Source organism: Amycolatopsis sp. NPDC004747 (genome assembly GCF_053601335.1).
On sequence record NZ_JBSGBQ010000010.1, the window covers coordinates 110,749 to 328,003 of the forward strand.

Below are 217,255 nucleotides of genomic sequence, written 5' to 3' on the forward strand. Positions count from 1 at the left end.
TCGTCGCCGACGTCTACGGCGCGCGCCCGCCCGACCTGCGGCACCACGGCTACCACCGCCGTCCCGGCGAGGACGGCTGGTGGGTCACCACGTTCCACGGGCGGCTCGACACCGCCGCCGGGCTGCGCACGACGACGACCGATCCGCTCGGCCACACCCGGGAGGTCCGGTATTCGGCCGACCGCTGCTTCCCCGAGGTGTCCACGGACCCGCTGGGCAACGTGACCATCACGCGGCACGACGTCCGCACGGCCCGGGTGTGCGAGGTGACCGATCCGGCGGGCGCGGTGACCACGCTGACCCACGACCCGCTGGGCCGTCCGGAAGCGGTGGTGCGGCCGGGCGACACGGCGGACCTGCCGACCGTCCGGTACCGCTACGACGGCGCCCGCGTCACCACCGAGCAGCGGGCGGTGTCGGGCGAGACAGAGGTGCTGGTGACCGCCGAGCTGCACGACGGTGCCGGGCGGCTGCTGGAGCGGCGGCACGCGGAACTGCTCGGCGACGTCGTCGACGAGCACCACGAGTACTGCGCGCGCGGCCTGGTGTGCCGGACGAGCCGGGTGTTCCGGGACGGCGATCCGCTGCCCGCGCCGGAGGAGTTCCGGTACGACGCGCTGGGCCGGCCGCTGGGCGTCGCCGAAGACCGGCCCGGCGACGGCGGCGTGCGCGATCTGCTGGGGCGGGAGCTGCGGGGTGCGGACGGTGCCGTGCACGTCCGGGACGCGGCCGGGAACGTCGTCGAGTCGCGGACCGCGGGCGGGCACACGGTGTTCCGGGTCCGCGACGCGGCGGGCCGGGTGGTCGCGGTGCTGGTCGACGACCCGCACGGGACGCCGGTCACCACGTTCACCCACCACGACGGCGGGCTCGCCGTCCCGCTCGGCGCGGGACCGCACAGCTGCGGGCGGCTGGTGCGCGTCACCGACGAATGCGGCGTGACCCAGTTCGGCTACGACGCACTCGGGCGTCCGGCGGAGAAGCGCTGGCGCCCGGCGCACGTCGCCGTCGAGTACCGGCTCGACGTGACGCACCGGGCCGACGGGCGCGTGTCGGCGGTGGCCTACCCCGACGCCGGCGACGGGCGGCTGACCGTGCACCACCAGTACGACGAGGTCGGCAGGCTGGTGTGCGTGCCGGGGTTCGTCGACGCCGTCGCCTACGACCTGAGCGGCCGCCGGACCGCGGTGCACTACGCGAACGGCGTCAGCGAGCAGTGGGCCGACGGGCGGCACGTGCTCACCGGCCCGGGCGGGCTGGTGCGCGACATCGAGCCCGGGCCGGCCGCGGAACCCCGGTCCGGCAGCGAAATCCGGGACGCGTTCGGCCGGCTGCGCGGGGTACACGGCGACGACGGCGTCAACGCGCTGTACAGCTACGACCACACCGGCCGCCGGGTCCGCACCCTGATCACCGACGGCGGCCGCATCCACGAAGTCCTGACCCCGGACGACCTGTACAGCATCGAAGACGGCGAGCTGGTGGTCGTGGTGGCGAGCGCGGTGCGGCGCTACGCGGACGGCCGCACGCGTTACCTGCACTTCGACGACGCCGGCGGGATCGCCCTGTGCACGGACGAGACCGGCGCCGTGGTGGGTGGCTAGTCGAGCACGGCCAGGTCCAGCCGGCCGAGGCGGTCCGGGTCGGCGAGGATGTCGATCTCGACGATCCGGCCGCCCGCGACCGTGAAGCCCAGCACCGAGAACGGCCGCCCTTCGCGCGTCGCGACCACGCCTGCCGCGCCGTTGACCAGCGCCCGGTGCACCACGCCGCCACCGGCACCGAGGCGGGAGAACGTCAGCGCCTGGTTCGCCACCGCCGCCGCGCCGCGGACCTCGGTCGAGCCGCCCTGGGCCGCGCCGCGGTCGGCACGCAGCACGACGTCGGGGTCCAGCACCGCGACGAGCGCGTCGAAGTCCCCACCGCGCGCGGCCGCCAGGAAGGCGCCGACGACTTCGCGCTGGCGTGCGAGGTCCGGATCGGGCGCGACCGGGGCACCCTGGACCCGCCGCCGGGCCCGGCTCGCCAGCTGCCGGGTCGCCGCCTCGGACCGCCCGACGATCGAGGCGATCTCCTCGAACGGCATCGCGAACATGTCCCGCAGCACGAACGCCAGCCGTTCGGCCGGGGTGAGCGTGTCGAGCACGACCAGCAGCGCGAGGCCCACCGAGTCGGCCATCAGCGCCTCGTGCTCGGGGCCGTCGTCGCGGCTGATGACGGGGTCGGGCACCAGGGCGTCCCACGGCTCCTCGCGCCGGGCTTTCCGGGACCGCAGCATGTCGAGGCACACGCGCCCGACAACGGTGGTGAGCCACCCGCCCAGGTTCTCCACGGCGGCGGTGTCGCTGCGGTTGAGCTTCAGCCACGCCTCCTGGACGGCGTCTTCGGCTTCGGTCAGCGAGCCCAGCATCCGGTAGGCGACGGAGCGGAGGTGGTCGCGGTGGGTTTCGAAGCTGCGGGCCAAGACGTCGGCGTTCACGGGGCCGTCCTTTCGCGGTGCGATCACCACCTTGACGGCTGGGGCCGCGGGTTTGTGACAGACCTCCGAGACCCGTGTCCGCTTCGACGCGCCGGCGGCCGAGGCTTCTTCAAGCGCTCCCTGGCGCCGTGGAACTCGCGAAGATATGTTGTGGTCTTTCACGGTGTCCACTTGCTGTCCCGTTTCACGACAAACGGAATTCCAGTGTGAATGAGGTTCGGCGCTTATCCGGCACAAGGCGATAACGGCTCGGAGAAGCTCCCGAGCGTTACCAAAAGCCGTCAAGTCTAGTTGAAACTTCACCCTGTTGCACTAGCTGACCTCATCTGACCTGGCCTTACTCTGATGATCGACGCAAAGGTCGACAGCAGATCTGGCGTCGCTCACTCGTTTCGGTCACACGGAAGGAGGCGAGGCGAATGTTGAAGAGCTTCGTCTCCTGGCTCGATTCATACACCGCTCAGCGCGGCGCACCGGGTGTCATCGGCAACCTGGTCGGGTTGCTGAGTTTCGCGGGCCTGCTGGGGACACTGTTCGGCAGCCAAATGGTCCGCGCGGGTGCGTTCCTGACCACAGGGCTGCTGATGATCGTCGGGATCCTGGTCGTCCTGGCGAGCAACCGGCGCTTGCGCCAAGACTATGCCGTGTACCGCGAACTGCTCGCCCAGTACTGCGATTTCATCATCGACCACCGGCCCGAGCCGTTGGTACTGGTGAACGACTGGAACCAGACGGTGTTCGTCCACCGGAACGGCGACGTGCGCGAGAGGCTGATCATCAAGGCCGTGGCACTGCGCGAAGAAGTCCACTTCATCAGGTTCTACGCCGGCAGCCAATGGGACCAGCCGGAGAAATACCGGGACAAGGTCAAGATCAACGCCCGCAGCCTGAAGGTGAACGGCAAGCCCGGACCGCACTGGAACGTCACCAAATCCTGGCTGAGCAGCAAGGAGATGGCGATGATCGTCCACCTGCACGAACCCATCCGACAGGGCGAAGCGATCTGCCTCGACATAGAGCGGTTCTGGCCGAAGAAGTGCAAGCCGATCATGTGCGACGGGACTGCCGAGAACTTCCACTTCCACTCGGGCAAGGTCCTGCAGATCGACAAGGTGGTCCACCGGGTCGTCTTCCCCGGCGAGTTCACCGTCTCTTACGACGCCATCGGGTTCCGGGACGACCAGACCACCGGCACCTTCATCACGTCGGACTCCGACGCCGAGGGCCGCACGGTCATCACGCTGCACATCGACCACGTGCCCGCCGACGCCACGTACGGCATGAAGCTGGACCTGGGGTAGCCCGTCCACAGGCGGCGCGGGCTACCCCAAGACGGTCAGTCGCCGCCTTCGGAACCACCCATGGGAGAAGTCACCTTCGTGTCGCTTGCAGAATTACAGGAATACCGATTGTCTTGTGCCGCAGGACAAGAAGCCCGAGTTGCGGCTTGCGGGGACGCTAGCGCACAGTCGGCTGGACTGTCCACAATGCATACTGAGCGTCGCTCCTTCGGATGATCTTGGCCGAAGGGCCTAAAGTAGCAACGCCCCCTCCTGGTCAGGGGCTTTGCCAGAACCCTCTCGCCATCAACAACGGTAAGTATGCGCACCACTGCGTTCAGTATCCACCAGTCGGTAACCGACCCTTCGGAGCAACCGCGCATCGGCACCTCCCGGGTCGACCATGCCCGTTAGTCGCCCGGACTGAGCGCTTGGTTACACCGGTACACGACAGATCGGACGACTGTGTGCCACTGAGCGGCATCTTCCCTTGACGTACGATATATCAGGAACTAATCATCGGATCTCTCCGGACGAGGAGGTCCTTTGAGAATCCGACCGCTTGCCTGCCTCGCCGCCGCCGTTGCGCTGGTGGCGAGCCTGGTCAGTCCCGCGAACGCCGAGCTCTACCACCCGCGCCAGGACTGGCTGCGGGCCTCGACCGCCGGGCTGTTCCTGCACTGGGGCATGTTCACCGCGCCCCGGCACACCGACTGCGCCGCCTGGGAACGCGATGTCACCGATGGCGGCTGGACGCCGGGCTACTGGATCGACGAGGCCAAGAAGCTGGGCGCGTCCTACGTCGTCCTCACCACCTTCCACAGCCGGCTGGGCTATGCGCGGCCGTGGCCGTCCAAGATTCCCGGCAGCTGCTCGACGCAGCGCGACTTCCTCGGCGAACTGATCGCCGCGGGCCAGGCCAAGGGCGTGCGCGTCATGCTCTACATGACCGACGATCCCCAGTGGCACAACGAAACCGGGCACGAGTCCCTGGACTCGGCCGCCTATTCCGCGTACAAGGGCAAGCCGGTCGACCTGACCACCCGGCCCGGCTTCGGCGAGTACTCCTACGACCTGTTCGACGAGGTCATGGACCGCTACCGCGACCTCGCCGGCTTCTGGATCGACAACGACAACGAGTACTGGGAACAGCACGGGCTCTACGAGCACATCCGCGAAAAGCGGCCGTCCTGGCTGCTGAGCAACAACAACGAAGACACCCCGATCATGGACACGGTCAGCAACGAGCAGAAGACCGGCATGACCCCGTCCTACGACTACCCGCAGGCCGTCTACACGCCGATGCCCCGGCTCACCGAAGCCGACTACAAGCTGCCGACCAACGGCGACTGGTGGTACAGCGGCGGCGACCAGGCCGTCGACTTCCGGCTCTCCACCGGCCGGTACATCACGAACGCGGGCTCGTCGATCAAGTCGCTGATGGCCGAAACCGCCATGCTGAACGGGAAGTTCCCGCCGCAGCAGGAGGCGTTCAACAACTTCATGGCGTCCTGGACGCAGCCGATCAAGGAGGCGCTGACCGGCACCGAGGGTGGCGGTTACCTGTACGGCGGCCTGCAACCGGGCTTCTGGAACGACGGCGCGCACGGCGTGATCACCGTCAAGCCCGGCGCGCGGACGCAGTACGTGCACGTCGTCACCCGGCCGTCGACGAACCTGGTCCGGCTGCGGGACAACGGCTACCGCGTCACCCGCGTGTCCGACCTGCGCACCGGGAAGCCGATGCGGTTCGCCCAGTCCGGCGGCTATCTGTCCATCCTGGACATCAAGGACTGGGACACCTACGACACCGTGTTCGAAGTGGACACCGCGGGCCAGCAGTACTTCTACGACAAGAGCACGATCAAGGCGACGGCCTCCGCCAACCCGGCAACGGCGGCGAACCTCGTCGACGGCAGCTACCTCAACTACTGGGACGCGGGCGGGCAGCTCCCGGTGTCGGTGACGCTCGACCTGGGCCGGAAGCGGTCGACGGCCTACCTCGCGGTGCACGAGCGCGAGTCGTCGCCGACGTACGCGCGGGAATCCTTCGGCCGCGCCGAGGATTCCGCGCGGATCAAGGACTACCGCGTCCACGCCAGCGACGACGGGAAGAACTGGCGCACGGTCCGCAGCGGCGCCCTGCCGAGCAACCGCGGCGTCCAGTTCATCGACGTCGGCGAGGTGCACGCGCGGTACCTGCAGCTCGAGGTGCTGAACACCTGGTCCGGCCCGCAGGCCAAGCCGTTCTACCGGCAGCTCGCGCTCGACGAGATCGACGTCGCCTACGGCTACCCCGACCCGCGCGGTGAGGTGCCGCTGGAGGCGGAGTCGTGGCGCAACGGCTTCGAGGGCAGGGCCACGCCGGTGTGGTGCGAAGCGTGCTCTGGCACGAACGCGGTGACCGGCCTCGACCGCGGCGCGGTCGTCTTCCGCGACGTCCAGGCCGCGGGCCCGTCCCGGCTGCAGCTGGACACCACGGGACCGGGGACGCTTTCGGTGAGCGTCAACGGCGCGGCCCCGGTCACGGTCGCCGCGCCGGGGGCGATCCCGGTGCCGCTCACCGCCGGCGCCAACACGATCAAGGTCTCCGGAACCGCGGACCTGGACCGGATCGCCGTGGCGCCGATGCCACCCGAGTCGTCCACGCCGAAGACGACGTTGACCGTGCAACCCGCGGGCATCCAGTGGGTTTCGCCGGGGCAGCAGTCGCTGCGGATCGACGCGTCGCTGCGGCTGGACGTCGACGACCCGATCGACCAGGTGTCGCTCGCCCCGGTCGTCCCGGCGGGCTGGACGGTCACCGGCGGCCCGGCCACGACGTCCGCGCTGGGGCTCGGCCAGGTCCTCAGCGGGTCGTGGACGGTGACCGCGCCCGCGGCCCAGGACGTGAGCATCCCGGTGACGGCGTCCTTCCGGACGCTCGGGCGCGCGAAGTCGGTGAGCAAGCCGGTGCAGGTGAAACAGCGGCCGGCGGACCGGGTGTTCATGCGCGAGGCGGAAGACTCGGCGAACGACATCGGCGACGCCGGCGTCACGAACTGCTCGCCGTGCTCGGGTGGGCAGAAGGTGCGCAACATCGGGCCGGGCGCGGCGGTGACGTTCCCCGGCGTGACGGTGCCGGCGGCCGGGCAGTACCAGCTGTACCTGGACTTCACCGTCAACGGCGACCGGTCGTACTTCGTGTCGGTGAACGGCGGCGCGCCGGCCGAGGTGAAGGTCAGCGGCGCCGGGAACAACACCCCGTACACCACTTCGGTCCCGGTGACGCTGACCGCGGGCGCCAACACGATCCGGATCGGCAACGACCGGGCCGGGGCGCCGGATCTGGATCGGGTTTCACTGGGTTAGCTCCCGCAGCACCCGGGCCGCGTCGATGTCGACGGCGCGGCCCGGGTCCCCGCCCGGCGCGCTCCACGCGACGGACACCCACAGCTCGGCGTAGTCACCGCGGTCGATCCGCGGCAGCAGCCAGGTGAGCCGGCCGCCGGTCCGTTCGACGGCGTCCCCGCCGATCAGCCCCGACCAGTACGGCGGCACGTGCCGCCCTTCCCGGGAGCACCGGCGCAGCTCATCGGCGCGCGGACCGCCGACGCTCACCGCGGCGTCGGCGGTCTCGGCGGTGAAGGCGCTTTCCCAGGTGCGCTCCTCCTCCGGCGCACCGGCCAGCTCGGCCTGGACGACGAACTCGCCGACGTCCTCGCGGGCCAGCACCCGGAGGATGGTGGTCTCGCGGGTGACGCCGGGCAGCCCGGCGGCGGTGCGCCCGGACAGCACGTCGAGCCGCACGGCCTGGTGGCGCCAGCGGCAGAGCCGGGCCCCGGACGCGAGACCCCAGGTCAGCTCGGGTCTCGCGGGCACGTCCCAGCCACCGGCGCGGACGGCGAACCGCACGTGCCCGAGCGGGGTGACGACGTCGAGCGCCCTTGCCGGGACCTTGGACAGGACTTCGGTGTCCAGCATGGACACATCCTTACCCCGCGGGCCGACCGGCGAAAACGCGCTGCCCGAACGTCACCCGACCGGGGAACTCCGGCCGGAGAGCGGCACTTTCCCGGGAAAGTGCCGCTCCGGGTCAGAACCCTGCCGTCCCGTTCGGCGTGCCCAGCCCGGTCGGCCCGTCGTACCCGGCGCCCGCGGTGCAGAGGTAGCTCCCGCCGCAGCTGCCGTTCGATCCCGACGTCACGTCGTACAGGCCGCTCGTGTGCGCGTACGGGTACGAGCCCGACGTCACCGAGTTGCCGGCCAGCGCGTACACGCTCGCGATCACCGGGGACGACAGGCTGGTGCCACCGACCTGCACCCAGCCGTCCGCGCCCTGGGCCAGGCCCAGCGACAGCAGGAAGTCGCACCAGGAGGAGCTTCCGCAGCTGTTGTACGTGTCGTACACGCCGAGGCCGGTGGCCGGGTCCGCGACCGCCGAGACGTCCGCGACCGTCCTCTTCGCGCACCCGGTGTCGTGCTGCCAGGACGGCTTCGCCTCCAATGTGGAGCATCCGCTGCCGCTGCCGTTCCACGTCGTTTCGGTCCAGCCGCGGGTGGTGGTCGTCGACTTCTTCAGCGTCGTGCCGCCGACCGCGGTCACGTACGGCGAGGAGGCCGGCCAGCTGACGCCGTACCCGGAGTCACCCGAGGACGCCGTCACCGCGATGCCCGGGTGGTTCAGGTGCGCGTCCGCGGCGAGGATCGTCGAATCCTCGGAGCCGCCGTAGCTGTTGGAGATGGCGACCACGCCGGGGGTGGCCGCGGCCGTGTCGACCGCCGTCATCAGCGGGTCGGTGTCCGGGGAGTTGGCCTCCACCAGCAGGATGTGGCAGTCCGGGCAGGTCGCGGACACCGCGTCGAGGTCGAGGCTGATCTCTTCGGCCCAGCCGTAGTCGGGCGCGGGCAGCGGGCTCGCCGCGCCGTTCTGGTTGACCTTCTTGAAGCAGCCGTTTGCCGTCGTGCACGGGGAAAGCCCGCGGGCGGACCGGAACTTGGCCAGGTCGGCTTCGGCCGTCGGCGCGTCCTGGGCGTCCACAATGGCCACCGTGCGGCCGTTCGCGTGCAGCCCGCCGAGGTGGTAGGCGGCCTGGATCTCGGCCGGGCCGTAGCCGACCGGGGTCGAGACGACCAGCGGGCCGTTGCCCTCCGGCGAGCGGATCGCCTTGCCGAGGCAGTGCATCTTGCCGGAGGTGGCGCAGCCGAAGTTCACGACGCCGCCGCTGCGCAGCGGCGCGGCTTCGGCGGTCGAGGTGGTGGCCACCGTGAGCGGGGCCGCGATCAGGGAAAGGACGACGAGGGACCGGAACAACCGTGGACGGGCCATGGCCTACTCCTCGGTAGGGGACGAGGTGTGGCGACGGATCGTCGCATGTCAGTCGCGTGAGGTCACCCGTCCGAAGAAGGTTTCTCGGTTCAGTCATTCGCCCACCGTGGTCACAATCCGACGAAGAGTGACGAACCGACTCACCCGTTTGCGTATTGGTCCAGACAAGTGTTATCAAAAAGTGACTACTTGGCCGCTGAGCGGGAGCTACTTTGTTGCGACTGGCAACAAATACCTCGTGGATCCCCAACGGCGGAGGTGTCACGGCGTGAACCGGACCTTGGACAAGTTACGACGACGCGGCCCGGGCCTTGCGCTCGTGGCCTCGACAGTGCTGGTGGCGGCCGGGTTGAGCACCCCGGCCGCGCTGGCCGCGGACGACTACACGCAGAGCGTCACGCAGCCCAGTTCCAGCCAGGTGCAGATCAGCTTCACCCCGACGACCCCCGCGCTGTACGTGGACGTCCACTACACCGGCGTCCCCGGCCTCGGCCAGCAGAACGTCCGGATGACCAACGGCTCCGGCACCTGGCAGGCCACCGTCAACGGCCTGAGCAGCGGAAACGTCCTCGACTACTGGTTCACCTACGAGAAGAACGGCCCGCAGTACGACACCCCGCACTTCAGCTACACCGTCGGCGGCGGCACGACGACGGTCGCGGCGCCGACGTTCAGCCCGCCCGGCGGCACGTACTCGAGCGCCCAAACGGTGACCATCAGCAGCGCCACCTCGGGTGCCACCATCCGCTACACAGTGGACGGCTCGACGCCGACCGCGTCCTCGACGCTCTACAGCGGACCCATCAGCGTCCCGAACTCCCGCACGGTCAACGCGATCGCGCTCAAGTCCGGGTCGACGACGTCCCCGGTGTCGAGCGCGAGCTACACGATCGGCACCCAGGCCGGCTGCCCCACGCAGTCCGACACCCCGAACTTCGGGCCGAACGTGCGGATCTTCGACCCGAGCATGTCGGCGGCGACGATCCAGGCGCAGCTGGACACCGACTTCAACAACCAGAAGGACACGCTGACCGCGCAGATGGCGGACCGGCGCGTCGCGCACCTGTTCAAGCCGGGCACTTACAACAACGTGCACGACAACGTCGGCTTCTACACCTCGGTGGCCGGCCTCGGCCAGAACCCCGGTGACGTGCTGATCAACGGTGACGTCACCGTCGACGCCTTCAACGCCTCCGACAACGGCGTCGCGCTGCAGAACTTCTGGCGCTCCGCCGAGAACATGGCCGTCAACCCCTCCGGTGGCAACGAGCGGTGGGCGGTGGCGCAGGCCGCGCCGTTCCGCCGGATGGACGTCCGCGGCGGCCTGCAGCTGTACCCGGCGAGCTACGGCTACGCCAGCGGCGGCTACATCGCCGACACGAAGGTGGCCGGCCAGGCCGCGTCGGTCTCGCAGCAGCAGTGGTACACCCGCGACTCCGCGCTCGGCAGCTGGAACGGCGGCGTCTGGAACATGGTCTTCTCCGGCACCAGCGGCGCGCCGGCGACGACGTTCCCGAACCCGCCGGAGACCACGCTCGCCACCACGCCGGTTTCCCGGGACGTTCCGTACCTCTACGTCGACGGCACCGGCAAGTACCGGGTCTTCCTGCCGTCCCTGCGCACGAACGCGTCCGGCCCCAGCTGGGCGAACGGCAGCACCCCCGGCACGTCGGCGCCGATGAGCCAGTTCTACGTCGTCAAGTCCGGCGACACGGCCGCGTCGATCAACAACGCGCTCGCCGCGGGCTGCAACCTGTTCTTCACGCCGGGCGTCTACCACCTGAACCAGACGCTCAACGTGACTCGCGCCAACACCACGGTCCTCGGCATCGGCTACCCGACGCTGGTGCCGGACAACGGCGTCAACGCGATGCAGGTGTCCGATGTGGACGGCGTCCGGCTCAAGGGCCTGCTCTTCGACGCCGGCACGACGAACTCGCAGGCGCTGCTCACGGTCGGCCAGTCCGGCTCGTCGGCTTCGCACGCGTCGAACCCGACGACGGTCCAGGACGTGTTCTTCCGGATCGGCGGCGCGATCGCCGGCAAGGCGACGAACAGCCTGATCGTCAACAGCGCCAACACGATCATCGACCACATCTGGGCGTGGCGGGCCGACCACGGCAACGCGGGCACGGTCGGCTGGAACACCAACACCGCCGACACCGGGCTCGTGGTGAACGGCGCGAACGTGCTGGCCACCGGCCTGTTCGTCGAGCACTACCAGAAGTACCAGGTGATCTGGAACGGCCAGGGCGGGAAGACGATCTTCTTCCAGAACGAGATGCCCTACGACGTGCCGAACCAGGCTTCGTGGAACGCGCCGTCGGGCGTGGCCGGGTACGCCGCGTACAAGGTCGGGTCGAACGTGACGTCCCATGAGGCCTGGGGTCTCGGGAGCTACTGCTTCTTCGACACGAACCCGGCGGTGTCCAGCTACCACGCGTTCGAGGTGCCGAACAACTCCGGTGTCCGGTTCCACAGCCTGCTGACGGTGTCGCTCAACTACCGCGGCACGATCACCCACGTCATCAACGACACCGGCGGTGTCACGCCTTCGGGCACGGTGCCGGTCAACGTGGTCAGCTACCCGTAAGCGGTGAAGGACGCCTTCGGCGATGCGCCGAAGGCGTCCTTCACGGAGTCACTTCACGACGATGTAGTAGTCGCGGCCGAGGCCGGACGACTTGCCGTCGGCGGTCCGGCTGTAGACCTGGATGGGGTAGAAACCCGACGCGTCGGGCGTGAAGGTGAAGCTCGCCCGGCCGTCGGGGCCGGCCGGGACCACGGTCGGGTTGTCCCAGTCCTCGTAGAGGTAGTAGACGTACTCGACGACGCCCGGCGTGCGCGGGGTCAGCGTGAAGACGCCGGCGACGCCGGGGCCTCCGCTGGCCACGTATTCCGGGTAGTCGGTGCTCGCCACCAGCGGGGCGTCACTGGCCGAGTAGCCGGTGCTCGCGATCCCGGACGTCAACCCGGTGCTGGTCGTGCTCCACACGTTGAGCTTGTGGAAACCCCGGGTCGCCGTGACGACGTCCGCGGTCGCGGTTCCGTCGGCCGCCGCGGTCACCGTGGTCTCGGGCCCGTTGTCGACCCGGTAGGTGTAGGAGACGACATCGGCCATGCCGGGCGAGAAGCGGAACCCGGCCGGGATCCCGACCCCGGTCTCCCGGGGTCCGTTGACCAGCGGCTCCGTCGACTGCACGTAGAAGTGGTGGACGTGCTGCGGCGACCGGTTGCCCGCGCTGTCGACGCTCGTCACGTAGAGGTCGTTGGGCCCGGAAGCCTGCGGCGTGTACGAAACCGTCGCCGACCCGCCGGGGTGGTCGGCCGCCACGAAGGTGCCGGCCGGATCGGTGTTCCCCCAGTAGAACCCGACGACCGAGTCGTCGCCGTTGGCGCCGAAGGTGAACGAGCCCGGCAGGCCGGCACCGGGGTGCCAGGCGTTGTCGTCGGGGTACTCGGCCGAAGTCACGGCCGGCTCGGCGATCGCGGTGGCCGCACTCGCCTGGGCCGGTACGGCGCCGAACACCAGCACCCCGACGGCGAGGAATGTGGTCACGGCATGGCGAACTCTCATCGGAACCCCCCAATGTGAAACTTCTGTCAGTTCCAGCTAAGCACAAACCCCGGGACGGGGTGCGGGGGTTTTCCGCCGGCGCCGGGTCAGGCGATGTGCCACACCGCGGCGGCGCCGTCGAGCACGTCGGCGTCGAGGCCGAAGTAGCCGCGTTCGGGCTTGGTGTCGGTGCGCCGTCGGCCGTCCGGGACGCCCGCCAGTCTCCAGGTTCCGGTGCCGCGCTGCAGCAGGCCCTCGTAGGTGTCCGGCGCCGGCTCGCCGACACCGATGGCCTCGCTGTGGCCGAGGCTGCCGGCGACGAAGGCGTACCGGTCGCCGAGCAGCGCCCCGACGATCGCGCCCGCGCTCGATCCCGAGCGGCACAGGTGACTGTTGTGCGCGAACACCAGCGTCGGGCCGCGGCGGGCCTCGACGGCCCGGATGTCGAGGAGGTTCTCGGCCATCAGCACCGCGCGCACACCCGCCAGGCGCGCGATCCGCGTGTCCCGGTCACCGGGCCGGGCCTACGCCGCGTGGTAGCGCAGCAGGCCGCGGCCGGCGGTGACGTGCGCCTTGGCCCGCCACCAGGCAGCGTCCAGCCGGGGCGTCCGGGCGTGGAGGGCGACGAGCAGGTCGTCGGCGAGTACCCGCAGCTCACGGGCTTCCTCGGTGGCGCCGGGCGACTGAGCCGGGTCGAGGATCGCCTCGGAACGGCTCCACCGCTCGTCGTCGCCGGCCAGTGCGGCGATGTCGGCGTCGAGGCCCAGGTAGTCGCGGGCGTGTTCGAGGTAGGCACGCGGGCTGGGGGCGCTGAACATCTCGGTCGGCGGGTCGAACCCGTGGAAGGCCAGCGGCTCGTCGGCCTTCTCGTTGTACTGGCGCAGCCACGCCAGCAGCTGCCGGTTGGCGTCCACTTCGCCCAGTCCGTGGGAGAAGCCGCCGTCGAGCGCGGCGACGCGGTCGGTCTCCAGCGCGATCGACCGGAAGCCGTGCTCGGCGAGCCGGGCGAAGAGGTCGTTGCGGAGCCGCGCGAAGGCCGGCTCGAAGTGCGTCGGCTCGCCCAGCGCGAGCAGTTCCGCGGTGCAGTCGGTGAGGTCCATGTGGTTGAATCGTATCCTTGAACACCCGGTTGAGACCTGCGGACCTCGCGCGCGAGCACGGCATCTCCACGCAGGCGGTCCGCAACTACGAAGAGAGCGGCTTCCTCCCACCGGCGGCGCGCACGCCGAGCGGCTACCGGATCTACACGCAAGCCCACGCGGCGGCGCTCCGGGCGTTCCTCGCGCTGGTCCCGGCGTACGGGCACGCCACCGCAGGCGGGATCATGCACGCCGTGCACGACGACGACGTCGACCGTGCGCTGACCCTCGTCGACCGCGGCCACGAGCAGCTGCTCCGGGACCGCGAAACCCTCAACACGGTCCGCAGGGCGATCGGGCACCTGACGACCGGGTCGCCGCCCGCACCGGCCGCCACCGGCTGGTCGATCGGCGAGCTCGCGCACCACCTCGGCGTCACCGCGGCGACCGTGCGGGCGTGGGAACGCGCGGGCATTCTGGTGCCCGCGCGGAACCGGGCGACCGGCCACCGGGTCTTCCGCGCGGCCGACGTCCGCGACGCCGAGCTGGCCCACCTGCTCCGCCGCGGCGGCTACCCGCTGGCCCACATCGCGACGGTGGTCGAGCGGGTCCGCACCGCGGGCGGCACGGAATCACTGGCCGAGGCACTGGAAACCTGGCAGGCCAGGCTGACCGCCCGCGGCCTGGCGATGCTCGACGCGGCCGGCCGGCTCAGCGCGTATGTCGGGTCACGGCCGTGAGCCGGGGTGCAGCCGGTCGTACTCGTGCGCGGCCGCGCGCTGGGTGCGCACCCGCAGCACCTTCTCCTCGTCCTCGTCGTCGACCTCGTTGAGCCCGAGCTGCACGGCCAGCCGGATCTGCTCGCGGTTGTCCCGGACCACGGAGGAGAAGAAGTCGTCGATCCTCGGGTCGAGGAGGACCTCCAGCAGCACGCGGAAGGAGGTGTCGACGCAGGCGCGCACGATCTCGTCGTGGAACGGCAACCGCTTGAGCTTCCCCAGCTGCGGGTCCGCGGCGATCTTCTCGGCGATGATCGACCGCAGCTCGTCCTTGTGCGCCCCCAGCGACTTGGCCAGGTTTTCCGGGTAGTTGCCGGTTTCCAGCACCTTGACGACCTCGTCGAGCACCGCGACGGTGATCGGCTTCTTGATCGCCTTCACGATCGGCTCGGACAGCTTGTCCACGAGCCGGTAGGTGAACTGCTCGCCGACGGCCCGGTCCGCGGCCCGGCCGATCCGCACCAGCAGCAGCACGACGCTGACGAACTTGTGCGCGGCCATGGCGGGGTGCGCGACCGGGATCATGGCGAACAGCTCGTACCAGTTGCGCACGAGGAACTTCCTGGCCCAGCGCCGTTTCCGCCACCGCCACAGGAACTCGAGCAGGAAGACGCCGCAGATCCCGCAGTCGACGTAGAAGATCGCGAGCCCGACCGCCCGCGCCGGCGGGCTGAGCACCATGAACCCCAGCAACCCGACCGACCCGGCGGCGAGCACGAGCATGATCCAGTCGTCGGCGCGCACGTTCCCGGGCAGCACCCCGCTGTTGAGCTCGGGTTCACTGGTGACCATGCCCGATGATGGCACGCGGGTGGCCGATCAGCCGGTCTGGAGCGTGGCCCCGAAGTGTCGTGTTTTTGTCGCGTCAACCGCCCGCCCGATGCGGCATCGTGGACGGTGGCGATCACGGCGAGGAGGAGCATGGAGCGCACCTGGCTGTTCGCTCCGGCTCCAGGGGTTGCGGAGGCTGGCGGCTCAAGAAGCGGGCTGCCAGCCCACGCCGTAGGACCGCGCGGGCCGCAGGTCGCGGAAACCGGTGCGCACCTCGCCCGCGTTGTCGAGGGAAAGCGCTTCGCGCGAGGGCCGCGGCTCCTGGGCGTCCTTGGAGAATTCGCCGTCGATGCGCCAGACGCGCCGCGGTGGCTTCCGCCGGTCGAACCGGACGTTGAGGTCGAAGCTCTCGCACGGGAATTCCGGCGTGCAGCAGTAGAACGGCGCCGTCAGCTCGGCCACCCGGATGCGGAAGAAGAACTCGTGCTCGTCGCCGGCGTCCAGCGGCCGCGGCGGCCGCAGGCTGAAGGCGACCCGGGACGAGCCGACCAGCCGCACGGAGTGGACTTCGCCGCCGGCGACGACGTCGATGCCGAGCCCCGAGAGGTCCGGCGGGCCGGTCGTGTTGGCGGGCCGGGACAGGGAGATCGCGTGCTCGACGTCGGCGAGGCCGGCGACGTGGCTGACCACCCGGCGGGTCTCGAACACCTCGGCGGCGGCCGGCCCGGTCAACGTCAGCCGGACCGCCAGTGCCGACGTGTGCCACGGGCCGTCGTCGGCGCCGGCCAGAAAACTCCCGTACGACGCCGGCGCCCCGTACGCGGCTTCGGCGATCAGGTAGATGACGTCGTCGGCGCGCCGCTGCATCGTGCGCACGTTCCGGTCGGCTCCCGTGCCCAGCAGTTCGAGGCGCTGGGTGTAGCGCTCGTGCGCGCCGGTGCCGAAACCCAGGACGATCCTGGCCGTCTTCCGGTGCGATTCGGGCAGCGTTTCGATCAATCGCCGAAGCGTTTCGACCACCTTGCCGCGAACCGTTCCCGGATTGTCCTCCTCGTGGACACCGCACACTTCGCGCAACTGTTCCCCGACGAGCCCAGGCAGGGTCTTCGCTTGGATGCCGAGCCCCTTGCGAAGCAGTTTCAGCTCCGCTGAGAGAGCGTTGATCTTCGCTTCGGCCGCCTCCTGAGCCAAGCCGTCACCTCCGTCTCGGTGGTTGGCCGGGAGTCTACTCGGTCCGTGAGTACCCCACGCGTTTCCCCGGGTGTTTCCGGATGCGGGAAACCGCGCAGGTCACCGATTTCTCGGCGGAGGCAACGGGAAACGCCTGTTGCCGGGCAATTCCCACGGGTCAAGCTGAGGTCGCCGAAATCCTTCGGCGACCAAGGAAGTCACCGCGGGAGAAACCGACGGTGGCGGCGATCCGGAAAGGGGAACGCCATGCACACGCACCTCGTGATCGTGCTCGGCCAGCTGGTCTCCCTGCTGGGCTGACCAGTACTGCCGGCGGGCCCGGGCCGCCGGCGGACCTTCCCCCCGTTCGCCGATTACAGGATGATCGAACCATGCCGGACTTTGGAGCGGAATTGAAGCGTCGACGGATGTCGGTCGGCATGTCACTGACCGGACTCGCTGCGTCCGTCCATTTCACCAAGGGTTACCTGAGCAAGGTGGAGAACGGCAAGGCCCGCGTGAACCGGGACCTCGCCAAGGCCTGCGACCTGGCGCTGGGTGCCGGCGGAGAACTGCTCGCACTGGCCGCGGAATCGGCATTCCCCGCGCGCCGCAGCGCCGGCGGCATCGTCGGGCTGCCCGACGGCGGCCGGTACTTCGTCGGCCGCGAAACCGAACTCGAAGCGCTTTCCGCGCTGCTCCTCGGCCCCGACGACGGCCGGGTCGGCGTGGTGCACGGGATGGCGGGAGCCGGCAAGACGGCGCTGGCCGTCGCCGCCGCCCGGCAGGTCGCGGACGGTTTCCCGGACGGCTGCCTCTTCTTCGACCTCCGTGGCCACACCCCCGGGGCGGCCGAGCTTTCGCCCGGCGAGGCCCTGCACCGGCTGCTGCGGCTGCTGGACGTCTCGGCCGATCAGCTCCCCGCCGACGAGGACGGCCTGGCCAACCTCGTCCGCGACCAGCTGCGCGGGCGGCGGATGATCCTCGTGCTCGACAACGTCCGGTCCGCCGAACAGATCCGGGCCATCACCGACGGCGAAACGGCGTCGCGGATCCTGGTCACCAGCCGGGGCCGGCTGCCCGCGCTCGACGACGCCTGGCACTTCCCGGTCGGCGTGCTGCCGCTCGACGACGCCGTGCGGCTGCTGCGGTCGGTCGCCGGCGACCACGCACCGGCCGACGACGAGGTGGCGACCGAGATCGTCCGGCACTGCGGGCAGCTGCCGCTCGCGGTGCGGATCGTGGCCGCCCGGTTCATCGCCGGCGGCTGGACGGCGGCGAAGCTGCGCGACCGCCTGGCCGACGAGACCACCCGGCTCGGCGCGCTGGAAGACGGCGAGCGGAGCGTCGCCACCGCGTTCGCCGTCTCCTACGACGCGCTGCCGGGCGACCAGCGGCGGTTGCTGGGCTTGCTCGCCCTGCACCCCGCGGCCGCCGCGGAAACCGGCGCGGTGGAAGCGCTGACCGGGCTCGACGCGGGCGAAACGGACCGGCTGGTGGACCGGCTGCACGACGCGCACCTGGTCGTCCGCGACGAACGCGGGTACGTCGAGCTCCACGACCTGATGCGCACCTTCGCGGCCAGGCACGCGCTGCCCCAGCTGGCCCCGGACGACCGCGAAGTCGCCGTGCGCCGGCTGGTCGAACACTTCCTCGCGCTGAGCGTGGCGGCCGACGAGCTCGCCGAGCCCCACCGGTTCCGCCCGCCCACCGGCCTGCCGGCACCGGCCGGCGTGCCCTTTTCGGACGCCGAGAGTGCCCTCGCCTGGCTGGGTGCGCAGTGGCCGACGCTCGCGGACATCGTCGATTCCGCGGCCGGCCACGGGTTGCCCGACCGCTGCTGGCAGCTCGCGTTCGTGCTCCGCGCGTTCTTCTTCCGCGAGAAGCTGTTCGAGCCGTGGATCCGGACGCACGAACGCGCGCTCGAAGCGGCGCGGGCGGCCGACGACCCGAGCGCGACCGGGATGATCCTCAACAACCTGGGCATGGCCTGCATCGAGGCGGGCCGCCCGGACGACGCGGTCCGCTTCCACCAGCAGGCCCAGGCCGAGTTCGCGCTGGCGAGGGACGACCGAGGCACGATCGACGCGCTGTCCAGCCTGGCGTGGGCCCGCCTGTACCGCGGCGAGGCCCAGCCGGCCCTGGCCGACCTGACCACGGTGCTGGCCGTCTACCGCCGGACGGGCCGCACCCGGAACGTGGTGATCGCGCTGCGCGGCATCGCGCTCGCTTCGGTGGCCCTGGACCGGTTGCCCGCGGCACTGGCCGCCGCGCGGGAGGCGACCGAGCTCGCCCAGCTGCCGGTGGACCGGGCGATGTCGGTCAACTGCGAGGCCTGGGTCCACTTCCGCGCCGGCCGGTGGGAGGAGGCCGAGCACGGCTACCGCCGGGCGGCCGAGGTGGCCGACGACGCGGGGAGTGAGTACGAGCGGGCCAGGGCGTTGACGGGCCTGGGAAACACAGCCGCCGCGCGCGGGGACCGGCCCGAGGCGGAACGCTGGTGGGCGGAGGCCGCCGCGTACCGGGTCACGCTCAACCCGGCCGTCCTCGGCGAGGCCGGGTACCGGAACCGGCCGGCCTTCGCGGAGTGAGCCGCACCCTTTTGTGCCCGTTGTCCCCGGCAAACAGGTCAAAAACAGGACACTAACCGGCCACGGCGCCCATCGCGGTAGCGATGGGCGCCGTGTCGGCGATCAACGCCAGGGAAGCCGAAACCGGGGTGAGGTCGTCATGACAACGCATTGAATTCCGCAGTCCGGGAACCGGCGGGCGGTCAGCGCCGCCGGCTGGCGTTTCTCGGCAGAATCGTTGGCAGGCAACAGGAAACGGCTTCCACGCCGCACCCCGGGCGGGCACCATTGAGGCAGAGAGAATTTCGAGATCCGCCCTGACCGGGAAATTCCGAGGAGCCTGCCATGATGGTCGTCTGTTCCGTTTCCGCACTCGTCCGCACGGCGCTGTTCGTCGTCGTGCTCGCGCTGGTCGCCGGCCTGGCGCTGGCCGGCCCCGCCGAGCCGGCGAGCACGCCCGGGTCCGGCCCGGTCGTCGTGCCCACGGCCACCGCGGAACCCGTCACGCACTGAGGGCCGTCACGCCCCCAGGTGCTCGACCAGCCTGGCCAGCTGGTCGGCGTACCGCCGGACGAACTCGGGCGAATCGCCGTCGGTCCCGGTCAGCCCGGCCACCACGTGCGGCAGCGACACCGGAGCCATCGCCGCCGCCATCAGCAGCACCGTCAGGCACTCCGGGTCGACCCAGTCCGGCAGGCGGCCCGCGGCCCGGAGCGCGCCGATCCGCTCCACCGTCCCCGCCAGGCGCTGCGCGCGGGGCCCGTGGTCCGGGTCGGTGTCCGGACCGTCGTACTCCAGGCCCGACCACGCCAGCAACCGGACGCCGTCGCGGCCGGCGAGGGACTCGAGCGCCATCCGCCGCACCTGTTCGGACAGCGGGAGGTCCGGCGCCATCAGCTCGCTCTGCCGCTCGCCCCAGCCGTCCGACATCGCGCGGTACAGGCCTTCTTTGCCGTCGAAGTAGTACGAGATCAGCTGCTGGTTCACTCCGGCCCGGGCGGCGATCGCCGCGATGCGCGCCCCGGCGTAGCCCTTCGCCGCGAACTCCGCGGCCGCCGCTTCCAGGATCAGCCGGCGGGTGCGCTCCGGATCCCGTTGGCGCTCCTGGGGCTTCGGCGAACGACGGGGCTTCGACGCGGTCACGCCGAGACTATACGTCAACCAATCGCTTGACTCTGTCGAACAGACGGTTGAGGCAGCGCCACGGCCAGGACGAGGGCCAGCGCGAGGATCCCGGCGCCGACCACGAGCGCGCTCGTGGTCGCGGCGGCGGAGCCACTGTCCAACCGGGTGAAGAAAACCGTGCCGAACAACGCGATCCCGGTCGCCGTGCCGAGCTGGCCGGTGGTGTTCACGATGCCGGAGGCCGCACCGGCCTGCTCGGGCCGGATCCCCGCCATCGAGGCGGCGAACAGCGAGTTCAGCACCGCGCCCATGCCGAGCCCGACGGCGATCACGGGTACCAGCAGGGCCCACCCGCTCAACGCGGAGTCCAATTGCCACACCAGGACCGCGAGCAGCACCAGCCCGGCCGGCAACACGGCGACCCCGCCCGCGGTGACCGCCCGCCCGTGCTTCGGGGCCAGGCGCATGGCCAGGACGTTGCCCGCGACGATGCCGAGCGTCGACGGCGCGAACGTCAAAGCCGCTTCCCACGGCGTGAAGCCAAGTCCGAGCTGCAGGTGCAGGGTCAGCACGAAGAAGACGCCGACCCCGGTACCGACGCAGAGCAGGACGGCCTGGCTGCCGGCGACCTGCCGGAGCAGGTCCGGCGGGAGCAGCGGCTCCCCGCCGCGGCGGAACTGGCGCCGCTGGTGCCACGCGAACCCGCCGAAGAGCGGAACCGCGGCCGCGAGCAGCACGATCGACCAGGACGGCCAGCCGAGCTCGCGCCCCTGCACCAGCGGGTAGAACACCGCGAACAGCGCGGCGGTCAGCAGCGCCAGTCCGACGGGGTCCATGCGGTGCCGGGCGAACCCCGGCCGGCCCGGCATGGTGACCAGGGCACCGGCCAGCGCGAGCACGCCGACGGGCAGGTTCACCAGGAAGATCGCCCGCCAGCCGGTGCCGAACAGGTCCGCCTCGGTCAAGGCGCCGCCCAGCAGCGGCCCGGCGAGCCCGCCGACCGGGAATGCGGCGGCGTACCAGGCCATCGCCTTCGGCCGCTCGCGCTCGTCGAACTCGGCGTGGACGAACGAGAGCACCTGCGGCACCATCAGCCCGGATCCGACGCCCTGCACCACGCGCGCGGCGATCAGCACGCCGACCTGCCCGGCGAACCCGGCGGCGAGCGAAGCGGCCGTGAACACGAGCATGCCCGCCACGAACAGCTTCTTCGGCCCGTGGCGGTCGCCCAGCCGCCCGCCGGTGATCAGCGTGAGCGCGAAGCCCAGCGAGTACCCGGCCGAGATCCACTGCAGCGCGGAGTCGCCGGTGCCGAGCTCCCGCCGGATGGACGGCAGCGCCACCGCGACGATCTGGTTGTCGATCATGTCCACCAGCACCGCGAGCACGGCGACCGCCAGTGCCCACCACCTGAGCGCGTGTTTCCCCACGACGGACCCCTCCTCGGCGACGACTGTGACGCAGCCATCGTCAACCAGCCGGAAGACTCTGTCAACTAAACGTTTGATTCAGTCCGGTGGGCGTTGGAGAGGTGTCGGTCAGCCTTCGAGCACCTCCCGCAGCTTCTTGGCGAACGCCTCCGGCTGGCCGGCATAGCCGAACTCGCCACCGAGGAAACCGCCGTGGTGGCTCGGGAACACCGTTGCCGCCTGGCCGAGCAGCGCGGCCGTGCCGATCGCGGCGCGGCCGGTGAACACCTCCCGCGACTCCTCGCCGACGGCGACCACGATCCGCGTCGGCGCCGCCGCCAGTGCTTCGACGTCGAGCCGGTAGGCGGACACGCCGAGGGAGCGGTCGGTCAGCAACGGGTCGTCGCGGCGGCCGTCGTCTTCGGTGGGCAGCCCGAACTGCGCCGGGTCCGCCGGCGGGAGCGCGAAGTAGGCGTCGGTGAACTCGCCCTGCCACGACGTCAGCGCGATGAACGCCGCCATCCCGGCACCGAAGCCCTTGGCCTGGTAGGCATCCCGCATCGCTTGGCTGGCGCGCTCGGCCGCGGCGGCGTCCGGCAACGCCCCGAGGAGCGGCGGCTCGTGGGCCACGAACGTGCTCACGTCCGCCGGGTGCGCGGTGACCAGCGCAAACCCGGCGACCGCCCCGCCGCTGCTCCCGAACACCTCGACGGGACCGGCGCCCAGCGCCTGGATGACGGCGTGGATGTCCTCCGCCTGCACGGACGGCACGTGGTCCTCGCGCCCGTCCTTGCGGACGCTGCGCCCGAGCCCGCGCGGGTCGTAGGTGACGACGGTCCGGTCGGCGAAGTGCCCCGACAGCGAACCGAACCCCTCGGCGGTCATCGGCTGCCCGATCATGAGCAGTGGTGGCCGCGGGCTCTCGGCGGGCGCCGGGCCGTGGACGTCGTAGACGATGTCGGCTTCCGGTGTTTCCAGTGTGTGCGTGGTGACCATGGTTCCTCCCCGGTCGGGTCTCCTGCGGAGGCTAGACCGGGGCACCGACAGTTTTGACCGCTCTGGAGCCCCCGGCAGGAGTCGAACCTGCGACCTGCGGCTCCGGAAGCCGCCGCTCTGTCCACTGAGCCACGGGGGCGCACCCGCGTCGCCCGCATTGTCGCGGCCGAGACGAGCGCAGGGAAAAACGGCACCGGCGGAAGGAGTCGAACCCTCGGGTCGCGGTTTTGGAGACCGCGCCGCTTCCGAAGCACGCCGATCGGGAATTGCGAGCACGCGAAAGAAGAAAGCCGCCCGAATCGGTTTCCCGATGGGCGGCTTTCGTGCCTTGACGAGGACTACGTCAGGTCCGAAAGCCCGGAAGGTGCTGCCACCGCAGGTGAGCGGCCACGGCGGCGTGCCGTACCTCTCGCGTCCACCTGCGCGTCATGACCACTCCCAAGGTTTGTTTCGTGTGGACCCACTATTGCGCACATACCGCGTCCGGTCAACGCATTTACCGGAATTCAGCAGTCGTAGGGCTTCTCTTCCAGGAGCCGGATCTGAAACCCCTCCCACAGGTCGGGAACGGTCGCCCGCGCCCGCAGCGTGCCGTCGCCCCCGATGTCGGCCGAGACGTAGCGCCCGTTCACCGCGGAGGTGATGTTGACGTCGGCGGTCTGGCTGTCGACGTCGTGGTAGGTGAAGATGCGGAACTGCTCCCAGGTGTCCCGCACGGCGGCCCGCGCGTACAGGGTCCCGTCGCCGCCGATGTCGGCGGAGACGTACTTCCGCTCCACGAGGTTGTAAAGGGTGTAGTCGTAACCCTGGCCGCGCAGGAGGAAGGCCTCCCACAGGTCGCGGTTGCTGCTCCGGGCCCGCAGCCGCCGATCACCCCCACCGAGCTCGGCGGCCACCCAGTAGTAGCTGGCGTTGGACCGCAGGTACACGGTCCGGCAGTTCGGGCGCCCCGGATCCGTGTGCCACGGAGCGGCGAACGGCACCGCGGACGCGGCGGACACCCCCGTGACAGCCGTGGTCAGCGTGAGCACCACAGTGGCCAGAGCGAATTTGGTCGGCTTTCCCATCCGGTCCCCCTCGGTCGTCCAGGAGACTCCGACGTTAGAGGCGGGAACCGGTTCGAAGCCGACCGCGGCTCACCTGCGGAAACCGCGGTCGCCACCGGCAAGATTGCCGCTCGCCCCCGGCGGGATCGCCGCGGCACCACTTCGGAGCCGGCACCGCATCGCAGTCCGGCCCTCCACAGGGAGAAAGCGGAAATAGCGGCTATCGAAGGCCGTCGTCAAGACCGCCGGATGAGACGGGAACCGAGACGGAAGACGACCAGGGAGTTCCGAAGAACGGAGACCCCTGGTCGGAGCTGAGCCGCCAAGGGGGCTCGAACCCCTGACCTTCTGTTTACAAGACAGATGCTCTACCAGCTGAGCTATAGCGGCCTGGCGCCAAGACGCCGCTCACAGTGTACCGAGCCGCCTCCCATGATCGGCTGGGGAGGCAAGATCAGCAGGTCCAGGCCACTATGGAGCGACGTGGTGGACGCCACTCCATGATCCGTGCAACGGTCGGTGGGTGGCCGTCGATGGTCTTCGAGGAACGAGCGAGGAGGTGGATGGATCATGAAGATCAGCGAGCGCACCAACGGGGGCCAGGCGACCAGATGGCCGCTGCTCGAACCCCCCGCGCAACGACCCCGGGTCCACCGCCCCAACCTGCTCAAGCGGCGGCCGTGGCACGTTCTCGAAGCGCCCACCGGTGAGCTGCCCGCCGTTGACGCCGATGAGGCCATGGGCCCGCAGCTGCCCGACGAAGCCACCGTCAACTTCGTGCTCGACCTCTCCCTGCGCATCGGCGAGGTCCAGATGGCCAGCGGCGCCGGCGCCTCCGACGTCACCGCCACGATCATCGCCATCGCCGGGGCGCTCGGGCTGCCGCACTGCGAGGTCGACGTCATCTTCACGTCGATCACCGTCACCTGCCACCGCGGCACCGACCTGACGCCCATCACCGCGCTGCGCGTCGTGCGGAGCCGCAGCCTCGACTACACGCGGCTGACCGAGACCGAGAAGCTCGTCCGCCGGATCGTGCGCGGGCACATGGGCGCCGAGCAGGCGCAGACCGAGCTGGAGCGGATCACCTCCGCGCCGCACCCGTACCCGCGCTGGGTCGCGACGCTGTCCTGGGGCGGGGTCGCCGCGTTCGTCACCATCCTGCTCGGCGGCGGGTTCGACATCGCGCTCGTCGCCTTCGTCATCAGCGGGGTCATCGACCGGGTCGGGCGGGTGGTGAACCGCTACGGGCTGCCGTTCTTCTTCCAGCAGGTGGTCGGCGGCCTGGTCGCGACGCTGTCGGCCATGGTCATCGTCAGCAGCAACGTCCTCACCACCGACAAGCCGACGCTGGTCGTCGCGGCCGCGGTCACCGTGCTGCTGTCCGGGCTGTCCACCGTCTCGGCCGTGCAGGACGCCATCACCGGCTACAACGTCACCGCCGCCGGCCGCACCATGGAGACCGCGCTGATGTCCGCGGGCCTGATCGCCGGTGTCGTGCTCGCCCTGCGGATCGCCGTCATGCTCGGCCTGCCGCGCACGCCGCTGCCCGAGGTGCCCGGGTCGACGCCGCAGCAGCTGCCGCTCGTCGTGCTCGGCGGGGCCGGCGCCGCCGCCTGCTTCGCGCTCGCGAGCTACTCCAAGATGCGCGCCATGCTGGTCGCCGCGGCCGCGGGCGGGATCGGCGCCGCCGTCTACGGCTCCCTCACGCTGGCCAAGCTGGACGGCGTCAGCTCGTCCGCGGTGGCCGCGACGCTGGTCGGGTTCTGCGGTGGCGTGCTCGCGCGGCGGCTCGGCGTTACTCCACTGGTGGTCGCCGTGTCCGGGATCACTCCGCTGCTTCCCGGCCTGTCGACCTACCGTGGTCTGTATCAGATCGGCGTCGAGCCCAGCGGCAACATCTCCACGCTCATGACGGCCGTCGCAATCGGGCTTGCCCTGGCAGCGGGCGTGGTACTCGGGGAATGGCTGGCCCAGCCGGTGCGTACCGGACTGGGCCGGCTCGAGCGGCGGTTCGCCGGACCACGGATGGCTGGTCCGCTCGAACCGACCGAACGGAGCTTGGAGTAACACCGCGGTCACCGAATGTTCATCGCTCACGCGATAGGGTTTCACTCTGGGGCCGCGACCCAGACGCGAGGAGCAGGCGACGTGAGTGACCAGAAGGAGAACGGGAACCAGGCCGATTTCGTCGTGGTGGCGAACCGGCTACCGGTGGACCTCGAACGCACCTCCGAGGGCGAACGCCGGTGGACGGCCAGCCCCGGCGGGCTGGTGTCGGCGCTGGAGCCGTTCCTGCGGTCGAGGAAGGGCGCCTGGGTCGGCTGGCCCGGCGTGCCCGACGTCGACGTCGAGGAGTTCGACGACGACGGGCTCGTGCTGCACCCGGTTTCGTTGAGCGCCGACGAAGTCCGCGACTACTACGAAGGTTTCTCCAACGCGACGCTCTGGCCGCTCTACCACGACGTCGTCGAGCGCCCGGTGTTCGACCGCGCGTGGTGGAACAGCTACGTCAAGGTGAACCGCCGGTTCGCCCAGGCCAGCGCCGAGGTCGCCGCCCAGGGCGCGACCGTGTGGATCCAGGACTACCAGCTGCAGCTGGTGCCGGCCATGCTGCGCGAGCTCAGACCGGACCTGCGCATCGGCTTCTTCCTGCACATCCCGTTCCCGCCGGTCGAGCTGTTCATGCAGATGCCGTGGCGCGCCGCGATCATCCGCGGCCTGACCGGCGCCGACCTGGTCGGCTTCCACCGCCCCGGCGGGGCGCAGAACTTCCTCTGGCTGTGCCGCCAGCTGATCGGCCTCGAGTCGACGCGCGGTGCGGTCGGCGTCCGGTCGCGGCCGGGCACCATGCAGGTCGGCGACCGGACCGTGCGGGTGGGCGCGTTCCCCATCTCCATCGACGCCGCCGGCCTCGACTCCCTCGCCCGCACCAAGGGCGTCCAGGAGCGCGCCGCCCAGCTGCGGCGCGACCTCGGCAACCCCAAGACCGTCCTGCTCGGGGTCGACCGGCTCGACTACACCAAGGGCATCGACCTGCGGCTGCAGGCGCTGCACGAGCTGCTGCACGAGGGCAGGCTGCAGCCGGACGACGTCACGTTCGTCCAGCTCGCCACCCCGAGCCGCGAGCGCGTCGAGCACTACCAGCGGATGCGCGGCGAGATCGAGCAGATGGTCGGGCGGATCAACGGCGAGTTCGCCCGGGTGGGCCACCCGGTCGTGCACTATTTGCACCAGTCCGTGGACCGCACCGAACTGGCCGGCTTCTTCTCCGCTGCCGATGTCATGGTGGTGACCCCGCTGCGCGACGGCATGAACCTGGTCTGCAAGGAGTACGTCGCCGCGCGGCACGATCTGGGCGGAGCGCTGGTGCTTTCCGAGTTCGCGGGCGCGGCCGCGGAGCTCTCTAGCGCATTCCTCGTGAACCCCCACGACCTGGACGGGGTGAAGGACGCACTAGTGGCTGCCATTACCCTCGACCCGGCAGAGGGCCGTCGCCGGATGCGCGCCATGCGTCGCCAGGTCCTCACGCACGATGTCGATCGTTGGGCGCGCTCATTCCTACAGGCCTTGGGTGCTGAAGCGGTCGATTAACCGAACGACCCGCACGAGCTCCTGAGGAGGAGTGTTGACTGCCGAGGCCCTGCCCGCCGAGCTGCGGCGCGCGATCGTCCAGATCGCTCGCACGCCGCGCCTGCTGGTCGCTTGCGACTATGACGGCACGCTGGCACCCATCACCCTCAACCCCGACGAGGCACGCCCGTTGCCGGAGTCCGTCGGGGCCCTCAGATCGCTCGCCGGTCTGCACGAGACCACCACGGCGGTCATCTCCGGCCGGGCGCTCCGCGACCTGGCCACGCTCTCGCGGCTGCCGGCCGAGGTGAACCTCGTCGGCAGCCACGGCTCGGAGTTCGACATCGGCTTCATCCACGCCCTCGACGAGCAGGCGCGGCAGCTGCACCGGCGGCTGGAGTCCGAGCTCGAACAACTCGTGCTGGACGTCCCGGGCGTGTCGCTGGAGGTCAAGCCGGCGAGCATCGCGGTGCACGTCCGCCGAGCCGAGCACGAAGCGGGCCGCCGGGTGCTCGCGGCCGTCCACTCCGGGCCGTCGACGTGGGAAGGCGTCTCGACCACCGACGGCAAGGAGGTGGTCGAGCTGGCGGTCGTCCAAACGGACAAAGGCCGCGCACTGGACATCCTGCGCCACCAGGTGGGCGCCACGGCGGCGATCTTCCTCGGCGACGACGTCACCGACGAGAAGGCCTTCGCCCGGCTGTCCGGCCCCGACCTGGGCATCAAGGTCGGCGATGGCGAGACGCTCGCCGCGTTCCGGGTGCCCGACACCGTGGACGTCGCCCTGGTACTCGGCTTCCTCCTCGAGGAGCGCCGCAACTGGCTCTACGGCGAGTCGGCCCCGCCGATCGAACGCCTGTCGCTGCTGGCGAACGAACGCTCGGTCGCGCTGCTGACGCCGGACGCCAAGCTGACCTGGCTGTGCCACCCCGGGCCGGACGCGCCCGCGGTGTTCGCCGACCTGCTCGGCGGCGAGGGTGCCGGCCACTTCTCCATCAAGCCGCACCGCAACGGCCTCCCGCTCGGCCAGCGCTACCTGCCGAACACGATGACGGTCGAAACGCGCTGGTCGCGCCTGCTCGTCACCGACTACCTCGAGCCGGAAAGCGCGCCGCACCGCACGGACCTGGTGCGGGTGATCTCGGGCGAGGCGGCGGCGAGCGTCAAGTTCGCGCCGCGGCCGGAGTTCGGCGGCGTGCCGGTGAAGCTGGAGATCGTCGAAAACGGCGTGCGGGTGCTCGGCACGTCGGAGCCGTTCGTGCTGTACTCGCCGGGCGTCGAGTGGACCATCACCTCCGACGGCCTGCACGACACCGCGTCCGCGCTGGTGCAGCCGACGCCGACCCAGCCGGTCGTGCTGGAGCTGCGCTGCGGCACCACGGACCTCGGCCCGCACGAACTGTCCGAAGTGGAACGCCGGGACCGCGCGGGCCGCTACTGGAGCGAGTGGACGTCGAAGCTGCAGCTCCCGACCGTGCAGACCGACCTGGTGCTGCGCTCGGCGCTGACGCTGCGCGGCCTGGTCAACACCGACACCGGCGGCGTCCTGGCGGCGGCGACGTCGTCGCTGCCGGAGGAGATCGGCGGGGTCCGCAACTGGGACTACCGCTACTGCTGGATCCGCGACGCCGCGATGACCGTGCGGGAGCTCGTGCACCTGGGCTCGATCGAGGAAGCCGAAGGCTACCTGCGGTGGCTGCACGGCGTGCTCGCCACGCTGGCCGGCCCGGAGCGGCTGCACCCGCTGTACACCCTCGCCGGCAGCGTCATCGGCGCCGAAGCGGTCATCGAGTCGCTGCCCGGTTATGCCGGTTCGCGCCCGGTTCGCGTCGGCAACCTGGCGAACCACCAGGTGCAGCTGGACGTCTTCGGCCCGGTCGTCGAGCTCGTGCAGACGCTCGCGGCGGCACGCCACGAGCTGCGCGACGAGGACTGGCAGATGGTCCGCGCGATGGCGGAAGCCGTGACGCGGCGCTGGAACGAGCCGGACCACGGGATCTGGGAGGAGCGGCACGTGCCGCGCCACCGGGTCTACTCCCGGGTGATGTGCTGGGTGACGATCGACCGCGCGATCAAGCTGGGCGAGCAGTACGGCCGGGAGATCCCGGGCAACTGGCACGGCCTGCGCGAGGAGATCAAGACCGACGTCCTCACGCACGGCTGGAACGACGAGGTCCAGGCCTTCACCACGGCCTACGACGGCACGGACCTCGACGCGGCCTCGCTGTTCGTCGGGCTCACCGGGCTGATCGACCCGGCCGACGAGCGCTTCCAGCAGACGGTGACCGCGATCGAGGCGGAGCTGCGCAGCGGGTCCACTGTGTACCGTTACCGCCGCGACGACGGCCTGCCGGGCGGCGAAGGCGGCTTCCACATCTGCGCGGCGTGGCTGATCGAGGCGTACCTGCTCACCGGGCGGCGCACCGAGGCGCAGGAGCTGTTCGACCAGATCGTCGCGGCGGCCGGCCCGACCGGCCTGCTGCCGGAGCAGTACGACCCGATCGCGGAACGGTCGCTGGGCAACCACCCGCAGGCCTATTCCCACATCGGGCTCATCCGGTGCGCCAACTTGCTGGCGGCGAGTTAGCCCTTTCGGTCCGAAAGCCCCTGAAGGCCACCATGACGGCACCGAGTGCCCTTATGGTGGCCTTCAGTGCGTGCTGGAGGTGAGACCGGTGCAGGGGACGTTCGGACAGGTCGAGTTCGTGCCGCTGCCGGCCCGCTTCGCCGACCGGGTGCGCTGGGGCTCGGTGGTCGTCGGCTGCTCGATGATCGCCGGGATGGTGCTGCTGTTCGGGCTGACGACGTTCCTGCAGGGCGTCGTGCACGGCCACGCGTTCCCCGACACGCTGCTCGGCAAGGCCGCCGCGGTGCTGCCGCCGCTGGGCGTGCTGGCGATCGCGGTGCTGGTGCTGACGTGCCGCCGCTGCCTCCGCGGCGACTACCTGGTGGTGGCCAGCGCCGGCGCGACCCGCAGTGCGCTGCTGTGGGCGTACGTCCTGACGCTGGTGCTGATCTTCGGCTCCTTCGCGGTGCCGATCGTCTTCCGGGTGTGGCGCGACACCCCGGACCTGCAGGCACCCGACCTGCTGACGACGTTCTCGACGCTCGCCTTCGCGACCACGGGTTTCCTGGCCGGGATGTGCTACGTGCGGCCGTCCGTGCAGACGCTGCGGAAGTACAGCGACCACCCGATCTGGTGAGTCCACTTTAGACAAGCAAGCTCCGCCGGACGGCCGCTCGGGCACCGGTGCGCGCGGAGTTGCAGAGATTTCTTTGCACAATCTTCTTTGCACGGCTACGGTGGAGCCATGACCAGCGCTCCACCACCGGAAGAGCTCGATCCGGACACCCTCAAGGCCGTCACGCACCCGCTGCGCCGCCGCATCCTCGGCGTGTTGTCGGCGGGCCCGGCGACGGCCACGAAGCTCGCCAAGGCACTGGGCGAGAACACCGGCGCGACCAGCTACCACCTGCGGGAGCTGGCCCGCTTCGGGTTCGTCGAGGACGTCCCGGAGCTCGCGCGGGGCAAGGAACGGTGGTGGCGGACGCGGCCACGGGACATCCGCTGGCCGCGCCGCAGCTCGCAGAGCGCCGAATCCCGGGTGCTGTTCGACGACATGCAGCGGCAGGGGTTCGAGGACGACCTCGAACGGCTCAACCGGTTCGCGGAAGCGCGCGAAGAACTGCCCGGCGACTGGCCGGACGCGCTGCTCCACGCGCGTGGCGGCACGTGGCTCACCACGGAGGAGCTCAAGCAGTTCTGGGACGACTACATGGAGCTGTTCCGCCGGTACTGGCGGAGCGAGGACGACCGGTCACCGGAAGCGCGGCGCGTGCTCGTGCGCTGGCTCGCGTTCCCGGATCCAGGGGAATGACATGACACCAGGGGGATTTCCATGCGAAGAGGGGCTCTACTGGCCGGGGTGATCCTGGCGGTCACCGCGCTCGCGCCACCGGCGTCGGCCGCGGACGTGACCAACGACGAAGTGACGTTCCAAAACGGCGGCGTGACCTTGCACGGCACCGTCGTCGCCCCACCCGGCGGGTCGAAGCTGCCGGGTCTGGTGATGGTCCACGGCTCGGGGGCGCACAGCCGGGACGACTACCGGGACCAAGCCGAATCCTTTGCGCGGCAAGGCATCGCCACGCTCATCTACGACAAGCGCACCGACGGCTATTCGCAGCTCGAACGCAGCTACTCGACGCTCGCGGACGACGCGCTGGCCGCGGTTTCCGCCCTGCGCAGGCGATCCGACGTCGATCCGGCGCGGGTCGGCGTCTGGGGGTTGAGCGAAGGCGGCTGGGTGGCGCCACTGGCGGCCTCGCGTTCGTCGGACGTCGCTTTCGTGGTGACACTGGGCGCGAACGGCGTCGAGCCGGCGCAGCAGCAGTCGTGGGCGGTCGAGAACCAGTTGCGGCGGCTGGGAATGGACGGCTCGCTCGTGCGGATGGCGTCGTCGACGATGCTGCGCCAGCTCGCCGGCGGCGGGGTCTTCCCGGAAGCGCACTACGACCCCGTGCCGGTGCTGAGGAGCCTGCGTCAGCCGGTGCTCGGGATCTGGGGCGCGAAGGACATCCTGACCCCGCCGGGAGAAGCGGTCCGGATCTTCCGGGAATCGGTGGCGCACCGGACGTTGCGGGTCTTCCCGGACGCGCAGCACCAGCTGCGCCGGACCACGGACGGCTTCGACAAGCTGCCCGGGTACGCGCCCGGCTACCTCGAACTGGTCGGCAGCTGGGTGAAGAACCCGCCGAGCGCGTCGACGGCCGACGCACCACCGGCGCAGGACCGGCCGAGCAACGCCGTGACGCCGCTCGCCTGGTACGAGTCGACCTGGCTGCAGCTCGCGGTGCCGGCGTTCCTGCTGGTGGCGTTCGCCTGGTACCCGCTGGTCCGGCGCGGTCCCGCGGCCAGGGCGGCCCGCTGGCTGTCGGCGACCGGGCTGCTCGCCGTGCTCGGGTTCCTGGTCCTCGACGTCGTGATCCAGACGACCATGGGCAAGGGGCTGGGCCCGGTCGTCGCCGGCCGGCCGCTGCCGTGGCCGGCGCTGCAACTGCTGTCGCTGGGCACGGTGGCCGCTACCATCGGCACGGCGGTGGCGTGGTGGCGGCACCGCGGCCCCCGGCTCGGCGTCCTGCTCGCCGGCGGCGTGGTGTTCGTCCCGTGGGCGGTCTATTGGGGACTGCTGGGCGTCTAGGCGGAGTACCCCTTCGGCGGGATCAGCGTCGCGAGCTGGTTGAAGGTCAGCCAGTAGATCTGGTTCCCGCCGAAGCTCGCCGGGTCGGCGATCTTGACCGTCATGTCGGAGCTGTCGTAGCCGATGACGGTGAAGTAGTGGTAGATCGTGTAGTTCGGGTAGCCCGGCGGGTGGTTGTTCGCGGGCGCGACGATGTTGGCGACGATCGGGTAGCCGTTGTCGATGTCCAGCACGATGTCCCGCCAGAGCAGATCGCGCTGGGCCTGGGTCGGCGGGTCGTTCGGCATCTCCTTGGTCTCGTACCAGGAGGTGCCGAGGTCGGCGTTCAGGACGCCGGTGACCTGCCCGATCCAGTCGGTGCCGTTGGTGGTGGTGCCGAGCTGGGCGGCCAGGGTGCCCTGGCTCGGCAGGTTCGACGTGCGCGCGGACATGGCGATCCGCGTCGCGGCCGGCCCGCACCAGTACCCGGTTTCCTGGACCTGGTACTGGATGTTCAGAACGGCTTCGGTGGTGGCTTGGGCCACGGCGGGCAGGGCGACGAGTCCCATGGCGGCCACGAGCGTGACGAAGCCCAGGCGGAATCTGCGCATGACAATCCTTCCCCAGTTCGGGCGCCGGTTGGCCAGCGCCACACTTTGGGATGATCACGGCAATACCTGACTCTTGTCCCTCACCCGCACCCGTACGGCGCACGACGAAGGTAGGTTCTCGAGGGGGTTCCGGGCGGCGAAGCCCGGCATGGCGCGGTTCGGCCGTGAACGCTCGCGGGCACTGCGGGCAACTGGGGGCATGCAGGTGATCCACGAGGGCTCGGAGCTCTGGGGGCACGACCGCCCGGACCTGGGCGGACCCGAGCCCGGGCCGGCGTTCGGGCAGCTCTTCGACGCCCACGCCGCCCAGCTGCGGCGGTACCTGGCCCGCCGCGTCGGGGTCGAACCGGCGAACGACCTCGTCGCCGAGACCTTCCTGGTCGCGCTGCGGCGGCGGGAGACCTACCGGCCCGAGCTGGGCACCGCCCGGTCGTGGCTCTACGGCATCGCCACCAACCTGCTGCGCCACCACGTCCGGTCCGAGCTGCGCGGGCTGCAGGCCACCGCGCGGCTCGCCCGGACCGGCGAAGCCAGCCACGCGGGGCACGACGGCCGCGTCGCCGAACAAGTCGACGCCCAGGTGCGGGCCGCGCAGCTGGCCGGCGCGCTGGCCCGGCTCAGCCCGGCCGACCGCGACACGCTGCTGCTCGTGTCGTGGGCCGGGCTGGAACCGGCCGAGGTCGCCGAAGCCCTCGGCATCCCGCCGGGTACCGTCCGGTCCCGGTTGCACCGGATCAGGCGCTGGCTCAGGACGAACGCCCCGGCCCAAGAGGAGGTGCAGGACCTTGCGTGAAGACAACGTCCGGAAGATCTGGTCCGAAGCCGAACTCGACGCGGCGCTCACGGACCTGCACGGCGACGTCGAAGAAGAGGACGAGGGGCTGGCTTTCGCCCGCGCGTCCCTGCTCGCCGCAGCCGGTGTCGAGGAGGCGCCGCCCGCCGAGCCGCGGCGGGCCGGGGCGTGGCGGTGGCTGGCCGTGGCCGCGGCCGTCGTCACCCTGGTCGGCGGGCTGGGCGTCGCCGCCGCCGTGTGGACGCCGGACGCACCGGAGCCGTCACGGCCCGCCGTCTCGCTCCCCGACCTCGACCGGCCGCTCACGCCCGGCGAGTTCCGCTACGCGCAGAAGCTCACTTGGGTGCCGGAGGTCGTCTACGGGCTGCCCGCCTGGGCCCAGCAGAAGGTGGAGCTGTGGATTCCCGCCGACCCCACCGGTACCTGGCACCGGCGCACGAGGTGGACGGGCGTCGTGCAGGGCCTCGGCCCGGCGCAGCAGAAGGACGTCCAGGTGAACTTGACGCCCAAGGACGAATTCGCCCAGGGCGGCGCGTTCCCCGCCGACGGGCGGTCCGACGTGGTCCAGCCGCACTGGAGCCCGTCCCAGCAGAAGTGGCTGCAACCCGACGCCGCCTTCGTCGCCTCGCTGGCCCACGATCAGGTCGCGCTGAGAAAACGGCTGATGTTCGACACCGCCGGCTCCGGCGGGAACATCCGGGTGTACACCCCCACCGAGTCGCTCGCCATGGTGCGCAGCGTGCTGGAGCTGGGCCTGGCGCCCAAGGACATCCGGTTCGCACTGGCCGAGGCCCTCGGCGGCGTGCCCTCCGCGTACGTGGCGTCGGGCCACACCCCGGACGGGCGGTCCGCCATGGTCCTCGGTGTCAAGGACTCGGGCCAGCGGCTGTACCTCGACCCGTCGACGGCTCAGCTGCTGGCCTGGGAGGCGGCCCAGCCCGTCCCGGCGGTCACCCGCTCCAACGAACCGCCGCTGACCACCGGCTATCCGGCGCCGCGGAGCACCCCGGTCTCCCCGCAGACCACGACCCGGCAGAAACCGGACCCCGCCGGGCCGGTGACGGTGTACTCCTTCGCCATCACGCAGACCTCGGGGTGATCAGCGCGCGTGGCCGGCCGCGTTGAGCGCGTCCGCCACGTTCGCCACCTCCAGCACCCGGATCCCGGCGGGCGGCTTGCCCGAGTCCGGCGGGACCAGCGCGTGGGTGAACCCGAGCCGGGCCGCCTCCGCCAGGCGGCGACCCACGCTCGGCACGCGCCGGATCTCGCCGGCCAGCCCGACCTCGCCCACCGAAACGAGCCGCGGCGAAAGGGCCACGTCTTCGAAGCTCGACGTCAGCGCCAGCACCAGCGCCAGGTCGATGCCCGGTTCGGTGATCTTCATGCCGCCGACGGTGGCCGCGTAGACGTCCTTGTCGCCGAGCTTCAGCCCGCCGCGCTTCTCCAGCACCGCCAGTACCATCGCCACCCGCGCGGAGTCGAGGCCGCTGACCGCGCGCCGCGGCTGCGGGGCCGCCGTCGCCGACACCAGCGCCTGGACCTCACCCAGCAGCGGCCGCTTGCCCTCCAGCGAGACCGTGATCGCCGTGCCGGACACCGGCTCGGCCGTGCGGCTCATGAACAGCCCCGACGGGTCCGGCACCCCGACGATGCCTTCTTCCTGCAGCTCGAAGCAGCCGATCTCGTCGGCGGCGCCGAACCGGTTCTTGATGCCGCGGACCATCCGCAGTGTCGAGTGCTTGTCGCCCTCGAACTGCAGCACGACGTCCACCAGGTGCTCCAGCACGCGCGGGCCGGCCACCGAGCCGTCCTTCGTGACGTGCCCCACCAGCACCACCGGCAGCCCGCGTTCCTTGGCCAGCGCGACCAGCCCGGACGTCACCGCGCGGACCTGGGTCACGCCGCCGGGCGAGCCGTCGACCTGCGGGGACGCCATGGTCTGCACCGAGTCGACGATCAGCACGCCCGGCTTGACGTCGTCGACGTGGCCGAGGATGGCCGAGAGGTCGCTCTCGGCGGCCAAGTACATCCGGTCGTGGACGTTGCCCGTTCGCTCGGCGCGCAACCGGACCTGGCCCGCGGACTCCTCGCCGGTGACGTAGAGGGACCGGTCGACCGTCTTCGCCCACTGGTAGGCGACCTCGAGCAGCAGTGTCGACTTGCCGACCCCCGGCTCACCCGCGAGCAGCACCACGGCACCCGGCACCAGGCCGCCGCCGAGCACCCGGTCGAGCTCCGGGACGCCGGTGCGGCGGGCGCGGGCGGCTTCGACGTCGACCTCGCCGATCGGCCGAGCGGGTGCGCTCGGCGCCCCGGCGGCGACGCGCTGGATGGCCGGCTTGACCGGCGCCCCGCGCTCCTCGAAGGAGCCCCATTCCTGGCACTCCGGACACCGGCCCAGCCACTTGGCCGCTTCGTACCCGCAGCTGCCGCAGCGGTAGGTGGTCCCTTTCTTCACCCCGCGAGGCTATCGGCGACCACCGACAAAACCGGGGACCTACTCCTTGGCGTGCGCCGGCGCCGCGACCGGCAGCTCGACCGTGACCGGTCCGGCGTTCTGGAAGACGAAGGTGACCTTGATGACCTGACCCGGCCACAGCGGCTGCTTCAGCGCGGGCAGCTTCACGGTGGCCTGGCCGACCTTCTCCGGCGCGGTCGGCGTCGCGGCCGGGCCGGACGACGGGACCTCGGAGGTGGCCGTGGCGGTGAGGTTGCCCGGGCTGTTGGAGGCCGAGCTACTGCCGGTCGGCGTGCTGCTGGACGTCGGCGCGCTGGACGACGACGGCGCGCCCGAGGTCGTGGACTGCACCTCGTTCGTGGACTCGACGGCGTCGTCCGGGCCGATCACCAGCGAGTGCATTGCGACGATGGTCCGGGACCCCTCGATGGTCGCCTTGCCGCCGTCTTCGGTGGTCACCGAGACGAGCGAGTCGTCCTGCGCGCCCCGGTTGACGATCGTCAGGGTCAGCGCCGGGGTCGAGCCGGCGGCGTAGCCCGGGCCCGACGTCGGGTACTGGACCGCGGCGTTGCGCAGGTCGATGGTCTTGACCTGGGCGTGCGTGCCGTTGACCGCGGGCTGCTGCGTGTCGGTCTGGGTGATCTGGCCGGCCCCGCACCCGGCGAGCACGAGCGCGGCACCGAGCGCCAGCACGCCCGCGCCGAGCACGCGACGATTCTGCAGCCTCACGTCGCAGTCCTTCCCTTTTCACGGCCTCGTCGCCCCGAAGACTAGCCGGGGTCGATCTCCCCCGCGGAACGGGTGTGCGTTGCCGGGGCGCGGCGACCAAGATCAACCGTCCACAAAGGAATTCCCAGCCTGTGACGAAACGCTTCCCCGCTACCTGCGTGAGCACGGGGGTCCGACGTTTGTCAACCCCCGGCCAGGCCGCTGACCTGCGAGGACGAGTCCGGCCCGCTAGGTGGGCACTGGCGGCCCGTGCTAGGATGGAGTCAGCGAAAGGGGCAGAGGACACATGGTTTTCAAGGTCGGAGAGACCGTCGTCTACCCGCACCACGGTGCCGCACTCATCGAAGCCATCGAGACCCGCGTGATCAAGGGCGAGGAAAAGAAGTACCTCGTCCTCAAGGTCGCGCAAGGGGATCTCACGGTTCGCGTGCCCGCAGACAACGCCGAAATCGTCGGCGTCCGCGATGTCGTCGGGCAAGAAGGACTGGACAAGGTCTTCGACGTTCTGCGTGCTCCGCACACCGAAGAGCCCACCAACTGGTCTCGTCGGTACAAGGCCAACCTCGAGAAGCTCGCCTCCGGCGATGTGAACAAGGTGGCCGAAGTGGTGCGCGACCTCTGGCGGCGAGAGAAGGACCGCGGACTTTCAGCCGGTGAGAAGCGCATGCTGGCGAAGGCGCGGCAAATTCTGGTCAGCGAGCTCGCGCTCGCGGAGGGCACCGACGAGGACAAGGCTGAGGTCCTCCTCGACGAAGTTCTGGAAACCGCGACGGTCTAACCCCAAGGCGTACCCGCCCTGCGGGAGGGTGGGTGCCTCTACGATCGCGTACCGATGAACGTCGTCGCGATCGTGACCGTCGCACATCATGCCTCCGACGGAGAGTCAGCTCTCACGCCGGTCCATGGTGAGGCGCTACTCACGCACACCGTGCGGGGGCTGCTCGACGTACCGGAGATCTCCTCGGTGCTCGTGGCGGCCCCCCAGCGGTGTGCTTTGCCGTTTTCCGAGGCCGTTCGCGACCTCGCCTGCCGGGTCGTGCCCGGCTCGCTCCGGGAGGCCTTCGCCACCGTCGAGCCCGAACTTCCCCGTGACTCAGTTGTACTCCTCCACGACGCGTTGCGTGCCTTCATTCCTGCGCAAACGGTGCGTGACGTGATCAGCGCGGTCCGTGACGGCGCTCCGGTCGTGGTACCGGTGCTGCCGATGGCCGACACGGTGAAGGTGACCGACGCCGCATCGCTGATCGTCGGCACCGAGGACCGCTCACGGCTGCGCACCCTTCAGACCCCCGTGGGCTACGCCGTCGAGGCCTTCCGGCCGGACCTCACGCCCGCCGGCGCGGCAACGGTCGACGGCCACCCGGACGCGATGCGCGTCACCAGCGATTTCGAACTGTCACTGGCCGAGGCGATCGCGGCGGCACCGAAGAACGAGGAGACGCTGTGAGGATCGGCAACGGCGTGGACGTCCACCCGGTCGAACCGGGCCGCGAGTGCTGGATGGCGGGCCTGCTCTGGCCGGACGCCGACGGCTGCGCGGGCCACTCCGACGGCGACGTCGCGGCGCACGCGCTGTGCGACGCCCTGCTGTCGGCGGCGGGCCTGGGCGACCTGGGCGCGGTGTTCGGCACCGGCGACCCCCGCATGGACGGCGCGCACGGTGCGGACATGCTGGCCGAGGTCCGCGGCCTGATCGAGGCAGCGGGCTGGCGGGTGGGCAACGCCACGGTCCAGATCGTGGGCAACGCCCCGCGGGTGGGCAAGCGGCGCGACGAGGCGCAGAAGGTGCTGTCGGAGGCGGTGGGCGGCCCGGTGAGCGTGTCCGGGACGACATCGGACGGCCTGGGCCTGACGGGCCGCGGCGAGGGCATCGCGGCCTTCGCGACGGCGTTGCTGCTCGCGGCGGAATAGGGCCGCGGCAGCGCCGGTTCGGCGTGATACCTCTCACCCCTCAGCCGCGGGACGCGGCACGTGGCCTGGCGCCGAAAAAGCCCGCGAAGATCGCCGCCAACGTGAAATAGGGTCCAGACCATGGGTGTGACTTTCAACGAGGCCACCAAGGCCCTCTTCGACGGCAAGAACTTCCCGGTGGTCGCCACCATCAACGCCGACGGCTCGGTCCAGACCTCCGTCGTCTGGGCCAAGCGGGACGGCGACGCCGTCCTCTTCGCGACCGTCCGCGGCCGGCTCAAGGAGCGGAACCTCACGCGTGATCCGCGGGTCTCGCTGTCCGTCTTCGACCTCGAGGACCCGCTCAAGTACGTCGAGGTCCGCGGCCGCGCCGAGATCACCGAGGAGGGCGGCCGGGAGCTGATCAACGAGCTCTCGCACAAGTACGACGGCAAGGACTTCCGCACCGAACCGCCGGAGGTCGTCCGGGTGGTCGTGCGGGTGGTCCCGGACAAGGTCACCGGCTACGCCGCGTGACGTGACGCGGGTCGCGGGCGCCGCTCGGGGGCCCGCGGCCTCGCTAGGCTGGGTGTCATGACGATCAGGGCGGTGTTGTTCGACTTCTCCGGCACGCTGTTCCGGCTCGAGCAGGACGAGTCCTGGCTCACCGAACTGACCGACCACCGGGGCGACCCGCTCGACATCGAGGCGCAGGCCGAGCTGATGCGCCGGATGACCGCCCCGGTCGGGCAGGTCGTCGAGCTCGACGCCGAGCACGTGCACGCCTGGCACCACCGGGACCGCGACCCCGAGCTGCACCGGAAGGTGTACCTCGAGGTGCTGAAGAAGTCCGGCGTCCCGCGCGTCGAGCAGGCGAAGGCGCTCTACGACCGGCTCATCGATCCCAGCCAGTGGACGCCGTACCCGGACACCGAGGCCGCGCTGAAGGCCGCCGCCGAGCGGGGCCTCGAGGTCGGCGTGCTGAGCAACATCGCCTTCGACATCCGGCCCGCGTTCACCGCCCGCGGGTGGGACGCCTACGTCGACGAGTTCGTGCTGTCCTTCGAGGTCGGCGCGGTGAAGCCGGAGCTGGAGATCTTCCGCAAGGCCGTCGAGGCCCTCGGCGTCCCGGCCACCGAGACGCTGATGGTCGGCGACAGCGAAGAGGCCGACGGCGGCGCCCGCGCGCTGGGCTGCGAGTTCGCGCTGGTCGACCCGCTGCCCACGGCCGAGCGGCCGGACGCCCTGCTCACGGCGTTGCGCGGGTTCGGCGTGGCCTGAGGGCCAGAGACATCCCTCACGCCCGACCCCGTACCCTTTGAGGGTGGCCCTTCACCTTTTCGACACAGCGACCCGGAGCGTACGGGAGTTCCACCCCGTCCGTAGCGGAACGGCGTCGATCTACGTGTGCGGGGCCACCGTGCAGGGCGTTCCGCACATCGGGCACATCCGCGGCGCCCTGAACTACGACGTCCTGCGCCGCTGGCTCGTCCACAAAGGACTGGACGTGCTGCTGGTCCGCAACGTCACGGACATCGACGACAAGATCCTGACCAAGGCCGCCGACGCCGGCCGGCCGTGGTGGGAGTGGGCGGCGACGCACGAGCGCGCCTTCGAGCAGGCGTACGACCAGCTCGGCTGCCTGCCGCCGTCGATCAACCCGCGCGCGACCGGGCACGTCACCCAGATGGTCGAGCTGATGCAGCGCCTGATCGACCAGGGGCACGCGTACGCGACCGAGGGCGACGTCTACTTCTCGGTGAAGTCCTTCGACCACTACGGCGAGCTGTCCCGGCAGGGCCTCGACGACGTCCAGCAGGGCGAGACGCCGACCCGCGGCAAGCAGGACCCGCGCGACTTCACGCTGTGGAAGAGCGCGAAGCCGGGCGAGCCGTCGTGGCCGACGCCGTGGGGGCCCGGCCGGCCGGGCTGGCACCTCGAGTGCTCGGCGATGGCGACGGCCTACCTCGGCCGCGAGTTCGACATCCACGGCGGCGGGATCGACCTGATCTTCCCGCACCACGAAAACGAGCGCGCCCAGTCGAACGCCGTCGGCGACCCGTTCGCCCGCTACTGGCTGCACAACGCCTGGGTGACCATGTCCGGCGAGAAGATGTCGAAGTCGCTGGGCAACACCGTGACCATCCCCGCGATGCTCGAGCGCTACCGCGCGGCCGAGCTGCGGTACTACCTGGTGCAGCCGCACTACCGGTCCAACATCGAGTACTCCGAGGCCGCGGTCTCCGAGGCCGCGCAGGGCTACCGGCGGATCGAGACGTTCCTGCGCCGGGCCGCGCAGTCGGGCGAGGTCGCGATCGGCGCCCTCCCGGCCGAGTTCGTCAACGCGCTCGACGACGACCTCGCCACCCCGCAGGCGTTCGCCGTGGTCCACACCACGGTCCGGGACGGTAACGCCGCCTTCGACGCGGGCGACACCCAGAAGGCACTCGAGCTCGCCGCGGCCGTCCGCGCGATGACCGACGTGCTCGGCCTCGACCCGCTGTCCGCGCGCTGGTCCGAGGCGGGCGGTTCCGAAACGCCCACCAAGGAAGCGCTGGCCCGGATCGTCGAAGGGCTGCTGGCCGAGCGCCAGCAGGCTCGCGCCGAGAAGGACTTCGCCCGCGCGGACGCCGCCCGTGACCGCCTCTCGCAGGCGGGCATTGTGGTGGAGGACACCCCCAACGGTCCTCAGTGGACTGTGAAGTCCGACTGATCTCGTTACAACGCAAGGAAACTTTCACCATGGCAGGCAACTCGCGGCGCCAGGGCGCGATCCGCAAGGCGGGCACCAAGAAGGGTGCCGTCGTCGGCTCGGGCGGTCAGCGCCGCAAGGCCCTCGAAGGCAAGGGGCCGACCCCGAAGGCGGAAGACCGTCCCGGGCACAAGGCGTACCGCCAGGCGAACGCCCAGACCAAGCGCGACCAGGCCCGGCAGAAGAAGGCCGACAAGCCGGAGCTGATCGCCGGGCGCAACCCGGTGGTCGAGGCGCTGCGCGCGGGTGTCCCGGCGACGGCGTTGTACGTCGCACTGAACATCGAGATCGACGACCGGGTCAACGACGCGGTCCGGCTGGCGGGCGACAAGGGCATCTCGATCCTGGAGATCCCGCGCGAGGAGCTGGACCGCAAGACGAACCGGGCCGTGCACCAGGGCCTGGGCCTGCAGGTCCCGCCGTTCGAGTACGCCCACCCGGACGACCTGATGGCAGTGGCCCGCAACTCGGGCGAGGTGCCGCTGTTCGTCGCGCTCGACGGCGTCACGGACCCGCGGAACCTGGGTGCGGTGATCCGCTCGGCGGCCGCGTTCGGGGCGCACGGCGTGCTGCTGCCGGAGCGGCGCAGCGCGGGCATGACCGCGGTGGCGTGGCGGACGAGCGCGGGCACGGCGGCGAAGCTGCCGATCGCGGTGGCGACGAACCTCACGCGCCAGCTCAAGGCGTGGGCGAACGACGGCCTGATGCTGGTGGGCCTGGACGCGGACGGCTCGGTGGACATCGACGAGCTCGAGCTGGCGGCCGACCCGCTGGTCATCGTGCTGGGCTCGGAGGGCCGCGGCCTGTCCCGCCTGGTCCGCGAGACGTGCGACGCGACGGTGTCCATCCCGATGGCGGCGGGCGTGGAGTCCCTGAACGCCTCGGTGGCGGCGGGAGTGCTGCTCGCGGAGGTGGCGAGGCGCCGCCGCGCCGCCGGGCGGGTCTGACGCAGACCACCCGGTCGGGTTAAGGTCACCGTCGGATAAACCGAGGGGACCCGATGTCGTTCGTTTCGCCGCTCTTCCTGTGGTACTTCATGCCGGCGGTGCTCGTCGCCGTGCTGGTGTGCCCGCGGAGCTGGCGGAACGGCATCATCGCGGTCGCCAGCCTGCTGTTCTACACGATCGGCGCCGGCGCCTTCGTGTTCCTGCTGCTCGGCTGCATGGTCGTCAACTTCCTGGCGGGGCCGCTCCTGGCCCCGAGCCCGTGGGACGTCCACGGCGTCCGCCGTCGCCGGATCCTCATCGCGGTGGTGTCGCTCGACGTCGCGGTGCTGCTGATCTGGAAGTACGCGGGCTTCGCGACGCAGCAGATCGCGGCGGTGGCGCACTGGTTCGGCGGCAGCGTGCCGGTGGCGAGCCTGGTGGTCCCGATCGGCATCTCGTTCTACACGTTCCACCACATTTCGTACGTGGTGGACATCTACCGCGGCGAGCGCCAGGCGTTGCGCAACCCGGTCTCGTTCGCCGCGTACATCGCGATGTTCCCGCAGCTGGTGGCGGGCCCGATCGTCCGGTTCCGCGAGATCGCCGACCAGCTACCGCAGCTCCGGTCGCACCGCCTGGACGACATCGCGGCGGGCTTCCCGAGGTTCGCGCTCGGCTTGTGCAAGAAGACGATCATCGCGGACTCACTGGGCCCCCTGGTCGACGCGTGCTTCAAGGTCCCCCCGGACCAGATGACGTTCACGACGGCTTGGCTGGGCGCGGTCGGCTACACGCTCCAGCTGTTCTTCGACTTCTCGGGCTATTCGGACATGGCGATCGGCCTGGGCCGCATGCTGGGCTTCCGGCTCCCGGAAAACTTCGCAAGACCGTATTCGTCGGTGACGATCACGGAGTTCTGGCGCCGCTGGCACATGAGCTTGAGCCGCTGGTTCCGCGACTACGTGTACATCCCCCTGGGCGGCAACCGCCACGGAGCAGCGAAGACGTACCGCAACCTGTGCATAGTGTTCGTCCTGACCGGCTTCTGGCACGGCGCCCAGTGGACGTTCCTGGTGTGGGGCTGCTACCACGGAGCGCTCCTGGTGATCGAGCGCCGCTTCGGCCTGGACCTGGACCCGTCGGCCCCGTGGAAGCGCTACCTCCGCAGGGCCCTGACGATGTTCCTGGTGGTGATCGGCTGGGTGTTCTTCAGGTCGGCGGACCTGGGCCACGCCCTGTCGATGATCGGCCACATGCTGATCCCGGACTTCGAAGGCCTGGGAGCGGGGGTGGAGCAGGCGTTCACGAACCAGCGCCTGGTCCTGCTCCTGGCCGCAATGGTGGTGTTCTTACTGCCGGCCCACCCGGTGACGGGCCCGTTGCTGGAGTCGAGCCGAAGCCGCCCGGCAACAGCACTGAGAATCGGAGTGATGACGGCGGGCTTGCTGTACGCGGCAATCCTGATCGCGACAGGAACGTTCAGCCCATTCTTGTACTACCAGTTTTAAACGCAACGTACGCACCCAGAGCCCCCACCAACCACACCCCGGCAGCCTCCAAACCGAGGGACCGCATTGACCACCGACCTGTCCCAAACCCCTGGCGTAATCCCGTACGTGGACAACCACAACGGCCCCCGGCGCCTCCTGACGGTGGAAATCCCCCACCTCGGCCACACAGTCCGAGCCTACGCACCGATAGCCGGCATCGACGGCCGCCAGTACATAGTCTCCTGGGGCTCGGTCTCCTTCGAAATCCCGGCGGACCGCAACGTCCACGTGAGCGTCCACCTCCAGACGAACAGCGGCCACGACCACACGATCACCCCGTTCGCCTCGATCGTGCTGGGCCCGCACCCGGCCCCGATGCGCCTGGTGGCCCAGTTCGCCCCCAGCCAGCGCCCCGAAGGCGTCCTCGTCCCGATCGGCTGAGCCACCGGAACACAGTTCAATCCGCCCAACCAGCTCACCCGAACGGCCCAAGCATGAAACCCTGACCCCGTGCTGACGACCCGGTACCTCTTCCTCACCCGACACGGTGAACAAGGACCGGACGGAAGCCTCACCGAAGCCGGCCACCGCCAGGCGATCCTCCTGGGCAGACGCCTCCGGGACGTCCCGGTCACGTCGATCCACCACGGCCCCCTCCCGAGAGCCGCACAGACGGCCCACCTCATCGCCGCCCAGCTCTCCGGCGTCCCCGTCCAAGAAGAGAAGGCGGCAGGCGACTTCGTCCCGTACACGCCGAGACGAGAAGAGCTCCCCGAGACCTCCGGCGACCTCCTGCTCGCGTTCACCCGCCAGTTCCCGCCCGCCGACGAGGAGCTGGCCGCCGAGGCCGAACGCCGGTTCAGCGGCCCGGTACCGGGAAGCGAACCGCGGTACGACGTCGTCGTCACGCACAACTTCCTCGTCGGCTGGCTGGTCCGCGCGGCCCAGGACGCCCCGCCGTGGCGCTGGCTCACCCTCTCCCACGCCCACGCCGGCCTGACGGTCATCCAGTACTCCCCGAGCCGCCCGGCGGCCCTGCTGACCTACAACGACCTGAGCCACCTCCCCGCCGAACTCCGCTGGACCGGCTTCCCACCCGATTTCTACGTTCCGTAATCGGCAACCGCGGCGCGTAATCGACCGGGAAAACCGTTCTCGCCCGAACGGACCAGCGTGTCAGGATGCGCGGATGAATCACCCGCCGGTCCCGACGTCCGATCGGCTCAGCGACTACCTCGCCGCGGACGCCGTCATCGATCACGGACACCCCTCGATCCGCACCCTCGCCGACGCCCTGCGCCCGGCCGACGGCGACCCCACGGAAGCGGCCAGAGCCGCGTTCCTCTTCGTGCGCGACGAGGTCGAACACGTCATCGACGCCGCCGACCCGCGCGTCACCTGGCGGGCGTCGGACGTCCTGCGCGAGCGCGTCGGCATCTGCCACGCCAAGGCGCACCTGCTGGCCGCTTTGCTGCGCGCACAAGGGATTCCGGCCGGCTTCTGCTACCAGGAGCTCTCCGCGCTGCACGGCCTGAACGCCGTGTACCTGCACGACAAGTGGGCCAGGCTCGACGCCCGCGGCAACCGCACCGGTGCCGGCGGGGAGTTTTCGCTCGACGTGGAGAAACTGGCCTGGCCGGTCGATCCCGCTCGCGGCGAACGCGATCTCCCGGAGATCCACCCGGCTCCCGCGCCTGCCGTCGTGGATTTCCTGATGACCACCGAACCAGGCCCCGGCTGGTACGAAAACGGGCTGCCGCGCACGCTTTGATCATGGTTTTCCGGTATTTTCGGAAAACCGGCCGACCCGGTAAATTATTGCCGAGAGTGACGTCTGTCCGTCAGGTCTGTCCCCCGAACTTCTTATTTCGCGTACTCCGCGAGGCGCGTAAAGTGACTCCCCGCGCTCGAACAGACACTTTAAGCATACGTCCGTTCGGGTGGTTCGAGGGAGGTGAAGCACGTGGCCGCGGCTGGCGGACGCCTCCGCCGTACCCCACTGCAGGAGATCTTCTGGACCAGGACGAGCCTGCTCCTCACGGTGCTCGTCGTGGTCGCCGGCCTGAGCCTGTGGATCGCCGGCCTGATGGACCCCGGCACCGGGAAGAACCTGGTGACGTCGCTGGGCACCGGCACCCTGATCTCCGCGATCGTCGGGTTCGGCCAGACCCTGATCACCGCCAGCGCCTCGCAGAAGGCGCTCGTGACACCGGTGATCGAGGAGAGCAGGCGCGCGCTGGAGGACCTGAGCGCCGAATACCGCGCGCTGAACAAAGAGTTCTTCCCCACCGACGTGTTCGAGGCGACGACCGATCCCGACCCCGCGTTCAACCGCGCGCTGATGGCCGACCTCGACGCGACCCGGCAGTACTTCTTCCGCGGCTTTTCCGGTCGCCACGCGGCCGCCCGCCTGCTGCTTTCCCGCACCGAGCGGGAACTGCGAGCCGTCATCGCCGATCCGCGCGACGCGAGCTCGATCAGCGGGCGCGCCCGGTACCTGTTGCGCCGCGAGGCGGCCGACGCCGACTCAGAGCAGATCCAGACCCGGCTCGACGAGGAGATCCGGATCGGGCTCGTCGGCCTCTTCCTGGCCCGCAGCCGGTGCGCGTCGGTCGACATCACCGTGGTCGCCGACCCGCCGCTGGACCGGCTCGAAATGTTCGACGACAGCGTGTGGGTGTCGCTCTACAGCGACGTCCGCGGCGCCACCAAGCTGTACCCGCGGTCCCTGCGATTCACCGAAGGTTCCTTCCTCTACAACATGGAACGCGCCGAATTCGTGCGCGTCTCGCAGTCCCGGACCGGCCGCCACTTCCGCATCACGTCCGCGACGACGCGGACGGATTTCCTGGCGCTGTTCGAGAAGATCACCGGATCCCCGTTGTCCGAGGAGCAGTTCCGCGCGCTGGAGGCCAAGTTCCACGCCTTCCGCGCGGAGTTCTCCGCAGTCGCCGAGCTAGGGAGCTGACCTTGCTCACCCGCCTGTCCCCCCTTTCCGAACTGGCCACCCGCCTGCGCACGGCCAGGTTCCCGCTCGCCTCGGAGTGGCGCGTGGTCGACGGCTGGTTCCGGCCGTGGGCCGCCCAGCCCGGCCTGCGGGACGAGCTGCGCACGCAGCTGCGCGCGTTGTCCGCCCCGCAGGCCACCAAGATCCTGCGCTCCTCCCGGGAGACGACCACCCACTTCGCCTGGTGCCTGCTCGATTCGCCGTCCGACCCGTTTTCCTTCTGGCTGCACGAATACAAGGCACAGGAGGACTGGCGGGAGGGGTATGCGGATTCCGTGCACAACCACCGGTACCACTTCTGCACCACGATCCTCCGCGGTGACTACCTGCACGAACGGTACGAGACGACGATCGACGCCGGCACCGGGCTGATCACGTCCGCGCGGTTGCGCCGCCGGACGCGCTGCGCGGCCGGCGCGTGCGCCACCATGCTGGCCGACGAATTCCACCGGATTCCCGAAGCGGCCACCGGAACGATGACTTTCCTCGTCAAATCACGCCCGGTGAGCAGTTTCAGCCTGTCTTTCGACCCGGCCGGCGGAATCGGTCATCGTCACGTTCCGGTAGAGGTCCGATTGGGGGAATTGGCCGACCGCATCTAGCTACACACCGGCGTCAGCGGCGCTTACCATTACTCCACCCGCCTGAACACCACGGCCGGGATGGGAGAGGTGTATGCGCACGCAGGAAAGCACGATCGACCGCGTGATCGTCGGCGCCGTCGAAGACCGGGTCCACCGGCTCTGCCGCCAGTACGCGGACCGGTTGCAGTTCCACGGCTGGCACCACGTGAGCTTCGTCCGCACGAAGGCGGCCGGGTTCGCCCGGCACAACGGCGCCGATGTGGCGGTGGTGGAAGTCGCCGCGCTGGTGCACGACGTCAACTACCTGGTGCTCCGGAACTCGCCGGCCGCGGCGGGCCGGAGCCTGCGGCTGGAAATCCTCGCCGAATGCGGTGTCCCACCGCGGATCGCGCGCTGGATCGACGAGATCGTCGACGAAGCGGAAATGGCCACCCGCGGCCGGGACATTTCCCTGGAGTCGCAGGCGCTGAGCGACGCGGACACGTTGTTCAAGGCGCTGCCGGTGACGCCGGTGGTGCTGGCGCACCGCTACCTGCGCGAGAACGGGCTGAGCCTGCGCGAGCTGGCGCACAAGATCGTCGGCGAGCAGTGCGACGTCCACGACGAAGGGTACTACTTCTACAACCCGGAGGCGGCGGCGACGTATTCGCGCTGGGCGACGGCGAACCTTCAGCTGTGGCAGTGCATCAAGGAGGCGGTCGACGACCCGACGGTGGTGGAGCTGCTGGAAGCGGTGGCGTCTTGACCCCCGGTCGGTAGCCGCGAAGCGGGGCTGCCCACACAGACGGCCATGCCTGCCCTGATGGGCGGCCCCTGGTGTCCTGCCGCGCCCGGCGCGGGTGCGGCACGATGGCGACGGGCACCTTGCGGCACCGTCCAGTCGGCAGGGGGAAGTACATGCGCACGCACCGGACAGCGCACGAGCGAGCCACCACCGTCCAGCCGCGCGCGGTCCACCCGGACCGGGACCGCTTCCGCGACGGCGTGGTGACCGCCAGGCAGCTCGGCATCCTGCAGCGCACCGCCGGAAACGCCGCGGTCGGCGCGCTCGTGCAGCGGACCATCGGCGACGGCCACGACCTGAGCGGCAACCGCTTCAAGGGCAATGTCACGCTGGAAGCCGTCTTCGACGACGAGCGCCTGCTCCAGCAGGGTGCCTCCGGTCTCGCGGTCACGATCCTGCAGCAGGCACTGACCGACGCCGGGTTTCCCGTCACCGTCAACGGGCAGTTCGGCCCGCGGACCCGCCAGGCGGTCCGCGCGTTCCAGACCGCGCGGGGGCTGAGCGGCACCGCGGTGAACGGGATCGTCAACGGGCGCACGATGGACCTGCTCGACCGGCACTTCCTCGGCCACGCTCCCGAGCGGGCGATCGCGGCCGCCCCGGGGCGGGCGTTGACCGAAGGGACCCGCGCTCTCAGTGACACCGAACGCGCGGCGCTGCGCGGCGCGGTCACCACCGAGCAACGCGCCGCGGGTGGCCGGATGCCGACGTTCCACCGGACCATCGCCACCGACCCGAACCCGTACGAGATCCGGATCCGCGACGCGCTCAACACCGCCATCACCGGGCTGCACGCCCAGCTCGTCGGCGCCCGCCCGCCCCGCACCCCGGCCAACCTGATGGGCGGCGCCGAGATCGATCGCGTCGCCACGAGCGCCAAGACCGTGACCGACGCGGTCTTCGGCCGGTACCAGGTCGGGCCGGCGCTCGCGTACGGGCTCAACATCATGGACCAGTTCGACGTCCGTGACGCGCAGATCAGCGCGTCTCCGGCCGCGGCCGACTCGGCGGCCGAGTGGCGGGTCGACAAGCTCCTCAACGGCGACGAGGAGATCGCCCGGATCGACCAGGAGCACGGAGCGGTGCAGAGCCGGACCGCGGAGGCCGGGCTCATCGCGCCGATCAGGACCGCGATCCTCGGCGCCCGGCGCGCGGAGCTGCTGGCCATCCACCGCAACTGGCCCGGCTCGGCGGAGGGTGGCGTGGTCCACCTCCAGCGGTACCGGGGCGCGACGGCGGCGGCCAACCGGGACATCCTCTACGACCTGTTCGGCACGGTGATCCACGAGTACGTGCACACGCTCGAGCACCCGACGCACGTCACTTTCCGCGAAGCACAGCCGGAACAGCGCGGCGGCTTCGTGCTCCGCGAAGGCATGACGGACTACTTCGCCAAAATGGTGTGGGACGGCCTCGTGTTCGACGCACCGCTGCGGAGCCAGATCGAAGGCGCATTCCACGATCCGGTGCACCCGACCGCCCACCCCATCCCGGTCCCGTCCCGATACAGTGAGTGGAACAATGCCGAGCGCGCAGTCGGCATCATCGGCATCCGCAACGCCATGGCCGCGTATTTCCTCGGCCGGACCGATCTCATCCGAATGAGGTGACAGCGCCGTGCAAGGGTCGGCACCGAACCACTGGGACATGATCGGCTCCCGCGATTTCCGCGGCTGGCAAGGCCTCCCGGAAGATGCGGGTTACGCGGAGTTCGAAACGCGCTTCCCCCGCCTGATGGACGCGGAAGCACGCGGCCTGCTCGGCACCCGGAACGAAGTGGCCTACTACCGGATGCACGTCGCCGAGGGGTACCCGCAACACCTGAAAACGTGGCGCCAGGACGAGAGGCTCATCCTCGTCGAAGCCACGCTGCCGCAACTCCGGAGTCCTCTCGACGAGCTGCGCGCCGAACTGGGCGAACCCGCCGCGCTCCTGGATCACACCTGGGACACCCACCGGGTGATGCGGGGAGCCCGCATTCACCCGGCCCGCGGAATCGCCTTGTTCCTCGGCCCGGAACAGCAGCTGTTGCGGTTGTCGCTGTTCGCGCCCTGCGAACTCGCCGACTACCTCGCCACCCGCCACCACGTGACCCGGCTGGTCGAGCGGCCACTGCGCGAGTCCTAACCCTGCCCGTAGCCCCTCAGCCGTTCGACGACGTTCGCGACCTCGGGCGGCGGGAGCAGGCTGGGCCGGCCGGCGCTCTGGGCGAGCAGCCAGACCCGGCAGGCCCATTCGAGCTGCTGGGCGCGGTGGTAGGCGGCCTCCAGGCCGTCACCGTAGGTGAGGGTGCCGTGGTTGGCCATCAGGCAGCCACGACGCCCTTCGAGCGCCTCCAACACGGCGGCGGCGAGCTCCGGCGTGCCGTAGGTGGCATAGCGCGCGACGCGCACGGAGGGCCCGATGGTGGCGACGATGTAGTGGATGGGCGGAACTTCCCGCACGAGCGTGGAGACGGCGGTGGCGTGCGGCGAGTGCGTGTGCACGACGGCCGTGACGGGCTCCCCGTCCGGGTCACGAACGTCCCAGTACACGGACAGGTGCATCGGCAGTTCACTGGTCGGCTTGAGCGACCCGTCGACGACCTGCCCGCCGAGATCGACGATGGGGATGTCGGCGGGGGTGAGGCTCGCGTAGGCAACCCCGGTGGGCGTGACGGCGACGAGGTCACCGGCCCGCATGGAGACGTTCCCGGAGGTGCCGACGACCAGGCCGTCGCCGACCATCCGGCGCGCATAGGCGCACACGGCGGCCCGCTCGGTCTCGAGGATCATGCGCAGGTCCCGTCTCGTGGGTGATCGGCAAGTGCAGACTGCCAGTCACCCCTGAGTGTCGGCCACCTCGGTCGGCTGGTTCGGTGCCCACCACCCCGAAGCCCGATTGTGACGACGGCCGGTGGTGGCGGGTCAAGGCGGGAAAGCGTGCCTTGACCCGGCACCACCGGCCGTGTGCTGGCTTCGGATCGGGGTGGGTGCGGGGCTGGGTGTCCGCGTACCGTTCGGGCCGAGGAGCTACGCCTTCGCCGGAGCCGCGGGCGGGGCTGTCGAGGGCTTCGGCGCCGGCTTGCGGTCGCCGTTCGCCGCCGTGGTGGTCTTCTCCGCCGGGGATGAAGCCAAGGCCAGCGCCGGGGCCGCGTCCGGGCTCGAAGGAGCGGCGTCCTCCGGGGGCGGCGCCAGCAGCCGCATCGCCTCCTTCACCGCCTCGTCCGTCGCCGCGATGCGCTCGGCCACCTTTGCGCGCAGGTCCAGGGCCAGCTTCCGGTTCTGGTCCGCCGTCGCCTGGGCTGTCTGGGCCGCCGCCAGTGCCGCCTCCGTCTCGCGCTTCTTCTGCGCGAACTCCTCCTCGAAGGCCTTCTTCCGCGCGGCCAGCTCCTCCGCCGCGACGCGGTCCGCCTCCTCGCGCGCCGAAGCCGCCGCCGCCTCGGCTGCCGCGTCCGCTTCCTTGCGGGCCCTCTCGGCCGCCGCGGCCAGCTCGACCCTCTTCGCGCCCGCCGCCGCGTTCAGCTTCTCGATCTCGCCCTTCGCCTCCGACAGCAGGCGGGCGCGCTCTTCCTCCGCGTCCTTCGCCAGCTTGTCGGCCGTGCGGCGGGTCTCGTGCGCGTACTTGTCCGCCTGGTCGCGGGTCGAGGCCGCGTCGGCCTCCGCCGCCGAGCGCAGGTCCGCGATCTCCTCCTCGGCCAGCTGCATCATCATCCGGACGCGCTCGGCCATCGCGCCCGCGCCGGACGGGCTCGAGCTCATCCTCGCCAGCGCGGCCTTCGTCTCGGCCAGCTCCTTCTGCGCGTACGCGAGGGCTTTCGAGAGGTCCGACGACGTCGCGACGGCTTCGTCGCGGCTGCGGGACGTCTCGCGCAGGTCCTTGTTCAGCTCGGCGAGACGCTCGTCTACCTGACGCTGGTTGTAGCCGCGGACACCCACGGCGAACTGGGCGGTCTTCGGGGCGGACTGGGGCTTCTCAGGCGCGACCATCGGCACACCTTAATGAGCAAGGGACCTTCGATGCGTACCGCCAAAAGGATGCATCACGGATATTGGAACCCCCGGTGACGCATGGCATTCTGGAGCCCGGCGCGAGGAGGCCACAGTGGACATACTCGCGGACGTCGGCGCGCACTGGCCAGTCTACGCCGGCATGCCGGTCATCGCCGCCCTCATCGGCTACCTCACCAAGCGCGTCGCCATCGAGATGATGTTCCGGCCGCTGGAGTTCAAGGGCGTCAAACCCTTCGGCTGGCAGGGCGTCATCCCGGCGAACGCGCGGCGGATGGCCACCACCGCCGTCGACCTGCTGACCCGCAACCTCGTCGACCCGCAGGAGATCTTCGCTCGGCTCGATCCGGAAGAAATGGTCAAAGAGCTCGAACCGCCGCTGCTGAAGGCCGTCGAGGAGGTCACGCGGGAAGTCATGGAGACCTACCAGCCGCGGCTCTGGGAGCTGCTGCCGGCGCGGGCGCAACGGCTGCTCGTCGACCAGGTGCGCGCGCAGGCGCCGGTCGTCGTCAAGCGGCTGCTGCGGGAGGTCTCGGCCAACATCGACGACGTCCTCGACGTCAACGACATGCTGATCAACGCGATGGTCCGGGACAAGTCGCTCACCTGCCGGCTGATCCGCGAGGTCGCCGCGCCCGAGTTCCGGTTCATCGCGCGCTCGGGGATCTGGTTCGGGTTCGTGATCGGGCTCGTCCAGCTCGTCACCTGGGCACTGACGAAACAGCCGCTGATCATGCCGGCCTTCGGTTTCGTCACGGGCTTCGTCACGGACTGGCTCGCTCTCAAGATGATCTTCCACCCGCGTGAGCCACGCGGGTTCGGCTTCTTCCGCTGGCAGGGGATGTTCCAGAAGCGCCGGCAGGAGGTCGCCGCCGACTACGGGGCGCTGATCGCCGACGAGGTGCTGACCGTGCGGAACGTGCTGGAGGCCGTGCTGACCGGCCCGCGCGCCGACAAGCTGTTCGCCATGGTCACCCGCGAGGTCCAGCGCACGATCGACGCGCAGGCGAGCATCGCCAAGCCGCTGGTCGCGCTGACCATCGGCGGGCGGCAGTACCAGGAGATGAAGCGCGCGGCAGCCGCCAAAGCGATCGAGTTCCTCCCCGAAACGGTGAAACACGTCGAGAGCTACGCCACCGGCGCGCTCGACGTCCGGAACACGATCGTCACCAAGATGCGGCAGCTGACCCCGCTCGAGTTCGAAGGCATCCTGCGGCCGGCCTTCAAGCAGGACGAGTGGAAGCTCATCGCCGTCGGCGCGGTCATCGGTGGCCTGGTGGGTGAACTGCAGGTGCTCCTCCTGCTGCACTGATCACGAGCCGATAGCGTGCGCGCGTGGACTTCGGCACGCACTGGCAGGTGTACGTCACCGTGCCGGTCATCGCGGCCCTGATCGGCTACGTCACCAAGCGCGTCGCCATCGAGATGATGTTCCGGCCCCTGGAGTTCGTCGGCCTGAAACCCTTCGGCTGGCAGGGCGTGCTGCCGGCGAACGCCGAGCGGATGGCGGCCACCGCCACCGAGATGCTGACGACCAACCTCGTCGACCCGAAGGAGATCTTCGCCCGGCTCGACCCGGCGGAAGTGGCGAAGGAGATCGAGCAGCCGCTGCTGAAGGTCGTCGAGGACGTCACCCGCGAGGTGATGGAGACCTACCAGCCGCGGCTGTGGGAGGTCCTGCCGAACAGCGCGCAGCAGCTGCTGCTCAAGCGCGTCCAGGCCGAGGCGCCGAAGGCGATCACCAAGATCATGCGGGAGATCGCCGGCAACATCGAGGACGTCCTCGACCTCAAGCACATGGTCGTGACGAACCTGGTCCGCGACAAAGCGCTGCTGAACCGGCTGATCCGGGACATCTCGCGGCCCGAGATGCGCTTCATCGCCCGCTCGGGCCTGGCGTTCGGGTTCGCGCTCGGCTGCGTCCAGCTCGTGGTGTGGGCGCTGACGAAGTCGCCGATCGTGCTGCCGCTGTTCGGCCTCGGCATCGGCTGGCTCACCGACTGGCTCGCCCTCAAGATGATCTTCCTGCCGCGCGAGCCGCGCCGGTTCTTCGGCCTCTACACCTGGCAGGGCGTCTTCCAGAAGCGCCGCGACCAGGTGGCCGCCGACTACGGCGACATGATCGCGCGCGAGATCATCACCATCCCGAACCTCCTCGAAGCGGTACTGCGCGGCCCGAAGTCCGACAAGCTGTTCGCGCTGATCACCCGCGAAGTGCAGAAGACGATCGACGCGCAGGCGAGCGTCGTCAAGCCGTTCGTCGCCATGGCCGTCGGCACGAAACGGTTCCAGGAGATGAAGCAGACGGCGGCGGCGAAGGCCGCGGAACGCGTCCCCGAGACGATCCGGCACGCCGAGGACTACGCGATCAACGCCCTCGACGTGCGCAACACGATCGTCGACCGGATGAAGAAGCTGAGCGCGCTCGAGTTCGAGCAGCTGCTGCGGCCGGCGTTCCGGCAGGACGAGTGGAAGCTGATCGCCGTCGGCGCGGTGATCGGCGGGCTCGTCGGAGAGCTGCAGGTGCTGGCACTGCTCGGTTAGCCGGTACGGTTTCGATCTCGGAACCGTGAGGGAGGCCGGAATGGACGCTGTCCTGCACGACCTCGCCCTGCACTGGCCGCTGTACGCGGCGATGCCGTTCGTCGCCGCGCTGATCGGGTACGTCACCAAGCGCGTCGCCATCGAAATGATGTTCCGGCCCCTCGAATTCGTCGGGATCCCGCCGCTGCTCGGCTGGCAGGGCGTCGTCCCGAAGCACGGCGGGCGGATGGCCGCGGTCGCCACCGAGCTGCTGACGGCGAACCTGCTCGACCTGCGCGAAGTCCTCGAGCGGATCGACCCGGTGATCATCACCAGCGAGCTGGAGCAGCCGCTGCTGCGCGCGGTCGACCACACCGCGCGCGAAGTGCTGGCCGAGCACCACCCGCGGCTGTGGGAGGTCCTGCCGACGCTGGCGCAGGAGATGCTGATCAAGCAGGTCCAGGCGTCGGCGCCGCGGCTGGTGCGGGAGTTCCTCGACGACGTCCGCGAGAACCTCGACGAGGTGCTCGACGTCCAGCACATGACGGTCCAGCGGCTGACCCGGGACAAGAAGCTGCTCGTCCGGCTGATCCGCGAGACGTCCCGGCCCGAGATGGCGTTCATCGCGCGGATGGGCATCTACTTCGGCTTCGGGCTCGGCCTGGTCCAGACGATCGTGTGGGCGTTCACGCGCGAGCCGTGGGTGCTGCCGGTCTTCGGCGGGGTCATCGGGCTGTGCACGGACTGGCTGGCGATCAAGCTGATCTTCGTCCCGCGCGAGCCGGTCCGCGTCGGCCGGGTGATCTTCCAGGGCAAGTTCCAGCGCCGCCGCGCCGAGGTGGCCCGGCAGTACGGCGAGCTGATCGCGACCGAGGTCCTGACGGTCCAGAACCTCCTGGACGCGATCCTGCGCGGCCCCCGCGCGGACCGCCTGGCGGCCCGGGTGGAGCGCCTGGTGTCGGAGACCGTCGACGCGCAGATGCCGCTGGCCTGGACAGTCGGCGGCACCCGCCTGCGCGAGATGAAGCACGCGGCGGCCCGGAAGGCCCTCGAACAGCTGCCGGACACGGCCCGGTACGCCGAGGGGTACCTGACCGAGGCGATGGACGTCGCGAAGGTGATCGAGCAGCGGATGCTGGCGCTGACGCCGCTGGAGTTCGAGGGCCTGCTGCGGCCGGCGTTCCGGCAGGACGAGTGGAAGCTGATCGCGGTGGGTGGCGTGATCGGTTTCGTGGTGGGTGAGCTGCAGGTCCTGCTGATGCTGGGTTAGGCCGCCGCGGACCGGGCGTGGGTTGCTGCCCGTCCCAAGGGGGTGCGTCCTGTCCCGAGCTCGCGCGGCCTACCAGTCCGTCGGTTACCCGGCCGGGGCAGCGCCGCGATCAGCGACACGCTCCAGGTGCAGTGAGTCAGGCCGCCGCGACGAGGGCCGGTTCCACCGTGCTGACCCTCGTCCGGCGGTCGCGCTGCCACGCCAGTACCCGGCACACCACGTAGATCAGGAACGAAATCGCCGTCACGAACGCGCTCACCGGCAGGCCCGGCGCCAGCGACAGCACGATCCCGCCGATCGCCGCCACCTCGGCGAACACCACCGAAAGCACGGTCGCCTTCCACGGGGACGCGGTCACGCGGGCCGCCGCCGCGGCCGGGGTCACCATCAGCGCCACCACCAGCAGCGAGCCGACCACCTTCACGCTCAGCGCCGTGGACACCCCCACCAGCAGCGCGAACACCACGGTCAGCGTCTTCACCGGGACCCCGCGCGCCACGGCCACGTTCCGGTCCACCGAAGCGAACAGCAACGGCCGGTACACCAGCGCCAGCACCGCCAGCACCACCACCGACGACACCACGAACAAGGTCAGGTTCGTCGAGTCGATCGTGATGATCTGGCCGGTCAGGATCCCGAACTTGTTCCCGGAGCGTCCTTTGTAGAACGACAGGAACAGCACGCCCATGCCCAGCCCGAAGGACAGGATCACGCCGATCACCGAGTCGCGGTCGGCGTCGCGGGCACCCAGGATGCCCAGCAGCAGGGCCGCCGCCACCGCGCCGATCAGCGCGCCGTACTCGACGCCGATGCCGAGCAGCAGGGCCGCCGCGCCGCCGGTGAACGCCAGCTCGGACGTCCCGTGCACCGCGAACGACATCCGCCGCATCACGATCAGCGGGCCCAGCACCCCGGCCACCAGGCCGAGGACCAGGGCCGCCAGCAGGGCGGTCTGCACCCCGGGAAGCTCGGTGATCAGCTCCCAGGTCTTGCCGAAGTCGAACAGATCCAAGACTCAGCCCACTTGCTCTTCGACGTCGTGTTCGTGGTGGTGCGGCTCGGCCTCGCACAACGCGCTCTGCGCGCCCGCGATGTGGATCTGGCCGCCGACCTTGAGCACCTCGACACGGGTGCCGTACAGCTCCGACAGCGTCTCGGTGGTCATGACCTCGTCCGGCTTGCCGATCCGGAACTGGCCGTTGACCAGGTACAGCACCCGGTCGACGAACGGCAGCACCGGGTTGATCTCGTGGGTCACGAACAGCACCGCCGTGCCCGCCGTGCTCCGCCGCGCGTCGATCAGCTCGCTGATCGCGCGCTGGTGCGCCAGGTCGAGCGACAGCAGCGGCTCGTCGCAGAGCAGCACTTCGGGGTCGCCGACCAGGGCCTGCGCCACCCGCAGCCGCTGCTGCTCGCCGCCGGAGAGCCGGCCGACCGGCTGCTTCGCGTACCTCGTGGCCCCCACCGCCTCGATCGCCGCGGCGACCTGGCGACGCCGGGCCGCCATGCCGGCCAGCCCGAAGCCCCAGCGGTGCCCGTCCAAGCCCAGCCCGACCAGGTCGACGCCGCGCAGCGTCAGCGACTCGTCGATCGCACGCTGCTGCGGGATGTAGCCGACCTTGCGGTTCGCGCCACCCGGACGGCCGCCCGCGATCTCGACCGTGCCCGCCGACAGGTCCTGCATGCCGAGCAGCGCCTTGAGGAAGCTGCTCTTGCCGGAACCGTTCGGGCCGAGGACGGCAAGGAACTCGCCCGGCTCGACGACGAGGTCCAGCCCCGACCACAGGGTCCGGGGTCCGAACGCGAGCCCGGCCCCGCGGACCCGGACCGCGGGACGTACGTCGTCTGAGACGGGAGGCATGGTTACTTTAACGCCCCTGCCAGCGCAGCTACTTCCCCGGTCATCCAGCCAATGTAGTCGGTCACACCCGGCGGCAGCGTCTCGGTCACGTCGACGACGCCGATCCCGGCCGCCTTCGCCTGCCCGACGACGTCCTGGGTCAGCGGGGTCACCGTCTGCGCGTTGTTGATCAGCGCCTTGACCTGTTTGGTGGCGATGAGCTGCTTGTACTCGCTCACGGCGCCGGCCGGGACGTCCGTGTCGTTCTCGACGGCGTCCGAGAAGGCCTTCGGCGTCGCGTCCGTCAGCTTCGCGCTCCGGAGCAGGTAGTGCGCCACCGGCTCGGTGACGACGACCTTCGTGTCCGGGTGCGCCGCGCCCAGCTCGCCGAGCTGCTTCTCCAGCGCGTCGACCTTCGCCTTGAACGCGGTCGCGTTGTCGGCGAACTGCTGCTTCGACGCGGGCTCGAGCTCGCCGAGCTGCGCCGCGACCTGGTCGGCGACCTTGCCGACGCCCGGCAGGTCGTACCAGACGTGCTCGTTCTCGTCGCCGGTCGCGGCGATGTCGTAGGCGACGAGCTTCTTCGCGTCCCCGGCTTGCGCGGTGAGCTTGTCGAAGAACTCGTCGTAGCCGCCGCCGTTGGACAGCAGCAGCTTCGCGTCCTTCGCCGCCAACGCGTCATCAGCCGTCGTCTCGTACGAGTGCGGGTCGGCCGACGGGTCGTGGATGATCGACTTGACCTCGACCTTGTCGCCGCCGACGGCGTTCACGACGCTGCCCCAGACGTCCGTCGAAGCCACGACCTCGATCTTGCCGGACCCGCCGGACTGAGCGCCGCCGCCGGAGCACGCGGCCAGTGCGAGCACGGACAGGGCCGAAGCGGCAGCGAGCACGCTCCTGGTGCGGCGGGAACTCATCGGTTGACTCCTGAGTGGGACGCAGACGCTAATGGAAACCGTTGTCAGATTCACCTTACCCCATCCGGATGACTTTCTGGCCATCGGATGGCGCTTTGGTGTATGCGTCTTCGCGCATGCGGATCGAGACATCGACCACGCGGGGTGTCTCTTCAGGAAACCGTTCTGAACCGTTACGGTTTGCTGATGGGACGTCCTATTCGCACCCGGAGGCAGGCGACGCTGGCGTCGCTCGCGGCAGAGCTCGGTGTGTCCAGGACCACGGTGTCCAACGCCTACAACCGGCCGGACCAGCTGTCCCCGGAACTGCGCCGCCGCGTCCTCGAGACCGCCCGGCGCCTCGGCTACCCCGGTCCCGACCCGGTCGCCCGCTCCCTGCGCACGCGCAAGGCGGGCGCGGTCGGGCTGCTGCTCACCGAGAACCTCTCCTACGCCTTCCGCGACCCCGCCGCCGTCGGTGTCCTCGAAGGACTGGCCCTGGCCTGCGAAGACGCCGGTGTCGGCCTGCACCTGGTGCCGGCCAGCCCGGGCCGCGAAGACGTCGCCGCGGTGCACCGCGCGGGCGTCGACGGCTTCGTCGTCTACTCCGTGCCGGACGACGACCCGCACCTGGCCGCGGTGCTCGAGCGGCCGGTGCCGACGGTGATCATCGACCAGCCGAGCCTCGAAGGCATCGACCGCGTCGGCCCGGACGACGCGGCGGCGGTCGGCAAGATCGCCGAGCACCTGGTGACGCTGGGGCACCGGCAGGTCGGCGTGATCTGCATGCGGCTGGCCCGCGAGCGCAACGACGACTTCGTCTCGGCGACCCGGCAGAGCGGCGCGCACTTCCACGTCCAGCGCACCCGGCTGGAGGCGCTGGCCGTGGCGTTCTCCGCGGCGGGTGTCGACTGGGCGGGCGTCCCGGTGGTCGAGCGCTTCGACCACACGGTGGACGACGGCGCGTCCGCGGCCCGCCAGCTCCTGGACGCCTACCCGCAGATCACGGCGGTGATCTGCACCTCCGACATCCTCGCGATCGGCGCCATGGCCGAGGCCGAGCGGCGCGGGCTGCGGGTGCCGCAGGACCTGACGGTGACCGGCTTCGACGGCATCGCCGAGGCCGAGCGGATCGGGCTCACCACGGTCCACCAGCCGGTGCTGGAGAAGGGCAAGACGGCCGGCCGGCTGCTGCTCAGCTCGGGCGACCGGAGCGCGCCGAAGGTGATCACCTTGCCGACCGAGCTGCGCGTCGGCCGGACGTCGGGGCCGCCCAGGACCGTCGAGGAGCCCTGGTTCGGGGGCTGACCTCGTGACATTGCTCTTAGCGCATTGCCCAGCTGGGTAGTCACCCGGTCAAATGGAGTGGTCAAACCCGCGCCGCGGGGCCACTGGCCGGAAGGTGACCGATGACCTCGATCGACGTACTGCTCAAGCGCAACCAGGAACTGGGCGAGGTGACGCCCGGCGACCGGTCGTCCCCCAAGCCGTCGCTCCAGGTGGCCATCCTGACCTGCATGGACGCCCGGATCCGGGTGTTCGAGCTGTTCGGCCTGCTGCAGGGCGAGTCCCACGTCCTCCGCAACGCGGGCGGCGTGGTGACCGACGACATGATCCGCTCGCTCGCCCTTTCGCAGCGCAAGCTGGGGACCCGCGAGGTGCTGATCGTCCAGCACACCGAGTGCGGCCTCTCGATGGTGACCGAGGACGACTTCAAGGACGAGCTCGAGAGCGACACGGGCCTGCGTCCGACGTGGTCGGTCGAGGCGTTCCGCAACGTCGAGAACAGCGTCCGGACGTCGGTGGAGCGGGTGCGGCGCAGTGCGTACCTGCCGCACACGGAGACCGTCCGCGGGTTCGTCTACGACGTGAAGACCGGGAAGCTCACCGAGGTCCAGTAGCATCCGCATTCAGATGTTGCCGACATCTGGATGGGGACAGCATGCGCATTCTGTTCGCCGGGCTCGCGTCCGCCGGGCACACGTTCCCGATGGTCCCGCTCGCGGCCGCGGCGCGGGACATCGGGCACGAGGTGCACTTCGCCGCCGGCGAGCACGTCCACGAGCCGCTGCGAGGGCTGAACCCGTTCCGGCCGGCGGACTCGTTCTACGAGATCTACGCCGAAGACCTCGAACCGGACCTGCGGCGGCTGCGGCCGGACCTGGTCGTGCACGGGTGGGGCGTTCCCGAGGTGGCCGTGGCCGCCCGGCGCGCCGGGATCCCGGCGCTCTGGCACGGGTTCGGCCGGATGATCCCCGACGGCATCGGGTTCGAGCGGCCCGCCGGCGGGGTGCACGTCGACATCTGCCCGCCGTCGCTGCAGGACACGAACTTCCTCGCGACCGCCGAGCGCATCCCGCTGCGGCCGGTGCCGTTCGCCGAGCCGGGCGGCTTCCGGGGACCGCTGGTCTACCTCACGCTCGGCACCGCCTTCGGGACCCCGGAGGTGCTCGAGACCGCGATCCGGGGGCTGGCCACGCTCGGCACGCACGTCGTGGTGGCCACCGGCGGGGTGCCCATCGGGCCGCAGCCGGCGCACGTGACGGCCCGGACCTGGGTCCCGCAGGCAGCGGCGCTCGCGCACGCCGACCTGGTCGTGCACCACGGCGGCAGCGGCACCACGCTGGGGGCGCTCGCCGCCGGCGTCCCGCAGCTGGTCCTGCCGCAGGGCGCCGACCAGTTCGCCAACGCCGAGGCGCTCCTCGCCGCGGGAGCCGCGGTGCGCCTCCTGCCCGGCGAGCTGAGCGCGGACGCCGTCGCCGAACAGGCGCGCAAGGCGTCCTCCTGCCGTGCCGCGGCCCGCGCGATCGCCGGAGAAATCGCCGCCATGCCCTCGCCGGCCGAGGTCGCCCGCGGGCTGCCGAAGCACGCGAAGTAGCCTCCCGGCGTGGCTGTGGACGCTGACGTACTGCTCGACTGGTTCTCCGCGCACGGCCGGGATCTCCCGTGGCGCGAGCCCACCTGCTCGGCCTGGGGTGTCCTGGTCAGCGAAATCATGCTCCAGCAGACCCCGGTCGTCCGGGTGCAGCCGATCTGGCACGAGTGGATGGCGCGCTGGCCGGTGCCGTCCGCGCTGGCGGCGTCTTCCCAGGGCGAGGTCGTGCGGGCCTGGGGAAAGCTCGGCTACCCGCGCCGGGCACTGCGGCTGCACGAGGCCGCCGGGGTGATCGCCCGCGACCACGGGGACGTCGTTCCGTCCGATGTGGACACCCTGCTCGCGCTGCCCGGGATCGGCGCCTACACCGCGCGGGCCGTCGCCGCGTTCGCCTACGGGCGGCGGGCGCCGGTCGTCGACACGAACGTCCGGCGGGTCGTCGCGCGGGCGGTGCACGGGGCCGGGGACGCCGGGCCCGCGTCCAACACCCGGGACATGAACGACGTCGAGGCGCTCCTGCCGGCCGAAGACGCGCCCGCGGCGAAGTTTTCCGCGGCGATCATGGAACTCGGCGCGCTGATCTGCACCGCGCGCGCCCCGAAGTGCGCGGACTGCCCGATCTACGACGAATGCGCGTGGCAGCACGCCGGACGACCCGAGTACACCGGCCCGGCCAAGCCGGTGCAGCGGTACGCGGGCACCGACCGGTACGTCCGCGGCCGGCTGCTCGACGTGCTGCGCGGCAGCGAAGGCCCGGTCGAGAAGGCGAAGCTGGACCTCGTCTGGCACGACGGCGGCCAGCGCGACCGCTGCCTGGACTCCCTGCTCGTCGACGGCCTGCTGGAGCAGACCCGCGACGGCCTCTTCGCCCTGCCAGGTGAACACTAACGCGCTACAACCAAAGTTGGTCAATAGTTGTCATTGGCGCGCTGCGGAGTTACCGTTTCACGCATGGTCACTGTTGACCGCCGGACCCTGCTGAAGGCGGGGGTGACCGCGACCGCGGCCGGCGCACTGGGGATGACGACCACGGGGACGGCCGGCGCGGCCGTCCCGGTTCCGGCGATCCACCCGACGTCCGACTGGGGTGCCCGGCCCGCCAACGGCACGATCGTGGTGGAGAACCACAAGCCGACCTACATCGTCGTGCACCACGCGGTCGACCCGCCGATGAACGACGACTTCTCGCTGGAGCGCGCCTACTACGTCTCGCGGTACATCCAGAACCTGCACATGGACAAGAACGGCTGGATCGACAGCGGCCAGCAGTTCACGAACAGCCGCGGCGGGTACATCACCGAAGGGCGGCACCGCAGCCTGGAGATCCTGCGCGGCGGCACGCAGCACGTGCAGGGCGCGAACGTCGGCAACCACAACAGCGAGGTCATCGGCATCGAAAACGAGGGCCTGTACAGCACGGTGGACGTGCCGGCGGCGCTGTGGAACTCGCTGGTCTCGCTGGTCGCCTACATCGCGAGCCAGTACGGCATCGCGCCGGAGTTCATCAAGGGCCACCGCGACTTCAACTCGACCGAGTGCCCCGGCCAGGTGCTCTACAACCGGCTGCCGGAGCTGCGGACCGCCGTCGGCCGCGTCCTCGGCGTTCCGGTGGCGCGGGCCGAGGCCGAGTGGCCACTGCTCAAGCCGGGTGACACGGGCCGTCAGGTGCAGCTGGCGCAGCAGTTCCTGCGTGCGTCCGGGTTCGGGGTACCGACGGACGGCGTCTTCGGGAAGTCCACAAAGGACGCCGTGGCCGCTTTGTCCGTTCAGGCCGGTTTGCCGCGCCACACGTGCACCGCGACCAAGGTGACCGACGAAACCGGGTTCCTCGGCGCCGACGTGTGGCCGCTGATCGTCCCCGCCGACCGCTCCACAGCGGCCTGGCGAGCGGACCTCGCCCGCACGTAACGGACGACACGCGTACCCAGCGGGACGACACGCGTACTCGGTTGGACGACACGGCGGCTCAACGTCGCGCCGGTCGTGTCGTCCGTCCAGGTACGCGTGTCGTCCGTCCAGGTACGCGTGTCGTCCGTCCAGGCACGCGTGTCGTCCGGTTCAGCGGTTCAGGACCTGGCTGAGGAAGGCCTCGACGGCGCCGCGGTAGGTCTCCGGGGCCTCGTCGTGGGGCAGGTGGGCCGAACCCGGGACCACGAGATGGCGAGCGTCGGGCACCCGCGAAGCGGCTTCGGCCTGCTGACCGGGCGGCATCGCCGTGTGCTCGCCCTCGACCAGCAGCAGCGGGCAGCGGATCGCCTCGACGACGTCCCAGTAGTCCCGGCGGCCCCACTCCGCCGCGATGACGTACAGGTCTTCGAGGTCCGCGACCAGGTGGAACCCGTCGGCACGCTCCTCGACGCAGTCCGCGAAGTACTCGCCCGCGTCGCCGAAGAACTCGCGGACGTGGTCCAGGGACTTGAACGGCACCGGCCAGCTCTCGAAGTACCCGCGCCAGGTCTCGACGGTCCGGCCGCGCTGGTCCGGCGCGAAGTCCTCGGAGACGACCGCGCGCACCAGCTCCGGGTGCCGCGCGGCGGTCGCCCACGCGTGCAGGCCGCCCATCGAGTGCCCGATGAGCACCGCCGGACCGGCGTCGAGGGACCGCAGCGCTTCGGCGACGTCCTCGGCGAACCGCTCGGTCGTCCACGGGCCGACACGCGGGGCGTTCCCGTGGCCGCGCGCGTCCAAGCCGTACACCGCGCCGTAGGGCCGGAGCCACTCCGCGACCCGCCACCACGTCCGCGCGCGGCCCATCAGGCCGTGGAGCAGAACGATCGGCACACCGCTGCCGCCGAAACAGAGCACGCGGCCACCTAACCACAAAACCCCTGGTGCGGAACGTGACCAAACGATCGCAATCCATCACCTATGGTGGTCGTATGCGCCGCCGACTCACCGCACTGGCTGTCTGCGCCGCCGTGGTACTCGCCGCGGCGTGCGGCGGCGACGCCGTCACCCTGCCGCCCCCGCCGCCGCCCGTGCACCCGGTTCCGGGCGCGTCCGGCGCCGGCGACCCGTACTACCCCGACGACGGCAACGGCGGTTACGACGCGCTCGCCTACCAGGTCGACGTCAAGTACGACCCGCCGAGCGGCCACCTCGACGGCGACACGACGGTGACCGCGAAGGCCACCCAGGACCTGAGCCGGTTCGACCTCGACCTGCGCGGGCTGGACGTGCACGGCGTCGAGGTCGACGGCAAGCCGGCGACGTTCACCCGCGAGAAGGCGTTCGAGCTGGTCGTCACGCCGGCCGCCCCGATCCGGGCCGGGACGACCTTCCGCACCCGCGTCCGCTACGGCGGCGACCCGGCCAAGACCCCGCACGACGGCGGCAGCGAGAACGGCTGGAAGCACTCGGCCGACGGCGGCGCGTACATGGTCGGCGAGCCGCACTCGGCGGCGTTCTGGTACCCGGCGAACGAAACCCCGCGCGACAAGGCCACCTTCACGCTCACCGCGCACGTCCCGCCGGGCTGGACGGTGGTCTCGAACGGCCGCGAGGGCCCGCCGGGCACCTGGACCGAGCCGACTCCGGTGGCGACCTACCTGACGACGATCGCGATCGGCAGGTTCGGTGTCGACAGATCGACCTTGCCGGACGGGACCCCGGTGGTCTCGGCGTACGCGCCGGGCGCCGAAGCCCGCCGCGCGATCGGCGACCGCCTGCCCGAGGTGCTCGGCTTCCTGAGCGGCAAGTTCGGCCCGTACCCGCAGTCGGCGGCGGGCGGGATCTTCCTGAACGAAGACGTCCCGTTCTCGCTCGAGACGCAGACCCGGCCGACGTACGCCAAGTGGGCCGACCTGCCGACGCTGGTGCACGAGAACGCCCACCAGTGGTTCGGCGACTCCGTCTCGCTCAAGAGCTGGTCGGACATCTGCCTGAACGAGTGCTTCGCGTCGTACTCTCAGTGGCTGTGGGCCGAGCGCGAGGGCCAGAACCTGGACGACCGCTACCGGGCGGCCATCGAGATCACGCGCGGCAGCACGGACTTCTGGGCCCAGAAGCTGGTCGGCATGGGCCAGGGCCACGAGTTCGAAGGCGTCTACAACAAGGGCATCCTGGCGCTGCACGCCCTGCGCCGCGAAATCGGCGACCCGGCGTTCGCCAAGCTGCTGCGCGAGTGGCCGGCCCGGTTCCGCCACGGCAACGCGACGTGGCCCGAGTTCGAAGCCATGGCGACCCGGATCGGCGGCAAGGACCTGCGGACGTTCTTCGACGCCTGGTTCCGCGGCACGACCCTCCCGGCCGACGCCGACCTGTTCCCCGGGTCACTGCGCAGCTGAGCTGCCCAGCAACGACCGCGTCAGCGCACTCCGCGCGTCCTGCATCTCCCGCAGCGCCGCCGTCAGCTCCTCGTCGCCGACGGACACGTCCTCGTCCGGGCGCGCGGCCAGCGCCCGCAGCGACGCCCGCCGCAGCAGCTCCTTCGCGAACGACGCCGTCATCCCGGCCGTCGCCTCGACCACCGGGCCCAGGTCCGCCGTCAGCTTCAGGCCGCGGGCGTACAGCCGCAGCAGTGCCGCCCGCCCCGCCGCGTCCGGCAGCGGGATCTCGACGGCGAGGTCGACGCGGCCCGGCCGGTCCGCCAGCGCCTTCTCCAGCTCGCTCGCCCGGTTGGTGGTGAGCAGGAACGTCACGTCGGCGTCGCCGCCCACGCCGTCCATCGCGTCGAGCAGGGTGAACAGCAGCGGCTGGACCATCGGCCCGTAGCTGCGGTCCTGCGCGATCAGGTCGACGTCCTCGAGCACGACCACGCTCGGCTGCAGCCGGCGCGCCAGCTCGGCCGCCTTGCCGATGAACTTCATCGCCGCGCCGGTCAGGATGAGCACCGTGGTCTCCGGCAGGCGGCTCATCAGGTAGCGGACCGTGTGCGTCTTGCCGGTGCCGGGCGCGCCGTGCAGCAGCAGCCCGCGCTTGAGGTGCTGGCCCGCCGCCAGCAGCCGCTTGCCGTGTTCGGCGATCCCGGCCGTGTGCCGCTCGATCGCCTCGAGCACGCCGTCGGGCAGGACCACCTCTTCGCCGGTCAGCGCGGGCCGCGGCAGGAACGTGAGCAGCTCGTTGCCGCGGTGCTCGCTGGTGCCGAAGGCCAGCACCTGGCCCCGCAGGAGGTCGTGCTCGGCCATCTGGCGCTCGACGCGGTCGCGCACTTCGGTGGCGGTCACCCGGGACGTCGCGAGCACCTCCAGCCGGCACTGCTCGAGCCCCCACTGCGGGTTCGGGCCGCGGATGGCGAGCAGCACCGGCTCGCCGCCCGGGGCGCACGTGCCGACCAGCCCGAGCTGGACCGCCTCGGTCGCGGTGTCCGGACCGGTCGCCGTGGTCGTGTAGTCCACCGAGCCGAGCTCGTACATGCCCTGCCGCCGCGCGATCGCGAGCATCCCGATCAGGTCTTCGTGCGGGCGCTGGCCGCCCGCGACGCCGAACCAGTTCACGGCCGTGCCGTGCGCGGCCAGGTAGGCGTCGACGCCGCGCTGGAGGTTGGCGTGCTCCCACATCGGCCAGTTCCGGGTCACCACCACCACTTCCGGCAGCGCCGCCCCCAGGTGGCCGGTCACCCGCTCGATCAGTTCGCTGCTCTGGCCGCTCGCGACCTCGTCCGCGGTGGCGCGGACGATCCGGGCGAGGTCGGCGGCGAGAGCGCGCTCGGTACTCCCCATGCCTTCCACAGTGGCACGGGTCACACGTGGGGGCCAACTAGGCTGGGCGCCATGAGTGTCGTGAAGATCAACGCGATCGAGGTCCCCGAGGGCGCCGGCCCCGAGCTGGAGAAGCGGTTCGCCGCGCGCATGCACTCCGTCGACGAGCAGCCGGGCTTCCTCGGCTTCGAGCTGCTGCGGCCGGTTTCCGGCGAGACGCGCTACTTCGTCTACACGAAGTGGGAGACCGAGGAGCACTACCAGGCTTGGGCGAAGGGCGGCCCGGCCGCGGCGGCGCACGCGGGCGAGCGCGCCAAGCCCGTGTCCACCGGCGCGAACCTGCTGGAGTTCGAGGTCGTCCTCGGTTCGCAGCCGGGTGAGTGAGCAGGCCGCCGAGCTCCTGGCCGGCGCCGGCGCGCTGCTGATCTGCGCCGGCGCCGGCATGGGCGTCGACTCCGGGCTGCCGGACTTCCGCGGCGTCGAAGGCTTCTGGCGCGCGTACCCGCCGTACGCCCGGCTCGGGCTGCGGTTCGAGGAGCTCGCCGACCCGCGGCACTTCGCCGACGACCCCGAGCTGGCCTGGGGCTTCTACGGGCACCGGCGTTCGCTGTACCGCCGGACGGTGCCGCACGACGGCTTCCGGCTGCTGCTCTCGCTGGGCGAACGCCTGCCCGGCGGCGCCCGCGTGTTCACGTCCAATGTGGACGGCCAGTTCCAGAAGGCGGGCTTCGGGTTCGTGGCGGAGGCGCACGGCTCGATCCACCACCTGCAGTGCCTCGACGGGTGCACGACCGGCATCTGGCCGGCCGACGCGGACGTCGTGGTCGACGAGGAGACGATGCGCGCGGTACCGCCGCTGCCGTCGTGCCCCCGCTGCGGCGGCCTCGCGCGCCCCAACATCCTGATGTTCGGCGACTTCTCCTGGGTCCCGGACCGCAGCCAGGCCCAGCTCGACGAGCTGACGGCGTGGCGCCGGACCGCCCGGGACCTCGTGGTGGTCGAACTGGGCGCGGGCCAGGCGGTCCCGACGGTCCGCCGCTACGCCGAGCTGGCGAGCGCGGCCACCGGCGCGTTGATCCGCATCAACCCGCGGGAACCGGAGATCCGCCACGGCCGCGGCGTGTCGATCGCGGCCGGTGCGTTGGAAACGCTCGAGCGGCTCGTGCCGCGCTGATCACGGCAGGCGGACTTCGGCGAACACCGCCCGATGATCGCTGCCGGTGACGTCGAACACGCGGTAGTCCAGCACCGCCGCGCGGTTGTCCACCGCCACGTGGTCGATCGTCACCACCGGCAGCGATGACGGCCACGTCGGGGTCAGGCCCTCGCCGCGCTCCTGGCCCGCGTCGCGGTAGCCGCGGGACAGGATCGTGCGGTACGCCGCGTGGTCCAGCGTCGCGTTGAAGTCGCCCGCCAGGATGCGCAGGCCGTGCTCGCCCGCCGGGCCGGAGAGGTCCTTGATCTCGCGTTCCCATTGCGGGGTGTCGACGTCCGGGGAGATCGGGTGGACGGCGACGATCTCGGCCACCACGCCGTCGCCGAGGTCGGCCTCGGCACCCGGCTGCTTGGCCGCCGAGTCACCGGTCAGGTTGACCTCCTTCAGCCGGAAGCGCGAGGCGATCCCCGAGCCGAACGCGCCCGGCGCCGGGTGCAGCACCCGGTTCGGCAGCAGGTCGAACAGCCCCGCCGCGGTCAGCCGGTCGACCGCCGACGGCGTCATCTCGACCAGGTTCAGCACGTCGATCCGCTGCTCGCGGACCAGGTCGACGACGGCCTTCGGGTCCGCCTGGCCGTAGAGCAGGTTCGAGGAGAGGATGCGCAGGGTCTTGCCGTGCAGCTCACGCGGGTCGCTCGCCGACATCCGCGGCAGGACGACCAGGGCCAGCGCGAGCGCCAGCACGAGCGCGACCCCGCCGGTCCACCACCGCCGCAACACCAGCGAGAGGACGCCGAGGAGCACCCCGGCGGCGGCCGCGAACGGCGTCAGCGACAGCGCGACCAGCGTGTACCAGCCGCCGTCGTAGCCCACCAGGCGCAGCGCGGCCAGCAGCGCCAGTGGCACCACCGGGACCACCAGCAGGCCCGTGACCAGCGGGTTCTTCCGCCGCGACCGCGTCTCTTCCGCAATGACCATGCTGCCGAGTATGCCGAGACCGGCGCCGGGCGGCGCGTGCCCCGACAACTCCTCCACAAGATCTCCACCAGCGCCTGCCAGCCGCTGACAGCGCGCTGTGCGCGGCCTACCAGCGCGGCCGTCCACAGTGCTTCTCGGAAGCGGCAGCGAAGGAGGACGCCCATGTCGCACGCAATCCAGGCCGAGGGCCTGGTCAAGACGTTCGGGGACACCAAGGCGCTGGACGGGGTGGACCTCGAGGTCCCGTTCGGGCAGGTCGTCGGGGTGCTCGGGCCGAACGGCGCGGGCAAGACGACCGCCGTCCGGATCCTGGCCACGCTGATGAAACCGGACGCGGGCAGAGCCACGGTCGGCGGCTACGACGTGGTCACCGACCCGGTGCGGGTCCGCAGCCTGATCGGGCTGACCGGGCAGTACGCCTCGGTCGACGAGGACCTCAACGGCATCGAGAACCTCGTCCTGATCGGACGGTTGTACGGCTACTCCCGGGCCGACTCGAAGGCCCGCGCGACGGAGCTGATCGAGCGGTTCGAGCTGACCAAGGCGGCCAAGCGGCCGATCCGGACGTACTCGGGCGGCATGCGGCGGCGACTGGACCTCGCGGCCAGCCTGGTCGGCCGGCCCGAGGTGCTCTACCTCGACGAGCCGACCACCGGGCTCGACCCGCACGCCCGCAACGAGGTGTGGGACGTCGTCCGCGGCCTGGTCGCCGAGGGCGCGACGGTGCTGCTGACCACGCAGTACCTGGAGGAGGCCGACCAGCTGGCCGACAAGATCACCGTGTTCGACCACGGCCGGGTCGTCGCCGACGGCCGGGCCGACGAGCTGAAGCGCCGCGTCGGCGGGCAGACCCTGCAGGTGCGGCCGACCCAGCTCGCCGACATGGACGCCGTCAACCGGATCCTCGGCGACCTCACCGGCGTCCGGCCGACCCGCGACGACTCGACCGGCCTGCTCACCGCGCCGGTCAACGACCCGGTGCTGCTGTCCACCCTGGTCCGCAAGCTGGACGAAGCCGGGATCACCGCCGACGAGCTGGCGCTGCGGCTGCCCAGCCTCGACGAGGTGTTCCTCGCCCTCACCGGGCACACCGCCGAACAGTCCACCGAAGCCGACAAGACCCTCGAAGGGAGCCTGGCATGACGACGCTGGCCCTCGACCGCCCGGCCCCGCCGCGGCACATCAGTCCCGCAAAGGGCTTCCAGCACGCGCTTTCGCTGGCCTGGCGCGGCATCCTGAAGATCCGCAAGAACCCCGAACAGCTCGCCGACGTCACCCTGATGCCGATCATCTTCCTGGTGATCTTCGTCTACCTGTTCGGCGGCGCGCTGTCCGGCTCGATCGACGCCTACCTGCAGCTGGTCGTGCCCGGCGTCATCGTGATGAACATCCTGCAGGCGTGCCTGACCGTCGGCGTGCAGCTCAACACCGACGTCACCAAGGGCGTGTTCGACCGGTTCCGCAGCATGCCGATCGCCCGCTCGGCACCGCTGATCGGCGCGGTGCTCGCCGACGTCGTGCGGTACGTCGTCTGCCTGACCGTGCTGATGATCGTGGCGACGATCATGGGCTACCGGATCGCGACCAGCCCCGGCGAGTTCGCGGTGGCGATCCTGCTCGCGCTGGCGTTCGGGCTGAGCTTCTGCTGGGGCTCGGTGTTCGTCGGCATGCTGATGAAGACGCCGGGCTCGGCGCAGGCGCTGATGTTCGTCTTCATCATGCCGCTGACCTTCGGCAGCAACGTGTTCGTGCAGACGAACACCATGCCGGGCTGGCTGCGGGCGTGGGCGGACATCAGCCCGGTCAGCCTGATGGCGAACGCGCTGCGCGGCCTGATGAACGGCGGCGCGGTGGCCGGTCCGCTGGCCGGCGCGCTGGCCTGGATGGCCGGCGCCGTGGTGGTGTTCTTCCCGCTGGCCACGTGGGCCTACCGCCGGCGGGTGTGAGGGCGCGGAGACACGGGGGTGTTCCGCACCAGGGGAAGCCGTGAGCGGGGAACGGGTTGGGGAACCTGTTTCCCGCTCACGGGCGTCGTCAGCCCAGTTCGGCCAGCAGCCAGGCGATCGTGTCCTGTTTGGACTGCCTGCGGAAGTCGCCGTGGCGTTCGTCGTAGTCGGGAAGCGCCGCGCGCAGGGTGTCGATGAGCGCCCGGACCTCGGGACTGCCGAGGTCGAGCCGGCCGCGGATCACGGCGGAGGCGGCGAGCACCCGCGCCGCCGTCTCGGGACGGCCCTGCCGCTCGCGGATCATCGCCAGCAGCTCCACCGCCCCGGCCAGGTCCGGCATGTCGCCGCGCCGGTTCGTCGCCCGGATCGCGATGGCCGCGTGCGGCTCCGCGTCGTCGGCGCGGCCCTGGGCCAGCAGGATCCGCGCCTCGAACGCGTGGATGAACTCGTCGCCGATGCCGCCGGGGAACCAGTCGTCGCCGCTCATCGCGGCGACGCGGTCGAGCAGCGCCCGCGCCTCGGCCAGCCGGCCCGTGCGCAGCAGCAGTTCGAGCCTGCCGAACATCAGGATGGCCCGGTGCTGCAGGTTCGTGATGCCTTCGCCGTAGCGCTCCGCGGCCTCCTGATCGCGCCAGGCCCCTTCGAAGTCCCCGGTGCGGGCCCGCTCGACGGCCAGCCGCCACCAGTGCTGCACGGCGTCCTCGTAGGACCGCAGCTCCATCGACAGCGCCAGACCCTGCTGGTAGATCTCGATGGCCTTGGCGCTGTCGCCGTTCTGCGACAACGCGTACGCCTTGAAGCTCAGCGTCATCGCGATGCCCCAGCGGTCGCCGACCGCCTCGAACCCGGCGTGGGCCAGGTCGCGTGCCCGGTCCGCGCCCTCCACGTCCCCCGCGTCGTCGAGCAGGAAACTCTCCACCCAGTGCGCGCCGGCGCGCGTCCACGGGTCCGTGTGCCCCGCGGCCCGGCGCACCTCGCGGACGGCGATCTCGCGGTCGCCGCCCAGGAAGGCCAGCATCGGCAGGGCCACCGCGAGGCCCGGGTAGCGGTCCACCGCGGCACTGCGCACGCAGTCGTCGACCAGCTGGAGGATCTCGGGCTGGTCCGACCGGATCGGGATCGCGTCCATCAGGTAGCAGAGCGCCCGGTACGCGGCCAGGACCGCCGGGGGCAGCCGGTCGCCGAATTCGAGGGTCTCGCGCAGCAGTGAACCGATCCGGCCGCCCTGGCCGAGGATGGTCAGGTACCAGAACATCCCGTCCAGCAACGCGACCGCGTTGTCCACATCGGACATTTCGATCGCGCCGCGCAACGCCGCGATCATGTTGGCGCTCTCGGCTTCGTACTGGTCGATTGCCTGCAGCTGGTCGGCCGTGCGCAGCGTCGGTTCCAGCCGCTGGGCGAGCTCGGCGTAGTAGCCTGCCATCGCCCGGCGCGTCCGGTCGTGCTCCCCCGACTCCACCAGCCGCTCGGTGGCGTAGGCCCGCAGCGTCTCGAGCATCCGGTACCGCGGCTCGCCACCCGTGCCGACGCTGTCCACTATGGACTTCTCGACCAGGCTGCCGAGCACGTACGGCACGTCCGCGGCGGGCAGCAGCTCGTCGGCGCACACGGCCTCGATCGGCGCCAGCTCCGCGCCGCCGGCGAACACCGCGAGCCGCCGGGCCAGCACCAGCTCGGGCTCGGCCAGCAGCTCCCAGCTCCACTCGACGACCGCGCGCAGCGTCCGCTGCCGCGGCAGCGCCGTCCGGCTGCCCGAGGTGAGCAGCCGGAACCGGTCGCCGAGGCGGCCGGCGATCTGGGCCACCGTCATCGACCGCAGCCGCGCCGCGGCCAGCTCGAGGGCCAGCGGCATGCCGTCGAGCCGTCGGCAGATCTCCCCGACGTGGTCCACAGTGGACTCGTCGAGCACGAAGTCCGGCCGGACCGCGGCGGCCCGGTCGAGGAACAGCCGGGTGGAGTCGAGCTCGGCGGACTCCGCGGGCGCGGCCCGTTCCGCGGGCACCGGCAGCGGGCCGAGCGGGCACAGCGCCTCCCCGGTGATGGCCAGCGGCTCGCGGCTGGTGGCCAGGATCCGCAGCCGCGGCGCCCGGTGCAGCAGCTCGTCGGCCAGCCGCGCGGCGACGTCGACGACGTGCTCGCAGTTGTCCAGCACCAGCAGGGCTTCCTCGCCGCCGAGCACCTCGACCGCCTGTTCCACCGGCGTCGGCTGGCGGCGGTTGATCTCGGTCTCGGCGCGGATCTCCCGGACTTCGAGCGCGCCGAGCAGCGCACCGGGGACGTCGTCGGGGTCGCGGACGCCGGCCAGCGCGGCGAACCAGACCCGGCCTCGCTGGTGCGCGGGGTGCCGTGACGCCGCTTCGGTGGCCAGCCTGGTCTTGCCCGCCCCGCCCGGGCCGGTCAGCGTGACCAGCCGGGCGCCGCCGAGGAGCTCGGCCAGCAGCTTGAGCTCGTCGTCCCGGCCGACGAACGTGGTCAGCCGGGTCGGCAGCCGGTCGGCCACCGGGGCCGGCGGCGCGAACTCGCCGCGCAGCGCGGCGACGTGGATCTCCTGCAGCTCGGCCGAGGGGTCGACGCCGAGCTGGTCGGCCAGCGTGCGGCGGATGCCGGCGTAGACGGCCAGCGCCTCCGACTGCCGCCCGGCCGCGCACAGCGCGCGGATCCGCAGCCCGGCGAGCCGTTCGCGCAGCGGGTCGGCGTCGGCCGCCGCGGTCAGGTCGGCCAGCACCCCGGCGTGCTCGCCCAGCCGGATCAGCGCTTCGAACCGGTCTTCGGCCGCCTCGGCCCGCAGCTCGGTGAGCCGCCGGGCCGGAGCCTGCGCGAAGGGCGCGTCGAGGACGTCGGCGAGCGCGGGGCCGTGCCACAGCGCAAGAGCCTCGGTGAGCAGGGCGGCCGCGTGCGGGTCCCGGCCCGCGGCCAGCTCGCGGCGGCCCTCGGCGGCGAGCCGTTCGAACCGCTGGGCATCGACGTCACCGGCGGCCACCGCGAGCCGGTAGCCGCCCGGCCCGGACTCCACGGGCACCGGCAAGGCCTTGCGCAGCCGCGAGACCAGCGACTGCAGGGCGTTGGCCGCGTCGGACGGCGGCCCGGCGCCCCAGAGCCCGTCGACGAGCGCGTCGGCCGGCACCGCGCGCCCGGCGTCGAGCGCCAGCCTGGCCAGGAGCATGCGGAGGCGGGCGCCGCCGATGTCGATCGGCGTGCCGTCGTCTTCCGCCGCCCGCAGCGGACCCAGCAGCGCAACGCGCATGCGTCCAGCTTTCCAGACGGCGGACCGCTGCCGGGGCGGGCCGACGGAAGTGCTGATTATCCGGACATATGAGACACGTCCTCCCGGTTCACCCGTTCGTGGCGATACGTTGCGGACGATGCCCATCCGCATACGGACAGGAGCGTTCATGAGGGGACAGAAACCGGTCGTGGTGGCCGCCGCCGTGGTCGCCGGCCTCTGCCTCGGCACCGGTGTCGCCGCGGCCGGCGACGGCTGGGGCGCACCGAAGCCCGGCAGCGACGGCGCCGGCGACAGCTACTACCCGCAGGACGGAAACGGCGGCTACGACGTCGCCGACTACCACCTCGAGGTCACCTACGACCCGGCCTCGCACCAGCTCACCGGCAACCAGGAGATCGCCGCGCGGGCGACGCAGTCGCTCAGCTCGTTCAACCTGGACCTGCACGGCCTGACCGTCGACTCGGTGCAGGTCGACGGCCGGGAGGCGCAGTTCAGCCGGACCGGCGACCACGAGCTGGTCATCACTCCCTCGCGAGCGCTGTGGCGCGGCCAGCGCTTCGGGGTGAAGATCGCCTACCACGGCGTGCCCGCGCCGATCGACGACCCGTCGCTCGGCAACAACGGCTGGCAGTTCGCCCGTGCGGGCGGCGCGTTCGTCGCCGGCGAGCCGAGGTCGGCCACGACCTGGTACCCGGTCAACGACACCCCGCTCGACAAGGCCACGTTCCACCTGGCGATCACCGTGCCCGACGAGTGGGGCGTGATCGCCAACGGCCGCGAGAAGCCGTCGTTCAAGGCACCGGGCGGCACCACGCACGTCTGGGCCGAAGAGACGCCGATCGTGCCGTACATGACGACGGTGGCGATCGACAAGTGGACGTTCGACCGCCAGAAGCGCAAGGACGGCACCCCGATCGTCAGCGCGTTCGCGCCGGGCACCCCGGATTCGACCAAGCAGGCGGAGGGGCGGCTGCCGGAGATCCTCGACTTCCTCGAGTCGAAGTTCGGCAAGTACCCGATCGACGCGGCGGGCGGCATCTTCCTGAACGAGCAGATCGGCTTCTCGCTGGAGACGATGAGCCGGCCGATCTACTCGGCGGGCTGGGCGGGCACGGTGCCGACGATCGTGCACGAGAACGCCCACCAGTGGTACGGCGACTCGGTGGCGGTCTCGCACTGGCGCGACGTCTGCCTCAACGAGTGCTTCGCCTCCTACGCCACCTGGCTGTGGGACGAGGCGAAGGAGGGCGTCGACCTGAACGCCCAGTACGCGAACGACGTCAAGACGGCGCCGGCGCGGCTCTGGAACGGCAAGCTCTACGACATGGGTCAGGGCAACGAGTTCACGTACGTGTACTCGAAAGGCCCGATGATGCTGCACGCGCTGCGCAACTACATCGGTGAGCAGGCCTTCTCGTGGGTCCTGAAGACCTGGCCGTCGCTGCACCGCGACGGGAACGCGAGCATGCAGGAGTTCCAGCGGTTCACCGAGTTCGCCGCGCACCGGAGCCTCCAGGGCTTCTTCGACGCGTGGGTGTACGGCGCCGGCAAGCCGGCCGACCAGTACCTCTACCCGGGTGGGCTCAAGCCCGCCGCCTGAGCGCGGAACGAGCGTCGAGGCCATCCCGCGGACGTAGGGTGGCCTCGACGCTCGTTTTGGGAGGGACCATGGCCAGGGTGCTGATGACGGGGTTCGCCCCGTTCGGCGGTGAGTCGGTCAACCCGTCGTGGCAGGCGGTTTCGCTGGTGGGCGCGCGCCGGGACGACGTCGCGGCGGTGGAGCTGCCCTGCGAATTCGAAGCTTCCCTGCCGGCGCTGCGGCGGGCGTTGACGGAGCACCGGCCGTCGCTGGTGGTGTGCGCCGGCCAGGCGGGTGGCCGCGCCGAGGTGACGCCGGAGCGGGTGGCGATCAACCTGATCGACGCCCGCATCCCGGACAACGCGGGCGCCCAGCCGGTGGACGTCCCGGTCGTCGCGGACGGCCCGGCGGCGTACTTCACGACGTTGCCGGTGAAGGCGTGCGTGGCGGCGATCCGCGCCGCGGGCGTGCCGGCGTCGGTGTCCCACACGGCCGGGACGTACGTGTGCAACCAGGTGTTCTACGGGCTGATGCACCTGCTGGCCACGGAGTTCCGGGGCGCGCGCGGCGGGTTCGTGCACGTCCCGTTCAGCCCGGACCAGGTCGCGGCGGCGGGCAAGGCCGAGCCGTCACTGGGCGTCGACCGCATCGCCGACGCGCTGGAAGCCTTGGCGGACACGGCATTGCGGGTGACGGCGGACCTGGCGACCAGCGCGGGCGCGGAGCACTGACGCGCCCTCATCCGCAAGATGCCTCTTCAACCACGCGAGTTCCGCCCCCGATCACGCGAGTCACGTCCGCAATCACGCGAGTCGCGGCCCGGCGCTCGTGATCTGACGCACACCGTCCGCAAAGCACCCTGCCGGCTGATCGAACGGTGGTTGCATGTCCGGACGCGCAGCCCGAAGAAGAGGTGAGTGATGATCGGATTCGAGACCGACCTGCAGGACCTGCGGGACTCGGCCGGAGCCCTCCAGAGCGCGGCCGACGCCGCGGAAACCGCGTCGAACGGCCTGCGCGGCACCGACGTGCCCGTTTCCTCCGGTGGCGGCAGCGGCCTCTTCGGCGGCATCACCGGGATGATCCCCGTCCACAACGCCTTCGGCCGCACGCTCGGCATGCCCGCCGTCGCCGCGGCCTACAACGACCACCTGGCGAAGATCCAGCAGCTGGTCGCGCGGCTGCACCAGACCACCGCGGACACCGGCCACGCGCTGATGCGGGTCGCCGAGCTGTACGAGAAGGCCGACGAAGACTCGAAGCGGCACGTCAACCGCGCGGCCGCGGGCCTGGAGGGGAACTGACGTGGACGGCTACTTCGACACCGGGCTCGACGCCCAGCCGATGTCCGGTGGCGACGACCGCCGCGCCGAGCTCCTGGAAGGCGTCTCGGAGGACCTGAAGCAGGGTGCGAACGACGCGCTCGACGCCCTGGAGATCCTGCGGGTGACCGACTGGCTCGTCGGCTTCGTCGCGGCCGGCGTCGACTTCGAGAAGATGCAGGACGACGTCGCCGCGGTCTACCGCGAGTTCTCCGACGCCGACATCGACCACGACTCGGCCGAGGGCCTCCAGCACCTGATCATGCGGCACGACGCCGTCTGGAAGGCGCTGCAGCGCGACTCGGGCCCGAAGCTCGACGACGCCCGGCAGTTCCTCGACGTCTGGCGCGGCTCCGCGGCCAACGCCGTCAAGGCGTACCTGAACGACCTCGCGGACACCTTCACCCAGGTCGAAACCAAGATCACCATCCTGGAGGCCGACCTCGTCGCCGCGCGCGAGGCCATCGCTTCGGCCCGGCAGGACCTGAGCAACCTCGGCTACACGTTCAAGAAGACGGCGGAGGACTACCAGAAGTCGCAGGAGCAGAAGCGCGAATCGGCCATGTCGAAGGTGCTGGCGGCGACCTTCGCGGGCGCGGTCACCGGGCTGCTCACCGTCGCCACCGCCGGCGCGGGCGCCGCGGCGGGCGCGACGATCTTCACCATGGCCAACGGCGCGATCGTCGCCGGGAACGCCGCCGGCGGCGCCATCACCGCGGCCGTGGCCAACCAGGCGGAGATCACCGGCGACAACGGGTTCGACCTGTACGAAAGCTTCATGGACAGCGCGGGCAAAATCCGCGACGGCGCCGCCGACGCCGCGCAGACGCTGGCGGACCGCATCGGCGACGAAGCCGTCGACCTGCCGAAGATCCCCGACGCGCCGGACGTCAGCCCGGGCTCGAGCTTCGACCCGGACAACTTCGAGACCGACCACACCTCGCGGCAGACCGAGAAGAACGTCCGCGACGCGAACGTCGACATCGCCCCCGACGGCCAGGTGTCCAGCGGCGCGACGCACGTCGGGAGGCTGGATGGCTGACGGCCCGGACCGCGAAGCCCTCCTGGCCGAACTGTCCGCGCTGTCGGCGACGGCGACGTCCGCCGACGGCGCGGTGTCGCTGTCGGTCAACACCGACGGCGTGCTGACCCGGCTGCGGCTGACCGACGCCGTCTCGGGGATGTCGCCGTCGGAGATCGCGGACGCCGTCCTGCGCACGTACGTCGAGGCGCAGCGCGAGTCGGCGAAGCGGACCGGACAGCTGCTGGCGCCGCTGGGCAGCGGCGGCTACCTGATGGACCGGCTGCGCTGGCGGGTGCAGTTCGAACCGGCGCCGACGCCGGCGCCGGTGGCCGCGCCTGCCGCCCCGGCGCCGCCCGCGGAGGACGGCAAGGTGCTCAAGGACCGGTCGTCGGACACCCCGGCCGAGCCGCCGCCGGCCGGCCCGGTCGCGGACGACGACTGGTACGGCCGCGGCATGCGGCTCGACCGGGCCTGGTGAGTCAGGCCGGCTTGATCCGGCTGTTGAAGCCGGCGATCAGCTCCTCGAGGCGACGGGGTTCTTCCGTGAAGTAGATCGCGGCCACCCGGCGCTCCGCCACGCCGAAGAGCACGATCGACGACCTCTTGTCGGCACTGGCGACGTACTCGCCGTGCAGCCCGCCACCGTCCCAGGTGCCGCGGCCGGCGGGCGTCAGCTTCGTGTTCACCTCGATGTATTCGGTGGTCACGCCCTGGTAGTAGCTGACGCTGCCGCCCGTGAAGGCGCAGATGACCGAGAGCTGGGCGCGCAGCAACTGGGCGAAGTGGTCGTTCTCCTTGCAGGTGCTCCGGTCCGGGACGGAGCCGGCCAGCGAGCGCAGGCACGGGGTGAAGCCGGCCCGGTCGCGCTCGGTCGTCTGCGTGCAGTCCGCCGCGGCCCGCGCGGCCTGGTCACGGATGACGAACACGACGATGGTGGCCACGACCGCGGCGACCAAGAGCACGGCGAGCGCGAGGAACCAGGGCTTGCGCTTCCGGCGCGGTTCCGGTGGCGGCGCCGGCTGCGGTGGCACCGCCTGCTGCTGCCACGGTTGCGGCCGCGGCGGCGTCACCGGCGGGCGGACGGGCGCGAAGGCGGGCACGGTGAGGTCGCTGGTGGTGCCGAGCGGCACGTGGTGCAGCCCGAACGCGACGGCCGTCTCGGGCTGGTCCTGCGTGGTCGGTGCGACGCCCAGCTGCCGTCCGAGCAGGGTGGCCAGCAGCGGCATCCGGCTGGGCCCGCCGACGAGGTAGACCCCGGCGAGCTGCGCGGGGGTGAGGCCGGCCCGGCGGATCGTGGCGGCGAGCAGTTCGGCGCTGCGCAGCAGGCTGGGCCGCACGAGCGCCTCGAGCTCGTCCCGGCTGACGAGCACGTCCCCGAACGGATCGGCCATCGGCACGTGGGTCTGCGTGTGCCGCGAGAGGCTTTCCTTGGCGTCACGGACGTCCTGCAGCAACGCCCGGCGCGTCCGGCGGTCGGCGGTGGTCTGCGGGCGCAGGAGCCGTTGCCACTGCGCCGGATCGGCGTGCGAGACGGAGCGTCCGATGTGGACGAGCAGGGCCTGGTCGATGTCGAGGCTGCCGAGATCGGGCAGGCCGTCCTCGGCGAGCACGGTGAACCCCTGCCGGGTCACCCCGACGACGGCGCAGTCGAAGGTGCCTGCCCCGAGGTCGTAGACCCCGATGGGCCCGCCGGCCCGGCTGCCGAGGCTGGCGTAGTGCGCGGCGGCGGCCACCGGTTCGGGGATCAGCCGCACGTCGGCGAGCCGGGCCTTCGCCGCGGCGGCCGAGAGGACGTCCTGCCGGCTCGCGCCCCAGCCGGCGGGGTGCGAGATCCGGGTCTGCGCGGGCGGGTGGCCGAGCTGCCGTTCGGCCTCTTCCCCCATCCTGCGCAGCACGGCGGCGAAGGCGTCGGCGACGTCGACCTCGGTTTCGCCGAGCCGGAGGCGGCCTTCGTCGATGCGCCGCTTCGGGTTCGGTTCGAACCGGCTGGGATCGAGCCTCGCCCGCCGCTCGGCGTCCTGGCCGACGACGAGCAGGCCGTCGTCGTTGACGTAGACGGCGGAGGACATGGTGACCGAGCCGTCGACCTCGATCGCCCGGGGTCCCCGCCCGAAGGCGGAGAGCACGCCGACCGTGCTCGAAGTCCCGAAGTCGATCGAGAGCACGTCCACGCGGATTCCCCTCCCAAGGTCCGCGGGCATCGTCTCATGCGCCCGGAACGCCGAAGGGCGGCTCCCCACTCGGGGAACCGCCCTCCGGCGAACCACTCAGCCGAGATCAGTCGTTCTCGGCTTCGCCCTGCTCCTCGTGGCCCGCGCCGATGCTGACCGGCGGGGCGTCCGGGATGGACGACGGGCGACGCTCGCCGCGGAAGGTGAACCGCGCCTGGTCGTCCTTGTCCTCCGGGTTGCCGCTCCAGCCCTCGACGTCGACCAGGATGATCTGGCCCGGCTCGACCTCGCCGAAGAGGATCTTCTCCGACAGCTGGTCCTCGATCTCGCGCTGGATCGTGCGGCGCAGCGGCCGCGCACCCAGCACGGGGTCGAAGCCGCGCTTGGCCAGCAGCGACTTGGCCTTCGCGGTGAGCTCCAGCTCCATGTCCTTGGCCTTGAGCTGCGTCTCGACCCGGCCGATCATCAGGTCGACCATCTGGATGATCTGTTCCTGCGTCAGCTGGTGGAACACGATGATGTCATCGATCCGGTTCAGGAACTCCGGGCGGAAATGCTTCTTCATTTCCTCGTTGACCTTCTGCTTCATCTTCTCGTACCGGGTGCCGGTGTCGTTGGACCCGGCGAACCCGAGCGAGACAGACTTCGAGATGTCCGAAGTGCCCAGGTTGGACGTGAAGATGAGGACCGTGTTCTTGAAGTCGACCGTGCGGCCCTGACCGTCGGTCAGGCGGCCGTCCTCCAGCACCTGCAGGAGCGTGTTGTAGATCTCCTGGTGCGCCTTCTCGATCTCGTCGAACAGGACCACCGAGAACGGCTTGCGACGCACCTTCTCCGTCAGCTGGCCGCCCTCTTCGTAGCCCACGTAGCCCGGAGGGGCACCGAAGAGCCGCGAAGCGGTGTAGCGGTCGTGGAACTCGCCCATGTCGATCTGGATGAGCGCGTCGTCCTCGCCGAACAGGAACGAGGCCAGCGCCTTCGACAGCTCGGTCTTACCGACACCGGACGGGCCGGCGAAGATGAACGAGCCCGACGGGCGCTTCGGGTCCTTCAGGCCCGCACGCGTACGGCGGATCGCCTGCGAGACGGCCTTGACCGCGTCCTCCTGGCCGATGATGCGCTTGTGGAGCTCGTCCTCCATGCGCAGCAGCCGGGTGGTCTCCTCCTCGGTCAGCTTGAACACCGGGATGCCGGTCCAGTTGGCCAGCACCTCCGCGATCTGCTCGTCGTCGACCTCGGCGACGACGTCGAGGTCGCCGTCCTTCCACTGCTTCTCCCGCTCACCCTTCTGGCCGAGGAGGGTCTTCTCCTCGTCACGCAGGCGGGCGGCCCGCTCGAAGTCCTGCGCGTCGATCGCGGACTCCTTGTCGCGGCGGACGTTCGCGATCTTCTCGTCGAACTCGCGCAGGTCCGGCGGCGCGGTCATCCGGCGGATGCGCATCCGGGCGCCGGCCTCGTCGATCAGGTCGATCGCCTTGTCCGGGAGGAACCGGTCGTTGATGTACCGGTCCGCCAGGGTCGCGGCGGCGACCAGCGCCGAGTCGGTGATCGAGACGCGGTGGTGCGCCTCGTACCGGTCGCGCAGGCCCTTGAGGATCTCGATCGTGTGCTCCAGCGACGGCTCGCCGACCTGGATCGGCTGGAACCGGCGCTCGAGGGCGGCGTCCTTCTCGATGTACTTGCGGTACTCCTCGAGCGTGGTCGCACCGATCGTCTGCAGCTCACCGCGGGCGAGCATCGGCTTCAGGATCGAAGCCGCGTCGATCGCGCCCTCGGCGGCACCCGCCCCGACCAGCGTGTGCAGCTCGTCGATGAACAGGATGATGTCGCCGCGGGTCTTGATCTCCTTGAGCACCTTCTTCAGGCGCTCTTCGAAGTCACCGCGGTAGCGGGAGCCGGCGACCAGGGAGCCCAGGTCCAGCGTGTAGAGCTGCTTGTCCTTGAGCGTCTCGGGCACCTCGCCCTTGACGATGCTCTGCGCGAGGCCCTCGACGACGGCGGTCTTGCCGACGCCCGGCTCGCCGATGAGCACCGGGTTGTTCTTGGTCCGGCGGGACAGCACCTGCATGACCCGCTCGATCTCCTTGCCGCGCCCGATGACCGGGTCGAGCTTGCCCTCGCGGGCGAGCACGGTCATGTTGCGGCCGAACTGGTCGAGGACCAGCGACGACGACGGGGTGCCCTCACCGCGGCCGGAACCGGTTTCGGTGGACTCCTTGCCGCCCTGGTAGCCCGAGAGCAGCTGCAGCACCTGCTGGCGGACCCGGTTGAGGTCCGCACCCAGCTTGACCAGGACCTGCGCGGCGACGCCCTCGCCCTCGCGGATCAGGCCGAGCAGGATGTGCTCGGTGCCGATGTAGTTGTGGCCGAGCTGCAGCGCCTCGCGAAGCGACAGCTCCAGCACCTTCTTGGCGCGCGGCGTGAACGGGATGTGCCCGCTCGGCGCCTGCTGGCCCTGGCCGATGATCTCCTCGACCTGCTGGCGCACGCCCTCCAGGGCGATGCCCAGCGACTCCAGCGCCTTGGCGGCGACACCCTCACCCTCGTGGATCAGACCCAGGAGGATGTGCTCGGTGCCGATGTAGTTGTGGTTGAGCATCCTGGCCTCTTCTTGAGCCAGGACGACCACCCGCCTCGCGCGGTCGGTGAACCTCTCAAACATGTGCACTCCCTCGACTGCTGCGCCGGCGGCCCGTTTCCATCGTGCTTTCACCCGCGATGGATTCAGCACCGTGAGACCACTCTAGTAGCCAAGTCGTCGCGCTGGCGTACCACTACGGCTGTCGGCGGTCTTTTCCGCACCCGGACGTGGCATCTCCCGGGTGCTCCCATCATCAGGTTGCCCTGCACCTTTACGTCAAGCCCAACGTGCGAGCGGCCACGTGGATTCCGCCATCCGCGCGCTGTCCGCTCACCGCGAACAGTCCGCACGCTGGGAGTGACCCACCCGATCGGCGCAGCTTCCACGGCATGTAAGGTTAGGCACACCTAATCCACTTCGACGCTTCAAGGAGGGCCGCGGTTGAGCCACCAGCGGTCCTTCCGCGAGGCACGCGAGGTCGGCGACGGCCTCGCGTCGTCGTTGCGACGCGTCTCGGGCCTGCCGGACGGCAGCGAGCTGCGCACCGACGTGCCGCCGGGCTGGATCCGCTGTTCGGAGCTGCTCCGGACACCCTCGTACTTCGACGAGTGGCGCGGCGCACTGGGCGGCTGGCTGCTGCGCGAGCACTCGGTGGCACCGGCCCCCACGACGGCCGCCTGGGTGCTGACGTGGTACCTGCACGTCCCGGCGTACGTCGGCGCGCTGTTGTGGCACCACGAGCGCCGGGTGCCGTCGCTGAAGCCGGCTTCGCTGGCGTTTCGCCTGGCTGACGACCGCCCGCACCCGGACGGCACGGCCGTGCTGGGCGACGCGTTCCACTGCCTCCCGACGGACCCGGGCTCGGCCCGCCCGGAGGCGACGGCGGTCCGCGACGAGCGGGCGCTGGCGGCGGTCCTGCGGGCGCGTTACCTGGCCCACGCGGCCGAGTTCGTCCGGGTGTACGCACCCGCGAGCAGGCTGGGCCGCCGAACCCTCTGGGCGGCGGCCACGGACGCGCTGGAGAACGCGCTGTGGTGGGCGGGCCGCCAGGGCGGAACACCGGAGGCCGAGGGCGCGGCAGTCGCGGACGCGGCCCTGGTGCTCGACGCGCGGTACCCGCCCCTGACGTCGGCGTCGACGCTGCGGCCGACGGAGGGGCGGGAGTGGACGAGGCGGCGGGAGAGCTGCTGTTTCTCGTACCTGCTGCCGTCGTCGGCGGAGTGCGACGGGTGCCCGCGCACCTGTTCGCGCTGACTCAGGGCCGCCAGGCCGGATCCCGCCCCGCCGCGCCCAGCGCCCGCTCGAGCGGCGGCGCACCGGCCGCCACCGGCACCTCCGGCCCGTAAACCCCCATCGACCGAGCCCGGTCGCCCATCGCCACCGCGGACTCGTACACCGCCGTCGTCGCTTCAGGAGCGAACGAGCACGGCCGCCCGCCGGCCCGGGCCAGGTCCCACCCGTGCAGCACGAACTCGCCCAGCACCATCGCGCCCACCACCGCCGACGGCATCGGGGCCGAGCCCAGCGCGGTCGTCCCCGTCCACGCCGACGGCGCTTCGAACACCGAAACCAGCACCTCCGTCTGCTTCTCCAGGTCCACCCGCCAGCCGTCCGCCACCAGCGCCGCCTCCGCCTCGCCCACCGCCGGCGAGGGTGGCTCCGCACGCCGTCCCGCCGCGATCAGCCACGGGCCCCAGTACAAGAGGTGGTTGAGCAGCCCGCGGACGTCGTAGCCCGCGCACGGCGTCGGCGCGGTCAGGTCGGGGACCGCGCGCGCGATCCGGAGGAATTCGGCCGCGGCCGGGCGCAGCAGTGCAGCAGTCATGCCGGTGATCCAAGCCCCCGGCGAGGACCGCGTCTTGGACGAACGCGACAGCTACCGTGAACCCGTGACGCACCGGATCCCGCGCGGCATCGTGGCCGAAGCCACCGCGCGCACGATGTTCACCCTGACCCGGCACCCGCCTGCTCCGGAGCTCGCTGAATTCGTCGAATACCACTGGGTCCTGCGGTGGGACCGGCGCGGCAAACCGCCGTACGAGCAGCGGGTGCTGCCGAACCTCTCGGTCCACGTGACGTTCTTCCCCGGCGCCTCCGGCGTCCACGGTCCGGCCCGCGACGTCTTTTCGCACCACCTGACCGGCCGCGTCCAAGGCTTGGGCGTGCGATTCCGGCCGGGCACCTTCCGCGCGTTCCTCGGCGGCCCCGTGCGTGACATCGCCGACCGGGCCGTCCCACTCGCCGACGTTTTCGGCCCGGCCGCCGCGGCGGCCTCGGAATCGGTGCAGACCGCGGACGACGACGCGCAAATGGTCCGTGCGATCGACAACTTGCTGATCGCAAATCCGGTGCGGCTGTCTCCGGCGGCTCGCGAAGCGGCGATGGCCGTGGAATCAATCGCGCGGGATCCGGGAATTACCCGGGTCGCGCAACTCTGCGCGGATACTGGACTAACCACCCGCTCCATCCAGCGGATGTTCGCCGAACACGTCGGCTGCCCGCCCAAGTGGGCGATCCGGATATACCGCCTCAATGACGCAGCGCAGCGGATCGTCACAGAAGGACAACCCGATTACGCCGGTCTGGCGCTGCGGCTGGGCTATAGCGACCAGTCGCACTTCATCCGCGATTTCCGGACGGTGACCGGCCGGCCGCCTGCCGAGTACGCCCGAACGGCCCGCGCCGCCGCCGAAGGGCAACCGGACAGCGATCGGACATGAAGAAAGCCGCCGGGTGAAAATTCACCCGGCGGCCTCCACTGGAAACCCCGCGTCGACGAGATTGGCCACCCCACCGGCGCCGGAGTAAAACCGCTGGTCAGTGACCCGCACCCGGCCGCACGCGGTGGCGGCGTGAGCAATCTTCAGTTCTTCTTGTGGTAGGCCTCGACGACCTCGGAGGGGATGCGGCCGCGGTCGGAAACCGCGTAGCCGTTCTTGCGCGCCCACGACCGGATGGCCTGGTTCTGCTCGCGGTCGACCGCGGCCGGGCGAGCCGAACCCTTACCCGCGACGGGCCGGACCGAAGCGCGCTTGCGACCGCCCGCACGACGCGCGTGCTCGACATACTGAGCGAGCGCGTCCCGCAGCTCCTCGGCGTTTTCCGAGGAGAGATCGATCTGGTAGCTGACTCCGTCCAAACCGAACTCGACGGTCTCTTCCGCCTCACTGCCGTCGAGGTCGTCGACCAGCGAGACGAGCACCTTCTGTGCCATCCGATTCCTCCTGCGGGGCTTACTCAATGATCTGGTACGGGGCAAGCCCCGGGACAGAAGACTTTGTCTAGAACATTAGTACCCGCTTCTGCAGTGCAACGCAAATCTCGTATCCATAACCGACCGCTATCCTCACACGGCCGGGTTATTCGGGTCGTACCAGCGGGAAGAGGATCGTCTCCCGGATACCGAGACCGGTCAGCGCCATGAGGAGCCGGTCGATCCCCATTCCGACGCCACCGCTCGGCGGCATTCCGTACTCCAGGGCCCGCAGGAAATCCTCGTCGAGCCGCATGGCTTCGCTATCGCCCTGCGCGGCCAGCAGCGACTGTTCGGTGAGGCGTTCCCGTTCGACGACCGGATCGACCAGCTCGGAGTATCCGGTGGCGAGTTCGAATCCGCGCACGTAGAGGTCCCACTTCTCGGCCACCCCGGGCCGGGAGCGGTGCTGCCGCGTCAATGGCGACGTCTCCAGCGGAAAATCACGGACAAACGTCGGTGCCTGCAGGTGATCTCCGACGAGGTGTTCCCACAGTTCCTCGACGAGCTTCCCGTGCCCGAGCTTCGGATCCACTTCCAGGCCCCTGGCCTGCGCGAATCCGTGCAGTTTGGCGGCCGGGGTCTCCGGCGTCACCTCTTCGCCGAGGGAATCGGACAACGACTCGTACATTCCGAGCGTGGTCCATTCGCCGGACAGGTCGTACTCCGAACCGTCCGGCAGCGTGACGACCAGCGTGTCCAGCACCGACTGCGCGGCCTCCTGGATCAGCTCGCGCGTCATCACCGCGTTCGTGTCGTACGTGGCGTAGGCCTCGTAGTACTCGAGCATCGCGAACTCCGGCGAGTGCGAAGAGTCGCTGCCCTCGTTCCGGAAGTTGCGGTTGATCTCGAAGACCTTCTCGATGCCGCCGACGACGCAGCGCTTGAGGTAGAGCTCCGGCGCGATCCGCAGGAAGAGCTCCATGTCGAACGCGTTGGAATGCGTCACGAAGGGCCGGGCCGTGGCGCCGCCGTGCAGCGTCTGCAGCATCGGCGTCTCGACCTCGGTGAACCCGCGGCGGTGGAACGACTCCCGCAGCGACCGGACCACGCCGGCGCGCGTGCGCACCACGTCCCGCGCGCGCGGGCGCATGATGAGGTCGACGTAGCGCTGGCGGACCCGCGTCTCCTCGGCCAGGTCCTTGAAGGCGTTCGGCAGCGGACGAAGGGCCTTCGACGTGATGCGCCAGGCGTCGGCCATCACCGAGAGCTCGCCGCGCTTGGACGTGATGACCTCGCCCTGCACGAACACGTGGTCGCCGAGGTCGACGTCGGACTTCCACGCCGCCAGCGCGTCCTCGCCGACCTTCGCCAGGCTGATCATCGCCTGCAGTTCGGTGCCGTCGCCCTCGCGGAGGCTCGCGAAGCACAGTTTGCCCGTGTTGCGGAGGAACATCACCCGGCCGGTGACGCCGACCTGCTCGCCCGTGGCGGTGTCGGCGGGCAGCCCGGAATGCGTGGCGCGCACTTCGGCGAGCGAGTGGGTCCGGGGTACCTCGACCGGGTAAGGATCGATACCCTGCGCGAGGATCCGGTCGCGCTTCTCCCGGCGCACCCGCATCTGCTCGGGCAGTTCGTCTTCGGCGGGCTCGCTGGTGGAAGCGGGGTTTTCGGTCATGGCCCATAGGGTACGAACCCGGCTGGACGCTACGCCAACCGGATTACCTTTGGCTTTCCTCGATTAACCTGGACGGCGTGAGCGATCCCACCCGTGGTCAGCGCGCTTCTTCGTTCGGCAGCCGCGCCGCCGAATACGCCCAGCACCGGCCCGGCTACCCCCGGGAAGCGATCGAGTGGGGGCTTTCCGGGGCGAGCGGAACACCGCACCGGGTGCTCGATCTCGGCGCCGGAACCGGCAAGCTCACCCAGGGCCTGGCCGCGCTCGGGCTCGACGTCACCGCGGTCGAACCCGACCCGGAAATGCGCGCGGAACTCGAACGGGCGGTGCCGTCGGCGGTGTCGCTGGCCGGGGAGGCGGAACGGATCCCGCTGGCCGACCGGTGCGTCGACGCGGTTTTCGTCGGCCAGGCGTTCCATTGGTTCGACGTCCCGGCGGCGATGACGGAGATCGGCCGCGTGCTGCGCGCCGGCGGCGTGCTGGTGCCGATGTGGAACTACGAAGACGAATCGGTGCCCTGGGTCGCCGAGTTCACCGCGCTGGGCCGCGACGGCGCCCGCCGCCCGGCGAGCGTCGAGAATATGCGCGAGGTCACGCACCCGGCATTCGAGTCGTTCGAAAGCGACCGGTTTCGCCATGCGCAACGGCGGACGGCGGAGAGCCTGGTGGAAACGATCGCGACGTATTCGATGGTGATCGTGTCGGCCCCCGAGGAGTCGGCGGCCCTGCTGGGCCGGCTCCGGCGGTTCCTCACGGAGAACCCGGCCACGGCGGACGGGGAATTCGACCTGCCGCTGGTCACCACGGTGTTGCGCGCACGGCGGCGGTGACGGCCGTCAGGGCCGGATGTTGCGTTCGTAGGCCAGCCGCAGGCCGAGCAGCGTCAGCTCCGGCACGTGGTCGGTGATCGTCTCCGACTCGTCCAGCACCAGCGGCGCCAGGCCGCCCGTCGCCAGCACCGCCACCTTCTCCGTCCCGCCCGGGGAAAGCTCGCGCACGATCCGGCGCACCAGGCCGTCCACCTGGCCCGCGAAGCCGTACAGGATCCCGGACTGCAGGCACTCCACGGTGTTCTTGCCGATCACCGACCGCGGCGGCACCAGCTCGACCTTGCGCAGCGCCGCCGCGCGCAGCGCCAGCGCGTCCACCGAAATCTCGATGCCCGGGGCGAACGCGCCGCCCAGGAACTCGCCGCGGGCCGAGATCGCGTCCACGTTGGTCGACGTGCCGAAGTCGACCACCACGCACGCCGTGCTGTGGAGGTGGTGCGCGGCCAGCGTGTTCACCAGCCGGTCCGCGCCCACCTCCTTCGGGTTGTCCACCAGCAGCGCCACGCCGGTGCGCACGCCCGGCTCGACCACGATCTTCGGGACTCGGGCGTAGTACCGGCCGAGCATCACGCGCAGTTCGCGCAGCACGGCCGGCACCGTCGACAACGCGCTGATCCCGGTCACCGCGTCCGCGTGCGGGCCAAGCAGCCCGCGGACCGTCAACGCCAGCTCGTCGGCCGTCATGCGCGCGTCCGTGCGCATGCGCCAGTCGCCCACCAGTTCCTGGCCGGACCACAGGCCGAGGACGATGTTCGTGTTGCCGACGTCGACGGTGAGCAGCAAGCGGCTCAGCTTTCCGCGTGCAGCAAGGCGTCGAGGCGGCGGGCGTCCGCCGTCTCGGCCACCGGGAAGATCGCCGTCTCCTCGTCCGGCGGCAGCGTGACCGTGCCGGACAGCAGCCCCGACCCCTCCGGCGCGTGCCCGGGGTCGGTGTGCCGGTGGACGATCCGGTTGTCCGCGTCGACGAACACCACGCGCGGCTGGTACGTCGCCGCCTCGGCGTCGTCCATCTGGCCGTACGAGATGAGGATGACCAGGTCACCTGGGTGCACCAGGTGCGCCGCGGCGCCGTTGATGCCGAGCACCCCGCTGCCGCGTTCCCCCTTGATGACGTAGGTCTCCAGCCGCGCCCCGTTGGTGACGTCCACAATGGACACCTGTTCCCCCGGCAGCAGGTCCGCGGCCTCCATCAGGTCCTCGTCGACCGTCACCGAACCGACGTAGTGCAGGTCGGCCTGGGTCACGGTGACCCGGTGGATCTTCGACTTGAGCATCGTGCGGTACATCGTGGACTCCTATTCCCCTGCGTCCAGCCGCTCCGGGTGCTCGACGGCCGCGCCGAGCAGCACCGGAACGTTGTCGATCAGCCGGGTACTCCCCACCCGGGCCGCGATCAACAGTCGTGCCTCACCGTCGACGGGCGCGGGCCCGAGGTCGGTTCCCCTCAACTCCAGGTAATCCACCTCGACCGCGGGCCGCGCGGCGAGGGTCTTCCACGCGGTCTCGAGGACCGCGTCGGCACCGTCCCGGCCGACGAACGCCCCCGCGGTGAGGGCGGCCGACAGGACGATGGCGTCTTCGCGCTGCTCAGGCGTCAGGTAGACGTTGCGCGAGGACAACGCGAGCCCGTCACGCTCGCGCACGGTCGGCACGCCGATCACGCGCGTGTCGATGTTCAGGTCGCGCACCATCCGCTTGATCAGCACCAGCTGCTGGTAGTCCTTTTCGCCGAAGAAGGCGTAGTCCGGACGGAGCAGGTTGAACAGCTTCGCCACGACGGTGAGCACGCCGGCGAAGTGGCCGGGCCGGACGGCGCCTTCGAGTTCGCCGCCGAGCGGGCCCGGGTGCACGGTCACCACGGCGCCCTCGGCGTAGAGGGCGTCCGCGCTGGGGGTGAACGCGATTTCGACGCCGTCCTCGCGCAGGATGCCGAGGTCAGCCTCCAGCGGCCGCGGGTACGCCTCGAAGTCTTCGCCCGCGCCGAACTGCAGCGGGTTGACGAAGATCGAGGTGGCCACGACGGTGTTCGGCAGCCGCTTCGCGCGGCGGATCAGCTCGCGGTGGCCGGCGTGCAGCGCGCCCATGGTCGGCACGAGCGCCAGCTTGCGGCCGACGCCGTGCAGCGCCCGGCTGACCTGGCTCATCTGCTCCGGCGACGCGAACGCGTTCAACGTGCCGCGGCTGAATTTCGGTGTGGTCACTGGTCTGGATGCCCTTCGGCGGGATCGTCGAGGAGTTCGGTGAGGTCTTTGGCGGCCGCGGTGTCCAGCAGCCCGGCAGCCGACGAACGCGCCACCGTGCGCCTGGCCAGCGCGCGATAGGCCGGCTCCACCTCCGGCGCCCGGTCCGCCAGCACCGCGAGGTGCTTGCGGACGGTGCCGAGATCGCCACGCGCGACCGGCCCGGTGAGGGCGCGGTCGCCGTGTCGCAGCACATTATCCAACGCCGCCGAAAGCAGTGGCGCCACCAGGCGCTCGGAATGCCCGATTCCCGCTTCCCGCAAGACTTCCGCACAGTCGGCGACCAGCGTCATCAGGTGGTTCGCGCCGTGGGTCAACGCAGCGTGGTAGAGCGCTCGCGCGGAGTCGGGGATGCGCACCGGCTCGGCACCCATCTCGACCGCGAGCGCCTCGCCGACGTTCCAGGCCGCCTCGTCGTCCGCCGCCGCGGTGACGCCGATGCTGCACGCCGCCAGCCGCTCGAGGTCCTCTTCGCGGCCGGTGAACGTCATCACCGGGTGCAGCGCGAGCGCCAGCGCGCCGGCTTCGGCCGCGGGAGCGAGCACGTCGATGCCCTGCGCCCCGGAGGTGTGCACGACGATCTGGCCGGGCCGCAGCGATCCGGTCGCGATGAGGCCGCGGACCATGCCGGCCAGCGCGTCGTCGGGGAGGGCGAGCAGCACGAGGTCCGCCCGGCGGACGGTTTCGTCGGGCGGGAGGAGGGGCACGTCGGGCAGGAGGCGTTCGGCACGGGCCAGCGACGAAGCGGACAGACCGGACGCGGCGACCACCGTGTGCCCCGCCCGGGCCAGCGCGGCGCCGAGCACGCTGCCCACCCGGCCGGCGGAAACGACGCCGACCGCGAGGCGGGCGGGCCTCATCATGGCGTGCGCCTGTGGACGCTCATGGTTCGCAGACTCCCTCTGCTCTCGTTCCAGTCCCTTCCCGGGTACCGGACGACGGCGCGAGACTAACTCGGGCGGGCGCGCGTCGTTGAGCCCGGGTGACCAGCTTCACCCGGACCGGGTCACCCGCGGGCGGCCTCGTCGGCGAGGCGGGTCGCCTCCGCGCGGGCGGCCTTCAGGGTGCGCAGCAGCTCCTGCTGGCGCTGCCGGTCGGCGTCGCTGGTGAGCTGGTGCCGGTCGAGGAACGCGAGCTCCGTCACGCTGGCCTGGTAGACGGCGACGGCCTTCGCGGCCTGCTTGCCGGACTGCCGTTTAGCCTGCCGCCGCCACGCCCGCCGCCCGGGCAGGCTGGCCAGCAGCTCGACCTCCGACGGCGCGATCCACCGCGCGGCGGCCATGTGCGGCAGCGCGGCGGCGATGATCCGCTGCTCCCGCTTCCGCTGCAGGATGACCAGGTAGACGACACCGAGGAAGAGCGGCAGCATGATCAGGAAGTAGACGGTGAGGAACTTCGACCCGCCGAGCAGCGCGGCGCTGTTCCACAGCGCGTGCAGGCAGACGGCGGCGAGGTACCCGGCGATCGGCGCGACGATCTTGAGCGCCTTGGTCGTGGTCCGCGCGGCGATGCCGATCCCGATGCCGGTGAGCACGGCGAACAGCGGGTGCGTGAAGGGGGCGAGCACGCCGCGGAGGAAGAACGCGGTGATGACGCCCTGGCTGTGCCCGTCCCCGAAGCCGTAGTCGGCGAAGGCCCGCCCGAAGTAGTAGATGTTCTCGGTGAAGGCGAACCCGGCGGCGCTGAACCCGGCGTACACGACCCCGTCGACGACGCCGTCGAACTCGCTGGACCGCCGCCAGAGGATGAGCACGACGAAGAGGGCTTTCGCGGCCTCCTCGACCACCGGGGCGGAGACGAGCGCGGCCACGGTGTTGCCGCTGCCCTGGCCGAGCAGCTCGTCCCCGACGGCCTCGGCGGTGGTGTTGATGAGCAGCGCGGTGATGGTGGCGATGCAGGCGCCCCAGGCGAAGGCGAGCAGCAGGAACTTGGCGGGTTCGGGCTCCCACCGATCGACCCAGAGGAACCCGGCGACCACCCCGGCCACGGGAACGAGCGCGGCGAGCACGCCGATGGTGACGGCGAGCGGGCCGACCCGCGCGGTGGCGAGCCCGAACAGGAACAGGCCGCACAGGGCCACCACGATCAGCCCGAGCACCGGCAGCAGCACGGTGACCCGGCGAGGCCGCCGGCCACGATCAAGTCCCGTCGCGGGCGAGAGGGTTCCGCTCACAGCGGGTCACCCTACGCAGGAGGGTGCGCGGACCGGAACGCCACCTGGCACACACGGCACACCATTCAGCCTGCCGGACGCCGCCGGATGCGCCCCGATGTGGCCTTCGGTGCGTCTGACGCGACCAAGGCGGCCTTCGATGCGCTAGACGCAACCAAGGCGGCCTTCGGTGCGCCGCAGCGTGGCCTTGGTTGCGCCACCGTCTGATGCGCCCCAAGGCCGCCTTGGGGCGCTTGGCTCAGGCGCCCGGGCTCAGTCCTCTGCGCGACGGCGGCGGCGAGGGGTTGCCCCGGTGCCGCCGTTGGCCGCCAAGAGTTCGCTCACCGAACGGCCCGCCGCGTGGGAACCGCTGCCCGGGGCGGGTTCGGGGGCCGCTCGGCGGCCGTTGCGGGCTCCGTTGTGGCCGTTCTGCTGCTGCTCGACCTCCGCCGGGTCCACCGGTGCCATGCCGCGGCGGGACATCGAAGCCCGCTCCGCGACCATGCCTTCCCAGGCCGGCGGCTCGCCGTCCGGGCGACGGCGGCGGCCGCCGCCCGCGGGCTCCGGTGCCGGCGGGACCGCCGGCAGCTGCTGCGAGTCCTCCGGCTTGCGGCGGCGACCGCCCGAGCGGCCCTGGAAGCTGCGGACCGACTCCGGCAACGTCGGGTTCGCCATCGGCGGCTCTGCCTTGGCGGCCTCCGCCGGCGCGCGGTGCGAACCACCGTGGCGGGAGGGCGGCTCTTCCAGGATCGGCGACATGTCGGCCCGCGAGAACTGCTCCAGCCGCGACGGGCGGCGGCTGTCGGCCGACGGGACCGGCGTCGTCGGCGGCACCACCGGGGGCAGGTCCGTGCGCGACGGCTGCCGCGGCGACGGGCTCTTGCTCGGCACCGGTGTCGTCGGCGGGACGACCGGCGGGATGTCGGTCCGGGACGCCACGGCGTCCCGCGGCATCGGCGGCTTCGGCTCGGGCGGCTTCGGCCGGTTGGGCCGCTGGCGCTCGGCGAAGTCGTCACGGTTCTGGAAGGCCGCGCTGAGGTCCTTGACCGGCCGGATGTCCGAACGCGACATCTCGGACGGCTTCGGCGGCGGCACGTTGGCCGCCGGACGGCCCGGCACCGGCCGCGGCGGCTCGGGCGCCTTGCGGGGATCGGGACGCGCGCCGTTCGGGTGGCCGCCGACACGCGGGATGTCCGGCCGGGACATCTCCACCCGGGGAATGTCCGGACGCGACATCTCCACCCGCGGAATATCAGGCCGGGACATCTCGACGCGCGGGATGTCGGGCCGCGACATTTCCACCCGCGGGATGTCGGGCCGCGACATCTCCACGCGCGGAATGTCCGCCCGTGACGCGGTCCCCCGCGGCACGTTCGGCCGCGGCGCCTCAGGCCGCGGCATCTCGGGACGCGGCTTTTCGGCCCGCGGCATCTCCGGCCGCGGCATCTCCGGCCGCGGCGCCTCGACCCGCGGGATGTCCGGACGCGACATCTCCACCCGCGGAATATCCGGACGGGACATCTCCACCCGCGGGATGTCGGGCCGCGACACCTCGACCGGCCGGATGTCCGACTTCGACATCTCGGCGCGGCGCGCGGGCGGCGGCTCGGGACGGCGGATTTCCGTCTTCGGCTCCTGCGGGCGGCGGATCTCGGTCTTCGGCTCCGGCGGGCGCCGGATCTCGGTCTTGGGGTCGGCGGGGCGCGGCACGTCCCGGCGCGTCGGCTCGGCGGCGGCCTCCGGGCGGCGCTCGGGCTGCTTCGCGGCTTCTTCCTTCGGCAGCCGCATCGGCTGCGACTCGGCCTGGCGGCGCGCCGCCTCGGCCCGCAGCTCGGCGGCCTTCAGCTCGCGCTGCGCGGCGTTCAGCGCCGGGTCGACCGGCGGCACCGGCGGACGGCGCTCGCTCAGCGGCTTCGGCCGGGCGATCTGCTGGGTGCTCTGCACGGAGACGTTCGCCGGTGTCTTCGGGACCGGCTTGCCACCGAAGCCCTTGCCCTTGGCGCCGAGGCCCTTGCCGTTGGCGGGCTTGCCGTTCGACGCCTTGCGGCGGCGCTCGTCGAGGACGCGGTCGATCAGCTCGGTCGGCCGTTCGCCCGGCTCGGCGGGCTTCTTCCCGGCCATCAGCTGAGCCGGCTTCTTCTTCGGCGCGGCGTCGGGGATCATGCGGTTCTCGTCGGACAGCTTGCGCATCCGCGTCGCCTGCGCGGTCAGCGCGACGCGTTCGAGCAGCACCTCGCCGCCGAACAGCGACTGGAGGCTGTCGCGCAGCGCGGACACCTCGGCGCGCAGCGCCTCGAGCTCCTCGCGGCCCTTGGAGTCGGCGACCGAGCTCTTCTCGGCCTCCACCTCCAGCTCGAATTCGCGCCGGGCCGCGATCTCGCGTTCCAGCTCCAGTTCGTACACAGCCTGCGCCTCGGCGACCGCGTCCTCGCTCTGTGCCGCGCTCTTGCGGTACTTCACGGCGAGGAAAGCGCCGATCAGGGCGGCCCAGAGGGCCGCGACGATCCCGAGCCGGAGGTAGCGGAGATCGTCGCTGAGCACCAGTGCGAGGGTGGCTCCGATGGCGAGGACAAAGCCGACGACGAGCCACGGCCTGCCCAAGAGGCGGCCGCGCGAGTCGTCACCCACGCCGGTCATGACTGACACCGTACCTGCTCGTAATCCGAACGAGACCTACTCGGTCCAGCGAGCGGTGTGATTCCAGCGCTAACCGGTCGTCCCGCGGGTGCGCTCACGATCGTGGTCCTGCGGGGTCCGGCAGCAGTGCTCGAGCCACAAAGCCGCTGCTACCAGGGCTGCGGAGGACACCACGCCGACCGCCGCGGCCCGCGTGTCGAGGACCGCGGCGACGAGTTCGTCACGTCTGGGTAAAACATAGGCGAGCGCCGCGAGCCAGGCGCCCGCCATGAACGCGCCGGCGAGTGACGAAGCCTTGGCGAGGGCCACCGATCGGGCGACCCCGATCGCGCCGACGACTCGCCCGTTCTTGATGCGGGACCGGATCGAGAAGGCGAGGACGGCCTCGATCACGGCCAGCACGGCGAAGGTGACGCCGGCGAGCAGCGGCAGCTGCGGGAGCGAGCCGTAGGCGGTCTGGAAGAGCAGGTAGCCGAGGCCAAGGCCGAGCAGCCCGGCGATCACCAGGTCGCGGGGCCGGGTGAAGTGCATGCCTCAACCGTACCGTGGAAGAGTTGACTCTCCACCGACTGGAGAGTTCATCATGCGCTTTGTGGGCACCACCGCGACCTTCACCATCGGCGAGCTGTCCCGGCGGACCGGCCTGCCGGTCAAGACCATCCGCTTCTACTCGGACGAGGGCCTCCTGCCGCCGACCGAGCGGACGGACGCCGGCTACCGCCTCTACGACGCGGCGGCGATGGCGCGCCTCGAACTGGTCCGCACGCTGCGGGAGCTGGGCCTCGGCCTCGCCGACGTCTCCGCCGCGCTGAGCCAGTCGACGACCGTCGGCGAGCTGGCGGTCCGGCACGTCGAGGCGCTCGACGAGCAGATCCGGCGGCTGCGGCTGCGCCGGGCGGTGCTGCGCGCGGTGGCCAAGCGCAATTCCGAACTGGAGGAAGTGAACCTGATGAACCGTCTCGCGTCGATGTCCGACGAGGAGCGCAAGCGGCTGGTTGACGAGTTCTGGGACGAAATGGTCGCCGGGCTCGACATCGACCAGGAGTTCTACCGCCGGATGCGGTCGGGGAAGCCCGAGCTGCCCGACGACCCGACCCCCGAGCAGCTCGAGGCCTGGATCGAGTTCGCCGAGCTGGTGCAGGACCCGGACTTCCGGGCCCTCATCCGCCGGATGAGCGAAACCCAGGCCGCCCAGATCAAGGCCGGCGAGTTCCAGCAGCCCGCCGAGGCCTGGCGGGAGCACTGGAACGCCTGGATGACGCGGGCGCAGGAAGCCGTCGACGCCGGGCTGACCCCGACGTCACCGGAGGGGCAAGCGCTTGCGGCGGACATCGCCGCGGCGTCCGCGCGGCCGGGTCAGGACGCGGAGTCGGACTCGTTCCGCCGCGAGCTGGCGGATCGGTTCGCCAGTAGCGGGGACGCGCGGGCCGAGCGCTACTGGCAGTTGCTGGCCGTCATCAACAGCTGGCCGCCGGTGCCGACGACGCAGCCCGCGGTCGGCTTCATGATCGCGGCCTTGCGCGGCTGACCGCACCGCGACCACCGTTCGCCGAACACCCGGAAACGGACCGTAACGAAGAAGCTCGATCCGCCGATGTGAATCGGTTTCAGCTCAGTTCGAGGTCCGTCCGGCGGACCGTGGCCACCTCGTCCGCCGGGCGGGCCCGCAGCAGCTGCGCGATCGGGCCGTGGCCCGGCAGGACCGCGTCCGGGTCGATCTCCACCCAGGGCACCAAGACGCTCGCGCGGTCCGGCGTGCCCGGGTGCGGCAGCAGCAGCTCCGGGTCGTCCGACGTCACGCCGTCGACCGTGACGACGTCGACGTCCAGCGTTCGCGGGCCCCAGCGCAGCTCGCGGACCCGGCCCGCCGCCCGCTCGGCGGCCTGGCCCGTGCGCAGCCACGCCCAGTGGTCGCGGGCCGGGTCGTCGACCACGCAGACCGCGTTGAGGAAGTCCGGCTGGTCCGCCACGCCCCAGGCCTTGGTCTCGTACACGCTCGACACCGCGACCAGCGCCGGCCGGACGGCGTCCAGTGCCGACCGGAGGAACCCCAGCCGATCGCCCAGGTTCGACCCGAGCGAGAGCACCGCGCGGCTCACCGGTCGCGCCGGACCGTGACGGCCACGTCGTCGAACGTCAGCGGGATCGGTGCCGACGGCTTGTGCACCGTCACCTCGACCGCGCTCAGGCGCTCGTCGCGCATGACCTCGTCGGCGATCTTGCCCGCGACGCTCTCGATGAGGTCGTACGGCGCACCCGCGACGATCCCGGCCGCCAGCTCGGCCAGCTCGCCGTAGTGCAACGTCTTGGTCAGGTCGTCCGACGCGGCGGCCGGCCCGAGGTCCAGCCACACCGTGACGTCGACGACGAACTCCTGGCCGTCCCGCTTCTCGTGCTCGAACACGCCGTGGCGCCCGAACACGCGCAGGCCGGTCAGCGTGATCCGGTCAGCCATCCGTCCTCCACGCGGCGGCCACCGCGACCGCGTCCAGCGAAGCCCCGACCTCGTGCACGCGCACGCCCCACGCGCCGGCCGCCGCGGCGAGCGCGGAGATCGCGGCGGTGGCGTCCTCCCGGCCGTCCGGCGGGCGCGGTGTCCCGTCCTTTTCGGACAGCAGGCGGCCGAGGAACCTCTTGCGCGAGGCGCCCACGAGCACCGGGAAACCGAGCGAGAGCAACGAGTCCAGCCCGCGCAGCAACGCCCAGTCGTGCTCGGCGTTCTTCGCGAAACCGAGCCCCGGGTCCAGCACGACGGCGCTTTCGGCCACGCCGGCCGCCAGCGCCGCGTCCACTCTGGACAGCAGCTCGGCCCGCACGTCCGCCACGACGTCCCGGTACTCGGCGAGCGCCTGCATGTCCTTGCTGTGCCCGCGCCAGTGCATCAGCACCCACGGCACACCGGCCTCGGCCGCGACGCGCGCCATGTCCGGATCGGCCAGCCCGCCGGAGACGTCGTTGATGACGTGCGCGCCGGCTTCGAGCGCCGCCGCGGCCACCGCGGCCCGGGTGGTGTCGACCGACAGCGCCACCCCTTCGGCGGCGAGCGTCTTGATCACCGGGAGCACGCGCTGCAGTTCGGTCTCGGCGTCCACCCTGGACGCCCCGGGCCGCGTCGATTCGCCGCCGACGTCGATCAGGTCGGCGCCGCGGGCCCACATCTCGCGGGCGTGCTCCAGCGCCTGGTCGAGCCCGAGGTAGCGGCCACCGTCCGAAAAGGAATCGGGCGTCACGTTCAGCACGCCCATCACGACGCACCGCCCGGGCGTGGGAAGCCCCACGTTCACCGGCGCGCCTTGATGAGATCCAGCGCCTCCGCCCGCGAAGACGGCGAAGTCTTCAGCTGGCCCCGCACGGCGGAGGTGGTGGTGCGGGCACCGGGCTTGCGGATGCCGCGCATGGCCATGCAGAGGTGCTCGGCCTCGATCACGACGATGACCCCGCGCGGCTCCAGCTTCCGCACGATGGCGTCGGCGACCTGGGACGTCAGCCGCTCCTGGACCTGGGGCCGCTTGGCGTAGAGGTCGACCAGCCGGGCCAGTTTGGACAGCCCGGTGACCTTCCCTGCGGCGTTCGGGATGTACCCGACGTGCGCGACGCCGTGGAAGGGCACCAGGTGGTGTTCACACTGGCTGAACATCGGGATGTCCGTGACCAGCACCAGCTCTTCGTGGGACTCGTCGAACGTCTTGTCCAGCACCGAGTCCGGCTCGGTGTAGAGCCCCGCGAACATCTCCTGGTACGCGCGGGCCACCCGGGCGGGAGTGTCCTTGAGACCGTCCCGCTCCGGGTTCTCTCCACACGCCAGCAAGAGCTCGCGGATCGCCTTCTCCGCCCGGTCGTGGTCGAAGACCGGGCGGTCGGCGTCACTGCGGCTTTTCTGGTCCATCCACGTCACGACGCTCTCCCTCGTTCTGCTGGTTGCCCGCCTGATCGGCGAACCAGCCGTGCTCACGAGGGCGTTCTTCACCACCGGGCCGCCACGACTGGCCAGGCTGACCGCCCGGCGAGGTCGCGGGCGTCCAGCCCGGAGGGGCACCGTAGTTCGGCGGGCCGCTCTGGCCGGCCGGACCACCCGGCTGCTGGCCGCCGTAGGCCTGCGGCCAGTGGGACGTGCCGTTGGGGCCACCGTTCGGGCCGCCGTAGGGACGGCCGCCGTTCGGGTAGGCGCCCGGCTGCGGTGGGGCGTACGGGTTCGCGTTGGGGTCGACCGGCGACGGCGACGGGTACGGCGGCCCGCCCGGCAGGTCGCCCGCGCCCGGGGCGGTGCCGACCGGGGTCGGCTCCGGCTTCAGGACCGGCTTCTCCTTCTCCGGCGGCGGCCACGGCTCGCCGCGCTCCATCGCCAGCTCGCCCGGGGTCTTGATCGGCGGCTTGTCCGACGGCGTCCGCTCACCGAACTCGTTGAACACGGTGATGTGCGGGCGCTTCTCGACCGTCGCGAAGATCCGCTCCAGGTCCTTGCGGGTCAGCGTCTCCTTCTCCAGGAGCTCGATGACCAGCTCGTCGAGCACGTCGCGGTAGGTGTTGAGCACGTGCCACGCCTCGGTGTGCGCCGTCTCGATGAGCTTGCGCACCTCCTCGTCGATCTCGTGCGCCACTTCCAGCGAGTAGTCCGCCTGCCGCCCGGCCGACCGGCCGAGGAACGGGTCGCCCTGCTCCTGGCCGTACTTGACCGCGCCGAGCCGGGCGCTCATGCCGTACTCGGTGACCATCGCGCGGGCGATCTTCGTCGCCTGCTCGATGTCGGACGACGCGCCGGTGGTGGGCTCGTGGAAGACGAGCTCCTCCGCCGTGCGGCCACCCATCGCGAAGACCAGCCGCCCGATCATCTCGGAGCGGGTCATCAGGTCCTTGTCGTCCTCGGGGACGAGCAGCGCGTGCCCGCCCGTGCGGCCGCGCGGCAGGATGGTCAGCTTGTAGACCGGTTCGATGTCCGGCATCGCCCACGCGGCGAGCGCGTGCCCGCCCTCGTGGTAGGCCGTGATCTTCTTCTCCTTCTCGGAGATGATCCGGCTCTTGCGGGCGGGGCCACCGACGACGCGGTCGACCGACTCCTCCAGCGCCGCGTCGGTGATCACGTGCCCGTTCTGGCGGGCGGTGAGCAGCGCGGCCTCGTTCAGCACGTTCGCCAGGTCGGCGCCGGACATCCCGACGGTCCGCTTGGCCAGGCTGGTCAGGTCGGTGCCCTGGGCGATCGGCTTGCCCTTGGCGTGCACCTCGAGGATCGCCTTGCGGCCGCGCAGGTCGGGCGCGGACACCGGGATCTGCCGGTCGAACCGGCCCGGGCGCAGCAGCGCCGGGTCGAGGATGTCCGGCCGGTTGGTGGCCGCGATCAGGATGATGCCGCCGCGAGCGTCGAAGCCGTCCATCTCGACGAGCAGCTGGTTCAGCGTCTGCTCGCGCTCGTCGTGCCCGCCGCCGAGGCCGGCGCCGCGCTGGCGGCCGACCGCGTCGATCTCGTCGACGAAGATGATGCACGGCGCGTTCTGCTTGGCCTGCTCGAACAGGTCACGCACGCGCGAGGCACCGACACCGACGAACATCTCGACGAAGTCCGAGCCGGAGATCGTGTAGAACGGCACGCCCGCCTCGCCGGCGACGGCTCGCGCGAGCAGCGTCTTGCCGGTACCCGGCGGCCCGTAGAGCAGGACGCCCTTCGGGATCTTCGCGCCGAGCGCCTGGTAGCGCGCCGGGTTCTGCAGGAAGTCCTTGATCTCGTACAGCTCTTCGACGGCCTCGTCGGCCCCCGCGACGTCCCCGAAGGTCGTCTTGGGCATGTCCTTGTTCAGCTGCTTGGCCTTGGACTTGCCGAAGTTGAGGACGCGGTTGCCACCACCCTGCGCGTTGTTCATCATCCACATCAGCAGGCCCAGGACGAGGGCCAGCGGGATGGCGAAGATGAGGATCTGCGTCAGCACGCCCTGCTGGGTCACCTTGGTGGTGAACTTGATCGGCTGGCCGCCCGCCTTCGCCGCGATCAACGAGTCGTAGATCGGGCGGGTGGCGTCCGAGGGGTACTGCGAAATGATCTGGGTGACCTGCTGCCCGTCGACGTCGATCGGCTTGGCCAGCAGCAGCTTGAGCTGCTGTTCCTTGTCCTCGAGGCTGGCTTCCTTGACGTTGTTCGAGGTGATCTGGGAGTTCGCCACCGAGATGGGTGCCTGGGTGTACCCACGATCACTGTCGAAGATCGTGTTGTACGCGAACAACGCCAGCAACCCCGCGACGATCCACAGCAGTGGGTTCCTGAGCACGCTCTTCCGGTTCATACGACTCGGCCCTGGTGGCCTCGACCCTCCCTGGTTGGGCGGCTCCTGTGATACCCGCCATCACGATCTTGACAACCCGTGGTGCCTGGACACCTGCCCATCAGGGTACCGCCCGCTGCCGCGTTCATCCCCTGTGAGCCTCTCGCAGGTCAACGGGCGATACCGCGCCCAGGTTCCCGCGGGTGTTCCACGCCGGTCACGCTAGCGCGTGCTGTCCGACACACTGTTCACCATCTCGCCCAGCCGGGTGCGCAGCGTCTTCGAGTCCGCCGGGGCCACGGTGACCCACTCGCGCCCGTCCGTACCAGCGCGGGAGAGGCTTAGATACCGCCCGGTCGCGGTGTCGAACCAGGCCAGCACGCGGGACCGTTGCTTGGCCCCGACCTGCGAACGGCTGTTCGCTGCCAGCTGACCGCCGCGCAGCCGGGGCTGCCCGGCGATGCGGCCGTAGGCCTCGCGCGGGTCGGCCGCCAAGCGTTCGCTCAGCGGCACCCGGCGCGCCTTGCCGCGGCGTTTGTCTTCTTCCTCACCCGGCGACGACGGCAGGGGCACCGGCACCCGGATCGGCGCGGTGCGCAGGGCGTCGTCCAGCGGGAGTGTGACCGACGCCTCGCTGCCGCGCGGCCCCGCGGGCAGCACCCCGACGACGGCCGACACCAGGCCGTCCGGCGGAACGTCCCGCAGCCAGATCCCGTCGGCGTTCTGGATCGCGAGCACGCCCTTGGTCTCGTCGGCCGCCGCGATGACGCCGACCGTCGGGGCCTCGAACTGCGGGATGTGCAGCGCGTCGATGGTCAGCGGCGCGAAGGCCAGCAGGTGCAGGGCGTCCTCGATCGGCGGCGCGAGCCTGCCGCGTGGCTCGCGGATGCCGCGCGCCTTCAGCTCGACGTCGATGCGGTGACGCAGCGACACGCGCTCGTTCTCGGTCGCGCCGTGCGACCGGACGATCAGCGGGTACGGCAGCTCCCCGACCCGCGCCGACTCCCAGAGGAAGTCGAACGCCATCGGCGAGAAGAACTCTTGCATCATCACTCTCCCGGATCGGACTCTTGCTCAGCGTAGCCCGCACCCCCGACAAAACCGGATGGTTCCGGGGCAGGCTGGGCACGTCCGAAGACCGATCCTCCCAGAGCTCAGACCGAGCTGGTCGCCGCCGCGGCTCCGGCGAGCATTTCGCCGAGGCGGTGGCGCAGCGTGGCGGCGTCGGCGGGGGCGATCGTGATCCAGTCCCGGCCGTCGCGGCCGCGGGTGGCCTGGGTCAGGTAGCGGCCGGTCTCGGTGTCGAACCAGCCCAGTACCGGCGTGCGGGTGCGCCCGCCCAGCCTGCTGCGGGCGTTGGCGCCGATCTGGCCGCCGCGCAGCCGCGGCTGGGCCAGCAGCCGGGCCAGCGCCTTGCGGTCCTCGTCGGCCGACGCGCGCTCGTCGCCGCTGCCACCGCGCCGGAAGTCGCCGGTCAGCTGCTCCTTCGGCACCGTGATCGACTTCTCCGTGCCGCGCGGGCCACCGGGGAGCAGCGAGACGATCGCGCTGGCGAGCCCGTCGGCCGGGCACGGCTGCAGGTGCAGGCCGCGGGTGTCCTGCACGGCCAGCAGGCCCTGGCCGCCCAGCACGCCGGCGACCGCGAGCAGCGGCTGGGCCTCCGGGGCGATCAGCTGGACGGCGTCCAGGCTCAGTTCGGGGCTCGCCAGCACGCCGGAGTAGTCCTCGACGTGCGGCTCGGGCCGGCCGCGGCCGTCGGCGAGCCCGCGCGCGGTGAGACCTTCAAGCGTGCGGCGGCGCAGCATCGACCGCTCGTCGACGGTCGCGCCGTGCGAACGGATGCGCAGCGGGTACGGCAGCTCGCCCAGCCCGGCGGACTCCCACAGGAAGTCCACCTCGACCGGGGTGAGCAGCTCAGCTTTCGGCATCGAGCCACCCCCAAGAGAAGCCGGGCCGGGCACGCCGCCGGCGCGCCCGGCCCGAAAGGATCAGCGGTCTTCGTCGTCCCCGGACCAGCCGATGACCGGCGGCGGGGTCGCCTGGTTCGCGCCGAAGGCCTCGTCCGGGTCCGCCTCGATGAGGAAGGACGCGTGCGTGTGCTCCTCGTCCTGCTCGCCCTGAGCGGTCTGCGGGGCCATGCCGCCCATGCCCGCCGGGTTCATCGGCGGCGGGGTCTGCCCGCCGATGGTGCCCGCGGAAGAGACGAGACCCTGCTGCGGCGCCTGGGCCGACGCGGCGCTCTGGCCCTGGCCATCGGCCGACGCCAGGGTCGTGTCGTTTTCGGACTTCGCGCCGGACTTGCTGCCCTTGCCCAGCGCGCGGGAAGCCAGCGCACCGAGGCCGCCGGCGGCACCGCCGAGACCGAGGCCCATGCCGATCTTGCCGAGCGGGTTGCTGCCGCCCTGCTGCCCGGCGCCCGCGCCGACGTGGCCCGCGCCGGTGGCGGTACCCGCGCCGGCCGCCGTGCCGCCGGCGCCGTCGCTGCCGAGCGTGGCCGCGTCCGGGCCGAAGCCCGCACCCGCCACCCCGCCGTGGACGCCGTTCGGGCCGACCACCCCGGCGTGCTGCGCGCCGAACGCGCCGCTGTGGCCGCCGAAGCCCGCGCCGCCGGAGGCGAAGATCGCGTCGGCCGCGCCGGGCAGGGCGTCGACCGAGCCCGCGCTGCCGACGTTGTTGACCGCGTTGATCGACATGGAGTTGTGCGTCGCGGTCGGCTTCATGCCGAGCGACTCCGGGCCGAAGCTCGGGGTCGTGCTGTCGATCTCGCTCATCGCCTGCGTGTAGGCGTTGAACATCGCGACCTGCTGCGCCTTGACGTTGTTGGCCGCGTCGTACTGCACCTTCTGGTCGTCGGTCAGCGCCGCGGGGCCGCCGCCCAGCGCCAGCGTCATGGCCGTCTGCGGGTCGAACTCCACCGCCTTCGGCATCTGCTTGACCGCCGCCGCCGCCGCGGACTGCCGGGCGAGCCGGTCGGACATCGTGTGCGCGGCCTCGGAGGCCTGCGAGCCGGAGTTGGCGATGGCCACCAGCGCACCCTGGGCGCCCGCGGCCCCCTTGCCGACCCAGGCGTTGCCGAGCTCGGCGATCGCGTTGTACAGGTGGTCGGACGCCTGCTTCAGCTCGTTGCCGTGGTGTGCCCAGGCGTGCCCGGTGTCGGTGGCCGTGCCGGGCTCGTTGTTGTCGTTCGCGGCGTGCCAGAGCTGGTCGCTGTTCTGGGCGTTCCAGTTCGGCGGGTTGGCGATCGCGCGGTCGTCGCCGACGTCGAAGCCATCGGACCGGCCGCGGGCGTTTTCGACGATGTTCTGCGACGCCGAGTTGTCGCCGAGCGGGACGAGCGAGCCCGGGTCGGTCTTCGACGGCTGGTCGCTTTGGTTCGGAGCCATGACTTCGAAATCCCCCTCTGGACTCAGACGTTGCGGAACGGGTCGGCCGCGGCCTGGTCGATCTCGTGGTAGCGGGCCATCGCCGTGACGATGCCCTCTTCGGCGTCGGAGTACTGCTGGAGCAGGTTCTGCAGCGCGGCGGCGTAGGAGTCGCCACCGCCGTCCGCGCGCTGGACGAACTTCGCGGCCATCGCGTGGCCGACCGGGTTGTCCCCGAGCTTCGGCGGCTGCGCGAGCGTGCCCGCGCCGGCGAGCAGGGCCTCGACCGCGTCCTTGCCGGTGCGGATCTTGTTCAGCACGGCTTGCGCGGCGTCGGGGTCGATCCCGACCTGACCCGCCGCGGCCGCGGCCTTGAAGGCGTTCGCGTCGGCAGCGCTGCTGTTCGCCATCTGCACTCTCTCCCGTTCCCCCGACCCGGTCACCGCGGGCACGATTGGTCTTCGCATAGGTTAACGCACGTGATCAGAGCCTATGACGCAAACTTCGTGCCCGGGGTTCCGCGGATCCGGTAATTGCGCTGAACGGTCGGTGAACTCCCCGGTCGGCTACGAGGTGTAGACCTTCGGGTCCAGGGTGCCGATGTAGGGCAGGTCCCGGTACCGCTCGGCGTAGTCGAGGCCGTAGCCGACGACGAACTCGTTGGGGATGTCGAAGCCGATGTACTTCACCGGCACGTCCACCTTGACCGCTTCCGGCTTGCGCAGCAGCGAAACGACCTCGAGCGACGCGGGGTTGCGGCTGGCGAGGTTCTTCAGCAGCCATGACAGCGTCAGGCCGGAGTCGACGATGTCCTCGACGATCAGGACGTCCCGGCCCGCGATGTCGCGGTCGAGGTCCTTGAGGATGCGGACGACGCCGGACGACGACGTCGCCGATCCGTACGAAGACACGGCCATGAATTCCAGCTGCGTCGGCAGCGGCAGCGCGCGGGCGAAGTCGGTCATGAACATGACCGCGCCCTTCAGGACGCCCACCAGCAGGAGTTCGCCCTGCCCGTTGGCCGGATAGTCGGCGGCGATCTGCTCCGACAGCTCCGCGATCTTGTCCTTGATCTGCTGCTCGGTGACGAGCACGGAGGCGATTTCGCCCTCGTACACGGGTCATTCCCCTCGGGTGGTGGGTTGGGAGACGACGCTGAGCCTGCCACGGCACCGGCGCGCTTCCAAGTTGCCCGGCAACCACACGCCGCCCTGACCACGCCACCGGGCGACCAGCGCGTCGACCGCGCGCAGGTGCGCGTCGGTGAGTTCGCGCACGCCCGAGGCCAGCAGCCACCTGCGGAGAACCCGCCGCCGGAGGGCCGCGGGCTCGACCGCGAGGACGCCCACATCCAGCCCATCGGGGCCGCCCGCGCGGGTGAAGATCACCTCCGCCAGTGTGTCCAACGCCTCGTTGTCCTCCCGCAGCTGCGCGGCCGTGCGGGCGAGCGCGGCGGCCACCCCGCCGTTGAGGACGTCTTCCAGTAGCGGCAGGACTTCGGTGCGCAGCCGGACGCGGGTGAAGCGCGGCTCGGCGTTGTGCGGGTCGTCCCACGGCTCGACGCCGAGCTCGGCGCACGCGGCCCGGGTGGTCGCCCGGGTGACGGCGAGCAGCGGCCGCCCCCACGGCGGGTCGTGCGGCCGCATCCCGGCGACGCTGCGCGCGCCGGAGCCGCGGCCGAGCCCGAGCAGGACCGTTTCGGCCTGGTCGTCCAGGGTGTGGCCGAGCAGCACCAGGCCGTGCCCGGCGAGGGCGCGGTAGCGGGCCTTGCGCGCAGCGGCTTCCGGGCCGCCCGCGCCGGTGACGTCGACCTCGCGCACCTCGGCTTCGTCGACGCCCAAGGCCTTCGCCGCGGCGGCCGCATCGCGCGCGATCTTCGCCGAGCCGTCCTGCAGGCCGTGGTCGACGACCAGCGCGCGGACGACGTGCCCGCGGTGGTGCCCGACGTGGGCCGCCGCCTCGGCCAGCGCGAGGGAGTCGGCGCCGCCGGAGACCGCGACGCACAGCTCGGGCGGCGCTTCGACCGTCTCCAGGAAGGCGCGAACGGCCCGGCGGACGGCCGCGACCGCCGTCCCGGTCATCCGTGCAGGCGCCGGACCCACGCCGCCGGGTCGGAGATCTCGGCGCGCGACGGCAGGGTGTTCGGCGACCGCCAGACGGCGTTGAAGCCGTCCATGCCGACGGCGTCCACGACGTGCTTGGTGAACTTCGCGCCTTCTTCGTACTGGCGGATCTTCGCGTCGACGCCGAGCAGCGCGCGCAACAGCCGGTCGAAGACGCCGCCGCCCTTGCGGCGGGCGGTGAACCGCGCGCGGATCTTGTCGACGCTCGGCACGACCTGCGGGCCGACGGCGTCCATCACGTAGTCGGCGTGCCCTTCCAGCAGCGTCGAGAGCGCCAGCAGCCGGTCGAAGACCGCGCGCTCCCTGGGCGACTGGAGCAGCTCCGCGAGGTTCAGCTTCGGCCCCTGCTTGATCGCCTCCGGCAGCCGGCCGACCAGGTCGGACAGGCTGTCAGTGCCGCCGCCCGCGAGGCCGGAGACGAGCCGCTCGACCTCGTCGGCGAAGTAGTCGCGCAGCCACTTGACCGCGGTGAACTGGAGCCGGTGGGTGCACTCGTGCAGGCAGACCCAGAGCCGGAAGTCGCGGCCCGGCACGTCCATCGCCTGCTCGGCGGCGACGACGTTCGGCGCCACCAGCAGCAGCCGGCCTTCCTTGTCCGGGCCGCCGAAGGGGTCGTACTGACCGAGCACGCGGCTGGCCAGGAACGCGAGCACCAGCCCGGTCTGGACACCGGCGCCGCCGGCCAGGATCGGCCCGAGCGGCCCGCCCTGCTGCGGCAGCGCCCGCCCGGTCAGCGCGTCCAGCCCGGCCGCGGCCGACCGGACCCAGCCCGGGCGGTCGACGACCTCGCCGGGCAGCAGCGGCAGGTCGAGCCCCAGGTTCGTCAGCTGCCGGACGTGCCCCTCGGCCTCGACGGTCAGCTCGCGCAGGTCGGTGACGGCTTCCTCGGCCCGTTCCCGCGGCACCTGCGGGCCGCCGCGCACCAGCAGCGCGCCGGTCTGCGCGGCGATCGCCCAGTCGACCATGGGCCGGGTCTGCGTTTCCTGACTCACCCTTCCGACGCTACCTGCCCGCCGCGGGGTTTCCGGCCACGATCTTCGTACGGTTCGGCGTCCGCTAGGCGCAGCCGCACTTGCGGAGGCTGGTCGCGAGGGCGTCGATCGCGTCGCGGCCGGGTTCGGTGTCGGAGCCGTTGGACATGAAGGCGAACACGAGCACCCGGCCGTCCTGGTCGAGGACCAGCCCGGCGAGGGTGTTCACCGCGGTGAGCGTGCCCGTCTTGGCGCGCACCCAGCCGCGGCCGTCCTGCGACGCCGGGGTGTCGAACCGCTTGTCGGCCAGGGTGCCCGAGCCACCCGCGACCGGGAGGCCGGCCAGCACCGGGCGCAGCTTCGCCGTGCCCGGGTTCTTGCCCTCCGGCGCCGCCGCGGCCGCCAGGAGCTGGGTCAGCAGCCGGGCCGGGATGCGGTTCTGCGACGAGATGCCGCTGCCGTCGGACAGCGCGACGCCGGAGACGTCGAAGCCGTTGTCCTTCAGCACCTTGAGGGTCGCCTTGGCGCCGCCGGCGAAGCTGGCTTCCTCGCCGTTCGCGAGCGCGACCTGCCGGGCGATCGCCTCGGCGAGGACGTCGTCGGACAGCTCCATCAGGTCGGACACCAGCTCGGTCAGCGGGGCCGACTTGACCTCGGCGACCACCTTCGCGTCCTTGGGCGCGGTCGCCGAGCCGCCCGCCGAAGCCCCCAGCTTCGAGGCGATCGTCCCGGCGAGCGCGCTGCCCGCGTTCGCCGTGCGCTGCGAGTTGTTGTCCTTGGGGTTGATGCGGCCGCCGTCGGCCATCACCGGCGCCATCTGCGTCGCGTACGTCGACGGTGCGTCGCCCGCCTCCCAGCCGGGAGCGGTCGTCGCCCCCTTGAACAGCGTCAGGTCGGCCTGCACCTTCTTCACGCCCGGCACCGCCTTCTTGACCTGCGCGACGAGGTCGTCGACGTGCGCGGCGCCCGGGTACAGCGGGGAGTCGGTGCCCAGCGGCAGGTTGGTGAGGGTGGTGTCGCCGCCGCCGACCAGGATCACCGTGCCGGGGTCCGCGCCCTGCACGATCTTGGTCGACAGGCGCAGGTTGTGGTCCAGCGAGAGCAGCGCGGCCGCGGACGTCAGCACCTTCGTCGTCGAGGCGGGTGTCACCGGCGTCGACGAGCTGTGGTCCCACAGCACGGTCCCGGTCACCGGGTCGATCACGCTGCCGGTGAGCTGCCCGAGCGCGCCGTTGCCCGCCGCGGGGGCCAGGGCGGACTTGACGCCGTTCGCGGTCGGCGCCGTCCCGGACGTGGCCGGCCCCTGCAGCTGCCGCGTGGCCGCGGACGGCGACGGCGGGTCGCCCTTGGGCGCGTTCGGCGCCCACGGCAGGGCCAGCCGGTTCGCCACCTTCGGCATCGCCGCGGCGATCCCGCCGCCGGCCAGCAGCAGGAGGACGACCACGACGAGCGCGATGATCTTGCCCTTGCGCCGCTTCTTCTTCGGCGGCTCGGCGGCGGAGGCCGGCTCGGCGGGCACCGGGGGTTCGGCGGGCGGCTGGGCGGCGCGGGACGGTTCGGTGCGCTGCTGGGGCTGCTGCTGGAAGACGCCGGGGAACTGGGTGGGCCGCTCGATCCCGACGGTCGCCTCGGCGTCGAACCGCTGCCCGTCCGGCTCGATCCGCTGCGGGCGGGCCAGCGAGCCGGCGGACGCCGAGGGCACCACCCCGCGCGGCGGCTCCGGCGGCAGCGCGGGACGGCGCTCGCCCGGTTCGGCAGGCCGGTCGCCGGCGCGGTCCTCGCGCAGCTCGATGCGCTGGCTCCAGGGCGCGGCGGGCTGCTGGGCCTCCTGCTGCTTTTCCTGACGCTGCGCGGCCGCGCGGCTCAGCTGCTCTTCACGGCGCTGCTGCTCCTCGCGCCAGTGCTGCAGCTCCTCACGCCACTGCTGCTGTGGCTCCTCCGGTTTCGGCTCCTCCCGGGGCGGGACGTGGCGCTCGACCGGCACCACGGGCACCGGCCCGGACGGCTTGACCTCGATGTACTGGGTGCTCTCCCCGGCGGGCTTCGGCTCGGCGGGCTTCGGCTCGGGCTGCTCGACGTACTGGGTGCTCTCGCCGTCCGAAGGAGCTGCGGCCGGCGCGGCGAGCTCGGACTGTTCGACCCGGATGTACTGGGTGCTCTCGGCGGGCTTCCCGGCCGGCGGCTGCGGGACGGACGGCTGCTTCTTCGGCTCGCGGCTGCCCAGCCGGTCGGCGAGGTCCTGCTTGGCCGGGGACGGCGGGGGCGGCGGCTCCTCGGCCGGGGCGTTGAGGCCGGGGATCGGCTCGGGCGGCACGTTCGGCGCGAACCACGATCCCTTCGGCGCGTCACTGCCTGTGACCTTGGGCACGCCGGGGCCGTCCTTCGCGCTCTCCGGCGGGTCCGGCAGGGCCATCGGAGTGGTCTCCCGCGCGCCGGACGACGAGCGGTCTTCGTCCGACGAAGGCCACATCGGCTGGTCGTTTTCCGGCACCCACCACTCCTTCTCACCTGCCCCGGGAGGGGCCAAGCTCACATGCCGCGTGGCCGACATCGATGCGGCCCCCCGGCAGGGCGTAGTCCACACTAGGAGACGTCAAGACAGTCATGAAGGTTGCCGCCCACGACTGTGGTGCCCGGATCCAACAAAGAAGTAGCGAGGACGGCGTGGAGTTCGACGTCACGATCGAAATCCCCAAAGGGGAGCGCAACAAGTACGAGGTCGACCACAAGACCGGCCGCATCAAGCTGGACCGGACCCTGTTCACGGCCACGCAGTACCCGGCCGACTACGGGTTCATCGACGACACCCTCGGCCAGGACGGCGACCCGCTCGACGTGCTCGTCCTCGTGCAGGAGCCGACGTTCCCGGGCTGCCTGATCCGCTGCCGCGCGATCGGCATGTTCCGGATGACCGACGAGAAGGGCCCGGACGACAAGGTCCTCGCGGTCCCGACGAACGACCCGCGCCTGGAGCACCTGCGGGACATCCACCACCTGAACGAGTTCCACAAGCTGGAGATCCAGCACTTCTTCGAGGTCTACAAGGACCTCGAGCCCGGCAAGAGCGTCGAAGGCTCGACCTGGGTCGGCCGCAGCGAGGCCGAGGCGGAGATCGCCCGGTCCTACGAGCGCGAGACCGACCGCCTGGCGAAGGAAGAGGCCAACGGCGGTCACTGACGCCGCACGCGAAAAGGCCCCTCGGGAAGCTTCCCGAGGGGCCTTTTCGCCGTTCAGTGCGCCAGGGCGAGTGCCGGCGCGTCCGCTTCGGCTTCGGCGCGCTGCTCCATGGCCGACTTGTCCGACAGCGGCTTCTCCTTGAGGAACCACACCAGCGCGAAGCCCACGGTCAGCACGATCCCGCCGACCAGGAACACCGTGCTCATGGACTCGGCGAAGCCCTGCAGGATCGGCCGGGCCAGCGTCGGGTCGAGCGTCGACAGGAACGACGTGTCGTTGACGTCGAGGCCGCCCTGCATCTGCTTGGCGAACTCCGGGTGCTGCGCCAGCGCCGCCGTGTAGGCCGGCGTGGTCATCGCCGAGCGGATGGCGTTCGCGATCCGGTCGCCGACCGTGCCGAACAGGATCGACAGGAACACCGCGGTGCCCGCCGTGCCGCCGATCTGCCGGAAGAACGTCGCCGCCGAGGTGGCGACGCCGATGTCCTGCGGGCGGACGTCGTTGGTCGCGGCCAGCACCAGCGTCTGCATCGAGGCGCCGAGGCCGAGCCCGATCACGAAGGCGATCACCATGACCAGGGCCAGCGAGGTGTCGACGGTGATCGTCGACAGCGCGAACAGCGCCGCCGCCATCAGGCCGATGCCGGCCACCGCGAACATCTTGTACCGGCCGGTGGCCGCGATGATCCGGCCGCTGGTCAGGCTGGCGACCATGATGCCGAGGGTCAGCGGGAGCATCTGCAGGCCGGCCTGGGTCGGCGTCGCGCCCTTGACGATCTGCAGGTACAGCGGCAGCGACATCATCGCGCCGAACATCCCGGCGCCCTGCACGACCGTAACGATCGTCGACATCCGGAACACCGACCGGTTGAACAGGCGCAGCGGCAGCAGGGCGGCGTCACCCATCCGGCGTTCGATCCAGACGAAGGCGGTCACGCCCAGCGCGCCGACGACGTACATGGCGATCGAAGCGGCGGAACCCCAGCCCCACTCACGGCCCTGCTCGGCGACGATCAGCAGCGGCACCAGGCCGGTGGCCAGCGCCACGGCACCCCAGTAGTCGACCTTCTGCTCGACGCGGGTGTGCGGGAGGTTCAGCACCTTGGTGACGACGACCAGCGCGGCGAGCGCGATCGGGACGTTGACCAGGAAGACCCAGCGCCAGCCGGTGATGCCGGCGAAGGTGTCGATACCGGCGAAGAACCCGCCGACGACCGGCCCGGCGACGCTCGAGATGCCGAAGACGGCCATGAAGTAGCCCTGGTACTTGCTGCGCTCGCGCGGCGCGGTGATGTCGGTGATGATCGCCAGCGCCAGCGACATCAGGCCACCGGCACCGAGGCCCTGGAAGGCGCGGAACGCGGCGAGCTCGTACATCGACGTCGCCATGCCGCTGGCCAGCGAGCCGACCAGGAACAGCGAGATCGCCGTCAGGTACATGGGCTTGCGGCCGTAGAGGTCGGACAGCTTGCCGTACAGCGGCGTGGAGAGCGTGGCGGTGATCAGGTACGCCGTGGTGGCCCAGGCCTGCAGGGACAGGCCGTGCAGCTCGTCGGCGATGGTGCGCATCGAGCTCGACACGATGGTCTGGTCGAGCGCGGCGAGGAACATGCCGAGCATCAGCCCGGACAGGACGGTCAGGATCTGGCGGTGAGTCAGTTTGCCGTTCGTAGCGGCTGCTCCTTCCGCCGTGGTGGGGTCGCTCATGGTGGTCTCCCTCGGGAAGTCTCCGCGTAGTTGCTTGTACCTCTCAACTACTTGCCTGAGCCAAGTATTCCCCGGGAAGGTTGTAGCGTGCAACCAAATAATTTGTGACGCCCGTCTCGGGCATGCCGAGGGCGGCACCTTCACGGGAAAGTGCCGCCCTCGGGGAGGAGCGTCAGGCGGAGTAGCCCGGGATCGGGAACGGCGCCAGGAACTCGCGGATCTCCGCGGCGATCGCGTCCAGGGAGGACTCGTCGTGCACGGCGGCCGCGGTGATCGTGCGGTCGATCCACTCCCGCCACCTGCGGCTGGTGCTCCGGCTTGAGACCGCGGGTGGTGATCGCGGACGTGCCGAGGCGGATGCCGGACGGGTCGAACGGCTTGCGCGGGTCGAACGGGACCGTGTTGTAGTTCAGCTCGATGCCCGCGCGGTCGAGGGCCTGCGCGGCCGACTTGCCCGCGACCGCCTTGTTCGTCAGGTCGATCAGCAGCAGGTGGTTGTCCGTGCCGCCGGACACCAGGTCGTACCCCTTCGCCAGGAGGGCGTCCGCGAGCGCCTTCGCGTTGGCGACGATCGTGTGCGCGTACTCGCTGAAGTCCGGGCGCTGCGCCTCGCCGAGCGCGACGGCGATCGCGGCCGTCGTGTGGTTGTGCGGGCCACCCTGCAGACCGGGGAACACCGCCTTGTCGACCGCCTTCGCGTGGTCGGCGTCGGAAAGGATCATCGCGCCGCGCGGGCCGCGCAGGGTCTTGTGCGTGGTCGTCGTGATCACCTGCGCGTGCCCGACCGGCGACGGGTGGGCACCGCCCGCGACCAGGCCGGCGATGTGCGCGATGTCGGCGACGAGGACCGCGTCCACCTCGGCGGCGATCTCGGCGAACGCCGGGAAGTCGATGGTGCGCGGGATCGCCGTGCCGCCGGCGAAGATCAGCTTCGGCCGGTGCTGGCGGGCCAGGTCGCGCACCTGATCGAGGTCGACGCGGCCGGTCTCCTTGGCGACGCCGTAGCGCACCGGGTTGAACCACTTGCCGGTGGCGGACACGCTCCAGCCGTGCGTGAGGTGGCCGCCGTCGGGCAGCGCCATGCCGAGCACGGTGTCACCCGGCTGCGCAAAAGCCAGGTACACGGCCAGGTTCGCCGGCGACCCGGAGTACGGCTGGACGTTCGCGTGGTCGGCGCCGAACACGGCCTTCGCCCGCTCGATGGCGAGCTGCTCGACCTGGTCGACGAACTGCTGGCCCTCGTAGTACCGCTTGCCCGCGTAGCCCTCGGAGTACTTGTTGGTGAGCACGGTCCCGGTGGCTTCGAGCACGGCCTGCGAGACGTAGTTCTCCGACGCGATCAGGCGGATCTTGTCGTGCTGCCGCTTGGCCTCGTCCTCGACGAGCCCGGCGATGGCGGGGTCGGCGGCGGCGAGCGCGGTCAGTTTCGGCTGGTGTGTCATGGCGTACTCCGGCTCTGGAGTGGCCTTCACCCAGGCGCGCGGTGCCGGCCTCGTCGTCGCTTCCCGGTGGTGCTCCACCTCGATGGCGCCAGTCGCTGCTGCGCGGTAAAGCGTAGTCCACGACGCTCGAAGCGCGATGCACTCAGCCGACGACCACTCCCATCGATCGGGCCGTGCCCGCGATCGTGCGCATCGCGGCCCCGATGTCGGAGGTGTTGAGGTCCGGCAGCTTGCGTTCGGCGATCTCGCGAAGCTGGGCCTCGGTGAGCTTGCCGGCGACCTCGTGCCCGGGACGCGCGGAACCCTTGTCCCCCAGCGCCTTCTTGATGAGGAACGACGTCGGGGGCGTCTTGAGCCGGAGCGCGAACGAGCGGTCCTCGAACACCGAGACGACCACCGGCACGATGTCGCCGCGCTGGGCCGCCGTGGCGGCGTCGTAAGCCTTCTTGATCTCCACCAGGTTGACCCCGGTCTGCCCCAGCATCTTGCCGAGGTCGACGACCGGGGCGTTGCCCGCGGTGAGTTCCAGGGTGACCTGGTGGGTGAGCTTCTTCTTCGGAGCCATGCCCCGAAGCTAGAGTCTCCAGTTACTGGAGGGTCAAACCGGTTTTGTGCCCGCGCGGTGCCGCCGCGCCAGCTCCTGGTAGATCGCCGCGTTGTGCTCGACCCACATCCGCGCGGAGTCGGTCAGCGGGACGAACTTCTTCGCCGGGCTGCCCATCGCGATGACCTCGCCCGGCACCTCCGTCGCGGGCGTCACGGTCGCTCCGGCCGCGACCAGCGCCCGCGCGCCGATCTTCGCCTTGTCGAGCACGGTCGAGCCGTTGCCGATCAGCGCCTGCTCCCCGATCGTGCAGTCGTGCACCAGGCACTGGTGGCCCACGGTGACGTTCTTGCCGACCTCGCAGACGCCGTCGTTGACGTGGATCACCGAGTTGTCCTGGATGTTGGCGCCCTCCCGGATGACGATCCGGCCGAAGTCGGCCCGGATCACCGCGCCGAACCAGACCGAGGCGTCCTTCTCGACGACGACGTCGCCGATCAGGGTGGCGGTGGGGGCGATCCAGGCGTCCGGGTGGACCTGCGGGCTGAGCCCTTCGAACGAGAACAGAGGCATGCCCGCACCCTAGACCGAGAAGGCCCCCTCCCCCGGTCCAACGGGGAAGGGGGCCCATCCGCGGGCCGCGACCGGCTGCTGGGGGTCAGCCGGAGATCGCGGCGTTGATCAGGATGTCGACCGCCTGGTCGTTGCGGGTGGTCTGCGGCACGATCTGGGTGTCGCGCGGGTAGAAGCCCGGGCTGCTGCCCTTCGGGTACATCTCGAAGGTGAAGCTCCAGATCTTGTGCTGCGCCCACATCCAGTCGTTGACGCTGCCGTCGGTGATGTAGAGGTCGCTGGACTGCTGCGGCGTGTAGCCGTTGGTCGCGGCCATCTGCTTGCCGAGCGTCTGGAACTTCTGCGCCTCGGCCGCGCTCAGCCCGGGCGCGGTGTCGGCGTAGGTGTAGCCGAACGGCCAGAGCACCAGCTCGGAGTAGGTGTGGAAGTCGATGTGCGTCTTGATCTGCTGGACGCCGCCGACGACCCGCGAGTTCACCCAGTTCGAGACCGCCCGGGTCTCGGGCGCGGAGAACGCCGCCGTGCCGCGGTAGGTCTCGCTCGACGTCGAGCCCGACGAGCCGCCGCAGCAGCCCCACTTGTAGCCCCAGTTGCGGTTGGTGTCGGTGCCGGGGCCCTGGCGGTTCTTGCGCCAGCTGTGGAACGTGCCGCCGGAGATGTCGTACTCGGAGCCGTCCGGGTTGACGCTGGGGATCACCCAGATCTCGGTGCTGTCGACCAGCCGCTTGATCGCGCTGTCCGTGGCGTACCCGCTGGTCAGCCGGTCGACGATGTGCAGGCACATCTCGGTGGTGAGGTGCTCGCGCGCGTGCTGGTTGCAGGTGAAGAGGACCTCGGGCTCGTTCTCGTCGGTGGCGGCGTTGTCGCTGATCTTGATCAGCGAGAGCGCCCGGCCTTCGTACGAGGTGCCGGCGCTGCCGAGCTTCGTGAGCGACGGGTAGTTCGCGACGGCCTTCTGCAGCTCGGTCTGCGTTTCCGCGTAGGTGTGGTAGCCGGTGTAGCCCGCCGGGAAGTCCGCGGCGGCCGCCGCGCCCTGCGACCGGTCGACCTTGCCGAGCGCCCGGACACCGAAGCCGTGGGCGCGCAGCTGGGCGGCTTCGCCGGGGTTGGCGATGACCGTGGTCGTCCCGCCGTCGGCGTCGAGGATGTCCGCGCCGGTCCGCGCGATCTCGGTGCGCTGCTGGGCGGTGGCGGCGCCGGTCACCTCGTACACCTGCGGGCCGTCGGGCTGGGCGGCACCGGCCTGGCCGCCGGTGGTGAGGACCAAGAGGACGGCCGCGGCCGCTGCCATGCACGTTCGTGTGCGCATCACGTCTCCTGCTCTCGGGGGTTCCTCGACCTTGGCCGGAGCCGGACGGAGGGCACAATCCGGAGCAGTACGGATCTATTGGTGGTTTCTACCCGTAGTTCGCGAAGCAGAGCGCCTCGATGTCGGCACGCAGCGTGGCGAACGGCCGAGGGCGCACCCGCTGCTGGACGACCGTGCCGAGCAGGTACGACAGGAGCGCGCGGGCCCGCGCTCGCGGGTCGTCGACGTCGAGCGGGGCGAGGAGCTCGGCGAGCAGCTCGGTGAGCGAGGTGAGCATGACGTCGATGGCCTGCGGGTGCTGCGCGCGCCCGGCGGCGATCCAGTACTCGAACCAGAGGAAGGCGGCGTTCGGGTTCGCGGCGAAGACGCTCAGGTACTCCTCGAGGACGGCGAAGAGCCGCTCGCGGGGTTCGTCGTGCTTCGCGGCGACCTCGCGCAGGCCGGCGGCGAAGGCGGTGATGTGCGCCGCCATCGCCCGATCGATGAGGACGTCGATGTCGGCGAAGTAGTAGTGGATCGCGCTCTTGGTGAGCGGGCCGGCGTCGGCGATGGCCCGGACGGTGCACCCGGCGAGCCCGTCGCGGGCGAGCACGACCCGGGCGGCTTCGACGATCTGTTCCTGCTTGGCCAGCTGGTTCGGCGAGAGCCTCTCGCTGCGGCCGGGGACTGCGCTCACGGTGATTCTCGTTACCTTCTTACTGGACGCCGGACCCGAAATCCTAGGGCAGACGTCCTGTGGGCGGCGTTCGGGTGAAAAACCGGATTGGCCACCCCGCTCCGCGCAGCGGACAATGCCCGGCATGGTGATCTCAGGGGACAAGGGGCTCAGCCCGGCTGCGCGCAGCCAGCTGGAGAAGGAAATCGCGAACTTGCGCGCGCAGCGGGAGGCCCTCGCGCCGCAACCCGGCGAGCAGGAACGCACCGGCGACGCGGCGGACCAGGCGGACGTGATCGACCGGGCGGAGGCCGCGGCCCGGCTGGACCGCCAGATCGCCGACCTGGCGGCCAAGATGGAACACGGCGGCTACGGCAACAGCCAGCTCCCGGACGGCACGGTGGTCTCCCTCCGCTTCCCCGACGGAGACGAAGAGACGTTCCAGGTGGTGACGGTCCCGGGCGAGGACGCGGACGCAATCACGTCGGACAGCCCCTTGGGCTTGGCCCTGGTGGGCGCAAAGGCGGGCGACGAGATCACCTATCGAACCCCCCGCGGCGACGCCAAGGCCACCGTCGTGAAGCTGACGCCGCCGAAGTAGGCAGCCCCCGGACCGGAGGCTCCTTTCCCGCGGGGAGAGGAGCCTCCGGCCGTGTGGGTCTCACTTCTTCGCGATCCGGGAGAAGAGGTCGAGCGTGCGGTCGAACAACGTCCGCCCGGCGCTCAGTTCGCCCAAGGCACTGAGCAATGCGACCACGAGCCAGACCCACAGGACCATCCGCACGGCCTGGTGTCCCCGCGGAGGAACACCTCGTCCGTCGCCGACGATAAGAAAGCCGCCATAGGCAGCCAGGACCGTCGAGACGGTGCCGAAGTGGGTTCGGACGCCCAGCCACAGCGCAAGCCCCGTCACGATGGCGACGAATCCGCCGAGATACTGGAGGCGCGTGGAGGTCATCGCCAGCCGAGCCAGGCTCCGGTACACGGCCCGGTGTTCCCGCGCGATGACGTCCGGTCGGTGCCCGCGCCGCGCGAAGACCGCCACCACAGCTTCGCGGTTGAGTACCTGCTCCTCGGCGAGAACCCGCGTGGCTCTCGCGGCGAACCCGAGCCCGGCGGCACGCCAGGAAGCGCGCGGAACCAACCAGCTCGCCAACCTTGCCGACGACCAACCCGGCCGCCCATCCGACACCGCGCACCACCATCAGCCGAGTCGACCACCGGCTGCCGTGCCGGTTGTTCCGCCCAACGGATGAACCCGTGGAACTTTTCCCGTCCGCTTGGACACTCACTTTGTCACCCAGCAGACGAATCAGGCCCCATCCGAAGACTCTCGGATGGGGCCTGACCTGCGGAGCCGCCTAGGGGAATCGAACCCCTGACCTATTCATTACGAGTGAATCGCTCTGGCCGACTGAGCTAAGGCGGCATGTCTCCGGCTCGCGCTGGCGACGATAGCAAGTGTAGCGGAAGCTGTGCGCGTCACTTTCCCGGGGCACCGTCGTTAGGGCCCTATGACGCCGGTCTCACTCCCCGGTCGACTCACTTGGAGGCTCTGGCACATGCGGCGAAGACTGCCCCGCTCGGCGGCGCTGCCGGCGGCTGCTGCGTTGCTCCTGCTCAGCGCGGCGCCTGCGACGGCCGACACCACCTATCCGACGACGCCGATTCCGCAGCCGGCGCATCCGGGGCAGGCGCCGATCTCCGCGCCGATCGGGCCGCAGCCGCTGGGGCAGGCCGTGGGGGATGCCGGGACCGCTCTGGGGATCATCCGGCTGCTGCCCAACGCCGTGCCGACCAGCACCATTCTGCCCGGGTTCGGGCAGACGCTGCCGAAGCAGTCCGCGCTCGAGGCCGGGATGGGGCTGTCCAGTGCGTCGGCCAACTCGGACGCCTACCTCAGCTACGAGAAGTCCATCGCTCAAGCGTCGCCGTTCGGGTTGTCCGTGGGCGGGAACGCGCCGCAGACGCCGGGCAGTGTTGTGCAGACCGCGTTGCCGGACAACCCGCAGCCGGTCAGCGGTGGCCTCAACGCGCCGTCGAACCCGCTGCTCAACGTCGGCCTGCTCAACGGGAGCGCGCACGCGCGGTGGAGCGACACGCTCGGCCCGTGCGTCGACACCATCGCCGACGCCAGCACGTCGGTGGCCAGCCTGTCGCTGCTGAACGTCGTTCCCTCGATGCCGAACCTCGGGCTGGATGCGCTGAAGCCGAAGCTCGACCCGAACTCGCTGGCGAGCGGCTTCGACCTGGCCAAGGGCCTGCAGAGCCTCGGCGGCCTGCTGCAGGGCGGCGGCCAGACCACCGCGGACGGCAACGGCTCGCTGCTGAGCCTGCCGAACACGCTGTCGTCGCGGTCGCAGGTGAAGCTGGTCGACATCCCGGGCTCGGACAACAAGGCCGTGCAGTCGACCTCGACGCTGCAGGCCGCGGACATCGAGATCCTCAAGGGGACGCCGCTGGCGCTGAGCGTCAAGGTCGTCAGCCAGCCGACCCTCAAGGTGACCTCGACCGGTGACGCGAAGACGTCCAAGGTCGAGTACACCGCGCCGGTGCTGAGCATCGAGGCCGGCGGCAAGGTGCTGTACACGCTCGACGCGGCGCACCCCACCAAGGACATCCCGATCGGGCTGCCGCTGAAGCCGCTGAGCGACCAGTTCGGCGCGGTCAAGGACATCCCGGTCGTCGGCGGCCTGCTCGCCACCGCCGCCGGGCAGGTGCAGCAGGTCGGGACCACCGCGGGCACCGTGCTCGACCTCGGTGTACTGCGGCTGAGCATCGCCGGGCTCGACCAGAAGTCGGCGAACATGACCACGCCGTTCGCCGGCTACCAGCTGGGCGCGTCGGCGCGGATGTTCGACCTGCAGCTGCTGCCGACGACCAGGCTCAAGAGCCTGCTGCCGGACGACCAGGCGAAGAACCTGCCGTCCTCGCTGGCCCAGCTGTCGCTCGGCGAGCAGATCGCCCGGGCGTACGCGCCGACCGGCGGTGTCGTCTGCGGGACCAAGCCGACCCCGCCGCCCGCGGGTGGTGAGGCGCCGAAGGGGCCGGTGAAGAACCTGGCCTACACCGGTGGCGCGTACGACACCGTCCCGCTGTTCTGGACCGGCACCGCGATGCTGCTGCTCGGCGTGGTCATGGTGGCCGCGATGCCGGGCGGACGCCGGCGTCCGCTGGCCGTGGCCGTCGAAGAGAAGCCGTTCAAGCCCTCGCCGCGTCCGCGCGAGTGACCCGAGGGGTATGAAGGAACCCGCCAGGCGCGCCTGGCGGGTTCCTTTGCGTTTCGGCGGTTCAGCCTTGGCGCAGCGTGGTGACCATCGCCTCGACGGCGATGCGCGGCTTCACGTTCAGCTCGATCGCCTCGCGGCATTCCAGCACCGCTTCGAGACGCCGAAGCGTCGACTCGGGCGTCCACGACGAAGCCGCTTCGCGGATCTGGTCGACGTGGTCCGGGTGGTTGAGCGTCGCGCCGGAGCGGGTCCCCATCACCAGGACGTCGCGGTAGAACCCGACGAGATCGACCAGCGCGAGGTCGAGCGTGTCGCGCTGGGTGCGGGTCGCGCGGGACTTCTGTTTCTTCTCGAGCTGCTTGACCGCGGCTTCGGCTGCTCGCTTGGCGCCGGCGACGCCCTTGCCGACGCCGTCGCCGCCCATCGCCGTCCGCAGCTCGTTGCGCTCGTCTTCGTCGCGGGCCTTGCTGGCCTCGCCCGCGTCCGCCTCGGCCGCGCTGATCAGCTGGTCGGCGCACGTGAAGACGTCGCTGGCCCGGCGGAGGCCGAGCGGGATCCGCAGCACGGTGGCGCGGCGCTGCCGCGCGGCCTCGTCGGTGGCGAGCCGGCGCGCGCGGCCGACGTGGCCGCCGCACACGGAGGCGGCCCACTGCGCACGTTCGGCGTCGACGTGGTCGCGCCGCATCAGCACGTCCGCGATCGCCTCCGGCGGCGGGGTCCGCAGCGTCACCAGGCGGCAGCGCGAGCGGATCGTCACCGAGACGTCCTCGGGGTGGTCCGAGGGCGCGCACAGCAGGAAAACCGTGCGGTCCGGCGGCTCCTCGACGGCCTTCAGCAGCGCGTTCGACGCGCCTTCGGTGAGCCTGTCGGCGTCCTCGATGATGACGACCTGCCAGTTGCCGGTCGTCGGGCGGCGCGCGGCGGCCTGCACCAGCGCGCGCATCTCGGCGACCGAGATCGACAGGCCTTCCGGCACCACGAGGCGGACGTCGGCGTGCGTGCCCGCCATCGTCGTGTGGCAGCCGGGACAGGCGTCGCAGCCGGTGCCGGTGCTGCACTGCAGCGCTGCGGCGAACGTCCGGGCGGCCACCGAGCGGCCGGAGCCGGGCGGGCCGGTGAGCAGCCAGGCGTGCGTCATCGCGCCAGGTGGGGCCGGTTCGCCGGCGATGATCTTGGCCGCGGCCGAGGCGGCCGCACTCAGCGTTTCGACCGCGGGTTCCTGGCCGACCAGCTGGTTCCAGACGCCGATGCGTTCGGTCGTCGTCACTTCGCCTCCACGCGAGGCTCTTCCGGGGTCTCGATGGGCAACGTGTCCAGCGGGAGCGTCACCGGCTTCTCCGTCGTCGGCGCCAGCGCGGCCAGGCGGCCGACGAACACGGCGCGCAGCGCGGTGCGGATGCGCTCGGCGACCTCGGCGTCCGTGCCGTCGGCGTCGATCACGAGGTACCGGTCCGGGTCCGCCGCGGCCATCTCGGAGAGCAGGTGCTGGACGCGCCACTGGTCGTTCATCGCGGCCGACCTGTCGCGCGGGGCACCGTTCGGAGCGGCGTCGAGCAGGATGGTCAGGTCCGGGCGCAGGCGCCCGGTCGCCCAGTCGGCGAGGCCTTCCAGCTCGTCGCTGTCGAGCCCGGCGACGGCCGACAGGTGCGCCAGCGGCGAGTCGACGAACCGCTCCATGACGACCACCGAACCGGCGTCGAGCGCCGGCTGGACGTGCCGCTCGACGATGTCGGCCCGCACCGCGGCGGCGGCCAGCGCCTGGGCCCGCGCGCCGGTGAGCGAGGCGCCGGAGACGAGCGCGGTGAGCCGCTTGTCATCGAGCGCCGGGTCGGCGGCGACGACGACCGGCCGGGTGCCGCCCCGCATCCAGTCGGCGAGGTTGACGGCCTGGACGGCGGTGTTGATCGCGGTGGTGCCCTCGACGGCGATGAGGAAGCCGTTGACGCGCCGCGGCGTGCGGCGCAGCGCGTTGCGCAGGTCGGCGAGGATCGGCTCGGTGCGCTTGTCGTCCATCTGCCGGTAGGCGAACAGGCCCGCGACCAGCGCGATCGCGGCGCCGCCGAGCATCACCGGGCGTGTGCCGTCGATGGTGAGCGGGCTGCCCCAAACGGTGATCTTGCGCTGGTCCACCAGACCGACCAGCAGCGGCACGGTGACTGTGGTGCCGAACAGCACCAGCTTCATCATCAGCTGGTAGATCGCATTGATCCGGCCGCGGATGGCGTCCTCGACGCGCGAGCCGATGATCGTCACGCCGGTGAGGAAGGCGGTGCCGGCGCAGATGCCGACCAGCACCACGGCGATCAGCGAGACGGTCAGGTGCGGGGACAGCGCCACGAAGCCGAGCGAGATCGCGGCCGCGACGATCGAGAGGCCGAACAGCCGGTCGTGCGGGAGCCGGCGGGCGAGCTTGGGCGCGAAGACCATGCCGGTGGCGAGGCCGAGGAAGACGGCGAGGACGAGCAGGCTGAACGCGGAGTCACCGGCCCCCAGGCTGGAGGAGTACGGCTTGGCCGAGCCGATCACGGCGCCGCCGGCGACGAACGCGCCGAACGCGCCCACCAGCAGCCCGCGCACGAGCGGCGTGCTGCGGATGAACCTGAAGCCATCGGCGATCATCGCGCCGATGCCGAGCTTCTCCTCGTCGGCCGCCTTGACCTTCTGCTCCGGCAGCGCGTGAACGTTGCGCAGCGAAAGCTCGGGGATCCGGGTGGCGATGAGGATCGCGCTGGCCAGGTAGAGCAGGCCGGTGATGATGACGACCAGCTTCGCGATGTTGAGGCTCGGGTCGCCGGCGAACAGGTGGAACGTCGTGTTGACGCCGGTGATGACCGCGTTCACGCCGGCCGCGGTGATGACGGCGAGGCCGTAGGTCATCACCATGCCGAGCTGGTTGGCCGTCTCGACCTGGTCGGGACGGCGGAGCAGGTTGGGGACCGCCGCCTCTTTCGAGGGGATCCACATGCTCGACGCGCAGCCGACGAGGAAGTTGCCGGCCAGCAGCCACCAGGGCGCGCTGACGATGGCGATGGACAGCAGGAACCCGCACCGCAGCAGGTCCGCGACGACCATGACCTTGCGGCGGTCGAACCGGTCCGCGAGCAGCCCGCCGACCGGGGCGAACAGCAGCCCCGGGGCCAGACCGGTCAGGACGACGCCGACGAAGGCGAAGTTCTGCGCGAAGTAGTTGTCCGTCAGCTTCGTGGCCAGGCCGGTGAGGGCCAGGATGTTCAGCCAGTCGGCCACGCTGCACAGGTACGTGACGCCCCAGAGCCGCCGGAAAGGTTTGATCGCCAGTACCCGCCGGACCCGGTTGATCGTGGACGCCTCGGCACCCGACGACGCACCCGGGCCGGCCTCGGGTACCGAACGCACGCCCTCGCTGATACGCCCACCCCACTAGTCACCGCGGTGCCGGACGCCCTCGGGCGGGACCCGACCGTGAAGCCAGGGTAGCCCGATCGGCCCCTGGCGCGCGGGACGGCCCCGTGGTGCGGGGCAGGCGGCGACCGGCGGGGGAACGCTAGTCGAACAGCCCGGTGACGCTGCTGACCAGGCTCGACACCATCTCGATGGCGACGAAACCGAACACGATCAGCAGGACGACGGCCAGCATGACCCCTGCCGCACTCGACGACGGCCGGTTGAACGCCGGCATGGACACCGAAGGCATCTTCGGCAGCCTGCGCCGCTTGACGGGCACGAGTTCGACGTCCTCGGCCTCGTCGTCGACCAGCGGATCCTGCCGAACGGGCCGCATGATCTGCGGCGGCCTGGTCGGCCAGGTGCGCCGCCGGTTCCGCTGCCGGGGAAGCAGGCCCAGCGGCTGGCCCTGGTTCAGGGTGCCGGCCGGCGGAACGGCTTCCGGCGCCTTGACGCCGGCCTCCTGTTCCTCGCGGAGCGTCTCCTCGACCATCCGGCGCACGACTTCTTCGTCGGGCTTCACCGGCCCGGCCACCGGGATGGCGGCGGGCTCGTGGCCATTCGCCACCGCGGTGCGCGGCTCGGGCGACGCGGTGACCAGCCCGGAGACCGGATCCGCGAACATCTCGCCGGGTGCTTCGGACAGAGTGCCGTCGCGCTGAGTGAGCTCGGGGGCATTGAAGAAGGGAGCCTCACCGTTCGCGCTCATGGTGACCACCTCACTACTGAATGTCCTCGCCTTTCCAGGGTAGCGACGCAGGCGGATAACGCATCCGCCCAATGGCTCTGTCTCCAGTGGATGGTCGGTCACTCAGCGCAAGCCTGTGCCCGAACCCCCTGCAGTGTCCAGTCCGCCGGTGGCCGGGTCGACCGCCGTTGGTGACAGATCGTAGTGAAACGGGTCACAGTCGCTGCTGGGGGTGGTTGGCCAGTGGGTGGCCTTTGGTGGCCAGATTGCGGGTGTGGGATCGCGGGCGGACTAGGCGGGGCTGGACCAGTCTGGCTGACGCGGGCCGCGGGGCTGCGGGGGCGGCGGGGCTGCGGGGCTGCGGGGCTGCGGGGGCGGTATGGCAGCGGGCGGCAGCCATCCCGGCTGCGGGGTTGCCGGCGGCGAGGCTCCCGGCTCCCGGCTCCCGGCTTCCTACAGGCATAAACCCGGAGGCCAGCCGCGCGCGCCTGCCTGGCACGCCGGGTTCGGGGGTTTCGGGCGCCGAGCTCCGAGCGATCATCCCCTCGCCCCCCGCCCCCGCCCCCGCCCCCGCCCCTCCCCCTCCCCTCCCGATCTATCCGTGAGCCCCTCCGGTCAGGGCGTCTCCTCCTGTCCGAGGTCGATCATCTTGCGGCACCAGTCGCGGAGCATGCCGCGGCTGAAGGGGCTCAAGACCAGCTGGCGGCGGCCCTCTCCTCGGTCCAAGGCCGCCAAGGCGAAGCGGCCCAGGTCCGTGTCGATCAGGACGAAGCCGTGGTCGGGGAACTCTGCGCACAAGCCTCCGAACGCCAGCATGTCCAGGACCGCCGTTCCGGATCTTGGGCGGGCCAGAAGCTCTCGCATTGCCCCCACGTCGTCGTCCTGGCCGTCGTGGACCAGGCCGTCGTCGTCCACCGAGACCCAGATTGCCCGGGCCGGTGCGCCGAACGGGACCTCCGGGAGCTCCGCCACCAGCATCTCCGGCAGCTCTTCGAAGTCGGCCAGGTGGATCGCCGTGCGGCCCGGGAGCGAGCCCATCATGAACGCTCGCTCGCCGTCCGCGTAGCAGCGGATGTCCGCCGTCTCCGGGCCTTCGTCGAACACGCCGCACAGCGCCGCCCGTACCGAACCGCGCAGCATCAGGGAGACCACCTCGAAGCCGATCTCGTTCAGCTCGCCGTTCTCGCCGAACGGTGTGCCGTCGATCCAAGCCGCCCACGCCACGTGCCGCTCGACCTCGGCCACCAGGTCCGCCGGGTCGTCCGACACCGGGCCGTGGACCAGGATGTCGTCGTCGCTGACGTCCGGGTTGTACAGCCTGTCGACCGGCTCGCGGTCCGGCATCGCCGTCAGCACCGGGCCGGCCGCCAGCTCGAGCAGCTCCCGCGCCGCCGTGCGCTCAGCCATGTCGCCGCCTCTCTCCCGGGCCCGCCGGTGGCGTGGCCGCCTGCCGCTGCTCCGGGACGCCGCTGTTGAGCTCGGCCGCCGCGAGGATCGCCTCCCGGACCGTCAGGTCACGCGGGGCCGCCTCGACCACCCTGTCGACTCCCTCACCGGCCGTCTTCCGCACCTCCACCCGCTCAGGCATGGCTCTGCACCGCCTCGACGATCCACTGCTCGGCCGTGCTGCGCGACGCCGGACCCCAGGTGACCGTCCAGCGCCCGCTCCGGGCCACCGCCGCGCTGAACTGGTACCGGCCGAGGTCGTTGTCGACCAGCCCGAACGCGCCGTGCGGGTACTCGGCCAGGATCGCGTTGCGCACCGCGAGGTCGACCAGCACCGTGCCCAGCCGCGGCCGGGCGGCGCACTCCCGGATCAGCTCCACCGCCCGCTCGCACCGCCGCGGGATCAGCCCGCGCTCGTCGGTCTCGATCCGCAGGTGCTCGCCCGGCCCCGGCGGCCGGTCGGGCAGCCCGTCGAACACCCAGCCCGGCAGCTCGCTGAGGAAGCCCGACCGCAGCCGCGCGCGGTTGCCCAGCTTGTGCAGCACCGTGGTGTAGTCCTCGTCGCCGAAGAACCGCACCTCCCACGGCTTGGCCCGCGCCGGGAAGACCCCGGTGACCACGCCGCGGATGAAGCCGCCGCGCAGCGCCCGGTACAGTCCGACGGCTTCCGCGGTGACCTCGCCACCCGGCGCGAGGCCGATCGCCGCCATCCCGGCGACGAACCGCGTGTACTGCTCCACCTCGTCCGCGAGGCTCAGCTCGGACGAGCAGGGGCGGCCCGGTAGCGGCCCGGTGTCCGCCAGCACCGGCGGGATCTCGAACTCGGGGTCGTAGAACTCCATCACCGAGGGCCGCTCCGGCACCTCGGCCGAGAGCGGGGCGATGACCTCGTCGATGACGTCGAAGACGGCGACTGCGTTGCTCACCCCTCGATTGAACACCCTGGCACCGACAATTTCTCGCACATATGTTCGAGAGGGTGACATCGGTCGTTAAGCGGTCGGCGAACGGCTCAGGCATGCTCCGGCACCCGCCCTTCGACGAACTCCGCGAGCCGCTCCACGGTCCCGGGCAGCCACCAGAGCCGGCGGTGGCCGCCCCGAGGTCTGCTCAGGGCCGCCAGGTGCCGGCCGCGGTCGTCGTCGACGAACGCCAGCATCTCCCACCGCGCGGGCGAGCCGTCCCAGGCCACGTCGAACTGCACAGTGCCGTGCCGCGGCCGCCGCAGATCAGCCATCAGCTCGAGGACGAGACACTCCTGCCCGGGCTCGAGCACCCCACGCTCGTCGGCATCGAGGCACAGCCCCTCGCCCGGCACCGGCACCAGGGGAGGCAGCCGCGTCAACGCCAGCCGCAGCAGCTCCGCGACGCCGCCCGGCGAAGGCCCGGACAGGCGCAAGCCTTCCCCGGCGACACCGAACGCCGACCGGTCGTCGAAGAACGCCGACGTCCACGGTTCGCCGGACATCGCGACGGCCACACCGCATACGCCGCCACTACCGACGAAGCCGCTGAGCGACTCCATCAGGTCCAGAGCGGTGGGACTCCCGGCGGCCAGCGAGCGGACGGGCTTCAGGATCTTCGTGGTCACCGCGTGCACGGTGCGTGGTGTTGTGGTCACGCGTTCATGGAACCCGGCACCACCGACAATTTCCCGAACATCCGTTCGAGGTGTCACCTGAAGGTGTGACGCCGAGGGCCTCCCACCTGCGGGAGGCCCTCGAGCCGGCTTACTTGGCCTTCGTGGCGGTCGAGCTCGACCGCTTGGCCGTGGTCGCCTTCTTCGTCGTGCCCGCCTTGACCGTCTTCGCCGTGGTCGCCGCCGGCTTGCGCGCCGGCGCCTTCCGCTTCGGCGCCGGCCCCTTGGCCCGCTTCTCCGCCAGCAGCTCAGACGCCCGTTCCGCGGTCAGCGACTCGATCTCGTCGCCCTTTCGCAGCGTCGCGTTGTACTCACCGTCGGTCACGTACGGACCGAACCGGCCGTCCTTGACGACCATCGGCTTCTTCGAAACCGGGTCCTCGCCGAGCTCCTTGAGCGGCGGCTTCGCCGTGGCGGAGCGCCCACGCTGCTTCGGCTCCGAGTAGATCTTCAGCGCTTCTTCGAGGGTGATCGAGAAGAGCTGGTCCTCGGTCGAGAGCGAACGCGAGTCCGTGCCCTTCTTCAGGTACGGCCCGTAGCGCCCGTTCTGCGCCGTGATCTCGTCACCGGACTCCGGGTCCTTGCCGACCACACGCGGCAGCGACAGCAGCTTCAGCGCGTCGTCCAGCGTGATGGTCTCGATGTCCATCGACTTGAACAGCGAGCCCGTGCGCGGCTTCGGCGCCTTCGCCTTCAGCGCCTTCTTCTGCGCGGCCGTCGCGTCCTCGGGGATCTCGATCTCCGGCAGCACCTCGGTCACGTACGGCCCGAAGCGGCCTTCCTTCGCGACGATGTCGTGCCCGCTCACCGGGTCGGTGCCCAGCGTGCGGCCCTCCTGCGGGGTCGCGAACAGCTTCTCCGCGATCTCCTGCGTCAGCTCGTCCGGCGGCAGGTCCTCCGGCAGGTTCGCGCGCTGCGACTCGCCGTTGACCTCGCGCTCCAGGTACGGCCCGTAGCGGCCGACGCGGACCACGACCGTGTGCCCGTCGGCGTCGCTGAACAGCGGGATCGAGTTGATCTCGCGCGCGTCGATGTCCTCGACGCTGCCCTCGACCAGCTTCTTCAGCCCGCCCAGGCGGCCGATCGAGCCGTCGACGCCCATGTCGCCGCCGAAGTAGAACTTCGACAGCCACTGCGCGCGCTGCTCGTCACCGGCCGCGATGCGGTCGAGCTCGTCCTCCATGCCGGCGGTGAAGTCGTAGTCGACCAGCCGCTCGAAGTGGCGTTCCATCAGGCCGATCACGGCGAACGCGACCCACGACGGAACGAGCGCGGAGCCCTTCTTCCAGACGTACCCGCGGTCCTGGATGGTCTTGATGATCGACGCATACGTCGACGGGCGGCCGATGCCCAGCTCTTCCAGCTTGCTGACCAGGCTCGGCTCGGAGTAGCGGGCCGGCGGCGACGTCGTGTGCCCGTCCGGGCTCAGCTCGGTCGCGGTCAGCGCCTGGTCCTTCTCCAGCACCGGCAGGCGGCTCTGCTTGTCGTCGGCCTCGCCACCAGTCTCGGTGTCGACCGCCTCGACGTACGCCTTGAGGAAGCCCGCGAAGGTGATCGTGCGGCCCGAAGCGGCGAAGGTGCACTCCTCGCCCGAGGTCGCGTTGCCGACGATCCGCACGGACATCGTGGTGCCCTTGGCGTCCGCCATCTGCGACGCGATCGTGCGCTGCCAGATCATCTCGTAGAGCCGGAACTCGTCGGTGTCCAGCTCGCCCGCGACCTGGCCCGGCGTGCGGAAGACCTCGCCCGACGGGCGGATCGCCTCGTGGGCCTCCTGTGCGTTCTTGACCTTGCGCGTGTACTGGCGCGGCGTCGGCGAGACGTACTCCTTGCCGTACAGCTGCGTGGCCTGGCTGCGCGCGGCCGAGATCGCCGACTCCGACAGCGTCGTGGAGTCGGTACGCATATAGGTGATGTAGCCGTTCTCGTACAGCTTCTGCGCGATCCGCATGGTGCGCTCGGAGGTGAACCGCATCTTGCGGCCGGCCTCCTGCTGCAGCGTCGACGTCATGAAGGGCGCGTACGGCTTCCGCGTGTACGGCTTCTCCTCGACGCTCGAGACCTTGAAGTCACGCTGCTTCAGCGCTTCGGCCAGCCGCCGCGCGTCGGCCTCCGCGAGCACGCGGACCTCGGTGTTCGACGCCTTGAGCTGCCCGTCCGAGCCGAAGTCACGGCCCGTCGCCAGGCGCGCGCCGTCGACGGCGACCAGGCGCGCCGGGAAGTTCCGCGGCGACGCCTCTTCACCGGCGTCCATCGTCGCCGAGATGTCCCAGTACGACGCCGAGGTGAAGCGCATCCGCTCGCGTTCGCGCTCGACCACGATCCGGGTCGCCACCGACTGCACGCGGCCCGCCGAAAGCTTCGGCATGACCTTCTTCCACAGCACCGGCGAGACCTCGTAGCCGTAGAGGCGGTCGAGGATGCGGCGGGTCTCCTGGGCGTCGACGAGGTCGGCGTCCAGCTCACGGGTCGAGTCGGCGGCCGCGCGGATGGCCTGCTCGGTGACCTCGTGGAAGACCATCCGGCGGACCGGGACCTTCGGCTTCAGCGTCTCGAGGAGGTGCCACGCGATGGCCTCGCCCTCGCGGTCGGGGTCCGTGGCGAGGTAGAGCTCGTCGACGTCCTTCAGCAGGCCCTTGAGCTCGGTGACCTTGGACTTCTTGTCCGGGGTGACCACGTAGAGGGCCTTGAAGCCGTTGTCGACGTCGACGCCGAGCCGCGCCCACGCCTCGCCCTTGTACTGGGCGGGCACGTCGGCGGCACCACGCGGCAGGTCGCGGATGTGCCCGACGGAGGACTCGACGACGTAACCGCCGCCGAGGTAGGGCGCGATCTTGCGGGCCTTCGTCGGCGACTCGACGATGACCAGCCGCCGGTGCCCGGCGCCGTTGTCCGCCGTGGCTCCGTTCTTCTTGGTCCGTGCTCCTGCCACGCTGTCCTGCTCTCCGCTCATCTCGTCCCGCCGCCGCGGGACTGCACCACGTCCCTGCCAGGGCCCGTGTCTCGACCTGCCAGTGTGCACGCTGTTCCCGGCCGGACGGCGCGGAGGTGGTCCAACACGCCGCCGGTCCTGTGCCCAGCGCATCGCCGCTGACCTCGACGATGTTTCCCCAACGTACCTGCCAAGTGATTTCGGCCACGTCCCGCGCAGCCTAGCGCGTGACCGTCCGGATACCCTCCGTTCGACGGTGGTGGGCACGGGGACGTCACCGCTTCACTGGTTTCCCCGCCCAGCCGAAAGGATCCGCCATGACCCGACGCCTGCTCGGCGCCCTGTTCACCGCCGCGACCGCCACAGTATTGCTGGGGGCCACTCCGGCGAACGCGGCCGTCGCGAACTTCGCCGGCACCGTGGCCCTGTCCAACTGCTCGGGATCGGTGGTCAAGCCGGCCGCGACGCCCGACACCGCGCCCGCGCTCGTGATGTCCAACGGCCACTGCCTCGAAACCGGCTTCCCGGCGCCGGGCCAGGTGATCACCAACCGCACCTCCAGCCGGACGTTCACGCTGCTCGACGCCAGCGGCAGCAACAAGGCCACGCTCCGGGCCAAGAAGATCGTCTACGGCACGATGACCGACACCGACGTGTCGCTCTACCAGCTCACCACCACCTACGCGCAGATCAAGGCGAGCTACGGGATCTCGCCGCTGGAACTGTCGAACGCCCACCCCACGGCCGGTGCGGCGATCGACGTCGTCTCGGGCTACTGGAAGCGCGTCTACTCCTGCAACATCGACGGCTTCGTCTACCGGCTGAAGGAGGGCAGCTGGACCTGGAAGGACTCGATCCGCTACACCTCCGCCTGCCAGACCATCGGCGGCACCTCCGGCTCGCCGGTCATCTCCGGGGGCAAGGTCGTCGGCGTGAACAACACCGGCAACGAGGACGGCGAACGCTGCACGGACAACAACCCGTGCGAGGTCGACCAGGCCGGCAACGTCACCGTGCACTACAAGACGAACTACGGCCAGGAGACCTACGGCATCCCGGCCTGCCTCACCGCGGCCAACGAAATCGCGCTCACCCAGGCCGGCTGCACGCTGCCCCGCCCCTGACGCTCCCGCCGCACCCGGTCAGGCCGTGCTCGTCGCGGCCTCCGGGTGCGGTTGTGGTTCCGCGCCCGGCCACGCCGCTTCGGCGCCGGGCGGCGGCTCCCCGATCAGCTCCAGCAGCGCCTCCAACCGGCGTTTCCCGGTGACCTTGACGGCCGGGGTGTCGGCCTTCGGACCGGTCAGCTTCGCCGCGACACCCAACGGCGTCAGCGCTTCGACCAGCCGCTCGTGCATGCCCGGGGCGAGCGGGTCGACGCCCAGCAGGTAACCCTGCGTGCCCGGACGGCCGCCGGCCAGCGCCCACATCCGCAGCATCGCGCCGCTCAGCCGGAACCCCTCCGGCACCGCCTTGCCCGAGTCGTCCTCGACCGGGCCCGCGCAGCCCTCACGCAGCCACCGCAGCGCCAGCGGCAGCAGATCGACCCGGAACGACGTGCGCACCTGCGGACGGCCGCAGTCGGCCTTCGAGACCTGGGCATCCGCACCGCGGCAGCGGAACTCACCGGCCAGGACGTGGGCCCGCCACGGCTCCTCGACGACCACCGACAGCCGGGCGGCCGTGCGCCCGAAACCGGTGATCTGGCCGTGGCAGCACAACAGGCCGGCCAGGTCGCCCAGGCCCGGCCCGCTGGCCTCGGCGGAGAAGAGCGAGATCGTCCGATCCACCGCGCCATACTAGAACACAAGTTCGATTCGCGGCAGGTCTCGCGGGGATCTTCAGCCGGCGGGCTGATCCAGCTGGCGGCAGGCCGGCGCGCGCTGTTCCGCCGCGGCCAGCGCCGGAACGTCCTTGAGGCCCTTGAGGTAGTCGAGCGCGTCGATGCGGTCCAGCGTCGCCTTGGCCTGGCCGAGGGCGTCCTTCGTCGCCGAGGAGTTCCCCCGGGCCGCCTCGATGCGCCGGCGCGCGTTCTCGGCTTCCGTGCGGATTTCGGCGAACTGCCCGATGACGTCCTTGCGCCCGCTGTCCGCCGACGGCATCGGCGGCGCACCGAGCGCGTTCAGCCCGGCCAAGCTCTGGTCGAGCCCGCCGACCACGGAGGAAAGGAGGTCACTGGACGTCCGGGACGCCTTCTGCGGGGTGCTGGGATCGACCGCGGGCAGTGCCGCGAGCACGCGGACCAGGTGCGTCACCGCTTCGCAGTAGCCACCAGCCCAGCTCGCCGCCGGATCGACCCGGGGCGCCACGGTCGTCGCCGGAAGGTCCTGGTCCCGCGGCGGCGCCGGCACCTCGGAAGGCTGCCCGCACCCGGCGAGGCCGATGGCGATCGTCGTGGTCAGAGCGGCGAACACGGCCGACCGCTGCCGCACTGGCGTACCTCCTGCCCGACGACGTCCCGGCAGGCCCGACGGTACCGACTCGGTGGTGCTTCGCAAGTCGCCGGGCCTTTCTGGGACGGGCAGGCCCGGGCCCGGCACGCGTCGCCGCGCACCGGGCCCGGGATCACCGTGGAGCTCAGGCCTTGATTTCGGCCGGGGTGTCGGAAATGACGGTGCCCCGCCGCTTCGACACCACGATCGCCGCCACGATCACGGCGACCGCGACGAGCGAGATGATGATGCGGACGGCGGCGTTCTCGTCGGGACCGATCGAGAACTGCACGACGGCGGGCGCGATCAGCACCGAGACCAGGTTCATCACCTTGATCAGCGGGTTGATCGCCGGGCCGGCGGTGTCCTTGAACGGGTCGCCAACGGTGTCACCGATGATGGTGGCCTCGTGCGAGGACGAGCCCTTGCCACCGTGGTTGCCGTCCTCGACCAGCTTCTTCGCGTTGTCCCACGCGCCACCGGAGTTGGCGAGGAAGATCGCCATCAGGGTGCCGCAGGCGATCGCGCCGGCCAGGTAGCCGGCGAGCGCGCCGGTGCCCAGGCCGAAGCCGACCGCGATCGGGGCGAAGACCGCCAGCAGACCCGGCGTCGTCAGCTCGCGCAGCGAGTCGCGCGTGACGATGTCGACGACCTTGCCGTACTCGGGCCGGGTGGTGCCCTCCATGATCCCCGGGATGTCGCGGAACTGGCGGCGCACCTCGAAGACGACCGCACCGGCGGCGCGGGAGACCGCGTTCACCGCGAGGCCGGAGAAGAGGAACACCACGGCCGCACCGATGATCACGCCGACCAGCGTGTTCGGGCTGACGATCTGGTTGACGAAGGACTTCGCCGTGTCGAGCCCGGTGACCACGCCGGTGCCCATGCCCGACAGCGTCTTCGTGATCGCGTCCGAGTAGGACCCGAACAGCGCCGTCGCCGCGAGGACCGCCGTGGCGATCGCGATGCCCTTGGTGATCGCCTTGGTGGTGTTGCCGACCGCGTCGAGCTCGGTGAGGATCTGCGCGGCCTTCTCGTCGACGTCACCGGACATCTCGGCGATGCCCTGCGCGTTGTCCGAAACCGGGCCGAAGGTGTCCATCGCGACGATGACGCCGACCGTGGTCAGCAGGCCGGTGCCGGCCAGCGCCACGGCGAACAGCGCGATGCCGCCGCCCAGCAGGTAGGCGCCGAACACGGCCGCGCCGATCACGAGCGCGGTGTACACAGCGGACTCGAACCCGACCGAGATGCCGGACAGGATCACCGTCGCCGGGCCGGTCTCCGACGTCTTGCCGACGTCCTTGACCGGCTTGTACTCGGTGCCGGTGTAGTAGCCGGTCAGCTTCAGGATGACCGCGGCGAGCACGATGCCGATGATCACCGCGATGGTCGCGATGACCGCCGGGTTGCCGCTGCCCTCGAAGCCCGCACCGAAGTCGGCGAAGCTGCTCGGCAGGTAGACGAACGCCGCGATCGCCGACAGCACCGCGGAAATGACCGCGGAGATGTAGAAGGAGCGGTTGATCGTGACCAGGCCGCCCTCGCCGGCGCGCGCCTTCGTGATGTAGACACCGATGACGGCCGTGATGACACCGATGGCCGGGACGATCAGCGGGAAGATCAGGCCGTGCACGCCGAAGGCGGTGCTGCCCAGGATCAGCGCGGCGACCAGCATGACGGCGTAGGACTCGAAGAGGTCAGCGGCCATGCCGGCGCAGTCACCGACGTTGTCGCCCACGTTGTCCGCGATGGTCGCGGCGTTGCGGGGGTCGTCCTCGGGGATGCCCTGCTCGACCTTGCCGACCAGGTCCGCGCCGACGTCGGCGGCCTTGGTGAAGATACCGCCGCCGACACGCATGAACATCGCGATCAACGCCGCGCCGAACCCGAAGCCCTCGAGCACCTTCGGGGCCTGCCCGGTGTAGACCAGCACGACGACCGCGGCACCGAACAGGCCGAGGCCGACGGTGATCATGCCGACCACGCCGCCGGTGCGGAACGCGACGCGCATCGCCTTCTCGCGGCCGCCTTCCTCACGCGAGGCGGCCGCGACGCGCAGGTTCGCCTGCGTCGCCAGCCACATGCCGAGGTATCCGATCGCGAACGAGAAACCCGCGCCGACCAGGAAGAAGATCGAACGGCCGATCTTCTCGTTCCAGTCGTCCGCGGGAAGGATGAAGAGCAAGAGGAACACGATCGCACCGAAGATGGCGAGGGTGTTCCGCTGCCGCTTGAGGTACGCGGCCGCGCCTTCCTGCACCGCCTTGGCGATGTCCTGCATCTTGGCGGTGCCCTGGCCTGCGGCCAGCACCTCCTTGAGCAGGACGTAGCCGATGACGAGTGCGGCAAGCGCGACCACGGCGACTACACCGACAATCGTGTAGCCACCTCCGGTGAGCGAGAGATTCCCGCCCTCCGCGAGGAACTGCCGTGACATTCGTCCTCCAGGAGACGTCGCCGTGCGCCAGCGTCGACGGCAAGCCGAGGGTTCGACACGGCCGGCGCTGGCATGGACCCTGTACCGAGCGACACGCTAGCCGGGCAGCAATGCACGTCTCACATGACGCTCACCACAGAGGGTGTGGATTGCGGGAGTGTATTGGTATCGCAACCAGCGTCTTCACGCCGTCCCGGGCACGGTACATTCCGTTACCTTGTGAGCCTCCTCACTTGATCGATCACTCGAACGCCGATCCGTTGGCGCAGCTGGGATGCCGAAACTGTCGTACCCCTGTGCCAAGCTCGGCGGGTGGACGAATCACGTGGGCAGCGGCTGCTGAGGCGGGTGACCGCCGGCGTGCCGGCGCGCGAGCACCCGGTCACGCACGTCGCGGACCTGCCGGGCCGCGCCGCGCGCTACGCAGAGTGGCCGTCGTGGACGGATCCGGCGGTTGTCGCTGCGCTGCGTGACTGCGGCATTTCCGCCCCCTGGGCGCACCAGGTGGAGGCTGCTTCGCACGCGTACGAGGGCCGGCACGTCGTGATTTCGACCGGGACGGCCTCGGGCAAGTCGCTCGCCTACCAGCTGCCGGTGCTGTCCCGGCTCGCCGCGGGCGAGAAGGCGAAAGCTTCGGTTCGGGGGACCCGGGCGGCGGAGCCCCCGGCCCGGGGCGAAGCCCCGGTTGCCACAGCGCTGTACCTGTCACCGACGAAGGCGCTGGGCGCGGACCAGCTGCGTGCCGTGTCCTCTTTGGACGTGCCGGGCGTCCGGGCGGCGGCGTTCGACGGCGACACACCGATGGCGGAGCGCGACTGGGTGCGCGCGCACGCGAACTGGGTGTTCACGAACCCGGACATGCTGCACCGCGGGATCCTCTCGGCCCACGGCCGGTGGGCGACGTTCTTCCGGCGGCTCACCTGCGTGGTCGTCGACGAGTGCCACAGCTACCGCGGCGTCTTCGGCTCGCACGTCGCCCTGTTGCTTCGCCGGCTCCGGCGGGTGGCGGAGCACTACGGCGCTTCGCCGGTCTTCGTGCTCGCTTCGGCGACGACGGCTTCGCCTGCTTCGTTCGCTTCGCGGTTGACGGGCGTGTCTTGCGTCGCCGTGACGGAGGACGCTTCGCCGCGCGGCGCGCGGACGGTCGCGTTGTGGGAGCCGCCGCTGCTGGAGGAGCTGACCGGGGAGAACGGCGCGCCGGTCCGGCGTTCGGCCGGAGCGGAGACGTCCCGGATCCTCGCCGATCTGGTGCTGGAAGGCGCACGCTCGCTGGCCTTCATCCGGTCGCGGCGCGGTGCGGAGCTGGCGGCGCTGGGGACGCGGCGCATTCTGTCCGAAGTGGACCCTGTGTTGGCGGAAACCGTTGCGGCGTATAGGTCCGGTTACCTGCCGGAGGAGCGCCGCGCGCTGGAGGCCGCGCTGTTGTCGGGCCGGCTGCTGGGGGTCGCGACGACGAACGCGCTCGAGCTCGGCGTCGACATCGCGGGCCTGGACGCGGTGGTGCTGGCCGGCTACCCGGGCACGCTCGCGTCGTTCTGGCAGCAGGCCGGCCGGGCGGGCCGGTCCGGCGATTCGGCGCTGGTGGTGTTCGTCGCGCGGGATGACCCGCTCGACACCTACCTGGTGCACCACCCGGCGGCGTTGCTTTCGCGGCCGGTCGAGACGGCGGTGCTCGACCCCGCGAACCCGTACGTACTGGCGCCGCAGCTCGCTTGCGCCGTCGCCGAGCTGCCGCTGACGCTGCCCGAGCTGGAGGTCTTCGGCGGCGCGGCGGCGCAGGAGGTGCTGGCCGAGCTGGCGGAGCAGAAGCTGGTGCGGCGCCGGTCGAGCGGCTGGTACTGGACTTCGCGGGAGCGACCGCACGCCGAAGTCGGCATCCGCGGCACGGGCGGCGAGCAGATCGCGGTGGTCGAATCGGACTCCGGCCGGATGCTCGGAACGGTCGACCCGGGTTCGGCCTGCTTCGCCGTGCACCCCGGCGCGGTGTACCTGCACCAGGGGTCGTCGTACGTCGTGGACGAGCTGGATCTGGAAACCGGGCTGGCGCTGGTGCACGCGGAGAACCCGGACTGGACGACGACACCGCGCGAAGTCGTGGACATCTCGGTGCTGAGCACCCAGGAAAAGCAGGACTACGGCGGGGTGAGCGTCTGCCTCGGCGAGGTGGCCGTGACGTCGCAGGTGGTCGGCTACCTGCGACGGCGGCCGTCCGGGGAGGTCATCGACCACACGCCGCTCGACCTGCCCGAGCAGAGCCTGCGCACGCGGGCCGTCTGGTACACAGTGTCGTCTTCGCTGCTGGGGCCGGCGGTTGCTGCCGGTCGTCCGCGTACTTCGGCCGATGGCGAGGTGGGGACCGGGGGCCATCGGGTGGGGACCGAATCTGCGGGGCCGGTGGGGACCGGGGAGGAACCCCTGGCGAGCGGTCGGGGGCCCGCTCACGAGGGTGGCAGGGCACCGGGGGGTGCCGGATTGGTTCCGGCACGGGTCCCCGGTGCCCTGCATGCCGCCGAGCACGCGGCGATCGGCCTGCTACCGCTGTTCGCTACGTGCGACCGGTGGGACATCGGCGGGGTGAGTACCGCGTGGCACGAAGACACCGGGGAGGCGACGGTGTTCGTGCATGACGGGCATCCCGGGGGTGCGGGATTTGCCGAACGCGGTTATGCCGCGATTGTCCCGTGGCTGGCCGCAACGCGGGAGGCGATCGTCTCCTGCGAGTGCCCGACGGGATGCCCGTCCTGCGTCCAGTCGCCGAAGTGCGGGAACGGCAACGAGCCGCTGGACAAGGCGGGGGCAGTGGCTGTGCTGGGAACCGTGCTCGGGGCGTTGCGTCAACACGGCACCTAGAACGGCCACTTGGTGGTTCATGGAGTTGTGTCCTGCTCCGCCTCGGCCGGGCTGGGACCGGCCGGCGGCGGTGGTTCGGGTGGTTCAGGCCTTTCAGGCTGCGCTGGACTGGACCAGCTGCGGCGAGTGCTCACCGGCCAGGGCCCGCACGAGAACGTCGTGCACCTCGGCGGCGTCCGGCAGCTGCCAGCCGCAGACCTCGGGCTTGACGCGCCAGTGCACGACACCGTGCTGGAACGGCGAGGGCGGGAGCGGGATGTAGCTGCCCTTGCCGTGCCACTGGACGGAGGCCCGGGTGGCCAGCTCGGCCGGCACGTGGTCGGCGACGGTGGTGAGGAAGAGCCAGCGGCCGTTCGGCAGCGCGATGATGGGCGCGGGGTGGCCGATGGCGCGGAGGAGGCGGCAGGCGCGCTTGCCGAGTTCGTCGTCGACCTCGACGGCGTCGAGCACGGTGCCGGTGGCGACGAGCAGGCTGTGGGTGCGGTCGGAGAACCAGGTGGCGACCTCGTGGGCGTGGGTGCCGATCTGCTCACGCCAGTCGTCAATGGCCGGAACGGGACGGCGCCAGGTGAGGTCGTCGCCTTCGGTGAGCGGAGCGGGGTCGACGCCCGGGAGCACCGGCCAGCCGCGCCAAGCGAGCCCGATCGCCTCCGCCCGCAGTTCGATGCGGAAGGCACCGCGCCAGCTGTCCGGCCAATTCGCGTCCAACATTGTGTTTCCTGCCTTCAAGTTCCGGTTCTCCGCGACCCGCTAGACCCTGTCGTGGTGTCGCACATCTCACTTAACGGCAAGTTGCACATTGCCCGGAACCCCCGCGCGACAACCGGTGGTTACGAGGCGATGAACGCCCAGTGATCCATACGGCCCGACCGAACCCCCCGGCACGGCTGGACGGTGAACGGCGACCGCACACGGACCGTTCGTCGCGGGAAACCCCTGAATCCGCGGGGTCCCGGACGCCTCTTCGACGGGGTGAGCGCGCCGCTTCGGCCCAGGTGGGCAGCCGATTCGACCGCTCGCCGTGCACCAACGACCGCTGCCCGTGACAATCGGCCGCTCATCGCCGGGCCGGACGGATCAGCCGGTCACCGCCCCATACCGACCGGTCGGCGTCCGCCGGGCGGCGTGGGGTGGGTGGCGCTGAGGCCGGGTGGCGCGCCGGGGGTGTGGTGTCGCGGACCGGCGACGGTTGTGGTTGTGGCGGCGCGCGGACGGTGCGGTGTGGCGCAGGTGCCCGGTAGTGCGGTGTCGTGCGCTTGGGGGCGTGGTGTCGCGGGTGCGCGACAGTTCAGTATCGCGAGCACGCGGATGCGCAGGCGCCCGACAACGCGGCCCGGTATCCGCGGGCGCCGGGTGTCGCGAGTGCGCGACAGCGCGGTGTCGCGCGCCGCGGACGGGTGGCCTGCTTCTACGGCGCGGCCCGAAGGTGGGGACCGCGCCGGCCGGCCGGGCGAAGAGGTGGGCCGAGGGAGCTGGTGGGGGCATTGGGGCCGCCCGACCCCGCCCGGCCGCCCGGCGGGCGGGGTCGGGGCCAAGGCCGCCGATTTGCGCTGCTTGGCCTGAGTGGTTTGCGCTGCTTGGCCTGGGTGCTGTCGTCCTTCCTCTCAGCGCCGGTGGATGGGTGTACCGCCGAGGCCGTCCGGCGTTGCCGCTGTTGGGGGCTTTGGCTTGGACGTCGGGCCTGCGCGGGCGCGGGCGGATGGTTTCGGCAAGCCTGCGAAGGCCGGGGTGGGGGCCTCGACCTCCACCAGGGCGTCGAGCTGTTGCCATCGGCAGGTCACCAGCCGCACCCTCATGCGGTCGGTGACCCATCTTGCGCGCTCGCACGCCTGGACTGGACCTTCGCTCGCGTGGGAAGCCGCGGCCAACGCGCCCAGGTCGGCCGCGGACTCCGCCTGGTGGCGTGCGATCACCGTCGCTCCCAGCCACAGCGCGACCGTTGCCACGCCCGTCAGGGCCGCCACCGCCATTGCCGTCCAGATCGTGGCCGCTCCGGTGTCCTGCACCTTCTCTTCAGCGCGGGGCACCCGGCGCCTCCGTGCCCGGCTCGGCGACCGCGTAGGCCGTTGCGTCCAGGTGGATTGCCGGGAGGAGGCCGGCCGGTGGGTGGGCTGTCACCGTTGCCGTGATCGTGTCGCCGATTCGCTCGAACGCCAGGTTCGCGTCCGGTGGGGCGATCCGGTGGACCGCGGCCGCCGCCTCGTCGGGGCGGCCTCTGGCCAGCAGGCGCGCCGCCTCGCGGGCCGCGTCTGTGCAGCGCAGCTGGCTCGTCAGCACCATGAGGCCCGCGAACAGCAGGACCGTCACCACCGTCAGGCCGGCCAGGCCGAGCGCTGCCTCGACGGTCACCGAACCGTCGTCCTTGTCTCTCATGACGGCACCGACAGCGCCTTCATGACCAGGTTCGTCAGCCATGAGACGACCGAATCTCCGGTGAGCAAGGAATAGAGGACGGCGGCGAAGGCCGCGACGGCGACCGTGACGATGGCGTACTCGACCGTCGTGGAACCGGCGTCCGAGCGGGGGCGGCGGCGGAACGCGCGCATGGGGCTTCCCTTCGATGGGGTTCGTGGTCAGAAGAGCGGGCCGAGCCGTCCGGCGAGGCCGAGGACGACCGGGAGCACGCCCAGGCAGAAGAAGGCGGGCAAGAAACACAGACCGACCGGCAGGGCGAGCGCCACCCCGGCCCGCTCGGCGCGTTCCTCGGCTTCCGTGGCCAGCTCGTCGCGGAAGCGTCCGGCGAGGTCGCCCGCCGCCGTGGCGAACGCCGCGCCCGAACGGGACGTGCGGACCGCCGCGGCCGCCAGCTCGCCGAGGCCGGGGACGGCCCGCACCGGCGCCCAGGCCTCGTCCGGCCCGGAGCCGAGCGCGAGCAGCCCGGCCGCCGAGCTCAGCGCTGTGCTCGCCGCCACGGGCGCGGTGCCCGCCACGGCCTCCAGCGCCGAGGGAACCGGCAGCCCGGCGCGCAGGCAGGCGGCGAGGAGATCGAGCGTGCCCGCCAGCCGCAGCTTGTCGGCGATGGTCGCGCCCGGTGCTCGCGGACGGCGGGTGCGGTGGATCGCCCACCACCCGGTGGCGGTGACGATCGTGCCCGCCATCACCCCGGCGGCCCCTCCGGCCAGCACCGCCATCGACACCCCGCCCACCGCCGCCGCGATGTGAGGCAGGGCGCGACGCCCCTTGCGAGGGGGCTTCGGGCCGTCGGTCAAGCGGCTCAGGCGCCGCGTGATCGCCTCGTCCGGCCAGCTCAGCAATGCCCCGGCGAGCAGCAGGAGCGCGATGGCTGTCACCGGATCCGCACCCGTCCGGTCAGGGCCCGGCACCAGGCCGTGCCCGCCCAGAGCAGGACGCACCCGGCGACCAGCAGCACCTGGCCCGGCGGGCTGCCGGTGAGCACGGACAGCGGGGCCGCGCCCATGGCCTGCCCGAGGAGCACGCAGAGCACCGGCAGCCCGGTGAGGACCGCCGCGCTCGCCCGTGGCCCGGCCAGCTTGGCGCGCATCCGGCGGCCGAACGCCAGGCCGGCTTCGGCGTCGCGGCGGGCCGCGTCGAGGACTTCGGCCATCGGGAGGCCGTAGCGCTTGCCCAACGTCCAGGCCGCGGCCAGCCGAGGCAGCGCCGGCGCAGGCAACTCGAGGTCGAGGCGGGCCGCCGTCGCCAGCAGGCGGAGATCGGCCGCCACGGCCGGGACCACGTCCGCGGCGGCCTCCGCCGCCGTGACCGGGTGGGCACCGGATCGGAGCTCGGTGACCATCGTCCGCAACGCTGTCGCGGTGTGGGCGGCCATCGCCAGCTCCGCGGTGGCTCGGCGGTGGGCTCGCCACTCCTGGTTCCACGCCAGCGTCAGCACTGCGGCGGCGATCGCGCCTCCGGCACCCGCGAGCAATCCGGCGAGGGCGGCCGGGAGCAGCCAGCGGACGACGCGCCACGCTTCGGGGATCCGGACGGTTCCCGATGGCTCGATCGCGACTTGGAGCCGGTTCGGCGCTGCAGGCCAGCACGCCAGAGCCGCGCCCACGCACAGCGGGAACCACGGGCTGATCATCGGCGCCTCCTTCGGTTGTGCGGGAAAACGTTCAGCAGCAAGGAAATCCGCACCAGCAGGAGGCTCAGCACGCGATCGCCCCCGGGGTCGTGAACAGGTGCCTGTCGACCGTCCACCGGCCCGCGCGCCACACCGGCACGACCCGGGCCCGGCCGTGTTCGGCGCGGAGCACGCCGACCTCGGCGAGCCGGCGGCGCCCGCCTGGTTCGCGCCGCATGTGCAGCACCACCCGGATCGCGGCGACGAGCTGGCTGTGCACGGCATCGCGGCCGAGGCCGCCGAGCGCGGCCAGCGCCTCGATGCGGGCGGGCACCTCGGCCGGGGAGTTGGCGTGGACGGTGCAGGCGCCGCCGTCGTGGCCGGTGTTGAGCGCGGTGAGCAGCGCACCGACCTCTGCGCCGCGGACCTCGCCGACCACCAGCCGGTCGGGACGCATGCGCAGCGCCTGGCGCACGAGCTCGGGCAGGCCGACCGCGCCGGCACCCTCCACATTGGGCGGACGGGCGACGAGGCCGACGAACTGCGGGTGCGCGGGCTGCAGCTCGCCGGCGTCCTCGACGCAGACGATCCGCTCGCCCGGGTCGACCGCGCCGAGCAGCGCGGCCAAGAGCGTTGTCTTGCCCGCGCCTGTGCCGCCGGTGACGAGGAACGCCATCCGCTTCGAGACGACGGTGCGGAGGAGCCGGGCGCCGGCCTCGTCGAACGCGCCGAGTTCGCCGAGGGTGGCGAGGTCGTGCGTCGCCGGGCGCAGGACGCGCAGGGACAGGCAGGTGCCGCCGGCCGCGATCGGCGGGAGGACGGCGTGCACGCGGATGCGGCCGTGGGGCCCGGTGCCGGGAAGCCAGCCGTCGACGTAGGGCTGCGCGTCGTCGAGGCGGCGCCCGGCCGCGAGGGCCAGGCGCTGGGCCAGGCGGCGGACGGATTCCTCGCCCGTGAAGCTGATGCCGGTGCGGGTGAGGCCCTGCGGGCCGTCGGTCCAGACCTCGTGGGGCCCGGTGACGAGGACGTCGGTGGTGGCGGGGTCGTCGAGGAGCGGGGCGAGCGGGCCGGCGCCGACGAACTCGTCGCGGGCTTGGCGGGCCGCGTCGAGCACCGCGTCGTGGCCGAGGGCACCGCCGGCTTCGGCGCGGACGGCGGTGGCGACGGCGACCGGGTCGGCCCGGCGACGGTCGCCGGCCAGGCGGTTGCGGACGCGGTCCACGAAGTCGGTGGTCATGGGTTCAGCCGCCTTGCTCGGTGTGGGCCTGAGGTGAGTGGTGGTGTGATGCCGCAACGCGGGTTCCCGCGACGGACGCGAGCGCAGCTTCGGGTGCCGCAGACCCGCCGAGAGCCGCCGCTGTCACGCGGGTGCCTGACCGTGGTCTTGCGGGTGCGTCTCGCGGGGGCTGCAGCAGCGTCGAGAAGGTCGCCGCGCCTGCCGGGGATCGGGTCAGGAGGCCGATCAGCGTTGGCAGCAGCAGCTCCGACACCCTTGTCGGGGCGCCGGTGGTGCGGAGGTCTTCCGCTGCGGCGGTCATCGGGTGGCCGCCTGGGCTTCGCGGCGGGCTATCGTCAAGATCTCGGCCGCTGTCTTGGCCAAAGGGCCCTTGGGCTTTGCCGGGAATTCGGCTCGCTCCAGTGCTTGCCAGAGACCGCGCTCCGGGGGCATCGCGGCCATCAAGGGCGGGCCGATGAGGGCGGCCGTGCGCACCGCCGGGTCCTTCGAGTGTCCACATGTGACCACGCCGACGCGGGCCGTCAGCTTGGCCAGCCTGTTCAGCACCTTCTTCGCCGCCAGGCAGGCCCGGATCTCCAGCGGCACCATCAGCAGGACCAGGTCGGCCCGCAGCACCACCTCCTCGGCCGCCTCGCCGAGGGTGCGCGGGAGGTCGCACACCACCGTGCGGCCCGCGCGACGGCCGGCGGACAGGATCGCCGACAACGACTCGACCTCCGGGCCGTTGCCGTCGGGCCCGGACGCGAGCACCGGCAGGCTGCCGCCGCGGTGCCTTCGCTGCGGGAGGTCCGCGGCCAGCGACGTCACCGATATCCGGCCGCTCAGCCGGACGTCCGGCCAGCGTGCCCCGGGCGTCTTTTCCAGCCCGAGCAACACATCCAGGCCGCCGGCGAGCGGATCGCAGTCCACCAGCAACGCCCCGCCCGGAGCGCCGTCGGCCACCAGGGCCAGCGTGGCCGCGAACACGGACGCGCCCGCGCCGCCCCGGCCGCCGACCACGCCGAGCACCAGACCGGGTTGCTCCGCCGGTGTCTCGACGACGTCGGCGAACGCGCCGGCGAGCGCCGTCTCCTCGTCCGGCAACGAGATCACGCGCTGGACGCCGCTGCGGAACGCGTGCTCCCACGTCGCCGGCCCCGGGCTGCCCTTGCAGACCAAGAGGACCCCGCCGCGCTTGGGCAGGACCGGTGGGTGCCGCACGGCTTCTTCGTCGAGGACCACCAGTGGCGCATTGGCCCAGTGGCCGCTCGCCGCCGTGAGGTCCGGTGCGCGGTCGAGTTCGCAGCCCGCGACCGCGGCCACGCGCAGTATCTCGTCGAGCACCGTTTCGTCCGCGGCGATCACCAGCGGTCGTTCCCCCGTCATGCGTTCCTCCCCGTCGTCGGTGCGGGCCGTGGGTGGCCCGGGTTCCACCGTCGCGGGCGGGGGCGGGGCGGCACAACGGGTCGGACAGCAGGCTGTGGACAACCGGGGTGTTGTGGACAACTGCCGCTCGTGGAGCGCTCGAGGGCCTGTTCCGACGGTGGGCCGTGGCAGCATCGGGGTTGTCGGGCGACGCATCTGCGGCGGGAATGAGCGCGGACATCCGCACGCGAAGATTTGCGCGCCGTCCCAACCATGAATCCTGGCTCGACGAAAAAATCGACGAAGGTAAGCGGAAGGTAAGAACACCGTGGGAAAGCGGAATGCGACCGGCACAAAGGGAACCGGGAAAGGCAAACGGAAGGTAAGAGGGCGGCCCCCGCCAGGGGGGAGGGACGGGGGCCGCCGTGGGTTCAGCCCCGGGGGGTCGGACTGAACCGGCCCGGTTGGACACCGGGCTCCCTCACTGTAACTCCGCCCGACACCGGTTCGCGCGCCGGATGAGGCACACAGTTCGATAACGGCACAGCGCGCCCGAAGTGCCTGCCTGTCATGGATTTTCCGCCCGGCGCGACGCGCGCGTGGTGGATCAACGGGACGCGCGCCGATCAAGCTCCTATCCTGGAGAGGTGGCCGAACCGAGCAGCGCGCCGTCGCGCATCCGGAAGCCGGGCCCGGAGCACGCGGTGGCCGCGTTCTTCGACCTGGACAAGACGATCATCGCTTCGTCGAGCGCACTGGCATTCAGCAAGCCCCTCTTGAAAGAAGGGCTGATCAACCGTCGCGCCGCGTTGCGAAGTGCGTACGCGCAGCTGGTGTTCTCACTCGCCGGCGCCGACGAGAACAAAACCGAGCGGCTGCGCGCCGAAGTTTCCGCGCTGTGCGCCGGCTGGGACGTCGCCCAGGTTTCGGCGATCGTCCGCGAGACCCTGCACGACGTCGTCGACCCGCTCGTGTACGCGGAGGCGGCGGAGCTGATCGCCCGCCACCGCGAAGACGGGCACGACGTCATCGTGCTGTCGGCGACCGGCGAGGAGGTCGTCGCGCCGGTGGCGGAGATGCTCGGCGCGACCCGGAGCGTCGCCACCCGGATGCAGATCGTCGACGGCCGCTACTCCGGCGAAGTCGACTTCTACTGCTACGGCGCCAACAAGGCCGTCGCCGCGAAGCAGCTCGCCGCGACCTACGGGTACGACCTCGCCGAGTGCTTCGCCTACACCGACTCGAGCACCGACATCCCACTGCTCGAGGTCGTCGGGCACCCGCACGCGGTCAACCCGGACAAGCTCCTGCGGCGCGAGGCCCTCGAGCGCGGCTGGCCGATCCTGGCCTTCGACCGGCCGATGTCGCTGCGCACCCGGATCCCGACGCGATCGGCCGGGATGGTGGCGCTCGGCGTCGGCGCGGTGGCCGCCGGAGCGACCTGGTACGGCCTCAGTCGTCGCCGTCGGTCCCGCTAGCCGGACACGCGCCACCCACACGGCCGTACGGCCTCCGCTTTGCTTGGCCCAGCCCCGAATTGTCCGTCGCGGAGGGTGCCGATGTCACCCGATCCAGCCTCTGTACCGGTGCACCCGTCCGCGCACTTGAAGTGACCGGGCTCACGGCGTAGAAAGTAGGTGCGGACGTTCGGTCGGCCAGGGAGCAGGTAGAAGAGAAGCCTGTTCCACCCCGGCAAACCTCCGTGCGCGGACTCCGGGTACCCACGCGCAGCGCGCCGCGGGAGGCTCGTCGTCTAGGGACTGCGTAGTGGGACGCCACACGCCGAGTCCATGTAGGTACGACCAGAGTTGCACGCTTGGTCGCCCGAGAAGTTCGCGCTTGCAGGCGGCGCCCGTGGCTTCGGCCACGGGCGCCGCCTCGTCTATTCGGGGGGACGTTTCGGGCATCTCGCGTGACTGGCGGGGCATCACACGTGACTGGCGGGGCATCACGCGTGGCGTGCTGCAGCTTGCAAGCGGAGAATTTCCTACCGATCCGGGTACGACCTGGCCGTTCGCGCGGACGGTCGATGGACAGCGCCGGATTCGGTGAGTAGCTTCCCGATACTGGCGCCTCCAAGTGGACTTCTGACGTCCGGACCGGCGCCCGCTACTTCTGGGAGGCTGGTCGTGACGACCCGAAATCGGAGGTTCCATGCGCTCGCCCTGCCCGTCGCGGGGGTGCTCGCCTTCACCGGTGTGGGTGTCGCGACCGCCGCGAGCGCACCGCGGGTGAGCGCGGACGCGCAGGCCGAGGCCGCGGCGACGCAGGCGCTGCGAGGGCTGACGCTCGAGCAGAAGGTCGGCCAGCTGTTCGTCACCTGGGTGAACGGCAAGACCGCCGACGAGGTCAACCCGAAGAACCAGGCCGACTTCGGCGTCGACACCCCGGCTCAGGTCGTCCAGAAGTACCACCTCGGCGGGGTCATCTACTTCAACAACGACTCGCGTGACAACTTCGACGACCCCGTGCAGGTCGCGAAGCTGTCCAACGGCCTCCAGCGGGCCGCCGTCACGAGCGGCGCGCACATCCCGCTGCAGATCGCCGCCGACCAGGAGGGCGGCACCGTCACGCGGATGGGGGCGCCGGCCACCGAGTTCCCGAACGCCATGGCCATCTCCGCCGGACGGGACACCGACCGCGCCACGCAGGCCGCGACCATCCTCGGCCGCGAACTGCGCGCCGTCGGGATCAACCAGGACTTCGCGCCCGATTCGGACGTCAACTCCAACCCCGTCAACCCGGTCATCGGCGTCCGGTCGTTCTCCGGGCGGCCGGGCCTGGCCGGCGACTTCGTCACCGCCGAGGTGAAGGGCTTCGAGAAGTCCGTCGCGGCGACGGCCAAGCACTTCCCCGGCCACGGCGCCGCGCCGACCGACAGCCACACCGGGCTGCCGCGGATCGACAGCACCGAAGCGCAGTGGCGGGCCACCGACGTGCCGCCGTTCAAGGCCGCGATCGCCGCCGGCGTCGACTCGATCATGAGCGCGCACATCCAGTTCCCGAGCCTGGACCCGTCGCTCGAACCCGCGACGCTGTCGAAGCCGATCATCACCGACCGCCTGCGCAACGAGCTGGGCTACAACGGCGTCGTGATCACCGACTCCCTCGAGATGGAGGGGGTGCGCAAGCTGCACGGCGACGCCGAAATCCCGGTGCTCGCGCTCAAGGCGGGCGTCGACCAGCTGCTCATGCCGGTGCACCTGGAGCTCGCGATCAACTCGGTGCTCGCCGCCGTCAAGTCCGGTGAGCTCCCGATGCGGCGGATCGACCAGAGCGTGCTGCGCGTGCTCAAGCTCAAGTTCAAGCGCGGCATCCTATTCTCGCCGTTCGTCGACACCGGCCGGGTCATGAAGACCGTCGGCATCCCGGCGAGCCTCAAGACCGCCCAGGACATCGCCGACCGCGGCATCACGGCCATCGCGAACGACGCCGGCCTCCTGCCGCTCGCGCAGAAGCCCGCGACCACGCTCGTCACCGGCTGGGGCGTCTCCACGACGGCGACCCTGGCCCAGAAGCTGACCGCCCACGGCACCGCCGCGACGGCCTACCAGACCGGCCAGACCCCGACGGACGCCCAGGTCGCGCAGGCCGTCGCCAAGGCCCAGACCGCCGACCTGGTCGTCGTGCTGACCAACAACATCGCCACCTACCCCCTGCAGACCAAGCTGCTCGACGCGCTGCAGGCCACCGGGAAGCCGGTCGTCGCGGTGGCCGCGCAGATCCCGTACGACGCCGGTTACCCGAGCGCCGTCCGGACCTGGCTGGCCACCTACGGCTACATCGGCCCGACGCTCGAGGCGCTGGCCAAGGTGATCCTCGGCGAGACGAAGCCGGTCGGGAAGCTGCCGGTGGACATCCCGGCGGGGGCCGACGTGCAGACCGTGAAGTACCCCTTCGGCCACGGGCTGACCTGGTGAACCTCAACCGCCGCCACTTCCTCGGCGCGAGTGCGCTCGCCGTTCCGGCGCTGGCGGGCGGCTCCGCGGTGGCGGGAGCCGAGCCCGAAAGCCGCGGCCGGGTCCTCACCGGCGCGGAGCAGCTGGCCGCGCAGAGCTGGCGACCCCTCAAGGGCCGCAAGCTGGGCGTGCTTTCGAACCCGACCGGCGTCCTGCTGAACGGCGACCACATCGTCGACTCCATGGTGGCCGCCGGCGTGAAACCGGTGGCGGCCTTCGGCCCCGAGCACGGCTTCCGCGGCAGCGCGCAGGCCGGCGGGTCCGAGGGCGACTACACCGACCCTCGCACCGGCGTCCCGGTCTACGACGCGTACGGCGTCGACGCGACGAAGCTCGCTTCGCTGTTCACCAAGGCGGGCGTCGACACGGTCGTCTTCGACATCGCCGATGTCGGCGCGCGCTTCTACACCTACATCTGGTCGCTCTACACCGCGATGGTGGCCGCGGCGCAGGTCAAAGCCACTTTCATCGTCCTGGACCGGCCGAACCCGATCGGCGGCCGGGCGGCCGGGCCGGTGCTGGACCCGAAGTTCGCCTCCGGCATCGGGCGGCAGCCGATCGCCCAGCAGCACGGCATGACCGTCGGCGAGCTCGCCCGGTTCTTCGCCGGAGAGTTCCTGCCGGACGAAAAACTGCAGCTCGACGTCGTCGGAGTCCGCGGCTGGCAGCGTGACGCGCTCTTCGCGCGGACCGGGCTGAACTGGGTGCTGCCGAGCCCGAACATGCCGACGCCGGACACCGCGCTCGTCTACCCCGGCACCGGGATGTTCGAGGGCACGGTGTTCTCCGAGGGCCGCGGCACGACCCGGCCGTTCGAGATCATCGGCGCGCCCGGGCTCGACTGGCGCTGGCGCGAGAAGCTCGAGGACCTGGCCCTGCCCGGCGCCCGGTTCCGCGAGACCTACTTCGTCCCGACGTTCGGCAAGTTCGTCAACCAGACGTGCGGTGGCGTGCAGCTGGGCGTGAGCGACCCGCAGGCGTTCGACGCGATCCGGACCGCCGTCGCCATGCTCGTCACGGCGAAGGCCCTCCACCCGGAGCTGTTCGCCTGGCGGCCCGACAACTACATCGACAAGCTGTCCGGGTCCGACCGGCTCCGGACCATGGTCGACGCCGGCGCGGGCGTCGACGAGGTCACCGGCGCCTGGCGGGCCGAGCTGGCCGAGTTCGACCGGAGACGCCGCCCGTACCTGCGCTACCGCTGAGGGGGAGACTCGTGCGTGTTAGGAAGGTGCTCGTCGCGGTCACCGCAGTGCTGGCCGCACTGACCACGTTGACCGTGTCGGACTCGGGAGCCAGCGCCATCACCAGCCACGATCCGGCGGCCGGCCGCTTCGACCGGCCGCGGCAGGGGTTCGCCCCGCCGTGGACGACGCTGCGCGACGGACGGCCGCAGGAGGTCGACCTCGACCCGGCGCCGATCAAGGCGGCCGAGAGTTTCCTGGCGAGCTGGACCGAACCCGACGCCTCCGGGCACCCGCACTTCTCCGGGGCGGTCGGCCTGCTCGCGCACGACGGCGTGGTCGTCGACCGGTACGCGGTCGGCGGCGCGCTGCGGTACGCCGACGCCAAGGGCACCGAACTGCCTGCCGGCCAGCAGGTCCCGATGAAGAACGACACGATCTTCGACATGGCTTCGATCTCGAAGCTGTTCACCTCGATCGCGGTGCTGCAGCTGGTCGAACGCGGTCAGTTCACCATCGACACGCCGGTCAGCCGCTTCTTCCCGGAGTTCGCCACCGGCGACAAGGCCGCCATCACGGTCAAGATGCTGCTCACTCACACCTCCGGCTTCGACGCCGACCCGATCCCGTCGCTCTGGGCGGGCTACCCGGACATCCCGTCGCGCCGGCAGGCCGTGCTCGACAGCCCGCTGAAGAACAAGCCGGGGACGACGTACCTCTACTCCGACATCAACCTGCTGACGCTCGGCTTCATCGTCGAGAAGCTGACGGGCCAGTCCCTCGACAAGGTCGTCCACAACCGGATCACCGCGCCGCTCGGCATGGCCGACACCGGGTACAACCCGCCCGCGGCGAAGCTGGCCCGGATCGCCGCGACGGAGTTCCAGGCGAACCCGCCGCGCGGGATGGTGCGCGGCAGCGTGCACGACGAGAACGCGTGGTCCCTCGGCGGCGTCGCCGGGCACGCCGGCGTGTTCAGCACCGCGGGCGACATGGCCGCCCTCGCCCAGACGATCCTGAACGGCGGCAGCTACCGCGGGCACCGGATCCTGCGCGAGGAGACCGTGCGGCAGCTGTTGACGAACTACAACCAGCAGTTCCCCGACGACGCGCACGGCCTGGGCTTCGAGCTCGACCAGCCCTGGTACATGGGTGCGCTGGCGTCGCCGGTCACCGCCGGGCACACCGGTTACACCGGAACGACGCTGGTCATCGACGCGGAGTCCCGGTCGTTCGCGATCCTGCTGACCAACCGGGTGCACCCGAGCCGGAACTGGGGCTCGATCAACACCGCCCGCCAGGTCTGGGCGACTTCGCTGGCCAGGGCCATGGCGGTGCGGCCAGTGGCCGGGACGGACGCCTGGACGAGCACGCTGGGTAACGCCGGGGTGGCAACGCTCAGTACACGGCCGTTCACGACGCACGGAGCTCAGGCGCGAGTCTCCTTCGCTGCTTTCGTGGACACCGAAGGCAGTGGTGATCCACTTCAGCTGCAGGCCAGCACCGACGGCGTTAACTGGCAACCGATCGCCCTATCGGTTTCCGGGCCGGGCGCACCCTCCGGAACTGTGATGTCGCTCTCCGGGCACGGGCACCGTAGCTGGTGGCGGGTGGTGGGCGCCGTTCCGGAAGGCGCGTCGGTGAGCCTCCGCTGGCGTTACAGCACCGACCCGAGTTACACCGGACGAGGAGTTTCGGTGGACGGTGTGAAAGTCACCGAGAGCGGCCGATCACTCCTCGACGGTGAACGAGACCCCGCCGTCTTCACCGCGGACGGCTGGCAATTGACCTCTCGGTGACCGATCGGTCGCCGAACGTCGACCGGAAGCCCGAATTTACCGTCCCTTTGCCGCTTGCGCAGCGACACTAAGTTGCCAAGTCGTTAGCTTGAGCTCGTTAACAAGGTCGACCTGGTTGGCGACTTTCTGGTCAGTGATTAATCGCAAATCCAGATCCGCAGACACGGACGGGTTGCGATCCGACCGAAGGGTGTGGGTAGCCTTGTCGCAGATGCCAACGGTTAGTAACTTTCCGACGGTGAGTGATACCGAATCCGTAGTCGGCACGGCACCGTCCGAGCCCGTATCGGTCCAGACGGCCGTGCGGGACGCCGATTCCAGTCCGCTGGTGCGGATCCGGTCCCTGCTCCCCGGACTGGCCCGTGCCGAGCAGCGCGTGGCCAAGGTGGTGCTGGAAGACCCCGCCTCGGTGGCGCGGCGCAGCATCACCGAAGTCGCCCTGGCCGCCAACACGAGCGAGACCACGGTGACGCGGTTCTGCAAGGCCGTCGGGGTCGGCGGCTACCCGCAGCTGCGCATCGCGCTGGCCGCGGACACCGCGCGCACCGAGGCGCGCACCACGCGCAACCTCGGCGGCGAGATCGGCCCGGAGGACGACCTGGCCGCCGTGATCGGCAAGGTCAGCTTCGCCGACGCGCGCGCCGTCGAAGAGACGGCCGACCAGCTCGAGGTCGCCACGCTCGAGCAGGTGATCGAGGTCGTCGCGAACGCCGGCCGCGTGGACGTCTACGGCGTGGGCGCCAGCGCGTTCGTCGCCGCCGACCTGCAGCAGAAGCTGCACCGCATCGGCCGCGTGTGCTTCGCGTGGTCGGACACGCACATCATGCTCACCTCGGCCGCGGTGCTGAGCCCCGGTGACGTCGCGATCGGCGTCTCGCACACCGGCGCGACCACCGACACCGTCGAGGCGCTGCGCGTGGCGCGTGAGCACGGCGCGATCACCATCGCCGTGACGAACTTCCCGCGCTCCCCGATCACCGAAGTCGCCGACCACGTTTTGACGACCGCGGCCCGGGAAACCACGTTCCGCTCGGGCGCCACGGCGAGCCGCATCGCCCAGCTCACGGTCATCGACTGCCTGTTCATCGGCGTCGCGCAGCGGCACATGGACGCGTCGGTCAGCGCGCTGGACGCGACGCGGGACGCAGTCGGATCGCACCGCTTGGGGGTCAGGCCGGACGGTCGTCGCCGTCCGCGGGAAACCGGCAAGTAGATGACCGGAGAAAAGGTGAGGCGCATGATGACCGTCCCCATGCAGGCGGTGCACGTCGATTCGCCGACCGAGACCCGCAATCCCCGCACCAAGGACATCGACCTGATGTCCACCGCGGGGATCTTGGGCGCGATCAACGCCGAGGACCGCACAGTCCCCGGTGCCGTGGCCGCGGTGCTGCCCCAGGTGGCGCACGCGGTGGACTTCGCGGTGGACGCCCTGCGGGCCGGAGGCCGGGTGCACTACGTCGGTGCGGGCACGTCCGGGCGCCTGGCCACCCTGGACGCGGCCGAGCTGGTGCCGACGTTCAACGTGCCGGGCGACTGGTTCATCGCCCACCACGCCGGCGGCGAGCGCGCACTGCGGCACGCCGTCGAAAACGCGGAGGACGACTCGGCGGCGGGGGCCGCCGAGATGGCCGCGATGGTGCAGCCGGGCGACTTCGTGCTCGGGCTGACGGCGTCGGGCAGGACGCCGTACGTGCTGGGTGCGCTGGCCGCGGCGTCGCGCCAGGGCGCCCGGACCGGCTTGGTCTCGGGCAACGCCAAGGCCGCGAAGCCGGCCGGGGTGGACGTCCTCATCGCCGTCGACACCGGTCCCGAGGCGATCGCCGGCTCGACCCGGATGAAGGCGGGCACGGCGCAGAAGATGATCCTCACGTCGTTCTCCACCGCGACGATGATCAAGCTGGGCCGGACCTACTCCAACCTGATGGTCAGCATGCGGGCGACCAACGCGAAGCTGCGCGGCCGGACCATCCGGATCCTGCAGGAAGCCACCGGCATGACGATGGCGGACTGCTCGGACGCGCTCACCGAGGCCGGGGGCGACCTCAAGGTGGCGCTGGTGCACTTGCTGTCCGGGGAGGACGTCAAGAGCGCCGCGAAGGCTTTGCACACGTCCGGCGGGCACGTGCGCAAGGCGCTCGACACTCTTAGGGTGCGGGCGAGCTAGATCTTCATCTGTTCACCTGTCTAACCTCTCAGATGAGCGGGAAGGCGGGTGGGCGATGGCGGGCACGGCGGAGGACTCGCGGCGCGGGCTGTCGCGTCGCGAGTGGCTGTCGATCGGCGGGATGGGCGGGTTCATCCTGCTGCTGAACGTCGTGGGCTGGGGCGTGCTCACGGCGTTCGTCGTGCCGCACCACTACGCGCTGGGCACGTCCGGCGTGTTCGGGATCGGGCTGGGTGTCACGGCGTTCACGCTCGGCATGCGGCACGCGTTCGACGCCGACCACATCGCCGCGATCGACAACACGACGCGCAAGCTGATGGGTGACGGCCAGAGGCCGCTTTCGGTCGGCTTCTGGTTCTCCCTCGGGCACTCGACGATCGTGTTCGTGCTGTGCCTGCTGCTGTCGCTGGGCGTCCGCGCGCTGGCCGGGCAGCTCGAGGACGGCTCGTCGGCGCTGCACCGGGCCACCGGCGTGATCGGGACGTCGGTGTCCGGGGTGTTCCTGTACGTGATCGCGATCCTGAACCTGGTCGTGCTCGTCGGGATCCTGCGGGTCTTCCGGCAGATGCGCCGCGGCGACTTCGACGAAGCCGAGCTCGAACGCCGGCTGGACAACCGCGGCTTCATGAACCGGCTGCTGCGCGGCGCGACGAAGGCCGTGCGCAAGCCGTGGCACATCTACCCGGTCGGGCTGCTGTTCGGCCTCGGCTTCGACACCGCGACCGAAATCGGGCTGCTCGTGCTGGCCGCGGGCGCGGCGACGTTCGCGCTGCCGTGGTACGCGATCCTCGTGCTGCCGATCCTGTTCGCGGCCGGGATGAGCCTGTTCGACACCGTCGACGGCTGCTTCATGAACTTCGCTTACGGCTGGGCGTTCGCGAAGCCGGTGCGCAAGATCTTCTACAACATCACGGTGACCGCGCTGTCGGTCGCGGTCGCGCTGCTCATCGGGACCATCGAGCTGGTGTCGATCCTCGCCGAGAAGCTGGACATCACGAGCGGGCCGCTGGCCGCGATCGCTTCGGTTGACCTGGACTACGTCGGTTTCGGGATCGTCGGCCTGTTCGTGCTGACCTGGGTGGTTGCGCTGGCGGTGTGGCGGTTCGGGCGGATCGAAGAGAAGTGGTCGGCCAAGCTCTCCGGCTAAGAAGCCGCGTCCGAAATGGACTTCGCTTCGCGCGCACCGGCTTCGAACGCTTCGCAGCAGAAGAGCAGCCACGCGCGGACGCCCTCGGGCGTACCGCCGGCGAAGCCTTCGGCGGCTTCCAGGTACTTCGGCACCCGGCGGAAGAACGCCACCTCCGGCACGCTCAACGACTTCGGGTCGAGCCCGGTCGCGACCATCGTCAGGCGGGCGGCCGCCCGCGCGACGACGCCGTCCGCGCTGCCGAACGGCTTGAGCGCCAGCAGTTCCCCGTGGACGACCGCGGTCAGGACCGGGCCCGGCACCGACGTCGCCCCGGTCACCAGCTGGGCCAGCAGCTCGAGCCGGCCGCCGCCGGACCGCGGGCGGCCCAACGCATCCAGGTCTTCGACGAGGTCCGCCGCGGCGAGGACGTGCAGCCGCGCCAACGCCTGCAGGGGTGCCCGGCGCCAGGTCGGCAGCAGGGACTCGAGGGTCTCCGCGACGCGCAGCGCGCCGGCGAGGACCGGGTCGGCGACCGCGCCGTCGGCGGGCAGTTCCGGGTTGGCGCCTTCGATGCCGGCCGACGCGCGGGCGGCGCGCACGGACGCTTCCGCCGCCGTCGCCGCGCCGCCGCGGAGGTTCGCCGGGAGGCGGTGGACCGCGAACACCGCGTCCTGCGCCGACTTCGCGGCCGCGGCGACGCCTTCGAGGTCGAGGAGGGGCCTCAGCGGGTCGGTCATGCGTCGAGCACCTGTCCTTCACGGGTGACCACGGGCGGCAGCACCGACCACGGGAAGTTGATCCAGCGGTCGGTGTGCCGCCAGACGTACTCGCACTTCACCGTCGAGTGCGGCTTCTCGTAGACGACGGCCGAGCGGACCTCGGCGACGTGCTCGAGGCAGAAGTCGCGGACCAGCTTGAGCGTGGCGCCGGTGTCGGCGACGTCGTCGGCGATCAGCACCTTCTTGCTCGTCAGGTCGACGACGTTGGGCACCGGCGGCAGCATCACCGGCAGGTCGAGGCGCTGGTCGACGCCGGTGTAGAACTCGACGTTCATCACGTGCAGGTTCTTCACGTCGAGCGCATAGCCGAGCGCGCCGGCGACGAACAGCCCACCGCGCGCGATCGAGAGGATGAGGTCCGGCGCGAAACCGTCTTCGGCGATGGTGTGAGCCAGTTCACGGCTCGCCGTGCCGAACAGCTCCCAACTCAGCTCTTCCCGCTCTTCGGCCATCGAGCCCGCCCTTTCGTCGTGGTCCGCCGAGCATAGGCAACGCGGGAGTGGCATTCGAAAATGCGTGAAAACTGGCTATCCGAAACGGCCAATAGTCTGCTTATGGTGATCATGTGAGCGACTGGAGCACCCGACCGACCCTGTCCGGCGAGCACGTCCGCCTGGAGCCGCTGACGCCCGCGCACGCCAAGGGCCTGCTGGAGGCTGGCGCCGACCCGGGCATCTGGGCGTGGCTGAGCACCCGGCAGCCGGGGGATCTCGCGGCTGCCGAGCGGCTGGTCGAGCAGGCGCTCGCCGACCCCGACCGCCGTCCGTTCGCGCAGCTCGACCCCGCTTCCGGCCGCGTCGCCGGGACGACGTCGTACTACCAGGTCGTCGAGAAGCACCGGATCCTGTCGATCGGGCACACGTGGATCGGCGCGGACTGGCAGCGCACCGGGCTCAACACCGAGTCGAAGCTGCTCCTGCTGACCCACGCGTTCGAAACCCTTGGCGCGCAACGGGTCGCGTGGGAGACCGACATCCGCAACCTGCGGTCGCAACGCGCCATCGAACGGCTTGGCGCGCTTCGCGAGGGCGTGCTGCGAGCGCACCGGATCCGGCCCGACGGGTCGTCCCGCGACACCGTCCTGTATTCGATGCTGGCGCCGGAGTGGCCCGCGGCGAAGGCCCGGCTGAACGAACGCTTAGTCAGCGCGGCTCGCCTGCCTCGGTGAAACGGCGGGGCAACGTGGGTGCAACCTTTTACAAGGCGGACTAACGTCGCTAGCGTGCCGCTAGCCGTCATGTCGGCGCACTACAGGAGGCCTTGCAACCATGACCGAGCAGTCCCCCGCCCTGGACAACCTGCTCACCGAGAGCCGCACCTTCCCGCCCGGCGACGATTTCGCTGCTCAGGCGAATGCGAAGGCCGATCTCTACGCCGAGGCGGACGCCGATCGCGAAGCGTTCTGGGCCAAGCAGGCGGAGCGGCTCACGTGGGACACGAAGTGGACCACGGTACTGGACTGGACCAATGCGCCCTTCGCGAAGTGGTTCGTCGGCGGCAAGCTGAACGTCGCCTACAACTGCGTCGACCGGCACGTCGAGTCCGGCCACGGCGACCAGGTCGCGATCCACTGGGTCGGCGAGCCGGGCGACACCCGGGACATCACCTACGCCGAGCTGAAGACCGAGGTTTCCAAGGCCGCCAACGCACTCGCGTCGCTGGGCGTCACCGCGGGCGACGTCGTGGCGATCCAGCTGCAGATGGTGCCCGAGGCCATCTTCGCGATGCTCGCGTGCGCTCGGATCGGTGCGCTGCACAACGTCGTCTTCGGCGGCTTCTCGCCGACAGCGCTGCGGGCCCGCGTCGACGACGCCGCCGCGAAGATCGTGATCACCTCCGACGGCCAGTTCCGCCGCGGCAAGGCCGCGCCGATGAAGGCGAACGTCGACGAAGCTCTCGACGGCGCCGAGACCGTCGAGAAGGTCATCGTCGTCAAGCGCACGGGCGACAAGCTCGAGGGCGACGTCCCGTGGACCGACGGCCGCGACCTGTGGTGGCACGAGCTCGTCGACGGACAGTCCGAAGAGCACACTCCCGAAGCCTTCGACAGCGAGCACCCGCTGTTCATCCTCTACACGTCCGGCACGACCGGGAAGCCGAAGGGCATCCTGCACACCTCCGGCGGTTACCTGACGCAGACGGCGTACACGCACCACAACGTCTTCGACCACAAGGCCGGCGAGGACGTCTACTGGTGCACCGCGGACATCGGCTGGATCACCGGCCACAGCTACATCGTTTACGGCCCGCTCGCCAACCGCGTAACGCAGGTCGTCTACGAAGGCACGCCCAACACCCCGCACGAGGGGCGGCACTGGGAGATCGTCCAGAAGTACAAGGTCTCCCTCTACTACACGGCGCCGACGCTGATCCGCACCTTCATGAAGTGGGGCGCGGAGATCCCGGAGAAGTACGACCTGTCGTCGCTGCGCGTGCTGGGTTCGGTCGGCGAGCCGATCAACCCGGAGGCGTGGATCTGGTACCGCGAGAACATCGGCGCGGGCCGGACCCCGATCGTCGACACGTGGTGGCAGACCGAAACCGGCGCGATCATGATCTCGCCGCTGCCCGGCGTCACGTCCACCAAGCCGGGCTCGGCGCAGAAGGCGTTGCCGGGTGTCTCCGCGAAGGTCGTCGACGACACCGGCACGGAGGTCCCGCACGGCGGTGGCGGGTACCTGGTGCTCGACAAGCCGTGGCCGTCGATGCTGCGGGGCGTCTGGGGCGACGAGGAGCGGTTCAAGGAGACGTACTGGTCGCGCTTCAAGGAGCAGGGCTTCTACTTCGCCGGCGACGGCGCGAAGTACGACAATGACGGTGACGTCTGGCTGCTCGGCCGCGTCGACGACGTGATGAACGTGTCCGGCCACCGCATCTCGACGACCGAGGTCGAGTCGGCGCTGGTCTCGCACCCGACGGTGGCCGAGGCCGCGGTCGTCGGCGCGACCGACCCGACGACCGGCCAGGGCATCGTCGCGTTCGTGATCCTGCGCGGCAACGCCGTCGACGGCGGCGAGGAGGCCATCCAGGCGCTGCGCAACCACGTCGCCAAGGAGATCGGGCCGATCGCGAAGCCGCGGCAGATCATGGTCGTGCCGGAGCTGCCGAAGACGCGCTCGGGCAAGATCATGCGCCGCCTGCTGCGCGACGTCGCGGAGAACCGGCAGGTCGGCGACGTCACGACGCTGGCCGACTCGTCGGTGATGGACCTGATCTCGTCGGGCCTGAAGTCGGGCAAGTCGGAGGAGTGAGCTAGCGTTCTCGCCGTCAGAGCCCTTCCGGCTTCGCGCCGGGAGGGCTCTGTCATGACACCCCGTGTGGCACGAGTCGAACGCATGTTCTACGCTGTGCCGCGAACCACACCCACTTCCCGGGCAAGGAGACGACACGACGATGACCGTGGATGTCCTGACGCACGACGAGGAAACGGCCGAGGCCCCGGTTTCCGCTCCGGCTCCGGCTGCTCCGGCCGATTCGGCTGCTTCGGAGGTTTCCGCCGACGAGGCGGCCGTCACCGAGTCCGCGTCCCCGGCCACCTCTTCGGAAGGCTCGCCCGAGCCGGCCGCCGAGGAGGCCCCGAAGCCGAAGCGCGGCCGCCCGAAGGGCGCGGCGACGGCGTCGACGGCGAAGAAGACCCGCACGGTCGAGCTGATCCTCACGGTCACCGGCACCGCCGACGGCGAGTGGCAGGCCGAGCTGAAGAACGGTTCGAAGTGGGTCGCGAAGGGCCTCGAGATCCCGGCCGCGGCGGTCTCGCGGGCGGCGAAGGAGCTGCACAGCGACCTGTCCGGCCCGATCGACGAGGTGATCAACCAGGCCCGCGAGGCGCAGGCCGCGAAGGTCGCCGCGCTGGAGGCCGAGCTCGAGAAGGCCAAGCAGGCCCTCGCCGAGCTGGACGCCTGAGCTTCACTCCAGGAAACGCCCGGTTCCGCTTCGAGCGGGGCCGGGCGTTTCCGTTTGCCCGACGGCCGGCAAGCAGCCCCCGCCCTTCGGCGGTTTCTAGGGGTGGTTGCAACACCTGAGTGTTCAGGAGTTGCTTCGTGTCGAGACGGGGATCGGGATCGGGCCCCGCGGGGTGTGGTTTGGCGTGCGGGTCGGCGTGGTAGGCCGTTGGTCGAGGAGCGGGTGGCCTACTTTGCGCTGGTGGAAGACGGTGTGGGCAGTCGGGAGGCTGCTCGGCGGGTCGGGGTCAACTATCGGACGGCGAAACAGTGGCGCGCCGCCGCCCCCGCGGCTGCTGCTGATGCGGCAGTGGCTGTGGCACCGCCGGTGGTGTCGGCGCGGTTTCTGAGCCTTGAGGAGCGGATCCGGATCGCTGACCGGGTCCGCCAACCCGGGATATCACTGCGGGCCATCGCCGCCGAGCTGGGCCGGCCGGTCTCGACCGCTAGAAACCGCCTTCCCTTGGGGGACGTCCCCTGATCCAGTCTACCGGCTCCCACCTGCAAAAACCGGCCGCTCGGTGATCTGTGGACAACTTGCGCAGCTGTGGATGGCCGTTTGCATCAACGGGCCGAATCCGCTACGACGTGATCGGCGGGCGGCCCGGCAGCGGGGACTTGAACTCGACCCACATCGCGTCCGTCAGGGCCTCCACGTGGTGGGTCACCCCGCGCGGGTGCAGCACCGAATCGCCCGGCTCCAGGTCCGCCTCCACGCCGTCGACCGCTCCCCGCAGCCGGCCCGACAGCACGTAGACGATCGAGTCGTGGTCGTGCGCGTGCGGCGGTGAAGACACCCCCGCCGGGTAGTGGATCAAGTACGCCAGACCGCTCGCCGCCTGCTCCAGCAGCCGGAAGCGGCCCTCGCCGCCCAGCAGCGGCGACCCCTCCACCGCCCGCAGCGGCTGCCACACCTGCTCGTCCATGCCGACCATCATGACCCGGACCGGCTGAGAGTCCACACAGGACGGCTTAGGTAAGGCAGTCGTTATTTAGGCGCACCTGAGAAAAACGCACCTCTCGCCACGATTCCGCTTCCGTGTTTCACTGGTCCGGTGACCGAAACGATCGACGGTGACGCCGTGGAACACACTCACGAACCGCACCAGGGCCTTGGCGGGAAGCTGAACTGGCTGCGAGCCGGGGTGCTCGGGGCGAACGACGGCATCGTGTCCGTGGCCGGCATCGTCGTCGGCGTGGCCGGCGCGACCACCGACAGCACCACGATCCTCACCGCCGGAATCGCCGGGCTCGTCGCCGGAGCCTTTTCCATGGCCGGCGGGGAATACGTTTCCGTGAGCACCCAGCGCGACACCGAACAGGCCCTGCTCCGGCTCGAAAAGCAGGAACTCAAGACGATGCCGGAGGCCGAGGAGCGCGAGCTCGCCGAAATCTACGAAGGAAAGGGCCTCTCGCCGGAGCTGGCGACCCGGGTCGCCCGTGAGCTGACCGAAAAGGACGCCCTGCAGGCGCACGCGGAGGCCGAGCTCGGCATCGACCCCGACAACCTGACCAGCCCGTGGCAGGCCGCGTGGGCGTCGCTGCTCGCCTTCTCGATCGGCGCGCTGCTGCCGATCCTGTCCATCGCCTGGGCCGGCGTCTCCCTGCGGGTGTGGGCGTGCGCCGCCGCCGTCGTCGTCGGCCTGACGCTGACCGGGTACGTCAGCGCCAGGCTCGGCGACGCGAACGTGGGGCGCGCGATCGTCCGCAACGTCGGCGTCGGCGCGCTCACCATGGTCGTGACCTACTTCGTCGGCGTCATCTTCGGGGTCACCGTGGGCTAGTGGACGCCCTTCATCAGCTTGCGGATGAAGGGACTGCCCAGGAACAGCAGCACGCCGACGCCGATCGCGACCAGGCCGACCGTGCTGAAGTACGGCGCTTCGTCGTCGACCGAGTAGTACGCGGCGAGCTTGCCGGACATCGCGGTGCCGAACGAGATCGACAGGAAGTTCAGCGCCACCATCTGCGTCTGGAACGCCTCCGGCGCGAGCTTCGTCGACAGCGACAGCCCCACCGGCGAAAGGCACAGCTCGGCGATCGTGAAGACGAACAGGATGCCGACCATCGCGAGCATCGGGCTGGCGTTCTTGCCGCTGCCCACCATCGGCAGGAACAGCAGGAACGCCGCGCCCATCAGCACCGTGCCGAGGACGAACTTCATCGGCGTCGACGGCTGGCGGTCGCCGAGCTTCGTCCACAGCGCCGCCAGCACCGGGGCGAAGACGATGATGAACACCGGGTTGATCGAGTTGACCCAGGACACCGGCATCACCCAGCCGAACAGGTCCCGGTCCAGCCGCTGGTCGGTGTAGGCCGCGACGACCGTGAACTGCTGCTGGTACAGCGAGAAGAACACCGCGCTGGCGATGAACATCGGGATGAACGAGACCACCCGGCTGCGCTCGACGGCGGTGATCTTGCGGCTGGTCAGGATGACGAGGAAGTAGACCACCGAGATGACGCCGACCACCCACACGACGACGTCGGCGAGGTTGCCCGGGTTGACGACGCCGGTGACGACCAGCGTCACCACCGCGGCCACCAGCACGACGGCGGCACCGATCGCCAGCGCCCGCTGGGACGCCTGCAGCGGGTTCGGCACCTCCTTCGCCTTGTCACCGAGGTTCTTGCGGCCGAACGCGTACTGGGTCAGGCCCAGCGCCATGCCGATCGCCGCGAGGCCGAAGCCGAGGTGGAAGCCGACCTCGGACTGCGCCAGCCCGGTCAGCAGCGGACCGACGAAGCCGCCGAGGTTGATGCCCATGTAGAAGATCGTGAAGCCCGCGTCGCGCCGTTCGTCGCCCTCGGCGTAGAGCGTGCCGACGATCGCCGTCGCGTTGGACTTCAGCCCGCCGCTGCCGACCGCGACGCACACGAGGCCGACGCCGATGCCGGCCAGGCCCGGCAGCAGGGCCAGGCTGAGGTGGCCGATCATGATCAGCACGGCGCTGTAGAACAGCGTCCGCTCGGAGCCGAGGAGGCGGTCGGCCACCCACGCGCCGATGACGGCCGAGAGGTAGACCAGGCCGCCGTACGCGCCGACGATGCCGAGCGCGGACTCCTGCGCGAGGCCCAGACCGCCCTGGTCGACCTGGTAGTACAGGTAGATCGGCAGGATGCCGAGCATCCCGTAGTAGGAGAACCGCTCCCACATCTCGACGCCGAAGAGGTTCGCCAGCCCTCGTGGGTGCCCGAAGAACCTCGTGTCCTGCTGGACCTCGGTGGAGGTGCTCACAACTCGTCATTCCTTTGTCCAGGCAACTTCGTTGTCGGTTGGCATGCTAAGAGCCCACCCGGTTACCCACCACCGGTACCCCATGTGACAGCGGTCATGACAATGCGTGACAAAGGGGCGGTAAACTGGGATCAAGGTGCGCCGGGAAGCCTGGTCGGCAACAGTGATCAGCGACCCCTGGAGCCGCCCCGATGACCCGCCCGTTCAGTGAGTTCGCCCGGTACCTGCGCACCGAAACGACCGGCGGGCTGATCCTGCTCGGCGCGACGGCGGTCGCGCTGCTCTGGGCCAACTCGCCGCTGCGGGACAGCTACCACGCGCTGCGTGAGTTCCGGCTCGGCCCGGAGTTCCTGCACCTGAACCTGACCCTCGACGACTGGGCGAAGGACGGCCTCCTCGCCCTGTTCTTCTTCGTCGCCGGGCTGGAGCTCAAGCGCGAGCTCGTCATCGGCGAGCTGTCGCGGTTCAAGCAGGCGATCCTGCCGGTCGTGGCCGCGGTCGGCGGCATGGTCGTGCCCGCGCTCGTCGCCCTCGCCGTCGGCTGGGGGACGCCGGGCATCGAGCGCGCCTGGGCGATCCCGGTCGCCACGGACATCGCGTTCGCCCTCGGCGTGCTCGCGCTGACGGCGTCGAACCTGCCCTCGAGCGCCCGCGTCTTCCTGCTTTCCCTCGCCGTGGTGGACGACCTCGGCGCGATCGTCGTCATCGCCGTGCTGTTCACGACGGGCTTCGACCTGGTCGCGGTCGCCGTCGCCGTCGTGGCGCTCGCCCTCTACGCGTTCCTGCAGCACCGCCGGGTCCGGACGCCGTGGCTGTACGTCCCGCTGGCGCTGGTCACCTGGGTCGCGGTGCACTCGGCGGGCATCCACGCCACGATCGCCGGCGTCGCGCTGGGCCTGCTCACCCGCGTCCGCGCCGATGAGGGCGAGGCGGAGTCGCCGGCGCTGCGGCTGGAACACCGGCTCCAGCCGTGGTCGGCGGCCGTCGCCGTGCCGGTGTTCGCGCTGTTCGCGGCCGGGATCTCGGTCAATGCCGACGCGCTCGGCGCGGTGTTCACCACGGCGTTGCCGCTCGCGGTGCTCGCCGGGCTGCTCGGCGGCAAGGTCGTCGGGATCCTCGGCACCAGCCTGCTCGCCGTGAAGCTGCGGTTGGCGGAGAAGCCGCGCGGGATGGGCTGGCGGGACATGGCCGCGTTGTCCGTGCTCGGCGGGGTCGGGTTCACCGTGAGCCTGCTGATCGCGGAGCTGTCCTTGCCCGACGGCGCAAGCGAACTGGCGAAGGCGGCCGTGCTGATCGCGTCGGCGGCGGCGTCCCTGCTGGCGGCGGCCTTGCTACTCCGTCGTAGCAAGGTTCACGCGCGAATCGACGACACACTGTGAGTCCGCCGCGCCCGGTTTCGGGACACATGGCACGATGACCCGGTGAGCAGCCCCAAGCACGAGCGAACCGGCCCCGACGGCGTGGGGGCCGTGCCTTACCTCCCGCTGTCCTCCGCCACCGACGTCCCCGGCGACCAGTCGATCGGCCGCCTGGTCGGCGACGCGACCCAGCACATCTCCACCCTGGTCAGGGCCGAGATGGAGCTGGCGAAGTCCGAGCTCGTCGGCGAGGTGAAGAAGGGCCTCAAGGGGGCCGTCTTCTTCCTGATCGCGCTGACGGTCTTCCTGTACAGCACGTTCTTCCTGTTCTTCTTCGCGGCCGAGGGGCTGGCCCAGTGGCTGCGGTACCGCTGGATCGCGTTCGGCATCGTGTTCGTCCTGATGCTGCTCGTCGCGGGCGCGGCCGGGTTCCTCGGCTACCGCAAGGTGAAGAAGTTCAAGGCACCGGAGCGGACCATCGCCAGCGTCAAGGAGACCGCCGCGGCGCTCAAGCCGCAGCGTGCGCCCGAAGCCGACTTGACGACCACGCGCGACTGAAGTCGTTGCACGCGTCCCCCGACCCGTCGATCGTCCGGCTCGACGGCCCGTGGGTCCACCGCGACGTGTCCGCGAACGGCATCCGCCTGCACGTCGCCGAGCTCGGTGAGGGCCCGGTCGTGGTGCTGCTGCACGGGTTCGCCGAGTTCTGGTGGACCTGGCACCACCAGCTGCGGGCACTGGCCGAAGCCGGGTTCCGCGCGGTCGCCGTCGACCTGCGCGGCTACGGCGACTCGGACAAGCCGCCCCGCGGCTACGACGCGTGGACGCTGGCCGGTGACGTCGGCGGCCTGATCAAGTCGCTCGGCGCGCGCCGCGCCCACCTCGTCGGGCACGCGTGGGGCGGCATGCTCGCCTGGACGGTCGCGGCGCTGCACCCGCGGCTGGTGTCCTCGGTGACGGCGATCGGCGCCGCCCACCCGCTCGCCCTGCGCTCCGGCGCGGCCCGCCCGTGGCGGGGGCAGGGCCGCGCGGCCGGGCACCTCTTCCGCTTCCAGGTGCCGATGGCGCCGGAGAAGTGGCTGGTCAAGGACGACGCCCAGGCCGTCGCGGACCTGTTCGGCGGCTGGGCCGGCCGCCGCTGGCAGTCCACTTCGGACTTCACCGGCAGCGTCGAGGCGTTCCGGCAGGCGATGCTCGTGCCGGGCGTCGCGCACAGCGCGCTCGAGTACTACCGGTGGGCGTTCCGCGCCCAGTTCCGCGGCGAAGGTCGCCGCTTCACCGACGCCGTCGGCGCCCGGATCACGGCACCGACGCTGCAGCTGCACGGCGCCCAGGACACCTGCATCCTCCCCGAAACGGCGAAGTCGTCGACGCGCTGGGCGGGCCCGCACGCCGAGCCGGAGATCTGGCCGGACGTCGGGCACTTCCCCCACCTCGAGGTGCCGGACCGCACGTCGGCGGCCCTGGCGGAGTTCCTCAAGCGAGCCTGATGGCGTTCTTCGCCCGCTCCACCGACTCCTCCGAGGCCGGTCCTTCCGGGTTTTCGGTGGCCAGGGCCTGGTTCAACGCGACGAAGGGCCGCATCCGCCGTTCGTAAGCCGCGAAGGCCTCTTCGTGGTCGGCCCGGGCGAGTTCCTGCGCGAGGACGTACGCGCCGACCAGCGCCAGGCTCGTCCCCTGGCCGGACAGCGCCGAGGCGCAGTAGCCGGCGTCGCCGACCAGCACGACCCGGCCCGAAGACCAGCGGTCGAGGTGGATCTGGGCCATGGCGTCGAAGTAGAAGACGTCCGCGGCGGCCATCGCTTCGAGGAGCTTCGGCACCTCCCAGCCGACTCCGCCGAGGCGCTCGGCGACCAGCCGCTTCTGCTCCGGAACGGCCATCCGCGGCAGCGGTTCCGAGCCGAAGCCGAGCGTGACGCGCAGTTCGGTGTTGTCGCGGACCGGGTAGGCCACCCCGCCGGTGTGCTCGTGCCGGAACCAGACCTGCCAGTCTTCGAGCCCCAGGAAGTTGGGGGCTGGGAAGATCGCCAGGTACTGGCCGAGGTGGCGGGTGAAGTCCTCCTCGGGGCCGAAGGCCAGCCGCCGCACGGCCGAGTGCAGGCCGTCCGCCCCGACGACCAGGTCGAACGTCCGGAAACCGCCGTGCTCGAACTCGACCCGCACGCCGTGCGCCTCTTCGGTCAGGGCGGTGATCGAGTCGCCGAAGACGTACTCGACGCCGGGCGCCTCCAGCAGCATCGCGACGACGTCGTCGCGCAGGATCTCGAAGTCGGCGCTGTCGAGCCGGCCGCTGGTGAAGGTGTGCTCCTCCGACCGGAACAGCTCGCGGCCTTCGCCGTCCACCACCGACATCCCCCGCATCCGGGTGCGCAGCGCGCGCATCCGGTCGCCGAGCCCCAGCTCGTCGACGACGTCGAGCGCGACCCCGCGCACGTCGATCGCCTGGCCGCCGGTGCGCGGGCCGGGCGCCCGCTCCACCACGGTCACCGCCCAGCCCGCGCGGGCCAGGAACCGGGCCAGGGTGGCGCCGGCGATGCCGGCGCCGGAGATCAGGACGTTCCTCATCGGTTTCCTCCAGAGTCGTACGCTTGTACGCTCCACTTTCAAGAACCCCAAGCTCGTTGGCCATTTCTGTACTAGTACAGACGGCCATCTGTACTAGCTCAGGAGATCGCCGTGAAGTACCTGGCCATCGCCGACGAACTGCGCGGGCGGATCACCCGCGGCGAGCTGCCGCCGGGCGCACGGGTGCCCTCCGCCCGGCGGCTCGCGGCGGACCACGGCGTCGCGCTCGCGACCGCGGCCAAGGCGTTGGACCTGCTGGGCCAGGAGGGCGTCGTCCGCGCCGAGCCGCGGTCCGGCACGGTCGTCGCCGGCCGGGACCACCGCGGCGGCCGCCGGGGACTCACCCGCGAGCAGCTCGTCCGGACCGCCATCGCCATCGCCGACACCGAGGGCCTCGGCGCGCTGTCCATGCGCGGGGTGGCCGCCCGCCTCGGCGTCGCGGCGATGGCGCCCTACCGGTACGTGCGGGGCAAGGACGAGCTGGTGCTGCTCATGGCCGACGCCGCGTTCGGCGAGCGCGGCTACCCGGCGAAGCCGTCGGGCGACTGGCGCGACCGCCTGACGCTGGCCGGGCGCACGCTCTGGTCGCTCTACCGGCGCCACCCGTGGCTGGCGCAGCTCGGGCCGATCACGCGGCCGCTGCCGCTGCGCAACCTCGCCACCCACGGCGAGTGGGCCCTGTCGGCGCTGGCCGAGCTGGGCGTCGACGCGGCGACGCTGTGCAACCTGCACGTCCTGTTCTTCAGCCACGTCCAGGGCCTGGCGGTCCACCTGGAACGCGAGCAGAGCGCGCTGGCTTCGTCCGGGCTGACCGAGGACGGCTGGATGGACCACCAGAGCACCGCGGTCGCGGCCATGACGGCCGGGCACCCGACGTTCGCCAGGATGCTCGCCGAGCTCACCGAAACCGGCTACGACCTGGTGCTGGACGACATCTTCGAGTCGGGCCTGCGTGCCCTGCTGGACGGCGTCGCGCTGCGGTACGGGCGTTAGGCCGCGCAGGAGCCGGTGGACACGTTCGCCGTCTGCGAAGGAGCCGCGTCGACTTCGGCGCGGACCTGCTCGGCCGTCAGCGTGAAGCCGGTCTCCGGGTCCTCGACCGCCGCGCCGAAGACGACGCCGATGACCTTGCCGTCCGGGGTCACCATCGGGCCGCCGGAGTTGCCGCTGCGGATCTCGGCGCGGACCGTGAAGACGTCCCGCTGCACGGTGTTCGCCTCGTAGATGTCCGGGCCGCGCAGGTTGATCCGGCCGCGCACGCGCGCCGGGGTCGCCCGGTACGGTCCGTCGAGCGGGTAGCCGAGCACGACCGCGCTGTCGCCCGCCGACGCCGTCTCCGGGGCGAACTGCAGCGGGTCGGCCTTCAGGCGCGGCACCGCGAGCACCGCGATGTCGACCTCCGGGTCGAAGTAGACGACGCGGGCCGGGTAGTCGCCCTGGGTCGTCTCGATGCCGACGGTGTCGGTGCCCGCCACGACGTGCGCGTTCGTCATCACCCGCTGCGGCGCGATCACGAAGCCGCTGCCTTCGAGCGACCGCGAGCACGAACTCGCGGTGCCGCGGATCTTGACCACGCTGCCGTGCAGCTCCTGGACGATCCCGCTGCGCTGGAGCGCCGGGTCCGGCGGCGAGGTGTCCGCCGTCGGCGCCTTCTGGAACGGGTCCACGATGGACGGGAAGCCGGACGCGTCGAGCAGCTTGCGCAGCTGGCTCGGGAACCCCTGGGCGGCCGACGGCATGGCGTCGTTGACCTTGCCGAGCACCACCGAGCCGTTGATCGCCTTGGCCAGCCCCGGCAGGCCGGACACGGTGGTCAGCGGCGTCGCGATCAGCCACGCCACCACGAACACGACCAGGGCCTGCACGATCGCGCCGAGCGTCTTGTCGATGCCGGAGAGCCGGTCCGGGTTGATCTTCTGCCGCAGCCGGCGGCCGACGTAGACGCCGATCGCCTCGCCGAAGGCGACCAGGAAGACCACGGTCGCCACCGCGAAGGCGACCTTCCAGACCGGGTCGTCGAAGAACGAGACCACGACCGGCGCGAGCTTGATCCCTGCGACCGCGCCGAGCACGACGCCGACGAGCGAGGGCAGCGCGATGATCACGCCCTGGTACGCGCCGGACACCGCGGCCAGCAGAGCCAGCAGCAGCACGACGACATCGACCCAGTTCACCGCTTCACCCCTTCACTCGGGCCTGGAACGCGGCCAGCGCCTCGTCGAGGTCCCGGACGTCGCCCGAGTCCCACTCGCGCTCCCAGCCGCCCAGGCCCAGGAGGACCGACAGCAGCCCGGCGGTGAACCCCCACACGAACAGCCCGCCGACCTCGAAGGCCGGCCCCTTCCAGGGCATGCCCTTCTTCTGCACGGTGAACCGGTTGGCCGGGTCGACCAGGTCGGCGATGGCCACGCGGGCGACCGACGCCGTCTCGGCCGGGTCGACCGCGTGCACCGGCGACGGCTCGGCCCAGTGCGCCAGCACTGGTGTCACGGCGAAGCCGGAGACCGGGACGAACAGCTCCGGCAGCACCGCGACCGGCCGGACGCCGGAGGGGACCACGCCGGTCTCCTCCTCGGCCTCGCGCAGCGCGGTGCCGATCGGGCCGCCGTCACCGTCCTCCGCGCCGCCACCGGGGAAGGCGACCTGGCCGGCGTGCGAGCCCAGCGTGTCGGCGCGGCGCTGCAGCAGGATGTCGGGCTCGCCGTCGGCTTCGCGCTCGCCGAAGAGGATGAGCACCGCGGCCGGGCGGGTGTAGGCGTCTTCGGGCGGGCTGAACCGCGTGAACGTCTTGGAATCGACTTCGCCGCTCACCTTGACCAGCGGCCGGAGCCACTCGGGAACCGACTCGGGTTCGACCAGTGGTCCGATCACGATGCCCCCTCGACTGCCGCGCGCACCTGGTCAGTGTTCACGAACGAGCGGGGATTGGCGATGAACCGCACCTCGCCCGCGGCGGTGACCAAGTAGGACGCCGGGAGCGCCGAAGGCACCTTCAGCGCCGTCCGGACCGGGCCGGTCTGCCCGTCCCCGTCGAACACCGACGGCAGGTGCACCCCCAGCTTGGCCAGCAGGTCCAGGCCGTCCTTCGCCGGGCTCTGCACCTGGACGCCGAGGACGCGCACGGCACCCGGCCGCTTCGCGTACTCCTGGAGCACGGGCAGCTCGGTCCGGCACGGCTGGCACCACGACGCCCACACGTTGACCAGCACCGGAGCCCCGGCGAGCGCCTTGCCGAGGTCGACGCGCACGCCGTCGCCGAGACAGTCCACCGTGACGCCTTCGAGCTGCTTCACCGGCTGCGCCGGGCCCGGCGCCGGGCACGGCTGGAGCGCCGCCGCGGACCGGGCGGGCGCGAGGTCCTCCGACGGCTTCGCGGCGGTTTCGCCGCCGCCGCGCGGCAGCAGCGCGACGATTAGCGCCACCGCCAGCACGGCGGCGGCCAGCGCCCACTTGGTGACTCTCGTCACCGAGGCGCAGCCAGTGCCAGGATGTGGTCCTTTTCTTCGCCTTTGACCAGCTTCGCGGCTTCGTCGAACCCGGTCGGGCCGGTGCCGTACGACGGGCAGTCCTTGGCCAGCGGGCAGGCGCCGCAGGCCGGCTTCTTGGCGTGGCAGACCCGGCGGCCGTGGAAGATCACCCGGTGCGAGAGCATCGTCCACTCCTTGCGGGGGATCAGCTCGCCGACCACGTGCTCGACCTTGACCGGGTCCTCCTCCGCCGTCCAGCCCCAGCGCCGGACCAGCCGGCCGAAGTGGGTGTCGACGGTGATGCCCGGCACGTCGAAGGCGTTGCCGAGGACGACGTTGGCGGTCTTGCGGCCGACGCCGGGCAGGGTGACCAGGTCTTCGAGCTTGTTCGGGACCTCGCCGCCGAAGCGCTCGACCAGCGCCGCGCCCAGGCCCATGACCGAGTTCGCCTTGGCCCGGTAGAAGCCGGTGCTCCGGAGGTACTCCTCCAGCTCGGTGCGGTCGGCGCCGGCGTAGTCGGCGGCGGTCCGGTAGCGCTTGAACAGCGCGGGCGTGACGAGGTTCACCCGGACGTCGGTGGTCTGCGCGGACAGCACGACCGCGACCAGCAGTTCCAGCGGTGTGGTGAAGTCGAGCTCACAGTGGGCGTCCGGATACACGTCGTCGAGGCAACGCTTCATCCGCCTGGCGCGTCTCACCAGAGCTAACCGGCTTTCACCAGCGCCCTCACGGGGGGCGTTCGTGGTGGCAGGTGGCACCCCGATAGCCTACGGGCGCCGTCGGACGAGCCGGTGACTGCACCGGTGGACGACCGACACGCCAGAGCACCACCTCGGCGCGTTTTCCGGCCGCCATGAGCGAGGATCTGGAGTAGATGCTTTCCATCGAGTGTTTCGGGGTCCGGTCATGACTGTCTGGTTCGTCATCCTGGTCCCCCTGGTGATCATGTTCTTCGCGCTCGGCATGGAGCGCGTCGAGAGCAGGCTGAAGCACGTCGCGGTGCAGGAGAACGAGGTCGAAGAGTTCCTCGAGCAGGCGCAGCCCAACGAGGTCAGGGCGCTCTACGGGCACGGCATCGGCCGCGCGCTGGAGCTGTTCCGGCTGCGTAGGCTGGGCGGACGGGCAGCCAGGCTACGCGCGCGTCGCGTGCGGAGTTAGGCTCCACGTTCGAACGAGATCGTTTCCGCCACGTGCGAGTCCGGCGGGCGATCTCGGGAGTACGCCCTAGACTGACGCGCAAGTGATCGGCGTCACGCTCCTCCAGGCACGGGGGAGCGTGATCGTTTCTCGACGAGGAGGCACCCGAGGTGGACGAAACCCTGGCCCGTGCGGGCATATTCCAGGGTGTTGAGCCGGCAGCGGCGGAGGCGCTGGCCCAGACCTTGGAATCCGTGGAGTTCCCCCGCGGCCATGTCATCTTCAACGAGGGCGAACCCGGCGACAAGCTCTACATCATCCAGTCCGGCAAGGTGAAGATCGGCCGCAAGTCCCCGGACGGCCGGGAGAACCTGCTGGGCATCTTCGGCCCGTCCGACATGTTCGGCGAGCTGTCCATCTTCGACCCCGGCCCCCGGACGTCGAGCGCGACCACGGTCACCGAGGTCCGCGCGGTCACCATGGACCGCCCGGCCCTGCGCCAGTGGATCTCGACCCGTCCGGAGATAGCGGAACAGCTGCTGCGCGTGGTCGCGCGCCGCCTGCGCCGGACGAACAACATGGTGGCCGAGCTGATCTTCACCGACGTCCCGGGCCGCGTGGCGCGGGCGCTGCTGCAGCTCGCGCAGCGGTTCGGCAGCCAGGAGGCGGGCCTGCTGCGGGTCACGCACGACCTGACGCAGGAAGAGATCGCCCAGTACGTCGGCGCCTCGCGCGAGACCGTCAACAAGGCGCTCGCCGACTTCGCCCACCGCGGCTGGCTGCGGCTCGAGGGCAAGAGCGTGCTGATCCTGGACCCGGAGCGGCTGGCCCGCCGCGCCCGCTGAGTTCTCTCGCGTCGAAGCCCCCTCGGGTTGCCGAGGGGGCTTCTTCGTGTCTTGATGTGTCCTGGTGGACAACAAAGAGCCGGGCGCCACCCCCGACGTGGCGCACCGGCTCTTCGTTGTTTGCGCGGACCATCCCCCGACGATCCGCGCTCCCCGCCCTCCGGGCCAGGCCCCGACCCGTGTGCCGGAGGGAGCTGGGTTTCTTTGCTGTTGTTCAACCATCACGGCCCATACCCACGAATTCAAGGCCATTCACTCTCAAGGACGCCGTCTGGGCCGTTTCGTTGCAGGAGTCCACGGAGAATATCGTGAGTGTTACCTGATCGAGACCTGTCGCACCAGGCTCATGATCCACACCCAGTCTGCCGGTGACGCACCTGACCGTCAAATAACTGGTACCTACGTACCACTCTGCGGCATACTTGTACGCGTGTCCCAGTCTGTCTCGAACCACGAAAGCCGCACGTCCCTCGCCGACTACCGCACCGCACTGACGACCCGGGCGGCCCGGTGGCCCGCCGCCGCGGCCGTGCTCGCCCGCCTGCCGATCGCCATGATCGGCATCTCGGCGCTGCTCTACGTCCAGCGTGAGACCGGTTCCTTCGCCGTCGCCGGGCTGGTCTCGGCCGGCTCACTCGTCGGGGTGTCGGTCGGCGCGGTGGTGCAGGGCAGGCTGATCGACCGGTTCGGGCCGACGCGGCCGCTGCTGGTCGTCGCGCTGCTGCTGGCGCTGTCGATGAGCGCGCTGGTCATGGCCATCGAGTCGCACGCCGCGACGCCAGTGCTCGTGGCGCTGGGCGCCCTCACCGGGCTGACCGAGCCGATGGTCGGGTCGGCGTCGCGGGCGCTGTGGGGCAGGCTGCTCCCGCCGGGCGGCCCGCGCAACGCCGCGTACTCGTACGAGGCGATCAGCATGGAGGTCTTCTTCATCCTCGGTCCCGGCGTGGCCGGGCTGCTGGTCATGGCGCCGTGGGCGGGCACCGGCCTGGTGCTGGGGGTCGCGCTGCAGTTCACCGGCGCGGTGCTGTTCGCGCTGAGCCCGGCCGTGCGCGCGTGGGGTCCTTCGTCCGGCTCGCACGGGTCGCTGCTGGGCGCGCTGGCGAGCCCGGGCATGCGGACGCTGGCCGTCGCCGCGCTGGGCTTCGGCGTGGTGATCGGGTTCGTCGAGGTCGCGGTGCCGGCGGCGGCCACCGAAGCGGGCCAGGCGTCCGTGGGTGGCCTGCTGCTGTCGGCGTGGTCGCTGAGCTCGGTCGCGTTCGGCGTCGCCTACAGCCTGCGGCCGTGGCCGCGCCGGCTGGGCCTGCGGCTGCCGGTGCTGCTCGGCGGGTTCGGCGCGCTGGTCGCCCTGCTCGCGTGGCCGTCCTCGCTGTGGGGCATGGCGCTGATGATGCTGCTGGCGGGCGCGTTGATCACACCGCAGTCGACGGCGCACTCGACGGCGATCGAGGTGGTCGCGCCGTCCGGGACGGCGGCGGAGGCGTTCGGCTGGGTGCTCACGGCGGTGACGCTGGGGCTGGCGGCCGGCCAGTCGATCAGCGGGTACGTCGTCGAGCACGCCGGCCCGGGCGCGGCGTTCCTGGCGGCGAGCGTGGCGGGGCTGGGGCTGGCGATGGTCGTGTGGCTGCTGCGCGGCACGGTCCGCCCGGCCGCGCCCGCTCCGGTTCCTTCGCTGGTCAACGCCTAGGTTTCCGGTTTTTGTCGGTGCCTGCCGCTAGCTTGCGGGCATGGACGTCACCGCGCCTGCCCACGGCCTCTCGGCCGCCGTCTCGGCCGCGTCGCGCCTGCTGCCTGCCCGCACCGGGTTGCGGCTGAGCGCGGACGCGGCCGGGCTGGCGGTCGCCGGGGTCACGCCGGACCTCGCGGTCGGGTTCGGCTGCCCGGCGACCACGCACACCGACGGCTCGGTCGTCGTCCCCGCGGCCCCGCTGGCGGAGACGCTGAAGGTGCTCGGCGCCGAGCGGGTGCGCTTGGTCGTCGAAGGCAGCCGCCTGGCGTTGCGGCTGGACAACGCCCGGTTCGCGCTGCCGCTGCTGCCGGACCAGGGTGTCGCGTCCGGCCCGCCGGCCCGCGTGGCCGAGGTCGACGGGGCGGCGTTCGCGTCGGCGCTGCGGATCGTCGCGGGAACGGCGGCGAAGGACGACCCGCTCCCGCTGTTCACGGGTGTCCGGCTGCAGGCTGCCGGGGACGTCCTGACGTTGACCGCGTCGGACCGCTACCGGATGGCGGTGGCCCGGCTGCCGCTGCGCACTCCGGGCGCGCTGGACGTCCTCGTTCCGGCGGCACTGCTGTCGGAGGCGGCGCGCCAGGCGGGCGGCGCGGTGGGCCTCCACCTCGGCCCGGGGCGGTTCGGGCTGAGCTGGCCGGGCGGCCTGGTGGCGACGGCGGTGCTGGACGCGGGCTTCCTGTCGGAGGAGTCGATCGCCTCGAGCTCGGTGGACACGACGGTGACCCTGGCGGCGGACACCCTGGCGGCGGCGGTCCGTCGCGTGGGGGTGTACGCGGAGGACAGGCGAGTCCTGACCTTGGAGGTCGGCGACGCCCAGGTCCGCCTGGCGAGCGCGCGCCAGGACACGGGCGAGGCCGAGGAGACGCTGAAGGCGGAGGTCGGCGGCGGGCGGACGTCACCGTCGTTCCAGGCTCGGTACCTGCTGGACGCACTGGGCGCGTTCGCGGGCGAGCGGCTGACGCTGGCCATCCAGCCGGGGATGCGGGCGTGCGTCTTGCGGTCGGCCGAGCCCGGGGAGGTGGCGCTGACGTACTACCTGATGCCGATGCTGTCCCGGTAGCCCGATCCCGGGTTGCGCGGAATCCGGGCCGCCTCCCCGTACGGGAAACGGCCCGGCCCGCGGTGGAACGCGATCAGGCCGAAGCTGCCTTGACCGCCGCTTCGACCTCGGCGAACGACGGGTTCACCATCGCCGTCGACCCGACGATCACCGTCGGCACGGTCTCGTTCCCGTTGGCCACCTCGCGGACCCGCGCGGCCGCCGCCGGGTCCTCCCAGATGTTGATCGCGCGGATGTTGAAGCCGCTCTTCGACAGCGGGCGCTCCAGGGCGGCGCAGAACCCGCACCCCGGCCGCCAGTAGAACTCGACCTCGACGTTGCTCATCCGTTCTCCTCCGACCGCAAGTAGTCCAGCTGCGCCTGCACGCTCCACTCGGCGGGACCCCACAGCGCCCGGTCGACGTCGGCGTACACGACCTCGACGACCTGGCGCGGGGTGGCGTCCGCCCCGAGCGTCTTCAAGGCCGAACGCACCTGGTCCAGCCGCTGTTCCCGGTGGGCAAGGTACTCGCGCGCGGTCGCGGGCAGGTCGGGGAGCTCTGGACCGTGCCCGGGCAGGCCGACCGTGCCGGACGGCAGCTCGATCAGCCTGCGCAGCGAACGCAGGTAGTCGCCGAGGTCGTGCAGCACCGTCGTGCCGCGGCCGAGGATGGTGTCGCCGGTCAGCACCTGGCCGTCGAGGACCAGCGACACCGAGTCGTCGGTGTGCCCGGGAGTGTGCAGGACACGCAGGGAAAGCCCGCCCGCGTCGATCACCGATCCGTCCACAAAGGACGAAGCGCCGACGCACAGCGAAGGGTCGAACGCCCGCACCGGCGCGCCGACGCGCTCGGCGAACCACGGCGCGCCCTCGGCGTGGTCGGGGTGGTGGTGCGTGAGCAGGATCAGCTCGACCGGGCCGACCGAAGCCAGCAGCTCGAGGTGCTCGAGGTCGCGGTAGCCGGGGTCGACGACCACGGCCGGGCTCGACGGCGTCGCGCGCAGCACCCAGCTGTTGGTGCCTTCGAGCGTCATCGACGACGGGTTGTTCTCCAGCAGCACCGAAACCGTCTCGGACACCTGGCGCAGCACGCCGTAGGCGGGGGCGTTCATCGCGGCTCCAGGACGACTCGGACGTGGTCGTTCTCGCGCACCAGCGTCGGCGCGATCCGGACGATCTCGCGCGGGGCGGCGAGCACGTCGTCGGCGGTGGCGAACTCCGCCAGCTCGCTCAGCGTCAGCCACGTCGGCGGCATCAGCATCCGGCGGCCTTCGCGCGCGTCGGCGATGGCGTCTTCGGGACGCTGCCAGCCGGAGCTCGACGCCTCCGACGTCGCCCCGTCCGCCTCCTGCCCTTCGGGCAGCTTCGCGACGTAGAAGCGGGTGTCGTAGCGGCGCGGCTCCTGCTCGGGCGTGATCCAGTGCGCCCACGGGCGCAGCAGGTCGGCCCGCAGGGTCAGGCCGGCGTCGGCGAGGAAGCCGGCCAGCGACACCTCCCGCGTCTCCAGTGCCTGGCGGGCGGGCGCGTACGGCGTGACGTCGGTGAGGACCTCCTCCGCGCCGCCCGCGAGCAGCACGCCGGACTCCTCGAACGTCTCGCGCACGGCCGCACAGGTGAGCGCCCGCGCGAGGGCCTCGTCGCAGCCGAACCGCGAAGCCCACCACGACGGTTCGGGCCCGGCCCACGCGACCGACGTGTCGGCGTCGCGCCGATCGACCCCGCCACCGGGGAACACGGTCATCCCGCCCGCGAACGGCATGCCCTTCACCCGGTGCTGGAGGAAGACCTCGACGCCCTCGGCGCCGTCCCGGACCAGGATGACGGTGGCCGCGTCCTTCGGCGTCGCCGGCGGGCCGTCGGCGTTCGCGCGGGTGGCCACCCCCGCGCCGACCGGGATGTCGAAGACAAACTCCTTTGGCTGCTCCACCCGGGCAACATACCTCCGGTACCCGACGTCCCGTCGCGCAGTTGTGGCACGCCGGACACGGAAAAGGCGGCACCTCCCGGAGGGGAAGTGCCGCCTTCTCATCGGCAGAGTCCTACGGGGCGGTCCAGCCGCGCTGGTCGCCGCCGGAGCGGGAAGCCCCGTTGAGGCGCATCTTCGCCGCCTCGGCCCGCTCGCGCTCGGCCAGCTCGGCGTGCAGCTCGCGCAGCAGCGCCCGGTCGCGCTCGCTCAGGCTCGGGTCGTCCAGGTCCAGCGCCGGCAGCTCGACGACCTCGTGCATCGACGGCTTGCCCGCGGCGATCTCGCGGCCCTTCTCCGGGTCCTCGGCCAGCGCCTGCCGCAGCTGCGCCACCTCGGCCGGGGTCAGGTCGGCGGTGCGCTCGGCCCGTGTCTCCGACCGCGCCTTGCGGGGCGGCTCGGCGGCCGGCGGCGACACGATCGGCACCACCGGGGCGACCGGCTCGGCCGGCGCCGTCGTGGTGCTGCTCGAGCGCATGCTGTGCCTGCTGCCCGACTCCGCGACCGGCTCCGAGCTCACCGGAGTCGACGGCTTGGCCGGCTCGGGACGGTACGTCGACGCGGGCGCCGACGTGCTCCCGGTCACCCAGGCCGGCGACGCGGCGGCCGACGCCGCCTGGTGGTACTCGGAGTGCGCGACGCCCGGGCCGCTGACCTCGACGACCGAGTGGATCCCGGCCCGGCGCAACGCCGTGTCGACGCGGAACGCGACGGCGGGCGGGTTGCCCTCCGGCCCCAGCTCGACGAGCACCACGCGCTGCGGCAACGCGCCCGGCACGCTGCCGGCCGGGGTGTTGCGCCACACCGCGTGCACCGAGCGGACGTCCGGCAGCACCTGCAGCGTGCGGTCGAGCGCCTCGGCGATGCCGAACTCCGGCGCGTTCTCGCCGCTGAACCGGTGCGTGTTGACCGGCTCGGTCTCGTCGACCAGCAGGTCGTTCGCCAGCGTCGCGTCCGACCGGCTCATCTCGAGGACCAGCGCGAGCTCGCGCTGCTCGGCGGAGCTGACCGGGATCCGGCCCGCGATGAGCGTGCCGGTGGTCAGCTCGACCGCCTCGTCGATGTGGGCTCGGGCGATCAGCTCACGCGCTTCGGTGAGCGCGCTGTCGTCGATCCGGCCCGCCAGGGCCAGCAACAGGTTGTGCAGGCGCAGGGGCACCGAGAACCCGTCCATGGGCGGGCCGTCGTGGACCTCCACCATTGCCTTGCTCCCTCCCAGCTCGCTGGCGGGCGAGCGTTATGCGGCTACTAGCCGGGTCCCCGCCGCGGCACCCACGCAGACCAGCTCTGAGTCGGCCAGCGCGGCCCGGTGGTACCCCGGCAGGTCGAAGCGCGGCGGGATGACCTCGACGCTGGGCTCTTCGTCGCCCAGCACCCGCAGCACGCGCTGCAGTTCGCCGGTCAGCCTCGGCAACCCCGCCTGTGCGGTGATGAGCAGGACGCGCTTGGCGGTCCCCTGCCCGACCACACCGACGTGTCGCCAGCTCTGCCGCACTTCCCCCACGTCCGGGCGTCCTCGCAACGTTGCGTGGATCAACACGGACACGGAGTCGACCGAGTTAACCCATTCGGGCGCACTCGACGTGAATGTGTACCGGTTCTCGGTGACGTCGTCTACCCCCAGCGTCGAACTGACCTGGTGCCAGTCGGCGCCGTGCGGGATGAGACCGGCCACGAGCAGCCGGTACTCCGTTTGGTCGAGGTCGATCCTGTGCTTAAGCAAAGACCTCGGCAGGGTCCGGGCGAGGGTGCCCATGGCGCCCTCGCCGAGCCAGTCGCGGAACCGCCACAGCAGCTGGTCGGGCAGCCGCCCGGCCAGCCGGATCAGCAGCTCGTGGGTGGACTGCTCGATGTCCGGGTCCATCACTGCACCTCCACGATCAGTTCGACCTCCACCGGCGAGCCGATGGGCAGCTCCGCGACGCCGACGGCCGAGCGGGCGTGGATGCCCGCGTCGCCGAAGACCTCGCCGAGCAGTTCGGACGCGCCGTTGACGACCGCGGGCTGGCCGGTGAAGCCCTCCGCGGAAGCCACGAAGCCGACAACCTTGACGATCCGCGCGACGTTGTCAATGCCGACCAGCGCGTGCACGGCCGCGAGCGCGTTGAGCGCCGACGTGCGGGCGTGGCCCTTCGCTTCTTCGGGGCTGATCTCGGCGCCGACCTTGCCGGTCGCGGCGAGCACGCCGTCGACGAAGGGCAGCTGGCCGGAGGTGTAGACGTGGTTGCCGCTCCGGACGGCGGGCACGTACGCGGCCAGCGGGGCCGCGACGCCGGGCAGCTCGATGCCGAGCTCCTTCAGCCGTTCGCTCCAGCTCACCGGGTCAGCCCTTCGGACGCTTCAGGTAGGCGACGTGCTGCTCCCCGCTCGGGTTCGGCAGCACGGTGACCAGCTCCCAGCCGTCCTCGCCCCACTGGTCGAGGATCTGCTTCGTGGCGTGGATCAGCAGAGGGACGGTGGCGTACTCCCACTTGGTGGCGCTCATGAACCGGGAGCGTAGCCAAGCGGGCAAGACCGGCGCGGGCGACCGCCGGAAAACCGGCCGCGACGCGCCGGGGTGTGGCCCATTTCACGCTAGCGTGGCCGGCGTGGAAACGTGGCGGGTGATCGCGACGGCGCTGCTCGCGGCGGCCGGGCTGCCGCTCGTGCTCGTCGTGATGGCGAAGGTGCGCGACCGGACGCAGAGTTCCGGTCAGGTCGCACTCGGCGGGGTGATCACCTTCACCCTGCTGGCGGTGGTGGGCGTGCTCACGCTGACCGTGCTGCCCGGCCTCGTGAGCTGGGCGCTCGTCGCGGCCGTCGCCGCTGCGGTCAGCGTCATGCTGCTGGCCAGTTGAGCGCTGAATTAGGGTGAAGAAGTGACCATTCCCCATGCCGGCTGGACCGACGAGCTCGCCCGCGCCCGGCTGCACTTCGTCACCGGCAAGGGCGGGACGGGCAAGACGACGCTCGCCGCCGCGCTCGGCCTCGCGCTCGCCCGCGACGGCCGTCGGGTGCTGCTCATCGAGGTCGAAGGCCGGCAGGGCATCGCCCAGCTCTTCGACACCGAGCCGCTGCCCTACGCCGAGCAGCGCATCGCCGCCGTCCCGGGTGGCGGGGAACTGCGCGCGCTGCACATCGACGTCGAAGCCGCGCTGCTCGAGTACTTCGAGATGTTCTACAACCTGGGCTTCGCCGGCCGGACGCTGCGGCGGATGGGCGCGATCGAATTCGCCACCACGCTCGCGCCGGGCCTGCGGGACGTCCTGCTCACCGGGAAGATCAAGGAGTGCGTCGGCCGGACCGAGTCCGACGGGCGGCACACCTACGACGCCGTCGTCGTCGACTCGCCGCCGACCGGCCGGGTGGTCAAGTTCCTCGACGTCACCAAGGCACTGACCGACCTCGCCAAGACCGGCCCGATCCGCGGCCAGGCCGACGGCGTCGTCCGCCTGCTGCACTCCGGCGAAACCGCCGTGCACCTGGCCACGCTGCTGGAAGAGATGCCGGTGCGCGAGACCGTCGAGGCCGTGGCCGAGCTGGACGGCGCCGACCTGCGCCCGGGCGCGGTGCTGGTCAACCGGGTCCGGCCGCCGCGGCTGCCCGCCCGTTCGGTGACCGCCGCCGCCGACGGCCGGGTCGACGCCTCCCGCGTCCGGACCGGGCTGGCGTCGGCCGGGCTGAAGCTGCCGCAAGACACGTTGGACGCGCTCGTCGAAGAGACTGTCGAACACGCGGTGCGGGTCGCCGCGGAGCAGCGGGCCCGCGAACAGCTCGCCGAGGCCGACCTGCCGACCCTGGAACTGCCGGACGTGACCGACGGCATCGACGTCGCGGCCCTCTACGACCTGGCCGAAGCCCTGACCGACCAGGGGGTGCGGTTGTGACCACCATCGACGTCGACGCGCTGCTCGACGCCCCGGAAAGCCGCGTGATCGTCTGCTGCGGCTCCGGCGGCGTCGGCAAGACGACCACCGCCGCGGCGCTGGCCCTGCGCGCGGCCGAGCGCGGCCGCCAGACCGTGGTGCTGACGATCGACCCCGCGCGGCGGCTGGCCCAGGCGCTCGGCCTGCGCGAACTCGGCAACCACCCGAAGCAGGTGCAGGTCGAGGGGTTCGAGCCGAAGGGCGAGCTCTGGGCGATGATGCTCGACATGCGCCGCACGTTCGACGACATGGTGCGCGTGCACGCCGGCCCGGAACGCGCCGAGCAGCTGCTCCAGAACCCCTTCTACCAGACGATCTCCACGTCGTTCTCCGGCACGCAGGAGTACATGGCGATGGAGAAGCTGGGCCAGCTCGCGGCCACCGGCGAGTGGGACCTGATCATCGTCGACACCCCGCCGAGCCGGTCGGCGCTGGACTTCCTGGACGCGCCGACCCGGCTTTCGAGCGCGCTGGACGGCCGGATGATCCGGCTGCTCACCGCGCCGGCGAAGGCCGGCGGCTGGGGCCTGCGCAAGGTGGTCAACGCCGGGTTCTCGATGTTCGCCAAGGCGGTGTCGACGATCATCGGCGGCCAGCTGCTGACCGACGCGTCGGCGTTCATGCAGGCCTTCGACAGCATGTTCGGCGGCTTCCGCGAGCGCGCCCGCAAGACGGCGGAGCTGCTGCGCTCCTCCGGGACGTCGTTCCTGGTGGTGGCCGCGCCGGAGCCGGACGCGCTGCGCGAGGCGTCCTACTTCGTGGAGCGCCTGTCGGCCGAGTCGATGCCGCTGGCCGGGCTGATCGCGAACCGGACGCACCCGGTGCTGGCGAAGCTTTCGGGCGCGGAGGCGCTGGCGGCGGCCGAGTCGCTGCAGGAGGGCGACACGAACGCCCCGCTGGCCGAGGCGGTGCTGCGGCTGCACGCGGACCGCGTCGAGCTGGCGGCGCGCGAGGAGCGGCTGCTGGCGCGCTTCACCCGGGCACACCCGGAGGTGGCACTGGCCAAGGTGCCCGCGCTGGCCGGCGACGTGCACGACCTCGACGGCCTGCGCGACATCGGGGTGAAGCTCGCGGGGTGAGCGGTACGGACGGCGCGGCAGCAGGACCGCGCCGCCCGCAGCCCGGCTCAGCCGACCGAGACGCGTTCCTCCGCGTCCCGCTTGGCCGCTTCGAGCAGCTCGGCCCAGCTCACCACGTCCGGACGGCGGCGCAGCAGAGCCCGCCGCTCCCGTTCGGTCATGCCACCCCAGACGCCGAAGTTGATCCGGCCGTCGAGCGCTTCGGCGAGGCATTCCGTGCGGACCGGGCAGCCCATGCAGACGGCTTTCGCCCGGTTCTGCTCCGCACCCCGGACGAACAGGCCGTCCGGATCGGCGTCCCGGCAGGACGCGTTGATTCGCCAGCTCGACTGGTTGGTTTCCATACCCCCAGCTCCCTACCCTGGTGATCGACGCACCAGCGGGGAAAGGCACTGCGCTCCCTTGCCCCCGCGAGCGTGTCTCCCTCAGCTCACGTCGGTTACCCGGGCACCTCCCCGGTGCCGGTGCCGCCGAACGGAGCAGGCGAGCTCCCACTCGCGTTGATCCATCCGACGGCTTGTCTTCGTGAGACGTTGACGGACTGTAGGGGCCATCGGTTCCCCCCGTCGAGACCCAGAATGCCTTCCGTTACCAGTTGTCACCGAAGGGGGGCTGTTTTGTCACTGATTTCACACCGGCGGGGACACGGCGTCACCGCCACCTGATCCGGTCCGGGTAGCCTGGCCCTCGTGCGAAAAGCGGATGGTTTGTTCAAGCTCATCGGCCTCTGTCTGCTCGCGGGGGTGCTCGTCGCCGGCATGCTCTTCCCGGTCGTGGGGGCCGCGGGGGTCATGTCGAACCAGGCCAGCGAGACGGTGGAGAAGACCTCCTCCGACCTCGCGGACATCCCGCCACCGCTGGTGACGACGGTCACCGACAACGCAGGCAAGCCGATCGCGACCTTGTACAGCCAGTACCGGCTCCCGATCACCCCGGACCAGATCAACGAGGCCATGAAGTGGGCCCTGGTCTCGGTCGAGGACAAGCGGTTCTACGAGCACCACGGCGTCGACTGGCAGGGCACGCTGCGCGCGGCCGTCAGCAACAGCACCGGCGCGGACACGCAGGGCGCGTCCACGCTGACCCAGCAGCTCACCAAGAACTACCTGATCAACGTCGTCTACCGGAACGACCCGATCGGCCAGAAGAAGGCCCAGGAGCAGTCGATCTCGCGCAAGCTGAAGGAAGCGCGGATCGCGATCAACCTCGAGACGAAGCTGAGCAAGCAGCAGATCCTCGCCAACTACCTCAACATCGTCGAGTTCTCCCGCCAGATCTTCGGCGTCGGCGCGGCCGCGCACGCGTACTTCGACACCACCCCGGAGAAGCTCACGGTGCCGCAGGCGGCGCTGCTGGCCGGCCTGGTGAACAACCCGATCAACAACGACCCGTGGAACCACCCGGACAAGGCCACCGCGCGCCGCAACCTGGTGCTCGACCGGATGGTCGACAACAAGAAGCTGGCCAAGGCGGACGCGGACCGCTTCAAGGCCGAGCCGCTGGGCGTGGTCCCGGACGGCCCGAAGAAGCCGCCCGCCAACTGCATCGGCGCCGGTCCGGAGGCCGGGTTCTTCTGCCAGTACGTCGAGGACTACCTCCTCAAGAGCAGCGGGATGACCAAGGACCAGCTCTACTCCGGCGGCTTCACGATCAAGAGCACGCTGGACGAGCGCGCCAACCACGAGGCGAAGGTTTCGGCGGAGGCGCAGGTCAACAAGACCCAGCCGTACATCGCGAACACGCTGTCGCTGGTGAGACCGGGCAAGGACCGGCACGAGGTGGTCGCCTTGGCGGCGAACCGCGACTACGGGCAGGACCAGGGCGCGGGCCAGACGACGTACACGCTGCCCGCCGGCGTCTACAACACCGGCGGTGCGGGGTCGACGTTCAAGATCTTCACCTCGGCGGCCGCCCTCGACAAGGGGGTCGCGGGGATCTACTCGCCGGTGGACATGCCGGACTCCTACACGTCGCGCGTCTTCTGGACCGCCAAGAGCGGCTGCAGCACCACCCCGACCGGGAAGCCCAACTCCTACTGGTACTGCGTCGGGAACGCCGGCGACTACAGCCGGGTGGGTGCCAACGCGACGCTCCAGACGGCCCTGGCGACGTCGCCGAACACCACGTTCGTGGCGCTCGAGGACCAGCTCGGCGGCACCGGCCCGGCCATCGACATGGCCAAGCGGCTCGGTCTGCGCGAGACGATGGGGAGCAACATCGGTGGCGGGACGGTCGACCCGAAGGCGGACAAGGACGAGAAGCGCCTGAGCCAGGCCGAGTACTACGGCCCGCGGGGGAACAACCCGGGATTCGGCGCGTTCACGCTCGGGTTCAGCCCGGTGAGCGGCCTCGAGATGGGCAACGTCGCCGCGACGATCCTCTCTGGCGGCGTGTGGTGCCCGCCGACGCCGATCGCCGGCGTGACCGACCGCAACGGGCAGGCGGTGCCCATCAAGGAAGCCCCGTGCGAGCAGGCGGTGCCCGAAGGCCTGGCGAACACCCTGGCGGTCGGGATGAGCAAGGACGACCAGCCGGGCGGCACGTCGGCCCGGGCAGCCGGTGACGTCGGCTGGAACCGGCCGATGGTCGGCAAGACGGGCACGACGCAGGCCAACGTGTCGGCGGCGTTCGTCGGTGGCACGCCCCAGCTGGCAGGCGCGGCGATGACGTTCAAGTTCGGCGGCGGCAAGGGCGGTATCTGCGACGCCGGACCGGGCCGGGTCAGCCTGTGCCCCGGTGGCCGCGACGGCAACATCTTCGGTGGGCACGCCCCGGCCAGGACCTGGTTCGGCGCGGTGTCGAAGATCCTGGACGGCCAGCCGGTGATGGACCTGCCCCAACCCGATCCGAAGTACATGGGCGGCGGCGCCCGCTGACCACCGAGGCCCCGCGGCCGTGCACCGCGGGGCCCTCGGTTTTCCGGCTCAGCCGCCGGGCATGGTGGAGAGGATCTGCTCGTTCCACCAGTAGTAGAGCTGGTCGAGCTCGTCGGCGTTCGTCACCTTCGCCGACTTCAGCAGGCCCGCCATCAGGTTCTGCTTGTCCGTCCACACGAGCATCGCCGGGTCGCCGAGGTAGCACGTCAGGTACTCGCCCTCGACCGGGTGACGGGTCTCGGCGCGGTTGTACGTCCCCCAGATCTTCGGCACCTTCAACGGACGGCAGGCGCCCTGGGCATCGTTGCGGGTCAGGCCCTGTGACTTCACGATGTTCTGGAAGAACGCGTCCATCGTGCCCGCGTCGGCGAAGCGGAGGAAGCGGGCGCCGGTCGGCTGCTTGAAGACGACGTTCCCGGACGGCGCGTCCCCGACGTTCGAGTCCACGCACTCCACCGCGGCCACCGCGCCGGCGTCCGCGGGCGCGTCGGCGCAGGTGGCGTTGCCCTTGTACGCCGCGGGCAGTGCGTCGGACAGCTTGGTGTCGTGCGCGGGCTTCGATTCCGATGTGGACGGTCGATCGGGGGTCGGCTCCGGTGAGGTTCGCGTTGGCGGCGTGGACGTTTCGCCGGTGGTCGGGGGGTTCGACGGGCCCGGTCCGGCCGTCTGCCCCTTGTCCCGGGTCACGACGTAGGTGATCACCAGCGCGACCACGACCACGCCCGCGAGCGCCGCGCACAACGCGATCCACCGGTTCCGCTGCGGCTTCGGCGGGGGCACCGGCGGGGCGATCCGAGGCGGTCCCGTCGGCGGTCCCGGGTGCGGTGCCGTCGGGATCGGCACCGGCCGCGGCGGGGTCATCGGCGCCCGAACGGCGGGCGGCACCAGGCCCGGCAAGGTCTTCTGCCACGTCGGGATCGGCGGCGCCGGTGCGGTCACCGCCGCGCGGACGGCGTCGGCGAACGCCCCCGCCGTCGGGTAACGGTCCGCCGGGTTCTTCGCCATCCCGCGCGCCACCACCGCGTCCAGCGCAGGCGGCAAGCCCGGCCGGGCCCGGGAAAGCACCGGCGGCGGCGCGGTCAGGTGCGCGCCCATCTGCGCGGCCGCGCCTTCGGCCGGGAAGGGGCGGTGCCCGGTGAGGCATTCGAAGAACACGCACGCCAGCGCGTAGACGTCGACGAGGCCGGTGATCGGGGCGTCGCCGAAGCGTTCCGGCGCCATGTAGTCGAGGGTGCCGATCACGTTGCCGGTGCCGGTGATCGACGTCCCTTCGGCGGTCATCGACCGCGCGATGCCGAAGTCCACCAGGTACACGAAGTCCGCGCTCGTCACGAGCACGTTCGACGGCTTGACGTCCCGGTGCACCAGGCCGTCCGCGTGGGCCGCGTCGAGCGCGCCCGCGACCTGGGCCACGATCCCGGCGGCCCGCGCGGGGTCGAGCGGCCCGTCCGCCAGCAGTTCCTTCAGGTCGCGGCCTTCGACGAGCCGCATGTCGAGGTACAGCCGCCCGTCGATCTCGCCGTAGGCGTGGATCGGGATCACGTGCGGCTCCCGCAGCCGCGCGACGATCTGCGACTCGCGGCGGAACCGCGCGCGGAAGGCCTCGTCGGCGACGAACGGCTCGGACAACAGCTTCAGCGCGACGACGCGGTCGTGCGCGGTGTCGTACGCGCGGTGGACCTCGCCCATGCCGCCGCGGCCGAGCAGGCCTTCGATCCGGTACGGCCCGAACTGCTCCATCGTTCTCCCCAAGCCCCCCGGCCTGTTTCCCGTGTTCGGGTCGACGGGAATGCTAGGCGTCAGGTTCCCCGTAACGGCGGCGAAGTCATCCAACTGTTGAGCACGTATCCTGGGTGCTGTGAGCACGCTCAGTAACACACGCACGTCGGGGGCGACAGCCGCGCGCCTCGCCGCGGGGACGGTGGCGCTCGGCGTCGCGACCCTCGGTTACGCCGTCGGGATCGAACGGCGCCACTGGACCCTCCGCACCGCCGAACTGCCGGTGCTGGCACCCGGCTCCCGGCCGTTCACCGTCCTGCACGTCTCGGACCTGCACATGCTGCCCGGCCACCACAGCAAGCAGCGCTGGGTCGCCGCGCTCGACGAGCTGAACCCGGACCTGGTCGTCAACACCGGCGACAACCTCTCGCACCGGACGGCCGTCCCGGCCGTGCTGCGCGCGCTGGGCCCGCTGCTCGACCGGCCCGGCGTGTTCGTCTTCGGCAGCAACGACTACTACGCGCCCAAGCCGAAGAACCCGGCCCGCTACCTGATGCCGCAGGGCAAGAAGAAGCGCATCCACGGCACCCAGCTGCCGTGGCGCGACCTGCGCGCGGCGTTCGTCGAGCACGGCTGGACCGACCTGACGCACGTCCGCCGCACGATCGACGTCGGCGGCCAGGCGGTGTTCGCGGCCGGCGTCGACGACCCGCACCTGCGCCGCGACCGCTACGCCGACATCGCGGGCCCGGCCGACAGCGGCGCGGCCGTCCGCATCGGCGTCACGCACTCGCCGGAGCCGCGGGTCCTGGACACGTTCGCCACGGACGGTTACGACCTCGTCCTGGCCGGCCACACCCACGGCGGCCAGCTCCGGCTCCCGGGTTACGGCGCGATCGTCACCAACTGTGACCTGGATCGCAGCCGGGCCCGAGGGGCCTCGCGGTGGGGGGCGCACATGTGGCTGCACGTCTCGGCCGGTCTGGGGACGTCGCCGTGGGCGCCCGCTCGGTTCGCGTGCCCGCCCGAAGCGAGCCTGTTGACGCTGGTCCCGCGGGGGTCGGGGTCCAACGAACCGCGAAAGGCAGCCCGACTCAAGGCCCGAAATTCGGTCCGCTAGACTTCTCCACGACCCGTTAAGCAGTACCTCGGGGTGTGGCGCAGCTTGGTAGCGTGCCTCGTTCGGGTCGAGGAGGTCGTGGGTTCAAATCCCGCCACCCCGACGAGAGCGCCGAGAGGGCCGGTGTGTTGGCGGAAAACGCCAACCATGCTGGCCCTCTCGGTGTTTTTTGGGGTCGAACCCCAAACCCCGCCGGGTGGCTCCGCCCCCGGACCCCCGCGAGCCTCACCTATCGCGTGGCCGTCACCTCGACCCAGCACTGGCTGAAATCCCCGTCGCCACCGCGGGTCCACATCCACGCCGAGCGGGCCGCGCTCGCCAGCTGGTCGCGGTCGCGGGCGAACGCCGGGTCCGCGATCGCCGCGTCGAGGCGGGACTCCACGTACTTCGCCAGGTCGCGGTAACTCATGTCCTCGCGGTACTTCGCCCGCGAAGCCACCTCCGTGAACCCCGCGCGGGCGCACTCCTCGGCGATGTGACGGCCGGCGAACGGGTTGCCGCCCGCGCGGCGCCGCAGGAGGTAGTGGCCTCTCAGCGCCGCGTCGACGTTCGCCGTCTTCGGGCGCAGTCTCGCCTTGCTCCAGTCCGATGTGGACAACGCCAGCTTCCCGCCGGGACGCAGCACCCGGCGCAGCTCCGCCAGCGCGTCCGCCGGGCGGGCGAGGTGTTCGAACAGGGCGTGCGAGAACGCCACGTCCACGCTGCCGGAAGCGAACGGCAGGTCGTACGCCGACCCGACCACGAAGTCCACTGTGGACCTGCCGGCGCGGCGGGCGGCCTCGCGGGCGAGGACCACCTGGCCCGCGTCGCGGTCGATGCCCGTCACCCGGGATTCCGCGGCCAGGCCCAGGGTGATCGAGCCGGGGCCGCAGCCGAGGTCGACCACCCACATGCCCGGCCGGAACAGGGGCTGGGCGAACGTCGCGCGCTCCGCCGCCGTGCGCGCGGACAGCATCGACACCGCGTCTGCACCGTAGCCCGGCGCGTAACCCTCCAGCACCCCGCACACAGTACGGCCAGAAGGTGGCAGGATCGAGGGGTGAGCACGCAGTCAGCCAACCAATATCCGCCCGCGGTGGTCCCGGACCGGCTGTTCGAAGACGCCGAAGCCGAAGCCCGCTGGCGCGCCCGCTTCCACGCCCCCCGCATCTCCGTGCCCGAGTGGGCCCGCGACGCGCCGGCGGCCAACGTCTACGTCTCCAACGCCAGCGGCGTGTGGGAGGTCTACGCCTGGGACCGCGCGACGGACGAGCACCGCCGCGTCACCGACCGGCCCAACGGCACCATGCACGCGACACCGTCCCCGGACGGCGAGTGGATCTGGTGGTTCGACGACACCGACGGCGACGAGTTCGGCTCCTGGGTCCGCGAGCCGTTCGCCGCGACCGAGGGCAGCAAGCCGGAGAAGGCCGTCCCGGACGTCCACGACGGCTACCCGGCCGGCCTCGAGATCGGCACCCGGCTCGTCGCGGTCGGCGTCTCGACCGACGACGGCAGCGAACTGTTCGCCAGGGCCGGCGGCGAGACGCGCCGCTTCTACAGCCACCCGGACGACGCCGGCATCGCGTCCCTCTCGCGCGACGAAAGCCTGCTCGCGATCTCGCACTCCGAGCACGGCGACTCGCGCCACCCCGCGCTGCGGGTGCTCGCGACCGACGGGTTCGAGACCGTGTCGGAGAAGTGGGACGGCGAGGGCAAGGGCCTCTCCGCGCTCGAATTCTCGCCGCTGCCCGGCGACCAGCGGCTGCTGGTGCTGCACGAGCGCCGCGGTCGCGAGGAACTGCTCGTCTGGGACGTCCGGGCGGACACCGAGACCGAAATCGAACTGGACCTGCCCGGCGAGGTCGCCGCGGGCTGGTACCCGGACGCCCGCGCACTGCTCGTCGTCCACTTCCACGAGGGCCGCAGTTCGTTGTACCGCTACGACCTCGACACGGCCGAGCTGTCCTCAGTGGACACACCGGCCGGCCGGATCGGCGGCGCGGGCGTCCGCCCGGACGGCACGATCGAGTACTCGTGGTCCAGCGCCGCCGAGCCGGCCGCGGTGCGGGCGCGGACCACCGACGGTACCGACGCGATCCTGCTCGAACCGCCGGGCGAGCGGGCGCCGGGCTCGGAGCCGATGACCGACGCGTTCGTCGAAGGCGTCGGCGGGCGGATCCACGCGCTCGTCTCGCGGCCCTCGAACGCGCCGGACGGGCCGCTGCCCACCGTGTTCTCCCTGCACGGCGGCCCGCACGCGGCGGACGAAGACCGCTTCTCCGCCTACCGCGCGACCTGGCTCGACGCCGGGTTCGCCGTGGTCGAGGTCAACTACCGCGGCTCGACCGGCTACGGCTCGGCCTGGCGCGACGCCATCGAAGGCCGGCCCGGGCTGACCGAGCTGGAGGACGTCGCCGCGGTACACGACTGGGCCATCCAAAGTGGACTCAGCGACCCGGCGAAGTGCGTCGTGAACGGCGCTTCGTGGGGCGGCTACCTGTCCCTGCTCGCGCTCGGCACGCAGCCGACGCGGTGGGCGGCGGGCGTCGCCGGGGTGCCGGTGGCGGACTACGTCGCCGCGTACGAGGACGAGATGGAGCAGCTGCGCTCGTTCGACCGCGCGCTGTTCGGCGGCTCGCCGGAGGACGTGCCCGCGGTGTACCGGGAGTGCTCGCCGATCACCTACGTCGACGCCGTGACGGCGCCGGTGCTCGTGCTGGCCGGCGACAACGACCCGCGCTGCCCGATCCGCCAGATCGAGAACTACCTCGACCGGCTCGGTGGCCGCGACCTGCACCACGAGTTCTACCGCTACGACGCGGGCCACGGCTCGCTGGTGATCGCCGAGACGATCAAGCAGACCGCGATCGAGGTCTGCTTCGCGCAGCGGGCCCTCGACCTGCGCTGACGCTCCGCCGGGAGGCCGGTCCGGCCTCCCGGCGGGTTCAGCGATCGGAGTACAGGACGCCGCCGGAAGCCCAGTGGTCGGCGCCGATCTCGACCAGCGTCACCTGGACCCCCTCGGGCTTGCCGCCGCAGGTGCGGACGAAGGCGTCGGTCAGCTCGCGGACCAGTGCGCTCTTCTGGGCCGGGGTGCGGCCGGGGAACATGGCAACGCTGATCATCGGCATGGCGGCTCCTGCGCTAGGTGGGACGCCGCGAGCCTAGATGCCCCGGTTCGCCGCCTGCAGCCGGCCGACCGCGGCCGCGTCACCCTCGAAGTCGAGGTCGACGGCGTCCCGGCCGAACACGAACAGCAGCAGGTCGACCGGCGCCCCGACGACCGTCACCGGATCGGGTCCGGTCTTGACGACGGCCTCGCGGCCGTCTTTCGTGCGCAGCGTCACGCCGACAGGTGACTTGCGGAGGTTCAGCTTGGCGGCCTGTTTCGCCGACTTCCAGGCGGCGGCGTCCCTGGTCGGGTCCGCGGGCCGCGGCTCCCAGCCGTCCTGCGCGCGCCGGACGTCTTCGTGGTGCACGAGGAACTCGGCGGTGTTGGTCAGCTCGTCGAGCGGGCCGATCGCGGTGGGCCAGAACTTCGGCGGCCCGGTCCGCACCTGCCCGACCAGCGCCGCCCACGGCTTCGCGGCGTACCGGTCCTGGACCTTCCGCGTGTACCCGGCGAGCGCGGGCACGATGATGCCGGGAGCGGCATCGGGCCGGTGCTCCCGCACGACGAGGTGCGCGGCGAGATCGCGCGTGGTCCAGCCTTCGCACAACGTCGGTGCGTCCGGCCCGAGTTCTTCGAAGAGCGCACTCAGCGCCCGGCGTTCGTCAGCAGCGACACCCATGTGAGCGAGGTTACCCGCGGGTAGACGGCCTTGGCGACGGGAAGAGACCACAGGCACGTGTCGTTGCTCCTCCCGTGAGCCGACTCTTCAGCCCGATCACCGTCCGGGGACTGACCCTGCCCAACCGCGCCTGGGTCTCGCCGATGTGCCAGTACTCCGCCACCGACGGCCTGCCCGGCGACTGGCACCTCGTCCACCTCGGCCAGTTCGCCGCCGGTGGCGCGGGGCTGGTGCTCACGGAGGCCACCGCGGTGACCCCCGAAGGCCGGATCAGCCCGCAGGACACCGGCATCTGGACCGGCGAGCAGGCCGAGGCGTGGCGGCGGATCGTCGCCTTCGTCCACGGCCAGGACACCGCCATCGGCATGCAGCTCGCCCACGCCGGCCGCAAGGGCTCGACCCGGCGGCCGTGGGAGGGCCAGGGCAGTGTTCCGCCCGAAGACGGCGGCTGGCCGAGCGTCGGAGCGGACGCACAGCCCTTCGGCCCCTACGCTCCCGCGCGGCCGCTCACCACCGACGAGGTCGCCGCGCTGCCCGAGGCCTTCGCGAAGGCGGCCCGGCGGGCCGTCGACGCCGGCTTCGACGTCCTCGAGCTGCACTTCGCGCACGGCTACCTGGTGCACCAGTTCCTTTCGCCGCTGTCGAACACCCGCACCGACCGCTACGGCGGCGACTTCGACGGCCGCACCCGGCTCGCGCTGGAGATCGCCGACGCGGTGCGCGCCACCACGGACGTCCCCCTCTTCGCCCGGCTGAGCGCCACCGACTGGACCGACGGCGGCTGGACGGTCGAGGACTCCGTCCGGCTGGCGAAGCTGCTGGGCGAGCGCGGGATCGACCTCATCGACACCTCGAGCGGCGGCAACACCCCGCACCCGGACATCCCCGTCGGCCCGGGCTACCAGGTGCCGTTCGCCGAGCGCATCCGCGCCGAATCCGGCCTGCCGACCGGCGCGGTCGGCATGATCACCGACCCGCACCAGGCGGAGGCCGTCATCGCCGGCGAGCAGGCCGACGCGGTGTTCCTCGCCCGGGCGATGCTGCGCGACCCGCACTGGCCACTGCGCGCGGCGAACGCGCTCGGCGCGGACGTCCGGTGGCCCGACCAGTACGCCCGCGCCAAGTCCTGGCACTAGTGGTGGAACGCGGTCGCCTTCGCCGGGTCCTTCGGGCGGCCGCCCTGCGCTGCCAGCTCCGGCAGTACCCGCGCCAGGTCCGCCAGCAGCAGGTCCGCCAGGTCGTGCGTGAAGCCGTTGCGGACCACGATGCGCAGGACCGCCAGGTCCGTCCGGTTCTCCGGGAACGTGTACGCCGGCACCAGCCAGCCGCGCTCGCGCAGCCTTCGTGAGACGTCGAAGACGTCGAAGCCCGCGTCCGGGCGGGTCGTGAACGCGAACACCGGCAGCTGGTCGCCCCGCGTCAGCAAGGAGAACGGCCCGAGGGCGGCGATGCCGTCCGACAGGTGCACGGCGACGTCCCGCGAAGCCTGCTGCACCGCCCGGAACCCTTCGCGGCCGAGCCGGACGAACGTGTAGTACTGGGCCGCGACCTCGGCGCCCGGGCGGGAGAAGTTGAGCGCGAACGTCGGCATGTCGCCACCGAGGTAGTTCACGTTGAACACCAGCTCGGACGGCAGCGCCGCCTTGTCGCGCCAGAGCACCCAGCCGACGCCCGGGTACACCAGCCCGTACTTGTGGCCCGAGGTGTTGATCGACGCCACCCGCGGCAGGCGGAAGTCCCACTCCAGGTCCGGGTCGAGGAAGGGGGCGATCATCGCGCCCGACGCGCCGTCGACGTGCACCGGGATGTCCCACCCGGAACGGGACTGCAGGGTGTCCAGGGCCGCCGCGATCTCCGCGACCGGCTCGTAGCTGCCGTCGAACGTCGAGCCGAGGATCGCCACCACGCCGATCGTGTTCTCGTCGCAGCGGGCCACCGCCTCGTCGGCCGTGAGGTGGTAGCGGTCGCCGTCCATCGGGACCAGCCGTGGCTCGACTTCCCAGTACTCGCAGAACTTCTCCCAGCACACCTGGACGTTCGCGCCCATCACCAGGTTCGGCTTGCCGGTGCGCCCGAGCTTGGCCCAGCGCCGCTTCAGCGCCATCCCGGCGAGCATGCAGGCCTCCGACGACCCGGTCGTCGAGCAGCCCATGACGTCCGCGGGATCCGGCGCGTGCCAGAGGTCGGCGAGGATGTTCACGCAGCGCCGCTCCAGCTCGGCCGTCTGCGGGTACTCGTCCTTGTCGATCATGTTCTTGTCGACGCACTCGGCCATCAGCTCGCGCGCCTGCGGTTCCATCCACGTCGTGACGAACGTGGCGAGGTTGAGCCGGGCGTTGCCGTCCAGCATCAGCTCGTCGCGCACGAGCTGCAGCGCGGTGTCCGGCGGCAGCGGGTCGTCGCGCAGCTTGTCGTGCGGCATGACGAAGGCCGCCGCCAGTGCCGGGTTCGTCCCGGCGTAGAACGGATTCGTCCCGCCTGCGCGGTCCGGGCTCTCGGCGTTCCCCTGATGCAAGACCATGCCACCGAACGTACTGGCCCCGCGCACGCGAAAGGGGCCGTCCCGTCCGGAACGGCCCCTTTGGTGGGAAAATCAGGCCTGCTGCGCCTGCCACATCCAGTGCGCCTCTTCCAGCGCCCGGGTGATCTCGATCAGCAGGTCCTGCGTGACGAGGTCGCTCTTGTCGGTCTCGTCGATGCGGGCTCGCAGCCGCTCGATCAGCGTCGCGAGGATGTCGACGATCGCGGCGACCGTGGACTCCACGGACTGCCAGTTGTCCGGGTAGTCCGGCGCGCCCGAGCTCTCGACGACGGTCTTGGCCTTGCCGTTCGGCGAGACGCCGATGGCGTTGGCGCGCTCGGCCACCTCGTCGACGTACTGCCGCGCGGTGTTCACGAGCTCGTCCAGCTGCAGGTGCGCGCTGCGGAAGTTCGCGCCGACGACGTTCCAGTGCGCCTGCTTGGCGATGAGGGAGAGGTCGACCAGGTCGACCAGCGTCGCCTGCAGTGCGTTGCCGGTGATCTCCTTGTCGGCTTCGGAAAGCGGGCTCTTGATCGGAGACTTGCTCATCTGGCGGATCCTTTCCTGCTCCTGGTTCGGACCGGGGTGCCGGGTCAGACGGTGGCGGAGAGCGCGACCTCGATGTTGCCGCGGGTCGCGTTGGAGTACGGGCAGACCTGGTGGGCCTGCTCGACCAGCTTGTCGGCCTGCCCTTGCTCGAGACCGGGCAGCGAGACGTTCAGCGCGACGCCGAGGCCGAACCCGACCTCCTGCTTGAGCACGCTGACCTCGGCGGTCACGGTCGAGCCGGTGAGCGTCACCTTCGCCTGGCGGGCGACGAGCTGCAGGGCGCTGTGGAAACAGGCCGAGTAACCGGCGGCGAACAGCTGCTCGGGGTTGGTCTTGTCGCCACCCGGGCCGCCCATCTCCTTCGGGATGGCCAGCGACTCGTCGATGACGCCGTCGGAGGACGTCACTTCGCCGTTGCGGCCGTCGCCGCGCGCCGTTGCCACCGCGGTGTAGATCGCCTGACCCATGCTCAGCCTGCCTTCTGTCTCGGACGCTCCTCAGCGAGCGTCTCACTGGGCACAACATCCCGCACCCGCGGAACGGTGCCCCCACATGGCAGGCATCACGTCAGTTTTGTTACCCGGCGGCCACCAGGCCAAACGTCATGCGGTGCGCGTCACCGCGAATTCGGCGACCTGCCGCCCGATCAGGCGAAGGGTGCGGACGCTCTTCTCGTCGGACGCGCCGCCGGCTTCGTCGAACTTGGTCTCGGCCGAGTTGATCGAACCGCCCAGCGGGGTGGCCCAGCCGCGCAGGGCGTGCGTGATCGTGCGGAGCTGCTCGAGCGTGGTCACCGCGGCCTGCCAGCCGTACGCGACGGCGGCGAGGCCGACCGCGCGGCCGTCCAGGTAGGGGCGGCGGTCTTCGCGCAGGTCCTCGACGTAGTCCAGGGCGTTCTTGACCAGGCCGGACAGCGCGCCGTGGTAGCCGGGCGAGACGACGATGAGCCCGTCGGCCTCCCGGATGGCCTCCACCAGCCGGGTGGCGCGCTCGTCGCGTTCCGGGACGCCGGCGTCGTAGAACGGCAGCACGAGCTCCGGGCCGGGGATCAGCCTGGTCCGGGCGCCCACCTCCGCCGCGCCTTCGAGCGCGATCTGCAGCGCACGTTCGGACTGGGAGCCCTCGCGCAGAGAGCCGCCGATCCCGAGCACGTTGATCGTCCTGGCTGAAGTCACGTTTTCAGGCTAACCCCTCTACTTAACTGGAGGACCAGACTCTGGGACCGAGGTGCTGGTCACAACTGGACCAGGTACCTACTGGCAAGTAACCTCCAGGGCACGCTCCCACGCTGATGGAGGAACCATGGCGATCCCGCTCCCGGTCCGTGCCCAAGCGGCGGCGTCGCAGCTCGCGTTCTGGCTGCCCACCCCGGTGCGGCGGGCGGTCGCGGGCCGGACCGTCCGGATCGACGGCCAGGACCTCGCGCTCGACGCCCAGCTTCTCCTGCGGCTCCAGAGGATCGCTCGAGCCGAGCTGGTGCAGGGCTCGGTGGAGCAGTCGCGGGCCCTGCTCGACGCGGGCAGGCGCCTGGTCAGCGGCAAGCCGATCGAGCCGGTTTCGGTGCGGGAGATCGCGGTGCCGACGCCCGATGGCGACCTGCCGTCGACGTTGTACACGCCGGTCGGGCTGCCCGAGCGGTCACCGCTGCTGGTGTTCTTCCACGGCGGCGGCTGGGTGATCGGGACGCGCGCGAGCCACGACAACGCCGTCCGCTTCCTGGCCAAGCACGCCGGGGTGCGGGTGCTGTCGATCGAGTACCGGCTGGCCCCGGAGTTCCCGTTCCCGGCGGCGACGGAGGACGCACTGGCGGCGTTCGAGTACGCCGTGGCGAAGGCGGCCGACCTGGGCGCGGACCCGGACCGGATCGCGGTGGGCGGCGACAGCGCGGGCGGCAACCTCGCCGCGGTGACGGCCCAGCAGGCGGTGCGCCGCGGCGGTCCGGCGCCGGCGTTCCAGCTGCTGATCTACCCGGCGACCGACTTCGCGCGGCGCTACCGCTCGCAGGACCTGTTCGCCGAGAACCTGTTCTTGACGGACGCGCACATGAAGTGGTTCGAGGGGCACTACGTGCCTCCGGGCACGGACTTGACGGACCCGCGGTTGTCGCCGCTGCACGCGGAGGACTTGAGCGGGCTGCCGCCGGCCCTGGTGGTGACGGCGGGGTTCGACCCGTTGCGCGACGAGGGCGAGGCGTACGCGCAGAAGCTGCGCGAGGCGGGGGTCGAGGTGGCGTTGCGGCGGCACGAGGACCTGATCCACGGGTTCATCAACTTCACCGGGGTGGGAACGCGGTTCCGGGAGGCACTGGCGGAGATGGCCGGCGCCCTGCGGCAAGGACTGTCCAAAGTGAACTGAGACTGGCCGGGGGCCGCGGCGCGGACCCCGGCCGGGCCGCGCGTAACAGACCCGGAGCCCGGCGCGGAGGAATGTCCGCGGCCGGGCTCCGGGCCCCCCTGTTTCCTGCGGTGGCTACGAACCCGGGACCGGCAACGGCGGCACCGGCAGCGGCGGTACCGGCAGACCCCCGAGCAACCCGCCCAGGATCCCGGTGACGGCGGCCAGCAGGGCCTTGACCAGGTCGCTGACGATCTTCAGCGGCCCCGGCAGGTCCGGCAGCGACGGGATCGGCAGCGGCAACGGCGGCAGCTGGCGCGCCTTCGCCGTCGGGTCGGCCAGGAGCCGGGTGGACTCGTCGGCGCGGCCCTTGGCCAAGCCGGCCAGCTGACCGGTCTCGGTCTGGATCGTGTAGCGCTTGCCGGCGGCGATGTCCGCGAGCACCGGGCTCAACTGGCCCAGGTCCGCCCGCGTGGCACCGACGTTGCCCGCGTAGGCCACCTTGGTGAGGTCGTCACGCATTTGGAGCACCTGCGCGGCGAGGGCCTGGGTGCTGGAGGAACCCTTGCCCCCTTCCGGGCTCGCCGACGCGATCCCCGCCGTCGCCACCGCCAGCAGACTGCCGGCGGCTACCAGGGCGATGGATCGCCCGAACTTGGCTTTCATTCCTTACCTCCTGGCCTCGCGAGACCTGACGGGTTAAATCGATACCCCCCGTGTCGGAGATAAGCCACCCGATCACCGGTTCGGGAGGTTTAACACCCTTACGTGCCGGATTTGAATGAAGTGAACTGGCCCGCATTGGATTAACCGCGAAACCTTGCCCATCCCTCTGAAGATCACCCGGACCGATTCCGAGCATCACCGCTGGTAGCATCCGTCCACTATGGAACAGTTGGGTAACCCACACGAGTGTAAACGGTGATCGTTTGGCTTCATCACTCCGTCGGACCGCGTGTCTCGACTGCTCCAGATGGGGGCGTCCCCCACGCTCACCCCGCCACCCACACGGTTTCCCCCCGAGGTGGCGGCGGAAATGCGAAATCAATTCCGTGATTCAGAGCGGCAGCCCGGCGTCCAGGTGGGCGACGGCCCGGTCGACGATCACCAACGTGTCCGCCTCCGGGTCCGCCGCGGCGCCCAGGAACGCGGCCAGCACCACGCCGACCACCGCACCCGCCCAGTTGCGGACCTCGAAGTCGTCCGCGGCGCGGCCGGTGCGGCGGGCCGCCAGCCCGGCCAGCACGTCGATGCCCTCGGCGAACTTGTCCATCACCGCGCTGCGCAGCTCCGGCTCCCGGAACACCAGCGCCTGCCGCTGGCGTTCCCGCTCCCACTCCCCGGCCGGCAGCTGCTCGCGGATGAAATCCATGGTCGCCCGCAGGGCACCGATCGGGCTCAGCTCGGGCGGCTGCGCGACCGCGGCCTCGATGAGCAGCGGGTCGAACGGGTCGTAGAGCACCGTCGCCTCCTTCGTCGGGAAGTACCGGAAGAAGGTGCTGGGCGAGATCTCCGCCGCGGCCGCGATCTGGTCGACCGTCGTGGCGCTGTAGCCCTGCTCGTGGAACAGCCGCAACGCGTGCCGCTGGATCGCGGCCCGCGTCCTGGCCTTCTTCCGCTCGCGCAGTCCGGTGGGCTCAGATGGCGACGACGTCATGCTCCGATTCTGGCCGCTCCGCTCCGGCCGCCGCCCGGCCGGGCAGGAACACCAGCGCGAGCAGCGCCCCGGCCACGCCGAGCCCGGCGCACACCCACAGCGTCGCGGTCATCCCGCCGGTGAACGCGGCCCGCGCGGACGCGGCCAGCCCGGGCCGGTGGAGCTGCCCGGCGACGGCGACCGCCGCGGAGGCACTGCCGCGCACCGCGTCGGCGACCGGCGCGGGCAGGCCGTCGACGTCGACGCCGTCGCGGTAGCCGCCGTTGAGCACCGTGCCCAGCACCGCGACCCCGATCGTGCCGCCGACCTGCCGCAGCACCTGGATCAGCGCCGAACCGGCCCCCGAACGGCCTTCGGTGAGCGCGCCCATCGCCATCGTCATCAGCGGCGGCAGCGTCGAGCCGGTGCCCAGGCCGATGACGAGCTCCCAGCCGACGGTGGCGCCGTAACCACCCGACGGCGACGTCGTCGAACCCCAGGCCAGCCCGCCCGCGAGCAGCACGAACCCGCCCGCGACGACCGCGCGCACGCCCACGACGGCGACCAGCCGCTCGGCGAGCTTCGCCGCCACCAGCATCCCGCCGATCAGCGGCAGCAGCCGCACGCCGGTCTGCAGCGCGTCCGCGCCCTGCACCGCCTGGAACAGCTGCGGCAGCACGAACAACAGGCCCATCAGCGCGAAGGACGCCACCGTGGCGAGCACCGCACCCCAGACGAACCGCGGCTCGCGGAACAACGCGAGGTCGGTGAGGGGCGCGGCCACCCGCGTCTGGGCCCAGCAGAACAGCGCCAGCAGCGCGGCACCCAGTGCGATCAGGCCGTACGTCACCGGATCGGTCCAGCCGTGCTCGCCGGCGTGGACGAAACCGTAGGTGAGCGAGACCAGCCCGGCCGTCGACAGCGCGATGCCCGGGTAGTCGATCCGCCCGCCGCCGTTGCCCGGGGTCAGCGGCACGAGGAACAGCACCGCGACGACGCCGACCGCGGTCAGCGGGACGTTGATGAGGAACACCGAGCCCCACGCGAAGTGGTCGAGCAGCCAGCCGCCGAGCAGCGGCCCGAGCGGGATGCCGACGAACATGGCCATCACCCACGTCGTCAGCGCCTTCGCCCGCTCCTGCGGCGGGAACAGGATGTTCAGCAGCGAGAGCGAGAGCGGGATGAGGAACGCGGCGCCGACGCCGAGCCCGACCCGGGCCGCGATCAGCTCGCCCGGAGACCCGGCGTAGGCGCACCACAGTGACGCCAGCCCGAACACCGCGAGCGCGCCGAGCAGCAGTTTCTTCGGGCCGAATCGGTCGCCGAGCAGGCCCGCGGGCAGCAGCAGCGCGGCGAGCGCCAGCGTGTAGGCGTTGCCGAACCACTGCAGCTGGGTGGTCGTGGCGCCGAGGTCGACGGCCAGCGTCGGGACGGCGACGTTGAGCACGGTCAGGTCGAGGCCGATGGTCAGCAGGCTCACGGCGAGCGCGGCGAGCGCCCACCACCTGCGTGGATGCACTTGAGTCATAGTGACCCCCACTTGGTAGCAACTACCAAGTGAGAGTAACTCTCATAATTGTCCGGCACCAGAGGAGCGTGGGCGGAAATATGTTGCACGCGCGTACCAACTTGGGTTCTCATCGGGGACGTGCCGCTGCAGCCCTACCGCCGGGTGCTTTCCGTGCCCCGCGTCCCCTCGACGATGGCCCTGATGTTCCTGGCGCGCCTCCCGATGACCATGAACGGCGTGCTGATGACGCTGTACATCGTCACCGGCCTCGGCCGCGGCTACGGCGCCGCCGGGCTGGTCGGCGGCGGCGTCACGCTCGGGATGGCGCTCGGCGCGCCGCTGCTCGGCCGCTGCTTCGACCGGTACGGGCTGCGCCCGGTCGTCGCGGTCTGCGGGATCGGCACGACGGTGTTCTGGGTCGCCGCCCCGCACCTGCCGTTCGAGGCGCTCGCCGTGGTCGCGGTCCCGGCCGGGATGCTTTCGGTGCCGGCGGGCTCGCTGGCCCGGCAGGTCCTGGCCACGCTCGTGCCGCTCGAGGAGCGCCGGGCGGCCTACTCGCTCGACACCATCTCGATCGAAGCGACGTTCATGATCGGCCCGGCGGCCGGCATCGCGGCCATCACCGCGTTCGCCCCGACGTGGACGCTGACCGCGCTCGGCGTGCTGTTCGGCGGCACGGCGTTCCTGATCTGGCTGGTCGACCCGCCGATCCGCGAGGGCGCGGGCACGGCGGAAGAGCTCGGCCCCCGGCCGCCGCTGCGGAGCTGGCTCACCGGCAGGCTGCTGGGGACGCTGCTGATCGCGGGCGGCGCGTTGTTCGTGCTCGTCGGCACCGAGCTGGCCACGCTGGCGGCCCTGCGCGCGAACGGCGAGCTCGGCGTGACCGGGCTGGTCATCGCGGTGATGTGCGCGGCGTCGATCCTCGGCGGCATCGTGCACGGCGCGGCGAAGCGGTCGCTGCCGCAGGGCGTGCTGATGCTGCTGCTCGCGCTGCTGGTGGTGCCGGTCGGCCTGGCGGACCACCCGTGGTGGCTGCTGATGCTGGTGCTGGTCCCGACCAACCTGCTCTGCGCGCCGACGCTCGCGGCCACGACCGAGACGGTCAGCAGGCTCGCCCCGGCGCAGGTCCGCGGCGAGGCGATGGGCCTGCAGGACGCGTTCACCCGGATGGGCCTGGCCGTGGGTGGCCCGGTGGTCGGCTTCGCGATCGACCACTCGAGCCCGGAGTGGGGGTTCGCCGCGGCCGGGCTCGGCGGCCTGGTGCTCGCCTCGGCCGGCCTGCTGCGCCGCCGCGCTCCGGCCCCCGCCCCGGAGCGACCGGCCATGGCCGAAAGCTGCAGCTAGCGCGCCCCAAGGGGCGCTTGGGAGCGGAGGGTGCGTCAGCTGCAGGCGGCGCGGAGCGCGTCGAGCTTCTTGACGTTGCGCTGCACCCACTGGGCGACGACGCCGGCGTCCTCGATGCGTTCCTTCTGCACCTGGACGTACGAGTCGGCCATGCCGAGCAGCGCGTTCTTGACGTCCTGGTCCTGGACGTTCCCCGCCAGCTCGCGCAGCCGCCGCTCCTTGTCCTCGGCGCGCGCCTTGAACTTGGCCGGGTCGACCAGCGGGTTCAGGTCGGCGAGCCCGAGTGCCTCGGCGCACACACCGACCTTGTCGACCGTCCGGCTCCCCTGGTCGACCGCGTTGCCGACCTCGGCGCACCCGCTCAGCAGCAAGCCCGCCGCGGCCAGCAACGCGGCCGTGATTCCACCCCTCGTCATGGCGCCAAAGGTACCGTCAGCCCTTGACGCAGACCACCTGCTTGAGGTGCGCCACGACCTCGACCAGGTCCGTCTGCGCGCGAATCACCGTTTCGATGTCCTTGTACGCCGCCGGGATCTCGTCGACCACGCCGGAGTCCTTGCGGCATTCGACGCCGGCCGTCTGCACCGCGAGGTCCTCGGCGGTGAACAGCTTCTTCGCCTTGTTCCGCGACATCCGGCGGCCCGCGCCGTGCGACGCCGACCGGAACGAGGACTCGTTGCCGAGCCCGCGGACGATGTACGAACCGGTCCCCATGCTGCCCGGGATGATCCCGAGGTCACCCGAGCCGGCGCGGATCGCGCCCTTCCGGGTGACGAGCAGCTCGACGCCGTCGTAGGTCTCCTCGGCGACGTAGTTGTGGTGGCACGAGATCGCGTCGTCGAAGCTCACCTGCGGGAGCTCGTCGCGCACGGCCTGCTTCACCAGCGCGACCATCGTGGCGCGGTTGCGCGCCGCGTAGTCCTGCGCCCAGAACAGGTCGCGCCGGTAGGCCTGCATCTCCGGCGTGCCGGCGACGAACACCGCGAGGTCCGGATCGGGCAGGTCGGCGTTGTGCGGGAGCTTGCGCGCGACGGCCATGTGCCGCTCGGCCAGCTCCTTGCCGATGTTGCGCGAACCCGAGTGCAGCATCAGCCAGACCCGGCCCTCGTCGGGACCGCCCTGCTCGAGGCAGACCTCGATGAAGTGGTTCCCGCCGCCGAGGCTCCCGATCTGCCGCGCGGCCCGGTCGTGCAGGTCCTGGACGCCGGTGTGCAGTTCGCCGAACTGCTTCCAGAACGCGTCCCAGCCGCCGACGCCGTGCACCTTCGCCGGGTTCACCGGCGTCTTGTGCAGCCCGAAGCCGACCGGGACGGCGCTTTCGATGCGCCGGCGCAGCTTCCCGAGGTCTTCGGGCAGGTCGGCGGCGGTGAGCGACGTCCGCACGGCGCTCATCCCGCACCCGATGTCGACCCCGACGGCGGCCGGCGAGACGGCGTCGCGCATGGCGATGACGCTGCCGACGGTCGCGCCCTTGCCGTAGTGGACGTCGGGCATCACGGCGACGCCGTGCACCCACGGCAGGTTCGCGACGTTGTGCAGCTGCCGCATGGCCTGGTCTTCGACCGACGCGGGATCCGCCCACATCCGGATCGGGACGCGGGCCCCCTCGACAGCGGTGTACATGGTTTCCTCCCCTGATAAGCGTTTCGCGGTGCCCAGGATCCCCCGGGCACCGCGAACCGGCCAAGCGAGTTTTCAGTTGTCCACTGTGGTCTACAGCTGCTGCGCCACCAGCTCGGCGATCTGCACGGCGTTGAGCGCCGCGCCCTTGCGCAGGTTGTCGTTGGAGATGAACAGCGCCAGCCCGCGGCCGCCCTCGACACCCTGGTCCACCCGGATGCGGCCGACGTAGCTCGGGTCGTTGCCCGCTGCCTGGAGCGGGGTCGGGACCTCCGACAGCTCGACCCCGGCGGCGTGCGTGAGCAGCTCCGTCGCGCGCGCCACCGACAGCGGCCGCTCGAACTCCGCGTTCACCGAGATCGAGTGCCCCGAGAACACCGGCACGCGCACGCAGGTGCACGAGACGCCGAGGCCAGGGATGCTCAGGATCTTGCGGCTCTCGTTGCGGAACTTCTTCTCCTCGTCCGTCTCCAGCTCGCCGTCGTCCACAATGGACCCGGCCATCGGGAGGACGTTGAAGGCGATCGGGCGGACGTACTTCTCCGGCTTCGGGAACTCGATCGCCGCACCGTCGTGGGTCAGCAGCGCCGCGTGCTCGGCGGCCGCCTTCACCTGGCCCGCCAGCTCGTCGACGCCGGCCAGCCCGCTGCCGGACACCGCCTGGTACGTCGACGCCACCAGCCGGACCAGCCCGGCCTCGTCGTGCAGCGGCTTCAGCACCGGCATCGCGGCCATCGTGGTGCAGTTGGGGTTTGCGATGATCCCCTTCCGCGCCTCCTTGACGGCTTCCGGGTTGACCTCGCTGACGACCAGCGGCACGTCCGGGTCCATCCGGAACGCCGAGGAGTTGTCGATCACCGTGACACCCGCCGCGGCGAACCGGGGGGCCTGCGCCTTCGACGTCGAGCCGCCCGCGGAGAACAGCGCGATGTCCAAACCGGACGGGTCCGCCGTGGACGCGTCTTCGATGGTGATTTCGGTGTCGCGCCAGGGCAGCTTCGACCCCGCCGAGCGCGCCGAAGCGAAGTACCGGAGCTCGGCGACCGGGAACTCCCGCTCCGCCAGCAGCTTGCGCATCACCGCGCCGACCTGGCCGGTCGCGCCGACCACCCCGACCCGCAGCCCTCCGGCCATCAGCGACCACTCCCCGCGTAGACGACGGCTTCTTCGTCGCCGCCGAGTTCGAACGCCTCGTGGATCGCGCGCACGGCGTCGTCGAGCTGCGCGTCCCGGATCAGCACCGAGATGCGGATCTCCGAGGTGTTGATGATTTCGATGTTGACGCCGGCCTCCGCCAGCGCTTCGCAGAACGTCGCCGTGACACCCGGGTGCGAGCGCATCCCGGCGCCGACCAGCGACACCTTGCCGACGTGGTCGTCGTAGAGGACCGACTCGAAGCCGATCTCCTCCTTGACCTTCTCCAGTTCCTTGACGGCCTTGGCGCCGTTGGCCTTCGACAGCGTGAAGGTGATGTCCGTGCGGCCGGAGACGGTGCTGGACACGTTCTGCAGCACCATGTCGATGTCGATCTCGGCGTCGGCGATCACGCGGAAGATCCGGGCCGCGGCACCGGTGGTGTCCGGCACCCCGGTCACCGTGATCTTGGCTTCGGAGCGGTCGTGCGCCACACCGGTGATCAGGGCTTGTTCCACGGGGATCTCCTCGATAGAACCGGTCACCGTCGTGCCCGGCTTGTCACTGTAGGAAGAACGGACTCGGATCGGGACGCCGTAGCGGCGCGCGTACTCGACCGACCGCAGGTGCAGGATCTTCGACCCGCTCGCGGCGAGCTCGAGCATCTCTTCGTAGGTGACGGTGTCGAGCTTCTTCGCGTCCGGCACCACCCGCGGGTCGGCCGTGTACACACCGTCCACATCGGAATAGATCTCGCAGACGTCGGCGTTCAGCGCGGCGGCCAGCGCGACGGCGGTGGTGTCCGAGCCGCCGCGGCCCAGCGTGGTGATGTCCTTCGTGTCCTGCGCCACGCCCTGGAAGCCCGCCACCAGCGCGATGTAGCCCTGGTCGAGGGCCTCGGTGACGCGGCTCGGGGTGACGTCGATGATGCGCGCGTTGCCGTGCACCGACGTCGTGACGACGCCGGCCTGGGAACCGGTGAACGACCACGCCTCGGCGCCCTGGGCCGCGATCGCCATCGCGACCAGCGAGTTCGAGATGCGCTCACCGGCGGTGAGCAGCATGTCCATTTCCCGCTCCGGCGGCGCCGGGTTGACCTGCTGCGCCAGGTCGAGCAGCTCGTCGGTGGTGTCACCCATCGCCGAGCAGACGACGACGACGTCGTTGCCCGCCTTCTTCGTCGCGACGATCCGCTCCGCCACGCGCTTGATCCGGTCGGCACTTTCCAGCGACGATCCGCCGTACTTCTGGACCACGAGGGCCACGCCCGAACCTCCTCGCGGGCCGGGCGGCTCCCTGGTGGGCACCGAGGAGCCCCCGCGTCCCATGATTTGAACTGGAGCCTACCGGGGCCAGGGCGGCCCGCCACCCTCTTGACGTGGGGCTCACTCGTCCCGCGGGTGTCGTGGATGTAAATCTTCCGCAACACCAACGAAATGCGCGGAGCCCTTCCTCCGGAGTGATGCACAGCACTCAGAGGTAACGTCTTGGCCGTGCGAAAACCAGCAGTGACGAGCGTCCCGATCGCAACCCTGATGGCGGAACGGTGGAGCCCGCGGGCTTACGACGAGTCAGCCGTCGTCACCCACGAGCAGGTACGCGCGCTGCTGGAGGCGGCCCGCTGGGCACCGTCGTTCGGCAACACCCAGCCGGCCCGCTACCTGGTGGGCGTCCGCGGGACGCCGGCGTTCGACGCGATCCTGAGGTCGTTGAACTCGGGCAACCAGGCCTGGGCGCACCGGGCGAGCCTGCTGCTGATCGGCGTCATGGTGACGACGAACGAGAAGGGTGCGGTGCCCTACGCCGAGTACGGGCTGGGGCTGGCGTCGGAGAACCTCGTGCTGCAGGCGGTCGAGCTGGGGTTGATCGCCCACCAGATGGCGGGGTTTTCGCCGGACGCGGTTCGTTCGTCCTTCGGCCTGCCGGCCGACGCCGTCCCGAAGGTGGCGATCGCCGTCGGGAAGCCGGGCGCGCCGGAGGTCTTGGCGGAGGACTGGCGGATCGAGCGGGAGAAGGCGGAGCGGGTGCGGCTGCCGCTCGAGGAGTTCGCCTTCACCGACCAGTGGGGCAAGCCCGCGCTCTAAGCCGGCAGGACGACAGCGCGGTCGCGCACGCGGTCGAGGGCAGCGAAGGGCACCACGGTGGCGACGTCGTCGACGGCGGCGAACCCGCCGACGGTCGTCCTGATGTCGGCGATCGCTTCGGCAGTGGCGGCGTCGAGCCCGCAGACCGACGCGATGACGGCCGCCGGCGCGTTGTTGAGGTCGACGAGACCGCCGTCGTCGTAGTCGCGTTCCAGGTCGGGACGGCCGATCCGCAGGTCACGGGCGATGAGCGGGTCGCTCGCGACGAGCTTGCGCGCCTCGGCCCGACGCTCCCGCGCCGCGAGCGCGGTGGCGAGCGCCGGGTCTTCTCCGGGCCGCTCGGCCGGAGCCAGGCCGAGGAGTTCCCGGCGCAGCTTCACCTGCTGGACGCAGGCGACCACCACCACGACGAGGCCGGCGATCGCGGCGATCGAGGTGAGCAGGTTCCCCGTGGTGCCGACCGTCTTGCCCGTGTCGTCCTTCGGCGCCAGCGACAGCAGGGTGAACATGACCGCGGCAACGGCACCGAAGATCGCCGCACGCGCGTAGAGCGGCTTCCGCCCGAGGCGGACGGCGGCGTGCACGAAGGGAACCCACGCGAACAGCCCGACGGTGGCGATCGTGACGACGAAGTACCAACGGCTCCCGAGACGGGCGAGCACACTCGGCTGAGCCGCGGCGGGCTGGGAAACGGACATGATCAGCACTCCTTCCGGCGTGCTGAAGTCGATCGGCGGCGACAGTGCGTTACGAGCCCGTGCCGATCGTGATCACCGCGAAATCAGGAAGCGCCACCCACGCGGCGGATGACCTTGGCCAGGATCCCGGACACGACCATCCAGAAGATCGCCGCGATGCCGTAGTTCACCAGCACCCGCAGCTTCTCGTCACTCGGCGTGAACAGGTCGCTGAAACCGAGTGCCAGGCTGTCCGCCCAGGACTTCACGAACGACACGATGCCGTTGTCCGGGTTGGCCGAGCCGACCGTGAAGATCACGTGGATCACCAGGAACGCGGCGAAGACCAGCCCGACCCAGCGGACGATCGACGCCAGCACCGAGGCGACCTTGCCCCCGGTCCGGCGCCAGTCGACGGCGGCGCGGCGGGAGACGCGCGTCTCCTCCGACGACTCTGCGTGCTCACCCATGCCCGCAGTTTCGCACGCCACCCAGCCGATTGCTACCCACAAGTAACCATCCGGGTAACAGTTGCGGCACGGCCCGGCTTCCCTCACGCAGCGTTCCGTGGTTATGGTGGGGCCGTGGCGCGTGCTCTCCTGCTTCGCTGCCGCGACGGGGCCTGACCGGACCGGCTCCCCGTCGCGGGGCTTCGTGGTGCCGGTCGCACCCGTCGAGCTGGAGACACCCCAAATCCCATGAGCAAGATCCGCAAACCTTCTCGTCCCGCGCCCGCCGGCCAGCCCGCTTGGAACACCCAGCGCGGCACGTCCATGCCGGTGCACCGCTACCGCCCCTGGTACGACCTGGTCGAGAACATCGACCTGCCCGACCGCACCTGGCCCGAGAAGCGCATCGAGCGCGCGCCGCTGTGGTGCGCCGTCGACCTGCGTGACGGCAACCAGGCGCTGATCGACCCGATGTCGCCGGCGCGCAAGCGCAAGTTCTTCGACCTGCTGGTCCGCATGGGCTACAAGGAGATCGAGGTCGGCTTCCCGGCGGCGTCGCAGACGGACTTCGACTTCGTCCGCGAGATCATCGAAGACCACGCCATCCCGGACGACGTCAGCATCCAGGTGCTGACCCAGTGCCGTCCCGAGCTGATCGAGCGGACCTTCCAGTCGCTCGAAGGCGCGCCGCGCGCGATCGTCCACATCTACAACTCGACCTCGATCCTGCAGCGCCGCGTCGTCTTCCGCGAGGAGCGCGAAGGCATCAAGAAGATCGCGACGCAGGCCGCGGAAATGGTCGTCGAGCTGGCCGCGAAGCAGCCGGACACCGACTTCCGCTTCCAGTACTCGCCGGAGTCCTACACCGGCACCGAGCTGTCCTACGCGCTCGAGGTCTGCAACGCCGTCACCGGGATCTGGCAGCCGACGCCGGAGAAGCCGGTGATCCTGAACCTGCCGGCGACCGTCGAGATGGCGACGCCGAACGTCTACGCCGACTCGATCGAGTGGATGAGCCGGAACCTGGCCCGCCGCGACTCGGTGATCCTGTCGCTGCACCCGCACAACGACCGCGGCACCGGCATCGCCGCCGCCGAGCTGGGCTACCAGGCCGGCGCGGACCGGATCGAAGGCTGCCTGTTCGGCAACGGCGAGCGCACCGGCAACGTCGACCTGGTCGCGCTGGGCATGAACCTCTACAGCCAGGGCATCGACCCGCAGATCGACTTCTCCGACATGGACGAGATCAAGCGGACGGTCGAGTACTGCAACCAGCTGCCGGTCGGCGAGCGCTCGCCGTGGGGCGGCGACCTGGTCTTCACCGCGTTCTCGGGCAGCCACCAGGACGCGATCAACAAGGGCCTCGACGCGCTGAAGGACGCCGCCGACAAGGCGGGCGTACCGGTCGACGAGTACCCGTGGGAGGTCCCGTACCTGCCGATCGACCCCAAGGACGTCGGCCGCACGTACGAGGCCGTGATCCGGGTGAACTCGCAGTCCGGCAAGGGCGGCGTCGCCTACATCATGAAGGCCGAGCACCAGCTCGACCTGCCGCGGCGGCTGCAGATCGAGTTCTCGAAGGTCATCCAGCGCTACACCGACGCCGAGGGCGGCGAGGTCGACCCGACGACGATGTACAACGCCTTCTCGGCCGAGTACCTGGAGCTGAAGACGCCGCTGGAGCTGGTCCGCCAGCACGTCCGCGACAACGGCGACGGCGAGTACGACATCACCGCGACCGTGCGCGTGGAGGGCGACGAGCACGAGATCACCGGTCGCGGCAACGGCCCGATCGCGGCGTTCTTCGACGCGCTGACGACGGTCGGGTACGACCTGCGCCTGCTGGACTACAGCGAACACACGCTCTCCCCGGGCGACGACGCGCGCGCCGCGTCGTACATCGAGTGCGCGATCTCGGACCGCGTGTTCTGGGGCATCGGCATCGACCCGTCGATCGTCACGGCGTCGCTGCGGGCGGTCGTCTCGGCGGTGAACCGCGCCAACCGGTGAAGGCGGAGCGGCTGGTCGCGCTGCTGTTCACGCTGCAACGGCGGCGCAGCGCGACCGCCGCCGAGCTCGCCGCCGAACTGGGCGTCTCCGAGCGGACGATGCACCGCGACCTCGCGGCGCTGCGCGAGGCGGGCGTTCCCCTGTGGACGGAGCAGGGCCGCCACGGCGGCTTCCGGCTGGTCGACGGCTGGCGCTCCGGGCTCGACGGCCTCACCGCGCGTGAGGCCGTCGCCCTGTTCGCGCTGGGGGTCCCCTCCGCGCTGGCGGGCCTCGGCCTGGACACGGCGAGCAGCGCGGCGCGGGCGAAGGTCTCCGCCGGGATGCCCGCCGAGCTGCGGGAACAAGCGGCGTTGGTCGCCGGCCGCTTCCACCTGGACGCGCCGGGCTGGTTCGGCTCCGCGGACGAGCCGCCGGCGCTGGCGACGGTCGTCGAGGCGGTGTGGTCCCGGCAGCGGCTGTCGGTTTCCTACCGGCGCCGGGACAAGGTGGCGACGCGGGAGCTGGAGCCGCTGGGGCTCGTGCTGAAGGCGGGCGTCTGGTACCTGGTGGCGCGGGTGGTGCCGGACGACGCGTTGCGGACGTACCGCGTGTCGCGGATCTTGACCGCGGCCGCGCAGGACACCACGTTCGACCGGCCGCCGGACTTCGACCTGCCCGCGTGGTGGCGGGCGTCGTCGGCCACGTTCGAGCAGGTCGCGCGGCCGGTGCGGGCGCGCGCCCGGCTGGCCCCGGCGGCGGTGCGGGAGCTGCGGCGGGTGTTCGGCGGGGAACACCTGGCGGACACGGTGGTCTCGCTGGGCCCGCCGGAAGCGGACGGCTGGGCCGAGGCCGAGCTCGCCCTGGAGGACGGTGACATCGGCCTCGGTCAGCTGGTCGCGTTGAGCCCCGGGGTCGAGGTGCTGGATCCACCGGAGCTGCGGGCGGCGCTGGCCGCGATCGGCGCGGAACTGGCCGCCCGCAACGGTCAGCGGTAGCCGGTGGTGTCCGCCGGCTTGCCCGCGTCGGCCACCTCCGTCATGTACCGCCAGGCGTCCGGCCGGCTGCCGTCGACGTCGTCCACCTCGTACTCCTTCGCCAGCTGGCCGCTGCTCACCGTCTGGCCGCTCCACCGCTCCCGCGCCGGATCCGCCGCCAGGGCGGCCACCGTGCGCCCGCAGAACGTCGGCGTCTCCGAGATCTCGAAGTGCGGGACGCGCTCGCAGGCGTCACGCCAGTTCTCCTCGGTCACGCCGTAGCTCTCCAGCATCGCCTCCGACCGCAGGTAGCCCGGGGTGAAGGCGACCGCGGTCGCGCCGTGCGCGGCCAGCTCCGCCGCCTCGCCGATCGCCAGCAGGTGCGCCGACGCCTTCGCCAGGTAGAAGGGCAGCGAAGTGCCTTCGCGGTACTTCGCGTTGTACTCGGCCGTCCCGTCGGTCAGCTCGACGACCAGGCCGCCCGGCCGCTTGATCAGCAGCGGGAGCAGGAAGTGGCTGGTGATCAGGTGCGCGTCGATGCCGAGGCGGATCATCCGCAGGCCCGCCTCGAGATCGTGCTCCCACACCGGCTTGCCCCAGCCCAGGTGCTGGTCGCCGCCCCAGAGGCCGTCGACGAGGATGTCGAGGTGGTCGATGCGCTTGGCCAGTGCCTCGACCTCGGCCGGCACCAGGTGGTCGACGCGGACCGCCTCCGCCCGGCCGCCTGCCTTCTCGATCAGCTCCGCCGTCTCTTCGACCGTCTCGGGACGGTCCACTTCGGACCGTCCGGCGCGGGTCGTGCGCCCGGTGACGTACACGAACGCGCCCGCACGGCCCAGTTCGACCGCGATCGCCCGGCTCGCGCCGCGCGTGCCACCCGCCACCAGTGCGGTTTTTCCGGAAAGTGTGCTCATGACGACCACGTTCGCGCCGAACCATGACAACTCCTGGCATGGTTTCGCGGAGCCTGTGGACGAGCTGTCGGGTTGCTGTGAGTCCCCGGTGATCGGGAGTGCTCCGCCGCGGGTGAGCGGTTAATGGAGGTGTGGACGGATCGACGGCGGGACTGCTGGTGCTGTTCGTCGTCGCGCTCGTGCCGCTGCTGCCCACCGAGGTGACCATCCTCGGCATGGGCATCGGAGCGGCGCAGGGCGGGACGTCGCTGGCGCTGGTGATCGCCGTGGCGAGTGCCGGGTGCCTGGCGTCCGACCAGGCGCTCTACGCCCTCGGCCGGTTCGGTGGCCGGGCGGCGCTGGACCGGCTGAGCCGGCGGCGGAAGTTCGCCGCCGGCCTCGGCTGGCTCGACGGGCGGCTGCAGCGCCACCCCCGGCCGGTGCTGGTGGCAGCCCGCTGGCTGCCGTCGGGCGGGACGATCGGCGCCCTCCTCGCGGGATCGCTCCGGTGGCCGATGGCGGAGTTCTTCACCGCTTCGGCCGTCGGCGTCACACTCTGGACGTCGTACGTGGCCTTCCTCGGCTACGCCGGCGGCCGGATCGTCACCGAACCCGGGATCAGCCTGCTGCTCTCCCTGGCCGTGGCCCTGATCCTGGGTTCGGTGATCACCTACCGGGTGCGGCACAGCGCTGTGACAACCGGGGCTTCGCCCCGGGCCGGGGGCTCCGCCACCCGGACCCCCTGAAGCGGTCAAATCGACTTAACGGCTTCCAGGATGTCACCCGGCTCGGTGCGGGTGACGAAGTCCGGGTGGACGTCGACGAACCGGAGCACGCGGTCCCGATCGACCACGAGCACCGCCGGGTGGACCAGCTCCCACGTGCCGTTGACCTGCTCGAGGTCGGTGCCGAGAGTCACCATCGCCTCCCGCACCGGGGCGGAAACCGGGTAGCTCAGCCCGAGCCGCCGCGCGACCGTACTGCCGGCGTCCGAGAGCACGGGGAACGCCAGGTCCGGCACCGGGCCGTCCGGGCGCTGCGGGCTGATCGCGGCCAGCCTCGCCCCGAAGCGCGCCAGCTCGGGCAGCAGTTCCTGCTGGTAGGTGCGCAAGGTCAGATTGCAGTACGGGCACCACTGGCCGCGGTAGAAGACGAGCACCGCAGGTCCGTCGGCGACGAGCTCGCCCAGGCCGACCGGCGTTCCGTCGGCCCCCGGCAGCGTGAAGTCCTCGACCTTGTCGCCTTCCGCGGCGAACGCCGTCCCGGCGGCGCGGCGCCGGTCCGCTTCGAGGATTTCGGCGATTTCCGGCGGCAGCGCGCTCCGGAGCTGGTCGTTGAGCCCGGCCAAGGCGTTGTCGAGCGTCATGGATCCCCCTAGCTCATTGTACTGATCGGTACAGTGAGCCGAACTGTACTATTCAGTACATGGAGGCGCAAGCAGCTTCGACCCCACGCGGCAAGCGGACCCGCGAGGCGATCGTCGACGCCGCGGCCGCGCTGATGTACGTCGACGGCGTCGCGGGCACGAGCGTCGACAAGGTGCTCGCCGCGAGCGGGGCCGGGAAATCGCAGATGTACCACTACTTCAAGAACAAGGAACAGCTGGTCGAGGCCGTGATCGACCGGTACGTCGAGCAGGTCCTCGGCAACCAGCCGGCGATCTTCACGCTCGCTTCCTGGGCCGATCTCGAGACCTGGACCGAGCAGCTGCTGGACGTCCACCGCCGCGCGGGCAAGCCGGTCGCCTGCCCGCTGGGCAACCTCGCCGGCGAGGTGGGCGACAACCCGAAGCTCGCGCCCCTGGTCGACCGGGCGTACCGGACGTGGGAGTCCCACCTGGAGCGTGGGCTGAAAGCCTTGCAGGACAAGGGCGAGCTCGACCCCGGCGCCGACCCGGCGCGGCTCGCGCAGGCGGCGATGACGTCCGTCCACGGTGGACTGCTGCTGGCGCACATCCGGCACGACCTCACGGCACTGGAGGACGCGCTGGGCATCGCACTGGCCCACCTGCGCGGTTTCAAGCGGTGAGCTGGGCGATCTCCGCGCGCAGTTCGTCGATCACCTTGGCCACGGCCGGTCGCTGCAGCGCGCCGGTGCGGCACACCGCCTCCACCAGCCGGGCCGCGCGGATACCGGCCAGCGGCCTGCTCACCAGGCCGCTGCCCCGGCGGGTGTCGATCGTGTAGCGCGGCACCAGCGCGATGCCGTGGCCGGCCGCGACCAGCCGTTCGGTGATCCGGAAGTCGTTGATCCGCTGGACGACGACCGGCCGCACGCCGGTGCGGACGGTCAGCGAGCGCAGCACGTCGTCCACCGGGAAGCCGTGGTCGACGCCGATCCAGCGTTCGTCCGCCAGCTCGGACAGCTCGACGCGGCGACGGCTCGCCAGCCGGTGCCCGGCCGGCAGCGCGACGTCGAGCGGTTCGCGCAGCAGCGGCACCACCTCGAGGCGGCCGGAGTCGAACTCCGGCGCGTGCTCGTCGCGGTGCGCCACGACGATGTCGTAGTCCGCGACCAGGCCGGGCACCTCCGGCGGCGTCATGTCGACGTCCCGGACGTCGACCTCCAGGCCGTCGTACCCGGCGACGCGCGAGAGCAGCCCCGGCAGCAGCATCAGCCCGGCCGACTGGAAGATCGCGATCCGCACCCGCCCGCGCGGCGCGCTGCGGTAGGTGTCCAATTCGGACTCGGCCCGCTCGAGCGCGGCGAGCACCTCGTCGGCGCGGGCGACCAGCGCCCGGCCCGCGTCGGTCAGCCGCAGGCCCCGGCCCGCCGGTTCGGTGAGCGGCAGGCCGACCTCGCTCTGCAGGGCACGCAGCTGCTGCGAGACGGCGGACGGCGTGCAGTGCAGCGCCCGCGCGGCCGCCGTCACGCTCCCGCGGTCGGCGAACTCCCGCAGCGTGCGCAGCCGGCCCAGATCCACGCCGTCACTGTACTTGAAGCAGAGCTACAAGGTCGGTGCAGATATTCTCGCTGGTCCTTCACGGTCGGCGTTGTCACAGTGGAGGTATGCCCGCTCGTGACCGTTTGCTCGCCGTGCTCGTCGCCGTCCTCTGGGGACTCAACTTCCTGGCCATCCACGCCACGCTCGGCCAGTTCCCGCCGGTGTTCGCGGGTGCGCTGCGGTTCGCCGTGATCGCCGTCCCGACGATCCTGTTCGTGCCGTGGCCGAAGGTGAAGGTGCGGCACCTGCTCGGCTACGGCCTCGGCTTCGGCACCGGGCAGTTCGCGTTCCTGTTCATCGCGATGGACACCGGGATGCCGACCGGGCTGGCGTCGCTGGTGCTGCAGGCGTCGGCGCCGTTCACCGTGCTGCTCGGCGCGGTGTTCCTGCGCGAGCGCGTCACCCCGCACCAGCTGGCGGGCATCGCGCTGGCGGTGGCCGGGATGGCGGCGATCGCGTGGCAGCGGTCCGGGAACGCGGCGCTGCTGCCGATGGTCCTGACCCTGCTGGCCGCGCTGAGCTGGGCGTTCGGCAACCTGAGCACGCGCAAGGCCGAGCCGGACAACCCGCTGCACTTCACGCTGTGGATGTCGGTGGTGCCGCCACTGCCGATGTTCGCGCTTTCGCTGGTCATGGAGGGCCCGGCGGCGCAGTGGCGCTCGCTGACGACGCTCGGGACGCCGACCGGGCTGACCGCACTGGGCGGGCTGGCGTACGTGGTGCTGATCGGCACGGTCGTCGGATCGGGCCTGTGGACGACGCTGATGCGCCGCAACCCGGCCGGCGTGGTGTCGCCGTTCTCGCTGCTGGTGCCGGTGGTCGGGCTGACGGCGTCGTTCGTGTTCCTGGGCGAGCGGCCGACCTGGCTGGAGGTCGGCGCCGCGGTCGTCGTGATCGCCGGGGTGCTGCTCGGCTCCCTCCGGCCGGCACCCAAGCGGGAGCTCGCCGCGGTTTAGGCGGCGGTCTCTTCCTGCTTTTCCTCTTCCGGGTGGTGGCGGCCGAGCCGCTTCTTCATGACGACGAAGACCACGGCCCCGATCACGACGGCGGCCACCAGGCCGTACTTGGAGAAGTTGCCGAGCCACTTCTCGGCGACCTCGCCGACGTAGTAGATGAGGGCGGTCGTGCCGCCCGCCCAGGCGATGCCGCCGAGCGCGTTGGCGATCAGGAACTTCGGGTAGTGCATGCGCAGCGACCCGGCGAGCGGGCCGGCGAGGATGCGCAGGAACGCGATGAACCGGCCGAAGAAAACGGCCCACATGCCCCGTTTGTTGAAGATCCGCTCGGCGTTGGCGATGTGCGTCGGCCCGAAGTGCTTCGGGAATTTCCGGCCGGCCCAGGCGAACAGCCGTTGCCCCCCGGTTTTCCCGATCAGATAGCCGATGCTGTCGCCGACGATGGCGCCGGCACTGGCCACAACGCCGACCCACAACGGGCTGAGGCTGGGGTGGGTGACGGTGAGCAGGGCGGCGCTGACCAGCACAACCTCGCCGGGCAGGGGAATACCGAGGCTCTCGATCATGATCACCGCGCCGACGATCAGGTACACCGAGATCGGCGGGATCGCCTCCAGCCACTGGTCGATGTGCACGGCCTGTACCCCCTACGTCGGATTTGGTGTTTCGCTTTTCGCAGGGTACCGGGGGCCGTGTTGGCGGGGCGGCATCCTCAGGTATTGCGTTGGGTACGACTTTGGTCGGGGTTGGTTTAGTGGCGACCACCCACCTGCCGCCGGCTGGAGCTCCGGCGACCACCCGCCTGCCGTCGGCCGGAGCTCGAGCAACCACCCTCCCACCACCGGCCGAAGCTCCAGCAACCACCCGCCTGCCCTCGGCCAGACAACCCAACCGAGCACACCCCCCTGCCGACCCGATACGCAGCCGCATCAGCGGCCGTCACGCCGGGTCAAGGCACGCTTTCCCGCCTTGACGCGGCGTGACGGC

203 protein-coding genes, 5 tRNA genes and 2 pseudogenes (1 of these 210 cut by a window edge) are annotated in these 217,255 nt (G+C 71.2%); 94 read left to right on the forward strand and 116 right to left on the reverse strand.

Translation table 11 applies throughout. The features are described from left to right. Positions 1-1,604 carry the 3' portion of an RHS repeat domain-containing protein gene (locus tag ACWEGE_RS17960; protein ID WP_449661578.1) on the forward strand. The gene continues 1,468 nt to the left of window position 1, outside the view, so only the last 1,604 of its 3,072 coding nucleotides appear in the window; its start codon lies beyond the left edge, outside the window; it ends in the stop codon at positions 1,602-1,604. On the opposite strand, the gene sigJ is transcribed toward ACWEGE_RS17960, so the two are convergent. Continuing rightward, complete coding sequence (gene sigJ, locus ACWEGE_RS17965) at positions 1,601-2,479, reverse strand: RNA polymerase sigma factor SigJ (protein WP_449661579.1); 879 nt, start codon at positions 2,477-2,479, stop codon at positions 1,601-1,603. The genes ACWEGE_RS17960 and sigJ overlap by 4 nt on opposite strands. A 419-nt stretch (positions 2,480-2,898) precedes the next feature. On the opposite strand from sigJ, the gene ACWEGE_RS17970 reads away from it, so the two are divergent. Then, positions 2,899-3,780 carry a hypothetical protein gene (locus ACWEGE_RS17970; RefSeq protein ID WP_449661580.1) on the forward strand — a complete coding sequence of 294 codons (882 nt, stop codon included), beginning with the start codon at positions 2,899-2,901 and terminating at the stop codon, positions 3,778-3,780. A gap of 525 nt (positions 3,781-4,305) precedes the next feature. Beyond that, positions 4,306-7,110, forward strand: coding sequence for an alpha-L-fucosidase (locus ACWEGE_RS17975; protein ID WP_449661581.1), 2,805 nt, complete (start codon positions 4,306-4,308; stop codon positions 7,108-7,110). On the opposite strand, the gene ACWEGE_RS17980 is transcribed toward ACWEGE_RS17975, so the two are convergent. Together ACWEGE_RS17980 and ACWEGE_RS17985 are read right to left on the reverse strand one after the other, a co-directional pair. After that, entirely contained in the window at positions 7,099-7,722 is a 624-nt protein-coding gene (locus ACWEGE_RS17980) for a hypothetical protein (RefSeq protein ID WP_449661582.1), read from the reverse strand. The genes ACWEGE_RS17975 and ACWEGE_RS17980 overlap by 12 nt on opposite strands. Before the next feature lie 112 nt (positions 7,723-7,834). Beyond that, the gene (locus ACWEGE_RS17985) at positions 7,835-9,067 is read right to left on the reverse strand and encodes a S53 family peptidase (RefSeq protein WP_449661583.1); all 1,233 of its coding nucleotides are present in this window, start codon (positions 9,065-9,067) and stop codon (positions 7,835-7,837) included. Between the two features lie 268 nt (positions 9,068-9,335). On the opposite strand from ACWEGE_RS17985, the gene ACWEGE_RS17990 reads away from it, so the two are divergent. After that, positions 9,336-11,660: a chitobiase/beta-hexosaminidase C-terminal domain-containing protein gene (locus tag ACWEGE_RS17990; protein WP_449661584.1), complete on the forward strand. Its 2,325-nt coding sequence runs from the start codon at positions 9,336-9,338 to the stop codon at positions 11,658-11,660. A gap of 48 nt (positions 11,661-11,708) precedes the next feature. On the opposite strand, the gene ACWEGE_RS17995 is transcribed toward ACWEGE_RS17990, so the two are convergent. Both ACWEGE_RS17995 and ACWEGE_RS18000 read right to left on the reverse strand, forming a co-directional pair. Further along, entirely contained in the window at positions 11,709-12,626 is a 918-nt protein-coding gene (locus tag ACWEGE_RS17995) for a hypothetical protein (RefSeq protein ID WP_449661585.1), read from the reverse strand. Between the two features lie 104 nt (positions 12,627-12,730). Next, positions 12,731-13,723 (reverse strand): annotated as a pseudogene (locus ACWEGE_RS18000) (erythromycin esterase family protein). A gap of 17 nt (positions 13,724-13,740) precedes the next feature. On the opposite strand from ACWEGE_RS18000, the gene ACWEGE_RS18005 reads away from it, so the two are divergent. Next, entirely contained in the window at positions 13,741-14,442 is a 702-nt protein-coding gene (locus ACWEGE_RS18005) for a TioE family transcriptional regulator (RefSeq protein ID WP_449661586.1), read from the forward strand. Here ACWEGE_RS18005 and ACWEGE_RS18010 read toward each other — a convergent pair. Continuing rightward, on the reverse strand, positions 14,431-15,273 hold the full coding sequence (locus ACWEGE_RS18010; RefSeq protein WP_449661587.1) for an ion transporter: 843 nt from the start codon (positions 15,271-15,273) through the stop codon (positions 14,431-14,433). The two genes, ACWEGE_RS18005 and ACWEGE_RS18010, sit on opposite strands and share 12 nt — an antisense overlap. Before the next feature lie 183 nt (positions 15,274-15,456). Then, positions 15,457-16,251, reverse strand: a complete 795-nt coding sequence (locus tag ACWEGE_RS18015) for a hypothetical protein (protein ID WP_449661588.1) — start codon at positions 16,249-16,251, stop codon at positions 15,457-15,459. Between the two features lie 563 nt (positions 16,252-16,814). On the opposite strand from ACWEGE_RS18015, the gene ACWEGE_RS18020 reads away from it, so the two are divergent. Continuing rightward, entirely contained in the window at positions 16,815-19,013 is a 2,199-nt protein-coding gene (locus tag ACWEGE_RS18020) for an NB-ARC domain-containing protein (protein WP_449661589.1), read from the forward strand. 324 nt (positions 19,014-19,337) lie between these two features. Continuing rightward, positions 19,338-19,505 carry a hypothetical protein gene (locus ACWEGE_RS18025; protein ID WP_449661590.1) on the forward strand — a complete coding sequence of 56 codons (168 nt, stop codon included), beginning with the start codon at positions 19,338-19,340 and terminating at the stop codon, positions 19,503-19,505. Between the two features lie 6 nt (positions 19,506-19,511). Here the strand turns inward: ACWEGE_RS18025 and ACWEGE_RS18030 are convergent, their stop codons facing one another. The 7 genes from ACWEGE_RS18030 to ACWEGE_RS18060 all read right to left on the reverse strand — a co-directional run bounded on the left by ACWEGE_RS18030 (position 19,512) and on the right by ACWEGE_RS18060 (position 23,958). Then, positions 19,512-20,135, reverse strand: coding sequence for a TetR family transcriptional regulator (locus tag ACWEGE_RS18030; protein ID WP_449661591.1), 624 nt, complete (start codon positions 20,133-20,135; stop codon positions 19,512-19,514). 14 nt (positions 20,136-20,149) lie between these two features. Beyond that, a complete protein-coding gene (locus tag ACWEGE_RS18035) occupies positions 20,150-21,547 on the reverse strand; it encodes an MFS transporter (protein WP_449661592.1) in 1,398 nt (465 codons plus the stop codon). Positions 21,548-21,655: 108 nt separating this feature from the next. Continuing rightward, positions 21,656-22,522, reverse strand: a complete 867-nt coding sequence (locus ACWEGE_RS18040) for an alpha/beta fold hydrolase (RefSeq protein WP_449661593.1) — start codon at positions 22,520-22,522, stop codon at positions 21,656-21,658. 63 nt (positions 22,523-22,585) lie between these two features. After that, positions 22,586-22,661 (reverse strand) — tRNA-Arg (locus ACWEGE_RS18045). Between the two features lie 52 nt (positions 22,662-22,713). Next, a tRNA-Trp gene (locus tag ACWEGE_RS18050) sits at positions 22,714-22,782 on the reverse strand. Positions 22,783-23,028: 246 nt separating this feature from the next. Then, the gene (locus ACWEGE_RS18055) at positions 23,029-23,589 is read right to left on the reverse strand and encodes a fascin domain-containing protein (RefSeq protein ID WP_449661594.1); all 561 of its coding nucleotides are present in this window, start codon (positions 23,587-23,589) and stop codon (positions 23,029-23,031) included. A gap of 296 nt (positions 23,590-23,885) precedes the next feature. Then, positions 23,886-23,958: transfer RNA gene (locus ACWEGE_RS18060), tRNA-Thr, on the reverse strand. A 180-nt stretch (positions 23,959-24,138) separates the two neighbouring features. Here ACWEGE_RS18060 and ACWEGE_RS18065 point away from each other — a divergent pair. The 6 genes from ACWEGE_RS18065 (at position 24,139) to ACWEGE_RS18090 (ending at position 32,342) form a co-directional block, all read left to right on the forward strand. Further along, positions 24,139-25,638, forward strand: coding sequence for a threonine/serine ThrE exporter family protein (locus tag ACWEGE_RS18065; RefSeq protein WP_449661595.1), 1,500 nt, complete (start codon positions 24,139-24,141; stop codon positions 25,636-25,638). 81 nt (positions 25,639-25,719) lie between these two features. Then, a complete protein-coding gene (locus ACWEGE_RS18070; protein ID WP_176174413.1) occupies positions 25,720-27,162 on the forward strand; it encodes an alpha,alpha-trehalose-phosphate synthase (UDP-forming) in 1,443 nt (480 codons plus the stop codon). A 34-nt stretch (positions 27,163-27,196) separates the two neighbouring features. Further along, the gene (otsB, locus tag ACWEGE_RS18075; RefSeq protein WP_449661596.1) at positions 27,197-29,728 is read left to right on the forward strand and encodes a trehalose-phosphatase; all 2,532 of its coding nucleotides are present in this window, start codon (positions 27,197-27,199) and stop codon (positions 29,726-29,728) included. Between the two features lie 88 nt (positions 29,729-29,816). After that, positions 29,817-30,344, forward strand: coding sequence for a hypothetical protein (locus tag ACWEGE_RS18080; protein ID WP_449661597.1), 528 nt, complete (start codon positions 29,817-29,819; stop codon positions 30,342-30,344). 108 nt (positions 30,345-30,452) lie between these two features. Beyond that, positions 30,453-31,019, forward strand: coding sequence for an ArsR/SmtB family transcription factor (locus tag ACWEGE_RS18085; protein WP_449661598.1), 567 nt, complete (start codon positions 30,453-30,455; stop codon positions 31,017-31,019). A 48-nt stretch (positions 31,020-31,067) separates the two neighbouring features. After that, complete coding sequence (locus tag ACWEGE_RS18090; RefSeq protein ID WP_449661748.1) at positions 31,068-32,342, forward strand: alpha/beta hydrolase family protein; 1,275 nt, start codon at positions 31,068-31,070, stop codon at positions 32,340-32,342. On the opposite strand, the gene ACWEGE_RS18095 is transcribed toward ACWEGE_RS18090, so the two are convergent. Next, positions 32,339-32,932 carry a C39 family peptidase gene (locus tag ACWEGE_RS18095; protein WP_449661599.1) on the reverse strand — a complete coding sequence of 198 codons (594 nt, stop codon included), beginning with the start codon at positions 32,930-32,932 and terminating at the stop codon, positions 32,339-32,341. The genes ACWEGE_RS18090 and ACWEGE_RS18095 overlap by 4 nt on opposite strands. A 199-nt stretch (positions 32,933-33,131) precedes the next feature. Here ACWEGE_RS18095 and ACWEGE_RS18100 point away from each other — a divergent pair, with 199 nt between their 5' ends. Together ACWEGE_RS18100 and ACWEGE_RS18105 are read left to right on the forward strand one after the other, a co-directional pair. Continuing rightward, entirely contained in the window at positions 33,132-33,725 is a 594-nt protein-coding gene (locus ACWEGE_RS18100; RefSeq protein WP_449661600.1) for an RNA polymerase sigma factor, read from the forward strand. Beyond that, the gene (locus ACWEGE_RS18105; RefSeq protein ID WP_449661601.1) at positions 33,718-34,824 is read left to right on the forward strand and encodes a CU044_5270 family protein; all 1,107 of its coding nucleotides are present in this window, start codon (positions 33,718-33,720) and stop codon (positions 34,822-34,824) included. The genes ACWEGE_RS18100 and ACWEGE_RS18105 overlap by 8 nt, the downstream gene beginning before the upstream one ends. On the opposite strand, the gene radA is transcribed toward ACWEGE_RS18105, so the two are convergent. Continuing rightward, positions 34,825-36,183: a DNA repair protein RadA gene (gene radA, locus ACWEGE_RS18110; RefSeq protein WP_449661602.1), complete on the reverse strand. Its 1,359-nt coding sequence runs from the start codon at positions 36,181-36,183 to the stop codon at positions 34,825-34,827. It abuts the gene before it with no gap. Positions 36,184-36,222: 39 nt separating this feature from the next. After that, complete coding sequence (locus ACWEGE_RS18115) at positions 36,223-36,912, reverse strand: hypothetical protein (RefSeq protein WP_449661603.1); 690 nt, start codon at positions 36,910-36,912, stop codon at positions 36,223-36,225. 286 nt (positions 36,913-37,198) lie between these two features. On the opposite strand from ACWEGE_RS18115, the gene ACWEGE_RS18120 reads away from it, so the two are divergent. The 16 genes from ACWEGE_RS18120 to ACWEGE_RS18195 all read left to right on the forward strand — a co-directional run bounded on the left by ACWEGE_RS18120 (position 37,199) and on the right by ACWEGE_RS18195 (position 50,472). After that, entirely contained in the window at positions 37,199-37,690 is a 492-nt protein-coding gene (locus ACWEGE_RS18120) for a CarD family transcriptional regulator (RefSeq protein WP_004559016.1), read from the forward strand. A gap of 54 nt (positions 37,691-37,744) precedes the next feature. Next, positions 37,745-38,359: an IspD/TarI family cytidylyltransferase gene (locus ACWEGE_RS18125; protein ID WP_449661604.1), complete on the forward strand. Its 615-nt coding sequence runs from the start codon at positions 37,745-37,747 to the stop codon at positions 38,357-38,359. After that, positions 38,356-38,823: a 2-C-methyl-D-erythritol 2,4-cyclodiphosphate synthase gene (gene ispF, locus ACWEGE_RS18130; RefSeq protein WP_449661605.1), complete on the forward strand. Its 468-nt coding sequence runs from the start codon at positions 38,356-38,358 to the stop codon at positions 38,821-38,823. Before ACWEGE_RS18125 ends, ispF begins: the two co-directional genes overlap by 4 nt. Before the next feature lie 120 nt (positions 38,824-38,943). After that, positions 38,944-39,339, forward strand: a complete 396-nt coding sequence (locus ACWEGE_RS18135; protein ID WP_449661606.1) for a PPOX class F420-dependent oxidoreductase — start codon at positions 38,944-38,946, stop codon at positions 39,337-39,339. Positions 39,340-39,396: 57 nt separating this feature from the next. Beyond that, a complete protein-coding gene (locus ACWEGE_RS18140) occupies positions 39,397-40,083 on the forward strand; it encodes an HAD family hydrolase (RefSeq protein ID WP_449661607.1) in 687 nt (228 codons plus the stop codon). Between the two features lie 43 nt (positions 40,084-40,126). Then, positions 40,127-41,515, forward strand: a complete 1,389-nt coding sequence (gene cysS / locus ACWEGE_RS18145) for a cysteine--tRNA ligase (RefSeq protein WP_449661608.1) — start codon at positions 40,127-40,129, stop codon at positions 41,513-41,515. 29 nt (positions 41,516-41,544) lie between these two features. After that, complete coding sequence (gene rlmB / locus ACWEGE_RS18150) at positions 41,545-42,501, forward strand: 23S rRNA (guanosine(2251)-2'-O)-methyltransferase RlmB (protein WP_191315531.1); 957 nt, start codon at positions 41,545-41,547, stop codon at positions 42,499-42,501. A gap of 53 nt (positions 42,502-42,554) precedes the next feature. Then, positions 42,555-43,988, forward strand: coding sequence for an MBOAT family O-acyltransferase (locus tag ACWEGE_RS18155; RefSeq protein WP_449661609.1), 1,434 nt, complete (start codon positions 42,555-42,557; stop codon positions 43,986-43,988). A gap of 108 nt (positions 43,989-44,096) precedes the next feature. After that, positions 44,097-44,411 (forward strand): hypothetical protein, encoded by a 315-nt coding sequence (locus ACWEGE_RS18160; RefSeq protein WP_449661610.1) that lies wholly within the window; start codon positions 44,097-44,099, stop codon positions 44,409-44,411. Positions 44,412-44,480: 69 nt separating this feature from the next. Next, on the forward strand, positions 44,481-45,086 hold the full coding sequence (locus tag ACWEGE_RS18165; RefSeq protein WP_449661611.1) for a histidine phosphatase family protein: 606 nt from the start codon (positions 44,481-44,483) through the stop codon (positions 45,084-45,086). A gap of 73 nt (positions 45,087-45,159) precedes the next feature. Continuing rightward, on the forward strand, positions 45,160-45,741 hold the full coding sequence (locus ACWEGE_RS18170) for a transglutaminase-like domain-containing protein (RefSeq protein ID WP_449661612.1): 582 nt from the start codon (positions 45,160-45,162) through the stop codon (positions 45,739-45,741). 183 nt (positions 45,742-45,924) lie between these two features. Continuing rightward, entirely contained in the window at positions 45,925-46,938 is a 1,014-nt protein-coding gene (locus tag ACWEGE_RS18175; RefSeq protein ID WP_449661613.1) for a hypothetical protein, read from the forward strand. 2 nt (positions 46,939-46,940) lie between these two features. Then, positions 46,941-47,579 carry a hypothetical protein gene (locus ACWEGE_RS18180; protein ID WP_449661614.1) on the forward strand — a complete coding sequence of 213 codons (639 nt, stop codon included), beginning with the start codon at positions 46,941-46,943 and terminating at the stop codon, positions 47,577-47,579. Between the two features lie 73 nt (positions 47,580-47,652). Beyond that, positions 47,653-48,306 carry an HD family phosphohydrolase gene (locus ACWEGE_RS18185; protein ID WP_449661615.1) on the forward strand — a complete coding sequence of 218 codons (654 nt, stop codon included), beginning with the start codon at positions 47,653-47,655 and terminating at the stop codon, positions 48,304-48,306. Positions 48,307-48,458: 152 nt separating this feature from the next. Next, positions 48,459-49,955, forward strand: a complete 1,497-nt coding sequence (locus ACWEGE_RS18190; RefSeq protein ID WP_449661616.1) for a peptidoglycan-binding domain-containing protein — start codon at positions 48,459-48,461, stop codon at positions 49,953-49,955. Positions 49,956-49,962: 7 nt separating this feature from the next. Continuing rightward, positions 49,963-50,472 (forward strand): hypothetical protein, encoded by a 510-nt coding sequence (locus tag ACWEGE_RS18195; RefSeq protein ID WP_449661617.1) that lies wholly within the window; start codon positions 49,963-49,965, stop codon positions 50,470-50,472. Here ACWEGE_RS18195 and ACWEGE_RS18200 read toward each other — a convergent pair. Both ACWEGE_RS18200 and ACWEGE_RS18205 read right to left on the reverse strand, forming a co-directional pair. Then, a complete protein-coding gene (locus ACWEGE_RS18200; protein ID WP_449661618.1) occupies positions 50,469-51,119 on the reverse strand; it encodes a class II aldolase/adducin family protein in 651 nt (216 codons plus the stop codon). The two genes, ACWEGE_RS18195 and ACWEGE_RS18200, sit on opposite strands and share 4 nt — an antisense overlap. Before the next feature lie 237 nt (positions 51,120-51,356). After that, positions 51,357-52,313, reverse strand: a complete 957-nt coding sequence (locus tag ACWEGE_RS18205; RefSeq protein WP_449661619.1) for a hypothetical protein — start codon at positions 52,311-52,313, stop codon at positions 51,357-51,359. Positions 52,314-52,476: 163 nt separating this feature from the next. Between ACWEGE_RS18205 and ACWEGE_RS18210 the strand changes: the two genes are divergently transcribed. From ACWEGE_RS18210 to ACWEGE_RS18220, 3 genes are read left to right on the forward strand one after another with little or no spacing between them, the layout of a single operon-like run. Continuing rightward, complete coding sequence (locus tag ACWEGE_RS18210; protein ID WP_449661749.1) at positions 52,477-53,646, forward strand: DUF445 family protein; 1,170 nt, start codon at positions 52,477-52,479, stop codon at positions 53,644-53,646. Positions 53,647-53,669: 23 nt separating this feature from the next. After that, on the forward strand, positions 53,670-54,878 hold the full coding sequence (locus ACWEGE_RS18215) for a DUF445 domain-containing protein (RefSeq protein ID WP_449661620.1): 1,209 nt from the start codon (positions 53,670-53,672) through the stop codon (positions 54,876-54,878). A gap of 40 nt (positions 54,879-54,918) precedes the next feature. Next, entirely contained in the window at positions 54,919-56,127 is a 1,209-nt protein-coding gene (locus tag ACWEGE_RS18220; RefSeq protein ID WP_449661621.1) for a DUF445 domain-containing protein, read from the forward strand. A 136-nt stretch (positions 56,128-56,263) separates the two neighbouring features. Here the strand turns inward: ACWEGE_RS18220 and ACWEGE_RS18225 are convergent, their stop codons facing one another. From ACWEGE_RS18225 to ACWEGE_RS18235, 3 genes are read right to left on the reverse strand one after another with little or no spacing between them, the layout of a single operon-like run. Next, complete coding sequence (locus tag ACWEGE_RS18225; RefSeq protein ID WP_449661622.1) at positions 56,264-57,139, reverse strand: metal ABC transporter permease; 876 nt, start codon at positions 57,137-57,139, stop codon at positions 56,264-56,266. 3 nt (positions 57,140-57,142) lie between these two features. Beyond that, a complete protein-coding gene (locus tag ACWEGE_RS18230) occupies positions 57,143-57,988 on the reverse strand; it encodes a metal ABC transporter ATP-binding protein (RefSeq protein WP_449661623.1) in 846 nt (281 codons plus the stop codon). A gap of 2 nt (positions 57,989-57,990) precedes the next feature. Further along, positions 57,991-58,884, reverse strand: a complete 894-nt coding sequence (locus tag ACWEGE_RS18235) for a metal ABC transporter solute-binding protein, Zn/Mn family (RefSeq protein WP_449661624.1) — start codon at positions 58,882-58,884, stop codon at positions 57,991-57,993. Between the two features lie 186 nt (positions 58,885-59,070). Between ACWEGE_RS18235 and ACWEGE_RS18240 the strand changes: the two genes are divergently transcribed. The 5 genes from ACWEGE_RS18240 to ACWEGE_RS18260 all read left to right on the forward strand — a co-directional run bounded on the left by ACWEGE_RS18240 (position 59,071) and on the right by ACWEGE_RS18260 (position 63,646). Further along, a complete protein-coding gene (locus tag ACWEGE_RS18240; protein WP_449661625.1) occupies positions 59,071-60,171 on the forward strand; it encodes a LacI family DNA-binding transcriptional regulator in 1,101 nt (366 codons plus the stop codon). A 101-nt stretch (positions 60,172-60,272) separates the two neighbouring features. Beyond that, positions 60,273-60,764: a beta-class carbonic anhydrase gene (locus ACWEGE_RS18245; RefSeq protein ID WP_449661626.1), complete on the forward strand. Its 492-nt coding sequence runs from the start codon at positions 60,273-60,275 to the stop codon at positions 60,762-60,764. Between the two features lie 41 nt (positions 60,765-60,805). Further along, positions 60,806-61,741 (forward strand): glycosyltransferase, encoded by a 936-nt coding sequence (locus tag ACWEGE_RS18250; protein WP_449661627.1) that lies wholly within the window; start codon positions 60,806-60,808, stop codon positions 61,739-61,741. Positions 61,742-61,750: 9 nt separating this feature from the next. Then, positions 61,751-62,626 carry an A/G-specific adenine glycosylase gene (locus ACWEGE_RS18255; RefSeq protein WP_449661628.1) on the forward strand — a complete coding sequence of 292 codons (876 nt, stop codon included), beginning with the start codon at positions 61,751-61,753 and terminating at the stop codon, positions 62,624-62,626. 63 nt (positions 62,627-62,689) lie between these two features. After that, positions 62,690-63,646 (forward strand): peptidoglycan recognition protein family protein, encoded by a 957-nt coding sequence (locus ACWEGE_RS18260; protein WP_449661629.1) that lies wholly within the window; start codon positions 62,690-62,692, stop codon positions 63,644-63,646. Positions 63,647-63,796: 150 nt separating this feature from the next. Here the strand turns inward: ACWEGE_RS18260 and ACWEGE_RS18265 are convergent, their stop codons facing one another. Then, positions 63,797-64,543 (reverse strand): alpha/beta fold hydrolase, encoded by a 747-nt coding sequence (locus ACWEGE_RS18265; protein WP_449661630.1) that lies wholly within the window; start codon positions 64,541-64,543, stop codon positions 63,797-63,799. 74 nt (positions 64,544-64,617) lie between these two features. Here ACWEGE_RS18265 and ACWEGE_RS18270 point away from each other — a divergent pair, with 74 nt between their 5' ends. Beyond that, positions 64,618-66,024 (forward strand): M1 family metallopeptidase, encoded by a 1,407-nt coding sequence (locus ACWEGE_RS18270; protein ID WP_449661631.1) that lies wholly within the window; start codon positions 64,618-64,620, stop codon positions 66,022-66,024. Here ACWEGE_RS18270 and ACWEGE_RS18275 read toward each other — a convergent pair. Beyond that, the gene (locus ACWEGE_RS18275; protein ID WP_449661632.1) at positions 66,010-67,398 is read right to left on the reverse strand and encodes an AAA family ATPase; all 1,389 of its coding nucleotides are present in this window, start codon (positions 67,396-67,398) and stop codon (positions 66,010-66,012) included. The genes ACWEGE_RS18270 and ACWEGE_RS18275 overlap by 15 nt on opposite strands. Before the next feature lie 51 nt (positions 67,399-67,449). Here ACWEGE_RS18275 and ACWEGE_RS18280 point away from each other — a divergent pair, with 51 nt between their 5' ends. Together ACWEGE_RS18280 and ACWEGE_RS18285 are read left to right on the forward strand one after the other, a co-directional pair. Beyond that, positions 67,450-67,761, forward strand: coding sequence for an antibiotic biosynthesis monooxygenase family protein (locus ACWEGE_RS18280; protein WP_285986939.1), 312 nt, complete (start codon positions 67,450-67,452; stop codon positions 67,759-67,761). Further along, positions 67,754-68,551 carry an SIR2 family NAD-dependent protein deacylase gene (locus tag ACWEGE_RS18285; RefSeq protein ID WP_449661633.1) on the forward strand — a complete coding sequence of 266 codons (798 nt, stop codon included), beginning with the start codon at positions 67,754-67,756 and terminating at the stop codon, positions 68,549-68,551. The genes ACWEGE_RS18280 and ACWEGE_RS18285 overlap by 8 nt, the downstream gene beginning before the upstream one ends. Here the strand turns inward: ACWEGE_RS18285 and ACWEGE_RS18290 are convergent, their stop codons facing one another. Beyond that, positions 68,552-69,568 carry an endonuclease/exonuclease/phosphatase family protein gene (locus ACWEGE_RS18290; RefSeq protein ID WP_449661634.1) on the reverse strand — a complete coding sequence of 339 codons (1,017 nt, stop codon included), beginning with the start codon at positions 69,566-69,568 and terminating at the stop codon, positions 68,552-68,554. Positions 69,569-69,673: 105 nt separating this feature from the next. On the opposite strand from ACWEGE_RS18290, the gene ACWEGE_RS18295 reads away from it, so the two are divergent. Together ACWEGE_RS18295 and ACWEGE_RS18300 are read left to right on the forward strand one after the other, a co-directional pair. Beyond that, entirely contained in the window at positions 69,674-70,654 is a 981-nt protein-coding gene (locus ACWEGE_RS18295; RefSeq protein WP_449661635.1) for an ATP-binding cassette domain-containing protein, read from the forward strand. Next, positions 70,651-71,457, forward strand: a complete 807-nt coding sequence (locus ACWEGE_RS18300; protein WP_449661636.1) for an ABC transporter permease — start codon at positions 70,651-70,653, stop codon at positions 71,455-71,457. The genes ACWEGE_RS18295 and ACWEGE_RS18300 overlap by 4 nt, the downstream gene beginning before the upstream one ends. 88 nt (positions 71,458-71,545) lie before the next feature. Here ACWEGE_RS18300 and ACWEGE_RS18305 read toward each other — a convergent pair whose 3' ends face one another. After that, positions 71,546-74,704, reverse strand: a complete 3,159-nt coding sequence (locus ACWEGE_RS18305) for a BTAD domain-containing putative transcriptional regulator (protein WP_449661637.1) — start codon at positions 74,702-74,704, stop codon at positions 71,546-71,548. A gap of 148 nt (positions 74,705-74,852) precedes the next feature. On the opposite strand from ACWEGE_RS18305, the gene ACWEGE_RS18310 reads away from it, so the two are divergent. The 5 genes from ACWEGE_RS18310 to ACWEGE_RS18330 all read left to right on the forward strand — a co-directional run bounded on the left by ACWEGE_RS18310 (position 74,853) and on the right by ACWEGE_RS18330 (position 79,089). Then, a complete protein-coding gene (locus ACWEGE_RS18310) occupies positions 74,853-76,286 on the forward strand; it encodes a M1 family metallopeptidase (protein ID WP_449661638.1) in 1,434 nt (477 codons plus the stop codon). 68 nt (positions 76,287-76,354) lie between these two features. Then, a complete protein-coding gene (gene pcp / locus ACWEGE_RS18315) occupies positions 76,355-76,996 on the forward strand; it encodes a pyroglutamyl-peptidase I (RefSeq protein ID WP_449661639.1) in 642 nt (213 codons plus the stop codon). 189 nt (positions 76,997-77,185) lie between these two features. After that, positions 77,186-77,569 (forward strand): hypothetical protein, encoded by a 384-nt coding sequence (locus ACWEGE_RS18320; protein ID WP_449661640.1) that lies wholly within the window; start codon positions 77,186-77,188, stop codon positions 77,567-77,569. Position 77,570: 1 nt separating this feature from the next. Next, positions 77,571-78,629, forward strand: coding sequence for a hypothetical protein (locus ACWEGE_RS18325; RefSeq protein WP_449661641.1), 1,059 nt, complete (start codon positions 77,571-77,573; stop codon positions 78,627-78,629). Continuing rightward, a complete protein-coding gene (locus tag ACWEGE_RS18330) occupies positions 78,622-79,089 on the forward strand; it encodes a YbaB/EbfC family nucleoid-associated protein (protein ID WP_449661642.1) in 468 nt (155 codons plus the stop codon). Before ACWEGE_RS18325 ends, ACWEGE_RS18330 begins: the two co-directional genes overlap by 8 nt. Before the next feature lies 1 nt (position 79,090). Here ACWEGE_RS18330 and ACWEGE_RS18335 read toward each other — a convergent pair whose 3' ends face one another. Together ACWEGE_RS18335 and ACWEGE_RS18340 are read right to left on the reverse strand one after the other, a co-directional pair. Continuing rightward, entirely contained in the window at positions 79,091-80,782 is a 1,692-nt protein-coding gene (locus ACWEGE_RS18335) for an Hsp70 family protein (protein ID WP_449661643.1), read from the reverse strand. 106 nt (positions 80,783-80,888) lie between these two features. Next, a complete protein-coding gene (locus ACWEGE_RS18340; protein WP_003075196.1) occupies positions 80,889-83,444 on the reverse strand; it encodes an ATP-dependent Clp protease ATP-binding subunit in 2,556 nt (851 codons plus the stop codon). 360 nt (positions 83,445-83,804) lie between these two features. Here ACWEGE_RS18340 and ACWEGE_RS18345 point away from each other — a divergent pair, with 360 nt between their 5' ends. Continuing rightward, positions 83,805-84,617 carry a (2Fe-2S)-binding protein gene (locus tag ACWEGE_RS18345; protein WP_449661644.1) on the forward strand — a complete coding sequence of 271 codons (813 nt, stop codon included), beginning with the start codon at positions 83,805-83,807 and terminating at the stop codon, positions 84,615-84,617. A gap of 1 nt (position 84,618) precedes the next feature. On the opposite strand, the gene ACWEGE_RS18350 is transcribed toward ACWEGE_RS18345, so the two are convergent. Further along, a complete protein-coding gene (locus ACWEGE_RS18350) occupies positions 84,619-85,188 on the reverse strand; it encodes a TIGR03086 family metal-binding protein (protein ID WP_449661645.1) in 570 nt (189 codons plus the stop codon). Positions 85,189-85,222: 34 nt separating this feature from the next. Here ACWEGE_RS18350 and ACWEGE_RS18355 point away from each other — a divergent pair, with 34 nt between their 5' ends. Then, the gene (locus ACWEGE_RS18355; protein WP_449661646.1) at positions 85,223-86,083 is read left to right on the forward strand and encodes an AraC family transcriptional regulator; all 861 of its coding nucleotides are present in this window, start codon (positions 85,223-85,225) and stop codon (positions 86,081-86,083) included. Between the two features lie 143 nt (positions 86,084-86,226). On the opposite strand, the gene ACWEGE_RS18360 is transcribed toward ACWEGE_RS18355, so the two are convergent. Then, positions 86,227-86,577, reverse strand: coding sequence for a histone-like nucleoid-structuring protein Lsr2 (locus ACWEGE_RS18360; protein ID WP_020641935.1), 351 nt, complete (start codon positions 86,575-86,577; stop codon positions 86,227-86,229). Between the two features lie 145 nt (positions 86,578-86,722). Then, complete coding sequence (lysS, locus tag ACWEGE_RS18365) at positions 86,723-88,234, reverse strand: lysine--tRNA ligase (protein ID WP_449661647.1); 1,512 nt, start codon at positions 88,232-88,234, stop codon at positions 86,723-86,725. 77 nt (positions 88,235-88,311) lie between these two features. On the opposite strand from lysS, the gene ACWEGE_RS18370 reads away from it, so the two are divergent. Then, complete coding sequence (locus ACWEGE_RS18370) at positions 88,312-89,064, forward strand: class I SAM-dependent methyltransferase (protein WP_449661648.1); 753 nt, start codon at positions 88,312-88,314, stop codon at positions 89,062-89,064. 6 nt (positions 89,065-89,070) lie between these two features. On the opposite strand, the gene ACWEGE_RS18375 is transcribed toward ACWEGE_RS18370, so the two are convergent. The 7 genes from ACWEGE_RS18375 to ACWEGE_RS18405 form a co-directional block, all read right to left on the reverse strand. Then, entirely contained in the window at positions 89,071-89,847 is a 777-nt protein-coding gene (locus ACWEGE_RS18375; RefSeq protein ID WP_449661649.1) for a type III pantothenate kinase, read from the reverse strand. A 5-nt stretch (positions 89,848-89,852) separates the two neighbouring features. After that, a complete protein-coding gene (gene panD, locus ACWEGE_RS18380) occupies positions 89,853-90,350 on the reverse strand; it encodes an aspartate 1-decarboxylase (protein WP_013230457.1) in 498 nt (165 codons plus the stop codon). Positions 90,351-90,359: 9 nt separating this feature from the next. After that, positions 90,360-91,265 carry a pantoate--beta-alanine ligase gene (gene panC / locus ACWEGE_RS18385; protein WP_449661650.1) on the reverse strand — a complete coding sequence of 302 codons (906 nt, stop codon included), beginning with the start codon at positions 91,263-91,265 and terminating at the stop codon, positions 90,360-90,362. Then, positions 91,262-92,221: a Rossmann-like and DUF2520 domain-containing protein gene (locus ACWEGE_RS18390; protein WP_449661750.1), complete on the reverse strand. Its 960-nt coding sequence runs from the start codon at positions 92,219-92,221 to the stop codon at positions 91,262-91,264. The genes panC and ACWEGE_RS18390 overlap by 4 nt, the downstream gene beginning before the upstream one ends. Before the next feature lie 89 nt (positions 92,222-92,310). Then, positions 92,311-93,414 (reverse strand): PrsW family intramembrane metalloprotease, encoded by a 1,104-nt coding sequence (locus ACWEGE_RS18395; protein WP_449661751.1) that lies wholly within the window; start codon positions 93,412-93,414, stop codon positions 92,311-92,313. A gap of 315 nt (positions 93,415-93,729) precedes the next feature. Continuing rightward, positions 93,730-96,093, reverse strand: a complete 2,364-nt coding sequence (locus ACWEGE_RS18400) for a DUF6779 domain-containing protein (RefSeq protein ID WP_449661651.1) — start codon at positions 96,091-96,093, stop codon at positions 93,730-93,732. Between the two features lie 69 nt (positions 96,094-96,162). Then, positions 96,163-96,624, reverse strand: coding sequence for a DUF3180 domain-containing protein (locus ACWEGE_RS18405; protein WP_449661652.1), 462 nt, complete (start codon positions 96,622-96,624; stop codon positions 96,163-96,165). A 61-nt stretch (positions 96,625-96,685) separates the two neighbouring features. Here ACWEGE_RS18405 and ACWEGE_RS18410 point away from each other — a divergent pair, with 61 nt between their 5' ends. Next, positions 96,686-97,621, forward strand: coding sequence for a helix-turn-helix domain-containing protein (locus ACWEGE_RS18410; protein WP_449661653.1), 936 nt, complete (start codon positions 96,686-96,688; stop codon positions 97,619-97,621). Between the two features lie 79 nt (positions 97,622-97,700). On the opposite strand, the gene folK is transcribed toward ACWEGE_RS18410, so the two are convergent. From folK to dacB, 13 genes are all read right to left on the reverse strand, one after another. Further along, the gene (folK, locus tag ACWEGE_RS18415) at positions 97,701-98,192 is read right to left on the reverse strand and encodes a 2-amino-4-hydroxy-6-hydroxymethyldihydropteridine diphosphokinase (protein ID WP_449661654.1); all 492 of its coding nucleotides are present in this window, start codon (positions 98,190-98,192) and stop codon (positions 97,701-97,703) included. Next, positions 98,189-98,548, reverse strand: coding sequence for a dihydroneopterin aldolase (gene folB / locus ACWEGE_RS18420; RefSeq protein WP_449661655.1), 360 nt, complete (start codon positions 98,546-98,548; stop codon positions 98,189-98,191). Before folB ends, folK begins: the two co-directional genes overlap by 4 nt. Then, positions 98,541-99,338, reverse strand: coding sequence for a dihydropteroate synthase (gene folP / locus ACWEGE_RS18425; protein ID WP_449661656.1), 798 nt, complete (start codon positions 99,336-99,338; stop codon positions 98,541-98,543). The genes folB and folP overlap by 8 nt, the downstream gene beginning before the upstream one ends. A gap of 35 nt (positions 99,339-99,373) precedes the next feature. Continuing rightward, entirely contained in the window at positions 99,374-99,979 is a 606-nt protein-coding gene (gene folE / locus ACWEGE_RS18430; RefSeq protein WP_449661752.1) for a GTP cyclohydrolase I FolE, read from the reverse strand. Next, positions 99,957-102,362 (reverse strand): ATP-dependent zinc metalloprotease FtsH, encoded by a 2,406-nt coding sequence (gene ftsH, locus ACWEGE_RS18435; protein WP_449661657.1) that lies wholly within the window; start codon positions 102,360-102,362, stop codon positions 99,957-99,959. The genes folE and ftsH overlap by 23 nt, the downstream gene beginning before the upstream one ends. 201 nt (positions 102,363-102,563) lie before the next feature. Continuing rightward, a complete protein-coding gene (locus ACWEGE_RS18440; RefSeq protein WP_449661658.1) occupies positions 102,564-103,391 on the reverse strand; it encodes an ESX secretion-associated protein EspG in 828 nt (275 codons plus the stop codon). 104 nt (positions 103,392-103,495) lie between these two features. Further along, positions 103,496-104,269, reverse strand: coding sequence for an ESX secretion-associated protein EspG (locus tag ACWEGE_RS18445; protein ID WP_449661659.1), 774 nt, complete (start codon positions 104,267-104,269; stop codon positions 103,496-103,498). A gap of 60 nt (positions 104,270-104,329) precedes the next feature. Beyond that, positions 104,330-105,724, reverse strand: coding sequence for a hypothetical protein (locus tag ACWEGE_RS18450; protein WP_449661660.1), 1,395 nt, complete (start codon positions 105,722-105,724; stop codon positions 104,330-104,332). A gap of 23 nt (positions 105,725-105,747) precedes the next feature. Next, positions 105,748-106,113: a hypothetical protein gene (locus tag ACWEGE_RS18455; protein ID WP_449661661.1), complete on the reverse strand. Its 366-nt coding sequence runs from the start codon at positions 106,111-106,113 to the stop codon at positions 105,748-105,750. A 156-nt stretch (positions 106,114-106,269) separates the two neighbouring features. Then, positions 106,270-106,821, reverse strand: coding sequence for a hypoxanthine phosphoribosyltransferase (gene hpt / locus ACWEGE_RS18460; protein WP_125308269.1), 552 nt, complete (start codon positions 106,819-106,821; stop codon positions 106,270-106,272). A 3-nt stretch (positions 106,822-106,824) separates the two neighbouring features. Beyond that, positions 106,825-107,784, reverse strand: a complete 960-nt coding sequence (tilS, locus tag ACWEGE_RS18465) for a tRNA lysidine(34) synthetase TilS (RefSeq protein WP_449661662.1) — start codon at positions 107,782-107,784, stop codon at positions 106,825-106,827. Continuing rightward, positions 107,781-108,791: a zinc-dependent metalloprotease gene (locus tag ACWEGE_RS18470; protein WP_449661753.1), complete on the reverse strand. Its 1,011-nt coding sequence runs from the start codon at positions 108,789-108,791 to the stop codon at positions 107,781-107,783. The genes tilS and ACWEGE_RS18470 overlap by 4 nt, the downstream gene beginning before the upstream one ends. Positions 108,792-108,882: 91 nt before the next feature. Then, positions 108,883-111,288: a D-alanyl-D-alanine carboxypeptidase/D-alanyl-D-alanine endopeptidase gene (gene dacB, locus ACWEGE_RS18475; protein WP_449661663.1), complete on the reverse strand. Its 2,406-nt coding sequence runs from the start codon at positions 111,286-111,288 to the stop codon at positions 108,883-108,885. A gap of 173 nt (positions 111,289-111,461) precedes the next feature. Here dacB and ACWEGE_RS18480 point away from each other — a divergent pair, with 173 nt between their 5' ends. After that, complete coding sequence (locus ACWEGE_RS18480; RefSeq protein ID WP_449661664.1) at positions 111,462-111,974, forward strand: inorganic diphosphatase; 513 nt, start codon at positions 111,462-111,464, stop codon at positions 111,972-111,974. A gap of 53 nt (positions 111,975-112,027) precedes the next feature. Here the strand turns inward: ACWEGE_RS18480 and ACWEGE_RS18485 are convergent, their stop codons facing one another. The 6 genes and pseudogenes from ACWEGE_RS18485 to ACWEGE_RS18510 all read right to left on the reverse strand — a co-directional run bounded on the left by ACWEGE_RS18485 (position 112,028) and on the right by ACWEGE_RS18510 (position 118,224). After that, entirely contained in the window at positions 112,028-113,680 is a 1,653-nt protein-coding gene (locus ACWEGE_RS18485; protein ID WP_449661665.1) for an MDR family MFS transporter, read from the reverse strand. A 172-nt stretch (positions 113,681-113,852) separates the two neighbouring features. Continuing rightward, positions 113,853-115,122 (reverse strand): annotated as a pseudogene (locus tag ACWEGE_RS18490) (serine hydroxymethyltransferase). Positions 115,123-115,264: 142 nt separating this feature from the next. Further along, positions 115,265-115,687 (reverse strand): uL11 family ribosomal protein, encoded by a 423-nt coding sequence (locus ACWEGE_RS18495; RefSeq protein WP_449661666.1) that lies wholly within the window; start codon positions 115,685-115,687, stop codon positions 115,265-115,267. 33 nt (positions 115,688-115,720) lie between these two features. Further along, positions 115,721-116,239 (reverse strand): gamma carbonic anhydrase family protein, encoded by a 519-nt coding sequence (locus ACWEGE_RS18500; RefSeq protein WP_449661667.1) that lies wholly within the window; start codon positions 116,237-116,239, stop codon positions 115,721-115,723. An 85-nt stretch (positions 116,240-116,324) separates the two neighbouring features. Then, positions 116,325-117,530 (reverse strand): M14 family metallopeptidase, encoded by a 1,206-nt coding sequence (locus ACWEGE_RS18505; protein WP_449661754.1) that lies wholly within the window; start codon positions 117,528-117,530, stop codon positions 116,325-116,327. 106 nt (positions 117,531-117,636) lie between these two features. Next, complete coding sequence (locus tag ACWEGE_RS18510) at positions 117,637-118,224, reverse strand: TetR/AcrR family transcriptional regulator (protein WP_013230483.1); 588 nt, start codon at positions 118,222-118,224, stop codon at positions 117,637-117,639. A 124-nt stretch (positions 118,225-118,348) separates the two neighbouring features. Between ACWEGE_RS18510 and ACWEGE_RS18515 the strand changes: the two genes are divergently transcribed. After that, on the forward strand, positions 118,349-118,804 hold the full coding sequence (locus tag ACWEGE_RS18515; protein WP_033261743.1) for a GreA/GreB family elongation factor: 456 nt from the start codon (positions 118,349-118,351) through the stop codon (positions 118,802-118,804). A 60-nt stretch (positions 118,805-118,864) separates the two neighbouring features. Here ACWEGE_RS18515 and ACWEGE_RS18520 read toward each other — a convergent pair whose 3' ends face one another. Then, positions 118,865-119,347: a hypothetical protein gene (locus tag ACWEGE_RS18520; RefSeq protein ID WP_449661668.1), complete on the reverse strand. Its 483-nt coding sequence runs from the start codon at positions 119,345-119,347 to the stop codon at positions 118,865-118,867. Between the two features lie 211 nt (positions 119,348-119,558). After that, positions 119,559-119,632 (reverse strand) — tRNA-Thr (locus ACWEGE_RS18525). A gap of 133 nt (positions 119,633-119,765) precedes the next feature. Between ACWEGE_RS18525 and ACWEGE_RS18530 the strand changes: the two genes are divergently transcribed. Beyond that, positions 119,766-121,433, forward strand: a complete 1,668-nt coding sequence (locus tag ACWEGE_RS18530) for a hypothetical protein (protein WP_449661669.1) — start codon at positions 119,766-119,768, stop codon at positions 121,431-121,433. A 61-nt stretch (positions 121,434-121,494) separates the two neighbouring features. Here the strand turns inward: ACWEGE_RS18530 and ACWEGE_RS18535 are convergent, their stop codons facing one another. From ACWEGE_RS18535 to topA, 8 genes are all read right to left on the reverse strand, one after another. Further along, entirely contained in the window at positions 121,495-122,700 is a 1,206-nt protein-coding gene (locus ACWEGE_RS18535; RefSeq protein WP_449661670.1) for a DNA polymerase III subunit delta', read from the reverse strand. Next, positions 122,697-124,808, reverse strand: coding sequence for a bifunctional MFS transporter/dTMP kinase (locus ACWEGE_RS18540; protein ID WP_449661671.1), 2,112 nt, complete (start codon positions 124,806-124,808; stop codon positions 122,697-122,699). Before ACWEGE_RS18540 ends, ACWEGE_RS18535 begins: the two co-directional genes overlap by 4 nt. A gap of 148 nt (positions 124,809-124,956) precedes the next feature. Continuing rightward, complete coding sequence (locus ACWEGE_RS18545; protein ID WP_449661672.1) at positions 124,957-125,565, reverse strand: hypothetical protein; 609 nt, start codon at positions 125,563-125,565, stop codon at positions 124,957-124,959. A gap of 594 nt (positions 125,566-126,159) precedes the next feature. Next, positions 126,160-126,951, reverse strand: a complete 792-nt coding sequence (locus ACWEGE_RS18550; RefSeq protein WP_449661673.1) for a hypothetical protein — start codon at positions 126,949-126,951, stop codon at positions 126,160-126,162. Continuing rightward, positions 126,944-127,132, reverse strand: a complete 189-nt coding sequence (locus ACWEGE_RS18555) for a hypothetical protein (RefSeq protein ID WP_449661674.1) — start codon at positions 127,130-127,132, stop codon at positions 126,944-126,946. Before ACWEGE_RS18555 ends, ACWEGE_RS18550 begins: the two co-directional genes overlap by 8 nt. Then, positions 127,125-127,916 (reverse strand): ESX secretion-associated protein EspG, encoded by a 792-nt coding sequence (locus ACWEGE_RS18560; protein WP_354909998.1) that lies wholly within the window; start codon positions 127,914-127,916, stop codon positions 127,125-127,127. The genes ACWEGE_RS18555 and ACWEGE_RS18560 overlap by 8 nt, the downstream gene beginning before the upstream one ends. An 86-nt stretch (positions 127,917-128,002) precedes the next feature. After that, positions 128,003-128,611 (reverse strand): hypothetical protein, encoded by a 609-nt coding sequence (locus ACWEGE_RS18565; protein ID WP_449661675.1) that lies wholly within the window; start codon positions 128,609-128,611, stop codon positions 128,003-128,005. Positions 128,612-128,720: 109 nt separating this feature from the next. Beyond that, positions 128,721-131,582: a type I DNA topoisomerase gene (topA, locus tag ACWEGE_RS18570; RefSeq protein WP_449661676.1), complete on the reverse strand. Its 2,862-nt coding sequence runs from the start codon at positions 131,580-131,582 to the stop codon at positions 128,721-128,723. A 296-nt stretch (positions 131,583-131,878) separates the two neighbouring features. Between topA and ACWEGE_RS18575 the strand changes: the two genes are divergently transcribed. Continuing rightward, entirely contained in the window at positions 131,879-132,685 is an 807-nt protein-coding gene (locus ACWEGE_RS18575; RefSeq protein ID WP_449661677.1) for a S1 family peptidase, read from the forward strand. 18 nt (positions 132,686-132,703) lie between these two features. On the opposite strand, the gene ACWEGE_RS18580 is transcribed toward ACWEGE_RS18575, so the two are convergent. From ACWEGE_RS18580 to ACWEGE_RS18590, 3 genes are all read right to left on the reverse strand, one after another. Then, positions 132,704-133,348: a hypothetical protein gene (locus ACWEGE_RS18580; RefSeq protein WP_449661678.1), complete on the reverse strand. Its 645-nt coding sequence runs from the start codon at positions 133,346-133,348 to the stop codon at positions 132,704-132,706. 51 nt (positions 133,349-133,399) lie between these two features. Further along, positions 133,400-133,990, reverse strand: a complete 591-nt coding sequence (locus ACWEGE_RS18585; protein WP_449661679.1) for a hypothetical protein — start codon at positions 133,988-133,990, stop codon at positions 133,400-133,402. Positions 133,991-134,135: 145 nt separating this feature from the next. Continuing rightward, positions 134,136-136,430, reverse strand: coding sequence for a sodium-translocating pyrophosphatase (locus tag ACWEGE_RS18590; protein ID WP_449661680.1), 2,295 nt, complete (start codon positions 136,428-136,430; stop codon positions 134,136-134,138). Between the two features lie 348 nt (positions 136,431-136,778). Here ACWEGE_RS18590 and ACWEGE_RS18595 point away from each other — a divergent pair, with 348 nt between their 5' ends. Beyond that, entirely contained in the window at positions 136,779-139,280 is a 2,502-nt protein-coding gene (locus tag ACWEGE_RS18595; RefSeq protein WP_449661755.1) for a DEAD/DEAH box helicase, read from the forward strand. A 93-nt stretch (positions 139,281-139,373) separates the two neighbouring features. Here ACWEGE_RS18595 and ACWEGE_RS18600 read toward each other — a convergent pair whose 3' ends face one another. The 8 genes from ACWEGE_RS18600 to ssd all read right to left on the reverse strand — a co-directional run bounded on the left by ACWEGE_RS18600 (position 139,374) and on the right by ssd (position 145,906). Beyond that, positions 139,374-139,991, reverse strand: coding sequence for a bifunctional DNA primase/polymerase (locus ACWEGE_RS18600; protein ID WP_449661681.1), 618 nt, complete (start codon positions 139,989-139,991; stop codon positions 139,374-139,376). Between the two features lie 893 nt (positions 139,992-140,884). After that, positions 140,885-141,307 carry an Rv3654c family TadE-like protein gene (locus ACWEGE_RS18605; protein ID WP_449661682.1) on the reverse strand — a complete coding sequence of 141 codons (423 nt, stop codon included), beginning with the start codon at positions 141,305-141,307 and terminating at the stop codon, positions 140,885-140,887. Next, entirely contained in the window at positions 141,294-141,629 is a 336-nt protein-coding gene (locus tag ACWEGE_RS18610; RefSeq protein ID WP_449661756.1) for a TadE family type IV pilus minor pilin, read from the reverse strand. The genes ACWEGE_RS18605 and ACWEGE_RS18610 overlap by 14 nt, the downstream gene beginning before the upstream one ends. A gap of 20 nt (positions 141,630-141,649) precedes the next feature. Continuing rightward, entirely contained in the window at positions 141,650-141,826 is a 177-nt protein-coding gene (locus ACWEGE_RS18615) for a DUF4244 domain-containing protein (protein ID WP_449661683.1), read from the reverse strand. A 27-nt stretch (positions 141,827-141,853) separates the two neighbouring features. Continuing rightward, positions 141,854-142,570 (reverse strand): type II secretion system F family protein, encoded by a 717-nt coding sequence (locus tag ACWEGE_RS18620; protein WP_449661684.1) that lies wholly within the window; start codon positions 142,568-142,570, stop codon positions 141,854-141,856. Beyond that, positions 142,567-143,325, reverse strand: coding sequence for a type II secretion system F family protein (locus ACWEGE_RS18625; RefSeq protein ID WP_449661685.1), 759 nt, complete (start codon positions 143,323-143,325; stop codon positions 142,567-142,569). The genes ACWEGE_RS18620 and ACWEGE_RS18625 overlap by 4 nt, the downstream gene beginning before the upstream one ends. Positions 143,326-143,389: 64 nt before the next feature. Continuing rightward, the gene (locus ACWEGE_RS18630; protein WP_449661686.1) at positions 143,390-144,541 is read right to left on the reverse strand and encodes a TadA family conjugal transfer-associated ATPase; all 1,152 of its coding nucleotides are present in this window, start codon (positions 144,539-144,541) and stop codon (positions 143,390-143,392) included. Between the two features lie 297 nt (positions 144,542-144,838). Further along, the gene (gene ssd / locus ACWEGE_RS18635; RefSeq protein ID WP_449661687.1) at positions 144,839-145,906 is read right to left on the reverse strand and encodes a septum site-determining protein Ssd; all 1,068 of its coding nucleotides are present in this window, start codon (positions 145,904-145,906) and stop codon (positions 144,839-144,841) included. Positions 145,907-146,532: 626 nt separating this feature from the next. On the opposite strand from ssd, the gene ACWEGE_RS18640 reads away from it, so the two are divergent. From ACWEGE_RS18640 to ACWEGE_RS18670, 7 genes are all read left to right on the forward strand, one after another. Further along, on the forward strand, positions 146,533-147,363 hold the full coding sequence (locus ACWEGE_RS18640; RefSeq protein ID WP_310969158.1) for an HAD family hydrolase: 831 nt from the start codon (positions 146,533-146,535) through the stop codon (positions 147,361-147,363). Positions 147,364-148,065: 702 nt separating this feature from the next. Further along, entirely contained in the window at positions 148,066-149,805 is a 1,740-nt protein-coding gene (locus ACWEGE_RS18645) for a glycoside hydrolase family 3 protein (RefSeq protein ID WP_449661757.1), read from the forward strand. Next, entirely contained in the window at positions 149,802-151,049 is a 1,248-nt protein-coding gene (locus ACWEGE_RS18650) for an exo-beta-N-acetylmuramidase NamZ family protein (protein ID WP_449661688.1), read from the forward strand. The genes ACWEGE_RS18645 and ACWEGE_RS18650 overlap by 4 nt, the downstream gene beginning before the upstream one ends. 47 nt (positions 151,050-151,096) lie before the next feature. Then, positions 151,097-152,827 carry a serine hydrolase gene (locus tag ACWEGE_RS18655; protein ID WP_449661758.1) on the forward strand — a complete coding sequence of 577 codons (1,731 nt, stop codon included), beginning with the start codon at positions 151,097-151,099 and terminating at the stop codon, positions 152,825-152,827. Between the two features lie 238 nt (positions 152,828-153,065). Next, positions 153,066-154,040 carry a MurR/RpiR family transcriptional regulator gene (locus tag ACWEGE_RS18660; protein ID WP_449661689.1) on the forward strand — a complete coding sequence of 325 codons (975 nt, stop codon included), beginning with the start codon at positions 153,066-153,068 and terminating at the stop codon, positions 154,038-154,040. Positions 154,041-154,064: 24 nt separating this feature from the next. Continuing rightward, entirely contained in the window at positions 154,065-154,994 is a 930-nt protein-coding gene (locus tag ACWEGE_RS18665) for an N-acetylmuramic acid 6-phosphate etherase (protein WP_449661690.1), read from the forward strand. A 55-nt stretch (positions 154,995-155,049) separates the two neighbouring features. Beyond that, a complete protein-coding gene (locus tag ACWEGE_RS18670) occupies positions 155,050-156,141 on the forward strand; it encodes a HoxN/HupN/NixA family nickel/cobalt transporter (RefSeq protein WP_449661691.1) in 1,092 nt (363 codons plus the stop codon). On the opposite strand, the gene ACWEGE_RS18675 is transcribed toward ACWEGE_RS18670, so the two are convergent. Both ACWEGE_RS18675 and ACWEGE_RS18680 read right to left on the reverse strand, forming a co-directional pair. Then, positions 156,138-156,860 carry an oxidoreductase gene (locus ACWEGE_RS18675; RefSeq protein WP_449661692.1) on the reverse strand — a complete coding sequence of 241 codons (723 nt, stop codon included), beginning with the start codon at positions 156,858-156,860 and terminating at the stop codon, positions 156,138-156,140. The genes ACWEGE_RS18670 and ACWEGE_RS18675 overlap by 4 nt on opposite strands. Further along, complete coding sequence (locus ACWEGE_RS18680; protein ID WP_191312649.1) at positions 156,857-157,354, reverse strand: phosphoribosyltransferase; 498 nt, start codon at positions 157,352-157,354, stop codon at positions 156,857-156,859. The genes ACWEGE_RS18675 and ACWEGE_RS18680 overlap by 4 nt, the downstream gene beginning before the upstream one ends. Before the next feature lie 113 nt (positions 157,355-157,467). Here ACWEGE_RS18680 and ACWEGE_RS18685 point away from each other — a divergent pair, with 113 nt between their 5' ends. The 4 genes from ACWEGE_RS18685 to ACWEGE_RS18700 all read left to right on the forward strand — a co-directional run bounded on the left by ACWEGE_RS18685 (position 157,468) and on the right by ACWEGE_RS18700 (position 161,324). Further along, the gene (locus tag ACWEGE_RS18685; RefSeq protein ID WP_449661693.1) at positions 157,468-158,070 is read left to right on the forward strand and encodes a GNAT family N-acetyltransferase; all 603 of its coding nucleotides are present in this window, start codon (positions 157,468-157,470) and stop codon (positions 158,068-158,070) included. A 100-nt stretch (positions 158,071-158,170) separates the two neighbouring features. Beyond that, a complete protein-coding gene (acs, locus tag ACWEGE_RS18690) occupies positions 158,171-160,153 on the forward strand; it encodes an acetate--CoA ligase (protein WP_449661694.1) in 1,983 nt (660 codons plus the stop codon). A 142-nt stretch (positions 160,154-160,295) separates the two neighbouring features. After that, the gene (locus ACWEGE_RS18695) at positions 160,296-160,805 is read left to right on the forward strand and encodes a DUF6319 family protein (RefSeq protein ID WP_449661695.1); all 510 of its coding nucleotides are present in this window, start codon (positions 160,296-160,298) and stop codon (positions 160,803-160,805) included. A gap of 207 nt (positions 160,806-161,012) precedes the next feature. After that, positions 161,013-161,324, forward strand: a complete 312-nt coding sequence (locus ACWEGE_RS18700) for a helix-turn-helix domain-containing protein (protein WP_449661696.1) — start codon at positions 161,013-161,015, stop codon at positions 161,322-161,324. Between the two features lie 100 nt (positions 161,325-161,424). On the opposite strand, the gene ACWEGE_RS18705 is transcribed toward ACWEGE_RS18700, so the two are convergent. Beyond that, positions 161,425-161,781, reverse strand: a complete 357-nt coding sequence (locus tag ACWEGE_RS18705) for a cupin domain-containing protein (protein WP_449661759.1) — start codon at positions 161,779-161,781, stop codon at positions 161,425-161,427. 117 nt (positions 161,782-161,898) lie between these two features. On the opposite strand from ACWEGE_RS18705, the gene ACWEGE_RS18710 reads away from it, so the two are divergent. Next, positions 161,899-162,627, forward strand: a complete 729-nt coding sequence (locus ACWEGE_RS18710; RefSeq protein WP_449661697.1) for a VIT1/CCC1 transporter family protein — start codon at positions 161,899-161,901, stop codon at positions 162,625-162,627. Here ACWEGE_RS18710 and ACWEGE_RS18715 read toward each other — a convergent pair. Continuing rightward, on the reverse strand, positions 162,624-164,081 hold the full coding sequence (locus ACWEGE_RS18715; protein WP_449661698.1) for a peptide MFS transporter: 1,458 nt from the start codon (positions 164,079-164,081) through the stop codon (positions 162,624-162,626). The genes ACWEGE_RS18710 and ACWEGE_RS18715 overlap by 4 nt on opposite strands. Positions 164,082-164,272: 191 nt before the next feature. On the opposite strand from ACWEGE_RS18715, the gene nhaA reads away from it, so the two are divergent. The 3 genes from nhaA to ACWEGE_RS18730 are packed head-to-tail and all read left to right on the forward strand — an operon-like array spanning position 164,273 to position 166,929. Continuing rightward, positions 164,273-165,460: a Na+/H+ antiporter NhaA gene (nhaA, locus tag ACWEGE_RS18720; RefSeq protein WP_449661699.1), complete on the forward strand. Its 1,188-nt coding sequence runs from the start codon at positions 164,273-164,275 to the stop codon at positions 165,458-165,460. 42 nt (positions 165,461-165,502) lie between these two features. Then, positions 165,503-165,997, forward strand: a complete 495-nt coding sequence (locus ACWEGE_RS18725) for a phage holin family protein (protein ID WP_449661700.1) — start codon at positions 165,503-165,505, stop codon at positions 165,995-165,997. A 5-nt stretch (positions 165,998-166,002) separates the two neighbouring features. Next, positions 166,003-166,929: an alpha/beta fold hydrolase gene (locus tag ACWEGE_RS18730; protein ID WP_449661701.1), complete on the forward strand. Its 927-nt coding sequence runs from the start codon at positions 166,003-166,005 to the stop codon at positions 166,927-166,929. On the opposite strand, the gene ACWEGE_RS18735 is transcribed toward ACWEGE_RS18730, so the two are convergent. After that, entirely contained in the window at positions 166,916-168,004 is a 1,089-nt protein-coding gene (locus tag ACWEGE_RS18735) for an FAD-dependent oxidoreductase (protein WP_449661702.1), read from the reverse strand. The two genes, ACWEGE_RS18730 and ACWEGE_RS18735, sit on opposite strands and share 14 nt — an antisense overlap. A gap of 111 nt (positions 168,005-168,115) precedes the next feature. Here ACWEGE_RS18735 and ACWEGE_RS18740 point away from each other — a divergent pair, with 111 nt between their 5' ends. Further along, positions 168,116-168,997 (forward strand): TetR/AcrR family transcriptional regulator C-terminal domain-containing protein, encoded by an 882-nt coding sequence (locus ACWEGE_RS18740; RefSeq protein WP_449661703.1) that lies wholly within the window; start codon positions 168,116-168,118, stop codon positions 168,995-168,997. Here ACWEGE_RS18740 and ACWEGE_RS18745 read toward each other — a convergent pair. The 4 genes from ACWEGE_RS18745 to nth are packed head-to-tail and all read right to left on the reverse strand — an operon-like array spanning position 168,994 to position 172,151. Further along, positions 168,994-170,178: a MarP family serine protease gene (locus ACWEGE_RS18745; RefSeq protein WP_449661704.1), complete on the reverse strand. Its 1,185-nt coding sequence runs from the start codon at positions 170,176-170,178 to the stop codon at positions 168,994-168,996. The two genes, ACWEGE_RS18740 and ACWEGE_RS18745, sit on opposite strands and share 4 nt — an antisense overlap. 4 nt (positions 170,179-170,182) lie before the next feature. Next, complete coding sequence (locus ACWEGE_RS18750; protein ID WP_449661705.1) at positions 170,183-170,875, reverse strand: NUDIX hydrolase; 693 nt, start codon at positions 170,873-170,875, stop codon at positions 170,183-170,185. Further along, positions 170,872-171,471 (reverse strand): TlpA family protein disulfide reductase, encoded by a 600-nt coding sequence (locus ACWEGE_RS18755; protein ID WP_449661706.1) that lies wholly within the window; start codon positions 171,469-171,471, stop codon positions 170,872-170,874. The genes ACWEGE_RS18750 and ACWEGE_RS18755 overlap by 4 nt, the downstream gene beginning before the upstream one ends. Further along, positions 171,468-172,151: an endonuclease III gene (nth, locus tag ACWEGE_RS18760; protein WP_449661760.1), complete on the reverse strand. Its 684-nt coding sequence runs from the start codon at positions 172,149-172,151 to the stop codon at positions 171,468-171,470. The genes ACWEGE_RS18755 and nth overlap by 4 nt, the downstream gene beginning before the upstream one ends. A gap of 226 nt (positions 172,152-172,377) precedes the next feature. Between nth and ACWEGE_RS18765 the strand changes: the two genes are divergently transcribed. The 4 genes from ACWEGE_RS18765 to ACWEGE_RS18780 all read left to right on the forward strand — a co-directional run bounded on the left by ACWEGE_RS18765 (position 172,378) and on the right by ACWEGE_RS18780 (position 176,239). Continuing rightward, positions 172,378-172,629, forward strand: a complete 252-nt coding sequence (locus ACWEGE_RS18765) for a hypothetical protein (protein WP_003081722.1) — start codon at positions 172,378-172,380, stop codon at positions 172,627-172,629. 149 nt (positions 172,630-172,778) lie between these two features. After that, the gene (locus ACWEGE_RS18770; RefSeq protein WP_003081747.1) at positions 172,779-173,453 is read left to right on the forward strand and encodes a Crp/Fnr family transcriptional regulator; all 675 of its coding nucleotides are present in this window, start codon (positions 172,779-172,781) and stop codon (positions 173,451-173,453) included. A gap of 430 nt (positions 173,454-173,883) precedes the next feature. After that, positions 173,884-175,137: an MFS transporter gene (locus ACWEGE_RS18775; RefSeq protein WP_449661707.1), complete on the forward strand. Its 1,254-nt coding sequence runs from the start codon at positions 173,884-173,886 to the stop codon at positions 175,135-175,137. A gap of 40 nt (positions 175,138-175,177) precedes the next feature. Then, positions 175,178-176,239 carry a DNA polymerase III subunit beta gene (locus ACWEGE_RS18780; RefSeq protein ID WP_449661708.1) on the forward strand — a complete coding sequence of 354 codons (1,062 nt, stop codon included), beginning with the start codon at positions 175,178-175,180 and terminating at the stop codon, positions 176,237-176,239. 73 nt (positions 176,240-176,312) lie between these two features. Here ACWEGE_RS18780 and ACWEGE_RS18785 read toward each other — a convergent pair whose 3' ends face one another. The 7 genes from ACWEGE_RS18785 to ACWEGE_RS18815 form a co-directional block, all read right to left on the reverse strand. Continuing rightward, entirely contained in the window at positions 176,313-176,564 is a 252-nt protein-coding gene (locus ACWEGE_RS18785) for a glutaredoxin domain-containing protein (RefSeq protein ID WP_449661709.1), read from the reverse strand. Then, positions 176,561-177,331, reverse strand: a complete 771-nt coding sequence (locus ACWEGE_RS18790) for an MBL fold metallo-hydrolase (RefSeq protein ID WP_449661710.1) — start codon at positions 177,329-177,331, stop codon at positions 176,561-176,563. Before ACWEGE_RS18790 ends, ACWEGE_RS18785 begins: the two co-directional genes overlap by 4 nt. Beyond that, positions 177,328-178,146: an NUDIX hydrolase gene (locus ACWEGE_RS18795; RefSeq protein ID WP_449661711.1), complete on the reverse strand. Its 819-nt coding sequence runs from the start codon at positions 178,144-178,146 to the stop codon at positions 177,328-177,330. Before ACWEGE_RS18795 ends, ACWEGE_RS18790 begins: the two co-directional genes overlap by 4 nt. A gap of 112 nt (positions 178,147-178,258) precedes the next feature. Further along, positions 178,259-179,383: a hypothetical protein gene (locus tag ACWEGE_RS18800; protein ID WP_449661712.1), complete on the reverse strand. Its 1,125-nt coding sequence runs from the start codon at positions 179,381-179,383 to the stop codon at positions 178,259-178,261. A gap of 36 nt (positions 179,384-179,419) precedes the next feature. Next, positions 179,420-180,046 (reverse strand): hypothetical protein, encoded by a 627-nt coding sequence (locus ACWEGE_RS18805; protein WP_410563691.1) that lies wholly within the window; start codon positions 180,044-180,046, stop codon positions 179,420-179,422. Further along, positions 180,046-180,501 carry a RidA family protein gene (locus tag ACWEGE_RS18810; RefSeq protein WP_449661713.1) on the reverse strand — a complete coding sequence of 152 codons (456 nt, stop codon included), beginning with the start codon at positions 180,499-180,501 and terminating at the stop codon, positions 180,046-180,048. Before ACWEGE_RS18810 ends, ACWEGE_RS18805 begins: the two co-directional genes overlap by 1 nt. 4 nt (positions 180,502-180,505) lie before the next feature. After that, positions 180,506-180,667: a DUF4177 domain-containing protein gene (locus ACWEGE_RS18815; RefSeq protein ID WP_003068074.1), complete on the reverse strand. Its 162-nt coding sequence runs from the start codon at positions 180,665-180,667 to the stop codon at positions 180,506-180,508. Positions 180,668-180,770: 103 nt separating this feature from the next. On the opposite strand from ACWEGE_RS18815, the gene ACWEGE_RS18820 reads away from it, so the two are divergent. From ACWEGE_RS18820 to ACWEGE_RS18830, 3 genes are read left to right on the forward strand one after another with little or no spacing between them, the layout of a single operon-like run. Next, positions 180,771-181,019 carry a hypothetical protein gene (locus ACWEGE_RS18820; RefSeq protein ID WP_449661714.1) on the forward strand — a complete coding sequence of 83 codons (249 nt, stop codon included), beginning with the start codon at positions 180,771-180,773 and terminating at the stop codon, positions 181,017-181,019. A 21-nt stretch (positions 181,020-181,040) separates the two neighbouring features. After that, positions 181,041-182,048 carry an ArsA-related P-loop ATPase gene (locus ACWEGE_RS18825; protein ID WP_449661715.1) on the forward strand — a complete coding sequence of 336 codons (1,008 nt, stop codon included), beginning with the start codon at positions 181,041-181,043 and terminating at the stop codon, positions 182,046-182,048. Continuing rightward, entirely contained in the window at positions 182,045-183,166 is a 1,122-nt protein-coding gene (locus ACWEGE_RS18830; RefSeq protein WP_449661716.1) for an ArsA family ATPase, read from the forward strand. The genes ACWEGE_RS18825 and ACWEGE_RS18830 overlap by 4 nt, the downstream gene beginning before the upstream one ends. 47 nt (positions 183,167-183,213) lie before the next feature. On the opposite strand, the gene ACWEGE_RS18835 is transcribed toward ACWEGE_RS18830, so the two are convergent. Continuing rightward, entirely contained in the window at positions 183,214-183,510 is a 297-nt protein-coding gene (locus ACWEGE_RS18835) for a WhiB family transcriptional regulator (RefSeq protein WP_103340124.1), read from the reverse strand. A 345-nt stretch (positions 183,511-183,855) separates the two neighbouring features. Here ACWEGE_RS18835 and ACWEGE_RS18840 point away from each other — a divergent pair, with 345 nt between their 5' ends. Next, a complete protein-coding gene (locus ACWEGE_RS18840) occupies positions 183,856-186,042 on the forward strand; it encodes a transglycosylase domain-containing protein (RefSeq protein ID WP_449661717.1) in 2,187 nt (728 codons plus the stop codon). A gap of 48 nt (positions 186,043-186,090) precedes the next feature. On the opposite strand, the gene ACWEGE_RS18845 is transcribed toward ACWEGE_RS18840, so the two are convergent. Continuing rightward, positions 186,091-187,782, reverse strand: a complete 1,692-nt coding sequence (locus ACWEGE_RS18845) for a protein kinase domain-containing protein (RefSeq protein WP_449661718.1) — start codon at positions 187,780-187,782, stop codon at positions 186,091-186,093. 118 nt (positions 187,783-187,900) lie between these two features. Between ACWEGE_RS18845 and ACWEGE_RS18850 the strand changes: the two genes are divergently transcribed. Both ACWEGE_RS18850 and ACWEGE_RS18855 read left to right on the forward strand, forming a co-directional pair. Further along, entirely contained in the window at positions 187,901-188,881 is a 981-nt protein-coding gene (locus ACWEGE_RS18850; protein ID WP_449661719.1) for a metallophosphoesterase, read from the forward strand. 29 nt (positions 188,882-188,910) lie between these two features. Next, positions 188,911-188,984 (forward strand) — tRNA-Pro (locus ACWEGE_RS18855). Between the two features lie 126 nt (positions 188,985-189,110). Here ACWEGE_RS18855 and ACWEGE_RS18860 read toward each other — a convergent pair. Next, entirely contained in the window at positions 189,111-189,881 is a 771-nt protein-coding gene (locus tag ACWEGE_RS18860; RefSeq protein WP_449661720.1) for a methyltransferase domain-containing protein, read from the reverse strand. A gap of 39 nt (positions 189,882-189,920) precedes the next feature. Here ACWEGE_RS18860 and ACWEGE_RS18865 point away from each other — a divergent pair, with 39 nt between their 5' ends. Continuing rightward, complete coding sequence (locus ACWEGE_RS18865; protein ID WP_449661721.1) at positions 189,921-191,771, forward strand: prolyl oligopeptidase family serine peptidase; 1,851 nt, start codon at positions 189,921-189,923, stop codon at positions 191,769-191,771. A 37-nt stretch (positions 191,772-191,808) separates the two neighbouring features. Here the strand turns inward: ACWEGE_RS18865 and ACWEGE_RS18870 are convergent, their stop codons facing one another. Both ACWEGE_RS18870 and ACWEGE_RS18875 read right to left on the reverse strand, forming a co-directional pair. Next, on the reverse strand, positions 191,809-191,994 hold the full coding sequence (locus tag ACWEGE_RS18870; RefSeq protein WP_191312711.1) for a tautomerase family protein: 186 nt from the start codon (positions 191,992-191,994) through the stop codon (positions 191,809-191,811). Between the two features lie 33 nt (positions 191,995-192,027). Beyond that, positions 192,028-192,654 carry a TIGR03085 family metal-binding protein gene (locus ACWEGE_RS18875; protein ID WP_449661722.1) on the reverse strand — a complete coding sequence of 209 codons (627 nt, stop codon included), beginning with the start codon at positions 192,652-192,654 and terminating at the stop codon, positions 192,028-192,030. A 74-nt stretch (positions 192,655-192,728) separates the two neighbouring features. Between ACWEGE_RS18875 and ACWEGE_RS18880 the strand changes: the two genes are divergently transcribed. Then, positions 192,729-193,790, forward strand: coding sequence for an NADH:flavin oxidoreductase/NADH oxidase (locus ACWEGE_RS18880; RefSeq protein ID WP_449661723.1), 1,062 nt, complete (start codon positions 192,729-192,731; stop codon positions 193,788-193,790). Here the strand turns inward: ACWEGE_RS18880 and ACWEGE_RS18885 are convergent. From ACWEGE_RS18885 to ACWEGE_RS18900, 4 genes are all read right to left on the reverse strand, one after another. After that, a complete protein-coding gene (locus ACWEGE_RS18885; RefSeq protein ID WP_449661724.1) occupies positions 193,787-195,175 on the reverse strand; it encodes a glutamate decarboxylase in 1,389 nt (462 codons plus the stop codon). The genes ACWEGE_RS18880 and ACWEGE_RS18885 overlap by 4 nt on opposite strands. 72 nt (positions 195,176-195,247) lie before the next feature. Then, positions 195,248-195,724 (reverse strand): Dps family protein, encoded by a 477-nt coding sequence (locus ACWEGE_RS18890; protein ID WP_449661725.1) that lies wholly within the window; start codon positions 195,722-195,724, stop codon positions 195,248-195,250. A gap of 44 nt (positions 195,725-195,768) precedes the next feature. Further along, positions 195,769-196,191, reverse strand: coding sequence for an organic hydroperoxide resistance protein (locus ACWEGE_RS18895; RefSeq protein WP_449661726.1), 423 nt, complete (start codon positions 196,189-196,191; stop codon positions 195,769-195,771). 135 nt (positions 196,192-196,326) lie between these two features. Further along, positions 196,327-196,875, reverse strand: coding sequence for an NADPH-dependent FMN reductase (locus ACWEGE_RS18900; protein WP_449661761.1), 549 nt, complete (start codon positions 196,873-196,875; stop codon positions 196,327-196,329). Positions 196,876-197,026: 151 nt separating this feature from the next. Between ACWEGE_RS18900 and ACWEGE_RS18905 the strand changes: the two genes are divergently transcribed. Continuing rightward, on the forward strand, positions 197,027-198,079 hold the full coding sequence (locus ACWEGE_RS18905; protein WP_449661727.1) for an alpha/beta hydrolase: 1,053 nt from the start codon (positions 197,027-197,029) through the stop codon (positions 198,077-198,079). A gap of 114 nt (positions 198,080-198,193) precedes the next feature. On the opposite strand, the gene ACWEGE_RS18910 is transcribed toward ACWEGE_RS18905, so the two are convergent. The 3 genes from ACWEGE_RS18910 to ACWEGE_RS18920 form a co-directional block, all read right to left on the reverse strand. Then, a complete protein-coding gene (locus tag ACWEGE_RS18910; protein WP_449661728.1) occupies positions 198,194-198,724 on the reverse strand; it encodes a hypothetical protein in 531 nt (176 codons plus the stop codon). A gap of 391 nt (positions 198,725-199,115) precedes the next feature. Then, positions 199,116-199,715: an acyl-CoA-like ligand-binding transcription factor gene (locus ACWEGE_RS18915; protein WP_449661729.1), complete on the reverse strand. Its 600-nt coding sequence runs from the start codon at positions 199,713-199,715 to the stop codon at positions 199,116-199,118. Further along, complete coding sequence (locus ACWEGE_RS18920) at positions 199,696-201,213, reverse strand: DHA2 family efflux MFS transporter permease subunit (protein ID WP_449661730.1); 1,518 nt, start codon at positions 201,211-201,213, stop codon at positions 199,696-199,698. Before ACWEGE_RS18920 ends, ACWEGE_RS18915 begins: the two co-directional genes overlap by 20 nt. A 192-nt stretch (positions 201,214-201,405) precedes the next feature. Here ACWEGE_RS18920 and ACWEGE_RS18925 point away from each other — a divergent pair, with 192 nt between their 5' ends. After that, positions 201,406-202,548 carry an MFS transporter gene (locus tag ACWEGE_RS18925; protein WP_449661762.1) on the forward strand — a complete coding sequence of 381 codons (1,143 nt, stop codon included), beginning with the start codon at positions 201,406-201,408 and terminating at the stop codon, positions 202,546-202,548. A gap of 35 nt (positions 202,549-202,583) precedes the next feature. Here the strand turns inward: ACWEGE_RS18925 and ACWEGE_RS18930 are convergent, their stop codons facing one another. The 4 genes from ACWEGE_RS18930 to ACWEGE_RS18945 form a co-directional block, all read right to left on the reverse strand. Further along, the gene (locus ACWEGE_RS18930) at positions 202,584-202,964 is read right to left on the reverse strand and encodes a hypothetical protein (RefSeq protein WP_449661731.1); all 381 of its coding nucleotides are present in this window, start codon (positions 202,962-202,964) and stop codon (positions 202,584-202,586) included. A gap of 16 nt (positions 202,965-202,980) precedes the next feature. Continuing rightward, positions 202,981-204,171, reverse strand: a complete 1,191-nt coding sequence (locus ACWEGE_RS18935; RefSeq protein WP_449661732.1) for an RtcB family protein — start codon at positions 204,169-204,171, stop codon at positions 202,981-202,983. 90 nt (positions 204,172-204,261) lie between these two features. Next, on the reverse strand, positions 204,262-205,302 hold the full coding sequence (locus ACWEGE_RS18940; protein ID WP_449661733.1) for an aspartate-semialdehyde dehydrogenase: 1,041 nt from the start codon (positions 205,300-205,302) through the stop codon (positions 204,262-204,264). After that, a complete protein-coding gene (locus tag ACWEGE_RS18945; RefSeq protein WP_449661734.1) occupies positions 205,302-206,567 on the reverse strand; it encodes an aspartate kinase in 1,266 nt (421 codons plus the stop codon). Before ACWEGE_RS18945 ends, ACWEGE_RS18940 begins: the two co-directional genes overlap by 1 nt. A 228-nt stretch (positions 206,568-206,795) precedes the next feature. On the opposite strand from ACWEGE_RS18945, the gene ACWEGE_RS18950 reads away from it, so the two are divergent. Further along, positions 206,796-207,386 (forward strand): nitroreductase family protein, encoded by a 591-nt coding sequence (locus tag ACWEGE_RS18950; RefSeq protein ID WP_449661735.1) that lies wholly within the window; start codon positions 206,796-206,798, stop codon positions 207,384-207,386. Here ACWEGE_RS18950 and ACWEGE_RS18955 read toward each other — a convergent pair. Together ACWEGE_RS18955 and ACWEGE_RS18960 are read right to left on the reverse strand one after the other, a co-directional pair. Continuing rightward, a complete protein-coding gene (locus tag ACWEGE_RS18955) occupies positions 207,383-208,084 on the reverse strand; it encodes a helix-hairpin-helix domain-containing protein (protein ID WP_449661736.1) in 702 nt (233 codons plus the stop codon). The two genes, ACWEGE_RS18950 and ACWEGE_RS18955, sit on opposite strands and share 4 nt — an antisense overlap. Before the next feature lie 83 nt (positions 208,085-208,167). Further along, the gene (locus tag ACWEGE_RS18960) at positions 208,168-208,533 is read right to left on the reverse strand and encodes a hypothetical protein (protein ID WP_449661737.1); all 366 of its coding nucleotides are present in this window, start codon (positions 208,531-208,533) and stop codon (positions 208,168-208,170) included. A gap of 228 nt (positions 208,534-208,761) precedes the next feature. On the opposite strand from ACWEGE_RS18960, the gene leuA reads away from it, so the two are divergent. Together leuA and ACWEGE_RS18970 are read left to right on the forward strand one after the other, a co-directional pair. Then, positions 208,762-210,522 (forward strand): 2-isopropylmalate synthase, encoded by a 1,761-nt coding sequence (leuA, locus tag ACWEGE_RS18965; protein ID WP_449661738.1) that lies wholly within the window; start codon positions 208,762-208,764, stop codon positions 210,520-210,522. Continuing rightward, positions 210,519-211,496 (forward strand): helix-turn-helix transcriptional regulator, encoded by a 978-nt coding sequence (locus ACWEGE_RS18970; protein ID WP_449661739.1) that lies wholly within the window; start codon positions 210,519-210,521, stop codon positions 211,494-211,496. Before leuA ends, ACWEGE_RS18970 begins: the two co-directional genes overlap by 4 nt. On the opposite strand, the gene ACWEGE_RS18975 is transcribed toward ACWEGE_RS18970, so the two are convergent. Continuing rightward, a complete protein-coding gene (locus ACWEGE_RS18975; RefSeq protein WP_449661740.1) occupies positions 211,487-212,389 on the reverse strand; it encodes an SDR family oxidoreductase in 903 nt (300 codons plus the stop codon). The two genes, ACWEGE_RS18970 and ACWEGE_RS18975, sit on opposite strands and share 10 nt — an antisense overlap. 131 nt (positions 212,390-212,520) lie before the next feature. Between ACWEGE_RS18975 and ACWEGE_RS18980 the strand changes: the two genes are divergently transcribed. Continuing rightward, positions 212,521-213,114, forward strand: coding sequence for a DedA family protein (locus tag ACWEGE_RS18980; RefSeq protein WP_449661741.1), 594 nt, complete (start codon positions 212,521-212,523; stop codon positions 213,112-213,114). 5 nt (positions 213,115-213,119) lie between these two features. Here ACWEGE_RS18980 and ACWEGE_RS18985 read toward each other — a convergent pair whose 3' ends face one another. Next, complete coding sequence (locus ACWEGE_RS18985; protein ID WP_449661742.1) at positions 213,120-213,734, reverse strand: peroxiredoxin-like family protein; 615 nt, start codon at positions 213,732-213,734, stop codon at positions 213,120-213,122. 59 nt (positions 213,735-213,793) lie between these two features. Here ACWEGE_RS18985 and ACWEGE_RS18990 point away from each other — a divergent pair, with 59 nt between their 5' ends. Continuing rightward, the gene (locus ACWEGE_RS18990) at positions 213,794-214,396 is read left to right on the forward strand and encodes a TetR/AcrR family transcriptional regulator (RefSeq protein WP_449661743.1); all 603 of its coding nucleotides are present in this window, start codon (positions 213,794-213,796) and stop codon (positions 214,394-214,396) included. On the opposite strand, the gene ACWEGE_RS18995 is transcribed toward ACWEGE_RS18990, so the two are convergent. Continuing rightward, complete coding sequence (locus tag ACWEGE_RS18995) at positions 214,386-215,291, reverse strand: LysR family transcriptional regulator (RefSeq protein WP_449661744.1); 906 nt, start codon at positions 215,289-215,291, stop codon at positions 214,386-214,388. The two genes, ACWEGE_RS18990 and ACWEGE_RS18995, sit on opposite strands and share 11 nt — an antisense overlap. Before the next feature lie 86 nt (positions 215,292-215,377). Between ACWEGE_RS18995 and ACWEGE_RS19000 the strand changes: the two genes are divergently transcribed. Continuing rightward, complete coding sequence (locus ACWEGE_RS19000; RefSeq protein WP_449661745.1) at positions 215,378-216,268, forward strand: EamA family transporter; 891 nt, start codon at positions 215,378-215,380, stop codon at positions 216,266-216,268. Here ACWEGE_RS19000 and ACWEGE_RS19005 read toward each other — a convergent pair. Next, entirely contained in the window at positions 216,265-216,903 is a 639-nt protein-coding gene (locus tag ACWEGE_RS19005) for a DedA family protein (protein WP_449661746.1), read from the reverse strand. The two genes, ACWEGE_RS19000 and ACWEGE_RS19005, sit on opposite strands and share 4 nt — an antisense overlap. Between the last annotated feature and the right edge of the window lie 352 nt (positions 216,904-217,255).

Coding starts and splice junctions, on each gene's coding strand:
- ACWEGE_RS17970 (WP_449661580.1), top strand. CDS start 2,899: ATGTTGAAGAGCTTCGTCTCCTGGCTCGATTCATACACCGCTCAGCGC.
- ACWEGE_RS17980 (WP_449661582.1), bottom strand. CDS start 7,722: ATGCTGGACACCGAAGTCCTGTCCAAGGTCCCGGCAAGGGCGCTCGAC.
- ACWEGE_RS17985 (WP_449661583.1), bottom strand. CDS start 9,067: ATGGCCCGTCCACGGTTGTTCCGGTCCCTCGTCGTCCTTTCCCTGATC.
- ACWEGE_RS18010 (WP_449661587.1), bottom strand. CDS start 15,273: ATGGTCACCAGTGAACCCGAGCTCAACAGCGGGGTGCTGCCCGGGAAC.
- ACWEGE_RS18020 (WP_449661589.1), top strand. CDS start 16,815: ATGCCGGACTTTGGAGCGGAATTGAAGCGTCGACGGATGTCGGTCGGC.
- ACWEGE_RS18025 (WP_449661590.1), top strand. CDS start 19,338: ATGATGGTCGTCTGTTCCGTTTCCGCACTCGTCCGCACGGCGCTGTTC.
- ACWEGE_RS18040 (WP_449661593.1), bottom strand. CDS start 22,522: ATGGTCACCACGCACACACTGGAAACACCGGAAGCCGACATCGTCTAC.
- ACWEGE_RS18055 (WP_449661594.1), bottom strand. CDS start 23,589: ATGGGAAAGCCGACCAAATTCGCTCTGGCCACTGTGGTGCTCACGCTG.
- ACWEGE_RS18065 (WP_449661595.1), top strand. CDS start 24,139: ATGAAGATCAGCGAGCGCACCAACGGGGGCCAGGCGACCAGATGGCCG.
- ACWEGE_RS18085 (WP_449661598.1), top strand. CDS start 30,453: ATGACCAGCGCTCCACCACCGGAAGAGCTCGATCCGGACACCCTCAAG.
- ACWEGE_RS18095 (WP_449661599.1), bottom strand. CDS start 32,932: ATGCGCAGATTCCGCCTGGGCTTCGTCACGCTCGTGGCCGCCATGGGA.
- ACWEGE_RS18100 (WP_449661600.1), top strand. CDS start 33,132: ATGCAGGTGATCCACGAGGGCTCGGAGCTCTGGGGGCACGACCGCCCG.
- ACWEGE_RS18120 (WP_004559016.1), top strand. CDS start 37,199: ATGGTTTTCAAGGTCGGAGAGACCGTCGTCTACCCGCACCACGGTGCC.
- ACWEGE_RS18125 (WP_449661604.1), top strand. CDS start 37,745: ATGAACGTCGTCGCGATCGTGACCGTCGCACATCATGCCTCCGACGGA.
- ACWEGE_RS18135 (WP_449661606.1), top strand. CDS start 38,944: ATGGGTGTGACTTTCAACGAGGCCACCAAGGCCCTCTTCGACGGCAAG.
- ACWEGE_RS18140 (WP_449661607.1), top strand. CDS start 39,397: ATGACGATCAGGGCGGTGTTGTTCGACTTCTCCGGCACGCTGTTCCGG.
- rlmB (WP_191315531.1), top strand. CDS start 41,545: ATGGCAGGCAACTCGCGGCGCCAGGGCGCGATCCGCAAGGCGGGCACC.
- ACWEGE_RS18155 (WP_449661609.1), top strand. CDS start 42,555: ATGTCGTTCGTTTCGCCGCTCTTCCTGTGGTACTTCATGCCGGCGGTG.
- ACWEGE_RS18170 (WP_449661612.1), top strand. CDS start 45,160: ATGAATCACCCGCCGGTCCCGACGTCCGATCGGCTCAGCGACTACCTC.
- ACWEGE_RS18185 (WP_449661615.1), top strand. CDS start 47,653: ATGCGCACGCAGGAAAGCACGATCGACCGCGTGATCGTCGGCGCCGTC.
- ACWEGE_RS18190 (WP_449661616.1), top strand. CDS start 48,459: ATGCGCACGCACCGGACAGCGCACGAGCGAGCCACCACCGTCCAGCCG.
- ACWEGE_RS18200 (WP_449661618.1), bottom strand. CDS start 51,119: ATGATCCTCGAGACCGAGCGGGCCGCCGTGTGCGCCTATGCGCGCCGG.
- ACWEGE_RS18205 (WP_449661619.1), bottom strand. CDS start 52,313: ATGGTCGCGCCTGAGAAGCCCCAGTCCGCCCCGAAGACCGCCCAGTTC.
- ACWEGE_RS18210 (WP_449661749.1), top strand. CDS start 52,477: ATGCCGGTCATCGCCGCCCTCATCGGCTACCTCACCAAGCGCGTCGCC.
- ACWEGE_RS18220 (WP_449661621.1), top strand. CDS start 54,919: ATGGACGCTGTCCTGCACGACCTCGCCCTGCACTGGCCGCTGTACGCG.
- ACWEGE_RS18230 (WP_449661623.1), bottom strand. CDS start 57,988: ATGCCTCCCGTCTCAGACGACGTACGTCCCGCGGTCCGGGTCCGCGGG.
- ACWEGE_RS18235 (WP_449661624.1), bottom strand. CDS start 58,884: ATGAGTTCCCGCCGCACCAGGAGCGTGCTCGCTGCCGCTTCGGCCCTG.
- ACWEGE_RS18240 (WP_449661625.1), top strand. CDS start 59,071: ATGGGACGTCCTATTCGCACCCGGAGGCAGGCGACGCTGGCGTCGCTC.
- ACWEGE_RS18245 (WP_449661626.1), top strand. CDS start 60,273: ATGACCTCGATCGACGTACTGCTCAAGCGCAACCAGGAACTGGGCGAG.
- ACWEGE_RS18250 (WP_449661627.1), top strand. CDS start 60,806: ATGCGCATTCTGTTCGCCGGGCTCGCGTCCGCCGGGCACACGTTCCCG.
- ACWEGE_RS18260 (WP_449661629.1), top strand. CDS start 62,690: ATGGTCACTGTTGACCGCCGGACCCTGCTGAAGGCGGGGGTGACCGCG.
- ACWEGE_RS18270 (WP_449661631.1), top strand. CDS start 64,618: ATGCGCCGCCGACTCACCGCACTGGCTGTCTGCGCCGCCGTGGTACTC.
- ACWEGE_RS18275 (WP_449661632.1), bottom strand. CDS start 67,398: ATGGGGAGTACCGAGCGCGCTCTCGCCGCCGACCTCGCCCGGATCGTC.
- ACWEGE_RS18280 (WP_285986939.1), top strand. CDS start 67,450: ATGAGTGTCGTGAAGATCAACGCGATCGAGGTCCCCGAGGGCGCCGGC.
- ACWEGE_RS18295 (WP_449661635.1), top strand. CDS start 69,674: ATGTCGCACGCAATCCAGGCCGAGGGCCTGGTCAAGACGTTCGGGGAC.
- ACWEGE_RS18300 (WP_449661636.1), top strand. CDS start 70,651: ATGACGACGCTGGCCCTCGACCGCCCGGCCCCGCCGCGGCACATCAGT.
- ACWEGE_RS18305 (WP_449661637.1), bottom strand. CDS start 74,704: ATGCGCGTTGCGCTGCTGGGTCCGCTGCGGGCGGCGGAAGACGACGGC.
- ACWEGE_RS18310 (WP_449661638.1), top strand. CDS start 74,853: ATGAGGGGACAGAAACCGGTCGTGGTGGCCGCCGCCGTGGTCGCCGGC.
- pcp (WP_449661639.1), top strand. CDS start 76,355: ATGGCCAGGGTGCTGATGACGGGGTTCGCCCCGTTCGGCGGTGAGTCG.
- ACWEGE_RS18320 (WP_449661640.1), top strand. CDS start 77,186: ATGATCGGATTCGAGACCGACCTGCAGGACCTGCGGGACTCGGCCGGA.
- ACWEGE_RS18330 (WP_449661642.1), top strand. CDS start 78,622: ATGGCTGACGGCCCGGACCGCGAAGCCCTCCTGGCCGAACTGTCCGCG.
- ACWEGE_RS18340 (WP_003075196.1), bottom strand. CDS start 83,444: ATGTTTGAGAGGTTCACCGACCGCGCGAGGCGGGTGGTCGTCCTGGCT.
- ACWEGE_RS18350 (WP_449661645.1), bottom strand. CDS start 85,188: ATGACTGCTGCACTGCTGCGCCCGGCCGCGGCCGAATTCCTCCGGATC.
- ACWEGE_RS18360 (WP_020641935.1), bottom strand. CDS start 86,577: ATGGCACAGAAGGTGCTCGTCTCGCTGGTCGACGACCTCGACGGCAGT.
- lysS (WP_449661647.1), bottom strand. CDS start 88,234: ATGACCGAAAACCCCGCTTCCACCAGCGAGCCCGCCGAAGACGAACTG.
- panD (WP_013230457.1), bottom strand. CDS start 90,350: ATGTACCGCACGATGCTCAAGTCGAAGATCCACCGGGTCACCGTGACC.
- ACWEGE_RS18400 (WP_449661651.1), bottom strand. CDS start 96,093: ATGACCGGCGTGGGTGACGACTCGCGCGGCCGCCTCTTGGGCAGGCCG.
- ACWEGE_RS18405 (WP_449661652.1), bottom strand. CDS start 96,624: ATGCACTTCACCCGGCCCCGCGACCTGGTGATCGCCGGGCTGCTCGGC.
- folB (WP_449661655.1), bottom strand. CDS start 98,548: ATGGCTGACCGGATCACGCTGACCGGCCTGCGCGTGTTCGGGCGCCAC.
- folP (WP_449661656.1), bottom strand. CDS start 99,338: ATGGGCGTGCTGAACGTGACGCCCGATTCCTTTTCGGACGGTGGCCGC.
- folE (WP_449661752.1), bottom strand. CDS start 99,979: ATGGACCAGAAAAGCCGCAGTGACGCCGACCGCCCGGTCTTCGACCAC.
- ftsH (WP_449661657.1), bottom strand. CDS start 102,362: ATGAACCGGAAGAGCGTGCTCAGGAACCCACTGCTGTGGATCGTCGCG.
- ACWEGE_RS18440 (WP_449661658.1), bottom strand. CDS start 103,391: ATGATGCAAGAGTTCTTCTCGCCGATGGCGTTCGACTTCCTCTGGGAG.
- ACWEGE_RS18445 (WP_449661659.1), bottom strand. CDS start 104,269: ATGCCGAAAGCTGAGCTGCTCACCCCGGTCGAGGTGGACTTCCTGTGG.
- ACWEGE_RS18450 (WP_449661660.1), bottom strand. CDS start 105,724: ATGGCTCCGAACCAAAGCGACCAGCCGTCGAAGACCGACCCGGGCTCG.
- ACWEGE_RS18455 (WP_449661661.1), bottom strand. CDS start 106,113: ATGGCGAACAGCAGCGCTGCCGACGCGAACGCCTTCAAGGCCGCGGCC.
- tilS (WP_449661662.1), bottom strand. CDS start 107,784: ATGACCGGGACGGCGGTCGCGGCCGTCCGCCGGGCCGTTCGCGCCTTC.
- ACWEGE_RS18470 (WP_449661753.1), bottom strand. CDS start 108,791: ATGGTCGACTGGGCGATCGCCGCGCAGACCGGCGCGCTGCTGGTGCGC.
- ACWEGE_RS18485 (WP_449661665.1), bottom strand. CDS start 113,680: ATGAGCGACCCCACCACGGCGGAAGGAGCAGCCGCTACGAACGGCAAA.
- ACWEGE_RS18495 (WP_449661666.1), bottom strand. CDS start 115,687: ATGGCTCCGAAGAAGAAGCTCACCCACCAGGTCACCCTGGAACTCACC.
- ACWEGE_RS18500 (WP_449661667.1), bottom strand. CDS start 116,239: ATGCCTCTGTTCTCGTTCGAAGGGCTCAGCCCGCAGGTCCACCCGGAC.
- ACWEGE_RS18505 (WP_449661754.1), bottom strand. CDS start 117,530: ATGGCAGCGGCCGCGGCCGTCCTCTTGGTCCTCACCACCGGCGGCCAG.
- ACWEGE_RS18515 (WP_033261743.1), top strand. CDS start 118,349: ATGGTGATCTCAGGGGACAAGGGGCTCAGCCCGGCTGCGCGCAGCCAG.
- ACWEGE_RS18530 (WP_449661669.1), top strand. CDS start 119,766: ATGCGGCGAAGACTGCCCCGCTCGGCGGCGCTGCCGGCGGCTGCTGCG.
- ACWEGE_RS18545 (WP_449661672.1), bottom strand. CDS start 125,565: ATGAGCGCGAACGGTGAGGCTCCCTTCTTCAATGCCCCCGAGCTCACT.
- ACWEGE_RS18550 (WP_449661673.1), bottom strand. CDS start 126,951: ATGGCTGAGCGCACGGCGGCGCGGGAGCTGCTCGAGCTGGCGGCCGGC.
- ACWEGE_RS18555 (WP_449661674.1), bottom strand. CDS start 127,132: ATGCCTGAGCGGGTGGAGGTGCGGAAGACGGCCGGTGAGGGAGTCGAC.
- topA (WP_449661676.1), bottom strand. CDS start 131,582: ATGAGCGGAGAGCAGGACAGCGTGGCAGGAGCACGGACCAAGAAGAAC.
- ACWEGE_RS18575 (WP_449661677.1), top strand. CDS start 131,879: ATGACCCGACGCCTGCTCGGCGCCCTGTTCACCGCCGCGACCGCCACA.
- ACWEGE_RS18590 (WP_449661680.1), bottom strand. CDS start 136,430: ATGTCACGGCAGTTCCTCGCGGAGGGCGGGAATCTCTCGCTCACCGGA.
- ACWEGE_RS18600 (WP_449661681.1), bottom strand. CDS start 139,991: ATGTTGGACGCGAATTGGCCGGACAGCTGGCGCGGTGCCTTCCGCATC.
- ACWEGE_RS18615 (WP_449661683.1), bottom strand. CDS start 141,826: ATGCGCGCGTTCCGCCGCCGCCCCCGCTCGGACGCCGGTTCCACGACG.
- ACWEGE_RS18625 (WP_449661685.1), bottom strand. CDS start 143,325: ATGATCAGCCCGTGGTTCCCGCTGTGCGTGGGCGCGGCTCTGGCGTGC.
- ACWEGE_RS18630 (WP_449661686.1), bottom strand. CDS start 144,541: ATGACCACCGACTTCGTGGACCGCGTCCGCAACCGCCTGGCCGGCGAC.
- ssd (WP_449661687.1), bottom strand. CDS start 145,906: ATGACGGGGGAACGACCGCTGGTGATCGCCGCGGACGAAACGGTGCTC.
- ACWEGE_RS18665 (WP_449661690.1), top strand. CDS start 154,065: ATGATGACCGTCCCCATGCAGGCGGTGCACGTCGATTCGCCGACCGAG.
- ACWEGE_RS18670 (WP_449661691.1), top strand. CDS start 155,050: ATGGCGGGCACGGCGGAGGACTCGCGGCGCGGGCTGTCGCGTCGCGAG.
- ACWEGE_RS18675 (WP_449661692.1), bottom strand. CDS start 156,860: ATGACCGACCCGCTGAGGCCCCTCCTCGACCTCGAAGGCGTCGCCGCG.
- ACWEGE_RS18680 (WP_191312649.1), bottom strand. CDS start 157,354: ATGGCCGAAGAGCGGGAAGAGCTGAGTTGGGAGCTGTTCGGCACGGCG.
- acs (WP_449661694.1), top strand. CDS start 158,171: ATGACCGAGCAGTCCCCCGCCCTGGACAACCTGCTCACCGAGAGCCGC.
- ACWEGE_RS18695 (WP_449661695.1), top strand. CDS start 160,296: ATGACCGTGGATGTCCTGACGCACGACGAGGAAACGGCCGAGGCCCCG.
- ACWEGE_RS18705 (WP_449661759.1), bottom strand. CDS start 161,781: ATGATGGTCGGCATGGACGAGCAGGTGTGGCAGCCGCTGCGGGCGGTG.
- nhaA (WP_449661699.1), top strand. CDS start 164,273: ATGACCCGCCCGTTCAGTGAGTTCGCCCGGTACCTGCGCACCGAAACG.
- ACWEGE_RS18735 (WP_449661702.1), bottom strand. CDS start 168,004: ATGAGGAACGTCCTGATCTCCGGCGCCGGCATCGCCGGCGCCACCCTG.
- nth (WP_449661760.1), bottom strand. CDS start 172,151: ATGAAGCGTTGCCTCGACGACGTGTATCCGGACGCCCACTGTGAGCTC.
- ACWEGE_RS18765 (WP_003081722.1), top strand. CDS start 172,378: ATGACTGTCTGGTTCGTCATCCTGGTCCCCCTGGTGATCATGTTCTTC.
- ACWEGE_RS18780 (WP_449661708.1), top strand. CDS start 175,178: ATGGACGTCACCGCGCCTGCCCACGGCCTCTCGGCCGCCGTCTCGGCC.
- ACWEGE_RS18785 (WP_449661709.1), bottom strand. CDS start 176,564: ATGAGCAACGTCGAGGTCGAGTTCTACTGGCGGCCGGGGTGCGGGTTC.
- ACWEGE_RS18790 (WP_449661710.1), bottom strand. CDS start 177,331: ATGAACGCCCCCGCCTACGGCGTGCTGCGCCAGGTGTCCGAGACGGTT.
- ACWEGE_RS18800 (WP_449661712.1), bottom strand. CDS start 179,383: ATGGTGGAGGTCCACGACGGCCCGCCCATGGACGGGTTCTCGGTGCCC.
- ACWEGE_RS18805 (WP_410563691.1), bottom strand. CDS start 180,046: ATGGACCCGGACATCGAGCAGTCCACCCACGAGCTGCTGATCCGGCTG.
- ACWEGE_RS18815 (WP_003068074.1), bottom strand. CDS start 180,667: ATGAGCGCCACCAAGTGGGAGTACGCCACCGTCCCTCTGCTGATCCAC.
- ACWEGE_RS18835 (WP_103340124.1), bottom strand. CDS start 183,510: ATGGAAACCAACCAGTCGAGCTGGCGAATCAACGCGTCCTGCCGGGAC.
- ACWEGE_RS18845 (WP_449661718.1), bottom strand. CDS start 187,782: ATGGAGCAGTTCGGGCCGTACCGGATCGAAGGCCTGCTCGGCCGCGGC.
- ACWEGE_RS18870 (WP_191312711.1), bottom strand. CDS start 191,994: ATGCCGATGATCAGCGTTGCCATGTTCCCCGGCCGCACCCCGGCCCAG.
- ACWEGE_RS18875 (WP_449661722.1), bottom strand. CDS start 192,654: ATGGGTGTCGCTGCTGACGAACGCCGGGCGCTGAGTGCGCTCTTCGAA.
- ACWEGE_RS18885 (WP_449661724.1), bottom strand. CDS start 195,175: ATGGTCTTGCATCAGGGGAACGCCGAGAGCCCGGACCGCGCAGGCGGG.
- ACWEGE_RS18890 (WP_449661725.1), bottom strand. CDS start 195,724: ATGAGCAAGTCTCCGATCAAGAGCCCGCTTTCCGAAGCCGACAAGGAG.
- ACWEGE_RS18895 (WP_449661726.1), bottom strand. CDS start 196,191: ATGGGTCAGGCGATCTACACCGCGGTGGCAACGGCGCGCGGCGACGGC.
- ACWEGE_RS18905 (WP_449661727.1), top strand. CDS start 197,027: ATGGCGATCCCGCTCCCGGTCCGTGCCCAAGCGGCGGCGTCGCAGCTC.
- ACWEGE_RS18910 (WP_449661728.1), bottom strand. CDS start 198,724: ATGAAAGCCAAGTTCGGGCGATCCATCGCCCTGGTAGCCGCCGGCAGT.
- ACWEGE_RS18915 (WP_449661729.1), bottom strand. CDS start 199,715: ATGACGTCGTCGCCATCTGAGCCCACCGGACTGCGCGAGCGGAAGAAG.
- ACWEGE_RS18925 (WP_449661762.1), top strand. CDS start 201,406: ATGTTCCTGGCGCGCCTCCCGATGACCATGAACGGCGTGCTGATGACG.
- ACWEGE_RS18930 (WP_449661731.1), bottom strand. CDS start 202,964: ATGACGAGGGGTGGAATCACGGCCGCGTTGCTGGCCGCGGCGGGCTTG.
- ACWEGE_RS18935 (WP_449661732.1), bottom strand. CDS start 204,171: ATGTACACCGCTGTCGAGGGGGCCCGCGTCCCGATCCGGATGTGGGCG.
- ACWEGE_RS18940 (WP_449661733.1), bottom strand. CDS start 205,302: ATGGCCGGAGGGCTGCGGGTCGGGGTGGTCGGCGCGACCGGCCAGGTC.
- ACWEGE_RS18955 (WP_449661736.1), bottom strand. CDS start 208,084: ATGTCCGTTTCCCAGCCCGCCGCGGCTCAGCCGAGTGTGCTCGCCCGT.
- ACWEGE_RS18960 (WP_449661737.1), bottom strand. CDS start 208,533: ATGGGTGAGCACGCAGAGTCGTCGGAGGAGACGCGCGTCTCCCGCCGC.
- leuA (WP_449661738.1), top strand. CDS start 208,762: ATGAGCAAGATCCGCAAACCTTCTCGTCCCGCGCCCGCCGGCCAGCCC.
- ACWEGE_RS18975 (WP_449661740.1), bottom strand. CDS start 212,389: ATGAGCACACTTTCCGGAAAAACCGCACTGGTGGCGGGTGGCACGCGC.
- ACWEGE_RS18985 (WP_449661742.1), bottom strand. CDS start 213,734: ATGACGCTCGACAACGCCTTGGCCGGGCTCAACGACCAGCTCCGGAGC.
- ACWEGE_RS18990 (WP_449661743.1), top strand. CDS start 213,794: ATGGAGGCGCAAGCAGCTTCGACCCCACGCGGCAAGCGGACCCGCGAG.
- ACWEGE_RS19000 (WP_449661745.1), top strand. CDS start 215,378: ATGCCCGCTCGTGACCGTTTGCTCGCCGTGCTCGTCGCCGTCCTCTGG.